188 protein-coding genes, 1 tRNA gene and 1 pseudogene (1 of these 190 running past the window's edge) are annotated in these 207,169 nt (G+C 65.0%); 111 read left to right on the top strand and 79 right to left on the bottom strand.

What is annotated here, in order from left to right; translation table 11 throughout:
• Positions 1 to 480 precede the first annotated feature (480 nt).
• Positions 481 to 1,311 carry a DUF3047 domain-containing protein gene (locus tag AC1RQK_RS06515; protein WP_492808101.1) on the top strand — a complete coding sequence of 277 codons (831 nt, stop codon included), beginning with the start codon at positions 481 to 483 and terminating at the stop codon, positions 1,309 to 1,311.
• A gap of 7 nt (positions 1,312 to 1,318) precedes the next feature.
• Here AC1RQK_RS06515 and AC1RQK_RS06510 read toward each other — a convergent pair whose 3' ends face one another.
• On the bottom strand, positions 1,319 to 2,512 hold the full coding sequence (locus tag AC1RQK_RS06510) for a M20 aminoacylase family protein (protein ID WP_492374464.1): 1,194 nt from the start codon (positions 2,510 to 2,512) through the stop codon (positions 1,319 to 1,321).
• Between the two features lie 311 nt (positions 2,513 to 2,823).
• On the opposite strand from AC1RQK_RS06510, the gene AC1RQK_RS06505 reads away from it, so the two are divergent.
• The 5 genes from AC1RQK_RS06505 (at position 2,824) to AC1RQK_RS06485 (ending at position 8,624) form a co-directional block, all read left to right on the top strand.
• Complete coding sequence (locus AC1RQK_RS06505; RefSeq protein WP_043349901.1) at positions 2,824 to 4,410, top strand: ABC transporter substrate-binding protein; 1,587 nt, start codon at positions 2,824 to 2,826, stop codon at positions 4,408 to 4,410.
• A gap of 233 nt (positions 4,411 to 4,643) precedes the next feature.
• A complete protein-coding gene (locus tag AC1RQK_RS06500; RefSeq protein WP_006163472.1) occupies positions 4,644 to 5,621 on the top strand; it encodes an ABC transporter permease in 978 nt (325 codons plus the stop codon).
• Positions 5,622 to 5,625: 4 nt separating this feature from the next.
• Complete coding sequence (locus AC1RQK_RS06495) at positions 5,626 to 6,543, top strand: ABC transporter permease (protein WP_492374462.1); 918 nt, start codon at positions 5,626 to 5,628, stop codon at positions 6,541 to 6,543.
• Positions 6,544 to 6,564: 21 nt separating this feature from the next.
• Entirely contained in the window at positions 6,565 to 7,563 is a 999-nt protein-coding gene (locus AC1RQK_RS06490) for an ABC transporter ATP-binding protein (protein WP_492374461.1), read from the top strand.
• Entirely contained in the window at positions 7,560 to 8,624 is a 1,065-nt protein-coding gene (locus tag AC1RQK_RS06485; RefSeq protein WP_416049762.1) for an ABC transporter ATP-binding protein, read from the top strand. Before AC1RQK_RS06490 ends, AC1RQK_RS06485 begins: the two co-directional genes overlap by 4 nt.
• Before the next feature lie 54 nt (positions 8,625 to 8,678).
• On the opposite strand, the gene AC1RQK_RS06480 is transcribed toward AC1RQK_RS06485, so the two are convergent.
• Positions 8,679 to 9,848, bottom strand: coding sequence for an ABC transporter substrate-binding protein (locus AC1RQK_RS06480; RefSeq protein WP_416049761.1), 1,170 nt, complete (start codon positions 9,846 to 9,848; stop codon positions 8,679 to 8,681).
• Between the two features lie 312 nt (positions 9,849 to 10,160).
• Between AC1RQK_RS06480 and AC1RQK_RS06475 the strand changes: the two genes are divergently transcribed.
• Both AC1RQK_RS06475 and AC1RQK_RS06470 read left to right on the top strand, forming a co-directional pair.
• On the top strand, positions 10,161 to 12,329 hold the full coding sequence (locus tag AC1RQK_RS06475; protein ID WP_492808097.1) for a molybdopterin-containing oxidoreductase family protein: 2,169 nt from the start codon (positions 10,161 to 10,163) through the stop codon (positions 12,327 to 12,329).
• Between the two features lie 5 nt (positions 12,330 to 12,334).
• On the top strand, positions 12,335 to 13,528 hold the full coding sequence (locus tag AC1RQK_RS06470) for an aminopeptidase (protein WP_492808096.1): 1,194 nt from the start codon (positions 12,335 to 12,337) through the stop codon (positions 13,526 to 13,528).
• 8 nt (positions 13,529 to 13,536) lie between these two features.
• Here AC1RQK_RS06470 and AC1RQK_RS06465 read toward each other — a convergent pair whose 3' ends face one another.
• The 3 genes from AC1RQK_RS06465 to AC1RQK_RS06455 are packed head-to-tail and all read right to left on the bottom strand — an operon-like array spanning position 13,537 to position 20,018.
• Positions 13,537 to 14,877 (bottom strand): branched-chain amino acid ABC transporter substrate-binding protein, encoded by a 1,341-nt coding sequence (locus AC1RQK_RS06465; protein ID WP_492808094.1) that lies wholly within the window; start codon positions 14,875 to 14,877, stop codon positions 13,537 to 13,539.
• 20 nt (positions 14,878 to 14,897) lie between these two features.
• Positions 14,898 to 18,236, bottom strand: coding sequence for an acetyl-CoA carboxylase family protein (locus tag AC1RQK_RS06460; RefSeq protein ID WP_492808092.1), 3,339 nt, complete (start codon positions 18,234 to 18,236; stop codon positions 14,898 to 14,900).
• Between the two features lie 51 nt (positions 18,237 to 18,287).
• A complete protein-coding gene (locus AC1RQK_RS06455; protein ID WP_492808090.1) occupies positions 18,288 to 20,018 on the bottom strand; it encodes an AMP-binding protein in 1,731 nt (576 codons plus the stop codon).
• 217 nt (positions 20,019 to 20,235) lie between these two features.
• On the opposite strand from AC1RQK_RS06455, the gene AC1RQK_RS06450 reads away from it, so the two are divergent.
• Positions 20,236 to 20,901 (top strand): TetR/AcrR family transcriptional regulator, encoded by a 666-nt coding sequence (locus tag AC1RQK_RS06450; protein ID WP_492808089.1) that lies wholly within the window; start codon positions 20,236 to 20,238, stop codon positions 20,899 to 20,901.
• Positions 20,902 to 21,099: 198 nt separating this feature from the next.
• A complete protein-coding gene (locus AC1RQK_RS06445) occupies positions 21,100 to 22,782 on the top strand; it encodes a long-chain fatty acid--CoA ligase (RefSeq protein WP_492808087.1) in 1,683 nt (560 codons plus the stop codon).
• A gap of 82 nt (positions 22,783 to 22,864) precedes the next feature.
• Here the strand turns inward: AC1RQK_RS06445 and AC1RQK_RS06440 are convergent, their stop codons facing one another.
• The 4 genes from AC1RQK_RS06440 to AC1RQK_RS06425 form a co-directional block, all read right to left on the bottom strand.
• Positions 22,865 to 23,323, bottom strand: coding sequence for a hypothetical protein (locus AC1RQK_RS06440; protein WP_492374453.1), 459 nt, complete (start codon positions 23,321 to 23,323; stop codon positions 22,865 to 22,867).
• A complete protein-coding gene (locus AC1RQK_RS06435) occupies positions 23,320 to 23,838 on the bottom strand; it encodes a MarR family winged helix-turn-helix transcriptional regulator (RefSeq protein ID WP_150986796.1) in 519 nt (172 codons plus the stop codon). Before AC1RQK_RS06435 ends, AC1RQK_RS06440 begins: the two co-directional genes overlap by 4 nt.
• A 68-nt stretch (positions 23,839 to 23,906) precedes the next feature.
• On the bottom strand, positions 23,907 to 24,923 hold the full coding sequence (locus AC1RQK_RS06430) for a Bug family tripartite tricarboxylate transporter substrate binding protein (RefSeq protein WP_492808086.1): 1,017 nt from the start codon (positions 24,921 to 24,923) through the stop codon (positions 23,907 to 23,909).
• A gap of 198 nt (positions 24,924 to 25,121) precedes the next feature.
• Positions 25,122 to 26,234: a porin gene (locus AC1RQK_RS06425; protein WP_492808085.1), complete on the bottom strand. Its 1,113-nt coding sequence runs from the start codon at positions 26,232 to 26,234 to the stop codon at positions 25,122 to 25,124.
• Between the two features lie 329 nt (positions 26,235 to 26,563).
• Between AC1RQK_RS06425 and coq7 the strand changes: the two genes are divergently transcribed.
• The 18 genes from coq7 to lpxC all read left to right on the top strand — a co-directional run bounded on the left by coq7 (position 26,564) and on the right by lpxC (position 47,484).
• A complete protein-coding gene (gene coq7, locus AC1RQK_RS06420) occupies positions 26,564 to 27,187 on the top strand; it encodes a 2-polyprenyl-3-methyl-6-methoxy-1,4-benzoquinone monooxygenase (protein ID WP_174423057.1) in 624 nt (207 codons plus the stop codon).
• 449 nt (positions 27,188 to 27,636) lie between these two features.
• On the top strand, positions 27,637 to 28,065 hold the full coding sequence (gene mraZ, locus AC1RQK_RS06415) for a division/cell wall cluster transcriptional repressor MraZ (RefSeq protein WP_150986800.1): 429 nt from the start codon (positions 27,637 to 27,639) through the stop codon (positions 28,063 to 28,065).
• 7 nt (positions 28,066 to 28,072) lie between these two features.
• Entirely contained in the window at positions 28,073 to 29,086 is a 1,014-nt protein-coding gene (rsmH, locus tag AC1RQK_RS06410) for a 16S rRNA (cytosine(1402)-N(4))-methyltransferase RsmH (RefSeq protein ID WP_492808084.1), read from the top strand.
• Positions 29,083 to 29,406, top strand: coding sequence for a cell division protein FtsL (gene ftsL / locus AC1RQK_RS06405; RefSeq protein WP_492808083.1), 324 nt, complete (start codon positions 29,083 to 29,085; stop codon positions 29,404 to 29,406). The genes rsmH and ftsL overlap by 4 nt, the downstream gene beginning before the upstream one ends.
• Positions 29,403 to 31,202, top strand: a complete 1,800-nt coding sequence (locus AC1RQK_RS06400; protein WP_492808082.1) for a peptidoglycan D,D-transpeptidase FtsI family protein — start codon at positions 29,403 to 29,405, stop codon at positions 31,200 to 31,202. The genes ftsL and AC1RQK_RS06400 overlap by 4 nt, the downstream gene beginning before the upstream one ends.
• The gene (locus tag AC1RQK_RS06395) at positions 31,199 to 32,746 is read left to right on the top strand and encodes a UDP-N-acetylmuramoyl-L-alanyl-D-glutamate--2,6-diaminopimelate ligase (protein WP_492374446.1); all 1,548 of its coding nucleotides are present in this window, start codon (positions 31,199 to 31,201) and stop codon (positions 32,744 to 32,746) included. Before AC1RQK_RS06400 ends, AC1RQK_RS06395 begins: the two co-directional genes overlap by 4 nt.
• Entirely contained in the window at positions 32,743 to 34,158 is a 1,416-nt protein-coding gene (locus AC1RQK_RS06390; RefSeq protein WP_492374445.1) for a UDP-N-acetylmuramoyl-tripeptide--D-alanyl-D-alanine ligase, read from the top strand. Before AC1RQK_RS06395 ends, AC1RQK_RS06390 begins: the two co-directional genes overlap by 4 nt.
• 80 nt (positions 34,159 to 34,238) lie before the next feature.
• A complete protein-coding gene (mraY, locus tag AC1RQK_RS06385) occupies positions 34,239 to 35,408 on the top strand; it encodes a phospho-N-acetylmuramoyl-pentapeptide-transferase (RefSeq protein ID WP_017227540.1) in 1,170 nt (389 codons plus the stop codon).
• A gap of 56 nt (positions 35,409 to 35,464) precedes the next feature.
• Positions 35,465 to 36,991, top strand: coding sequence for a UDP-N-acetylmuramoyl-L-alanine--D-glutamate ligase (gene murD / locus AC1RQK_RS06380; RefSeq protein ID WP_492374444.1), 1,527 nt, complete (start codon positions 35,465 to 35,467; stop codon positions 36,989 to 36,991).
• A complete protein-coding gene (ftsW, locus tag AC1RQK_RS06375; RefSeq protein WP_006162532.1) occupies positions 36,988 to 38,229 on the top strand; it encodes a putative lipid II flippase FtsW in 1,242 nt (413 codons plus the stop codon). The genes murD and ftsW overlap by 4 nt, the downstream gene beginning before the upstream one ends.
• A 109-nt stretch (positions 38,230 to 38,338) precedes the next feature.
• Positions 38,339 to 39,409 (top strand): undecaprenyldiphospho-muramoylpentapeptide beta-N-acetylglucosaminyltransferase, encoded by a 1,071-nt coding sequence (murG, locus tag AC1RQK_RS06370; RefSeq protein ID WP_441633969.1) that lies wholly within the window; start codon positions 38,339 to 38,341, stop codon positions 39,407 to 39,409.
• 12 nt (positions 39,410 to 39,421) lie between these two features.
• Positions 39,422 to 40,861 carry a UDP-N-acetylmuramate--L-alanine ligase gene (gene murC / locus AC1RQK_RS06365; protein WP_492808080.1) on the top strand — a complete coding sequence of 480 codons (1,440 nt, stop codon included), beginning with the start codon at positions 39,422 to 39,424 and terminating at the stop codon, positions 40,859 to 40,861.
• Positions 40,858 to 41,841 carry a D-alanine--D-alanine ligase gene (locus AC1RQK_RS06360; protein WP_492374443.1) on the top strand — a complete coding sequence of 328 codons (984 nt, stop codon included), beginning with the start codon at positions 40,858 to 40,860 and terminating at the stop codon, positions 41,839 to 41,841. Before murC ends, AC1RQK_RS06360 begins: the two co-directional genes overlap by 4 nt.
• Positions 41,842 to 41,898: 57 nt before the next feature.
• On the top strand, positions 41,899 to 42,801 hold the full coding sequence (locus AC1RQK_RS06355; RefSeq protein ID WP_492374442.1) for a cell division protein FtsQ/DivIB: 903 nt from the start codon (positions 41,899 to 41,901) through the stop codon (positions 42,799 to 42,801).
• Positions 42,798 to 44,030, top strand: a complete 1,233-nt coding sequence (gene ftsA, locus AC1RQK_RS06350) for a cell division protein FtsA (protein WP_035875601.1) — start codon at positions 42,798 to 42,800, stop codon at positions 44,028 to 44,030. The genes AC1RQK_RS06355 and ftsA overlap by 4 nt, the downstream gene beginning before the upstream one ends.
• A 164-nt stretch (positions 44,031 to 44,194) precedes the next feature.
• Positions 44,195 to 45,394, top strand: coding sequence for a cell division protein FtsZ (gene ftsZ / locus AC1RQK_RS06345; RefSeq protein ID WP_006162527.1), 1,200 nt, complete (start codon positions 44,195 to 44,197; stop codon positions 45,392 to 45,394).
• Between the two features lie 492 nt (positions 45,395 to 45,886).
• Positions 45,887 to 46,393 carry a peroxiredoxin gene (locus tag AC1RQK_RS06340; protein ID WP_492374441.1) on the top strand — a complete coding sequence of 169 codons (507 nt, stop codon included), beginning with the start codon at positions 45,887 to 45,889 and terminating at the stop codon, positions 46,391 to 46,393.
• Between the two features lie 173 nt (positions 46,394 to 46,566).
• Positions 46,567 to 47,484: a UDP-3-O-acyl-N-acetylglucosamine deacetylase gene (lpxC, locus tag AC1RQK_RS06335; protein ID WP_150986813.1), complete on the top strand. Its 918-nt coding sequence runs from the start codon at positions 46,567 to 46,569 to the stop codon at positions 47,482 to 47,484.
• A gap of 128 nt (positions 47,485 to 47,612) precedes the next feature.
• Here lpxC and AC1RQK_RS06330 read toward each other — a convergent pair whose 3' ends face one another.
• A complete protein-coding gene (locus AC1RQK_RS06330; RefSeq protein WP_492374440.1) occupies positions 47,613 to 48,125 on the bottom strand; it encodes a hypothetical protein in 513 nt (170 codons plus the stop codon).
• A gap of 94 nt (positions 48,126 to 48,219) precedes the next feature.
• Between AC1RQK_RS06330 and AC1RQK_RS06325 the strand changes: the two genes are divergently transcribed.
• The 5 genes from AC1RQK_RS06325 (at position 48,220) to AC1RQK_RS06305 (ending at position 55,015) form a co-directional block, all read left to right on the top strand.
• Positions 48,220 to 49,155: a M23 family metallopeptidase gene (locus tag AC1RQK_RS06325; RefSeq protein WP_492374439.1), complete on the top strand. Its 936-nt coding sequence runs from the start codon at positions 48,220 to 48,222 to the stop codon at positions 49,153 to 49,155.
• Positions 49,156 to 49,425: 270 nt separating this feature from the next.
• Positions 49,426 to 52,209, top strand: a complete 2,784-nt coding sequence (gene secA, locus AC1RQK_RS06320; protein WP_492374438.1) for a preprotein translocase subunit SecA — start codon at positions 49,426 to 49,428, stop codon at positions 52,207 to 52,209.
• Positions 52,210 to 52,340: 131 nt separating this feature from the next.
• Complete coding sequence (gene argJ, locus AC1RQK_RS06315) at positions 52,341 to 53,570, top strand: bifunctional glutamate N-acetyltransferase/amino-acid acetyltransferase ArgJ (RefSeq protein WP_492374437.1); 1,230 nt, start codon at positions 52,341 to 52,343, stop codon at positions 53,568 to 53,570.
• A 105-nt stretch (positions 53,571 to 53,675) separates the two neighbouring features.
• A complete protein-coding gene (locus AC1RQK_RS06310) occupies positions 53,676 to 54,578 on the top strand; it encodes an ATP-binding protein (protein ID WP_492374436.1) in 903 nt (300 codons plus the stop codon).
• The gene (locus tag AC1RQK_RS06305; protein ID WP_492808076.1) at positions 54,575 to 55,015 is read left to right on the top strand and encodes an NUDIX domain-containing protein; all 441 of its coding nucleotides are present in this window, start codon (positions 54,575 to 54,577) and stop codon (positions 55,013 to 55,015) included. The genes AC1RQK_RS06310 and AC1RQK_RS06305 overlap by 4 nt, the downstream gene beginning before the upstream one ends.
• A gap of 51 nt (positions 55,016 to 55,066) precedes the next feature.
• On the opposite strand, the gene AC1RQK_RS06300 is transcribed toward AC1RQK_RS06305, so the two are convergent.
• From AC1RQK_RS06300 to pilB, 6 genes are all read right to left on the bottom strand, one after another.
• The gene (locus tag AC1RQK_RS06300; RefSeq protein WP_043349767.1) at positions 55,067 to 55,252 is read right to left on the bottom strand and encodes a DNA gyrase inhibitor YacG; all 186 of its coding nucleotides are present in this window, start codon (positions 55,250 to 55,252) and stop codon (positions 55,067 to 55,069) included.
• 4 nt (positions 55,253 to 55,256) lie between these two features.
• Positions 55,257 to 56,015 (bottom strand): cell division protein ZapD, encoded by a 759-nt coding sequence (gene zapD, locus AC1RQK_RS06295; RefSeq protein ID WP_492374434.1) that lies wholly within the window; start codon positions 56,013 to 56,015, stop codon positions 55,257 to 55,259.
• Positions 56,016 to 56,274: 259 nt separating this feature from the next.
• The gene (coaE, locus tag AC1RQK_RS06290) at positions 56,275 to 56,901 is read right to left on the bottom strand and encodes a dephospho-CoA kinase (protein WP_492376803.1); all 627 of its coding nucleotides are present in this window, start codon (positions 56,899 to 56,901) and stop codon (positions 56,275 to 56,277) included.
• A gap of 67 nt (positions 56,902 to 56,968) precedes the next feature.
• Positions 56,969 to 57,886, bottom strand: coding sequence for a prepilin peptidase (locus tag AC1RQK_RS06285; RefSeq protein ID WP_492376804.1), 918 nt, complete (start codon positions 57,884 to 57,886; stop codon positions 56,969 to 56,971).
• Between the two features lie 3 nt (positions 57,887 to 57,889).
• Positions 57,890 to 59,161 (bottom strand): type II secretion system F family protein, encoded by a 1,272-nt coding sequence (locus tag AC1RQK_RS06280; protein WP_492808074.1) that lies wholly within the window; start codon positions 59,159 to 59,161, stop codon positions 57,890 to 57,892.
• A 30-nt stretch (positions 59,162 to 59,191) separates the two neighbouring features.
• On the bottom strand, positions 59,192 to 60,946 hold the full coding sequence (gene pilB / locus AC1RQK_RS06275; RefSeq protein WP_492376806.1) for a type IV-A pilus assembly ATPase PilB: 1,755 nt from the start codon (positions 60,944 to 60,946) through the stop codon (positions 59,192 to 59,194).
• A gap of 368 nt (positions 60,947 to 61,314) precedes the next feature.
• On the opposite strand from pilB, the gene AC1RQK_RS06270 reads away from it, so the two are divergent.
• The 8 genes and pseudogenes from AC1RQK_RS06270 (at position 61,315) to AC1RQK_RS06235 (ending at position 70,959) form a co-directional block, all read left to right on the top strand.
• Positions 61,315 to 62,415 (top strand): site-specific integrase, encoded by a 1,101-nt coding sequence (locus AC1RQK_RS06270; protein ID WP_492808072.1) that lies wholly within the window; start codon positions 61,315 to 61,317, stop codon positions 62,413 to 62,415.
• A 130-nt stretch (positions 62,416 to 62,545) separates the two neighbouring features.
• The gene (locus AC1RQK_RS06265) at positions 62,546 to 63,541 is read left to right on the top strand and encodes an AAA family ATPase (protein ID WP_492808071.1); all 996 of its coding nucleotides are present in this window, start codon (positions 62,546 to 62,548) and stop codon (positions 63,539 to 63,541) included.
• Between the two features lie 264 nt (positions 63,542 to 63,805).
• On the top strand, positions 63,806 to 66,193 hold the full coding sequence (locus AC1RQK_RS06260) for a S8 family peptidase (protein WP_492808070.1): 2,388 nt from the start codon (positions 63,806 to 63,808) through the stop codon (positions 66,191 to 66,193).
• A 1,139-nt stretch (positions 66,194 to 67,332) separates the two neighbouring features.
• Positions 67,333 to 67,719 (top strand): plasmid mobilization protein, encoded by a 387-nt coding sequence (locus AC1RQK_RS06255; protein WP_492808069.1) that lies wholly within the window; start codon positions 67,333 to 67,335, stop codon positions 67,717 to 67,719.
• Positions 67,685 to 68,143: pseudogene (locus AC1RQK_RS06250) on the top strand (relaxase/mobilization nuclease domain-containing protein); the annotation flags it as partial. The gene AC1RQK_RS06255 and the pseudogene AC1RQK_RS06250, both read left to right, overlap by 35 nt.
• Positions 68,144 to 68,474: 331 nt before the next feature.
• Positions 68,475 to 69,158, top strand: a complete 684-nt coding sequence (locus AC1RQK_RS06245) for a hypothetical protein (protein WP_492808114.1) — start codon at positions 68,475 to 68,477, stop codon at positions 69,156 to 69,158.
• Positions 69,159 to 69,178: 20 nt separating this feature from the next.
• Positions 69,179 to 70,117, top strand: a complete 939-nt coding sequence (locus tag AC1RQK_RS06240; protein ID WP_492808113.1) for a hypothetical protein — start codon at positions 69,179 to 69,181, stop codon at positions 70,115 to 70,117.
• Between the two features lie 272 nt (positions 70,118 to 70,389).
• Positions 70,390 to 70,959, top strand: coding sequence for a hypothetical protein (locus tag AC1RQK_RS06235; protein WP_492808068.1), 570 nt, complete (start codon positions 70,390 to 70,392; stop codon positions 70,957 to 70,959).
• A 138-nt stretch (positions 70,960 to 71,097) separates the two neighbouring features.
• Here the strand turns inward: AC1RQK_RS06235 and AC1RQK_RS06230 are convergent, their stop codons facing one another.
• Both AC1RQK_RS06230 and AC1RQK_RS06225 read right to left on the bottom strand, forming a co-directional pair.
• Positions 71,098 to 71,394, bottom strand: a complete 297-nt coding sequence (locus AC1RQK_RS06230) for a hypothetical protein (protein ID WP_492808066.1) — start codon at positions 71,392 to 71,394, stop codon at positions 71,098 to 71,100.
• A gap of 49 nt (positions 71,395 to 71,443) precedes the next feature.
• A complete protein-coding gene (locus AC1RQK_RS06225; protein WP_492808065.1) occupies positions 71,444 to 71,644 on the bottom strand; it encodes a type II toxin -antitoxin system TacA 1-like antitoxin in 201 nt (66 codons plus the stop codon).
• A 345-nt stretch (positions 71,645 to 71,989) separates the two neighbouring features.
• On the opposite strand from AC1RQK_RS06225, the gene AC1RQK_RS06220 reads away from it, so the two are divergent.
• Positions 71,990 to 72,433: a hypothetical protein gene (locus tag AC1RQK_RS06220; RefSeq protein ID WP_492808064.1), complete on the top strand. Its 444-nt coding sequence runs from the start codon at positions 71,990 to 71,992 to the stop codon at positions 72,431 to 72,433.
• Positions 72,434 to 72,522: 89 nt separating this feature from the next.
• Here AC1RQK_RS06220 and AC1RQK_RS06215 read toward each other — a convergent pair whose 3' ends face one another.
• From AC1RQK_RS06215 to AC1RQK_RS06200, 4 genes are all read right to left on the bottom strand, one after another.
• On the bottom strand, positions 72,523 to 74,007 hold the full coding sequence (locus tag AC1RQK_RS06215; RefSeq protein ID WP_492808063.1) for a hypothetical protein: 1,485 nt from the start codon (positions 74,005 to 74,007) through the stop codon (positions 72,523 to 72,525).
• Between the two features lie 35 nt (positions 74,008 to 74,042).
• A complete protein-coding gene (locus AC1RQK_RS06210; RefSeq protein WP_492808061.1) occupies positions 74,043 to 76,370 on the bottom strand; it encodes a DotA/TraY family protein in 2,328 nt (775 codons plus the stop codon).
• Between the two features lie 706 nt (positions 76,371 to 77,076).
• Entirely contained in the window at positions 77,077 to 77,595 is a 519-nt protein-coding gene (locus AC1RQK_RS06205) for an HAD domain-containing protein (RefSeq protein ID WP_492808059.1), read from the bottom strand.
• Positions 77,596 to 77,607: 12 nt separating this feature from the next.
• Positions 77,608 to 78,603 (bottom strand): hypothetical protein, encoded by a 996-nt coding sequence (locus AC1RQK_RS06200; protein WP_492808057.1) that lies wholly within the window; start codon positions 78,601 to 78,603, stop codon positions 77,608 to 77,610.
• Positions 78,604 to 78,792: 189 nt separating this feature from the next.
• Here AC1RQK_RS06200 and parA point away from each other — a divergent pair, with 189 nt between their 5' ends.
• Together parA and AC1RQK_RS06190 are read left to right on the top strand one after the other, a co-directional pair.
• Positions 78,793 to 79,422, top strand: a complete 630-nt coding sequence (parA, locus tag AC1RQK_RS06195; RefSeq protein WP_492808056.1) for a ParA family partition ATPase — start codon at positions 78,793 to 78,795, stop codon at positions 79,420 to 79,422.
• A 21-nt stretch (positions 79,423 to 79,443) separates the two neighbouring features.
• Positions 79,444 to 79,656 carry a ribbon-helix-helix protein, CopG family gene (locus AC1RQK_RS06190; protein ID WP_400101494.1) on the top strand — a complete coding sequence of 71 codons (213 nt, stop codon included), beginning with the start codon at positions 79,444 to 79,446 and terminating at the stop codon, positions 79,654 to 79,656.
• A gap of 69 nt (positions 79,657 to 79,725) precedes the next feature.
• Here AC1RQK_RS06190 and AC1RQK_RS06185 read toward each other — a convergent pair whose 3' ends face one another.
• On the bottom strand, positions 79,726 to 80,595 hold the full coding sequence (locus AC1RQK_RS06185) for a hypothetical protein (RefSeq protein ID WP_492808054.1): 870 nt from the start codon (positions 80,593 to 80,595) through the stop codon (positions 79,726 to 79,728).
• A gap of 208 nt (positions 80,596 to 80,803) precedes the next feature.
• On the opposite strand from AC1RQK_RS06185, the gene AC1RQK_RS06180 reads away from it, so the two are divergent.
• From AC1RQK_RS06180 to AC1RQK_RS06165, 4 genes are all read left to right on the top strand, one after another.
• A complete protein-coding gene (locus AC1RQK_RS06180; protein ID WP_492808052.1) occupies positions 80,804 to 81,496 on the top strand; it encodes a helix-turn-helix domain-containing protein in 693 nt (230 codons plus the stop codon).
• A 420-nt stretch (positions 81,497 to 81,916) separates the two neighbouring features.
• Positions 81,917 to 82,576, top strand: a complete 660-nt coding sequence (locus AC1RQK_RS06175) for a hypothetical protein (RefSeq protein WP_492808050.1) — start codon at positions 81,917 to 81,919, stop codon at positions 82,574 to 82,576.
• 378 nt (positions 82,577 to 82,954) lie between these two features.
• Positions 82,955 to 83,191, top strand: coding sequence for a hypothetical protein (locus AC1RQK_RS06170; RefSeq protein WP_492808049.1), 237 nt, complete (start codon positions 82,955 to 82,957; stop codon positions 83,189 to 83,191).
• Positions 83,192 to 83,201: 10 nt separating this feature from the next.
• Positions 83,202 to 83,486 carry a hypothetical protein gene (locus AC1RQK_RS06165; RefSeq protein ID WP_492808048.1) on the top strand — a complete coding sequence of 95 codons (285 nt, stop codon included), beginning with the start codon at positions 83,202 to 83,204 and terminating at the stop codon, positions 83,484 to 83,486.
• A gap of 161 nt (positions 83,487 to 83,647) precedes the next feature.
• Here AC1RQK_RS06165 and AC1RQK_RS06160 read toward each other — a convergent pair whose 3' ends face one another.
• From AC1RQK_RS06160 to AC1RQK_RS06150, 3 genes are all read right to left on the bottom strand, one after another.
• Complete coding sequence (locus AC1RQK_RS06160; protein ID WP_492808047.1) at positions 83,648 to 83,980, bottom strand: hypothetical protein; 333 nt, start codon at positions 83,978 to 83,980, stop codon at positions 83,648 to 83,650.
• Between the two features lie 65 nt (positions 83,981 to 84,045).
• A complete protein-coding gene (locus tag AC1RQK_RS06155) occupies positions 84,046 to 84,360 on the bottom strand; it encodes a hypothetical protein (protein ID WP_492808046.1) in 315 nt (104 codons plus the stop codon).
• Between the two features lie 397 nt (positions 84,361 to 84,757).
• Positions 84,758 to 85,501: a TIGR02391 family protein gene (locus tag AC1RQK_RS06150; protein WP_492808045.1), complete on the bottom strand. Its 744-nt coding sequence runs from the start codon at positions 85,499 to 85,501 to the stop codon at positions 84,758 to 84,760.
• 181 nt (positions 85,502 to 85,682) lie between these two features.
• Between AC1RQK_RS06150 and AC1RQK_RS06145 the strand changes: the two genes are divergently transcribed.
• A complete protein-coding gene (locus AC1RQK_RS06145) occupies positions 85,683 to 86,291 on the top strand; it encodes a hypothetical protein (RefSeq protein ID WP_492808044.1) in 609 nt (202 codons plus the stop codon).
• Positions 86,292 to 86,725: 434 nt separating this feature from the next.
• On the opposite strand, the gene AC1RQK_RS06140 is transcribed toward AC1RQK_RS06145, so the two are convergent.
• From AC1RQK_RS06140 to ispB, 3 genes are all read right to left on the bottom strand, one after another.
• Positions 86,726 to 87,961, bottom strand: coding sequence for a replication protein RepA (locus AC1RQK_RS06140; RefSeq protein WP_492808043.1), 1,236 nt, complete (start codon positions 87,959 to 87,961; stop codon positions 86,726 to 86,728).
• Positions 87,962 to 88,764: 803 nt separating this feature from the next.
• A tRNA-Pro gene (locus tag AC1RQK_RS06135) sits at positions 88,765 to 88,841 on the bottom strand.
• A gap of 111 nt (positions 88,842 to 88,952) precedes the next feature.
• A complete protein-coding gene (gene ispB, locus AC1RQK_RS06130) occupies positions 88,953 to 89,882 on the bottom strand; it encodes an octaprenyl diphosphate synthase (protein ID WP_492374687.1) in 930 nt (309 codons plus the stop codon).
• 572 nt (positions 89,883 to 90,454) lie between these two features.
• Here ispB and rplU point away from each other — a divergent pair.
• The 4 genes from rplU (at position 90,455) to proB (ending at position 93,505) form a co-directional block, all read left to right on the top strand.
• The gene (gene rplU, locus AC1RQK_RS06125) at positions 90,455 to 90,766 is read left to right on the top strand and encodes a 50S ribosomal protein L21 (RefSeq protein WP_006162510.1); all 312 of its coding nucleotides are present in this window, start codon (positions 90,455 to 90,457) and stop codon (positions 90,764 to 90,766) included.
• A gap of 70 nt (positions 90,767 to 90,836) precedes the next feature.
• Complete coding sequence (rpmA, locus tag AC1RQK_RS06120; protein ID WP_006162509.1) at positions 90,837 to 91,097, top strand: 50S ribosomal protein L27; 261 nt, start codon at positions 90,837 to 90,839, stop codon at positions 91,095 to 91,097.
• A gap of 149 nt (positions 91,098 to 91,246) precedes the next feature.
• The gene (obgE, locus tag AC1RQK_RS06115; RefSeq protein WP_441633931.1) at positions 91,247 to 92,347 is read left to right on the top strand and encodes a GTPase ObgE; all 1,101 of its coding nucleotides are present in this window, start codon (positions 91,247 to 91,249) and stop codon (positions 92,345 to 92,347) included.
• 39 nt (positions 92,348 to 92,386) lie between these two features.
• A complete protein-coding gene (proB, locus tag AC1RQK_RS06110) occupies positions 92,387 to 93,505 on the top strand; it encodes a glutamate 5-kinase (protein ID WP_309403639.1) in 1,119 nt (372 codons plus the stop codon).
• Between the two features lie 98 nt (positions 93,506 to 93,603).
• Here proB and AC1RQK_RS06105 read toward each other — a convergent pair whose 3' ends face one another.
• Positions 93,604 to 94,233, bottom strand: a complete 630-nt coding sequence (locus AC1RQK_RS06105; protein WP_492374684.1) for a CNP1-like family protein — start codon at positions 94,231 to 94,233, stop codon at positions 93,604 to 93,606.
• Complete coding sequence (locus AC1RQK_RS06100; protein ID WP_043349734.1) at positions 94,226 to 94,888, bottom strand: RNA pyrophosphohydrolase; 663 nt, start codon at positions 94,886 to 94,888, stop codon at positions 94,226 to 94,228. Before AC1RQK_RS06100 ends, AC1RQK_RS06105 begins: the two co-directional genes overlap by 8 nt.
• 184 nt (positions 94,889 to 95,072) lie before the next feature.
• Here AC1RQK_RS06100 and AC1RQK_RS06095 point away from each other — a divergent pair, with 184 nt between their 5' ends.
• The 6 genes from AC1RQK_RS06095 (at position 95,073) to AC1RQK_RS06070 (ending at position 100,888) form a co-directional block, all read left to right on the top strand.
• The gene (locus AC1RQK_RS06095; RefSeq protein ID WP_492374683.1) at positions 95,073 to 96,794 is read left to right on the top strand and encodes a proline--tRNA ligase; all 1,722 of its coding nucleotides are present in this window, start codon (positions 95,073 to 95,075) and stop codon (positions 96,792 to 96,794) included.
• 5 nt (positions 96,795 to 96,799) lie between these two features.
• The gene (locus AC1RQK_RS06090) at positions 96,800 to 97,564 is read left to right on the top strand and encodes a lytic transglycosylase domain-containing protein (RefSeq protein WP_492374682.1); all 765 of its coding nucleotides are present in this window, start codon (positions 96,800 to 96,802) and stop codon (positions 97,562 to 97,564) included.
• Positions 97,561 to 98,532 carry a 2OG-Fe(II) oxygenase gene (locus AC1RQK_RS06085; RefSeq protein ID WP_492387143.1) on the top strand — a complete coding sequence of 324 codons (972 nt, stop codon included), beginning with the start codon at positions 97,561 to 97,563 and terminating at the stop codon, positions 98,530 to 98,532. Before AC1RQK_RS06090 ends, AC1RQK_RS06085 begins: the two co-directional genes overlap by 4 nt.
• Positions 98,532 to 99,371 carry a helix-turn-helix domain-containing protein gene (locus AC1RQK_RS06080; RefSeq protein ID WP_492808042.1) on the top strand — a complete coding sequence of 280 codons (840 nt, stop codon included), beginning with the start codon at positions 98,532 to 98,534 and terminating at the stop codon, positions 99,369 to 99,371. The genes AC1RQK_RS06085 and AC1RQK_RS06080 overlap by 1 nt, the downstream gene beginning before the upstream one ends.
• Positions 99,372 to 99,454: 83 nt before the next feature.
• A complete protein-coding gene (locus AC1RQK_RS06075; RefSeq protein WP_492374679.1) occupies positions 99,455 to 100,132 on the top strand; it encodes a LysE family translocator in 678 nt (225 codons plus the stop codon).
• A 135-nt stretch (positions 100,133 to 100,267) separates the two neighbouring features.
• Positions 100,268 to 100,888 carry a LysE family translocator gene (locus AC1RQK_RS06070; protein WP_492374678.1) on the top strand — a complete coding sequence of 207 codons (621 nt, stop codon included), beginning with the start codon at positions 100,268 to 100,270 and terminating at the stop codon, positions 100,886 to 100,888.
• A 48-nt stretch (positions 100,889 to 100,936) separates the two neighbouring features.
• Here AC1RQK_RS06070 and AC1RQK_RS06065 read toward each other — a convergent pair whose 3' ends face one another.
• On the bottom strand, positions 100,937 to 101,479 hold the full coding sequence (locus tag AC1RQK_RS06065) for a hypoxanthine-guanine phosphoribosyltransferase (RefSeq protein WP_017224402.1): 543 nt from the start codon (positions 101,477 to 101,479) through the stop codon (positions 100,937 to 100,939).
• Between the two features lie 78 nt (positions 101,480 to 101,557).
• Positions 101,558 to 102,952 carry a signal recognition particle protein gene (ffh, locus tag AC1RQK_RS06060; protein ID WP_492374677.1) on the bottom strand — a complete coding sequence of 465 codons (1,395 nt, stop codon included), beginning with the start codon at positions 102,950 to 102,952 and terminating at the stop codon, positions 101,558 to 101,560.
• Positions 102,953 to 103,055: 103 nt separating this feature from the next.
• On the opposite strand from ffh, the gene AC1RQK_RS06055 reads away from it, so the two are divergent.
• The 7 genes from AC1RQK_RS06055 (at position 103,056) to AC1RQK_RS06025 (ending at position 113,493) form a co-directional block, all read left to right on the top strand.
• On the top strand, positions 103,056 to 103,988 hold the full coding sequence (locus AC1RQK_RS06055) for a cytochrome C assembly family protein (RefSeq protein ID WP_416049726.1): 933 nt from the start codon (positions 103,056 to 103,058) through the stop codon (positions 103,986 to 103,988).
• A 7-nt stretch (positions 103,989 to 103,995) separates the two neighbouring features.
• On the top strand, positions 103,996 to 104,277 hold the full coding sequence (locus AC1RQK_RS06050) for a PP0621 family protein (protein WP_492808040.1): 282 nt from the start codon (positions 103,996 to 103,998) through the stop codon (positions 104,275 to 104,277).
• Positions 104,274 to 106,367 (top strand): sensor histidine kinase, encoded by a 2,094-nt coding sequence (locus tag AC1RQK_RS06045; protein WP_492374675.1) that lies wholly within the window; start codon positions 104,274 to 104,276, stop codon positions 106,365 to 106,367. Before AC1RQK_RS06050 ends, AC1RQK_RS06045 begins: the two co-directional genes overlap by 4 nt.
• A gap of 84 nt (positions 106,368 to 106,451) precedes the next feature.
• A complete protein-coding gene (locus AC1RQK_RS06040) occupies positions 106,452 to 108,134 on the top strand; it encodes a sigma-54-dependent transcriptional regulator (RefSeq protein ID WP_492808038.1) in 1,683 nt (560 codons plus the stop codon).
• Positions 108,127 to 108,747 (top strand): 1,6-anhydro-N-acetylmuramyl-L-alanine amidase AmpD, encoded by a 621-nt coding sequence (ampD, locus tag AC1RQK_RS06035; protein ID WP_492808036.1) that lies wholly within the window; start codon positions 108,127 to 108,129, stop codon positions 108,745 to 108,747. The genes AC1RQK_RS06040 and ampD overlap by 8 nt, the downstream gene beginning before the upstream one ends.
• A gap of 502 nt (positions 108,748 to 109,249) precedes the next feature.
• Positions 109,250 to 112,192 carry a ribonucleoside-diphosphate reductase subunit alpha gene (locus AC1RQK_RS06030; protein WP_492374672.1) on the top strand — a complete coding sequence of 981 codons (2,943 nt, stop codon included), beginning with the start codon at positions 109,250 to 109,252 and terminating at the stop codon, positions 112,190 to 112,192.
• Between the two features lie 98 nt (positions 112,193 to 112,290).
• On the top strand, positions 112,291 to 113,493 hold the full coding sequence (locus AC1RQK_RS06025; RefSeq protein WP_150986839.1) for a ribonucleotide-diphosphate reductase subunit beta: 1,203 nt from the start codon (positions 112,291 to 112,293) through the stop codon (positions 113,491 to 113,493).
• 129 nt (positions 113,494 to 113,622) lie between these two features.
• Here the strand turns inward: AC1RQK_RS06025 and AC1RQK_RS06020 are convergent, their stop codons facing one another.
• Both AC1RQK_RS06020 and AC1RQK_RS06015 read right to left on the bottom strand, forming a co-directional pair.
• Complete coding sequence (locus tag AC1RQK_RS06020) at positions 113,623 to 113,949, bottom strand: thioredoxin family protein (protein ID WP_492374671.1); 327 nt, start codon at positions 113,947 to 113,949, stop codon at positions 113,623 to 113,625.
• A gap of 72 nt (positions 113,950 to 114,021) precedes the next feature.
• A complete protein-coding gene (locus AC1RQK_RS06015; protein WP_492374670.1) occupies positions 114,022 to 114,945 on the bottom strand; it encodes a DMT family transporter in 924 nt (307 codons plus the stop codon).
• 124 nt (positions 114,946 to 115,069) lie between these two features.
• Between AC1RQK_RS06015 and AC1RQK_RS06010 the strand changes: the two genes are divergently transcribed.
• Complete coding sequence (locus tag AC1RQK_RS06010) at positions 115,070 to 115,990, top strand: LysR family transcriptional regulator (protein ID WP_492808033.1); 921 nt, start codon at positions 115,070 to 115,072, stop codon at positions 115,988 to 115,990.
• A gap of 8 nt (positions 115,991 to 115,998) precedes the next feature.
• On the opposite strand, the gene AC1RQK_RS06005 is transcribed toward AC1RQK_RS06010, so the two are convergent.
• Positions 115,999 to 116,844: a DUF6597 domain-containing transcriptional factor gene (locus AC1RQK_RS06005; protein ID WP_492808032.1), complete on the bottom strand. Its 846-nt coding sequence runs from the start codon at positions 116,842 to 116,844 to the stop codon at positions 115,999 to 116,001.
• Positions 116,845 to 116,923: 79 nt separating this feature from the next.
• Here AC1RQK_RS06005 and AC1RQK_RS06000 point away from each other — a divergent pair, with 79 nt between their 5' ends.
• Together AC1RQK_RS06000 and AC1RQK_RS05995 are read left to right on the top strand one after the other, a co-directional pair.
• Entirely contained in the window at positions 116,924 to 117,280 is a 357-nt protein-coding gene (locus AC1RQK_RS06000; RefSeq protein ID WP_492808031.1) for a GFA family protein, read from the top strand.
• An 80-nt stretch (positions 117,281 to 117,360) separates the two neighbouring features.
• Positions 117,361 to 117,987 (top strand): glutathione S-transferase family protein, encoded by a 627-nt coding sequence (locus AC1RQK_RS05995; protein WP_492808029.1) that lies wholly within the window; start codon positions 117,361 to 117,363, stop codon positions 117,985 to 117,987.
• Between the two features lie 13 nt (positions 117,988 to 118,000).
• Here AC1RQK_RS05995 and AC1RQK_RS05990 read toward each other — a convergent pair whose 3' ends face one another.
• The gene (locus AC1RQK_RS05990; RefSeq protein ID WP_492808028.1) at positions 118,001 to 120,349 is read right to left on the bottom strand and encodes a cytochrome P450/oxidoreductase; all 2,349 of its coding nucleotides are present in this window, start codon (positions 120,347 to 120,349) and stop codon (positions 118,001 to 118,003) included.
• Positions 120,350 to 120,400: 51 nt separating this feature from the next.
• Positions 120,401 to 121,384, bottom strand: coding sequence for a Bug family tripartite tricarboxylate transporter substrate binding protein (locus AC1RQK_RS05985; RefSeq protein ID WP_174423017.1), 984 nt, complete (start codon positions 121,382 to 121,384; stop codon positions 120,401 to 120,403).
• 298 nt (positions 121,385 to 121,682) lie between these two features.
• Here AC1RQK_RS05985 and AC1RQK_RS05980 point away from each other — a divergent pair, with 298 nt between their 5' ends.
• Positions 121,683 to 122,438, top strand: coding sequence for an IclR family transcriptional regulator (locus AC1RQK_RS05980; protein ID WP_492374686.1), 756 nt, complete (start codon positions 121,683 to 121,685; stop codon positions 122,436 to 122,438).
• Positions 122,439 to 122,480: 42 nt separating this feature from the next.
• On the opposite strand, the gene AC1RQK_RS05975 is transcribed toward AC1RQK_RS05980, so the two are convergent.
• A complete protein-coding gene (locus AC1RQK_RS05975) occupies positions 122,481 to 123,380 on the bottom strand; it encodes a recombination-associated protein RdgC (RefSeq protein WP_043349676.1) in 900 nt (299 codons plus the stop codon).
• Between the two features lie 185 nt (positions 123,381 to 123,565).
• On the bottom strand, positions 123,566 to 124,144 hold the full coding sequence (locus tag AC1RQK_RS05970) for a BPSL1445 family SYLF domain-containing lipoprotein (RefSeq protein ID WP_441633879.1): 579 nt from the start codon (positions 124,142 to 124,144) through the stop codon (positions 123,566 to 123,568).
• A 310-nt stretch (positions 124,145 to 124,454) separates the two neighbouring features.
• Between AC1RQK_RS05970 and AC1RQK_RS05965 the strand changes: the two genes are divergently transcribed.
• Together AC1RQK_RS05965 and AC1RQK_RS05960 are read left to right on the top strand one after the other, a co-directional pair.
• Entirely contained in the window at positions 124,455 to 124,853 is a 399-nt protein-coding gene (locus AC1RQK_RS05965; protein WP_492374664.1) for a hypothetical protein, read from the top strand.
• 181 nt (positions 124,854 to 125,034) lie between these two features.
• Positions 125,035 to 125,283 carry a DUF6388 family protein gene (locus tag AC1RQK_RS05960; protein ID WP_144409844.1) on the top strand — a complete coding sequence of 83 codons (249 nt, stop codon included), beginning with the start codon at positions 125,035 to 125,037 and terminating at the stop codon, positions 125,281 to 125,283.
• Between the two features lie 5 nt (positions 125,284 to 125,288).
• Here AC1RQK_RS05960 and AC1RQK_RS05955 read toward each other — a convergent pair whose 3' ends face one another.
• The 6 genes from AC1RQK_RS05955 to AC1RQK_RS05930 all read right to left on the bottom strand — a co-directional run bounded on the left by AC1RQK_RS05955 (position 125,289) and on the right by AC1RQK_RS05930 (position 131,274).
• Positions 125,289 to 126,218 (bottom strand): MFS transporter, encoded by a 930-nt coding sequence (locus tag AC1RQK_RS05955; RefSeq protein WP_492808025.1) that lies wholly within the window; start codon positions 126,216 to 126,218, stop codon positions 125,289 to 125,291.
• Positions 126,203 to 126,916, bottom strand: a complete 714-nt coding sequence (locus AC1RQK_RS05950; RefSeq protein WP_492808023.1) for an MFS transporter — start codon at positions 126,914 to 126,916, stop codon at positions 126,203 to 126,205. The genes AC1RQK_RS05955 and AC1RQK_RS05950 overlap by 16 nt, the downstream gene beginning before the upstream one ends.
• A gap of 25 nt (positions 126,917 to 126,941) precedes the next feature.
• Positions 126,942 to 128,354 carry an FAD-containing oxidoreductase gene (locus tag AC1RQK_RS05945; protein ID WP_492374662.1) on the bottom strand — a complete coding sequence of 471 codons (1,413 nt, stop codon included), beginning with the start codon at positions 128,352 to 128,354 and terminating at the stop codon, positions 126,942 to 126,944.
• Positions 128,355 to 128,377: 23 nt separating this feature from the next.
• Entirely contained in the window at positions 128,378 to 129,211 is an 834-nt protein-coding gene (locus AC1RQK_RS05940) for an aldo/keto reductase (protein WP_492374661.1), read from the bottom strand.
• A gap of 132 nt (positions 129,212 to 129,343) precedes the next feature.
• Complete coding sequence (locus tag AC1RQK_RS05935; RefSeq protein ID WP_492374660.1) at positions 129,344 to 130,735, bottom strand: GntP family permease; 1,392 nt, start codon at positions 130,733 to 130,735, stop codon at positions 129,344 to 129,346.
• Between the two features lie 146 nt (positions 130,736 to 130,881).
• Positions 130,882 to 131,274: a tautomerase family protein gene (locus AC1RQK_RS05930; RefSeq protein WP_492374659.1), complete on the bottom strand. Its 393-nt coding sequence runs from the start codon at positions 131,272 to 131,274 to the stop codon at positions 130,882 to 130,884.
• A gap of 152 nt (positions 131,275 to 131,426) precedes the next feature.
• Between AC1RQK_RS05930 and AC1RQK_RS05925 the strand changes: the two genes are divergently transcribed.
• Positions 131,427 to 132,317 (top strand): LysR family transcriptional regulator, encoded by an 891-nt coding sequence (locus AC1RQK_RS05925; RefSeq protein ID WP_492387142.1) that lies wholly within the window; start codon positions 131,427 to 131,429, stop codon positions 132,315 to 132,317.
• A gap of 27 nt (positions 132,318 to 132,344) precedes the next feature.
• On the opposite strand, the gene AC1RQK_RS05920 is transcribed toward AC1RQK_RS05925, so the two are convergent.
• The 7 genes from AC1RQK_RS05920 to AC1RQK_RS05890 all read right to left on the bottom strand — a co-directional run bounded on the left by AC1RQK_RS05920 (position 132,345) and on the right by AC1RQK_RS05890 (position 141,215).
• A complete protein-coding gene (locus AC1RQK_RS05920) occupies positions 132,345 to 133,031 on the bottom strand; it encodes a Fe2+-dependent dioxygenase (RefSeq protein WP_150986891.1) in 687 nt (228 codons plus the stop codon).
• Positions 133,032 to 133,121: 90 nt separating this feature from the next.
• Positions 133,122 to 135,359, bottom strand: a complete 2,238-nt coding sequence (locus tag AC1RQK_RS05915) for a TonB-dependent receptor (RefSeq protein WP_492808022.1) — start codon at positions 135,357 to 135,359, stop codon at positions 133,122 to 133,124.
• Positions 135,360 to 135,711: 352 nt separating this feature from the next.
• Positions 135,712 to 136,695, bottom strand: coding sequence for a Bug family tripartite tricarboxylate transporter substrate binding protein (locus AC1RQK_RS05910; RefSeq protein ID WP_492374656.1), 984 nt, complete (start codon positions 136,693 to 136,695; stop codon positions 135,712 to 135,714).
• A 132-nt stretch (positions 136,696 to 136,827) separates the two neighbouring features.
• Positions 136,828 to 137,730 carry a LysR substrate-binding domain-containing protein gene (locus AC1RQK_RS05905; RefSeq protein WP_492808020.1) on the bottom strand — a complete coding sequence of 301 codons (903 nt, stop codon included), beginning with the start codon at positions 137,728 to 137,730 and terminating at the stop codon, positions 136,828 to 136,830.
• A gap of 82 nt (positions 137,731 to 137,812) precedes the next feature.
• Positions 137,813 to 139,045: a metal-dependent hydrolase family protein gene (locus AC1RQK_RS05900; RefSeq protein ID WP_492808018.1), complete on the bottom strand. Its 1,233-nt coding sequence runs from the start codon at positions 139,043 to 139,045 to the stop codon at positions 137,813 to 137,815.
• 14 nt (positions 139,046 to 139,059) lie between these two features.
• Complete coding sequence (locus AC1RQK_RS05895) at positions 139,060 to 140,394, bottom strand: MFS transporter (RefSeq protein ID WP_492374653.1); 1,335 nt, start codon at positions 140,392 to 140,394, stop codon at positions 139,060 to 139,062.
• 338 nt (positions 140,395 to 140,732) lie between these two features.
• On the bottom strand, positions 140,733 to 141,215 hold the full coding sequence (locus tag AC1RQK_RS05890; RefSeq protein ID WP_492376610.1) for a DUF2147 domain-containing protein: 483 nt from the start codon (positions 141,213 to 141,215) through the stop codon (positions 140,733 to 140,735).
• Positions 141,216 to 142,932: 1,717 nt separating this feature from the next.
• Here AC1RQK_RS05890 and AC1RQK_RS05885 point away from each other — a divergent pair.
• Positions 142,933 to 143,532, top strand: a complete 600-nt coding sequence (locus AC1RQK_RS05885; protein ID WP_492808015.1) for a histone H1-like DNA-binding protein — start codon at positions 142,933 to 142,935, stop codon at positions 143,530 to 143,532.
• Positions 143,533 to 143,924: 392 nt separating this feature from the next.
• Here the strand turns inward: AC1RQK_RS05885 and AC1RQK_RS05880 are convergent, their stop codons facing one another.
• The 10 genes from AC1RQK_RS05880 to AC1RQK_RS05835 all read right to left on the bottom strand — a co-directional run bounded on the left by AC1RQK_RS05880 (position 143,925) and on the right by AC1RQK_RS05835 (position 152,839).
• Positions 143,925 to 144,392, bottom strand: coding sequence for an outer membrane lipoprotein (locus tag AC1RQK_RS05880; protein ID WP_492376609.1), 468 nt, complete (start codon positions 144,390 to 144,392; stop codon positions 143,925 to 143,927).
• Between the two features lie 22 nt (positions 144,393 to 144,414).
• A complete protein-coding gene (locus AC1RQK_RS05875) occupies positions 144,415 to 145,362 on the bottom strand; it encodes a carbohydrate kinase family protein (RefSeq protein WP_492376608.1) in 948 nt (315 codons plus the stop codon).
• Between the two features lie 121 nt (positions 145,363 to 145,483).
• A complete protein-coding gene (gene tpx, locus AC1RQK_RS05870; RefSeq protein ID WP_492376607.1) occupies positions 145,484 to 145,984 on the bottom strand; it encodes a thiol peroxidase in 501 nt (166 codons plus the stop codon).
• 71 nt (positions 145,985 to 146,055) lie between these two features.
• Entirely contained in the window at positions 146,056 to 147,627 is a 1,572-nt protein-coding gene (locus AC1RQK_RS05865; protein WP_492808013.1) for a DUF3426 domain-containing protein, read from the bottom strand.
• Between the two features lie 9 nt (positions 147,628 to 147,636).
• Complete coding sequence (prmA, locus tag AC1RQK_RS05860) at positions 147,637 to 148,551, bottom strand: 50S ribosomal protein L11 methyltransferase (protein WP_492376605.1); 915 nt, start codon at positions 148,549 to 148,551, stop codon at positions 147,637 to 147,639.
• Positions 148,552 to 148,594: 43 nt separating this feature from the next.
• On the bottom strand, positions 148,595 to 149,962 hold the full coding sequence (accC, locus tag AC1RQK_RS05855; protein WP_043349611.1) for an acetyl-CoA carboxylase biotin carboxylase subunit: 1,368 nt from the start codon (positions 149,960 to 149,962) through the stop codon (positions 148,595 to 148,597).
• Positions 149,963 to 150,145: 183 nt separating this feature from the next.
• Entirely contained in the window at positions 150,146 to 150,604 is a 459-nt protein-coding gene (gene accB / locus AC1RQK_RS05850) for an acetyl-CoA carboxylase biotin carboxyl carrier protein (protein ID WP_492376604.1), read from the bottom strand.
• Between the two features lie 158 nt (positions 150,605 to 150,762).
• On the bottom strand, positions 150,763 to 151,257 hold the full coding sequence (gene aroQ / locus AC1RQK_RS05845) for a type II 3-dehydroquinate dehydratase (protein ID WP_492808010.1): 495 nt from the start codon (positions 151,255 to 151,257) through the stop codon (positions 150,763 to 150,765).
• 206 nt (positions 151,258 to 151,463) lie between these two features.
• Positions 151,464 to 152,012 carry a TlpA family protein disulfide reductase gene (locus AC1RQK_RS05840; RefSeq protein ID WP_441634026.1) on the bottom strand — a complete coding sequence of 183 codons (549 nt, stop codon included), beginning with the start codon at positions 152,010 to 152,012 and terminating at the stop codon, positions 151,464 to 151,466.
• Positions 152,013 to 152,125: 113 nt separating this feature from the next.
• Complete coding sequence (locus tag AC1RQK_RS05835; RefSeq protein WP_043349604.1) at positions 152,126 to 152,839, bottom strand: hypothetical protein; 714 nt, start codon at positions 152,837 to 152,839, stop codon at positions 152,126 to 152,128.
• Between the two features lie 229 nt (positions 152,840 to 153,068).
• Here AC1RQK_RS05835 and mpl point away from each other — a divergent pair, with 229 nt between their 5' ends.
• The 8 genes from mpl (at position 153,069) to mtgA (ending at position 161,615) form a co-directional block, all read left to right on the top strand.
• Positions 153,069 to 154,466, top strand: coding sequence for a UDP-N-acetylmuramate:L-alanyl-gamma-D-glutamyl-meso-diaminopimelate ligase (gene mpl, locus AC1RQK_RS05830; protein WP_492808007.1), 1,398 nt, complete (start codon positions 153,069 to 153,071; stop codon positions 154,464 to 154,466).
• 12 nt (positions 154,467 to 154,478) lie between these two features.
• Complete coding sequence (locus AC1RQK_RS05825) at positions 154,479 to 155,117, top strand: YqiA/YcfP family alpha/beta fold hydrolase (RefSeq protein ID WP_492372926.1); 639 nt, start codon at positions 154,479 to 154,481, stop codon at positions 155,115 to 155,117.
• A gap of 7 nt (positions 155,118 to 155,124) precedes the next feature.
• Complete coding sequence (locus tag AC1RQK_RS05820; RefSeq protein ID WP_492808005.1) at positions 155,125 to 155,766, top strand: chorismate--pyruvate lyase family protein; 642 nt, start codon at positions 155,125 to 155,127, stop codon at positions 155,764 to 155,766.
• 28 nt (positions 155,767 to 155,794) lie between these two features.
• Positions 155,795 to 156,535 carry a 3-oxoacyl-ACP reductase FabG gene (fabG, locus tag AC1RQK_RS05815; RefSeq protein WP_492808003.1) on the top strand — a complete coding sequence of 247 codons (741 nt, stop codon included), beginning with the start codon at positions 155,795 to 155,797 and terminating at the stop codon, positions 156,533 to 156,535.
• A 183-nt stretch (positions 156,536 to 156,718) separates the two neighbouring features.
• Positions 156,719 to 158,887, top strand: coding sequence for a ribonuclease catalytic domain-containing protein (locus AC1RQK_RS05810; RefSeq protein ID WP_492808001.1), 2,169 nt, complete (start codon positions 156,719 to 156,721; stop codon positions 158,885 to 158,887).
• 162 nt (positions 158,888 to 159,049) lie between these two features.
• The gene (locus AC1RQK_RS05805) at positions 159,050 to 159,919 is read left to right on the top strand and encodes an energy transducer TonB (RefSeq protein WP_150986893.1); all 870 of its coding nucleotides are present in this window, start codon (positions 159,050 to 159,052) and stop codon (positions 159,917 to 159,919) included.
• A 17-nt stretch (positions 159,920 to 159,936) separates the two neighbouring features.
• Entirely contained in the window at positions 159,937 to 160,812 is an 876-nt protein-coding gene (gene aroE, locus AC1RQK_RS05800; RefSeq protein ID WP_492807999.1) for a shikimate dehydrogenase, read from the top strand.
• A gap of 101 nt (positions 160,813 to 160,913) precedes the next feature.
• On the top strand, positions 160,914 to 161,615 hold the full coding sequence (gene mtgA / locus AC1RQK_RS05795; protein ID WP_492808112.1) for a monofunctional biosynthetic peptidoglycan transglycosylase: 702 nt from the start codon (positions 160,914 to 160,916) through the stop codon (positions 161,613 to 161,615).
• 53 nt (positions 161,616 to 161,668) lie between these two features.
• Here mtgA and corA read toward each other — a convergent pair whose 3' ends face one another.
• Together corA and AC1RQK_RS05785 are read right to left on the bottom strand one after the other, a co-directional pair.
• Positions 161,669 to 162,631: a magnesium/cobalt transporter CorA gene (corA, locus tag AC1RQK_RS05790; protein ID WP_006162450.1), complete on the bottom strand. Its 963-nt coding sequence runs from the start codon at positions 162,629 to 162,631 to the stop codon at positions 161,669 to 161,671.
• A gap of 500 nt (positions 162,632 to 163,131) precedes the next feature.
• Positions 163,132 to 163,260 (bottom strand): hypothetical protein, encoded by a 129-nt coding sequence (locus tag AC1RQK_RS05785; RefSeq protein ID WP_492372931.1) that lies wholly within the window; start codon positions 163,258 to 163,260, stop codon positions 163,132 to 163,134.
• A gap of 184 nt (positions 163,261 to 163,444) precedes the next feature.
• Here AC1RQK_RS05785 and pyrF point away from each other — a divergent pair, with 184 nt between their 5' ends.
• A complete protein-coding gene (gene pyrF / locus AC1RQK_RS05780; protein ID WP_492372932.1) occupies positions 163,445 to 164,263 on the top strand; it encodes an orotidine-5'-phosphate decarboxylase in 819 nt (272 codons plus the stop codon).
• A gap of 48 nt (positions 164,264 to 164,311) precedes the next feature.
• On the opposite strand, the gene AC1RQK_RS05775 is transcribed toward pyrF, so the two are convergent.
• The 3 genes from AC1RQK_RS05775 to thiL all read right to left on the bottom strand — a co-directional run bounded on the left by AC1RQK_RS05775 (position 164,312) and on the right by thiL (position 166,502).
• Complete coding sequence (locus AC1RQK_RS05775; protein WP_416049684.1) at positions 164,312 to 164,809, bottom strand: CinA family protein; 498 nt, start codon at positions 164,807 to 164,809, stop codon at positions 164,312 to 164,314.
• Positions 164,810 to 164,849: 40 nt separating this feature from the next.
• Positions 164,850 to 165,416, bottom strand: coding sequence for a phosphatidylglycerophosphatase A family protein (locus AC1RQK_RS05770; protein WP_492372933.1), 567 nt, complete (start codon positions 165,414 to 165,416; stop codon positions 164,850 to 164,852).
• A 105-nt stretch (positions 165,417 to 165,521) separates the two neighbouring features.
• The gene (thiL, locus tag AC1RQK_RS05765) at positions 165,522 to 166,502 is read right to left on the bottom strand and encodes a thiamine-phosphate kinase (protein ID WP_441633812.1); all 981 of its coding nucleotides are present in this window, start codon (positions 166,500 to 166,502) and stop codon (positions 165,522 to 165,524) included.
• A 274-nt stretch (positions 166,503 to 166,776) separates the two neighbouring features.
• On the opposite strand from thiL, the gene AC1RQK_RS05760 reads away from it, so the two are divergent.
• The 3 genes from AC1RQK_RS05760 to AC1RQK_RS05750 all read left to right on the top strand — a co-directional run bounded on the left by AC1RQK_RS05760 (position 166,777) and on the right by AC1RQK_RS05750 (position 170,461).
• Entirely contained in the window at positions 166,777 to 169,101 is a 2,325-nt protein-coding gene (locus AC1RQK_RS05760; RefSeq protein WP_492372934.1) for an NADP-dependent malic enzyme, read from the top strand.
• A 407-nt stretch (positions 169,102 to 169,508) separates the two neighbouring features.
• Positions 169,509 to 169,865 (top strand): guanyl-specific ribonuclease, encoded by a 357-nt coding sequence (locus AC1RQK_RS05755; protein WP_318230911.1) that lies wholly within the window; start codon positions 169,509 to 169,511, stop codon positions 169,863 to 169,865.
• Entirely contained in the window at positions 169,862 to 170,461 is a 600-nt protein-coding gene (locus AC1RQK_RS05750; protein ID WP_492372935.1) for a barstar family protein, read from the top strand. The genes AC1RQK_RS05755 and AC1RQK_RS05750 overlap by 4 nt, the downstream gene beginning before the upstream one ends.
• A gap of 84 nt (positions 170,462 to 170,545) precedes the next feature.
• Here the strand turns inward: AC1RQK_RS05750 and AC1RQK_RS05745 are convergent, their stop codons facing one another.
• The 4 genes from AC1RQK_RS05745 to AC1RQK_RS05730 form a co-directional block, all read right to left on the bottom strand.
• On the bottom strand, positions 170,546 to 171,136 hold the full coding sequence (locus AC1RQK_RS05745; protein ID WP_492807995.1) for a YidB family protein: 591 nt from the start codon (positions 171,134 to 171,136) through the stop codon (positions 170,546 to 170,548).
• Positions 171,137 to 171,188: 52 nt separating this feature from the next.
• Complete coding sequence (locus AC1RQK_RS05740; RefSeq protein WP_492372937.1) at positions 171,189 to 171,947, bottom strand: 16S rRNA (uracil(1498)-N(3))-methyltransferase; 759 nt, start codon at positions 171,945 to 171,947, stop codon at positions 171,189 to 171,191.
• Positions 171,947 to 172,387 (bottom strand): VOC family protein, encoded by a 441-nt coding sequence (locus AC1RQK_RS05735; protein WP_492807993.1) that lies wholly within the window; start codon positions 172,385 to 172,387, stop codon positions 171,947 to 171,949. The genes AC1RQK_RS05740 and AC1RQK_RS05735 overlap by 1 nt, the downstream gene beginning before the upstream one ends.
• 72 nt (positions 172,388 to 172,459) lie before the next feature.
• Positions 172,460 to 173,296: a spermine/spermidine synthase domain-containing protein gene (locus tag AC1RQK_RS05730; protein ID WP_416049677.1), complete on the bottom strand. Its 837-nt coding sequence runs from the start codon at positions 173,294 to 173,296 to the stop codon at positions 172,460 to 172,462.
• Between the two features lie 130 nt (positions 173,297 to 173,426).
• Here AC1RQK_RS05730 and tkt point away from each other — a divergent pair, with 130 nt between their 5' ends.
• From tkt to AC1RQK_RS05715, 3 genes are all read left to right on the top strand, one after another.
• Positions 173,427 to 175,463: a transketolase gene (gene tkt, locus AC1RQK_RS05725; protein ID WP_492807992.1), complete on the top strand. Its 2,037-nt coding sequence runs from the start codon at positions 173,427 to 173,429 to the stop codon at positions 175,461 to 175,463.
• Positions 175,464 to 175,560: 97 nt separating this feature from the next.
• Positions 175,561 to 176,559: a type I glyceraldehyde-3-phosphate dehydrogenase gene (gene gap / locus AC1RQK_RS05720; RefSeq protein ID WP_043349563.1), complete on the top strand. Its 999-nt coding sequence runs from the start codon at positions 175,561 to 175,563 to the stop codon at positions 176,557 to 176,559.
• A 283-nt stretch (positions 176,560 to 176,842) separates the two neighbouring features.
• A complete protein-coding gene (locus AC1RQK_RS05715) occupies positions 176,843 to 177,832 on the top strand; it encodes a LysR family transcriptional regulator (RefSeq protein ID WP_150985932.1) in 990 nt (329 codons plus the stop codon).
• A 72-nt stretch (positions 177,833 to 177,904) separates the two neighbouring features.
• Here AC1RQK_RS05715 and fur read toward each other — a convergent pair whose 3' ends face one another.
• Entirely contained in the window at positions 177,905 to 178,336 is a 432-nt protein-coding gene (gene fur / locus AC1RQK_RS05710) for a ferric iron uptake transcriptional regulator (RefSeq protein WP_043349559.1), read from the bottom strand.
• A 199-nt stretch (positions 178,337 to 178,535) separates the two neighbouring features.
• Between fur and AC1RQK_RS05705 the strand changes: the two genes are divergently transcribed.
• The 9 genes from AC1RQK_RS05705 to AC1RQK_RS05665 all read left to right on the top strand — a co-directional run bounded on the left by AC1RQK_RS05705 (position 178,536) and on the right by AC1RQK_RS05665 (position 188,495).
• The gene (locus AC1RQK_RS05705; protein ID WP_492372939.1) at positions 178,536 to 179,141 is read left to right on the top strand and encodes an outer membrane protein assembly factor BamE; all 606 of its coding nucleotides are present in this window, start codon (positions 178,536 to 178,538) and stop codon (positions 179,139 to 179,141) included.
• A 63-nt stretch (positions 179,142 to 179,204) separates the two neighbouring features.
• Positions 179,205 to 180,002: a 4-hydroxy-tetrahydrodipicolinate reductase gene (gene dapB / locus AC1RQK_RS05700; protein WP_492372940.1), complete on the top strand. Its 798-nt coding sequence runs from the start codon at positions 179,205 to 179,207 to the stop codon at positions 180,000 to 180,002.
• A gap of 147 nt (positions 180,003 to 180,149) precedes the next feature.
• The gene (leuS, locus tag AC1RQK_RS05695; protein WP_492372941.1) at positions 180,150 to 182,786 is read left to right on the top strand and encodes a leucine--tRNA ligase; all 2,637 of its coding nucleotides are present in this window, start codon (positions 180,150 to 180,152) and stop codon (positions 182,784 to 182,786) included.
• 48 nt (positions 182,787 to 182,834) lie between these two features.
• Complete coding sequence (locus AC1RQK_RS05690; RefSeq protein ID WP_052494686.1) at positions 182,835 to 183,356, top strand: LPS-assembly lipoprotein LptE; 522 nt, start codon at positions 182,835 to 182,837, stop codon at positions 183,354 to 183,356.
• 64 nt (positions 183,357 to 183,420) lie between these two features.
• Positions 183,421 to 184,461 (top strand): DNA polymerase III subunit delta, encoded by a 1,041-nt coding sequence (holA, locus tag AC1RQK_RS05685; protein ID WP_492807988.1) that lies wholly within the window; start codon positions 183,421 to 183,423, stop codon positions 184,459 to 184,461.
• Positions 184,462 to 184,585: 124 nt separating this feature from the next.
• A complete protein-coding gene (locus tag AC1RQK_RS05680) occupies positions 184,586 to 185,866 on the top strand; it encodes a glutamate-5-semialdehyde dehydrogenase (RefSeq protein ID WP_183035257.1) in 1,281 nt (426 codons plus the stop codon).
• Between the two features lie 102 nt (positions 185,867 to 185,968).
• The gene (locus AC1RQK_RS05675) at positions 185,969 to 186,391 is read left to right on the top strand and encodes a CopD family protein (RefSeq protein ID WP_150985938.1); all 423 of its coding nucleotides are present in this window, start codon (positions 185,969 to 185,971) and stop codon (positions 186,389 to 186,391) included.
• Between the two features lie 142 nt (positions 186,392 to 186,533).
• Complete coding sequence (locus tag AC1RQK_RS05670) at positions 186,534 to 187,139, top strand: 2-hydroxychromene-2-carboxylate isomerase (RefSeq protein ID WP_043349543.1); 606 nt, start codon at positions 186,534 to 186,536, stop codon at positions 187,137 to 187,139.
• Positions 187,140 to 187,220: 81 nt separating this feature from the next.
• A complete protein-coding gene (locus tag AC1RQK_RS05665) occupies positions 187,221 to 188,495 on the top strand; it encodes a THUMP domain-containing class I SAM-dependent RNA methyltransferase (RefSeq protein WP_492807985.1) in 1,275 nt (424 codons plus the stop codon).
• 43 nt (positions 188,496 to 188,538) lie between these two features.
• Here AC1RQK_RS05665 and AC1RQK_RS05660 read toward each other — a convergent pair whose 3' ends face one another.
• From AC1RQK_RS05660 to AC1RQK_RS05640, 5 genes are all read right to left on the bottom strand, one after another.
• Positions 188,539 to 189,585, bottom strand: coding sequence for a response regulator (locus AC1RQK_RS05660; RefSeq protein ID WP_492372943.1), 1,047 nt, complete (start codon positions 189,583 to 189,585; stop codon positions 188,539 to 188,541).
• A gap of 294 nt (positions 189,586 to 189,879) precedes the next feature.
• Positions 189,880 to 191,334: an NAD(P)(+) transhydrogenase (Re/Si-specific) subunit beta gene (locus AC1RQK_RS05655; RefSeq protein ID WP_492372980.1), complete on the bottom strand. Its 1,455-nt coding sequence runs from the start codon at positions 191,332 to 191,334 to the stop codon at positions 189,880 to 189,882.
• Between the two features lie 2 nt (positions 191,335 to 191,336).
• The gene (locus AC1RQK_RS05650) at positions 191,337 to 191,669 is read right to left on the bottom strand and encodes an NAD(P) transhydrogenase subunit alpha part 2 (RefSeq protein ID WP_045240719.1); all 333 of its coding nucleotides are present in this window, start codon (positions 191,667 to 191,669) and stop codon (positions 191,337 to 191,339) included.
• Positions 191,670 to 191,899: 230 nt separating this feature from the next.
• On the bottom strand, positions 191,900 to 192,262 hold the full coding sequence (gene panD, locus AC1RQK_RS05645; RefSeq protein ID WP_006157598.1) for an aspartate 1-decarboxylase: 363 nt from the start codon (positions 192,260 to 192,262) through the stop codon (positions 191,900 to 191,902).
• A 222-nt stretch (positions 192,263 to 192,484) separates the two neighbouring features.
• Positions 192,485 to 193,606 (bottom strand): Re/Si-specific NAD(P)(+) transhydrogenase subunit alpha, encoded by a 1,122-nt coding sequence (locus AC1RQK_RS05640; RefSeq protein WP_150985941.1) that lies wholly within the window; start codon positions 193,604 to 193,606, stop codon positions 192,485 to 192,487.
• Between the two features lie 530 nt (positions 193,607 to 194,136).
• On the opposite strand from AC1RQK_RS05640, the gene AC1RQK_RS05635 reads away from it, so the two are divergent.
• The 5 genes from AC1RQK_RS05635 (at position 194,137) to mnmA (ending at position 198,078) form a co-directional block, all read left to right on the top strand.
• Positions 194,137 to 194,940, top strand: a complete 804-nt coding sequence (locus AC1RQK_RS05635) for a TorF family putative porin (RefSeq protein ID WP_477133073.1) — start codon at positions 194,137 to 194,139, stop codon at positions 194,938 to 194,940.
• 126 nt (positions 194,941 to 195,066) lie between these two features.
• Complete coding sequence (locus tag AC1RQK_RS05630) at positions 195,067 to 195,465, top strand: hypothetical protein (RefSeq protein ID WP_492372946.1); 399 nt, start codon at positions 195,067 to 195,069, stop codon at positions 195,463 to 195,465.
• Entirely contained in the window at positions 195,452 to 196,381 is a 930-nt protein-coding gene (dapA, locus tag AC1RQK_RS05625) for a 4-hydroxy-tetrahydrodipicolinate synthase (RefSeq protein WP_492807982.1), read from the top strand. The genes AC1RQK_RS05630 and dapA overlap by 14 nt, the downstream gene beginning before the upstream one ends.
• A 96-nt stretch (positions 196,382 to 196,477) precedes the next feature.
• On the top strand, positions 196,478 to 196,981 hold the full coding sequence (locus AC1RQK_RS05620; protein WP_492372948.1) for an NUDIX hydrolase: 504 nt from the start codon (positions 196,478 to 196,480) through the stop codon (positions 196,979 to 196,981).
• On the top strand, positions 196,978 to 198,078 hold the full coding sequence (gene mnmA, locus AC1RQK_RS05615; RefSeq protein ID WP_492807981.1) for a tRNA 2-thiouridine(34) synthase MnmA: 1,101 nt from the start codon (positions 196,978 to 196,980) through the stop codon (positions 198,076 to 198,078). The genes AC1RQK_RS05620 and mnmA overlap by 4 nt, the downstream gene beginning before the upstream one ends.
• Positions 198,079 to 198,161: 83 nt before the next feature.
• On the opposite strand, the gene AC1RQK_RS05610 is transcribed toward mnmA, so the two are convergent.
• Complete coding sequence (locus AC1RQK_RS05610; protein ID WP_174422964.1) at positions 198,162 to 198,776, bottom strand: glutathione S-transferase family protein; 615 nt, start codon at positions 198,774 to 198,776, stop codon at positions 198,162 to 198,164.
• Between the two features lie 450 nt (positions 198,777 to 199,226).
• Between AC1RQK_RS05610 and purB the strand changes: the two genes are divergently transcribed.
• The 8 genes from purB to AC1RQK_RS05570 form a co-directional block, all read left to right on the top strand.
• A complete protein-coding gene (gene purB / locus AC1RQK_RS05605) occupies positions 199,227 to 200,603 on the top strand; it encodes an adenylosuccinate lyase (protein WP_183035252.1) in 1,377 nt (458 codons plus the stop codon).
• A gap of 255 nt (positions 200,604 to 200,858) precedes the next feature.
• Positions 200,859 to 201,449, top strand: a complete 591-nt coding sequence (locus AC1RQK_RS05600; protein ID WP_492807978.1) for a cytochrome b — start codon at positions 200,859 to 200,861, stop codon at positions 201,447 to 201,449.
• Positions 201,450 to 201,516: 67 nt separating this feature from the next.
• Entirely contained in the window at positions 201,517 to 202,089 is a 573-nt protein-coding gene (locus AC1RQK_RS05595) for a YceI family protein (protein WP_043349502.1), read from the top strand.
• A 67-nt stretch (positions 202,090 to 202,156) separates the two neighbouring features.
• The gene (locus AC1RQK_RS05590; protein WP_416049660.1) at positions 202,157 to 202,738 is read left to right on the top strand and encodes a YceI family protein; all 582 of its coding nucleotides are present in this window, start codon (positions 202,157 to 202,159) and stop codon (positions 202,736 to 202,738) included.
• Positions 202,739 to 203,154: 416 nt separating this feature from the next.
• Positions 203,155 to 204,546, top strand: a complete 1,392-nt coding sequence (locus tag AC1RQK_RS05585) for a class I SAM-dependent methyltransferase (RefSeq protein ID WP_492372951.1) — start codon at positions 203,155 to 203,157, stop codon at positions 204,544 to 204,546.
• Positions 204,547 to 204,568: 22 nt separating this feature from the next.
• Entirely contained in the window at positions 204,569 to 205,900 is a 1,332-nt protein-coding gene (locus AC1RQK_RS05580) for a sensor histidine kinase (RefSeq protein WP_150985951.1), read from the top strand.
• A 7-nt stretch (positions 205,901 to 205,907) separates the two neighbouring features.
• Positions 205,908 to 207,041 carry a hybrid sensor histidine kinase/response regulator gene (locus tag AC1RQK_RS05575; protein WP_174422957.1) on the top strand — a complete coding sequence of 378 codons (1,134 nt, stop codon included), beginning with the start codon at positions 205,908 to 205,910 and terminating at the stop codon, positions 207,039 to 207,041.
• Positions 207,038 to 207,169, top strand: the 5' end (the start) of a protein-coding gene (locus tag AC1RQK_RS05570; RefSeq protein ID WP_174422956.1) for a response regulator. Its footprint extends 876 nt past the window's final position; 132 of the gene's 1,008 nt are visible here — the first part of the coding sequence; the start codon lies at positions 207,038 to 207,040; its stop codon lies beyond the right edge, outside the window. The genes AC1RQK_RS05575 and AC1RQK_RS05570 overlap by 4 nt, the downstream gene beginning before the upstream one ends.

Genomic DNA, 207,169 nt, shown 5'->3' with positions numbered 1-207,169 from the left:
TGAAACGACTCCACGCCGATGATAGTGCGGATACCCGTGTGAAAGTAGGTAATCGCCAGGCTCTCCCTTGAAACCCCCCAGTACGAAAGTACTGGGGGGTTTTGCTTTTGCGCGATCGAAAGTGCAATCGAAGTAGCGACGGAAACAGCGCTGTCGCCACACCGGGAATCCCCGCGTCAGGGTACCCGAGCCTTCCTTCGCCCATATCCTTCTGTTACCGTTTGCCTCAAGCTCCGGCTTGGTCCGGCGTGACGCGGTTCGATGCATTGATGCAGTTCGAAAGATTGAAATAAGTCCGGGCCGATGCGCGCCAACAGGCGTGACCAGGCGGTGGCATCCAGGTTTGGGGGGCGAATGGCGGCCAGATTTTGCCTGTTGGTACTGACCAGCGTGGTAGGTGTGCTTGCTTTGACGGGTTGCGGCACACTCGGAACGGTGTCCCCGCCGCGGGGACCAATCCCGCTGTCGGGGCCCGGCGCCATGGCTGCGCTCTCGTCGAACGACTGTGGCAGTTTTGCTGCGCACATTGAGCAGCTCAGGCTAGCCGAACCGGCGCAGACGCCGGTTTCCGCCGAGAGCGCGACAGCGGGCCTGATCGCAACGAGCCAGGACCCAGCCGAAGCCGATCATGCCGAGTCCAGCGAGCCGGAAGAGCACCCTACGCTGAAGCGCCTGCCCTTATTCTCCGCGACACCAAGCGGGCTTAGCAAGCCGGCAGGCTGGCAGCCCTGGACCGTCAATCGCAACAAAATTCCCACGCGCTATACCCTGACAGAAGTCGACCAACGCATGGTGTTGCATGCCGAAGCCGACAGTTCTGCATCCGGCCTGTACGTACCACTGGTCGGGCGCGACCCGGGCATGCTGAACTGGACATGGAAAACGCGCGACGTCATCCGTAGCGCTGACAACTCACTGGCCCCGCGCGAGGACTCGCCGCTGCGCATCTTCGTCGCCTTCGATGGCGACAAAGGCAGCCTCTCGTTAAAGGATCAACTGATGTACGAAATGGCGCGGCTGACAACGGGGCGAGAGATGCCTTATGCGACGTTGATGTACATCTGGGGCGGGCGCAAGCCTGAAGGATCCGTGGTGTCGAATCCGCACACTGAGCGTGTGCGGATGATCGTGGTCGACTCCGGTCCCCGGCATACCGGCGAATGGCGTTGCCACCGGCGCGACCTGCGCGCCGACTATCGCAAGGCCTTCGGGGCCGATCCGGGCAAGGTGGTGGCGATCGGCCTCATGACCGATACCGACAACACCAGGAGCCGCGCCGAAAGCTGGTACGGCGACATCGCGCTGGACTGATGCGCGCTCAAGCCGGCGCGAGCCACTTCTCCGCCAGCTTCACGAAGAAGGTCGAGCCGACCGGCAGGATCTCGTCGTTGAAGTCGTAGCTGGGGTTGTGCAGCATGCAGGGACCAAGGCCGTGGCCGGCTTCGCGGTGTACGCCTTCGCCATTGCCGATGAACAGGTAGCACCCGGGCTTTTCCAGCAGCATGAAGGAGAAGTCCTCGGCGCCCATGGTCGGCTCGATCTTGCCGTCGACATTGCCCGCGCCTACCAGCTCGCTCGCCACTTCGACGGCGAACGCGGTTTCCGCTGCGCTGTTGACGGTGGGCGGATAGTTGCGGTGAAATTCGAAATCCACGGTGCAATCGAAGGCGCTCGCAACCGCCTTGGAGACTTCCTCCATGCGGCGCTCGATCAGGTCCAACACCGGCAGCGTGAAGGTGCGCACCGTGCCGCCGAGCCAGACCTGGTCCGGCACGATGTTGGTGGCATCGCCGCCGTGGAACTGCGTGACCGAGATCACGGCGGCATCGATCGGGCGCTTGTTGCGGGTAATGATGCCCTGCAGCGCGGACACGATCTGCGCACCGGTGAAGACCGGGTCGTTGCCGTTGTGCGGCAACGCAGCATGCGCGCCCTTGCCGCGCACGACGATGCGGAATTCATTGCTCGACGCCATCAGCGGGCCGGCGGTGGTGCCAAAGCTGCCGGCCGGCATGCCGGGCCAGTTGTGCATGCCGAACACGGCATCGCACGGGAAGCGCTCGAACAGGCCATCCTTGATCATCTCGCGCGCGCCGCCTCCGCCTTCTTCGGCCGGCTGGAAGATCAGGTTGATGGTGCCATCGAAATTCCGGTGCTCGGCCAGATAGCGTGCCGCACCTAGCAGCATTGCGGTGTGGCCGTCATGGCCGCAGGCATGCATGCGGCCGTCGTGCTGTGAGCGGTGGCCGAAGGTGTTGGCCTCCTGCAGCGGCAGGGCATCCATGTCGGCGCGAAGGCCGATGCTGCGCTTGCTGCTGCCGTTGCGAATCACGCCGACCAGGCCCGTGGTGCCAAGGCCGCGATGGACCTCGATGCCCCAGGCAGCGAGGTTCTGCGCCACCACGTCGGAAGTCCGTTCCTCCTTGAAGCAAAGCTCCGGATGGGCATGGATGTCGCGTCGGATGCCGCGGATTTCAGGCTGCGCCTGAAGAATTTCGGGGATGAGTGTCATGATGCCAGTTGAGGGCGATGGATACCCCGATCATACGACGCCTTAGTCCAAAGCGCCAAAACAGGCGCCCGGCACGACACTTCCGCCACTTTCACCGGCGCTCCCGCAGCGCATCACCGCCAACCAGCGCGGGGGTTTCCCCGCATTGCCCCGCATGGTGCAGTGCTGGAACAGTTCATGCTTGATGTGCTTGCCTGGCAACGTTGCCGCCTGTTGCGTCCGTGGCCGCACCAAAATGCGGCGCATGGCCTGATTTGCCTGCGCTGCCCTTAGTAGTCATTTGCTACATTTCTTCCCTGGAGAATTGCGCGATGTCCCTTCGCACATGCAAGAAGGCATTCGGTGCCATGGTGGTAACCGCGGCCATGAGCTTCGGTTTTGCCAGCCAGGCCCACGCGGTCGATTTCAAGCTGGCCATGAGTTCGCCCCCGACCTCGATGGATCCGCACTTCTACAACCTGTTCTCCAACATCAACGTCTCCGAGCACATGTTCGAGTGCCTGGTGAAGATGGATGCGGACAGCAAGATCATTCCCGGCCTGGCCGAGTCCTGGAAGCTGGTGAACAACCTGACCTGGGAATTCAAGATCCGTAAGGGCGTGAAGTTCCACGACGGCTCGGAGCTCACCACCGACGATATCGTCTGGTCGCTCGAGCGTCCGTCCACCATCCAGAACAGCCCGGGCAAGTTCGACGTCTACACCAAGGCGATCATCAACAAGAAGGTGATCGACAAGTACACCATCCAGCTCACCACCAACACGCCGTACCCGCTGATGCTGAACGACCTGACGTCGATCTTCATCGTGCAGAAGAAGGCCACGCAGGGCCTGACCTCGGACGACTTCGCGCAAGGCAAGGGCATGATCGGCACCGGCCCCTTCAAGTTCGTCAGCTACGCGCGCGACGACCGGGTCGAGCTGGTGAAGAACCCCGACTATTGGGGCCCCAAGCCCGCCTGGGACAAGGTGACGCTGCGCTTCATCCCGAACCCCGCCACCCGCATGGCAGCGCTGTTGTCCGGCGACGTGCAGGCGATCGAGAACGTGCCGACGCCGGACCTGCCGCAGGTGCGCAAGGATCCGAAGCTGTCCTTCTTCTCCAAGATCTCGCATCGCGTGATCTACCTGTACACCGATGACAAGAAAGACAAGTCGCCTTTTGTCACCACCAAGGAAGGCGCGCCGATGGACAAGAACCCGCTGAAGGATGCGCGTGTGCGCAATGCCATCAGCATGGCCATCAACCGCCAGGGCATCAAGGACCGCCTGATGGAAGGCCTCGCCGAGCCGACCAACAACCTGGTGCCGCCCACCCTGTTCGGCTACAACCCGAACCTGAAGACGGTCAAGTACGACCCGGAAGGCGCCAAGAAGCTGCTGGCCGAGGCGGGCTATCCGAACGGTTTCGGCATCACCCTGCACACGCCGAACAACCGCTACGTCAACGACGAGAAGATCGCTCAGACCATTGCGCAGAACCTGACCCGCATCGGCATTGCGACCAAGGTAGAGGGGATGCCGATGGCAACCTATTCTTCCAAGGGTATCAAGCACGAATTCTCGTTCGGCTTGCTGGGCTGGGGTGCGCAAACCGGCGAAGTGAGCTCGCCGCTGCGCGCGCTGCTGGCGTGCGAGGATCCGAAGAAGGGCTTTGGCACGACCAACTGGGGCGAGTACTGCAATCCCAAGATGGACGTGGTGCTGGAAAAGGCGCTGGCCACCGTGGATGACGGCGAGCGTTCCAAGCTGCTGCAGGAAGCTACCGCGATCGCCATCAACGATGGCGGTATCATCCCGATCCACCAGCAGGTGACCACCTGGGCCACCCAGAAGGGCATCACATACGTGCCGCGTACCGACGAACGCACGTACGCACACAATTTCAAGCCGCAGTGAAGCGAAGCCTTGGGCGGTAGCGGTGAGGCCGGGGAGCACGACCACAATGTCGCGCTCCCCGGACACAAGATCATCTGCAGGTAAAAGCGGGAAGCGTCCGCGGTCTGGGTGGCCGCTTCCCGGCGAATCATCCCCGGACGGTAGCCGGGCCTAGCCACGAGCCGACTGCCGGTGCAGCCAGGCGGCGCCCACAGGCGCCGTGGCCTGTCATCGGCGAAGGAAAGCTTCCGAACATGCTGGTTTTCATTATTCGGCGCCTGATGCAGAGCGTAGTCGTGCTCTTCGTCATGTCGCTATTGGTTTTCCTGGGCGTCTTTGCCATCGGCAACCCGGTCGATATCCTGATCAATCCTCAGGCCGACCAGGAAGACATCAAGCGCACCATCGCGGCGCTCGGACTCGACAAGCCCCTCTGGGAACAATACTGGATCTTCCTGCGCAACGCGCTGCACGGGGACCTTGGCACCTCGTTCGCGCACGGCACGCCCGCGCTCAAGCTGATCTTCGAGCGCATGCCGGCCACCATGGAACTGGCCGTGTGCGCCATCCTGCTGGCCGTGCTGCTCGGCATCCCGCTCGGGCTGTGGGCGGGCCTGCGTCCTGGCGGCGTGGCTGGCAAGACCATCATGGGTGTTTCCATCCTCGGCTTCTCGCTGCCCACCTTCTGGGTCGGGCTGATGCTGATCATGGTGTTCGCGGTGCAACTGGGCTGGCTGCCGTCCAACGGGCGCGGTGAAACCACCTCGCTGCTAGGCATCCCCGTCAGCTTCCTGACGGTGGACGGCCTGCGCCACTTGCTGCTGCCGGCGGTGACGCTGTCGCTGCTCAATATCGCCATGGTGATCCGTCTCACGCGGGCCGGCACGCAGGAAGCGATGCTGATGGATTACGTAAAGTTCGCGCGGGCCAAGGGCCTGTCGAATACGCGCATCGTGGGCGTGCACGTGCTCAAGAACATCATGATCCCCATCGTCACGGTGATTGCCCTGCAGTTCGGCTCGATCATCGCCTTTGCCATCGTGACCGAATCGATCTTCGCCTGGCCCGGCATGGGCAAGCTGATCATCGATTCCATCCAGTTGCTCGACCGGCCGGTCATCGTGGCCTACCTGATGGTGATCGTGACGTTGTTCATCCTGATCAACCTGCTGGTGGACATCATCTACAGCGTGCTCGATCCGCGCGTGCGTATCGCCGACAACAAGGGCTGAGCTCATGACAACCGCAACCGAAACCACCGTGGCCCCGCCGCTAGCCGAGCAGACCCCGCTGCGGCGCTTCGCCAGCCAGTTTTTCTCGAGCAAGATCGCCGTGACCGGCCTGACCTTGCTGATCATCATCTTGCTGATCGCGCTGTTGGCGCCCTGGCTGTCGCCGCAGAACCCGTATGACCTCGCTACGCTCGACGTGCTCGATGCGCGCATGGCCCCGGGCGAGCAGTCCGGCAGTGGCATGACCTTCCTGCTTGGCTCGGACGAGCAGGGCCGCGACATTCTCTCGGCCGTGATGTACGGCCTGCGCATCAGCATCGGCGTGGGCGTGGTCAGCACCGTGATCGCGCTGCTGCTGGGTGCCACGCTCGGCCTGATCGCCGGTTTCCTCGGCGGCCGCGTCGAGGCCATCATCATGCGCGTGGCCGACCTGCAGCTGTCGTTTCCGCCCATCCTGCTGGCGTTGATCCTGCTGGCGTTCCTGCGGCCCGGCATCGGCAATATCGTGATCGCGCTGGTGGCGGTGCAGTGGGCTTACTACGCCCGCACCACCCGCAGCGCGGCGCTTGTGGAGCGGCGCAAGGAATATATCGAGGCCGCCACCTGCCTGGGCCTGCCGCCGGGGCGGATCATGTTCCGCCACCTGCTGCCCAACTGCCTGCCGCCCCTGATCGTGATCGCGGCACTGCAGGTGGCGTCCGCCATCACGCTGGAGGCCACGCTGTCCTTCCTTGGCCTGGGCGTGCCCATTACCGAGCCGTCGCTGGGTTCGCTGATCGCCAACGGACAGCAATACATGTTGTCCGGCAAGTACTGGATCAGCTTCTTCCCGGGCATTGCGCTGGTGGTCACCATCGTGGCCATGAACCTGGTCGCCGACCAGCTTCGCGATGTACTCAATCCGCGCCTGCAAACGCAGTAACGCAGCACGACAGGAGCGAATATGAGCAAACCGACCCTTGTGGTGGAAGGCCTCAAGACCCAGTTTTTCACGCGCGGCGGTGTCGCGCGCGCCGTCGACGATGTCTCGTTCTCGGTTGATCGAGGCGAGATCATGGGCCTGGTGGGCGAGTCCGGATCGGGCAAGTCGATGACCGGCTACTCGATCATGGGCCTGATCGATCCGCCCGGCAAAGTGGTGGATGGCCGCATCGAGCTGACCAGCCGCGACGGCGTCACGCGCGACCTGCGCAACCTCACGCCGGCCCAGATGCGCGATGTGCGCGGCAACCGCATCGCGATGATCTTCCAGGATCCGATGATGACGTTGAACCCGGTCCTGCGCATCGACACGCAAATGATCGAAGCCGTGCTGGCGCATGAGAAGGTCGACAAGGCGGTGGCGCGCGAGCGCTCCCGCAACGCGCTGGCACGCGTCGGCATTCCTTCGCCGGACGAGCGCCTGCGCGCCTATCCCCATCAGTTCTCGGGCGGCATGCGCCAGCGCGTGGCGATTGCCATCGCGCTGCTGAACAAGCCCGACCTGATCATCGCCGACGAGCCCACCACCGCGCTGGACGTAACCATCCAGGGCCAGATCCTGTACGAGATGCAGAAGCTGTGCCGCGAGTCCGGCACCGCGCTGATCTGGATTACCCACGACCTGTCCGTGGTGGCCGGCCTGGCCGATACCGTGTGTGTGATGTACGCGGGCAAGATCGTCGAAGCCGGCGATGTGCGCCAGGTGCTGGAGCGGCCCGAGCATCCCTACACGCACGGCCTGATCAGCTCCGCGCCGTCGCGCAACCCGCGTGGCGCGCCGCTGCGGCAGATTCCCGGCATGACGCCATCGTTGCTGAACCTGCCGGCCGGTTGTGCTTTCCGCGAGCGCTGCGCTTACGCTACCGATGTGTGCAAGACCGCGCCGCCGCTCGACACCGCGGCAGACGGGCGCCGCCTGCGCTGCTTTCATCCGGTTCTCTCCCAGCAGGAGGCCGCATGAGCGCCGCCGTTGTTGATCCCGCCCTCGCCGCCATGACAACTGATTCCAGCGCGGAACCCACGCCCAACGCGCCCATCCTCGAGTTGCGAGGCGTGTCCAAGCGCTTCGTCAAATCGCTCGACGCCGCAGCCAAGATCGCCAATCTCTTCGGCGCTGGGGCGAAGGAGGAGGTAGTGCATGCGGTCGACCGGGTCGACCTGTCCATTCGCGCGGGCGAGGTGGTGGGCCTCGTCGGCGAGTCCGGCTGTGGCAAGTCCACGCTGGGCCGCATGGCGGTGGGCCTGCATTCGCTGACCGAAGGCTCACGCTTGTGGCGGGGCGTTGACCTGGACCGCCTGCCGCCGGAAAAGAAGCGCGAGAAGCAGCTGGCGATCCAGATGATCTTCCAGGATCCGTATGCATCGCTGAATCCGCGCCTGCGCGTGATGGATATCGTTGGCGAGGCGCCGGTCGTGCACGGCATGGTGCCGGCCAGCGAGCAGAAGCGCTACGTGGAAGACATGCTGGTGCGCGTGGGCATGGACCCCACCGTGCTGCGGCGCTTTCCGCACCAGTTCTCGGGCGGGCAACGCGCGCGCATCGGCATAGCGCGTGCGCTGGCGGTCAAGCCGGAATTCCTGGTGTGCGATGAGTCGGTGGCGGCGCTGGATGTCTCGATCCAGGCGCAGGTGCTGAATCTCTTCATGCGCTTGCGGCAGGACTTGAACCTGACCTACCTGTTCATCAGCCATGACCTGGGCGTGGTCAAGCACATCAGCGACCGGGTGGTGATCATGTACCTGGGGCGGGTGGTGGAGTCGGCGCCGGCGGAAGATGTCTTCGCCAGCCCCAACCATCCCTACACGCAGGCGCTGCTGGCCGAGGCCCCGAAGCTGGAAGTGGGCAAGAAGACCTTCGTCGCGATCAAGGGCGAGATCCCTTCGCCGCTGAATCCGCCGCCGGGTTGCCATTTCCATCCGCGCTGCCCGCACGCGATGCCGCGTTGCCGGGAGGAGCAGCCGTTGTTGAAGGAAATCGCGCCGATGCGGTTTTCGGCTTGCCACCTGAACGACATGGCGTAGGTGCTGTCAGCACATGGCCCGTCTCACGCGTGCGCGAGACGGGCCATGTGCCCATCAGCGGATGACCTGCCCCCGCGAGTTGATGATGGTCATCTCGACAAATTTCGAGCCGACGTGGCTGTCCGGGCTGAAGTTGATGATGTAGCCGCCGAGGTCGACGTTTCTCATGCTTTCCAGCGCGGTGATCAGCTTTTCGCGGGTGAGGTCCTTGCCGGCGCGGCGCGTGCCTTCGACAAAGGCCTTGGCGGCGATGAATCCTTCGATGCTGGCGTAGTCGAACTCGTTGGGCTTGCCGGCCGCCTGCAGCAGGCGCAGGTATTCGCGCACCACCGGCAGCGTGGCATTGCCTGGGTGGGGCATGACTTGCGAGATGATCACGCCGCTGCCCTTGGCGCCGACTTCCTTGGCGAGTGCCTGGGTGCCGACGAACGAGACGTTATAGAACTGGCCATTGAAGCCGCGGCGCAGCGCTTCCTTCACGAAGGCACCAGTGGTCCGGTACGCGTTGATCATCACCACCGCGTCGGGCTTGGACTTCATGGAGCCCTGCATGGCGTCGCCGATCTCCACCGTATTGCGCACCACGCCCTCGCGGGCGACGATCTGCACGCCGCTGTCGGGCGCGGCCTTGAGGGCGCGCTCGAGCGCTTCCAGGCCGGCCTTGCCGTAGGCGTCCTCGTTGTAGACCACGGCGACCCGCTTGAGGCCGGTGACGCGGACCTGGCGCAGGATGGCCGCGGCTTCCTCGTTGAAGCCGGCGCGCACGTGGAAGGCATAGCGGTTGAACGGCTCGCGCAGCGACTGGGCGCCGCTGTAGGGCGCGAAGAACGGCACCCTGGCCTGGGTGGCCAGCGGCAGCGAGGCCTCGCCGGTCTCCGTGCCGACGTAGCCGAACAGCGCGAAGGCGTGGTCCTCGTCGATCAGCGCGCGGGTATTCTTGGCGGCGGATTCCGGCTCGTTGAAGTCGTCCAGCACCTTGAGCTCGATCTTGCGGCCGTAGATGCCGCCGTGCTGGTTGATGTAGTCGAAGTAGAGCTGCGCGCCAGAATTGAGCTGCTTGCCTAGCATGGCGGTAGGCCCGGTGAGCGCAGCCGACTGGCCCAGCAGGATGGTGTCCGCGCTGACGCCGTTCTCGGCGCTGGCATTGGCAACGAATGAGCCGATGGCGCATGCCACCAGCAGGCCGGCAATGCGCCAGGCCCTGACCCCAGAATGCACTTGCATGGTTTCCCCGTGAAAAACGGTGTGTTCTTTACCCGTGAATGCCTTGCCGGTCTGTGCCGGCGCTGCCCTGGCGCCATCCCCTGGCGCAGCGTCGGGCTATCATAATCGAATACAATCGGAGCCTAACAATTTCCCCCGGCGGTGCCCGTCGGGGCGACGCCGGCATACAACACGCGACGCCACCAGGCTAGTCCGGCAACGGCCTTTCTGCACGGTGACCAGGCCCCGCCGCGTGTGGCCGCTCAGCCGCCCCAATGCTGCTGCCCCATGGCAGTCGCGCCGCCCGTCCCCAATTGCTTGCCAGGAGAATCCATGGCTTCCCGCATCGTCCGTGCCGCTTGCCCGCACGATTGTCCTGATACCTGTGCCTTGCTCGTCACCGTTGAAGACGGCCGCGCGACCAAGGTGGCGGGAGATCCCGACCATCCCGGCACCCAGGGCGTGCTGTGCACCAAGGTGTCGCGCTACACGGACCGCACTTACCACCCCGACCGCCTGCTGACGCCGATGAAGCGGGTCGGCCGCAAGGGCGAAGGCAAGTTCGAGCCGATTTCCTGGGACGAGGCGCTGGACACCGTGGCCACGCGCTTGTCTGCCATCGCCGCGCGCGACCCGCAGGCCATCCTGCCGTACAGCTATGCCGGCACCATGGGGCTAGTGCAGGGCGAGAGCATGGCGGCGCGCTTCTTTCACAAGCTGGGCGCCTCGCTGCTTGACCGCACGATCTGCGCCAGCGCCGGTGCCACCGCGCTGCGCTACACCTATGGCGCCAGCATCGGCATGGATATCGAGCATGTGCCCGATGCCAAGCTCATCATCATCTGGGGCGGCAACCCCATCGCCTCCAACCTGCATTTCTGGACGCGGGTGCAGCAAGCCAAGCGGCGTGGCGCCACCCTGGTGGCGATCGACCCGTACCGCTCGCTGACTGCCGAGAAATGCCATCGCCACATCGCCTTGATGCCCGGCACCGACGGCGCGCTGGCGCTGGCGATGATGCACGTGCTGATGCGCGACGGCCTGCTCGACTTTGAGTACATCGCGAGCCACACGGTGGGCTTCGAGGCGCTGCGCGAGCGCGCCCAGGCCTACACCCCGCAGCGCGCGGCCGAGATTTGTGGCGTCAGCGTGGATGACATCGAATGGCTGGCCGGCCTCTACGGGCAACTCGCGGTGCGCGAGCGCCAGCCGGTGGCGATCCGCCTGAACTATGGCATGCAGCGTTCGCACGGCGGCGGCCAGGCGGTGCGCGCTGTGGCCTGCCTGCCGTCGCTGGTGGGGGCCTGGCGCCACGCGGCCGGGGGCCTGCAGCTGTCCACATCGGGCTTCTTCCCGGTGGACAACCTGGCGCTACAGCGCCCGGACCTGCTGCCGGGCCTGCCGGCGCTGCCGCGCACGGTCAACATGAGCACCATCGGTGACGCGCTGCTGGATGCCGGTGACGGCGCGGGCAACCCGAAGATCGAGGCGCTGGTGGTCTACAACAGCAACCCGGTGGCGGTAGCGCCGCAGTCGACCAAGGTGGCCGAAGGCTTCGCCCGTGAGGACCTGTTCACCGTGGTGCTGGAGCAGTTCCGCACCGATACGGCTGACTACGCCGACATCCTGCTGCCGGCCACCACCCAGCTCGAGCACGTGGATGTGCACAAGGCCTACGGCCATACGTACTTCCTGGCCAACAACCAGGCCATCGCGCCGCTGGGCGAGGCCGTGCCCAACACCGAGATCTTCCGCCGCCTGGCCCAGCGCATGGGCTTTGCCGAGCCGTGCTTTGCCGATAGCGACGAGGATATCGCCGCCCAGGCCATCGTGGCCACGGACCCGCGCGCGGCAGGCATCAGTTGGGAGTCCCTCAAGGCACAGGGCTGGCAAAAGCTCAACCTGCCGGCGGCGCCGCTCGCCGAAGGCGGCTTTGCCACGGCGTCCGGCAAGTGCGAGTTCTACTCGGAGATTATGCGCCGCGACGGCCTCGATCCCTTGCCCGACTACGTGCCCCCGTACGAGACCCCCGCGACCGCGCCGGAACTGGCTGCGCGCTATCCGCTGGCGATGATCTCGCCGCCGGCGCGCAATTTCCTCAACAGCTCGTTCGTCAACGTCGACAGCCTGCGCGCCACCGAAGGCGAGCCGCACCTGGACATCCATCCTGATGACGCCGCCCCGCGCGGTATCGCCAGTGGCAGCATGGTGCGCGCCTTCAACGACCGCGGCAGCATGCTGGCGCGGGCGCGCGTGACCGACCGGGCCCGGCGCGGGCTGGTGGTGGGGCTGTCGATCTGGTGGAAGAAGCTGGCGCCGGATGGCAAGAACGCCAACGAGCTCACCAGCCAGCGGCTGACCGACCTGGGCCGTGCGCCGGTGTTCTACGATTGCCTGGTGCAAGTGGAAGCTGCACCGGCCACGGCCACGGCCACGGCCACGGCCGCCGCCACCGCCACCGCCACCGCCACCGCCACCGCCACCGCCACCGCCACCGCCTAGCCACCATGAACCTGCGCCCGGCACGCACGCTTCAAGCCCTGGCTGCACTGGGGCTTGCCGCGCTGCTGTCCGGCTGCGACACGGTCGGCTACTACGCGCAGTCGATCGGCGGCCACCTTGGGGTGATGGCGGATTCCCGGCCATTGCCCGACGCCATTGCCGCGGCCCAGCAAGCCAAGGACACGCGGCTGGCTCAGCGCCTGGCCCTCGCCGGCACCATCCGCGACTTTGCTTCGCATGAGCTGAAGCTGCCGGACAACGGCAGCTACCGGCGCTACGCCAACCTGCACCGGTCGTATGTGGTGTGGAGCGTGTTCGCCACCCCCGAGCTGTCGATGGAACTGCACAAGTGGTGCTTCCTGGTGGTGGGCTGCATCAGTTACCGCGGCTATTACGCGCAGGAAGATGCCGACGGCTATGCGCAGGGCCTGCGCAAGGAGGGCCTGGAGCCGTATGTCGCCGGCATCCCGGCGTATTCCACGCTGGGCTATTTCGACGACCCGCTGCTCAATACCTTCGTCTACCAGCCCGAAGGCGAGCTGGCACGGCTGATCTTCCACGAACTGGCGCACCAGGTGGTCTATGTGCGCAATGACACCACCTTCAACGAGTCTTTTGCCACCGCGGTGGAAACGGCCGGGGTGGAGCGCTGGCTGGCGCTCGCGGCGTCGCCCGATGCCCGCGCCAGCTACCGCCAGTACGACCTGCGCCGCCAGCAATTTCGCGCGATGCTGCTGGACGCGCGCGATCGCCTCGATGCGCTCTATCACTCGCCCCTGTCAGACGATGCCAAGCGCGCGGGCAAGACGGAAATCTTCGCCGGCCTGCGTGCGCGCTATGCGAAGCTCAAGGAAGAGTGGGGCGGCTACAGCGGCTACGATCGCTGGTTCGAGCGGCCGCTGACCAATGCGCAGCTTGCCGCGGTGGCGACCTACCAGCAATGGGTGCCGGCTTTCACGGTGCTCCTGGCGCAAAACGGTGGCGACTGGACCGCGTTCTATGCCGAGGTCCGGCGCATCGGCGATCTGCCGCGCGCCGAACGCGACGCCCGCCTGCGCCAGCTGGCGCCGCCGGCCAGTGGCGGCGACGCGTTGACCGCCGGCGAAAGCGGGACCGCGGTAGGGGCCGCGATCGGCGCGGCACGCGCCAGCGGCGCGCCCGACATGCCATCCGCGCCCGCGGCGGGTGCCAAGCCTTGATGGACTGACTAGGTGCCCGTTGGGCGCTTCATCCGGCAGACAGAGGGCAGGTTCAGGCCTCCCCCTGCCGTCGTGCTGTCGAGGCGGAAGCCGTACTGCGTGCCTTCCACGCCAACCTTGACGGTCTTGCCGTCCACCGGCGCAATGGTCGAGACCACCTGCGGCAACAGCAACTGGTGATCGCTCCTGCGCATCAGCACGTCGCCAACGGGCGAGCGGTACTGCATGCCCTCGAGCGCAAACGCGATGCTGGTCGGGTCGTCGGATCTGGCGCGGCGAATCGCCTCGCTGAGCATTTGCACGGCGATCAGCACGCGCGGGGCGAAGTACTCGCCCGCCGGGGTTTGCCTGACCCGCGCCGCCAGCGCAGCCAGCACCGGATCGTCGCCGTTGGGCAGGTACTCGGCCACCCAGGTCAGGTGCGCGTTCTTTGCCTGCGACACGGCCAGCACCGTGCCGGGCGCGCCGCCGCCGCTATGGTTCAGGTAGTTCAGTTCGTAGCCGGCCTCGCCGCCGGCCTTGATCAGCAGGCTGAGGTCCTGGCCCCAGTTGCCCGTGACCACGGTATCGGCGCCGCTTTCCTTGATCCGGCTCATGTACGGCGCGAAGTCCTTGACTCGCGCCAGCGGGTGCAGCGCCTCGCCGACGAACTGCACGTCGGGCCGCGCTCCCGCGATCATCTGCCGGCCCAGTGCTGCCCAGATGCGGCCCTGGGTGTAATCCTGGTTGAGCAGGTAGACCTTGCGCATGCCCTTTTGCTCGCGCGCGAAATTGGCCAGCGCGCGCATTTTCATTGCCGTGTTCGCCTCGGTGGCGAAGTGCCAGAAGCTGCAGCGCGCGCCCGTCAGGTCGGGGTCGAGCGAGGCGTAGTTCATGATCAGCACGCGCTGCCCGGGGTTGCGCTCGTTGTGCCGGTTGACGGCCTCCACCAGCGCCGTGACCACCGGCGAGCCAGATGCGCCGGTGAACACCACTTGCACGCCGGCGTCGATCGCGCTTTGCAGCGCGATGAGGCTTTCCTGCGCAGAGAGCTTGTTGTCGTAGCTCACCAGCGCGTAGTTGCGCCCGAGCACGCCGCCTTGGGCGTTGGCGTCGTCGAGCGCGAACTTCAGGTTGGCCTGGAAGATCTGGCCCACGTTGGCCAGCGGCCCGGACAACTGGTCGATGAACGCCACCTTGATGGGTGCGGCGGCGTCCTGCTTTTTTTCCTGCGCCTTTTCCTGGGCCTGTAGCGGCAGCGCGCCGGCCAGCGCGAGCGCGGCAACGGCGACGCTGCGCATGAACACGCCACACGCCAGCGCGGCGATCCTGGCGGCGGCGCGTGGCGCGTGCCTCAAGTCATGGGACATCGATCCTCTCCTTCTGCTTGTCACCACGTGTCGATGAAACGGCGCGATCCGGCCGCCGGCGTATCGCGCGCGGCCGATGCCGGGAGCGCGGAGGCCAGGCCGCGCAGCAGCCAGTGGCGTGTGTCGGCCGGGTCGATGACGGCGTCGATTTCCAGGTGGCTAGCCATATTAAGCGCTCGGCCACGCTGGTAGGCGCCCTCGATCATGCGCGCAAACAAGGCTTCGCGCTCGTCCGGGTCGGCCACCGCTTCCAGTTCCTTGCGAAAACCCAGCCGGATCGAGCCCTCGATGCCCATCGCGCCGAACTCGCCGCTGGGCCAGGCTGCGGTAAAGAACGGCGCGCTGAAGCTGCCGCCCGCCATGGCTTGCGCGCCGAGGCCATAGCCCTTGCGCAGCACCACGGTGAAGAAGGGCACGCGCAGCGCGCCGGCGGTGACGAACAGGCGCGAGACGTGCCGCACCGTGGCGGTCTTCTCCGCCTCCGGTCCCACCATGAAGCCAGGCGTGTCGCACAGCGAGACGATGGGTAAGCCGTGCGCATCGCATAGCTGCATGAAGCGCGCGGCCTTGTCGGCGGCCGCGGCATCGATGGCGCCGCCCAGGTGCCGCGGGTTGTTGGCGATGCAGCCGAAGGCGCGGCCCTCGATGCGGATCAGCGCGGTGATGATGCCCGCGCCAAAGGCGGCGCGCAGTTCCAGCACGGAGTCGTGATCGGCCAGCGCCGCGAGCACGCTGCGCATGTCGTAGCTGCGCAGCCGGTTCTCAGGGATCAGGTGGCGCAGCGCGCGCGCATCGCCGGCCTCCCAGTCGGGCAGGTCGCCCTGGAAATAGGACAGGTAGCGGCGCGCCGTCTCCACCGCCGCTATCTCGTCGTCGACCAGCACGTCGATCACGCCGTTGGGTGCTTGCACGCTCACCGGGCCGACTTCCTCCGGAGCGAACACGCCGAGCCCACCGCCTTCGATCATGGCCGGGCCGCCCATGCCGATGGTGGCGTTGCGCGTGGCGATGATCACGTCGGCGCAGCCTAGCAGCGCGGCATTGCCGGCAAAGCAGCGCCCGGAGACGATGCCCACCAGCGGCACCTGGCCGGACAGCCGCGCGAACTGGATGAAGGACGTGCAATCCAGCCCTGCCACCACCGGGGTGTCAGTGTCTCCGGGCCGCCCGCCGCCGCCTTCGGCGAACAGCACCACCGGCAGGCGCCACTGGCGCGCCAGCGCCAGCATGCGGTCCAGCTTCTTGTGGCCGTAGAAGCCCTGGGTGCCGGCCAGCACCGTGTAGTCGTACGCCAGCACCATGCAGCGCGCATCCGTGGCCGGGAAGCGTCCGGCGTTGACGGTGCCGATGCCGGTGACGATGCCATCGGCGGGCGTCGCGCGCTCCAGGTCTTCCACGCTGCGGCGCTGGCGCTGCGCGGCGATGGCAAGCGCGCCGTACTCGATGAATGAGTTGGCATCGCACAGCTGGGCGATGTTCTCGCGCGCGGTGCGCCCGCCGCGGGCATGGTGCTTGTCCACCGCCTGCGGGCGGGCCGCGTCCTGCGTGAGCGCGTGGCGGGCCAGGGCGTCGCGCAGGTCCGCGCGGATATGGGCGGGATCCACGGCGGCGCCGGCATGCGCCCCATGATGGCCGCCTTCATCCAGCGACAGCACGATCACCGGTGCGCCCGCGCGCAGCACGTCGCCGGGCGCGGCCAGCACGCGTAGCACTTCGCCCGCGCCTGGCGCTTCCAGCGGGTGCTCCATCTTCATGGCTTCGATGATGGCCAGCGATTGGCCGCGCCGCACGCGGTCGCCGGGGCGCACCTGCACCGCTGCCAGCGCGCCATCCATAGGTGCGCTGAGCAGCTCGGCATCCTCGGGCAGGTCGTCCGGCAGCGTGGATGCGAGCGCTTGCGGGCCGCTGGCCGCGGCCACCGCATGCAGCGCCGGATGGCCGGGATCGCTGCCCTGCGACTGCGCAGCGAGGGCCGGTAGCGCCGCGTCCAGGTACTGCGTGTGGACTGCGTTACGCCGCACATCGTCGCGCAGCAGCAGGTCCTGCAGCAGCCTGCGGTTGGTGTCGATGCCTTCGATGCGGAACTCGCACAGCGCCCGATAAGCCTGGGCCAGCGCGCGCGCGTAGTTGCCGCCGGGCTCATGCACGATCAGCTTGGCCAGCAGCGAGTCGAAACGCGGATTGACCGTCATGCCGGCATGGCCCGCGCTATCGACGCGCACGCCGGGGCCGCTGGGCGGCTCGTAGGCATCGATGCGGCCGCTGGCGGGGCGCAACTGGCCCTGCGCGTCGAGGTGCTCGGCGTTGATGCGCAACTGCACCGCGATGCCGCGCGGCGCGGGCGCCTGCGCCAGCCCGAGGTGGCCGAGATCCTGCCCGGCGGCAATGGCCAGCTGCAGCTGGACCAGGTCCACGCCGGTCACCATTTCCGTGACGGTGTGCTCCACCTGCAGGCGCGGGTTGGCCTCCATGAACCAGAACTCGCCATCCGCACCATTCGCAGCATCCGCACCCAGCAGGAACTCAAAGGTGCCGATGCCGCGATAGGCGCTGGCGCGCGCCAGCGTGATCGCGGCCTGGGCCAGGCGCGCACGCATGCCAGCATCGAGCGAAGGGCTGGGTGCCACTTCAACCAGCTTCTGGTGCCTGCGCTGCAGGCTGCATTCGCGCTCGCCCAGGGCGATCACGCCGCCGGCCGCATCTGCCACCACCTGGATCTCGATATGGCGCGGTGCATGCACGATGCGCTCCACGTAGACGGCACCGTTGCCGAACGCAGCCGTGGCCTCGGAGACGCAGCGGGCATAAGCCTCGTCGATGTCCGCTGCCGCGTGCACCGCGCGCATGCCGCGCCCGCCGCCGCCGGCCAGCGCCTTGATCATCATGCCGGCCGCCTTGCCTGGCGCTTGCAGCGAGGCAAAGAACGCATGCGTCGCTTCCAGCGTCGTCGGCCCGGTGGAGCCCGGCACCACCGGCACGTTGCACTCGTGCGCCAGCGCGCGCGCGCGCGCCTTGTCGCCGAACAGGCGCAGCACGTCGGGTGCGGGGCCGACGAAGGCCAGGCCGGCATCCAGGCAGGCCTGGGCAAACTCCGCGTTCTCGGACAACAGGCCGTAACCCGGGTGGACCACGTCGCAGCCACTGCGGCGCGCGGCTTCCACTACCTGCGCGATATCGAGGTAGGCGCGCGGGCCGGTGCCGGGCAGCGCCACCGCGCCATCGGCCTTGCGCACGTGGAGGGCGTCGCGATCGTCCTCGCTATAAAGCGCCACGCTTTCCAGGCCCATTGCGGCGGCGGCGCGGGCGATGCGGATGGCGATTTCACTGCGATTGGCGATCAGTAGCTTGCGGAACGTCATGATGCGAAGAAGGTAAGTGTGGCGGATTTCATAGGGAAGGGCATCGCGGGATCAGCCAAGCTGCTCGGCCAGCGGCGCCAGGTCCTGCTTGCGCACCTTGCCCGTGGCGGTCAGCGGCAGGGCGTCGACAATATGCACGAGCGGCACCTTGTAGACGGCCATGTTGGCGCGGCACCATTGCACCAGCGCCGCGTTGTCCACCGTGCCGATGGCTTCGGGCTTGAGCATGACAAAGGCCACCGGCAACTGGCCGCGGTCCTCATCCGCGCGGCCCAGCACCGCCGAGCCGAGAATGGCCGGATGCTGGCCCAGCAGCGCCTCGATCTCGGCCGGGAACACGCTCATGCCGTTGACCTTGAGCATCTCCTTGCGCCGGCCCAGGTAGTGCAGATAGCCGTGCTCGTCGATCAGGCCGATGTCGCCTGTGTGGAACCAGCCGTCGCGCAGCGACTCGCGCGTGGCGTCGGGCTTGTTCCAGTAGCCTTTGAGCAGGGTCGGCGTGCGCACGCACAGCTCGCCCTCGGCGCCCGGCGGCAGCAGCTCGCCGCTGGCGAAGTCGCAGATCTTGAACTCGGTGCCGGGCACGGGCAGGCCGACAAAGATGGGCTGGGCGCGCAGGTCCAGGTCATCGTCCTGCATGCCGTAGGCAAAGGTATTGCAGGTTTGCGTCTCGGTCATGCCCCAGGCGGTCTCGGCGATGACCGAGCCGGTCAGCGCCTGCCACGCGCGGCGATAAGGCAGGTTGAGCTTCTTGACGAAGGACGATACGCCCACGTAGCGCAGCGAGCGCAATGCGTACTGCGCCGCGCGCGGGTGCTCCATTACCTCCACCGCGTTGTCCACCAGCATCGACGCGTTGGTGACTTGGTAGCGCTGCACCGCCGCCATGAAGGTCTCGGGATCCCAGCGCGCAAGCAGCACCAGTGGGATGCCAAAGAAGGCGGGGAAGATCAGGCAGAGGTTTTCGCCCGCGATCCAGAACTCGGGGAAGAAGCCCAGCATGACGCTGTCGTCGGCGATGTCGAGCGAGACCGCGCCGAACGCGGCCGCCATGTCCACCATATCGCCCTGGGTGTGGATGCAGCCCTTGGGCAGGCCCGTGGTGCCGCCAGTGTAGTTGAGCGCGGCCACGGCATCGAGCGAGGCCGGTGTGGCAGGGGCTGCGTGCGTGCACGCCGCCATCGCGGACAGCAGGTCGATGGCGTGGCCGTCCGCTTCGCAGTCATGGCGCGGGGCCTGCACCATGGGCGGCAGCGGCAATGTGGGCTCGGTGGGAATCACGTCGGCAAAGCTGGTCGAAAACAGCAGGGCGAGCGGATCCTGCGCGCCCAGCGCGGCGCGCGTTTCGCGCACCAGCGGCACCAACTGGTCCAGCGCGATCAGCGCGCGCGGCGTGCTGTCGGTGAGCGCGTGCTGCAACTCGGCGCGCTGCGAGAGCGGGCTGATCGGCACGTACACGGCGCCCAGCTTGAGGATGCCGAAGAACACGATGTGGAACTGCGGGCAGTTCGGCATCAGCACCGCCACGCGGTCACCGGCGCCGACGCCGTGTGCTGCCAGCAGCGCGGCGCAGCGCTCGCTCTGCGCGTCCAGCTCCGCGTAGGTGGTTTCGTGGCCGTAGAAGATCACCGCGGGGCGGTCTGGCCGGGTGCGGCCCCAGTGGCGCAGCATGTCCGTGAGCGGCTGGCGCCCCAGCGGATATTGCGGCGTGCGCGGGGTGCGCTCGGGCCATGCGCGCTGCCAGCGCGCATGCATGTCGGCCAGGTAGGTCGTTTCGTCCATTGGCGGTGTCTCCTTGCTGATGGGCCGCCAAGCCGGCTTGGGCTGGCGAAATTTACTCTTTGGTATATTTGTTTACCCTTGGGTATGATCGTATTGGCATTGCCGTCATGCGTCAAGCCAGGTGCCGCCCGCGTGAATCCAGGTTTCAGGGGGAGCGGGTCAACGCCAAAACGGACTGCCGGGCCTTCCAGCCACGGCGCCATGCGAGAATCGCGTCATGCCGACTGCACAGAAAACCGCTCCCGCCGCCGAGGCCGCTCCGGAGATCGCTCCGGACGCCGTACCTGCCCGCTCGCATATCGCCGAGCGGCAGGAAGCGCGCCGCCGCCAGATCCTCGATGCCGCTGCCCAGCTGTTCTATACCAAGGGCTATCCCGGCATGACGATGAACGACCTGTGCCGCGCGCTGGGCGTGACCAAGCCGGCGGTGTACTACTACTTCACCGACAAGTACGAGATCTTCGACATCTTGTGCCGCGAGTCCGCGCAGACCTGCCTGCCGGTCATCCGCGAGACCGCCGACCCGGCGCTGCCGGTGCGCGAGCGCCTGCATACCTGCCTGCTGGAAATGGCGCGGCGTTGCATTGCCTGCTACGTGCCCGCCACGCTCAGCTTTCGCGACAACCAGTACCTGCGGCCGGAAACGGTGACGTGGCTGCGCAATATGGCGCGCGCCTTTTACCGCGACCTCTATGCGCTGCTGGAGGAAGGCAAGCGCACGGGCGTGTTCAGCTATGGCGACGCGCGCGTGACCGCCCATGCGATCGGCAGCGTGGTTGGCTTCATGTACACCTGGCACCAGCCCGAGCGCATGGAGGCGCAGGCGCTGGCGGAAGAGCTGGCCACGAGCATGATGAAGATGGTGTTGCCGGTGAACGCCTGACTTCGGCAAGGCTTTTCGTAGCGGCCTGGCGCAAGCCGCTAGGGGAATTCCCCAGTCCGGGTTGAACTGTGCGCTAAACTTCACGTCAGACGATGAGGAAGGTCCAGAGGACTTCATCTAACGTGTTGTCTTAACCGGGTCGCGCGTTTAGCATCTGTCGAAAATCGAACGACCATTCAGAAAATCAGGAGACGGTGCATGGAAAGACTGTGGCTGAAGCATTACCCGGCCGGCGTGCCTGCCGAGATCGATAGCAGTCAGTTCCGCTCGCTGGCCGAATTGCTCGAGGCGTCCTTCCGCACCTATGCTGATCGCCGTGCCTTTGTGTGCATGGACAAGTCGATCACCTACGGCGAACTCGACCGCATGTCGCGGCAATTCGCAGCGTGGCTGCAGTCGCGCGGGCTCAAGCCGGGCGCGCGCGTGGCCATCATGATGCCCAACGTGCTGCAGTATCCGGTGGTGCTGGCCGCGGTGCTGCGTGCCGGCTTTGTCGTGGTCAACGTCAATCCGCTCTACACCCCGCGCGAACTCGAGCATCAACTCAAGGACAGCGGCGCCGAAGCCATCGTCATCCTCGAGAACTTCGCCACCACGCTGCAGCAAGTGCTGTCCGCCACGCAGGTCAAGCATGTGGTGGTGGCCAGCATGGGCGACCTGCTGGGCGGCCTCAAGGGCGCGATCGTCAATTTCGTGGTGCGCAACGTCAAGAAGATGGTGCCGGCCTGGGAGCTGCCCAACTGCGTGCGCTTCAACGCAGTGCTGGCAGAGGGGCGCGGCATGCAGTTGCAGCCTGCCACCACGGGTCCAGACGACGTTGCCTTCCTGCAATACACCGGTGGCACCACTGGCGTGTCCAAGGGCGCCGTGCTGCTGCACCGGAACATCGTCTCCAACGTGCTGCAGTCCGAAGCCTGGATGCAGCCGGCGCTGGCCAAGGGTGCACCGATCGACCAGGTGATCACCATCACGGCGCTGCCGCTGTACCATATCTTCGCGCTGACGGTCTGCTGCCTGCTGGGCATGCGCAGCGGCGGCCTGAGCGTGCTGATCCCCAATCCGCGCGATATCCCCGGCTTCATCAAGGAGCTGCAGAAGTACAAGTTCAACATGTTCCCGGCGGTCAATACGCTGTACAACGCGCTGATCAACAGCCCGGATATCGACAAGGTCGACTTCTCCGGCTTGCGCGTGGCCAACGGCGGGGGCATGGCGGTGCAGGAAGCGGTGGCCAAGAAGTGGCTGGCCAGGACGGGCTGCCCGATCATCGAGGGCTACGGCTTGTCGGAGACCTCGCCTTCGGCGACCTGCAACCCGACTGATTCCGACGCGTTCTCCGGCACCATCGGCCTGCCGCTGCCGTCGACCGACATCGCCATTCGCGACGACGACGGCGCGGACGTGCCGCTCGGCCAGGCTGGCGAGATCTGCATCCGCGGCCCGCAGGTGATGGCCGGCTACTGGAACCGCCCGGACGAGACCGCCAAGGTCATGACGGCCGACGGCTTTTTCAAGTCCGGCGACATCGGTGTGATGGACGCGCGCGGCTACACCAAGATCGTCGACCGCAAGAAGGACATGATCCTGGTGTCCGGCTTCAACGTGTACCCGAACGAGGTCGAAGGCGTGGCCGCAGAGTGCCCGGGCGTGCTGGAGGTGGCAGCGGTGGGCGTGCCGGACGAGCATTCGGGCGAAGTGGTCAAGCTGTACGTGGTCCGCAAGGATCCCGCGCTGACGGAAGCCGAGCTGATCGCCTTCTGCAAGGAGCGCCTGACCGGCTACAAGCGGCCCAAGTTCGTGGAGTTCCGCAGCGAGTTGCCCAAGACCAATGTGGGCAAGATCCTGCGCCGCGAGCTGCGCGACAGCCGCAAGGCGGCCTGAGCGAAGAGCGCAAGCCAGCCACGCACGCCGCAGCAAGAACGGCCTCCCGCAAGGGAGGCCGTTTTTCATTCAGCGGGGCGCGTCAGCATTCCCGCGAGGGCACGAGCAGCGGCTCGGGGGCGCCGTCGGGATAGACCATCCGCACGCAGGCGCCGGGCTCCAGACCAGGTGCCGCAGGGCCATTGACGATGACGTTGCCGCCGCTGCCATCCAGTGGCGCCACCGTGTACTGGAACAGGTCCATGCGCGGCCGCGGCTGCGGGCGTAACAACGAGTTCAGGTCGACGGAAAAGCCAACGCCTGCGCCGCTCCAGCCACCGCCGTTCCATGCGCCGCCGCCAACGCCCACGGCGGTGCTCACCGCACCGTTGTCCGGCATGTCGACCTGGCCCACCAACGTCTTTGCGCCGATGCGCCCTAGTTTGATGGTGACGTTGAGCGGTGACACCTCGGGTCCTGGCGGCGTACTCTGGCAAGCCGCGAGGAGCAGCGTCAGCAGCGCGGCGCAAAGCGTGCCCGGTCCCGAGCGGGCTGCGTTCATGCGCTCACCAGCCCGGTCTTGAGCCGGCCCAGCAAGCGGAACAGGGCGCGCCGGTCGGTCTGGGGCAGGCCGCCGAACAATTGCTCGATCCAGTCTTCATGCGCGCGCGCCATCTTGGAAAACGCGGTGCGTCCGGCCGGCGTGAGCCGGATCAGGTAAGCGCGGCGATCGCTTGGCAAAGCCTCGCGCGAGACCAGGCCTTCTTGCTGGAGCTGGTCCGTGATGCCGGTGACGTTGCCGCCGGTGACCATCATGCGGCGCGACAGCTCGCCCATCTTCAGGCCCTCCGGATGGCGGTCGAGCTGGGACATCAGGTCAAAGCGCGGCAGGGTGCAGGCGAAATCCTGGCGCAGCCGGGAGCGGATGTCGGCCTCGACCAGATTGGTGCAGGTCAGCAGGCGCAGCCACAGGCGCAGGGCGTCGTGGGCGTTATCGTCGGCGCTGGTTTCGAGATCGACCGGCGCTTCTTCGGCGCCGGCCTTGGGCGGGGCCTCGGCGGCAGGTGGGGTGGGCATCGCGGCACGCTGGTTGTTTGATGCCTCAAGTATATGCGCTTGCACGTCGCCACGGGCCGGCGCGCGCCTCAATCCACCTTGGCGCCCGAGTCCTTGACCACCTTGGCCCACTTGGTGAGCTCGGCGCGGATAAAGGCGGCGAACTGCTCCGGCGTGTTGCCGACCGGGTCGGCGCCCTGGGCCAGCATCTTTTCCCGCATGGCCGGCGTGGCCAGCGCGCGCGTGACTTCCTGCTGGACGCGCGCGACGACCTCATGCGGCGTGCCGGCAGGCGCCAGCAAGCCGAACCAGGAACTGGCCTCGAAGCTCGGCAGGCGGGCCGCCTCTGCCACCGTTGGCACACCCGGCAGCGCCGGCGAGGGTTTGGCGCTGGTGACCGCCAGCGCCTTGAGCTTGCCGCTCTTGATCAGCGCCATCGACGAGGGCAGGTTGTCGAACATGAGCTGCATGGTGCCGCCGGCCAGGTCGGTCAGGGCCGGGCCGCTGCCCTTGTAAGGGAAGTGCACCATGAAGGTACGGGTCTGGGTCTTGAACAGCTCGCCTGCCAGGTGGATCGAGGTACCGTTGCCACTCGACGCCATATTGAGCTTGCCGGGGTTGGCGCGCGCATAGGCGATCAGGTCCGTGACGCTGTTGATGCGGTTTTGCTGCGCGAAGGCGGGGTTGACCACCAGTACATTGGGCACCGAGGCCACCTCGGTGATGGGGGTGAAGTCCTTGACCGGGTCGAACGGCAGCTTGCCGTACAGAGACTGGTTGATGCCATGCGTGCCCACCGTGCCCATCAGCAGCGTGTAGCCGTCCGGCGCGGCCTTGGCGACCATGTCGGTGCCGATGTTGCCGCCCGCGCCCGGCCGGTTGTCGACGACTACGTTCCAGCCCTGGAGCTTCGACAGCTCGGCGGCCACTGCACGCGCCAGGATGTCGGTCGTGCCGCCGGCGGGGAACGGCACCACCAGGCGGATCGGCTTGCTGGGGTAGGGATCCGCGGCTTGCGCGGGCGCTTGCCAGGCAAGGGGGCCAAGGCAGGCACCGGCGAGGGTGGCAAGCAGCCTGTGGGTCGCGCGGCGGCGGGTGCGGTGCATGGGGTCTCCTTATGGGTGCCTGCGTTTTGCCGGACGGCGCGATGGCGTGGTACGCATCGCCGATACATCCCGAAGGCTGCTGCATTGTAGTGTCGGCATAACAATGTGCCGATAAGGTGATGCCCTAGGACAGGAAGGCGAGGCAGCGCCATGAAAAAAGGCACCCGAAGGTGCCTTTGCAGTGCCGCGCGGATGCGCTTAGAACTTGTGGCGGATACCCACGCCGACGCCCAGCATGTTGTCGTTGTTGGAGCCGAGGAAGTAGCCGTTGGCGAAGCTGATTGCCGAGGTGTCGAAATTCAGGCCGGCGTTCTTCGCGTACGCGGCCGTCAGGTAGACGTCGGTGCGCTTGGACAGGTTGTAGTCGGCGATGAACGAAACCTGCCACGGGTTCTTGACGTTGACGCCGCCGAGGTTCTTGACGTCGTCATAGTTGTACTGCAGCGTCAGGCCCAGCGGTGCGGTGACCTGGTAGTTGGCACCGATCCAGTAGTAGTTGTCGCGCAGAATGGGCGCGCCGTTCTGTGCCTTGGCCTGGCCCCAGCGATAGCCGCCCATGATCTTGGCCGGGCCGAAGGCATAGCTGCCTGCCACTGCCGCCTTCTTGAACGTGCCGGTGTCGCCGGTCGCGCTCAGGGTCGGGTTGTACTGGTCGTAGGCGATGGTTGCGCCGAACGGACCGGCAGCATAGCCCACGCCGGCGCCGTAGCCGGTGTCGCGGCGGAACTGGCCCGGGACTTCGCCGTTGCCTGCCACGCCGTTGCCGAAGGACCAGTGCGCGATCGCGGTCACCGGACCGAATACGCCCGTGTACTTGGCCGTGTTGTCGGAGCGGAAGTTCAGGCCGAGCTGGGCGACCACCGGCTCATACTGGGTGGCGTAGCCGCTGGGCGAGAAGTTGGCGAGCAGGTCGAACAGCGTGGTGTACTGGCGACCAAAGGTGAAGCGGCCAGCCTGGGCGCTTTCGATACCCACGTACGCTTGACGACCGAACAGCCGGCCGCCTTGCTGCAGCGAGCCGGTGTCGAGGGCGAAGCCGTTTTCGAGCACGAACAGCGCCTTCAAGCCGCCGCCCAGGTCTTCCACGCCGCGCAGGCCCCAGCGCGAGCCGGACAGGCCACCGGAGGACATGCGAAAGACAGAGTTGCCTCGGCCGGTATTGAAGCCGTTGGCGGCCGACGGCGCAACGCCGAGATGATTGACGTATTCGAGGTTCATATCCGCAACGCCGTACAGCGTCACGCTGGACTGGGCCTGTGCGGCACCCGCGAATGCACCCAACGCAGCCAGCGCGAGAAGCGATTTTTTCATGCTCGATGATCTCCGTGTAAGAATTATTGGTGGCCAGCGGAGAAACCTCCTGAGTCTCCATTTTCCGCTTACCCAACTTCGTCAGAAGCTGCCAACTACTGTAACAAACCGCCTTCGATTCACAATCGGGTTCACTGCCCTTGTCAGCTTTTCACAACTCAGGGTTTTGGAGTATCTGGCCCTTGCCGGCACGGGCCACGCGGGAGAGGCCCGGCAAGTCCGCCACGGTACAATGCGGGAAATCCCGAGAGCGTATTCATCGGTCCATTTCCCCCTTCGCCAGGGCGTGGGACGCGGAACCGCTCCGAGCAACCACCAGCCATGCATCCATGGATACCTTGATTCGCGAATTCGATGTGGCCTTGCGCGCGATCGCAGGCGTCACCCGCGCCAGCCGCGCCAATCCTGCCGAGGCGCTTGCGCCCGATGCGCAGAGCCTCGACGAGACGCAACGCCGCCACGTGGCCGGGCTCATGCGCATCAATCACGTGGGTGAGGTCTGCGCGCAGGCCCTTTACCAGGCCCAGAAGCTGACCGCGCGCACGCCGCAGGTTCGCGCGCAGATGGATGAGGCCGCGCGCGAGGAAGAAGACCATCTCGGCTGGTGCGCCGAACGCCTGCGCGAGCTCGGCTCGCGTCCCAGCCTGCTCAACCCGCTCTGGTACGCGGGCGCGTTTGCCATCGGCTGGGCGGCGGGGCGAGCGGGCGACCGCGTCAGCCTGGGATTCGTCTCCGAGACCGAGTACCAGGTCGAGCAGCACCTGAATGGCCATCTCGAGCAGATCCCCGTTGCCGACGACCGGTCGCGCGCGATCCTGGAGCAGATGCGCGATGACGAGGTGAGGCACGGCGCCGCCGCCCGCGAGGCGGGCGGCATGCCGCTGCCCTCGCCGGTGCGCGCGATGATGCGGGCGGCCTCCAAGGTGATGACCACCGCCGCGTATCGGATCTGAGGGACGGCGACGGAGGCGGGAAGCCCCGCCCCGGCGCCTCGCGCGCCGGTAAGCCAGGTACCCCCCGCACGCGGGGTAGACGCGAAAACGTTGTATCCTTCCATCGGTCCGGCTCGGCCGTTTTTCCTGCTGCAGGCAGTTCCTTCCTCAGTTGTTCTCAGGTGGTTTCTCTGCTTTCTTCCATAAGATCTTCATTTCATTGGGAATTCACTTTTTCGGTGCGCGAGGTGTGCGCGCTAAGTCATTGTTCTAATTAAAAAAACCCGGATTGTTGCCCCACAACGAGCCTTGACCCGTGAAATCGCTTCCTCTAAAGTGGGAAATAGTGTGAGGAAGTGTGTTTTTGTGTGAAAACGCAGTCTGGCTATGGGATCATCGCCCAACGTCGGATTTAAAGGATTCACGCGCCAGCCGGTGGCAAGCATGCCGGCGCGGACCGGGGAGCTAGCTTGTTTCAGGGCGCATCGGCGCTGTCACTGGATGCCAAGGGCCGGATGTCGATTCCGGCGCGGCACCGTGAAGCGCTACAACAGCAGGCCGAGGGCCGGGTAACGCTGACCAAGCACCCGGACGGCTGCCTGCTGCTGTTTCCGCGCCCTGAATGGGAAAACTTCCGTGGTCGCATAGCGGCTTTGCCGATGGACGCGCACTGGTGGAAGCGCATCTTCCTGGGCAATGCCGCTGATGTCGACATGGACGGCGCGGGCCGGGTGCTGATCGCCCCCGAGCTGCGTAGCGCCGCTTTGCTCGACAAGGAAGTCATGCTGCTCGGTATGGGCAGCCATTTCGAAGTCTGGGATGCCGCAACCTACGCCGCCAAGGAACAGCAGGCGATGGCGCAGGGCATGCCGGAAGCATTAAAGAATTTCTCTTTCTGACGAGGTCATGAGCTCAACCCAAACGCCGGGGACCACCGCCCTGCGCCATCGCACCGTGTTGCTGGACGAGGCTGTCGAAGCCCTGGTCTGGCGGCCCGATGGCGTCTATGTGGACGGCACCTTCGGCAGAGGGGGGCACAGCCGGGCAATTCTGGCCCGGCTGGGCCCGGCCGGGGCACTGGTGGCCTTCGACAAGGATCCGGCAGCAATCGCAGAGGCGGGCACCATCAAGGATGCCCGCTTCTCCATTGAGCACACCAGCTTCGCCGAGATGCCGGCGGCGCTGGCGGGCCGGGGAAAGGTCGCCGGGATATTGCTCGACCTGGGCATCAGCTCACCCCAGATCGACGACGCGGAGCGGGGGTTTTCCTTTCGCTTCGAGGGACCGCTGGACATGCGCATGGACACCACGCGCGGCATGACCGCCGCGCAGTGGCTGGCGCAAGCGGATGAGCAAGACATCGCAAGGGTGATACGGGACTATGGGGAAGAACGGTTTGCTGTACAGATTGCAAAGGCGGTTGTTGCTCGCCGGAGCGAACCCGGCCATGGCGGACCGCTTGCCACTACTGCCGAGCTTGCCGCGCTCGTGGCGAAAGCCGTCAAAACACGCGAGAAGGGTCAGGACCCTGCGACCCGCACCTTTCAGGCTCTACGGATTCACGTCAATCAAGAGCTTGCGGACCTCGAAAGCGGCCTGAGCGCCGCTTACGACTTGTTGCAGGAAGGCGGGCGGCTGGTGGTCATCAGTTTTCATTCGCTTGAGGACCGCATCGTCAAGCGGTTCATGCAGGCGCACGCCCGTCCGCAGCAGAATGCCGATCCCGCCATGCGCCGCGCGCCCCTGCGCGCGGACCAGCTGCCGCAGCCCACGCTGAAGCTGCTCGGCCGGGTCAAGCCGGGCGCCGACGAGGTTGCCGCCAATCCGCGTGCCCGCTCCGCGGTGATGCGCGTGGCCGAGAAGCTGCCGTCCCCGGCGTCCCCTTCGTCCGCTTCCACCCAGAAGGCGGGCCGCCCATGAACCGCCTGACTTTCTTCCTGCTGGCTGCCCTGATGCTGTGCGCGCTCTCGCTGGTGAGCGCGCAGCACCAAGCCCGCACCCTGTTCGTCGCCCACGAGCGCGCGCAAGCGGAAGAAAAGCAGCTCGACATCGACTGGTCCCGCTTGCAATACCTGCAGAGCTCGCTCGGCAAGAGCGCGCGCATCGCGGACGCAGCCCGGACACAGTTGAAGATGACGCCGGTGCTTCCCGGCAGGACCCAATACCTGGCCGGCGTGGTGCTGGACGCGCCGCCCGCCAGCGCGCCCGCGGCTGCAGCACCCGAGGGGAGTAAGCCATGACCATCGCCCGGCCCTCGCAAAACGCCCAGCGCGGCAACCCTTCGCGCCCGCGCACCGGCCAGTTCGCCGCTAGCCCCGTGCTTGGCTTGCGCCTGCCGATGTGGCGCTCGAAGCTGGTGGTGTTCATGATGTTCGCCGCCTTCGTCGCCCTGGCTGGGCGCGCGCTCTGGATCCAGGGCCCGGGCAACCAGTTCTACGAGGCCGAAGGCAAGAAGCGCTTCCAGCGCACGCTCGAGCTGCCCGCAACGCGCGGCAAGATCCTCGACCGCAATGGGCTGGTGCTGGCGACCAGCTTGCCCGTGAAGGCCATCTGGGCGGTCCCGGAGGATGTGCCCGACGAGATCGATGCTGACAAGATCCGCCAGTTGAGCAAGCTGCTCGACATGAGCGACAAGGAACTGCGCCGCAAATTCACGGAAGACAAGAGCTTCGTCTACCTGAAGCGCCAGGTGCTGCAGGATGTCGCGGACAAGATCGCCGCGCTCAAGATCGAAGGCATTCACCAGACCCGCGAATACAAGCGCTTCTATCCGGAAGGCGAGGCGATGGCGCACATCGTCGGCTTTACCAATGTCGAAGACCGCGGCCAGGAAGGCGTGGAGCTGGCGCGCGAGGGCGTGCTGGCCGGCAAGTCCGGCGCGCGCCAGGTGATCAAGGACCGCCTTGGCCGCGTGGTGGAGGATGTCGGCATCCTCAAGACGCCGCGCGACGGCGAGGACCAGCAGCTCTCCATCGACGCCAAGATCCAGTACCTGGCCTACAACGAGGTCAAGGCCATCGTCGAGCGCAGCAAGGCGAAGGCGGCCAGCGCTGTGGTGCTCGACGCGCAGACCGGTGAGGTGCTGGCGCTGGCCAACTGGCCGACCTACAACCCCAACGACCGCACCCGCCTGTCGGGCGAGCAGCTGCGCAACCGAGTCCTGACCGACACCTTCGAGCCGGGCTCGATGATGAAGCCGATCACGATCGGCCTGGCGCTGCAGCTCAAGCGCGTCACGCCGTCGACGGTATTTGCCACGACCGGCAAGTTCAACTACGAAGGCGCCACCATCAGCGACACCCACAACTACGGGGCGCTGACCGTGGCCGGCATCATCCAGAAGTCCAGCAACATCGGCACGACCAAGATTTCGATGCTGCTCAAGCCACAGGAAATGTGGGATATGTATATGAGCGTGGGCCTGGGCCAGGCGCCCAAGATCGGCTTCCCCGGCGCCGTGGCCGGACGGGTGCGCCCGTACAAGAGCTGGCGGCCCATCGAGCAGGCGACCATGTCCTATGGCTACGGCCTGTCGGTGTCGCTGTTCCAGATCGCCCACGCTTACACCATCTTCGCCCATGATGGCGAACTGATCCCGGTCACCATGTTCCGGAACCAGGGCCCGGTCACTGGCGAGCGCGTGCTGTCGCCCGAGGTGGCGCGCCAGGTGCGGGCCATGCTGGAGACGGTGACGGCGCCTGGCGGCACTGCGCCTGAAGCCCAGGTGATGGGCTACCGGGTTGGCGGCAAGACGGGCACGGCGTACAAGCACGTGGGCCGCGGCTACGACCGCAGCAAGTACCGGGCTTCCTTCATCGGCCTGGCGCCGATGTCCAACCCGCGCGTGATCGTGGCCGTGAGCGTGGATGAGCCTACCTCCGGCAGCCACTATGGTGGCGCCGCTGCGGGCCCGGCCTTCTCCGCGATTACCGGCGGCGCGCTACGCGCGCTCAATGTGCAACCGGATTCGCCGATCCGCCAGTTGGTCGTGAGCGACAAGGTGCAGGAAAGCGAACCGTGGAGCGCGACGCAATGACCCGTACGCTGCTCCCCCTCGAAGTGGCCGCGCAGGCTGGCGATGCCTTGGCCTGGCTGCGCCAGCACGCGCCCGCCGGCGCCAAGCTGACGGGCGACACGCGCCGTCTGGCCCAGGGCGACGTGTTCTTTGCCTATGTGCTGGGCAATGCGCGCCTGTCGACCGATGGGCGCCCCCATATCGCCCAGGCGATCGCCCGCGGCGCCAGCGCCGTGGTCTTTGAGGCCGATGGTTTCGCCTGGCCGCATGGCGAAGGCGTGCCGCATCTTGGCGTGTCGGGCCTGCACCAGTTCGCCGGCCCGATTGCGGCCAGCTGGTATGACAACGCCGCGCGCGATCTCGCCGTGACCGGCATCACCGGCACCAATGGCAAGACGTCGTGCTGCCAGTGGCTGGCGCGCGTGCTGCAGGCCGCGGGCAAGCGCTGCGCCACCATCGGCACGCTTGGCACCGGTTTTCCTGATGCGCTCACGGCGACCGGCTTCACCACGCCCGACGCCGTCCAGCTGCAGGACAGCCTGGCCGCGCTGCATGGCGCCGGCGCGCGCGCGGTCGCCATGGAAGTGTCCTCGCACGGCCTGGAGCAAGGCCGCGTGGCCGGCACGCACTTTGCGGTGGCGGTGCTGACCAACCTGACCCAGGACCATCTCGACTACCACGGCACCATGGCCGAGTACGAGGCGGCCAAGGCCCTGCTGTTCCAATGGCCCGGCCTGCGTGCCGCCGTGATCAACCGCGACGATGCCATGGGGGGGCGCCTGCTGGCCAATCCTGCGCTCGCCGCGCAGGTGATCGAATACGGCATCGATGGCGCGGCCGCCCCTACCCGCAAGACAGGCCAGTGGCTGCGCGCGACCAACGTGCGCGCCACCGCTGCCGGCACGGCCTTCCATGTGGATGGCAGCTTCGGCAGCGCCGATGTCAGCACGCCGATGATCGGCGCTTTCAATGTCAGCAACCTGCTCGCCGTGCTGGGCGCCACGCTGGCCAACGGCATTGCCTGGGCTGCTGCCATCGACGCGCTGCGCACCCTCAAGCCGGTCGACGGCCGCATGGAGTTGTTCGGCGGCAGCCATGGCGGCCAGGACGGGCCGCTGGCAGTGGTCGATTACGCCCACACCCCGGATGCACTGGAAAAGACGCTGGATGCGCTGCGCCCCGTGGCCCAGGCCCGCAAGGGCCGGCTGTGGTGCGTGTTCGGCTGTGGCGGCGACCGCGACCCGATCAAGCGCCCGCTGATGGGCGAAGTGGCCGAGCGGCTCGCCGACGAGGTGGTGCTGACCAGCGACAACCCGCGCAGCGAAGACCCGCAAGACATCCTGAACGCCATTGCCGACGGCATGGCCGACCGCAGCCGCGCGCACCTGATCGAGGACCGCGCAGCTGCCATCCTGTATGCCATCAAGCACGCCACCGTAGCCGATGTGGTGCTGGTGGCCGGCAAGGGGCACGAAGCCACCCAGGAGGTGCAGGGCCGCAAGCGGCCTTTCTCCGACCGCGAGCATGTCCGGCTGACGCTGGGCACGCGTGGGGTGTCAGCATGACGCAATACACCATGACCGATTTGCAGCAAGCCGCCGGCTGGATCGCCGGCGCGCGTCTTTCCGGGCCCGATGGCGCAGCCAGCCGGGCGTTCTCGCGCGTGCTGACTGACAGCCGCACGGTCCAGCCCGGCGACCTGTTTGTCGCGCTCAAGGGCGAGCGCTTCGATGCGCACGATTTCCTGGCCGACGTGGTGGCGCGTGGCGCCGCCGCGGTGCTGGTGGACCATGAGCCCGACGCCGCGCTTGGCATTTCCGCCATCGTGGTGCCCGATACCCGCCTGGCGCTGGGCCAGCTGGCCGCCGGCTGGCGCCGCCGTTTCAGCCTGCCCGCGGTCGCAGTGACGGGCAGCAACGGCAAGACCACCGTCAAGGAGATGATCGCCGCGATCTTCGCGGCGGCGGTAGGGGAGGGCGCCCGCCTGGCAACGGGCGGCAACCTGAACAACGATATCGGCCTGCCGCTGACCGTGCTGCGGCTGTCCGCCGTGCACCGGCTCGCCGTGCTCGAGCTCGGCATGAACCACCCGGGTGAGACCGTCTACCTGGCCAGCATCGCACAGCCTACCGTGGCGGTGGTGACCAACGCGCAGCGCGAGCACCAGGAGTTCATGGTGAACGTGGAGGCCGTGGCGCATGAACACGCCGCGGCGATTGCGGCGTTGCCCGCAGACGGCGTGGCGGTGTTCCCGCTCGACGCCGAAGGCGGCGGCGCGCATGCCGGCATCTGGCGCCAGGCAGCCGGTGCGCGCCGCGTGCTGTCGTTTGGTCTGGATGCCAGCGCCGATGTCCGCGCCGATGTGGCTCTGGACGACGGCGTGCAAGTGATGCAGGTCAGCGCGCCTGGTGCTGCGTTCGAGGTCCGCCTGTCGGTGCTTGGCACCCACAACGTGCGCAACGCGCTGGCGGCGATCGCCTGCGCGCTGGGCGCGGGCGTCGGCATCGAGGCGATCCAGGCAGGGCTGGCCGGGTTTGCCGCGGTCAAGGGCCGGCTGCAGGTCAAGCATGCCACCGGCGGCACGCTGGTGATCGATGACAGCTACAACGCCAATCCCGATTCGGTACGAGCGGCTATCGACGTGCTGGCCGGGTTTGCCGCGCCGCGTTTGCTGGTGCTGGGCGACATGGGTGAAGTGGGTGACCAGGGGCCGGCCTTTCACACGGAGATCGGCGCCTACGCGAACGCGCGCGGCATCGAGGCGCTGTGGGCAACCGGCGAGGCCATGGTGCACGCCGTGCAGGCATTCGGCGCCACAGCCCGGTATTTCGAGCGGGCCGAGGACCTCGCCCAGGCGTTGGCGCAAGACAAGGACGGTGCCGTGGCGGCAGCAAGCGCGGTACTGGTGAAGGGATCTCGGTTCATGCGGATGGAACGGATGGTCGATGCGCTGGTCGCAAACACTCCCGCGCATTAATCGTCATCAATAGTTATTTACGCAATCAGTCAGATAGCCCGGCGCCGCTGGGTGGTTGTCGAAAGGAATACGGACACACGATGTTATTGGCTCTGGCCCAGTGGCTGCAAAACGACTACAGCTTCCTGCGGGTCTTCAACTACCTGACCTTCCGCGCGGTGATGGCTAACCTCACCGCGCTTTTGATCGGGCTCGGCCTAGGGCCGTGGGTGATCCGCAAGCTGACCGAACTCAAGATCGGCCAGGCGGTGCGCACCATCGGCCCGCAGTCGCACCTGGTCAAGGCCGGCACGCCCACCATGGGCGGCGTGCTGGTGCTGGTGTCGATCGCTATCTCCACGTTGCTGTGGTGCGACTGGGGCAACCGCTTTATCTGGGTCGTGATGCTGGTGACCCTGGGCTACGGCGCGATCGGCTGGGTGGATGACTACCGCAAGGTGGTTTATCGCGATCCGCGCGGCATGTCGAGCCGCGAGAAGTTTTTCTGGCAGACCCTGATCGGCCTGGTGGCCGCGGTCTACCTGGCGTTCTCGGTATCGGAAAGCAGCAATGTGCGGGTGTGGGACCTGTTCCTGGGCTGGGTCGAAGGCGGTTTGTCGCTCGACATGCCTTACAAGTCCAACCTGATCGTGCCTTTCTTCAAGGAAGTGAGCTATCCGCTGGGCGTGGCCGGCTTCATCGTGCTGACCTATCTGGTGATCGTGGGTTCGAGCAATGCGGTGAACCTGACCGATGGGCTGGACGGCCTGGTGATCATGCCGGTGGTGCTGGTCGGCAGCGGGCTGGGCGTGTTTGCTTACGTGATGGGCAGTTCGGTCTACAGCAAGTACTTGCTGTTCCCCCATATTCCCGGGGCCGGCGAATTGCTGATCTTTTGCTCGGCGCTGGCGGGGGCGGGGCTGGCCTTCCTCTGGTTCAACGCGCACCCGGCCCAGGTCTTCATGGGCGACGTTGGCGCGCTGGCACTGGGCGGCGCGCTGGGCACGGTGGCAGTGATCGTGCGCCAGGAGATTGTGCTGTTCGTGATGGGCGGCATCTTCGTGGTGGAAACGTTGTCGGTGATGCTGCAGGTGGGCTGGTTCAAGATCACCAAGCGGCGCTACGGCGAGGGCAGGCGGTTGTTCAAGATGGCGCCGCTGCACCACCACTTTGAATTGTCGGGCTGGAAGGAAACGCAGGTGACGGTGCGCTTCTGGATCATCACCATGTTGCTGGTGCTGATCGGGCTGTCGTCGCTCAAGTTGCGCTGAAACCAGCGCGTATCCGTATCTATTAACGCAGTAACGCAAGAAAGGCGGGAATCGAAGTGTTTGGCGAGTTGCAAAAACCTCATGTGCTGGTGCTGGGCCTCGGCGAATCGGGGCTGGCGATGGCGCGCTGGTGCGGCCTGTATGGTGCCCCCGTGCGCGTTGCCGACACGCGCGAGGCTCCCGCCAACCTGGTCTTCCTGCAGGCCGAGCTGCCCTCGGCCGAGTTTCATGGCGGCGCCCTGGCCGAAGCGCTGCTCGACGGCATCGAACTGGTGACGATCAGCCCTGGCCTGTCGCCGCTGGAGAGCGATACCGCCGCGCTGCTGGCAGTGGCGCGCGAGCGTGGCATTCCAGTATGGGGCGAAATCGAGCTGTTCGCGCGCGCGCTCGCGCATCTGCGGGCAGAGTCGGGCTACGCGCCGAAGCTGCTGGCCATCACCGGCACCAACGGCAAGACCACCACTACCGCGCTGACCGGCCGCCTGGTGGAGCGCGCTGGCAAGAGCGTGGCGGTGGCGGGAAATATCAGTCCGTCGGCGCTGGACAAGCTGGCCGCCTGCATCGCCTCGGCCACGCTGCCCGAGGTCTGGGTGCTGGAGCTGTCGAGCTTCCAGCTGGAGACCACGCATACGCTGGCGCCGCACGCGGCCACGGTGCTCAACATCACCCAGGACCATCTTGACTGGCACGGCAGCATGGAAGCCTATGCCGCCGCCAAGGCCCGGATCTTCGGCCCGGTGCCGGCGCCCGGCGAAGCCGGCTGCCTGCAGATCCTGAACCGCAATGACCGGCTCAGCCTGGATATGGCCCGCCCGGCCAGCGCACTGGTGACCTTCGGCACTGATCTGCCCGAATTCCCGGGTTGCTTCGGCGTCCAGCGCGAGGGCGGCATGCCCTGGCTGGTGGTGGCCGAGCCCGATAGCGAAGCCGAAGGCGAGAACAAGCCGCGCCGCCGCAAGGCCGCGGCCGCCGAGAGCGAGCAAGCCGTGCCGGTGCGCCACAAGCGCCTGATGCCTGCCGACGCGCTGCATATCCGTGGCATGCACAACGCTACCAACGCCATGGCCGCGCTGGCGCTGTGCCGCGCCATCGACCTGCCGATGAACGCGTTGCTGCATGGCCTGCGCGAGTACCGCGGCGAGCCGCACCGCGTGGAGTGGGTCGCCACGGTGGATGATGTCGAGTTCTTCGATGACAGCAAGGGCACCAATGTGGGCGCCACCGTCGCCGCGTTGTCCGGCCTGGACAAGCGGGTGGTGCTGATTGCCGGCGGGGAAGGCAAGGGGCAGGATTTCTCGCCGCTGGCCGCGCCGGTGGCGCAGTACGCGCGCGCCGTGGTGCTGATCGGCAAGGATGCCGGCGATCTGCGCCGCGCGCTCCAGGACACTGGCGTCACGCTGGCCGATGCCGCCACGCTGGAGCAGGCGGTCACGCTGGCCGCCAGTGCGGCGCAGGGCGGTGACGCCGTGCTGCTGTCGCCGGCGTGCGCCAGCCTCGACATGTTCCGTAATTATGTGCACCGTGCCGAAGTCTTTCGCGCCGCGGTGGAAGAACTGGCGATGTCCAGGGGGATCGTGCCATGAGCGACGCACAGGTCAAGCGTAGCGGCTTTATCGGGGCCACCATCGGCAACGCCTGGGGCGGCTTGCGCGATGCGGTGTCCGGCGTCAAGCCGACGCGCTCGCGCATGATGGAATACGACCAGCCACTGCTGTGGGTGGCGATCGTGCTGCTCGCGCTTGGCCTGGTGATGGTCTATTCGGCCTCGATCGCGCTGCCTGACTCGCCGCGCTATGCAAACTACCGCGAGAGCCACTTCCTCGCGCGCCACGCGTTTGCGCTGTTCATCGGGCTGTCCATGGGCCTGTTGGCCTTCCAGATCCCGGTCAAGTTCTGGGATAAGTACGCGCCCAAGCTGTTCGTGATCGCGCTGGTGATGCTGATCGTCGTGCTGGTGCCGTTCGTGGGCAAGGGCGTGAATGGCGCGCGGCGCTGGATTCCGCTGGGCATCATGAACTTCCAGCCCTCCGAGTTCATGAAACTGGCGGTGGTGCTGTACACCGCCAACTACACCGTGCGCAAGCAGGAGTGGATGCAGAACGTGGGCAAGGGCTTCCTGCCGATGGGCGTGGCCGTGGTGGTGGTGGGCATGCTGCTGCTGCTGGAGCCCGACATGGGCGCCTTCCTGGTGGTGGCCACCGTCGCCATGGGCATCCTCTTCCTCGGTGGCATCAACGGCAAGCTGTTCGCCGGCCTGGTTGGCGTGGCGGTGGGCGCGTTCGCGCTGCTGATCACGGCGTCGCCCTGGCGGCGCGAGCGGATCTTCGCCTATCTGAACCCGTGGGAAGAAGCCAACGCGCTGGGCAAGGCTTACCAGCTCACCCATTCGCTGATCGCCTTCGGCCGCGGCGAGTGGACCGGGGTGGGGCTGGGCGGCAGCATCGAGAAGCTGCACTACCTGCCCGAGGCGCATACCGACTTCATCCTCGCCGTGATTGGCGAGGAGTTCGGCTTTGTGGGCGTGCTGGTGGTGATCGTGCTGTTCTACTGGATGGTGCGCCGCGCCTTCGAGATCGGCCGCACCGCCCTGCAGCTCGACCGCACCTTTGCCGGCCTGGTGGCCAAGGGCATCGGCATCTGGGTTGGCTGGCAGACCTTTATCAATATGGGCGTGAACCTGGGCCTGCTGCCCACCAAGGGGCTGACCTTGCCGCTGGTGAGCTACGGCGGCTCGGGCATCCTGATGAACTGCGTGGCGCTGGCGATCCTGCTGCGTATCGACTATGAGAACCGGGTGATGATGCGCGGAGGGAAGGTATGACCGTAGCGCAGCATCACTTGGTTCCGGCGGAGGCTAACTTCCTGCGTAAGCAGGAAGTTAAGCGCAGCGGCCGTAGCCAGAACCATTCAATGATGCGCGGAGGGAAGGTATGAGCGCACCGCGCACCTTGCTCGTGATGGCTGGTGGCACCGGGGGGCACGTCTTCCCCGGGCTGGCGGTCGCGCGCGCGCTGCGTGAGCAGGGCTGGCGGGTGGTATGGCTGGGCAACCGCACCGGCATGGAAGCCACGCTGGTGCCCAAGTACGACATCCCGATGGAGTTCATCCAGTTTGGTGGCCTGCGCGGCAAGGGCCCGCTGACCAAGCTGATGCTGCCGCTGAACCTGTTGCGCGCCTTCTGGCAAAGCCTGCAGGCGCTGCGCCGGGTGCGGCCCAACGTGGTGCTGGGCATGGGCGGCTATATTACGTTCCCCGCCGGCATGATGGCCTCGCTGCTGGGGCGGCCGCTGGTGCTGCACGAGCAGAACTCGATTGCCGGGCTGGCCAACAAGGTGCTGGCCAAGGTCGCGGACCGGGTGCTGTGCGCCTTCCCGAATGCCCTGCCGGACAGCGAGTGGACCGGCAACCCGGTGCGCGACGAAGTGGCGCACATGCCGGCGCCCGAGGCGCGCTACGACGGCCGCACCGGCCCGCTGCGGCTGCTGGTGGTGGGCGGCAGCCTGGGCGCGGCGGCGCTCAACGAGGTCGTGCCCAAGGCGCTGGCGCTGCTGCCGCAAGGCGAGCGCCCGCTGGTCAAGCACCAGGCCGGCGCGAAGCAGATCGACACGCTGCGCGCCAACTACCAGGCCGCCGGCGTGGCGGCGGAAGCGTTGCCCTTTATCGACGACATGGCGGCGGCATACGCAGAGGCGGATCTGGTGATCTGCCGCGCGGGCGCAATGACCGTGTCGGAGGTGGCGGCGGCAGGCGTGGCGGCACTGTTCGTGCCGTTCCCGCATGCGGTCGATGACCACCAGACCACCAATGCGGAGTTCCTCTCGACCCAGGATGCCGCCTTGCTGGTCCAACAGAACGAACTGACCGCGAGCGGGCTGGCGCAGACGCTGGCCTCGCTGTCGCGGCCCCGACTCAGAGAGATGGCGCATCAGGCGCGCGGTCTTGCCAAGCCCGAAGCGACCCGGCGCGTGGCGGAGATCTGCAGCCAGATGGCCAGGGATTGAACCAACGGATTCATGAAGCACATCGTCAAGAACATCCATTTCGTAGGCATCGGCGGCGCCGGCATGAGCGGCATCGCCGAGGTCCTATTGAACCTGGGCTACAAGGTCTCAGGGTCCGACGTGGGCAGCAATGCCGCCACGCGGCGCCTCGCGTCGCTCGGCGCGACCGTGATGCACGGGCATGACGCCGCCAACGTCAACGGCGCCAATGCGGTGGTGGTGTCCACCGCCGTGACCAACGACAACCCCGAGGTGCTGGCCGCGCGCGCCAAGCGCATCCCGGTGGTGCCGCGCGCGGTGATGCTGGCCGAGTTGATGCGGCTGAAGCAGGGCGTGGCCATCGCCGGCACGCATGGCAAGACCACCACCACCAGCTTGGTGGCGTCGGTGCTGGCTGAAGGCGGACTCGATCCCACCTTCGTGATCGGCGGCCGGCTCAACTCGGCGGGCGCCAACGCGCGCCTGGGCACGGGCGACTTCATCGTGGCCGAGGCCGACGAGTCGGATGCCTCGTTCCTGAACCTGTTCCCGGTGATCGAGGTCATCACCAATATCGACGCCGACCACATGGACACCTACGGGCATGACTTTGCCCGGCTCAAGCAGGCGTTCGTGGAGTTCACCCAGCGCCTGCCGTTCTATGGCATCGCCGTACTGTGCGTGGACGACCCCAACGTGCGCGAGATCATGCCGTTCGTGTCCAAGCCAATCGTGCGCTACGGCTTTGCCGAAGATGCGCAGGTGCGTGCGGTCAATGCCCGCGCCGTCGACGGCCAGATGCATTTCACCGTGCTGCGCCAGTTGAACGGACACGCCGAGGCGCCGCTGGAGGTGGCGCTGAACCTGCCGGGCATGCACAACATCCAGAACGCGCTGGCGGCGATTGCCATCGCGACCGAGCTGGAGGTGCCGGACGCCGCCATCGTCAAGGCGCTGCGCGAGTTCCACGGGGTGGGACGCCGCTTCCAGCGCTATGGCGAAGTGGCCTGCGTCGGCACTATCGAGCCGGGCGAGGCCAAGAGCGCGGGCACCTTCACGCTGGTGGACGACTACGGCCACCATCCGGTCGAGATGGCCGCGACGCTGGCCGCCGCGCGCGGTGCGTTCCCGGGGCGCCGGCTGGTGCTGGCGTTCCAGCCGCACCGCTATACCCGCACGCGCGACTGCTTCGAGGATTTCGTCAAGGTGTTGGGCACCGTGGACGCGCTGCTGCTGGCGGAGGTCTATGCCGCCGGCGAAGCCCCGATTGTGGCCGCCGATGGCCGCGCGCTGACGCGCGCGCTGCGCGTGGCAGGCAAGGTTGAACCCGTTTTTGTGGAGCAGATCGACGAAATGCCGCAGGCTATCCTGAACGCCGTGCGTCCCGGCGATGTGGTGGTGACGATGGGTGCGGGCACGATCGGTACCGTGCCTGGACAACTGGTTTCTCAGCAAGCCGGGGGGCAGGCATGAGCTTCGTCGCCCATCCCAATATCGATCCCAAGGCGCTGGGCAAGGTCGGCGTGCTGCTTGGCGGCCGCTCGGCCGAGCGCGAGATCTCGCTGCTGTCGGGCAACGGCGTGCTGGCCGCGCTGCGCTCGCGCGGCGTCGATGCCCATGCCTTCGATCCCGGCCTGCAGTCGGTGGCTGAGCTGGCCACGGCTGGCTTTGACCGCGTCTTTATTGCCCTGCATGGCCGCTATGGCGAGGACGGCACCATCCAGGGCCTGCTCGAGCAACTCGGCGTGCCCTATACCGGCAGCGGCGTGCTGGCCTCGGCGCTGGCCATGGACAAGCAGGCCACCAAGCGCTTGTGGACCACGCACGGCCTGCCCACGCCGCGCTTCGCCATGCTGCACGCCGATACCGATTTCGATGCCGTGGTGGCCGACCTGGGCCTGCCCCTGATCGTCAAGCCGGCGCGCGAGGGCTCGTCCATCGGCCTGAGCAAGGTGACCGAAGCCGGCCAGATGCGCGCCGCCTTCGAGAAGGCCGCGGCGCTGGACAACGACGTGATCGCCGAAACCTTTATCGATGGCGCGGAGCTGACCTGCCCGATCGTGGGGGAGGGCGCCACCGCCGAAGCGCTGCCGGTGATCCGCATCGTTGCCCCCGGCGCGAACTACGACTATCAAAACAAGTACTTTACTGACGATACCCAGTATCTGTGCCCGTCGGGCCTGCCGGCCGACGTGGAAGCCGAAGTCCGGCGCCTGGCGGTGCAATCCTTCCGCGTGCTGGGTTGCCGCGGCTGGGCGCGCGCCGACGTGATGCTCAGCGCCGACGACAAGCCTTACCTGCTCGAGATGAATACCTCGCCCGGCATGACCGGCCATTCGCTGGTGCCGATGGCCGCGCGCGCGGTGGGCATCAGCTACGAGGACTTCGTCATGCAGGTGATTGCCGCGGCCACGCTGGACCTGCATCCCAGCGCGGCCTGGAAGCCCGATTGAGCATAGACCGAGCCAACACTGAACCCTGACTGACCGGAACCGGGACAACCCAACGCCATGTGGCACAACACTCGCCTGCTTAACCTGATCGCCTCCACGCTCTACGCGCTGGTGGCGATGATGGCGTTCGCGGCCGGCTTGCTATGGCTGGCGCAGCGGCCGGTGTTTGCCATTACCCACGTCGAGCTGCTGTCGATGGAAGGCGGCACCCTGCGCCATGTCAATGCGCCGAGCGTGCGCGCCAACGCGCTGGGCAAGCTGTCGGGGAGCTTTTTCACGCTCGACCTGAACGAGGCGCGCCAGATCTTCGAGTCGGTGCCCTGGGTGCGCCGTGCCAGCGTGCGGCGCGAATGGCCCAACGGGCTGGCGGTCGAGGTCGAGGAGCACGAAGCGCTCGGTACGTGGGGCAATGCCGACAGTGGCCGCCTGATCAACACTTATGGTGAAGTTTTCGTCGCCAATCCGGCCGAAGCCGAGGAAGATGCCCAGTTGCTCGCACTCGATGGCCCGCCGGACAGCGAGGGCGACGTGGTGGACAAGCTCGAAGTCATGCGCGAGTGGTTCAAGCCGCTGAAGGTGGAGCCGCTGGCGGTCACGCTGTCGTCCCGCTACGCCTGGCGCGCCAAGCTCTCCAACGGCATGGTGGTGGAGCTTGGCCGTGAACAGAACGACGAGGAGCGCGACGCCATGGACCAGCGCGTCAAGCGCTTCGTGGTGGCCTGGCCCCAGGTCACGGAGCAGTGGGGCAAGCAGATCGAGTATGCGGACCTGCGATACCCCAACGGGTTCGCGATTCGCGCGGCTAACGTGCGCTTCCTGACCGATGCCCAGGCAGCGGCGGCGGCCAAGGCGAGAGCAGCCGGTTCCAGCACGAGCACCAGCGCGAACACGAACGCAAGCACCAATCCGAACAACAATCCGACGCGACTCAAGAGTAAGAACGCGGAGAAAAACCGATGAGCAAGGAATACAAGGACCTACTGGTCGGTCTCGATATCGGCACTTCCAAAGTGGCCGCGGTGGTGGCGGAGTTGCGCCCCGACGGCAGCTACGAAGTGATCGGGATGGGCCAGTCAGAGTCCAAGGGTCTGAAGAAAGGGGTCGTGGTCAATATCGAGGCCACCGTGCAGTCCATCCAGCGTGCGCTGGAGGAGGCTGAGCTGATGGCCGACTGCAAGATCTCCGAGGTGTTTACCGGCATCGCCGGCAGCCATATCCGCAGCTTCAATTCCAGCGGCATGGTGGCGATCAAGGACAAGGAGGTCACCCAGACCGATGTGGCCCGGGTGATCGAGACCGCCAAGGCGGTCAATATCCCGACCGACCAGCAGATCCTGCACATCCTCACGCAGGAATTCATCATCGACGGCCAGGAAGACGTGCGCGAGCCGATTGGCATGAGCGGCATCCGCCTGGAAGTGAAGGTGCATATCGTCACCGGCGCGGTCAGCGCGGCGCAGAACATCGTCAAGTGCGTGCGCCGCTGCGGCCTGGAGGTGCACGACCTGATCCTGCAGCCGCTGGCTTCCAGCCTGGCGGTGCTGACCGAGGACGAGAAGGAACTCGGCGTGGTGCTGGTCGACATCGGTGGCGGCACCACCGATATCGCCATCTTCAGCGAAGGCGCGATCCGGCATACGGCCGTGATCCCCATCGCCGGCGACCAGATCACCAACGACATCGCCATGGCGCTGCGCACGCCCACGCCCGATGCCGAGGACGTCAAGATCCAGTACGGCATCGCCAAGCAGGCCATCGCCGACCCGGAAGACATGATCGAGGTCCCTGGCGTTGGCGACCGTGGCACGCGTTCGCTTTCGCGCCAGGCGCTGGCGGCCGTGATCGAGCCGCGTATCGAGGAGTTGTACTCGCTGGTGCACCAGGTGGTGCGCGAGTCGGGCTATGAGGAATTGCTGTCGTCGGGGGTCGTGATCACCGGCGGCACCGCGATGATGCCGGGCATGGTGGAACTGGGCGAGGACATCTTCCTCAAGCCGGTTCGGGTCGGCGTGCCGGAATATCGCGGAAATTTGCACGAAGTAGTAAAGAGTCCGCGCTATTCGACCGTAATGGGACTACTGCTCGAAGGCCGCGTGCAGCGCATGCGCGGGCGCAAGGTAGCGGTGCAGAGCGGCTCGGTCAAGCAGGTGTGGACCCGCATGAAGGAATGGTTCGTCGGCAACTTCTGAACGTTGCAGGCGACTGGATTGCACTGGTTTGAATGGCTGGCCTGTCCACCGAATGGCGGGCAGGCCGTTGAACACGCAGTTTTTTGATGGTTTCTTGTTCAGTAACCAAGGGTTGCGGCGGGGAGGCTGCAGCGTTTGGCGGCTGATTCTTCTTGGAGGCAGTGATGGACTTTGACATGATCGAAACGGAATTGCAGGACGGCACCATCATCAAGGTGATCGGCGTGGGCGGCGCGGGCGGTAACGCTGTGCAGCACATGATCAGCCGTGGCGTGCAAGGCGTCGAATTTATCTGCATGAACACCGATGCGCAGGCGCTCAAGCGCTCCAGCGCGTCGCGCGTGCTGCAGCTCGGCAACACCGGCCTGGGGGCCGGTGCCAAGCCGGAGGTCGGCCGCAACTGCGCAGATCAGGCGCGCGAGCAGATTGCCGACTCGCTGCGTGGTGCGCACATGGTCTTCATCACTGCCGGCATGGGCGGCGGGACCGGTACCGGCGCTGCCCCGGTCGTGGCCCAGGTTGCAAAGGAAATGGGCATCCTGACCGTGGGCGTGGTCAGCAAGCCCTTCGAGTTCGAAGGCGCGCGCCGCGCCAAGGTGGCGGAAGCTGGCTCGGGCGAGCTGGAGTCCTGCGTCGATTCGCTGATCGTTGTGCTCAACGAAAAGCTGTTCGAAGTGATGGGCGATGACGCCGAGATGGACAAGTGCTTCCAGTGCGCCGACGACGTGCTGCACAACGCGGTTGCCGGCATTGCCGAGATCATCAATGTCGATGGCCTGGTGAACGTCGACTTCGAAGACGTGAAGACGGTCATGGGCGAGCAGGGCAAAGCCATGATGGGCACGGCCACCGTGTCGGGCGTTGACCGCGCCCGCCTGGCTGCCGAGCAGGCTGTCGCCAGCCCGCTGCTGGAAGGCGTCGACCTGTCGGGCGCACGCGGCGTGCTGGTCAACATCACGGCCAGCCGCTCGCTCAAGCTGTCGGAAACCAAGGAAGTCATGAACACCATCCGCAGCTACGCCGCGGAAGATGCCACCGTGATCTTCGGCACGGTGTACGACGACGCCATGGGCGATGCACTGCGCGTGACGGTGGTGGCGACAGGCCTGGGCCGTTCGGCCAAGAAGCAACAGCCGATGACCCTGCTCAAGACCGGTACCGACAACATGCCGGTGCAGATGATGGGCAACATGACCAGCAATGTGGGCGTAAGCCACAGCAGCGCGCCGGACTACAGCAATCTGGACACGCCGGCGGTATGGCGCAGCTCGCGCGAGTCTGCGTCCGCCCACGTGGCTGCGCTGCAGGAAAAGGGTGTGGATACGTACGACATCCCGGCCTTCCTGCGCAAGCAGGCGGACTGAGTTGGCTCGGCAAGGTGCCGGCAGGGCCGGTTGCCATCAGGCCGCGACCCCGGACCAGCGAAGCACGCAAGCGCTCCCTACGCTCGTGTTCCGCCCGGTGGTTTCGGACTGAGCGGCAACCAGCCCGGCTGCCCTTTCGCTGACGCTCAGGCTGCATCCCGTCGCCGGGACAGGCGTGCCTCCGGCCGCCTCCCCGGACTGGTCTCCCGCCCCTCCCGGCCGGGATGTGCCGTCGTCCGCGCGTCGATCGCAAGATCGGCGCGCGGATTTATTTCAAGAACAGTGTGGCCCGCAGCATGAAAAGCCGCCTTGAAGTGATGTAAGCATCGTGCGCCGCATGGCACGAGCCGCCCGATGCTCCCTGTGCAAGAGCCCGGGTACCGCCTTGTCGGATGATTCCGACGAAGTAACGGGCGGTGAACCGCCTTGGGCGCCCGCGGCGGGCGCACTATGATGCTAGACAGGGTTTTTACCGAGACAGGAAGACACAACATGATCGCTATTGGAGCGCGTGTGCCAGACGCCACGCTGAATGAGTTCTTCGAGGTCGAAACCGGCGGCTGCGCCCTTGGGCCCAATTCCTTCTCGGCGTTGGAACTCGCGCGTGGCCGCAAGATCGTGGTGTTCGGCCTGCCCGGTGCCTTTACGCCGACCTGCTCCGCCAAGCATGTGCCGGGCTTTGTCGCGCAGGCAGACGCGCTGCGCGCAGCCGGCGTGGACGAGATCTGGTGTGTATCGGTCAACGACGCCTTTGTCATGGGCGCCTGGGGCCGCGAGCAGCAGACCGGCGGCCGTGTGCGCATGATGGCCGACGGCAGTGCCGAATGGACCCGCCGGCTGGGCCTGGAGCAAGACCTGACCGCGCGCGGCATGGGCGTGCGCTCCAAGCGCTATGCCATGGTGCTTGACGATGGCGTGGTGTCCCATCTGTGGCTTGAAGCGCCCGGCGAGTTCAAGGTCAGCAGCGCCGAAGCCGTGCTGGCTGCGTTGCGCGCGTAATACGAGAGTGTGTCAGCACACGTCACTAAAATGACGTTTTGCGCACTTATGGTGATTTATTTCCTCTTGCTAACACACCGAAACAAAGTGACGCAGCGCAGCAAACGAAGCAATGGTAAAATCGCTATATTGGAAAGTGTACTTGATAGATTTTAATAATAGCTGAGACTGTCATGCTAAAACAGCGCACCATCAAATCCCTGGTCAAGACCGTTGGCATTGGCTTGCACTCGGGCCGTAAAGTGACGCTGACGCTGCGCCCGGCCCCGGTGGATACCGGCATCGTATTCACCCGCGTCGACCTGCCCGAAGCGGTCGAAATCGTCGCGAGCGCGTCAGCCATTGGCGACACGCGCCTGGCGTCGGTCCTGCAGAAGGACGGCGCGCGCGTGTCGACCGTGGAGCATTTGATGTCCGCCTGCGCGGGCCTTGGCATCGACAACCTATATGTGGATGTCGACGCCGAAGAAATCCCCATCATGGACGGCAGTGCTGCGTCGTTCGTCTTCCTGCTGCAGTCGGCCGAGATCGAGCAGCAATCGGCGCCCAAGCGTTTCATCCGCGTGAAGAAAGCCGTGGAAGTGCGTGAAGGCGACAAGCTGGCGCGGCTGGAGCCCTTCTTTGGCTTCAAGCTGGCGTTCACCATCGATTTCCGCCATCCCGCGGTGGACAAAACCGGCCAGACCTTCGCCATCGATTTCGCCGACACCAGCTATGTGCGCGAAATCGCCCGCGCCCGCACCTTCGGCTTTGCCCATGAAGTGGAAGCCCTGCGCGAGATGGGCCTGGCGCGCGGCGGCAGCCTGGACAACGCGATCGTGCTCGACGAGCACCGCATGCTGAACAACGAAGAGCTGCGCTACGGCGACGAGTTCGTGCGCCACAAGATCCTGGATGCGATTGGCGACCTGTACGTGGTCGGACATCCGCTGATTGGCGCGTATATCGCCAACAAGTCCGGGCACGGCCTGAACAACCAGCTGTTGCGCGCGTTGCTGGCCGATCAGGAAGCCTACGAGATGGTGACGTTCGAGCGCGTCGAGGATGCGCCGCCAGCTTTCCTGCCGCAGTTGGCGCCGGCGTTCGCGTAGCGCGGGAAGGGAATCCAGGGCCGCTGCACGGTCCTATGTGAAAGCCGGCCACCAGGCCGGCTTTTTTTACATTTGGGCGTCGAACAGGCTTGCGCTTCCGGTATCAGCGCCTGCCGACGCCTTCACCTTCACCGATGGTGGGACAACAGCGTATTCAGCGCGTCGCGCAACGGCGACTCGGGCAGTTCCTGGGCCAGCTGGGTCAGGCTGGACAAGCCGGTCGCCGACATCCGCGCCACCTTGGGCTTCACCACCGGCCCGGTGTCCCAATCGCTCTGCCGCCCGACCTCCGGTTGTACCCTCACCCGGATTGCGGTAATCTGCGATCCCCGCTGTTGCAGCCTGGAAAGTAGTGTAGGAACCACTTGTCGGACTCGTGCCGCTGCGGCCCCATGGGCGGCAAGCAACAGCAAAGTTCGCTCCGACTGGCCTTGCCCGACGCCGCGGGCGTCTTGCTTGACGCCGGCTACAGCGATGCCATCCTGCAGTCCGCGTGGCAGGAGCGATAGCACCTCAGCCTCCAGTACCGCCAGTTCCCGTGCCGTCTGCATCAGGGCCGAGACCGGGCCAGCCTTGTCCAGCCAGTCGTTAAGCGGCTTGGCGGCGGGCGTCTGGAGGGCGTAATGGGTAAACATGCGCATGCGCGCATTCTAGCGTGCCGTTCGCGTCAGTGCGGCGGCTTATGCGTCGCGGCTGCCCGGGCTGCGCCGGCCAGGCATGAGAAGGAGTTGCGCCATGCAGATCATCGTGCTTCACCCACGCCTACCGCGTGTTCGCCATTTCACCCTGTCGCGGGGCAAGGTCTTTGCCGGCATCGCGTTGCTGTGCCTCGTCGTTGCGCTGGTGTCGTCGGCCCTGACCTGGGTTGTGGCCCGCTCGGGCATCGCGGCGCCGGCCCGGGCACCGGGCGACGACGCTTACCTGCGGGCCAACCTCAATGTGCTCGCGACCCGCGTGGGCGAGATCCAGGCCCGGATGGTGCGGCTGGACGCGCTTGGCGAGCGGGTCTCGGGGCTTGCCGGCATCGCACCCAAGGAATTCAACTTCCAGCGGCCGCCCGGGCGTGGCGGCCTGGCCGCATCCGCGCAGTCGCGCACCTCGAGCCTGCCGGAGCTGCAGCTTGCGCTGGCACGCCTGTCGGACCAGGCTGAGCAGCACGCGGACTATTTTGACGCGGTGGCGAGCACCCTGCTGGACCGCCAGAGCGAGAGCCGCCGTGTCCCGCGCGTGCTGCCGGTGGCGAGCGGCTACGATGCATCCGGCTTTGGCTGGCGCTTCGACCCCTTCACCGGGCGCCGCACCCCACACGATGGCGTGGATTTTTCGGCACCCACGGGTACCCCGATCGTGGCGGCGGCCGGCGGCGTGGTGGTCGCGGCGGAATGGCATCCAGAATATGGCAACCTGATCGACATCGACCACGGCAACGGCCTCAAGACCCGCTATGCGCACGCGTCCAGGCTGCAGGTGAAGGCCGGCGACCTCGTCAAGCCTGGCCAGCAGATCGCCCTGGTGGGCTCCACCGGGCGCTCCACCGGCGCGCACCTGCATTTCGAGGTGCACGTGGACGGTGTGCCGCAAAACCCGAATCGCTTCCTGGCCGTCGCCAAGCCTGCGCCAGCCCAGGTCGCCCAGGCGCCGGACCCCACGGATCGCAATCTCATCCGTTGAAGAACCGGGGCGTCGCCCCGATGTCGGAAGGATTGGATGCGCGGGTTGTGTCCGGGCCGTCAAGTGGCGGGGGACGCGCGGTGTGGTTTGCACAGCGTTTCACCTGCCGCTTGGTTCCGGTCGTGACCCGCGCGCATGATAAACTCGGCGTTTTGCGCCAATCTTCCTATTTCCTCGCGCGGTCCGCCCTGGGCAGCCGGCCAAGCCGGCGGCTAGGCCGCCCTAGTGCGTACCACGGCGGCGTACCACTCGCGTAGGTGAAAGCAATCGATGATCACGGGCCTTCTCAAGAAAGTCTTCGGCAGCCGTAATGAACGGCTGATCAAACAATATGGCAGGACCGTCGCGCAGATCAATGCGCTGGAACCGAAGTTCGAGGCACTTTCGGATGACGACCTGCGTGGCATGACCGAGATTTTCCGGCAGCGCCACGCCGCCGGAGAGTCGCTCGAGGCGTTGCTGCCCGAGGCCTTCGCGGTGTGCCGCGAGGCCAGCAAGCGGATCATGAAGATGCGCCACTTTGACGTCCAGCTGATCGGCGGCATGGTGCTCAATGACAACAAGATCGCTGAAATGCGCACCGGCGAGGGCAAGACCCTTACCGCGACGCTGCCGGTGTATCTCAATGCCATTACCGGCCGCGGTGTGCACGTTGTCACGGTCAACGACTACCTGGCCCAGCGTGACGCCGAGTGGATGGGGCGCCTGTACAACTTCCTCGGCCTGTCGGTCGGCGTGAACCTGTCGCAAATGCCGCACGACCAGAAGGCCGCTGCCTATGCGTCCGACATCACGTACGGCACCAACAACGAGTTCGGCTTCGACTACCTGCGCGACAACATGGTCTACGACCCTGGCCAGCGCGTGCAACGTCCGCTGAACTACGCCATCGTCGACGAGGTGGACTCGATCCTGATCGACGAAGCGCGCACGCCGCTGATCATCTCGGGCCAGGCGGAGAACCAGACCGACCTGTACCAGCGCATGAACGGCGTGCCCAAGCTGCTGGTGCGCCAGATCGGCGAGGAAAAGGCCGACGGCACCGGCGTCGAGAAGCCGGGCGACTACTTCGTCGACGAAAAGGGCCACCAGGTCTACCTGACCGAGGCGGGCCACGAGAAGGCAGAAGAGATACTGATGCAGCAAGGCCTGATCGGCGAGGGCGAATCGCTCTACGCGCCGCAGAACATCACGCTGATGCATCACCTCTACGCCGCGCTGCGCGCGCAGAGCTTGTTCCATCGCGACCAGCACTATGTGGTGCAGAACGACGAAGTCGTCATCGTCGACGAGTTCACCGGCCGCCTGATGACCGGGCGACGCTGGTCCGACGGCCTGCACCAGGCTGTGGAAGCCAAGGAAGGCGTGACGATCCAGCAGGAAAACCAGACGCTGGCGACGATCACCTTCCAGAACTACTTCCGCATGTACGAGAAGCTGTCCGGCATGACCGGCACGGCCGATACGGAAGCCTACGAATTCCAGGAGATCTACGGCCTGGAAGTGGTGGTCATCCCCACCAACCGTGGCGCCCAGCGCAAGGACTTCCAGGACCAGATCTACAAGACCTCGAACGAACGCTACGACGCCGTGGTGCGCGATATCCGCGACTGCTACGAGCGCGGCCAGCCCGTGCTGGTGGGCACCACCTCGATCGAGACCTCGGAATACCTGTCTGGCCTGCTCGACAAGGCCAAGCTGCCGCACCAGGTGCTTAACGCCAAGCAGCACGAGCGCGAGGCCGAGATCGTGGCGCAGGCGGGCCGCCCCAAGATGATCACCATCGCCACCAACATGGCGGGCCGTGGTACCGACATCGTGCTGGGCGGCAACGTGGAGAAGCAGGCTGGCTTCATCGAAGCCGACGAAAGCCTCGCCGACGCCGACAAGGCCGCGCGCATCGCCCATCTGGAAGGCGAGTGGCAGTCGCTGCACGAGCAGGTCAAGGCCGCTGGCGGCCTGCATATCGTGGGCACCGAGCGCCATGAGTCGCGCCGTATCGACAACCAGCTGCGCGGCCGTGCCGGCCGCCAGGGCGATCCGGGCTCGTCCCGCTTTTACCTGTCGCTGGACGACCAGTTGCTGCGCATCTTCGCCGGCGACCGCGTGCGCGCCATCATGGAACGCCTGAAGATGCCGGAAGGCGAGCCGATCGAAGCGGGCATCGTCACGCGCTCGATCGAATCCGCCCAGCGCAAGGTGGAAGGCCGCAACTTCGATATCCGCAAGCAACTGCTGCAGTACGACGACGTGGCCAACGACCAGCGCAAGGAAATCTACAAGCTGCGCAACGAAGTGCTCGAGTCGCAAGACGTGGGCGAGATGGTGAAGAACCTGCGCCAGAGCGTGCTGGTCGAGATGTTCCGCGACCACGTGCCGGCCGACACCATGGAAGAGCAGTGGGACATCAAGGGCCTGGAGACCAAGCTGCGCGAGGAATGGTCCCTGGACGTGCCGCTGGCCGCGACCATCGAGGCCGCCCAGAGCATCGAGGACGAAGTGCTGCTGGACAAGATCATGCACGCGGCCGACGAGCGCTACGACGCCAAGGTCAAGCAGGTTGGCCGCGAATCGTTTGCTGGCTTCGAGCGCTCGGTGATGCTGCAAAGCATCGACACGCACTGGCGTGAGCACCTGGCCGCGCTGGATCACCTGCGCCAGGGCATCCACCTGCGCGGCTATGCGCAGAAGGATCCCAAGCAGGAGTACAAGCGCGAGTCGTTCGAGCTGTTCGCCCGCCTGCTGGACGTGATCAAGGTGGAAGTCACCCGCGTGATCTTCAACGTGCAGATCCAGTCGCCGGAAGAGCTCGAGCAAGCCTCGGAGCAGATCGAAGAAGGCCTGTCGCACCTCGCCAACGTGCAGTACAAGCACGAGGAGTTCGACGAGGCCACGCAGGGCGCGGAGAGCGTGGGCAGCAGCGCGCCCGAGCGTGCTGGCATTGCCTACGCCGCCGCGGCGGAAGCCGCGGGCATGGCCAAGGTGGGGCGCAACGATCCCTGCCCATGCGGCTCCGGCAAGAAGTTCAAGCAGTGCCACGGCAAGCTCAGCTAAGCCGCGCACCGTGAAGTCAGCAAACATGCCCGCGCAAGCGGGCATGTTCGTCAGGGGCGGTGCATTCAGTAGAAACCGCCGCCGCCTGGCACGAGCAAAACCAGCAACGTCGAACGCATAGAGGAACGCACATGGCCGTCAACCTGCCCCTGCCGCTGGCAGAAAACCTGAAACCTGTCGCCGGCGTCGAGCTCGGCTGGGCCGAAGCGGGTGTCCGCAAGGCCAACCGCAAGGACGTGCTGGTGGTGCGCGTTGCCCAAGGCAGCACCGTGGCGGGCGTGTTCACCCGCAACCGCTTCTGCGCCGCGCCGGTGCAGGTCTGCCGCGAGCACCTGGCCGCCGGCAAGGGCATCCGCGCGATCGTGGTCAACACCGGCAACGCCAATGCCGGCACGGGCGAGCCGGGCCTGGCCAATGCGCGCGCCACCTGTGACGCGCTGGCCGCGCAGCTCGGCATTGCACCCGAGCAAGTGCTGCCGTTCTCGACCGGCGTGATTCTCGAGCCGCTGCCGGTGGACCGCATCACCGCCGCGCTGCCCGCTGCCATCGCCAATGCCAAGCCCGACAACTGGCTGGCCGCGGCGGAGTCGATCATGACCACCGACACCCAGCCCAAGGCCGCCTCGCGCACCGTGCAGATCGGCGGCAAGACTGTGACGCTGTCCGGCATCAGCAAGGGCGCGGGCATGATCCGCCCCAATATGGCCACCATGCTCGGCTTCGTCGCCACCGATGCCACCGTGTCGCAGGATGTGCTGCAGGCGCTGGTGTCGTACGCGGCGGATCACTCCTTCAACAGCATCACCATCGACGGCGACACGTCGACCAATGACTCCTTCGTGCTGATCGCCAGCGGCAAGGCCGGCGCGCCGGCCATCGAGCGTGCCGAGGGTGCGGACTTCGAGGCGCTGCGTGCCGCGCTGACCGACCTGTCGCAGGAACTGGCGCAGATGATCGTGCGCGATGGCGAAGGCGCCACCAAGCTGATGACCATCCAGGTCGAGGGCGGCAAGGACGTGGCCGAATGCCGCCTGATCGCCTACGCGGTGGCGCATTCGCCGCTGGTCAAGACCGCCTTCTACGCCTCGGACCCCAACCTGGGCCGCATCCTGGCCGCGGTGGGCTATGCCGGCGTGGACGATCTCGACGTGGAGCGCGTCAATCTGTGGCTGGACGACGTCCTGGTCGCGCGCGACGGTGGCCGCAACCCCGAGTATCGTGAGGAAGACGGCCAGCGTGTGATGAAGCAGGCCGAAATCACCGTGCGCATCGCGCTGGGCCGAGGCGACGCCTCCGCCACGGTCTGGACCTGCGACCTGTCGCACGACTACGTTTCGATCAACGCGGACTATCGTTCGTAAGCACCAGCCAGGCACGCGTTGCGTGCGTGCCGCTCCCGCCAGCGCGGGCACGGCACGCCAGCCGCTCGCCCTCCTGCCAACGATCCGCATTTCCACCAAGCCGCCATGTCAGACCTTGCTGCCCGCCTCGATAGTTTCCTCGCCCGCCTTGAACAATGGCTGCCGCCTCAGCTGACCGACGCTGACTGGGAGCAGGCCGTCGCCTTCCGCTGGCGCAAGCGGCAGAGCCTGTTCGGCAACATCGGCTACCTGCAGGCGATCCGCCAGCTGCCGCCGATCCATCTCGACGACCTGAAGAACATCGAGCGGCAGAAGGATGCCATCGTGGCCAATACGCGCCAGTTCGTGCAGCGCCTGCCGGCCAACAACGTGTTGCTGACGGGCGCGCGCGGCACCGGCAAGTCCTCGCTGATCAAGGCCTGCCTCAATGCCTTCGTCAAGGATGGCCTGCGCCTGGTGGAAGTGGACAAGGATGACCTGGGCGACCTCGGCGATATCGTCGAGCAGTTGTCGGGGCGTCCCGAGCGTTTTGCCATCTTTTGCGACGACCTGTCATTCGAAGAGGGCGAGTCGGGCTACAAGTCGCTGAAGTCGGCGCTGGACGGCTCGGTGGCCGCGCAGTCGGACAATGTGCTGATCTACGCCACCTCCAACCGCCGCCATCTGCTGCCCGAGTACATGAAGGACAACGAGACCTACCGGCACACCGACGATGGCGAGATCCATCCCGGCGAAGTGGTGGAGGAAAAGATCTCGCTGTCCGAGCGCTTCGGGCTGTGGCTGTCGTTCTACCCGCCCAAGCAGGACGAGTACCTGGCCATCGTCGGCCACTGGCTCGGGCACTTTGGCTGCAGTGCCGAAGACATCTCCGCTGCACGTGGCGATGCGCTGGTGTGGGCGCTGGAACGCGGCTCGCGCTCGGGCCGGGTGGCCTGGCAGTTCGCCCGCGACTGGGGCGGCAAGCATGGCAAGCCTTATATGGCCTCGGCGCAGGACGGCAAGGCATGAGCGAGGCATCGCAGGTGACCGATGCAGCGGCGCCGGCGCGCAAGGTGACCGAGGTTGCCGTTGGCGTGCTGGTGCAGCCCGACGGGCGCTTCCTGCTGGCCCAGCGGCCGGCGGGCAAGCCCTATGAAGGCTACTGGGAGTTCCCGGGCGGCAAGCTGGAACCGGGCGAATCAGTCGAAGACGCACTGGCGCGCGAGCTGCATGAGGAGCTCGGCATCGAGGTCGGCGCCAGCGTGCGCTGGCACGTGCTGGAGCATGATTACCCGCATGCCTATGTGCGCCTGCATTTCTGCAAGGTCACTGTGTGGACGGGCGAACTGGTCGGCCGCGAGGGCCAGGCCTTCTCGTGGCAATCGGCGCCGGTGGACGTGGGCCCCTTGCTGCCCGCTACGATCCCCGTGGTGGACTGGCTGGCTGCCGAGAGCGGCACCGCCTGAACCGTCGGGGCCGTCGTCAGGGCCGTCGAGGCCGCAACGGTGGCGCGGTGCTTAGTCCTCGTCTTGCTCGTCCGGCGAGGGCTCCTCGCCGGGTTTGCCGCCAATCACGTATTTCTCGGACGCCCACGCGCCCAGGTCGATCTGCTTGCAGCGGTTCGAGCAGAAGGGACGGAATTTACTCTCGGGTACCCAGGCCACGTCCGTGCCGCAGGTGGGGCATTTGACTACGGTTGTCATTGCTTCAGAAATTGCAGAGCTTGAGCAGGAAGGGGATGTCGGCGTCGACCGAACGGGGACGCAAGTCGCCATCCTGCTGCGTGAAACGGACCCACAGCATGTACTTGTTGGCGCTCATCTCGGGGATGAAGGCCAGCAGCGATTCATCCAGCAGCACCTGCATCAGCTGGTAGCTGCGACCGGACAGCATCTGCTGGTAGCTGCCGCCGGTGGCGATGACCTTGCCGCTCTGGCCGGACTCGCGCAGCAGGCGCAACACGGTGTTGGTGCCTAAGCGCAGCGCCACCAGCGGGCGCGCCCACTTGAGGATGTCCGAGCGGCGTTCTTCGGCCGGACGGTGCTGCCAGGCGTAATACGCCGGCAGGTCGAACTCGCAGGTGCCGCCAGGGATGATGGCGCGGCTGCGGATGCTGGTCAGCCACTCGTTATCGGTCAGCAACTGGCCGGCCTTGCCAACCGTCTGGTTGAGCTGGGTCATCGCCTGCTCGATCTCGCTGATGACGCCATCCAGCGCGCCCTGGTCGATCTGCGGATTGGCGCGCAGCGCGGCAAGCGCCTGGCGCTGGCGTTCCAGTTCCTTGAGCAGGTCGGTCTTCAGGTCTGCGCGGCCGGCGACGTCGATAATCTCGAACAGCGTCGTCAACGCCACGTGATGCTGCAGGGCGTGATCCTGACCGAGAAAATAATCCAGCCGATCGAACAGGTCTTCCAGGCGCAGGAGAGTCCTGATGCGTTCGTTAAAAGGATATTCGTACAGAATCAATGGGTGTATCCGTGCAACAGGGCGGGTTGGCGGGTGGGCAATCTGACCCGGGCGGCATTGCCGGAGCGGCGAGGCTTCCGGTGTATCCGGGCCTGCGCGATTTGAATCGGCCTGGGCCCGCAATATTGGCAGTATGCGGCCATTTCCCGCGTGATTCCAGCGCATTCTATGCGAGACCGCCAAACAGGACAATGAAACAGCCGACTTAGGGTGCCGCATGCAGCACTGCACAAAGATGGTGCCGGATGCGGCCAGTCATTCAGCCCGTGGCTGCCCAGGCGCCAGCCAGGGTGCGGTACAACTGGTCCAGGCGATCCACCTGGGCGGGCAGGGCTTGCGGCGGACCCTCGTTGTCGACCACGTCATCGGCGGCGGCCAGGCGTTCGCTGCGCCTGGCCTGCCTGGCCATGATGGCCTCGACCTGGCCCTGGGAAAAGCCGTTGCGTGCCATGACCCGCGCAACCTGCGTGGCCTCGCTGCAATCCACCACCAGCACCCGGTCCACCCGCGCGCGCCATGAGCCCGACTCGACCAGCAGCGGGACCACGTAGATCAGGTAGGGATGCAGTCCGGAGGCGCGGATCGCGGCGGCGCGCGCCTCGGTCAACTGGCGGATCAGGGGGTGGGTGATGCCCTCCAGCCGGGCCTTGGCCGCGGGGTCCGAGAACACCAGCTCGCGCATGGCATTGCGGTCCATGGCGCCGTCGGCGCGCAGGCAGGCGGGGCCAAAGGCTTCCAGCAGGGCAGGGATGGCCAGCCCGCCCGGCGCGGTGATCTCGTGCGCGAGCAGGTCGGTGTCGATCAGAGCGGCACCGCGCGCGGCGAACAGGTCCGCCACGCGGGTCTTGCCAGAACCGATGCCTCCGGTCAGTCCGATTTGCAGCATGTAGGTCTCGAAGCTTGCTGTGGGTGTGATAAAGGCAGCCTTAGGGCGGCCGGCGGCCGGCGCCCGTTCAGCCCGCAATGCCCAGCGGCAGCACATTGGGCCCAAAGAACAGCACAAGCAGCCCGGCTCCGGCGATATAAGGGCCGAAGGCGAAGTGCGTATCGCGATCCTGACGGCGCAGCGCGATATTGGCAAGCGCGAAAACCAGCCCCACCACGGAGGAGAGCAGCACCAGCGCCGGCAGGGCCTGCCAGCCGAACCAGGCGCCCAGCGCGCCCATCAGCTTGAAGTCGCCATAGCCCATGCCTTCCTTGCCCCGCACCAGCTTGAAGATCCAGTACACCGTCCACAGCAGCAGGTAGCCGGCGGCCGCGCCGATCACGGCATCCGCCAGCGGCGCGAACAGCCCGCCGAGATTGAGCAGCAGGCCCAGCCATACCAGCGGCAGCGTGATCTGGTCGGGCAGTAGCTGCGTGTCGGCGTCGATCAGGGTGAGGGCGATCAGGGCCCAGATCAGGGCGATGGCCGCGAGAGCCTGCCAGGTCGGGCCAAAGTGCGCGGCGGCCAGCGCGGTGAGCAGCGCGGTGCCCGCTTCCACCAGCGGATAGCGCGCACCGATGGGCGCGGCGCACGATGAGCAGCGCCCGCGCAGGAACAGGTAGCTCAGTACCGGGATGTTCTCTAGCGCGCCGATGGCGTGTCCGCAGTGCGGGCACGCCGAGCGCGGCACCATCAGGTTGTAGGGCTCGGGGTGGGGGATCGGGTCGTCGCGCAGCGACGCGATGTAATTGGCTTCGTCATGCTCCATCATGCGCGGCAGGCGGTGCACCACCACGTTGAGGAAGCTGCCGACCAGCAAGCCGATCAGCGCGGCGGCGGCGACCAGGAACCAGGGCGGCAGCGCCGCCAGCTCTGCAATGGTCTGCGCGGGGGCAGCCAGTGAAGAAATCGCGCCACTGGCGCCATCCGCGGAAAACAGCCACATGCCTTACACCACCTGTCCCAGTTTGAAGATCGGAAGATACATTGCCACTACCATGCCGCCAATCAGCACGCCCAGGATCACGATGATCAGCGGCTCGATCAGGCTGGAGATGGCGGCCACAGCGTCATCGACCTCGCGCTCGTAGAACTCCGCCACCTTCAGCAGCATATTGTCCAGCGCGCCGGACTCCTCGCCGATCTGCGTCATCTGCAGCACCATGCTGTCGAAGACATGGGTGGCTTGCATGGCGTTGGTGAGGCTGGTACCGATGCGCACCGATTGCTCGATTTCCTTGGTGGCGTCGTAGTAGACCCAGTTGCCGGCGGCGCCGGCGACCGATTCCATCGACTCTACCAGCGGCGTGCCGGCGGCGAACATGGTGGCAAGCGTGCGGGTCCAGCGGGCGATCACCGCCTTGCGGAACAGCGAGCCGAAGATCGGCAGCTTGAGCAGCAGGCGGTCGCTGGCGCGCTGGACCTTCTCCGAGCGTTTTAGCCCGCGTATATACATCGTGATGCCGATGATCGGCGCGCCGATGATCAGGTACCAATTGTCGACGAAGAAGTCCGACATGGCGATCACGACCAGGGTCGGCGCCGGCAGGTTGGCGCCGAAGCTGGAGAACACGCCCTTGAACGCCGGGATCACGAAGATCATCAGGATGACCGTCACCGCGAAGGCCACGGTCAGCACGGCGATCGGGTAGATCATGGCCGACTTGATCTGGCTCTTCAGCGCGATGGTCTTTTCCATATAGAGCGACAAGCGCTCCAGCAGGGCATCCAGGATACCGCCCTGCTCGCCGGCATCGATCAGGTTGCAGTAGAGCGTGTCGAAGTAGCGCGGATGGCGGCGGAAGGCCTGCGCCATGCTGCTGCCGGATTCGATGTCAAAGCGGATCTCGGACAGCAACTGGGTGAAGTTGGGGTTGGCATGCCCGCGCGCAATGATGTCGATCGATTGCAGCAGCGGGATGCCCGCCTTGAGCATGGTGGAGAGCTGGCGCGTGAAGTATGCGATGTCCTTCTGGGTAATCTTCTTCCCGCGCGCGGCCCGCCGCTTTTTCAGCTTGACGACCGTCAGCCCCTGCTTTCGCAGCGTGGCATTGACCTCGGCCTGGCTCTGCGCGCGCAGCTCTCCCGAGAACGCCTTGCCCTTGCGGTCCTTGCCTTCCCACTCGAACAGGTACTGCGTGGGCGCTTTACGCCCTGGTTTCCCCTTGGGCGCGGCCGCCTTGCGAGCGGCTGCGGCTGCGGCTGGTGCGCGTGTCGCCATGATTGACCCCTAATGACATCTTTTGTTGTTTTACATATTTGTTGTGGCCAGCACTTCTTCGAGCGAGGTGAGACCCTGCTTCACCTTGGCCAGGCCAGCTTCGCGCAACGATAGCACGCCATCTTTACGCGCTTGTTCGGCGATCTCCAGTGCCGTGCCATGCGCGAGGATGATCTGCTGCATCGGCTCGGTGATCGGCATCACCTGGTAGATGCCGCAGCGGCCCTTGTAGCCGCTGCCGTTGCAGCGCTCGCACCCGACCGGGTGGTAAGGCTGCCAGCTGCCGTCGAGGTCCTCGTCCTGGAAGCCGGCGTCGGCCAGCACCTCGCGCGCCAGCTCTCCGGGGCGCTTGCAGGTGCACAGCCGCCGCGCAAGCCGCTGCGCGGTGATCATCAGCACGCTCGACGCGATATTGAAGGGCGCGACACCCATGTTCATCAGTCGCGTGAGCGTGGTCGGCGCGTCGTTGGTATGCAGCGTCGAGAACACCAGGTGGCCAGTCTGTGCCGCCTTGATCGAGATGTCGGCGGTTTCCAGGTCGCGGATTTCGCCGACCATGATGATGTCGGGATCCTGGCGCAGGAAGGAGCGCAGCGCGGCGGAGAAGGTCAGGCCGGCCTTTTCGTTGACGTTGACCTGGTTGATGCCGGGCAATTGGATTTCCGCCGGATCCTCGGCGGTCGAGATATTGATGTCGCCCTGGTTAAGCCGGTTCAGGAAGGTGTACAGCGACACCGTCTTGCCGCTGCCGGTGGGGCCGGTCACCAGCACCATGCCATAGGGGCGCTTGATCACGTCCAGCAGCAGCGCCTTTTGCGCCGGCTCGTAGCCGAGCTGGTCGATGTCGAGCTTGTCGGACGACGACTCCAGGATCCGGATCACGATCTTCTCGCCGAACAGCGTCGGCAGCGTGGAGACGCGGAAGTCGATCGCCTTCTCCACGGTTTCCTTGGGCTCCTTGCTGTCCTTGCCGTCCTTGTCGCCGCCCTTTTCCTTGGGCAGCGCGATCAGCAGCTTCATGCGGCCGTCTTGCGGCACGCGCTTTTCCGAGATGTCCAGGCGCGACAGCACCTTGATCCGGGTGGAGATCTTGTCGCGGATGTCCACCGGCGGCCGTGCCACTTCCTGCAGCACGCCATCCACCCGGAAGCGGATGCGATAGAAGGTCTCGAACGGCTCGAAGTGAAGATCGGAGGCGCCGCGATGGAAGGCTTCGGTCAGCAGCTTGTGCAGGAAGCGAACCACGGGCGCGTCGTCGATGTCGGCCGCGGTCTTGTTGCGCAGCGCTCCAGCGGACGCCACCGGGTCATAGTCGATCATCTTGCGCTCGACATGGCCCGGGCCGATCGACTTGATCGTGCCGCCGCTGTCGTCGGCAGCCGAGCGCACGTATTGCATCAGCTTGTCGTGCTCGACCACGACGGGTTCCACCGGCAGGTTGTATTTCTGCTTGATGGCGTCCAGCCCGGCCTGGTTGCCCGGGTCGGACAACGCCAGCACCAGGCGGTTCTCGCGCCGGCCCAGTGGCAGCAGGCGGTGCGCGTGGAACTCGCGATTGCCCGCCAGCGCCGGCGGCACCTTGTTGAGGTTGTACTGATTCAGATCGATCAGCGGCAGCTGATACTTATCAGCCGCGAAGATCGCCACATCATGTGCAGTCATGGTGCCGCTGGCGATGATCTCGTCGATCAGCTGCGACTTTTTTTCTCGTGCCGACTGTTCAAGCTGGGCGAGCAGGGCCGGCGCGATACGCCGGCTCTGTGCAAGAGCTAGACCAAGTGTCATGGCAAAAAACGATTGGCCGCAAGCGGCCTAGGACCCCGAATCGGGGCAGTTTGCCGCCGGGGTCACTTTTTGTAAAGGCGCACCGGACAGGGTGTTGCCGTTTGCACGACACGGGCGCAACCCTACTTGCGCGGGGGGATGGGGAAGGGACGGGAATCAGGATTGGCGAGCCGGGCGCACCAATGAAAAAAGGCCGCACATTGCTGTGCGGCCTTTCTTGTACGGTCTCGGGGACCGTGAAACTGGTCGGGGTGAGAGGATTCGAACCTCCGGCCTCTACGTCCCGAACGCACTGAGATATCTATGATTTGACTGGCCTAGCTGCCGTCTGTAGCATTTGCTGGGACAAATTTGGGACAATCAGAAGCATGGGTACGATCACAAAGCGCGGGGAGTTGCAGTGGCAGGCCAAGGTTCGTCGCCACGGCTTTCCGCAGCAGTCGCGCACCTTCATGTACAAGGAGGACGCGGAGAAGTGGGTGCGATCGCTGGAGCGAGAGCTGGAGACCTCAGGATTTATAGATCGCCGTCAAGCGGAAAAGAATACGCTCAGTGAGGTTCTCAAGCGCTACCAGCAGGAGATTACGCCAGGCAAGAAGTCGGCTGAGATCGAGGCGATCAAGATTAACGTGATCCTGAAGGATGCCGTGTTGCCGAGCCTGAAGATGTCTGCCATCACGAGCGCAGCTGTCGCAGCTTGGCGCGATCGGCGATTGAAGGAGGTCTCTGGCTCAACTGTTAATCGGGAAATCGATGTGCTTTCCGCAGTGCTGAACCATGCGCGCAAGGAGTGGGGCATTCATCTGGAGAACCCGATTCCCCACATTCGCCGCCCGGACAAGGCACGAGCACGGGAACGTCGCCTATCGGAAATTGAGGAGCGCTACCTGTTCGAGGCGCTGGACGAAGGCGAACGATGCGCAGATGGCACCTTTGGGAAGGGGGCGCGCAACAAGTGGCTTGCTCCTGTGGTCAAGTTGGCGCTTGAAACGGCCATGCGCAGAGGCGAGTTATTGGCACTGAGCTGGGAGCATGTCGATTTAGAGAGGCGTACAGCGCACTTGCCGGACACCAAAAACGGAGATTCCCGCACAGTGCCCCTCTCGACGCGGGCGGTTGCAATTTTGGAGTCTTTGTTCCCGCCCAGATCTGACGATGACTCGGCGGTCCCCGATGCCGGTCCAGTATTCCCGATCACCGCGATGGCGTTGCGAAAGGGCTTTACCCGGGCTCTGGAGCGGGCCAGGGCAGCGTATGTCGCCGATTGCCAGCAGGCTCAGAGAAAGCCTGCAGCCGGCTTTCTGAACGACATGCACTTTCACGACACGCGTCACGAAGCGGCATCGCGGCTAGCTGAGAAGCTGTCAAACGTGCTGGAGCTTTCTGCCGTCACCGGCCACAGGGACTTGCGCATGCTAAAGCGCTACTATCATCCCCGTGCGGAAGACCTTGCCAAGAAACTTGACTAGCTTAGGGCGGCACGACGTCGCCAGCCAGAGGCAGACTGAGCTGGCGCGCCTCTGATGGGACGCAAGGTATTCCGTTCGCTGGGCAGCTATATCTGCTCTGCTCAAGCGGCGCATATTATGAAGAGATGAAATGAAAGCAGATCTTACAAAACGATTGTTCAAAGCGATTGCCTCGGGATCGGATCGAGATCTGACTTTGCTAGCAAAGAAGATCATAGACGAAGAAAACAGCAAGGGCCACAGTATCCTTGCTGGTCAACTCGGGGATATTCTAAAAAATAGAAAGCCCTTGGCTCCCGCGACGGAGCCGCGTACTGATAGTGAGCGTGTGCTCCAGCAGTTGCCAATGAGCCGTCGTTACCAAGACCCTCTGGTTGTGAGGATGGAGCGCGCATCGCTTCGCCACTTCATGGTGCTGCCACATCAAGTCGAGGCAAGATTTTCTCGGATAGAGAAAGAATACGCCGCAAGAGAGCGATTGGCCTCGTTTGGATTGCGACATAAGAAGAAAATACTTCTATATGGACATCCCGGATGCGGAAAATCATTGGGGGCCGAGCGTCTAGCTTGGGCCACGGGTCTTCCATTAGTCAAGGTTAGATTTGATGCTCTGATATCCTCGTATTTCGGCGAGTCGGCGGTTAATTTACGTGCGGTCTTTGAGTCTGCCAAGGATAAGCCGTGCGTACTATTTTTGGATGAATGCGATTTCATTGCAAAATCACGAACAAATTCGAATGATGTGGGTGAGGTGCCGCGTTTAGTTAATACTCTCTTGCAACTGCTAGAGGATTTCGATGCGCCTGGCTTGTTAGTGGCAGCAACAAACTTGGATAAGCAGTTAGACAGAGCGCTATTCCGTAGATTTGATGATGTATTTGAGGTGCTACCGCCGGGGCCAACTGAGACCGAGCAATTGCTGAAGTCGACGCTTTCGGCCATCTCTGTTTCTAGAGACATTAATTGGTCACCTCTGGTCAAGGAGTTGACCGGAATGTCCGCGGCGGATGTTGTAAAGGTCGCCCAAGATGCTGCCAAAAGCACTGTGCTGTCTGGGAGAAAATCAGTACAGCAGGAAGATCTACAGTTTGCAATAACAGAAATTTACAAGCGTACCCAGTCCTAATCGAGCTTCTTAGAAGCCAAAGGCCCTAACAAAATTAAATAATTTAAGATGGCCCCAAGAGTCGCTGGTCAAAATGCATTTCCTCACCTTTCGTTGCCACTTGTCGTTCGGGATCGAGCTCGCTTGCGGGGTGGCGGAAGCGGTGGTGAAAGAGAAAGACTGAACAGGGAGAACCCAGCGCAGCATTCTGGCCAGCTCCGTCGATGGGTGGCTAATTCTGTCGCATCCTATAATCAAGCGCGCGAGCAGAGAGAGCGTGCACAGATGCCCCCAATTCCGGTAGGCATTCCCTTTCTTGTTCACGTAGAACCAGATACTGATCTCGAATTCCTCCGGCAATTCTTCAATCTGGAGATCGTTTCTGAGTACGACGATGGGGCAGTCATCGTTGCCAGCGATGAAATCGATATGGCGACGTTCTTGGGTACCGTCGAGAAATTTGCTACGTCTAGAAGGGGTGGCGCCACTGCCGCAAAAATATATGACCTGTCCGGGCCCGAGAGCAGTCAGCTTCGTGTCGATCGAATTTTAAGCGAGTCGCTTCGCGAGAAATGGGATGCCATCGAGGATGGGGTACTCTATACAGTGGATGTGGGCATCGAGTGTCTAGGTGCCACATCCGTTCCTAGTACACCTGAGCAACGTCGAAATGAATCAGATGAGGCCTTCCAGGCCAGGCTAGAGGTATGGCACGTGCGGTTTCAGCAAATTCAAGCTGAATGGGACGATTTGATGTCGGAACGCGAGTTCCAGTTCGTGAGGTTTGTGCAAGGCTATCAGGGGGAAGTGCTCAGCATACTGCACGACGGAGAGCAAGGCATTGCAGCGCTTCCCGATAGCTTTTCAGTGAGAATTAGGATTTCTGGCCTTGGGTTACGTGATTTAGTCCTAAATTATCCATATTTGTTTGAGGTCGCTGAGCCCGATATAATCAGTAATGAAATAGCGAATGCCCGGGAAATTGAAGCGGGTCGATTCGCTGTGGAAATACTGCCGCCAGACAACGATGCGCCCTCGGTATGCATTATTGACAGCGGAATACAGGAGGCACATCCCTACCTCGAACCCGCAATTCGACAAGAAAGCTCGATGTGCTACGTGCCGAATGTCGAGCACACGGAAACTGGTGATTACGTCGCATCGGGAGGCCACGGAACGCGCGTCGCGGGCGCGGTGCTTTATCCTCGCACAATCCCGACGGAAGGTACCCATAAGGCTCCATGCTGGATCGAAAATGCGCGTGTCCTAGATGCAAACAATTCGTTGCTTAGTTCGCTCTATCCTCCGCTGTATTTGCGCGACATCGTGGGGCGGCTCGCAACCGGGGATCAGCCGACAAAGCTATACAATCATTCCATTGCCGCATATCGGCCATGTCGACTCCGACAAATGTCTGCTTGGGGCGCTGCAATCGATTGGCTCAGCTGGGAACATGATATTCAATTTGTCCAGAGTGCCGGAAATTTACCAAATTGGTCGAGTGCAGTGCCGTTTAGACTTGGTATTATCGATCATTTGCAGGCTGGTCGGAACTATCCCGATTACTTACTCAGTCCTTCATCTCGTATTCCGACTCCCTCTGAAAGCCTGCAGGCGCTAACGGTTGGATCCGTTGGTCTTGTCGATTATCATGATGGAGATTGGCGCTCTCTTGGTGGTGCGAATCAGGCATCGGCATTTACCACTGCAGGTCCTGGCGTCTGGAATTCTATAAAGCCAGAAGTAGTGGAGTATGGTGGGGACGTGGTATACGACGGAGCGCTTCTCGTCCGCTCCATGGACGAGACGTGTACGCCGCTGCTTAGGTCAACCTTACATGGAGGTCCGCTGCACGCAAGTGATGAATATGGCACTTCATTTGCTGCACCGAAAGTCACGGCCATCGCTGCGGCTTTACAGGGTCAGTTTCCATTGCAGCCATCTCTTCTCTATCGAGCTCTCATTGTCAATTCTGCAAAATGGCCTTCCTGGGCGGATCGCGAGCCAAACAAGCTTGGCGTATTGAGGCGGCTCGGCTTTGGCATTCCCGATATGGAGCGGGCTACTTCGAATACACCTTACCGTGTGACGCTAATAACTGATGGCGCCTTGCACGTGAAGGCAAAGGAAGCGCAGATTTTCCAAGTTCCCGTACCGCCGGAACTCAGAGCCCCAGGGGAAGAGTTCAATGTGCGAATTGATATTACGCTTTCGTACGTCGCTAAACCCCGACGGACAAGGCGGAACCCTCGACAGTATCTTTCCACATGGGTGGATTGGACTAGTAGCAAGATCGGCGAATCTGTGAATTCGTTCAAAAACCGTGTACTGAGAGCGGGTGATATGGGCGATGTCGACAATGAGGGTGTCATACCTTGGATGATTCGCGAGAAGGACGACTGGGGGCAGATTGAGGGAGTGCGACGGAATACAGGAACAGTCCAAAAAGACTGGGCAGTGCTTAAGTCACACCAATTGCCAATCGACTTCTGTGTGGCGGTTGTTGGTCACCCCGGGTGGGACCGTGATCCTGATGCCTACGCGAAATATGCCTTAGTGATAACATTTGAGGCTGTCGACGGAGATCTCCCTCTATATGAGCGGATAGCCGTAGCAGTGGAAGCCATAGTGCCGCCGGTTCAGCAAGGGGAGGTCGAGGTACGCGTTGGCTAGCTGTATTGTGGCCTCACTGTATCGTCGTGCTGGTGCTAGTGGCGAATGCTTGCCCTCAGGGCTAAGGCTGGCATCTATCTCGCTTCCGCACCTCCGCGGGGTCCTTCTCGAGGACCCTCCAAAGATGACGGAAGTGGGCGCATACCGATCCCGCAATTTCTCGCCCGGAATCCCTTGGGATGTACCTCTGAAGCGGACCTTCGAGAGATAGGGAGTTGGAGTGTAGGTCGAAAGGTCGCGATAGAAGGTCGTCGACCTTCTAAACCTGGCGCATCCGAGGAGGCGTGCGTGCCTTCTCTACCTTGCGGCCAGGACTATTCAGTTGCTTCCCTTGCTGTTCGCGGAAGGCTGCTTCGTTCTCCTCTCTCATGGACCAATCCGTCTGCTCAGGAAGTCTCACATCGGCGTCCTTCGCGTGGTGAGTTGCAACTATCGGCGCAATGCCATACCTGCGTTCGGCGGAACGGGCGATGGGCGCCGTGTCTTGCCTTCCATTCCGAGATCCTCTTGTAGCCCCCAAACCGTAGGCGAGCCAAGGACAGTTTCGCTATCAAGGCCGGCAACGGCCTTGGCGGCCGCCCTCTGCGGCCCTGCGACTCTCCGCTTGACCTTCGTCAGCGACGCTGCCAGCGCTCGGCAGGTTGCAAATGTTTGCTTATATTCGCAAAGAATTGAATTGATTTGCAATTCAATGAATTTATTTACATAGAAACTCCACGCAACACTGCTGCAATTGAAAATCGGCAAGCGGGGAGATGGGGAATCCAACTGGGCTTCAGATTTGCCAGGCCCTGCTCAGATTGCTCTCCCCCGGTGGAATACCCGGCCCAACGGGGCGGATGAGGTTATGAGCAAAGCGAGTAAGCTGCGTGAGATGGTTGCAAAAGACGTCTCCGATGTATTACTGTAATAATTGCGCGGCGCGCCGATGTTATCTATCGGGGTCCGTTTAACTGACTCGGAATAGCGCGGCGCGCCGATTATATTGTGGAGCAAGGTGTAACCTGCGCTTCGCTTGCTTTCCCCCTACGGCCTCCGGCCTCCGCCCCTGTTCGCTTCGCTCAGGGGGTTGCCTCCGCGTCTGCGCCGCGCTTGCCGCTGCGCGTTTCGCTTCGCTTCACTTGCCGCAAGGGCACTGCATGACCACTGACGACTCCAAGCGCCGCCGCCGTGGGCCTGCGCCGCTTGACTCCGCCAACAGGCGCGGGCACACCGTTTCGGTGCGCCTCAACGATGCCGAGCTTGCGCGGCTGGATTCGCTGCGTGATTCAGTACGGATGCAGCGCGGCGAGTACCTACGCGCCGGCGCCCTGCATCGGTTGCCACCCACTATCCCGGTAATCAACCGGGAAGCATGGGCGGGGCTGGCACGCTCAGCTGCCAATCTGAATCAACTCGCCCGGCACCTGAACGAAGGCGGGTCGCTTGGTTTTGACGAGGTGCGCGCCGCTCTTGGTGCGTTCCGTCGTGACTTGTTAAGCGTCAAGTTCAATGCCGAGGACGAAGAAGATGAAGGCCAAGATTAGCCGTGGCGGGGGCTTTCGCGGTGCGCTGAACTACGTTTTTGACGTTGGGCCGAAGGCCAGCTATGACAAAAACGCCGAGCGCGTGGGCGGGAATATGAGCGGCCATGACCCACAAGAGCTGGCGCGGGAGTTCTCTGCCGTGCGTCAGTTGCGCCCGGACATCGGAAAGCCGGTATGGCATTGCTCGCTGGCCCTGCCTGCCGGTGAGCGCCTGAGCGCCGAGAAGTGGGGCGAGATCGCAGACGACTTCATGCAGCGCATGGGCTTTGACGCGGCGATGACGCCTTATGTCGCCGTGCGCCACCAAGATACCGACCACGATCACATTCACATTGTCGGCAGCCGGGTAGGGCTGGACGGCAAGGTGTGGCTAGGCCAGTGGGAAGCCCGCCGCGCAATCAAGGTGACGCAGGAGCTTGAACATGAGCACGGCTTGACCTTGACGCCGGGGCTGGGCGACGCCCGCGCCGAGCGGAAGAAGCTGACAGACCGCGAGATTAATATGGCCGTCAGGACTGGCGACGAGCCGCCGCGCCAACGGCTGCAACGTCTGGTGGATGAAGCGGCGAAGGACAATCCGAGCGCCTTGGAGTTTGCGCAGCGGCTTGAGGCCGCAGGCGTGGGCGTCCGGGCGAACCTTGCCAGTACCGGGCGTATGAACGGTTTTTCCTTCGAGATCAAGGGCATCCCTTTCAAGGGGCAGGACTTGGGCGACGCTTACAAGTGGAGCGCCCTACAGAAACGGGGGGTGACCTATGAGCAAACTAGAGATGGTGCGGGCCTTGAACGATTCCGCACCGCAATTGCAGATCGTAGAGAGCGTCAGGACGTTGCAGCAGGCCGTGAGCCTGATGCACGAGGACTTGATGCGCCTACCGGACTCGGTAGCGAGCGAGACGGCAGAAGCCTTGCAACCGCTGGCCAAGCTGCGGCAGGAGGTGACGCGGGTGCTGGAAGCCTACGACCAGGTATCAGCGATCCAGCGCAAGACGCTGGACACCCTCACGCAGGAGATGAGCAGCAACGCGGCGCAGACGTTCGAGCAGAAAGCGGGGAAGCTGGACGCGACGATAGCCGACCTGTCGCGCAGCCTGTCCGGGCTGAAATGCAGCCTGAACAGCATGGAGCAGACCGCGCAGCAGGTCAGCAAGTTGCCGGGCGAGCTGGCGGCCGCGACCAAGAGCATGAGTCGCGCAGCCGAGACGCTGACCAAAGCGGCGAACGAGACGCGCCCAAAGTGGTGGTGGCAGGCACTTGGGCCGATTCTGGTCGGGATGGTAGCAGCTGGAGCCGTGGGGGCTGGGCAAGTCGCTTTAGACAGGCTGGTGCCGCGACGCGCCGAGCAGAAGGACCTAGAAGCGTTCCAGGCGATGTGGGGCAAAGCCACGCCCGAGGAGCGCGAGTTGATGCAGCAGATCGTCAATCGGCCCGCGAAATAGACCCGACCGCCTACCTGGAGATGACCGGCTTCACCGTGAGGCGCGAGGGGCGCCACCTGTCCGTCAGGGCCAACGGGGACGAGGCGTACCGCGTCACCCGCAAGGATGATGGCCACTATGTGACGTGCGACAAGTACGGCAACGGCATCGGTGACAATATTGCGCTGGTGCAAGAGATCGAGCCGGGCACCGGCTTTGCCGAAGCCGTTTATCGGCTATCGGGTGCGGCGGCTGTCAGAGCAAAACCGCGCCAGACAGAGCCGAAGCGCGAGCCACCGAAGCTGCCCGGTCACAGGCTGGCCGACAAGCAATACGGTCGCCAGTACCTGCAAGGCCGTGGCATCAGCCCTGACACCATCGAGTACGCTGAGAAGGCGGGCATGGTGCGCTATACGACCGGCGGCGTGCTGTTCGTGGGCTATGACAGCGCAGGCGTGGCGCAGAACGTAACCAAGCGGGCGACTGCGCCTGCTGATTCGGTGCAAAAGCGCGACTTTCGAGGCAGCGACAAGCGATTCCCGCCGATCATGCCGGGAGATCCAGCTAAGGTCTGGATTGTCGAGGGCGGCGCGGATGCACTGGCCCTGCATGACATTGCGAAGCGCGGCGGTCAGCAGCCGCCGACCGTCATCGTGTCCGGTGGCTCAAACGTACGCGGATTCCTTGAGCGGGCCGAGGTGCAAGCTGTCCTGAAGCGCGCCGAGCGGGTGACGGTATGCGGCGAGAATGAGAAGGACGCGGCGACGCAGGCCAAGACCGATGCCGATCACGGCAAGCAGGCGCAGCGGGTGCGGGAGATCACCGGGCGCGAGGTATGGGAATGGAAGCCAGCGCCGGAGAATGGTAAGGACTTAGCCAGCATCAACGCCAGGCAGGTACAGGCGGCGCAAGCGGCCAATCGGGAGCGGCAGCGCGAGGTCAAGCAGCAGACCGATGATGGGCCGAGATTTGACAGATGACATTGAAGGAGCCGCTATGCTCAGGGACGGGTTGAGCGCCGCCGTGCCTATACACGAACACAACGGCCGGCCGTTCTTTGTCCGGCTTTCCGATGTGTCGGAGCCGTGGCGTGCCAATTCTCGACAGCTCTAGTGGGCTCGCAGGTCCCGCGTTTCGATGGCGAATACGAGATTGCCTATGCCTGGGATTGGAAGAGCTGGGCCACAGACAGCTGGTATGGCAGGCAAGGCCCGAACGGCCTCGACGAGCCAACTCCTTGAAGGGGATAGCGATGCTGGTTTTCCTCGATACGGAATTTACGGACTTCATTGACTGCGAGCTCATCAGCCTCGGCCTGGTGGCCGAGGATGGCACGCAGTTCTACGCAGAGGTGCAAGACTTTGATCGGGAAAAGTGCAACCAGTTCGTCCGGGCTGCCGTGTGGAGTGTGCTAGGCCAGATCGAGGGCGCCAGCGTGGCTCGGGCCGCCCTCTCCGCGCGGCTTTGCGCCTGGTTCGCCAGCCTGCCAGACAGCGTAACTGTGGCCGCCGACAGTTTCACCGACTGGGAGTTGCTGCTGGACGTGTTGGATGGAGAGCGCCCGCCGAACCTAGCCGGTCGACGCGATCTGCGAGAGCTGGCCAGCAATGCCGCGTTTCAGCAGGCTGTGGCCACCTACCACGGGCAGCAGGGACACCCATGGCACCATGCCCTGCACGACGCGATGGCGTTGCGCGCAGGCTGGTTGGCCGTCAACGCTGCCACCGGCATTGCTCCTCCTCAGGCTGAGGAGCGCAGTCTTGCATTCCACCGGCGCGTTGCAGAAAAGCTATTTGAGTTTTTGAGTAAAATACGGTTTTGAGTAGAATTAGTTTGGTGAGCCGTGTCTTGCGGTAATTCCAGGGGGTGTAGTCCCTGTTGGATGCGTTGGATGGTGAGTTCCCGCCCTGGCATCATGTTCTGCATGATGCGGCTGCGCTTTGCGCAGGTTGGTTGGCCGTCAGCCTCCGCAATGCTCCGCAGCATCCAATTCACGAGTCACCACGGTATTGACCCAGTCCATGAATTGGATCCAGCGCGCCTCAGTAATGGCAACGCCCCTCGGCCCCCACAACACTTCCGGATCATTCATAAGATCCGGTTGGAGATCCAGCCAGCGTCGTAGAGGGACGCGGAGTTCGTAGGGCGCTTCGTCAATGTAAAGGACAAGGGTATCGCCCCAAGGGAAGAACGGGACGCTAGTGCCAGCCTCAAGTTGAAGCTTGAGCAGACGGATGTTTCTTGCAAGATTTCCCATTTTTCCGCCGCTCGGACTAAGTGTTTTACTCGGACCGTCGCCTACCGCCTTACTCAAACACGCTTTTCAGATTGAAGAGTTTGAGCAGCCTCGCATTGATGCGAGGCGCATCGTCAAGTGCAGCCGCAAACGCTTGCCAAGCGTCGTCATTGACCAGGAAGCGGATTTGGCCGCAGTTCGCTGTCTGTGTGGGTGTCGAATCTGCGATTGCGGATCGTCTCCTACGCTCCGCTGGGGGCTCTGTCGCCATCTTTTCGTCCTATGGGCGCAATGCCAAGGATGATAACGTTGTTCGGTCCACGGGATGCGCCGCGGCGCGAGAGCCGAGCACGACTCGGACTCGCCAGGCCGCCAGTAGTGGCGGGACTTGCCGGCTAGTCCGCTCGATGATGCGCTGGCCTGGTGGGGATGCGGAACGCCGCGCCCTTCCCTGGCATCCTGACGGCCGGGGAGCGCTATGACATCCTCAAAGCGTGGAGGGAGTTGTTTAATTTTTACTCATTTGAGTTCTTGAGTAAAATGCAGTTTTGAGTAAAATTAAATTGATAGGCCGCGTCTAGCGGTAGAGCGCCAAAAAATACAGTGGAGCCACACCATGATGAATGCCGAGGATGCACTGGGCCTGCAGGAAGATCTGGCGATCATGCGCGCGCACCGCGCGCCTGCTTCTACTCGCAGGGCACCGATCGCACAGGCGAGTTCAACCGAGAGCGCCATGGGAGCGATTGCCGTGGCGTTGCGAGCAAATCAGGATGCGACAGCTAAGCTTCGCGCGAATCTCGATGCCATCATGAACAGCAGAAATGATGTGATCGCGATGGGAGGCGCGTCGCGCGAAGTCATCGATCTGCTCCTCGTGGAGGTGGCCAAGCTGAAGCAATTGCCTGTCGAGGACGTAAAGGAGTACGTGTACGAAGCCTTGTCGCGTCGTTATGACAGGAAGGTAGATGAGGCCAAGCAGCGCGGCTCCATCAAGTGGGACGTGCGCGACGACCCGGAAGTTATGCGCCACCGCGACTGGTACCGGGCGGCGCCTTAGGCTCAGAACGGGAGATGAGAGACAGGGCCATTTCTGGCCCTTTGGTTTTTTGAGATCGCTCGTACTGAGTATGGCCAGTGTGGATGGCGCTACATGGCCATGTACTGGATCGCCGATGTGTAACCGTAGCCAGAGTAGCGGCTGTTTGCTGTGCTGAAGACGTGCCAGCCGGCGTCGAGCGTGATTTGGCAGTACCCCACCGAACTGAGAGACCAATTCCCGCCCGAAACGACGGATGTATCCGCCATCGTCGGGCAGGGGTTGCCATCGACGTAAATCTGCGCCGTCACGGAGCCGCCTGCCTGCCCGCCCACTGCCGTGATAATCACCGCCCTGCGGGAAGGTAGGGAGACGCCGATGGACGAATCGGCGCCACCGGACGACACCGGTCCGCCCATCATTGGCTGTCCAGAAGAGGACGGGCGCCATACGCCGTATTGGCAAGAAAGGAGCTTTCCGTCGCTGTCCGACTTGATGGCGCCTTGCCCTTCCCAGCAACCCCAGCCCTCCACCGCCGCACCGGCCATAGCCGGGCGGATGGCGCCATAGGCATACATGTTGTTATAGGCGTAGGTGTTGCCATAGACCTGGTGGTCACCCCAGATCTGGGCGTTGGTGGCACTGAGGCTGTTCGCGTTGAGGTTCGTAGCGCTAACATTCGTGGCATTGACACTGCTACTGGTCAATGTATTCGTCTGCACGTCGCCGGAAATCATCGTCCCCATGTTGCCCGAGGAGTCCTGCATGTAGACCCTGCCGTTGGGCGATCGGATAGCAGCCTGCATGGCATCGCCATAGACGAACGCGTTACCAATCTGCAGGCTATTACCGGACGGCAGATTCACCTTCTGTGCATTTACCGCGTTCGCATTGTTGATGCTGTAGCCGCCGGCCGCCACGTCGTTGGTCATCGCCAACGAGCCGTCACGCCGATAGAACTGCGAGAATGATGCTGAGTTGTAACCCGTGCGGGCTGCCAGAATGCCTGGTTGGTTGCCCTGCGGGTTGGCTGTGCTCCACTTGCCCTGCATCCCGAGCAACTGCGCCGGTGCGGCGCTGTTCGACTTCGCGCCGTCCGACCCGATGGCGCGAACGGCCACCCCAAGGCGCGGATAGTCGATATTGTTAAACCAGTCTAGCAGTGGACGGTCATTCCACACCAGCCCATCCAGATTGCAGTTGGGTGCCGCGCATCCGGCCGGAAAGGTCGTGATCGCCACGCGATAGGTTCCGCCGTTGTAGGCCGTCGCAATCACCGGATCTTTGAGAGCGCCGATTGCTCGCAATTCAGCGAGCGTAGGGCTCAGGGGCGCTGCGACGCCAGGAACGCTACCTCCCCCGGGCTGAACCAACTGGCTGTAATAAGTCGTCAAGTACTGGTTGACGGCTCCTTGGATCGTCACGAAGGCAAGACCTTGCGCGCGCGCGACGTCGTCGCCTTTCTTGTCCATCGTGTAGGCGACGACAGAGGCAGCCATGCCAGTCCCTAGGAGGAGCGCAAGGGAAGTCTCCAGCAACAGCCAGCCACCACTTCGTTGCCGCCGCCCGAGAAGTTTTCGCCGTTCTTGTTTCATGTGCTTGCGCATATCACGAATGCATTTAGGTCAATTTAGGGCTCGCGGTCAGCGGTAATCGACGACTGCCCAGTTTCGCCCGCCGGACTATTACGCTTCAGCGCGCCAACCAACTCTGCGTGTCGAGCAGCTTCTGTTTCGCGCACCTCTTTGGCAGTTTCAGCATCCGCTGCATCGTCAGCCCGGCGTTGCCGGGCCTGCTGGACCGACGCCGCCTTGGATGAACCCCACACGGCCGCCTGACGGGCCTGCGAGCTCGCGGCCCCCTCTAGCTTGCCGGTCATGCCCTTTTCGCCCAGATCGCCGATGCCGGCACCAATCCATCGCAGGATGTTGTCTGGCAGTGCCTGCGGTAGGCTAAAGAGCAGCATGTACATGGCCGAGATCGCGAAACAGTAGACGCCGAGATAGCCGGCCAGTGTGAACAGGCCACTCAGTGCGTCGGCTTGGAGCGAGCGGAATGCGATTAGGAATGCCTCGTTCATGTAGGCCGTGGCGGGGTAGAGCAGCGCATTGCTGGCCACCAGGCCGAGAACCATCAGGGCAGGCCGAAAGAAGCCAGACATCACCAGCATGTAGCCCTGCGTCTGGCTGCCGATGAAGCTGTCCTCCCGCGCAGGAGTCGTGTGCGCAGCGGCCCACAGCATGCCTGCGGCCATCATCTCGACCACAAACACCAACCAACCCACCACACCGGTTGCGAAGATAAAGAACGGCACCATGGGGATCCAGATCCCCAAGTAGTAGCCCAGATACATGACCGCCATAATGGACGGGCTTACATAGGCCCACATCTCCGCCAGGAACTTGGCAGCAGCGTGGGCGAAGCCAGAGGCAAGGAAGGATCCGGGCACCGCGCTGGACTGTGCAGCCGCCGCGACTCCCTCCAGCGTCGACGAAGCAGCGACCTTCCACAGTGACAATACTTCGCCAGTGGTTGCCATCCAATCGCCGAGATTTTTTACCTTCATCACGGGATCGGCGTCCGGGTCTTCGAGGTAGTAGACAACGCCGGACAGAATCGCATTGGCGCCATAGTTGAACATCTTGTTGATGGCGCCCTTGACTGAGCCGCCCCCATCCGTCATGTCGCTGATCGTGAAATTTGATTGCAACTTTGGAATGGTTGGCTGGGACGCCGAGACCTCTGGCACGTACTCGAAGATCCTTTTGGATACCTCAGAGGCGATGACGTTGTACCTGGTCAAGACGGCATTGGCCGCAACGAGAGAGTCGCCGGTCAGAACGCTCTCAAGCGGATTGCTCGCCCCGACAATGAAGTCGGACGATGACGTGGTCGTGTTGCGAACCGCATCCTTCAAACGGCCGATTTCGCGGTACATGGAGCCCGCATAGACCCAACCCTTTTCAGTCAGCTTGGTCAGCGCATTGCCGTTTTCACCGTTGGCAATCTCGGACTGCACGGCTGCAACGATGTCGCGCATCTGCTGATCCTTGAGGCCCTCGATAAACCTGGCCAATGCCGTTGCATCGATTGTCTCGCCATCCATGGCGGCCTTCATCGCGACCACCTTCGCGTGCTGCGCAAAGCTGCCCGTAAAGAACGACTCCACGTACCGGGATCGGACTTGGTAAATGGCTTCCTTGATCGATGGCGCCGCGTCGTTTGCGTACTTGGAGCCGGAGCGGGGCGGAGCCATGTAAATGTTCTGCATTACGATCTTCCCGCACAGGACCTCGCTACCGGGCCACTTTGGGTCCATAAAGGCGTAAGTGGTTTTGTAGACCACCCCATGGGACTGGCTACGATCAGGCGGTGCATCTATCCGCACGTACTGCAGGTTGACCTGCGAGTCCGGAGACACGCTCGCTATCGCCGCGTTGACACCATTTGCGCACAAGGTCATCCGTAGCGCATTGACAGCTATCGCATTGAAGTTAGGATCTTTGACGATGCTCTTGACGGCCTCCTGGGCGATGTTCCCGCCGACCGAATACTGCACCACTGCCGACCACATATTGGAGGCGAAGCCGATCGAGTAGGAGACGATCAGCAGCATGATGATCTGGATCCCGGCGTAACCCGTGGATGTTGGCATCAGCACCGCTGCGGCAGAAAACGTGCGAAGTGGCGTGAAGAAGGTAGACCAGCTCCTGCCCAGCACCTGGCCGTCGTTCGCGGTGTTGGCGATACCGGCGATCGTGACATACGTCAGGATCAGGGTACCGAACATCAGCACGCCGCTGTTGAAGTAGCGGAAGGCCTCCGCGAGCATGAGGCTATTGGCCGTGTCCGCCGTCTTTCCAATCCCTGGCACGATGTGGTCCACCGCGCTACCGAAGGCAAGCCGAAGCATCTCGACCGCCGCGTCAGTCGGCGCGGGCGTAAATGGGTTAGCCATCACCTTCTCCATTGGTGCATAAACGTAAAAATTTAATATTAAATTTCCTCTGGTTAGCGATTATTTTTATAATTGGCTATTTTTATAAATATATCTTTGTGTTGGTTATTGTAATATTACCAAAATGTAGTTTTACGAGGTATTTTTATTGAAAATAATCTCGCGCCGAGAATGCCTTGCAGCGAGCGGACGCGCACGCCTGCTATCGCAGTGCATGGCTAGCCCGGGGGGGGGGCACGGTTGTCAATGGCAACGCGATCCTGTACGAAGGATGTCGGGCGCGTTTCGGGGCTTCACGCAGCCCGTGAGTAGGCGCTGCATCTTGCCAAGACAAGTTACATCAAGCCGCCGGAGTTTGCGGCCTACGAAAAGTAGGCCGCCGCCATGTTACGGCGCGCCTTTCATGAGAGGCGGCCTATGGACCGTGCTGAATAGGTAAATGGAGAACGCAGGTATTTCGCGCTTGCAATTAGCTTAGATGGGAGTTGCACCGCGCGCTCAATGTCCCTGGCCAAGGCGTTATCGCTCACCAGACCCTGGGGAAGTTTCCCTCGGTTCGCACGGACAGCCGTGATGAGACCATCAATTGCATCGTCCGGCCCATCGATCACAAAGTTCTTTAGGTAGTCGCGTCGCATGCGGAGCCGCAGTTGCCGGCGACGTTGGGCGCGTCGTTTGTTCCGTTCTGTCGCCACAGGTCCGTTTGTCACGGAGCGTCCTTTTCCAATAGTTGTAGTTTCGCGCGGAGTTCCGCCTGCTTCTCAGCGGCGGAGAGGCCTGTGTCGCCTGCTGTCTCGATCAGGCGTTCCCGCACAAGCTCATTCCACCCATCGGCGTCATCATCAAGGGCAAGCCAATCGCTGGCGCGGCCGTTGGCACGACTAACGTAGTGAGCAATTTGTTCATAACGCGTAGCAGCCACGAACCAGTTGCTGTCAACACGGTGAGCTCCTTCTGCATGGCGACCCATTGCGGAGTGCCAGGTACCGCCGATTACACGCGAGCGGAGCTCTTGCGGGAGATAGTCGCGCGCGCGACCGAACCCGAGAATGCGTACCCAGGACGTGGAGAGGACGATCTTCACCTCGGGATATGGGTTTAGGATCTCGACCAGGCTGGGCGCCCACATGAAAAGCTCGCCGTCGGCTTTGAGCATCGGCCGACCTCCGATGAGGTAGACATCGTCGGGGTGCAGCACACCGTCATAATCTAGGAACAGGAGCATTTCCAATCTCGGTTAGCGGGCTCGATTCATGTTCGCATATTGCATCGGCGTCCAGCATGTCGGTGCATTGGCGAGATCCGTTTCCGGATCGGGAAGCCGCAGCGGGTTGTATTCGAGGAAACGCGCGTCCTTCAGAACCAAAAGGCGCTTTTCCGGAAAATCGAAGCCCAGCGGCAAGCCCCATGGCCACTTCTCCCGCTCTACGCCGTAGGTGTCTCCACCATTCGCGACAACGGCAGCCGCGGACGTCGGATAGGCAATGGCGAGCGCCGACAGCCGCGGTGCTTTCAATGGATAGCCATCGAGGCCCAGCGTGGCGACGTGCAGTATGTCCTCCACGGCTAGGACTGAGCGGAAAGCCGCAAAACCCTCTTCCGGGCCAGTTGAGGAGAGACGCCGTGGCGTCTCCCGAGGCAGATCCGCGTAGTGAAGTACGACATTGGCAGAGATTGTCGTCGTTGTCACTGCCCTCACCGTCTCCCGATCGCGATGAATTGTGTAGAACACGCCGTGCTCGGCCCCGTCGATTGCCTGCATGCGCCGGATGAATGAGCGGGCATCCTCGCCGGAAATGTATTCGTGATCCAGGTGCTTGATTTCGGCCAGCGCGAACTCCCGCAAGTCAGTTTCGACAAAGGCGGGGATGATGCGCTTAAGTGATGTAATGGACGTGTGAACGGTTTGCGCATAGAAGTAGAGCCGGCTCGCTTCCTCATTCGCGGCCCGTTCGACTACTGCGATCGGCATCCCCTGCCTTACTCCCGCATCGTATGCTCGGTCTGCTCTGGATTTCACCTCGCTGGGGAAATAGGTGAAACCATTTGTGCGCATGATCCGCAGCAGGTCATCGTCCTGCGAAATGCCGCTTTCCTGAGCAAACCGAGCCCGGTCCAATATCGACAGTTTCAGGAAGTTGCGTCCCACGGAGGGGTTCTCCGCGACCGACAGCCGTGCGCCGTAGCGCGAAAAATCTGGCCACCAAAGCCTACGACCATCGGACTCAGCCATGTTCGCTTTCCTCATTCATCGGCCCCCCCTATCAATCTCACCAGTTGGCGAGTATTAGCACCATGATGTGTATTTTTACTCAAATTACGTATTTACTCAAGTACTCATGTGCTCAATAGTTCAAATACTCAACCGTGCTACACTGTGCTGAGTATTTGAGTTCGTCCTTATTTCCTCAGGGATTCGGAAATGCATGTAATCGCGGTCCTGAATCAGAAGGGGGGTGCCGGCAAGACTACGATCGCGACGCATCTCGCACGCGCCTTGCAGCTGGCCGGTGACGATGTGCTGCTGGTGGATTCGGACCCTCAGGGAAGTGCCCGGGATTGGGCCGCTGTGCGCGAAGACCAGCCGGTGCCAGTGGTAGGCATAGACCGTCCTACCATCGACCGCGATCTCAAGAGCATCGCTCGCAAGGACTTCGTTGTGATCGATGGGGCTCCCCAGGGGGCAGACCTCGCGGTGTCGGCGATCAAGGCTGCCTCCTTCATCCTCATCCCTGTGCAGCCGTCGCCATATGACATTTGGGCAACGGCAGACCTAGTGGAACTGGTCAAGCAGCGAATAGAGGTGACAGACGGAAAACTACAGGCGGCGTTCGTGGTATCCCGAGCCATCAAGAACACGAAGATTGGGGCGGAGGTGAGCGATGCCCTGGAGGGCTATGGCTTACCCATCCTGGAAGCGCGGATCACTCAGCGTGTGAGCTACCCGAGTACTGCTGCGAGTGGGACGACAGTGCTTGACACTGAGCCTGAGGGCAATGCTGCTCGGGAGATCCGAGCACTGATGAGAGAGCTTAAGGGAAAACTCAATTAATCAAATGAGTAAGAGGTGGGAATGAGTAGCAGCAAGTTAAACCTGCGCGCCGGTCGTCCGAGCGATACAAAGAGAACAGCTACGTTAGCCGACCTGGCAGACAAGACGAGCACGGTGCGGGTGAATTTCGACCTGGATCGCGATCTGCACACGAAACTCAAGGTCCATGCGGCCAAGGCTGGGCGCACCGTCTCCGAGATCCTGCGAGAGATGGTTGCTCAATTGAGCGATTGAGTATTCGCTCAAGGCAGATGAAACTGGCTCTATGGTCCTATTCCTCGGCTGCGACGGTGCAATGCTTGCCTAAACAGGCGGCGGTGACGAGTCATCTCCAAGGGGGAGGCGTCGAGCGGCACTCTCCTTCTTTGACATCAATGCTGCCATGCAACTGAGCAACGAGAACGCCTTCAGGCTGTTTTCCTCCGTCGCATATTCCTCCATTGCGATGCCATGCAGTACCGTATTGCGGTTGAGGCCGTTGTAGTCGAACCGCTCGCGGTCCTTGTGGTTGTAGGCGATCGGCAACCGTTCGCTTACGGATGTCCACATAATTTCGTAGAGCAGGGCATAGAACCCCGTCACCGGGTTGTCACTCGGTGCTGCTGCGAGTGCCGCCAGTTCGAGCTGCGCGACGTGGGCCACCCGCTCTTCGGGCATGCCCTGGAAAAGATACTTTTTGGCGTTCTCGAAGCAGATTCCTTCCGCTTGAGCGAAAAATAGCGGTACCGAGAGGGCATACTCGCCGCGCAAGTGGGCATCGACAGCCGGGCGGATAGCGAACGCCCGGGAAGGGTGCTCGTCAACAATACTGTTGAGATGATAGGTCAGGTCCTCCGCGTAGAGCCTAGCAAGCACGGTCTCAAGTTCGCCCAGGCTCCCGCGGTTTGCCGCCGCTTGACGGGCCAACTGATCAAGCTCTGACAAGCCGAAATAGCCGCTCATAAACCACCCCCGCTTAGCTAGCGATAGCGCGCAGTTTGCGAGCTCCGGATATACCTCCATCCGGGCATCAAAGCTTGTTTGCAAACGATATGCGAACCCGACAAATTCGGTCGCTAGTCCCTGCACGCCGTCCGCGATCGACGCCAGTAGAGGTTGATTCTTTTCGATCCAGACTGCGAACGCCCGGCCGAACTGGATGAGTGGGGCGAGCTCATTTTTGTTTTCTTCCATGTTTGCAGCCTTCCGAGGGATCTAGATTGTCGACTATGTCGCTGAAGTCCTACGCGTGCGTCCGTGATGATGAGGGTCGGGAAAATGCCGCTTAATATGGTGTGCCTTTGCCCAGAGCCTTGATTTGTCGGCCGGATGTCGGGTCGCTGTCGTGTCATCGTTGCCGGCGCCGCCGCATCATTGTCCCATCTGCTCAATGGAGATCACGATGTCTACCACGGAACAAGCGCAGCCTCGCCTGCTGACTGCCCACGAACTTGCCGTATTGGTCAGGTTCTATCGCGAGGGCCGGCAATGGTCGCAGGAGCAGCTTGCTGATCTGTCGGGCTTGAGTGTGCGGACGATCCAGCGTGTCGAACGCGGGGATGCGTCCGGTTTCGACACGCGTAGAGCGATCGCACGAGCTTTCGAGTTTGAGGATATCGACGCGCTGAACAAGCCATTCTCCATTCCGACGGTAGAGGAACTGCAGGCGGCGAAAGAGAAGTTTGAGCGCGAACACATCACGCTCAAGGCGCTGCCGCTTCAGACCGGGAAGCAGCTGGCGAAACTTGCAGAGATGCACAGCATGGACCTCGCTACGTCTGGGTTCGAGATGAGTCGCGAGGCCGACGAGGAGTTTGCTGCGTTGGTCGACTATATGCGTGAGTATCGCGATTGCAGCGACCACTATTCAGAGGTGCAGAAATTCGATGTCTATGACGGCATGCAGCGGCACATTGACGGGCTGAGTACTTTGGGGGTATCGCTCCGTTTCGCGGAGCGCAATGTGAGGTTGAGGTTCAACGGCGACGCGGAGGCGAAACCCTTCGACACAACTGTGCTTTACGTGGTCGCATTTCCGCTCGGCGAAGAACCGGAAGAATTTGCGACGCCGCGTTCTGTCGCTATTGGGCGGTGAAGAAGGGCCCCGGCTACGCGGCTGGGGCCATCGTCAAGCGATTGCCCAGGGTCGGACCATCCAGACCTGGAGCAAGGTGCCCCAAGCTTACGCCTTTGCTCAAATATTCATGCTCCGTGAGGGCTCTTCGGCACCCTTGTATATCCCAAGAGGACGTAGAGCACATGGGAGCACGGGAAAATTGGAGCACTGTAGCACCGCAATTTCAATGTAAATAATTGATTCTCAACGCTTTTTTGTGAAAAAACGTGCGGAATCGCGCATTTCGTGGCTATGGGATTGCTCAATATATCGCCATTTCATGGTGGTAAAAAGGCTTTTTGTGTGCTTAAGTACAGCGGAAGGATGTGCGCTTCGAATCGTTGCCGGGCGCAACTGAAGATGTAACCATGCAGTGATCAACACAGGTAGGAGATCTTGGTGGCAAACGGAAAGCAAGCGGCATCTAGGCGGCTGAACATGGCCGAGCGGGCTCAGCAGCAGATGGATCTGCATTTCCCGAATACGCCTGCGCAATGGACCTGGAGCCGGAAGCGGAATGATGGGTACACCACGGTCCCGCGAACACTTCCGCTCGTAATGCAAGCGATTGACATGCAGTCGAAGGGACAGCCCGCAGGGCATACGCTCTTCTGTTTGTGGGCTCGGTCTCCTGATCACCCTTTGATCGTGATCGAAAACCCAGCCACTTTTGCTAGCGAGGCCGGCTTTGCAGGGGAGCGAGCAGTGGATACGTGGCGGCGGCGGATGAGAAGGCTCCAGCAGCTTTTGTTCATCCTGACGAAGCCTGGACCGTCCGGAGATTTCCACTACGTTTTGCTTCTCAACCCCAATCTGGCGATGGAGCTAATGCGAACGCGGGGCGAAGTGCAGGATGGTCTCTACAGTCAGTTTCTAGCGCGGATGGCGGACATTGGAGCATTTGGCGAGATCGAAACGTTTCGCAAAATGATCGCCGAAACCGAGACCCGGGCCGCCGCGAGTCAAGTGGCTGTGCAACAGGCGGCAGCTAGTAATGCAGTGGCTCAACCGGCCTCAGCCGATCAAGCGGGCGCGCCAACGAGTGGCGGGGCGGCATAACCATCTTTTCAACCAAGGAGGGAGGAGAAATGCAGAAATTATTAGTCGCCGGCATCCACTGTTTGCCTGCCCGTTGGGTGCCGACTTGAGAAGACCCTCGACCAGCCTAGATTTCGACGGCTGGACTGGCCAAGGGTCGTGGTAGGCGCCCCGTCGGGGGGGCACCGAGCAGCAAACTGTTGTTTGGTGCCTCATATCTATAACGCGATATAGCGTCGTAATCAAGAGAAGACCACGTGTGGACGCATCAAATAATGTGATTCTAGTGCATCTTTGCATCATGGTCGAAGCAGGCGCTTCGTAAGCTCGGGAGCCTCGTCAGAGTTGCATGCGCGATATCTGACGTCCTTCCGGTTTTAGGCAGTGAGGAGAACTAAAGTGGCGCAATATAAACATGGCCAGTACTTGAATAAAGGTGAAAGTGCTGAATACGACACGAAGTATTCGCCTGGCAGTGAAGCGGCAAACGCGGGTATCTATCGGTGCGCCGTCTGTGGTGATGAGATCGGGATTGCCAAGGGCCATACGCTGCCGCCGCAGAATCACCATCAGCATGCGCCGGGGCTCGGCAAGATCGAGTGGCAGCTGCTGGTGTTTGCGCAACAGAAGAGTTAACGGAGGTGATATGCCGAGATTCAAGGTTGCGCATCTGCGCGAGCAGGGGGTGGATCTGATTATCATTCCACTGGACAGCGCATTTGGTCGGAAGAGTTCGTCTGACCAGCAGGGCATCATTGCCGAGTTGCAGGGACATGCAACGTCGGCTGGCCTGGCTGGGGCAGTGGTTCCCGTATGGGATTCTGGCGGTGGACGGATGAGCTTTATCGCTCCGTCGAACTGGCATGGGTTCTTCAGGAGCATCAGCCTGCAGGTGGTGGCGATAAATCTCAACAAGGAGATCTACTGGTAGCGATCTACTGGTGCGGACGGCATGAGGTTTCTATGTAGAAACCTCATAGCCGACCGTGCGGCATCGCTAGGGCGGCCAGCGGCTCGAAGGGACAAGCGCGATGCGGCAAAATGTTGCGCGTCCCAAGTGAGGCCATTTAGTCCTCTGTGGTGTGGCCTGGGTCAGTCGCAATCTCGGTTGAGACGGCGGTAGGCCCAAGCGCCATGAGCTAGGTGAAACAGGAGCATGCCAAACGATGCAATCGGGGCGAGGAGTATTCCCTTCAAGAGGTAGGCATGGATCGTCGCGAAAGGAAGCATGTAGCCGGTAGCCTGGGGCACATCGCGCTCGACCGACAAGGCTAAGATGAAGAGGACGAGAGAGACGACCGAATAGAAGGCGATCAAGCGCTCCGATCGCTTCATCGTCTTGAGCTCGTCCGGATCCAAGTCTCGCGGAGTCGTATTCTCCCACCAGTTGCTGATGGCGATGATTGCATCTAAGAGTCTTTCCATGTTTTCTTTTCTGGGGTGTCAATGACATTCTGAGCGGTCCCATGGAGCGGGAGCATGGCCGTAGCTCATTTGCTGCAGGGCGCTTCGTCATCGCTGGCTGCACGCTCATCCAGCGCATCAAACACGCCTTCCGCCTCCATGATGGCTTTGGCCTTTTGCACGGCCTCGATGAATGCTGCCTCGAGGAAACGGCGCTTGCTGATCCCGAGCAGATTCACAACTTGATCGATATCGTCGGCCAGTTCCGGCGTGACCTTGGCACAAACGTTCTTCAACGGCACGTCGCCTTCGATCCGACCATCCGTGATCAGATCGACCAGATCGGCATTCATGCGGCCATTGACGAACTGCAGGGACTTCTGGGTAATCAGCGCATCCAATGGCGATCTCATTTCCGTTTTCCCTTATTTTGGAATGTAAATATCAATGTTTGGAGAATAAATCGACAAAAATGGAGTGACAATGGCTTGTTGCGTTCAAGCTACAAATGCCGCGCCGGCGAGTCAATGTGTACTCGAATACCTCCAAAAACCGGGATTTTCGGGGCATTGAAGGGAGAGGTGTCGCACCCTGCGCGCCACAGATTGTGGTCCACGCTGAGTTTCTAGGGCTGGCCCAACTGCTGCAGGGCGATCACCTCCGCCGGCCAGTAGACGCGGCGTGTGTGCGGATTGCGAACGTTGGAAGCAAAGAATTCCAGTAACCGATTGCTGGCCCGCTCGCCAGCCGTGACAACCTGCGCCGGCGTCGGAATCGCGTTGAGCGCGACGAACTCGCTTATGCGGTCGTCCTTAGCGCGGCAACGCGCGCATCGACAATGCCCAGCAGATGGCTGGCCAGAAGGATGATCTCGACCGCCTCGCGCGGGGTGTCGATCGGCACGTGCCGGTGTGAGTGCGGGTTCTTGTACGAGCCGATCGCGCCGGCGAACAGCGCACACAAAGCCTCCCGCTCGCCTTCGTCTACATTCATGTCGGTCAGCGGCCCGGTCGCGATGTGGAACGCCTTCCGGACCATTCGCACACCGATCTCCGACTGAGGAAAACCCGCCGCTTCGCGCACCGCGATCTCGACCGCCCGCATCGCCTCGAACACGGCGGTCGGGTATGCGCCTCGCATGAACGACAACCACACCTTGGTGGCGATCGTCGGATGCAGGAGTTCCTTCGGCAGCAGGCGCGCGGTCCGGTAGTCGGTGAAGGCCGCCTCGTTCTCAAAGCGCTGTGCGCGGCGGCTCAGATGCCGCCAGCCACCTGAGCCATTCATGCCTTCGGCCGGGACAACCAGCCCCTGTGCCTCCAGCCACGCATACGCCTCGGCCAACGCGAGATCGACTTCGGCAAGGCGCTCCGGGGGATATCCGGCATGACCGGCCATCCCAAGTTCCATGCGCAGATTTCCGAAATGGAACATCGCTTCCGGCCGGGCACGCAGCAGGAAGATCAGCTTGGCGGCCAACTCCTCGGGCTCGAGCGCGAGGAGTACATCAACATCGGGGATCGCCGTCACCAGTTCGCGCATGGTCTTTCCTTATGCTGGATGAAGGGCATTATCACCCATAGGGATTTCGCAGCCCTCTTGCTCATGCACCATCTCGCTAAATTCTGCTAAAACTCTATGTAGAGTTTATTTTGATTCTGATTTGTTTCTTGCCTGATTCTTGGGTATGATGCTTCCACCCAAACAACAGCAAAAAATTATCATGAGCGAACTAGCGGGCATGATCCGGCGGGCCCAGACCGCAAAGAAGGAACTTATCGCGAGCACTGTCCGCCTAGCACCGGAAGACCATTCGTTTATCGAGGAACTGGCCGAGCAGCTTGCCGTCACTAAGCAGGATCTAATGCAGCAACTGATCAGGGCAGGTATCAGTGAGGCGACCAAGCTGCTGAAACTTGACATGGACGAGTCGAACGTCGAAGGCGGAAGTCGCTTCCATATCCTCAACACCAATAAGCGTCACAGCATCGAAGACCACCAGCGCATGCTGAAAGAGGGAGTCGCCGCAGCCTTCTATGCCCCTTGGAAGCTCAATATCGACCGCATCCAGAAGAGCGACGTGGTGTTCCTCTATGAAAACGGCAAGGGCATCGTTGCCTTCGGCAAAGGGACGGGAGAGACGCTGAAGGCTGAATATCAGGATATGCCTGACGAGTGTCACTACCAGGTGCTCTCCGATTTCAATGTGCTGGATCAACCGCTTCCCGCCGCAGAGATCAAGAAGATCCTCGACCGGAATGTAGTGTTTCTGAGGACGATGTCGGGCGCCCCCGATGGTCAGAAGCTCCTGGACAGGATCAAGGCGATTTAGATGCAGCTTCATGGCCGAGCCGGTAGGCCGCCCCCATGCGTGCAACGAAAGCTCTTCTCACCGTTATCGCTACCGTTACGAATATGGCTACTGGATGCTGGGCGGACCGGGATCGATGGCAGCCGCCTGCGGGCGGTTGTCTGGCTGCCGGGGACAAATCGGCGTGTGGACAACCCTGTGATTCGCCCGAGTTATACACGCTGAATCGGCCCCCCCCAGTACGCTGAATTGGACCCCCGCATCACGCTGAATCGGCCCCCATTCGTCACGCTGAATCGGCCCCCCCCAAAACCGATAGGTTATGCCTTTAGGTTTCCTGTATCTGTTTACCGATAGTTAGGGGCGGTGAACTGTGGAAAACCAAGCGTCAACCCGAGCCGGGCATTCGACCGGCAGTTCATTGGGGAGTCCGAGACCTTCCTACCCGTCCACCTTCACTTGAGCGGAATAGGGGGCGGAGAGGGGAACAAGATGACTCCGCCATTTACGGGCTTGACCTTGGCTTTTGGATATACGGCTAAGGCGGCGTCCAGTGCTAGCAGAAATTTCTTCTTGAAATCCTTACTGCGGTTTTTGCCTTCGTACTCTTGGGCGAACTGCTCACGCAGAGACTTCCAGTACAAGATGACCGGGCGGCCCTCGATACGGTACAAGCGTTGAGCCAGCCACGTATAAGCGTCCATCGCCAGTGCGGATCCTTTCAACTCAATGAGGGCACGTAGATCTAGCGGTACGGCATGGGCCTTCAATGTCTGGTAGTAGTCCTCAGAAAAGGTTATCGTGCCCGGCCATAATGGGCGTTGGTCTGCACTTGCGGCAATCCATGCTTCGAAGTGCTTGATGGGCTTGCCGTCGTAAGTGTGGGCGCGTCCGTTGGCGTTGAATCCCAGTGTTATACGGCAGGCGGACAAGGCTTGCACCTGCTTGCGGACCGCCCCGAATGCGCCTCGCTTCCCTCCTGTTGTCCGCTCGCCCAACATGCGCAGAAACTCGCTTGCACTGTCGCCCACTGGGATCTCGGCCGTGTTGAAGCGCACGGCATAAGTGTTCATCCAAGCCAGCATCAGGCGCGGCTTAGGGCCATAGGGGATTGGCTGCTGCACAAACTGCTTGCCGTCCCATAGCTTGCCAGCCTCCACTAGCAGCGCTGCCCCCCCTGAGTGGCGCTCGAACGATGTTCCGACAACTTGCGATCGAGGCAATCCGACCTGGCACATGATCGAGTGCATGTAAGCCCTGTCGTTGTTTCCCGGAGGCTCGGCCGCTATCTCCGCGGCTGTCTTGACGAGACGTTGTTCGCGCGCGGTCGGTGGGGCGGCCTTTCGCTTGGGCAGGATCACGGCCGGGGCTAGGGCCTCCACTTTGGCGGTCGTGGGATGCCAAATCGCCGGGAGATGCTGCTCAGCGGTCACAGTGGGTCGCAGCGACGCCGATTGCAGTGGAGCGCTCGAGCCATTCGGACACAAGTCGGATCGGTAGCCTAATTTGGCGGCTACGTCGGAGGCCGTGCCCGACGCGCATCCTTTCCCGATCGGATGATGTCGATTCCCTTCCCGCCAGACAGGCGAGCCACGCGGTTCGTCTGTGGGCGTCGGTTGTTCATCGCTATTGAACGCGTGATCACGCGCGAGCGCCGCGACAATGCTCGCGAAACGGATGGGTGCCTCCATGAATCAGCTCGTGGCCCAGCGTTGTCGCGCGAGCTGTTCAGCCTTCGTCGGGCGTCCGCGAGGACGTTTCGGGGGTGGGGGTTCCGCAGGCCGATGCGAATCGATCCATGCCATTACTTCGTGCTCATACCAACAAAGACGCCTGCTATGAGGCATCTTGAAGGGCCGAGGGATCAAGTGCTTGTATTTCTCGTTCGTGGCAAACGTTCGGATCGACGTCGCGCTCTTGCCGATGAGTTCGGAGAGCTGTTCGATGAACAGAATTCGGACCGCGGGGGTGGCAGTAACGTGCTGACCGGACAGTGACTCCGGCAACGCGGGAATGGGCATGGCTCATCCATAGATGCAGGTGGACCGATGGGGTCCTTGCAGCGATCTATCTTTGGAATGAGTGCTTTACCTTAGGGACTGAAACCTACGGGAGGAATCGCACACGGCGCCCGTTTCAGGTTCCCTTGGTGCTCCTGGGCACCACGATCATCGCATGGGACTACACGACCTCGGGCGGTTACGCCGGGCAATCATGTGTGAGTATCGCGCTATCGCTTTGTCGCGCGAGGGACTTGCTGGTCCAATTCCTGTTTCACCGGGTGAGGGCCACTAATCCACTTCACCACGCCAGCCACACAATGTGATCGTGAACAGTAAGATAGAGCAGACTACGCCACCCGTCAATCCCCAAGGGACAGCGGTTGACTGCGTGGGACACTCTTGGGACATCGAAGGGCGGAATTTACTCTAAACTGCCATGCATAAAGACAAAGAGCCGAATCAACTAACTCGTTGATTCGGCTCTTTAATTTTGGTCGGGGTGAGAGGATTCGAACCTCCGGCCTCTACGTCCCGAACGTAGCGCTCTACCAGGCTAAGCTACACCCCGTTTGTTTTTCTCTGCGTTGCCTGCTTAATTACTGCTGCAGCGCGAAAGCACACAAGTGTAGCAGCCTTTTTTCCGGAATGGAAGAGGGCGCCGGCGCGGGGCGCCTTGGCATCAGGACTGCCGTTGCAGCGAGAATGCGCACAGGTCGATCAGCGTTTGCTTCAGTGGCGAGTCGGGGAACTGCTGGGCGGCCTTCTCCGCAGCTTCGGCTTCGCGCTGGGCTGCCTGGAAGGTGACATCGAGCGCGCCGCTGGCGTGGATCGCGGTGAACACCGCATCGAAATGCTCGGTGCCGCCTTGCACGATGGCTTCGCGAGCCAGCGTGCGTTGCTCCGCGGTGCCGTGCTCGAGCAGGTGCAGCAGCGGCAGGGTGGGCTTGCCTTCACGCAGGTCGTCGCCGGCATTCTTGCCCATCTGCTCGGCGCTGGCGGTGTAGTCCAGCATGTCGTCGATCAACTGGAACGCGGTGCCGATGCGCCGTCCGTATTCCGCGGCAGCTTCTTCGGTGGCCGCGTCCGCACCGGCCAGCACAGCGCCGAGCTGGGCCGAGGCTTCGAACAGCTTGGCGGTCTTGTAGCGGATCACTTGCAGGTAGCGCTCCACCGTGACCTCGGGATCGTGCATGTTCAGCAACTGCAGCACTTCGCCTTCGGCGATCACATTGGTGGCATTGGAGAGGATCTCCATAATGCGCATGCTGCCGGCGTCCACCATCATCTGGAAGGCGCGGGAATAGAGGAAGTCGCCTACCAGCACGCTCGCGGCGTTGCCGAAGACCGCGTTGGCGGTCTGGCGGCCGCGGCGCAGCTCCGACTCGTCGACGACGTCGTCGTGCAGCAGCGTGGCGGTATGGATGAACTCGACCACCGCGGCCAGTTCGTGGTGCCGGTTGCCGTCGTAACCGAAGGCCCGTGCGGACAGCAGCAGGATCACCGGGCGCAGGCGCTTGCCGCCCGCACTGATGATGTACTCGCCGATCTGTTCGATCAGGGGCACTTCCGAAGCGAGGCGCTGGCGGATAACCGAATCAACGGCGCGCATGTCGGCAGCGACCGGGGCAAGCAAGGCAGTGGCGGAAGACTGGGACAAGATGTTCACCGTTACGCAAAACCCGCCGATTATAAGCGATGCGGGTGTATGTATGTCCCCTGAACGGGGGGTGCGACAAGGCGCGCGGGCGCTGCGCGCGCAAAGCGGGCGTGGCAGTCCCGTGCACCTATAATGCCGCCATGACCCAGTCACCTTCCTCCTCGCGCCGCCAGCTCCGGCGCACCGCACTGTGGGCAGCTTTCGCCGCCCTGGCGGGTTTCCTGCTCGCGGATCTGATCTGACCTGGGTGGGCGGAGAAGTGCTTCAGGCGGCGCCACGTGGCGCCGGGCAGGCTATGTGTCTGTTTTCTTTGTACTTTTCCCGGCTTTGGTATAGAATCGTGGGTTTCCTCCGGCCGCTTTGTGTTGTCTGCAGATGCGCTGGTGGGAGATAACCGGGCCAATTGGGCCGTCCGGCTTGTCTGTTTTCCCTGTCCTGGTAGTTGCTTGGATCGGGATGAAACGGACGCAAGGGCGCGCCGGCGTTGGCTTTCGGCGTTTTATTTCACATCGAGAGGTTCGACAATGTACGCGGTCGTAAAAACCGGCGGCAAGCAATATAAGGTTGCTGCTGGCGAAAAACTTAAAGTAGAACAGATACCGGCAGACATTGGCGCAGAAATCACGCTCGACCAGGTGCTCGCAGTGGGCGCAGGCGACCAACTCAAGTTTGGTACGCCGCTGGTTAGCGGGGCTTCCGTCAAGGCTACCGTTATCTCCCAAGGTCGTCACGATAAGGTGAAGATCTTCAAGATGCGCCGTCGCAAGCACTATCAAAAGCGTCAAGGCCATCGTCAAAATTACACCGAGCTGCGCATCGAAGAGATCATTGGCTGAGCCAGCGCTCAGTCCTTATCGAAATCGAATTCAAGCGTAACTAGGTAAAGTAAAGCGACAGGAGTTAGTCATGGCACAGAAAAAGGGCGGCGGTTCCACACGGAACGGCCGCGATTCCGAATCGAAGCGTCTGGGCGTCAAGGTGTTTGGTGGTCAAGCCATCAACGCCGGCAGCATCATCGTGCGTCAGCGCGGTACCCGCGTGCACCCGGGCGATAACGTTGGCATTGGCAAGGATCACACCCTCTTTGCTCTCGTCGACGGCCACGTGCAGTTCGCCGTCAAGGGCGCTGCCAAGAAGCAGCAGGTCAGCGTCGTTCCGGCAGTCTGATCACAGCCTTTGCAGCATGAAGGCCCCGCAGTACTTGCGGGGCTTTTTCTTTTCTGGCGACAATGTCATTGTCGCCATTCGCCGCGCCCGCGGCCTTGCCATCCCGGCCGGGCGCGCGCTTTGCGGTCGCTACACCACGGAAGGTCATCATGAAGTTCATCGACGAAGCCAGAATTGAAGTCATCGCCGGCAACGGCGGCAATGGCAGCGCATCGATGCGGCGCGAGAAATTTGTGCCCTTCGGTGGCCCCGACGGTGGCGACGGCGGCAGCGGCGGCAGCGTCTACGCGGTGGCCGACCGCAACATCAACACGCTCATCGACTTCCGCTACGCCAAGAAGCACGTGGCGCGCAACGGCGAGAATGGCCGGGGCGCCGATTGCTATGGCGCGGGCGGCGAAGATGTGAACCTGCGCATGCCGGTCGGCACGCAGATCCTCGACATGGATTCCGGCGAGCTGATCGCCGACCTGACCGAGCATGGCCAGACCGTTTGCCTGGCCGAGGGTGGCCTGGGCGGCTGGGGTAACCTGCACTTCAAGTCCAGTACCAACCGCGCGCCCCGCCAGCAGGTGGACGGCAAGCCGGGCGAGCGCCGCATGATCAAGCTGGAGCTCAAGGTGCTGGCCGACGTGGGCCTGCTGGGCATGCCGAATGCCGGCAAGTCGACCTTTATCTCGCACATTTCCAATGCGCGCCCGAAGGTGGCCGATTACCCCTTCACCACCCTGCATCCCAACCTGGGCGTGGTGCGGGTCGATCACGAGCAGTCCTTCGTGGTGGCCGACATCCCCGGCCTGATTGAAGGCGCTGCGGAAGGCGCCGGGCTGGGCCATCAGTTCCTGCGCCACTTGCAGCGCACAGGGCTGTTGCTGCATATCGTCGACCTGGCGCCGTTCGATGAAGCCGTGGACCCGGTGGCCGAAGCCCGCGCCATCGTCAACGAGCTGAAGAAGTACGACGAAAGCCTGTACGAAAAGCCGCGCTGGCTGGTACTGAACAAGTTGGACGTGGTGCCCGAGGAAGAGCGCGATGCGCGCGTCAAGGACTTCGTCAAGCGCTACAAGTGGAAGGGCCCGGTGTTCCGCATCTCCGCCCTGACCGGCGAAGGCTGCCGTGAACTGATCTACGCGATCAAGGATCACCTGGCCGCGATCAAGGCCGAGGAAGTCGCCGCGCTGGCAGAGCCGGACATCCGCCTGGATGACCGCCTGCACAACGTCGACCAGTCCGGCGGCGAGCAGAACTAACGACAAAAACAGCAGCACCCAGCAGACAGGATTCCCGCCATGCAATCGGTCATCGCCCAGGCAAAACGTATCGTCGTGAAGGTTGGGTCCAGCCTGGTGACCAACGACGGCAAGGGCCTCGATCACGAGGCAATCGCCCGTTGGGCAGCACAGATCGCCAAGCTGCGCATGGCCGGCAAGGAAGTCGTGCTGGTCAGCTCCGGCGCCATCGCCGAAGGCATGCAGCGCCTCGGCTGGGTGCGCCGCCCAAAGGAAATCCACGAACTGCAGGCCGCCGCGGCAGTGGGCCAGATGGGCCTGGCCCAGGTCTACGAAAGCCAGTTCGGCCGCTACGGCATCCGCACCGCCCAGGTGTTGCTGACCCACGCCGACCTGGCTGACCGCGAGCGCTACCTCAATGCGCGCTCGACCCTGCTGACGCTGCTGTCGCTGGGTGTCGTGCCCATCATCAACGAGAACGACACCGTGGTCACCGACGAAATCAAGTTCGGCGACAACGACACCCTGGGTGCGCTTGTCACCAACCTGATTGAAGGCGACGCGCTGGTGATCCTGACCGACCAGCGGGGCCTCTATACCGCCGACCCCCGCAGCAACCCGCAGGCCGAGTTCGTCGACGAGGCGCTGGCTGGTGCAGTGGAGCTCGAAGCCATGGCCGGCGGCGCCGGCACGTCGATTGGCCGCGGCGGCATGCTGACCAAGATCCTGGCCGCCAAGCGCGCCGCCAAGTCGGGCGCGCATACCGTGATCGCTTCCGGGCGCGAAGCCAATGTGCTGGAGCGGCTGGCCGGGGGCGAAGGCATCGGCACGCAACTGCTGGCCCCCACTGGGCGCCTGACGGCGCGCAAGCAATGGATGGCCGACCACCTGCAGCTGCGCGGGCGGGTGATGATCGATGCCGGCGCGGTGGACAAGCTCACCAGCGGCGGCAAGTCGCTGCTGCCGATCGGCGTGGTGGAAGTGCAGGGTGAGTTCGCGCGTGGCGAGGTCATTGCCTGCATCGACGCGGCGGGCCATGAGGTGGCGCGCGGCATCACCAACTACGCCAGCTCGGAAGCCAAGCTGATCGCACGCAAGCCCTCGTCCGAGATCGAGCGGGTGCTTGGCCACCAGAACGAGCACGAGCTGATCCACCGGGACAACCTGGTACTGGTCTGAACGGACAGATTGTTCCGAGGTACGATGCAAAAAAGCCCGCGAGCGATCGCGGGCTTTTTTGCATCGTCAGGCGCCGTACTACCGCGCCGTTGCCGCCATCAACGTGTGATCGCGCTCTTGCGCGGCGCTTCGCCACGCAATTCCTTGACGATGTCCTGCGCCCTGCCTGCCGCTGAGCGGCCCTCGCACAGGAAATCCTTGGCCAGCGCCGCACCATAGTTATTGCGCGCGATGCCTGCCAGCTGGACCCAGCCATCGCGGTCGTCGGAGCGGTTGCGGACCCACTCGGTCGCGCCCCTGGGCAAGGTGGCGTACATCTTGCGCTCGAAGGTGTCGCAGCGCACGGCCTCGAAGCTCACATTGCGCATGCCGCTGGCACCGGTGATGACCACCGTATAACGCACGGCGCCATCCGCGCCCACGACCACGGACTTGCCATCGACGGCGAAGGTAAAGTTGCCGGCGGGGCTGACTTCGAACGGGATCAGGTCCGCATCCTGCGGCGGCGCAGGCAGCGCCGTCTCCACTTCCCTGAATTCCTTCGCGGCGAACGGGTCGAGGATGCTGAACTCCTTCTTCGGCGTGTAATCCTCGGACTCGTCCGGCATGGGCACATGCTGCGGCTTGGACGTGCTGCCGCAGCCGGCCAGGCCAAGGCAAAGGGTTGCAGCCAGCAAGCAGGCGGCGGGCAGGCTCGGGCGCAAGCCGCGGCCGGCAAAATCAATCATCGGTACTCCGTTCTGTGGACGCCGGCTGGGCCGGCGAAATTGGGCCCGGATCGTGGGCCAGGTCCTGATGCACCAGGTCCGGAACGCTGTCGGGATGCTCGTCCAGCCCCGCGCGAGCATAACCTGCGCGCACCGAACCGTGCCGGCCATGGGTGCCGTAGGGGCTCAGCGGCGCGCGGGTATTGCGCTGCAGGAAGCGAGACAACTCGGTCAGCGCGAGTTGGTAGACATCGCGCTTGAACTCGATGACAGCGTCTAGCGGGACCCAGTAATGGCTCCAGCGCCAGGCATCGAACTCCGGATGGTCGGTGGCGCGCAGGCGGATGTCGCAATCGCGGCCCGCCATGCGCAACAGGAACCAAATCTGCTTCTGTCCCCTGTAATGGCCGCGGATTTCGCGGCGGATGAACTTGTCCGGCACCTCATAACGCAGCCAGTCGCGCGTGCGACCGACAATCCTGACATGCTCGGGCAGCAGACCGACTTCTTCATGTAGCTCGCGGTACATCGCCTGTTCCGGCGTCTCGCCGTATTTGATGCCGCCTTGAGGAAACTGCCACGAATGTTCGCCGATGCGCTTGCCCCAGAACACCTCGTTCCGTGCGTTGATGAGGATGATGCCGACGTTCGGGCGAAAGCCTTCACGATCGAGCATGACTGCACCTCGAATCCTTTAGAATTAGGTTGATTATAAAGGAAGCGCGTAATGGGGCTTTGTGCAACGGGGTGCTGGTTTTCCCCGAGCAAAAAGCGCCGCATAATGCACGCGCGCCACGGATTCGCGCCATCTCGCCCCCGGCACCTGCCAGGGCGTGCATGGCCTCACGAGAAAGCAACGGATGAAAGCCTCGCAATTCTTCATTTCCACCCAAAAGGAAGCCCCTTCCGACGCGGAAATCGTGTCGCACAAGTTGATGATGCGAGCCGGCATGATCAAGAAGCTTGGCGCCGGCATCTATAACTACATGCCGGTCGGCCTGCGGGTGATCCGCAAGGTGGAAGCCATCGTGCGCGAGGAAATGAACCGCGCCGGCGCGGTCGAGCTGTCGATGCCGGTGATTCAGCCTGCCGAGCTGTGGCAGGAAACCGGCCGCTGGGACAAGATGGGTCCCGAGCTGCTGCGCCTGAAGGACCGCCACGAGCGCGACTTTGCCGTGCAGCCCACCTCCGAAGAGGTGGTGACGGACATCGCCCGCAGCGAAATCCGCAGCTACAAGCAACTGCCGATCAATTTCTACCAGATCCAGACCAAGTTCCGCGACGAGCGCCGGCCGCGCTTTGGCATCATGCGCGGGCGCGAGTTCACCATGAAGGACGCTTACTCCTTCGATCGTGACGCCGCAGGCCTGAAGGTGTCCTACGACAAGATGTTCGACGCCTACGTGCGCATCTTCCAGCGTTTCGGCCTGGAATTCCGTGCCGTCGCGGCCGACAACGGCGCCATCGGCGGCTCCGGCTCGCATGAGTTCCACGTGATCGCCGAGACCGGCGAAGATGCCATCGTCTACTGCCCCGACTCGGACTACGCCGCCAACATGGAAGCGGCCGAGGCCCTGCCGCTGCTGGCCCAGCGCGCCGCGCCGGCGCAAGCCATGGTCAACACGCCCACCCCGGGCAAGGCCAAGTGCGAGCACGTGGCTGAGCTGCTTGGCATCCCGCTGGCGCGCACGGTCAAGTCGATCGTGCTGGCCACCGAGGGCGAGGCCGGCGTGCAGATCTGGCTGCTGCTGCTGCGTGGCGACCATGAGCTCAACGAGATCAAGGCGTCCAAGGTGGCCGGCCTGGCCGAGTTCCGCTTCGCGACCGAGTCCGAGATCGTCGAGACGTTCGGCACGCCCCCGGGCTACCTGGGCCCCATCGGCGCCAAGAAGCCTGTCAACGTGGTGGCGGACCGCACGGTCGCCAACATGAGCGACTTCGTCTGCGGGGCCAACGAGCGCGACTACCACCTGACCGGCGTGAACTGGGGCCGCGACCTGCCCGAGCCTGTGGTGGCTGACCTGCGCAATGTGGTGGAAGGCGACGTTTCGCCGGACGGCAAGGGCACGCTCGCCATCTGCCGCGGCATCGAAGTCGGCCACGTGTTCATGCTCGGCACGCGCTATTCGGAATCGATGGGCGCCACCTTCCTGGACGAGAACGGCAAAACCCAGCCCATGCAGATGGGCTGCTACGGCATTGGCGTGACCCGTATCCTGGGGGCCGCCATCGAGCAGAACTTCGACGAGCGCGGCATCATCTGGCCCGCTTCGATCGCCCCGTTCGCGGTGGTGGTCTGCCCGGTTGGCTACGATCGTTCCGAGGCCGTCAAGGCCGAGGCCGACCGTATCCATGCTGAGCTGCTGGCAGCCGGCGTCGATGTGATCCTGGACAACCGCGGCGAGCGCCCCGGCGCCATGTTTGCCGACTGGGAACTGATTGGCGTGCCGCACCGCGTAGTGGTGGGCGACCGTGGCCTGAAGGAAGGCCGCGTGGAGTACCAGGGGCGGCGCGACGCCGAGGCCACCCAGTTGCCGGTCGCGGACGTGGTTGCTCACGTGCGCGGGCTGTTGTCCGCCTGAGCGCCATGCGCCTCCTGGACCCGCTGCGTCTGCCGGGCCTGATCCCGGGCCGCCTGGGCGTGGCACGGGTCAGTGCCGGCTTGCTGCTGGTGCTCAGCGCCGCCGCCCACGCCGGGGCCCAGAAGGAAGAGGACCTGGCCGACTCGGTGCGCGGCGCGCTGGCCGCGGCCATTGCCGACAGCCGCCCGCTGCGCCCGGCCTTTGCCACCGGCGGTGAGCAACTGGCCTACCTAAAGTGGCTGGAAGAAATGTCGCACCGGCTCGCGGGGCGCATCCCCGAGCCGCAGGTGCGCATCGAACTGATCGAGACCGCTTACTACGAGGCCAAGCGCGCCGGGCTGGAACCGGCGCTGGTGCTAGGGCTGGTGCAGGTCGAGAGCAATTTCCGCAAATACGCGATCAGCTCGGCCGGTGCCCGCGGGCTGATGCAGGTGATGCCCTTCTGGGTGCGCAGCATCGGCGACAGCGATAGCCGCAAGCTGTTCCACCTGCAGAGCAACCTGCGCTACGGCTGCACCATCCTGCGCTACTACCTGGACCGCGAGCAGGGCGACCTGTTCCTGGCGCTGGGCCGGTACAACGGCAGCCGCGGCCGCCCCGATTATCCCAATGCGGTGCTGGCAGCGTGGAAGCGCTGGCAGTATTCCGAAGCCACGGTCACCGTCGCCGGCGACCCCGAAACCGGCACGGGCACCCGCAGCCGCGTGGTGCCGCCCGAAGCGCCGGCGCGCAACCCGTTTTCGCCGCAGCGGCTGGCTAATCCCTCATGAGCAACACTCGCGCCACCGGTGCCACTGGCGACACCGCCGGCAAGGCGGGCTACACCAGTTCCTCGGCGGACCTGCAGCGCTGGCTGCGGCGCCATATCGGGCAGGGCTTTGGCGCCGAGGCGCTGGTGCAGTCGATGTGCCAGTCCGGCTACGAGCAGGCCTTCGCGCAAGCCACGGTGGCCGCGGCGCTGTCCGCCGCGGCACGGGCAGAGGTGCGGGGGACGCCGCCGGACAACGCCGCGGAGATGGCCGCGGAGCTGGGCATCGGCAAGCCGGCCGAGCGCGCAGGGGGCCAGGGTGGTGGCCGTGACCAAACTGGCGCGCAAGGCAGCCGCAACGCGGCGCATTTCGCCGGCCGCGAGATTCCCATCTTGTTCACGCTCGCGGCACCGCGCGTGACCCTGTACCAGCAACTCCTGACCGATGCCGAATGCGACGCCCTGGTGGCGCTGGCGCGCGGCCGCCTGACGCGCTCACCCGTGATCAACCCCGACACCGGCGACGAGAACCTGATCGAGGCGCGCACCAGCCTGGGCGCGATGTTCCAGGTCGGCGAGCATGCGCTGATCGAGCGCATCGAGGACTGCATCGCCGCCGTGACCGGGATTGCCGCGGACCGCGGCGAAGGCTTGCAGATCCTCAACTACAAGCCCGGCGGCGAGTACCAGCCGCACTACGATTTCTTTAACCCGCAGCGCCCCGGCGAGGCGCGCCAGCTCAAGGTCGGCGGGCAACGCGTCGCCACCCTGGTGATCTACCTGAACAGCCCGCCGGCGGGTGGCGCCACGGCCTTCCCCAAGCTTGGCCTGGAGGTGGCGCCGGTCAAGGGCAATGCGGTCTATTTCAGCTATCGCAAGTCCGACGGCGCGCTGGACGAGCGTACCCTGCATGCCGGCTTGCCCGTTGAAGCGGGCGAGAAATGGATCGCCACCAAGTGGCTGCGCGAACGCCCGTACCGGACCGACTGATGCGCACCGGCAGCACCGCAGGGCAGGCGCGCTACTGGTTCGATCCCGCCATGCCGTACGTCGAGAGCCGCTGCGCCAGCGACAGCGGCGCGGCATACCTGCCGCATACCCATCCCACCTTGTCGATTGGCGCCGTCGATGGCGGCCATAGCCTATTTGGCACCGGGACCGAGTCGGTACGGCTGGCGCCCGGCGACGTGGTCGTGATCCCGGCCGGGCAGGTGCATTCCTGTAATCCGGAGCCCGACGCGCGCTGGAGCTACCAGATGCTGCACCTGGACCCGGCATGGGTGGGCACGGTGCTGGAGGCGCGCGGCGTGGCGGTGTTGCCCGCGGCGCTGGCGCGGGTGCGTGTCACCAGCGCGCCAGATACCTATGCCGGCCTGTGCCGGCTTAACGATGTGCTGTTCTCCGCAGCCCCGCAGGCCACCAAGGAAGCGGCGCTAGGCGGCTTCGTGGCCGCACTGCTCGGCGGTGCCGACCAGCGCCAGGCGGTGCGCGCGCCGCGCCAGCCAGTCACGCCAGAGGCCCGGCTAGCCGGCCTGGTCGCGCTCCTGCATGCGCATCACGCGGAGCCGCTGCCGCTGGCGGAACTGGCGCGCGGCGCCGGCATGAGCCGCTATCAGTTGATCCGCGCCTTCCGGGCCGACCTCGGCATGACCCCGCATGCCTACCAGCTGGATCTGCGCATCAACCACGCGCGCCAGCTGCTGCGCGCGGGTGGGGCGCCGGCGGAGATCGCCCAGGCGCTGGGCTTTTCCGACCAAAGCCACTTCCAGCGCGCCTTCAAGCAGCGCGTGGCGCTGACGCCGCGCAGCTATCAGCGCCGCAGCGGCTGAGCCGCCGCGCGCAATTTTCTCCAATACTTGCCGCCCCTCGCGGCCCAGACTTCGTGCTCATTCGAAGACACGAAAGGACTGGCGTGGATTTCCCTGTTGATTCCGGCCTCGGCCAATTTGCCATGGTGGCGGGCGCGCATTTTCTTGCACTGCTCAGCCCGGGCCCCGACTTTTTCCTGGTAGTGCGCAGCGCGCTGGTGCATGGCGTGGGCCGCGCCAGCGCCGTCTGCCTGGGCATCGCGCTGGGAAACGGCGTGTTTATCGGGCTGGCCATCACCGGGCTGGCCGCTACCCGCGCCAGCCAAGGCGTGTTCATGCTGCTGCAGTGGGCGGGTTGCCTGTACCTGGCCTGGCTGGGCTGGCGGCTGCTGCGTGCCAGCGGCGAGACGACGCTGCCCGGCGCAGATGGCGAAAATGGCAAAGATAGCCAGCAAGCGCAGGGCACTGGCCCCGCGGCGTACGCGGCGCAACTCGTGACGGGCTTCCTGTCCGCCGTGCTCAATCCCAAGAATGCGTTGTTCTACGCCAGCCTGTTCTCGGTGCTGGCCGGCACGCGCACGCCGCTGGCAGCACAGCTGGGCTACGGCGCCTGGATGTTCGCCATGGTCTTCGCCTGGGACATGCTGGTGGCCTGGGGCGTGCGCCATCCGCTGGTGCGCACGCGTTTTGCCCGCTCGGTTCGGGGCGTGGAGCGGGCGACCGGCGTGGTGCTGTGGGGGATTGCGCTGGTGGTGGCGGCGAACGCGCTCAACGCGACATGACGCGGCATGACGCGGCATGATGCGGTGGCTACGCGCCAAGCCGTATCGCCAGTTTTCTGGTTAACTGTACCGGTACTGTACAGTTTTGCATGGCTAGACTAGCTCCATTCCTTTTCGTATTCGATGGAGCCAGTCATGGCAGTGCCCCAGCTTGTTGCCGGATCCGGCGTGTTCGCCGCGTTCTGCGCGTTTGCCCTCGTGTCGTCGATTACCCCGGGCCCCAACAACACCATGGTGCTGGCTTCGGGCGTGAATTTCGGCTTTGCCCGCACAGTGCCCCATGTGCTGGGCATCAGTATCGGCTTCGGCCTGATGGTGGCGGTGGTCGGCCTCGGGCTCGGATCGCTGTTCGCCGCGTTTCCGTGGACCTGGCAGGTGCTGCGCGTGGTGGCGGTGGTCTATCTCACCTGGCTGGCGTGGAAGCTGGCGACCGCGGGCGGCGTCCAGGACCAGGAGGTGGGCAAGCCCATGGGCTTCCTTGCGGCGGCCGCGTTCCAGTGGGTCAATCCCAAGGCTTGGGTGATGGCGGTGGGCGCGTGCAGTACCTACGTGCTGCACGGCAATGTCTGGCTCAATGTGTTGCTGCTGTCCGGCCTGTTCGCCGTGATCAACCTGCCCAGCGTGGCAATGTGGGCCGTGTTCGGCTCGGCCATGCGGCGCTGGCTGGCGCAGCCCCGGGCGCTGCGCCTGTTCAACGTGGCGATGGCGCTGTTGCTGCTGGTCTCGCTGTGGCCGATCGTCAGCGCCAGGCCGTAACGCGCAGACTGAGCGCGAGGCCTGGGCGCAAGGACTCAGCGCAAGGACTCAGCGCAAGGCCCGGATGGCGGGCAGGTTGCGCCAGTAGCCGTGGGCGTCCATGCCGCAGCCGAAGACATAGCGCTCAGGCACGGTGAAGCCACAGAAGTCCGGGTGCATGGGCTTTGCCTTTTGCAGCACTTTTTCGCACAGCACGGCGGCGTAGACATTGGTCGCGCCCATGTCCATGATGCGCTGGCGGATGGCCGCCATGGTCTCGCCTTCGTCCAGGATGTCGTCCAGCACCAGCACCGTGCGGCCCTTGACCGATTCGCGCGGCGCCACGCGCCATTGCATCTCGCCGCCCACCGTCTTGTTGTTGTAGCGCGAGAGGTGGATGTAGTCGAACTCCAGCGGGAACGCCAGCTTGGGCAGCAGCATGCCGGTGAAGACGACTGCGCCGCCCATCACCGACAGCACCAGCGGGAAGGTATCGCCCATCTTTTCCGTGATCTCGCCAGCCATGCGGTCCAGCGAAGCCTGGACGGCCTCGGCGCTGACGATTTCCTCGGAGTTGGCCCACAGTTCGCGGGCCTGTTCGGCGGTCATCATGATGTGGATCCTGTCTCAGTCTTTGTCTTTTGCGGGTGACGCGGCGCCCGGGGAGCGGGCGCCGCCGTGCCAGACGGCTTAGCGGTTGAAGAGTCCCTTCATGCCGCCCTTCATCGCGCCCATCGAGCGCATCATCTTCATCATGCCGCCGCCCTTGAGCTTCTTCATCATGCTCTGCATCTGGTCGAACTGGTTGAGCAGGCGGTTGACTTCCTGCACCGGCACGCCGGCGCCGGTGGCGATGCGGCGCTTGCGGCTGGCCTTGATCAGGTCGGGCTTGGCGCGCTCGGCGGCCGTCATGCTGTTGATGATGCCCTCCATGCGGCGCACCTGCTTCTCGGCCACGTCCATATTGGCGCCCTGCGCCTGCTGGGCGAACTGCGCCGGCAGCTTGTCGACCAGGCTGCCCAGGCCGCCCATCTTCTTCATCTGGCCGATCTGCGCCTTGAAGTCTTCCAGGTCGAAGTCGCCCGTCTTCTTGATCTTCTTGGCCAGCTTCTCGGCCGCTTCCATGTCCACGCCGCGCTGGGCTTCCTCGACCAGCGCGAGGATGTCGCCCATGCCCAGGATCCGCTGGGCCATGCGATCGGGGTAGAAGGGCTCAAGGCCGTCCAGCTTTTCGCCAACGCCGACGAACTTGATCGGGCGGCCGGTGATGTGGCGCACCGACAGCGCGGCACCGCCGCGCGCATCGCCGTCCAGCTTGGTCAGCACCACGCCGGTCAGGGGCAGGGCGTCATTGAAGGCGCGCGCGGTGTTGACCGCGTCCTGGCCCAGCATGGCGTCGACTACGAACAGGGTTTCGACCGGCTTGATCTCGGCGTGCAGCGCTTTGATTTCCTGCATCATGGCTTCGTCGATACCCAGGCGGCCTGCCGTATCGACGATCAGCACGTCGTGATAGTGCTTGCGGGCCCAGTCCACTGCCGCGCGCGCGATGTCCACCGGCTTCTGGTTGGGCTCGGAGGGGAAGAAATCGGCGCCGACCTGCTCGGATACGGTCCTGAGCTGGGCGATCGCGGCGGGGCGGTAGACGTCGCACGAGACCGTCAGCACCTTCTTCTTCTTGTTTTCTTTCAGCCACTTGGCCAGCTTGCCGACGGTGGTGGTCTTGCCGGCGCCCTGCAGGCCGGCCATCAGGATGATCGCGGGCGGCTGCACCGCCAGGTTCAGCTCGCCGCTCTTGTTGTCGGCGGACAGGCTTTCCTCGCCGCCGATGACGGCGGTCAGCTCGCGCTGCACCACGCCCACCAGCGCCTGGCCCGGCGTCAGGCTGGACACCACGTCCTCGCCCAGTGCCTTTTCCTTCACGCGGGCGATGAATTCCCGCACCACCGGCAAGGCGACATCGGCCTCCAGCATGGCCAGGCGCACTTCGCGCAGCATTTCGGCGGTATTGGCTTCGGTCAGGCGAGCCTCGCCGCGCATGGTCTTGACGACCCGCGCCAGGCGTTGAGTGAGATTGTCCAGCATGGCAGAAGTCCGGGGGATAGAGCTTGATCGAGGCTTGAGGCTGGCTCTTGGCCCGGCTCAAGCGGGGCGCCACCGGGACGGGGCGCTAAGGTAAACTGTGCAAATGGCCATTGTACTGTATGCCTTGACGGCACTTCTCTATTGCGGCCTGGCCTATCACGGCTGGGCGACGCGCAACCCGCAGCTATCGGCTGCCGGCAACGGCGGTGCCATTGGGGGCGCGGCGGCGACCGCGCTGCTGCACGGCGGCGGCGGGGCCGGCGGGCGCGGCGAGGGCCGCCCGGCCTGGTGGCACGCGCTGATGCTGGCAGCGGTGGCCAGCCACGGCCTGCTGCTGCACGAGACCATCTTCCCGGCCGACCGCATGGTGTTCGGCTTTGCCTTTGCGCTGTCGGCCATGCTTTGGCTGGGCGTGGGCATCTACTGGATCGAGAGCTTCTTCTTCTCGCTGGCCGGCCTTGGGCTGATCGTGGTCCCGGTGGCGATGCTCGCGAGCCTGATGCCGCTGGCGTTTCCCGGCGCGCAGATCCTGGGCTACGCGGCGCGGCCGTTGTTCAAGCTGCACTTCATCATTGCCAACGTGGCCTATGGCCTGTTCACGCTGGCAGCCTTCCATGCCTTTCTGATGCTGCTGGCCGAGCGCCGCCTGCATGGCTTCAACCGTTCGCCCCAGGTGGGCAAGGCGAGCGAGCCGGCCCAGTGGGTGGGCCGCTGGCTCGACCTGCTGCCGCCGCTGCTGACACTGGAGAAGCTGCTGTTCCGCCTGATCGGCGCCGGCTTCGTGCTGCTGACGCTGACGATCCTGTCGGGCCTGCTGTTCTCCGAGCAACTGTTCGGCCGGGCCTTCCGGCTCGACCACAAGACCGTGTTCGCGCTGCTGTCGTGGGCGATGTTCGCGGGCATCCTGGCCGGGCGCACCTTCTACGGCTGGCGCGGGCGCACCGCGCTGCGCTGGGTGATTGCGTCCTTCGGCATCCTGCTGCTGGCTTATGTCGGCAGCCGCTTCGTCATCGAAGTCATACTGCACCGAATCTGAGGCCGGCATGGCACGCATCTTCCTTGTCCTGGCTGTCGTGCTGGGTTGTTTCTGGTGGCTTCGCCAGCGCGCCCAGGCGCGCTTTCGGGAGGACCGCGCCGCCCGGCACGGTCCCGCGCAAGGCTCGCCGGTGCGCAACCAGCCTGCCCCCCCGCAGGAAGCCATGGTGCAATGCGCGCGCTGCGGGGTGCATCTGCCGCAGGGCGAAGCTATCGTCTACCGTGGCTTGCACTACTGCCGGCGCGCCCACCTGCCGGCCGATAGCGATCCGGACAGCCCTGCCGCATGAACGGGCCGGCCTCGTTCTGGTCCCGCCTGAATGCCTGGCGCGCCCTCGCGGCGATGTGGCGCCAGCCCGAACCTCCTGAATTCCACTGGCGCTTGCTGCGCTATTTCTGCTGGACCCGGCTTGCCGTAGCCGCGCTGCTGCTGGGCTACGCCTGGCTGCCGGCCCAGCGCGCCGAGGCCGAGCGGGCCGCGCAGGCGCTGGGCAGCGGACTGGGCGGCGGGTTCGGCAGCGGCCTGGCCGCGCTGCCGCTGGCCGTGCCCTATGCCGTGGTGGCGCTGGGGATGGTGGTCGCCACGCTATGGTGGCGCCGCGGCTTTCACCTGCGGGTGCGCTTCCAGGTGCTGGCCGACCTCGCCCTGCTGGGCCTGATCTTTCACGCGCAGGGCCATCGCGGCGAGGGGCTCGCCATGATCTTCCTGTTGCCCGCGCTGCAGGCCGGCGCGCTTACCAGCCTGCTGTTCGCGCTGTTCACCGCGGCAGCTTCGGCGCTGCTGGTGATGAGTACGCCCTTCGCGCAGACCTTGCTGTTGCGCCAGGCCGACACGGGTTTGCTGGGCTCGGGGCTGTACGGGCTGGTCTTCATGATCGCGGCCTCGCTGATGTACCTGCTGGCCAACCGCCAGCTTGCACAGGAGCGGCTGGCGCTGGCGCGCGAGCAGGAGCTGCGCCTGCAGCAACTGGTCAACCGCCTGATGGTCAACGACATGCAGGACGGCGTGATGCTGCTGCGCGCCAACGGCGCGGTGGTGGCGGCCAACCCGGCCGCGGTGGTGCTGCTGGGCGTGCAGCCTGCCGAACGGGGCAAGCCCACGGACACGCCTGCCAATGGGCGCGATGCGCTGTTCGACCTGCGCCAGATCCCCCGCCTGCAGCCGTTGATGGAAATGCTGCGCGACTGGGTGCGCAGCAAGGACGATGCGCCCCGCATCCTGCAATTGCTGCCGCTGCCGTCGCGGCCATCCTCGGGGCGCGGCCCCATCCTGCATACGCGGCTGCGGCTGCGTTTCTTGCTGCCGGGGCTGGCCAGCCTGCGCTCCACCTTCGCGTCCTCGATGTCGGTCTCGCTCAGTGCGCAGAACGCCATGAACACCGGCACCTGGAACGAGCTGTCGCCCGAGGCGGCGGCGCGGCTGCGCCTGGCCATCGCCCAGAGCGAGGCCATGGCGTGGCGCCCGGAGGACGAGGCGTTGCTGCGCAGCGAGATGCGCGACACGGTGCTGGTCCATATCGAAAGCTGGGAGCGCATCGCCGAGCAGGTACAACAGGAGAAGCTGGCAGCCATGGGGCGCCTGGTGGCCAGCGTGGCACACCAGATCCGCAATCCGCTGGCGGCCATCAGCCAGGCCAGCGAGCTGCTGGCCGAAACCAGTCGCCGGGCCGCGCGCCCGGGCGAGGCGGGCCGCGCGGAGGGCGACGTGGATGCGCGGCTGCTGCGCATCATTCACGATAATGTGCGCCGGCTCGACCAGGTGGTGTCGGACGTGCTGCAGATGTCGCGCCGCCCGCGCACCGAGCGCACCACGGTGGACCTGAACCAGGCGCTGCCGGAGATCGTCGGCCGCTGGCGGCTGGAGATGCGCGCCCGCTCCGCCGACCACGACCCGGTCGGCGCGCGGCGCGTGCCGCGTCCGGCCGAGATCAACGCCAATGCCATCCGGCTCACGGTGGACGTGGCGCGCCCGGTCATCTTCGATGCCTCCCAGTTGCAACAGGTGCTTGGCAACCTGCTCGACAATGCCTGGCGCTATTGCAGCCGCCTGCCCGGGGCGATCCGCCTGCTGGCCCATGCGCTGGACCAGCACCATGCCGAGCTGATCGTCTGGAACGATGGCGTCGAGGTGTCGCGCGAGCACCAGCGCACCTTGTTCGAACCCTTCTTTACCAGCAACGCCCAGGGCACCGGCCTCGGATTGTTCATGGCACGCGAGCTTTGCGGCGCCAACGACGCCCAGGTGCGCTATGGCACGATTTCGATCGATGCGCTGCTGGCGCAGACCGGCATGCTGGCGCCCGCCGCACGCGATACACTGCCGGCCAAGGCTTTTGTCCTGACCTTGCGCATCGAAGCGCCGGACAGCGCGGGTGGCTGAGCCGCGCTGGTTTGACCGGCCACGCGGCCAGTCTCTCGTTTAGCCGCCCCGATTTCACTTCGCCAGATCGCCAGACGCAGACCCATGCCAATCAAGACGCCAGGCCCCGACCCGATTCTCGTCATCGACGACGAGGCCGACCTGCGAGAACTGCTCGATATCTCGATCCGCCGCATGGGCCACGATGTCGTGCTGGCCGGCTCGCTGGCCGAGGCGCGCCAGCAGCTCGCCGCGCGCCGCTATAGCCTGGTGCTGACCGACATGCGGCTGGGCGACGGGCTGGGCATCGATATCGTGCGCCAGCTATCGAGCGCGCCGGAGCGGGTGCCGGTGGCCGTGATCACCGCCTACGGCAGCGCGGACAACGCCGTGGAGGCGCTCAAGGCGGGCGCCTTCGACTACATCGCCAAGCCGGTCTCGCTGGACCAGCTGCGCAGCTTGATCCTGAATGCGCTGGGGCGCCAGCAGCGTGATGGCGCCGAGGGTGTGGAGGGCGGTGACGGCGGCAGCGGGGCGCACGAAACCGTGGACCGCGCCGTCAACCTGCTGCCCGGCCATTCTCCGGCCATGCATGAGGTGCGGCGCTCGCTCTCGCGGCTGGCGCGCAGCATGGCGCCGATCGTCATCAGCGGCGAGTCCGGCAGTGGCAAGGAGCGCGCGGCGCGTGCCATCCACGCAGTCAGCGCGCGCGCGGCGCATCCCTTTATCGCGGTCAATTGCGGCGCCATCCCCGAGACCCTGATGGAGTCGGAGTTCTTTGGCCATGTGAAAGGCGCCTTCACCGGGGCCGACGCCGAGCGCGGCGGCTTTTTCCAGGCTGCCAATGGCGGCACGCTGCTGCTCGACGAGGTGGCGGACCTGCCGCTGGCGATGCAGGTCAAGCTGCTACGCGTGCTGCAGGAACGGCGCGTGCGCAAGATCGGCGCGAGCCGCGAGGAGAGCGTGGACGTGCGGGTGCTGTGTGCCAGCCACAAGGATCTTTCCGCGATGGTCGCCTCCGGCCAGTTCCGCCAGGACCTGTTCTACCGCCTCAACGTGCTGGCGCTGCGCATGCCCACGCTGCGCGAGCGGCGCGAGGATATCCCGGTGCTGGCCAGCGCCATCCTGGAACACCTGGCGGTGCGCTATGGCGATCCCCATCCCAAGCGGCTGGCGGTGGCCGCGCTGCAGCGGCTGTCCGACTATCCGTTCCCGGGCAATGTACGCGAGCTGGAGAACCTGCTCGAGCGCGCCTATGCCTTCGCCGAGGGCAATACCATCGAGGTGGACGACCTGGGCCAGTTGGACGCGGGCATGGGCCATACGGCCATGCCACGGCCGCCCGCGCCGCACGCCTACCTGGCTTCGGCGGCTGCGCCGGCTGGCGCGCCGGCGGCGTCCGGCGTGCGGCCCGACACCATGCAGGAGCTTGCGTACGATGCGCGGGCCGACTCCCGGGGCGGCGCGCAGCCCGATCTGTTTGCGCAACCTGCGGCGTCTCGCGCCGCGGAGGCGGCCGCAGACGCTTGCCGTGCCACCTTCCCGATCGACCTGCCCGGCCGGCTCGAAGCGCTCGAGCGCGACCTGATCCTACAGGCGCTGCAGCAGACCGGCTTCAACCGGACAGCCGCCGCGCCGCTGCTGGGCCTGAGCTTTCGCCAGCTGCGCTACCGCATCCAGCAGCTTGGCATCCGCGAGGGCCGCGACGACCCGGCCGACGGTGCCGCCGAAACCAGAGAAGCGCTGCGCGACGGGCTGTTGGCGGCGGATGGAGATCGCGATGCCTGACCACGACCCGGCCGCCAAGTTCGCGCCCAACTCGCCATTCGTCCCCGACCCGGCGGGCTGGGTGCCCGCCGCGCGCCACGTGCCGTCCCCCAATTTCGACGCCCGGCCCGCGCACACGCCGGTGGACCTGGTGGTGATCCACAACATCAGCCTGCCGCCCGGGCAGTTCGGCAGCGGCGATATCGAAGCCTTTTTCCTGAACCGTCTCGACCCGTCCCGCCATCCGTTTTTCGAGACGATCCATCAAGTGCGGGTGTCGGCGCATTTTTTGGTGACGCGAGGGGGCGAGCTGGTCCAGTTCGTGTCTTGCCTGGACCGCGCCTGGCACGCAGGCCAGTCCGAATTCTTCGGCCGGCCCCGTTGCAACGACTTCTCCATCGGCATCGAGGTCGAAGGCAGCGACGACCAGCCGTTCACGTTGGCCCAATACCACACCACCGCAGCGCTGGTGCGTGCCCTGCTAGGCGCTTATCCGGTGCGGGCCGTGGCGGGGCATAGCGATATCGCGCCAGGGCGCAAGACGGATCCGGGAGCACATTTCGACTGGGCGGGTTTTGCCGCCGCAGCCGGCGTGGCGCCCGCACAACTGCCTTACCGCAAAGAACAGCCCTGAGGCAAGGGCTGCAAGCGAGGTCTAGGGGATAGCCGCAATCTGGGGAAAACCCTGATAAAGTCCGCGCCTATCGAAGAGGTCAGGTCAATCAAAAAAATTTCGCGTCACGGTGCGGTAACGAACCGTCGGGCGGATTCCCTTGCGTCTCTTGGGCTAGCGGGTATGGCGCAGCGCCGCATGCCATGCCGGCACTGGAATTCGCGCCAAAAAGGCGCTTGTCAAGACTGGTGAATCCGCCCCGTTTCACTATACTTAGTCCAGTTTTTCGCATCGACCACTAGATCTAGTGGTGCTTTCGGGGAGCCGGCCTAGGTGTGCAGTTACCGCCGCAGCAATGACTGCGGTCCACCGAAGGGCCGGCGCATCACAAGAGTTCCAGCAGAATCCAGCAATAGCAGCGCGCCCTCCCGGGTAAGACCGGCCGGCGTGTCAGAGCCTTTTTGCGCATTTTGCCCGGGACTCTTTGTCACTCATAAAACACGGGTCAGAACAGGAGTTCCTCATGCAGACAGCCCAGAACGAACTTTCCACCGGCGCCGCCGCCGCCGGTGCAGCAGCGAACGCGCAGTCGAGCCCCGCTACTGCCGCCGCTGGCAGCTACCAGGACTACAAGATCATCCGACGTAACGGCGCCGTCGTGGCGTTCGAGCCGAGCAAGATCTCGGTAGCGGTGACCAAGGCCTTTCTCGCCGTCAACGGCGGGCAGGGCGCCGCTTCGGCGCGCGTGCGCGAAGTGGTCGAGCAAGTGACCCAGAACGTGGTCCGCGCGCTGCTGCGCAGCCGCCCTAACGGCGGCACCTTCCATATCGAAGACGTGCAGGATCACGTCGAGCTTGCGCTGATGCGCTCGGGCGAGCATGAAGTGGCCCGCGCCTACGTGCTGTACCGCGAAAAGCGCACCCAGGAACGCGCCCAGGCAAACGCCCAGGCGGTGGCCCGCGTGCAGGAAGGCGGCGCCACGTTCAACGTGACCGATGCGGGCGTGGCCCGCGTGCTGGACCTGGGCGCGCTGCATGGCCTGATCGACAACGCCTGCTCGGGCCTTGGCGATGCCGTCAGCGCCGAGCCGATCCTCAAGGAAACGCTGAAGAACCTGTACGACGGCGTGCCGATGACCCAGGTCTACGACTCCGCCATCCTGGCCGCGCGTACCCTGATCGAGAAGGACCCGGCCTACAGCCAGGTCACCGCGCGTATCCTGCTGCACACCATCCGCAAGGAAATCCTGGGCGCCGAAGTGACCCAGACCGAGATGGTGTCGCGCTACGCCGACTACTTCCCCAAGTTCATCGCGCGCGGCATCGAAGCCGAGCTGCTGGACGAGAAGCTGGCCACCTATGACCTGGCCCGCCTGGGCGCGGCGCTGGACGCCCAGCGCGACTTCCAGTTCAACTACCTGGGCCTGCAGACCCTGTACGACCGCTACTTCCTGCACATCGACGAGACCCGCATCGAAATGCCGCAGGCATTCTTCATGCGCGTGGCGATGGGCCTGGCGCTGGGCGAGAAGGACCGCGAAGCCCGTGCCATCGAGTTCTACCAGCTGCTGTCGTCGTTCGACTTCATGTCGTCCACGCCGACCCTGTTCAACTCGGGCACCCGCCGCTCGCAGCTGTCGTCGTGCTACCTGACCACCGTGTCGGACGACCTGGAAGGCATCTACGAGGCGCTGAAGGAAAACGCGCTGCTGTCGAAGTTCGCCGGCGGTCTCGGCAACGACTGGACCAATGTGCGCGCCCTCGGCTCGCACATCAAGGGCACCAACGGCAAGTCGCAAGGCGTGGTGCCGTTCCTGAAGGTGGTGAACGACACCGCCGTGGCGGTCAACCAGGGCGGCAAGCGCAAGGGCGCGGTCTGCGCCTACCTGGAAACCTGGCACCTGGACATCGAGGAATTCCTCGAGCTGCGCAAGAATACCGGCGACGATCGCCGCCGCACCCACGACATGAACACGGCGAACTGGATTCCCGACCTGTTCATGAAGCGCGTGATGGAAGCCGGCGAATGGACCCTGTTCTCGCCCGCCACCTGCCCGGACCTGCATGACCTGGTCGGCAAGGCATTCGAAGAAGCCTACCTGGGCTACGAAGCCAAGGCCGCCCGCGGCGAGCTCAAGCTGTTCAAGAAGATCCCCGCCATGCAGCTGTGGCGCAAGATGCTGGGCATGCTGTTCGAGACCGGCCATCCCTGGATCACCTTCAAGGATCCGTGCAACATCCGCAGCCCGCAGCAGCACGTGGGCGTGGTGCACAGCTCCAACCTGTGCACGGAAATCACGCTCAACACCAACGACAGCGAGATCGCCGTTTGCAACCTGGGTTCGGTGAACCTGGTCGCCCACCTGAAGCAACAGGCCGACGGCACCCAGGTGCTCGATCACGCCAAGCTCGAGAAGACCATCCGCACCGCGATGCGCATGCTCGACAACGTGATCGACATCAACTACTACGCGGTCGAGAAGGCACGCAACTCCAACCTGCGCCATCGCCCGGTCGGCATGGGCATCATGGGCTTCCAGGACTGCCTGCACATGCTGCGCCTGCCGTACGCCAGCGACGCCGCGGTGCAGTTCGCCGATACCTCGATGGAAGCGGTGTGCTACTACGCCTACCGCGCTTCCAGCGAGCTGGCGGAAGAACGCGGGCGCTACAGCACCTATGAAGGCTCGCTGTGGGATCGTGGCATCCTGCCGCAGGACTCGCTCAAGCTGCTGGCCGAAGAACGCGGCGGCTACCTGGAAGTGGATCACTCCTCGACCATGGACTGGGACAGCCTGCGCGCGCGCATCAAGCAGCACGGCATGCGCAACTCGAACTGCATCGCGATCGCGCCGACGGCAACGATCTCGAACATCATCGGCGTGTCGGCCTGCATCGAACCGACCTTCCAGAACCTGTACGTCAAGTCCAACCTGTCGGGCGAATTCACGGTGGTCAACGACTACCTGGTGCGCGACCTGAAGGCACGCGGCCTGTGGGATGAAGTGATGGTCGCCGACCTGAAGTACTTCGACGGCAAGCTGGCGCGCATCGACCGCATTCCGCAAGACCTGCGCGACATCTACGCGACGGCCTTCGAAGTCGAGCCGAGCTGGCTGGTGGAAGCCGCCAGCCGCCGCCAGAAGTGGATCGACCAGGCCCAGTCGCTCAACATCTACATGGCCGGCGCCTCGGGCAAGAAGCTGGACGACACCTACAAGCTGGCCTGGCTGCGCGGCCTGAAGACCACGTACTACCTGCGCACGATGGCAGCCACCCACGTGGAGAAGTCCACCGTGTCGCGCGGCTCGCTCAACGCCGTGTCGTCGGGTAGCGACGGCGGCATCAGCGCCGCCGGCATCGACCAGGCCGCCGCCTCCGCGCCGGCCATGCCGGAAGCCGAAGGCGCGGTCTGCACGATGCGCCCGGGCGACGCCGGTTTCGACGAGTGCGAAGCCTGCCAGTAAGTCGCCTGCCAGTAAGTCATTACCTGCCCTGATCCTCGCCGCGCCGCTTGCGCGGCGAGGACGGCGGCAAACCAAAGCATTCCACGGAGAACCACACCATGCTGAGCTGGGACGACGACGTTCAAGCCACCCCGCAGGCTGCCCCGCAGCCCGCGCCGAATCCCACCGCCACGCCTGCTGCCGCACGCTCTGTCGACCAGCACGGCGTGCTGCCGCCGGCCGCCACGCAGCCGGCAGGCACGGGTATCCTCGGCAACCTGCCGGCGTCCGACGCGCCGACGGACCGCCGCGTGAACGCCGCCGACAAGCGCGTCATCAATGGCTCGACCGACGTCAACCAGCTGGTGCCGTTCAAGTACAAGTGGGCCTGGGAAAAATACCTGGCCGGCTGCGCCAACCACTGGATGCCGCAGGAAATCAACATGTCGCGCGACATCGCGCTGTGGAAGGACCCGAACGGCCTGACCGAAGACGAGCGCCGCGTGATCAAGCGCAACCTCGGCTTCTTCGTGACCGCCGACTCGCTGGCCGCCAACAACATCGTGCTGGGCACCTACCGCCAGATCACCGCGCCGGAATGCCGCCAGTACCTGCTGCGCCAGGCTTTCGAAGAAGCGATCCACACGCACGCCTACCAGTACATCGTGGAGTCGCTCGGCCTCAATGAAGCCGAGATCTTCAATGCGTACCACGAAGTGCAGTCGATCCGCGACAAGGATGAGTTCCTGATCCCGTTCATCGACACGCTGACCGACCCGGCCTTCAAGACCGGCACGCCGGAGAACGACCAGAAGCTGCTCAAGTCGCTGATCGTGTTCGCCTGCATCATGGAAGGCCTGTTCTTCTACGTGGGCTTCACGCAGATCCTGGCCATGGGCCGCCAGAACAAGATGACCGGCGCCGCCGAGCAGTACCAGTACATCCTGCGCGACGAGTCCCTGCACTGCAATTTCGGCATCGACCTGATCAACCAGATCAAGCTCGAGAATCCGCACCTGTGGACCGCCGAGTTCAAGGAAGAGATCACCGCGCTGTTCAAGAAGGCCGTGGACCTCGAATACCGCTATGCCGAGGACACCATGCCGCGCGGCGTGCTGGGCCTGAACGCACCAATGTTCAAGGGCTACCTGCGCTTTATCTGCAACCGCCGCTGCCAGCAGATCGGCCTGGAGCAGCTGTTCCCGAACGAGGAAAACCCGTTCCCGTGGATGAGCGAGATGATCGACCTGAAGAAGGAACGCAACTTCTTCGAGACGCGCGTCATCGAGTATCAGACCGGTGGGGCGTTGTCCTGGGATTGAGTTTCCGCCGAGCGGTGAATGCCGCCACGCAGAAAGAAAAAAGCTCCCTCGGGAGCTTTTTTCTTTGCACTTGCATAAGCGATCAGCGATCAGCGATCAGCGATCAGCGATCAGCAGTGCGGGCCAGCATCAGCCCGCAATCCGTCTTAACGCTTCCTCGATCGCCCGTGTCTCGCTCGGCCGCACCAACCGCGCCACCTCCACGCCGTCGCGCATGAACACCAGCGTGGGCCATAGCTTGACCCGGAACGAGCGGCCGAGCGGCTTGCCGCTGCCGTCCTCGACCTTGATGTGGGCAACCTCCGGATGGCTGGCCATGGCGCCGGCCAGGTGGGGCTGCGCCCGCATGCAGTAGCCGCACCAGGGCGCGCCGAACTCGATCACGGCCGGGCCTTTGATGGCGTCGATTTCGGCCCGGGCCGGCTCGCGCAGGCCATACACATCGGTCATCGTCATGGGAATCCTCTCGCCTGTCCAAATGGGCATGCACGGATTGTATGACCGCGGCTGGCTGCAACGGATCCTGTTTCAGGCCTGCGAGCCCTGCGCTATCTCGGGGGCTGCAGGCTTGCCCCAGCGCACTGTGGCCAACAGCGATGCCGCCACGATCAGCCCGCCGCCGATCCACGCCGTGGTGGAGATGCTCTCTGCCAGCCACAGGCTGGCGAACAACGCGCCGAAGGCGGGCTCGCTGCCCATCAGCAGCGCCACCCGCGTGGGGCTGCTGCGCCGGATGGCGTAGTTCTGGGCGAAGAAGGCGAACAGCGTGCAGGCGGCCACCAGCCACAGCACGCAGCCCCAGAACGCAGCGTGGCCAGAGAACGACGGCAGGGGCTGCCACTGCGCGGGCACCAGCGCCAGTGCCACGGCCGCGCTGCCGACGGCGACCACGCCGGATTGCACCGCCGTCATCGTCAGCGCCGGCATGGACTGGCCCCGCACCAGCCGCTTGGTCGCGCAGACCATCAGCGCGCGCAGTACGGCGGCGGCCAGGATCAGCCCGTCGCCAAGGTTGAACCCCAGTTCGCCGTGGCCCGCCAGCAGCCACGCGCCTAGCAGGGAGAGCGCCACCGCTACCCATTCGATGCGGCTTGGACGGCGCTTGAGCAGCAGCCACTCCGCCAGCGGCGTCAGCACCACGCACAGGCTGATCAGGAAGGCGGCGTTGGAGGCGCGCGTCAGCAGCACGCCGAAGGTTTCGCACAGGAAGATGCCGAGCAGCAGCACACCGGTTCCCAGCACCCCGCGCAGGGTGGCGGCGTCGGTGCGGCGCAACCCGGCCAGCGTGGGAGAGAGCACCACGAAGGTGATGCCAAAGCGTAGCGTCAGCAGGCCGAGTACCGGGTAGAAGACCAGTGCGCTCTTGACGATGCCGTAGCTGCTGCCCCAGACCACGGCGACCGCGAGCAGCATCAGGTCGGACAGCAGTAACAGTTTTTTTGGCGCGGGCATGGTGGACCTTGTGCATTCGGTCCTGCATTGTGCCGCTTTGCATCCACGGCGATAATCGGGTCGGAATGCAAAGCCTTTATGCCGCATATGCATTAATCCGCCTCTGCCCGCCGCGAGCCGCCTCATGAACCAAGCTGATCTCTTTGCCTTGCTGCCCGACATGGCGGTGTTCGCGCGCGTGGTCGACGCGGGCAATTTTTCTGTTGCCGCGCGCCAGCTTGGCAGCACACCGTCCACTGTCAGCCGCCAGATCAAGCGTCTGGAGGAGGCATTGGCCACGCGCTTGCTGGAGCGCTCGACCCGCAAGGTGCGCATGACGGAATCGGGCGCCGAGGTGTACCGCTATTGCCGCGACGTGGTGAGCGCCGCGGCGGGGGCGATGGACGCCGCCGGCCATGTGGTGGGCCGGCCGCAGGGCAGGGTCAGCGTCAGCGCGCCGACCGCATTTGCCAAGACGGTGATCCATCCGCTGGTACCGGCTTTCCTGCAGGCTTATCCGGAAGTGGACCTGCAGTTGCTGTTTACCGACCACGAGGCCGATCCCCTTGCCGACGACCTCGACCTGGTGATCAGGCTGACCGAGCACCCGCCGCCCGGTCTGGCCGGGCGCCGCCTGGGCGCGGTGCGCTGGGTGCTGTGCGCCTCGCCCGCCTATCTGCGCGCGCGCGGCACGCCGGCGCAGCCGCGTGATCTCGCGCAGCACGATTGCCTGTACCTGGGGGAAACCGCCGACGACAACCGCTGGCGCTTGCGTCGCGACAGCGAGACGCAGACCGTGACGGTGAGCGGGCGCTATGTCGCCAACCACGCCGGCGCGCGGCTGGAGGCGGCGCAGCAGGATCTTGGCATCGCCAGCCTGCCCGAGTTCACCGCGGCCCTTGCCTTGCAGGCCGGCGAACTGGTGCGGGTGTTGCCAGACTGGGAATTGCAGGCACGCGCCTACGTGGGGACGGTGTGGCTGCTCTATCCGTCCAACCGCTTCCTGCCGCCCAAGGTGCGGGCGTTGATCGATTACCTGGCCGCGCACATCGGCAGCGCGGGCTGACTTGCCGCTCAGCGTGCGCCGGCCGGCCCCTGCTGCGAGCGCTGGTAGTCGCCCGGGGATACGCCCACCAGCCTGGTGAAATCTCGCGTCAGGTGGGCCTGGTCGAAGTAGCCGAGCTCGGCGGCGAGCTGCGCCAGCCCGACCGGCTCGCCGCGAGCGAGCCGCCATGCGGCCTCTTGCAGGCGGTAGCGGCGCAGCACCCACTTGGGCGATACGCCCACGTAGTCCTGGAACAACCGTTGCAAGGCGCGCACGCCCATGCCGGCATGCTGCGCCAGCGACTCCACGCTGGCGGGGCCTTCGGCGCTGGCGGCATGCGCGACGATGGCCTGCAGTTGATCCACGACGGGGTCAGGCGGCGGCAGGGCGCCGCCCAACAGCGCTTCGGCGGCGCCCACCATGGCTTCGTCGCCGCCGGCATCCAGCACCAGCATTTCGGCCCGGTGCGCGTCGCATGACAGCAGCGCGCGCGCCGCACGCGTGGTGTCGGTCAGCGCGCAGACGGGCTCGTCCAGCAAGGGGCGCAGGCCGCCTACGCGAAAGCGCACGCCGAGCACGTGGCCGGCGCCTTCCAGCGTGCGGTCGAACACGCCGCGCACCACGCCGAAGAGCGCTGTCTGGCCGCGGTCGAATACCAGGTTGGCGTTCGGATAGGGCAGCACGCGCTGCACCTGCGGCGGTTGTCCCGCCAGGTCCCACTCGACGATCCAGTAATGCTCGACAAAGGGCGCCAGCGCCACCGACGGCAGGTAACGGCCGAGGCGGATGCGCTGTTGCGTGCCGAGCGGGTCGACAATGCCTTTGGGCGCAGCGGTGACGGGCGCGTGCGTGTCGCGTTTTTCCAATCGGGGCATGGGGATAGCGGTGTAAAACTACGGGCTGCGGCAGGCACGCAAGATGCGCAAGATGAACGAAATTCTATCGGAGACCACCATGACCGTAACCCATTACACCGGCGGCTGCCATTGCGGCGCCGTGCGCTACGCAGTGGATGTCGACCTGGCCGGCGCCATCGAGTGCAATTGCTCGCTGTGCAGCAAGCGCGGCTTCATCTGGTCGTTCACACCGGCAGATAGATTCACGCTGACCGAAGGTGCGCAGGCCACGCGCACCTACAAGTTCAACAAGCATGTGATCGACCATCGCTTCTGCGAAACCTGCGGCGTGGAGGCCTACGCGCTGGGCAGCATGCCGGATGGCTCGGCCGTGGCGGCGATCAATGTGCGGTGCCTCGATGGCGTCGACCTGGCGCAGCTCCAACCTAAGAAGGTCGACGGCGCCAGCGCTTGATCCGCGATGGCGCGCTTCACAGCGCCCCTCGCCGCGCCCCTCGCCCCGAGTTGCATGATTTTTCCCCCGGAGCCAATGCCATGTTCCAGCCCGAACTGACCCTGTTCCATTCGCCCAACACACGTTCCACCGGCGCGCTGACCCTGCTTGAGGAACTCGGCGTGCCGTATCGTCTCCACCCGCTCAATATGAAGGCCGGCGAGCAGCGCGAGCCGGCTTACCTGGCCATCAATCCGATGGGCAAGGTGCCGGCCATCCGCTATGGCGATGCGCTGGTGACGGAGCAGGTGGCCGTGTTCATCTTCCTGGCCGACCTGTTCCCGCAGGCCAGGCTGGCGCCCGCGCTGACCGATCCGCTGCGCGGGCCTTACCTGCGCTGGATGGCGTTCTACGGTTCCTGCTTCGAGCCGGCGCTGGTGGACCGTTCGCAACAGCGCGAGACGCCGCGCGCGATGTGCCCCTACGGGGATTACGACACCACCATCAGCACGCTGCTGGGCCAGCTGGAAAAGGGCCCCTACCTGCTGGGCGACACCTTCACCGCGGCCGACGTGCTGTGGGGCACCGCGCTGACCTGGACCACGATGTTCAAGCTGGTCGAAGCGACGCCGGTGGTGCAGGCCTATATCGACCGCATCAACGCGCGCCCGGCGGTGGCGCGGGCGCGTGGCATCGATGCGAAGCTGGCAGCAGAGCAGGGCGGCTGAGCGAGCGCCGCGCTTATAGCTCCAGCACGATGCGCTGGCATTTCGCGCGCGAGCAGCAGGCCATCATCTTGGTGTTGGCTTCGCGCTCCGCGCGCGTGAGCACCACGTCGCGGTGGTCGATTTCGCCGGCCAGCACGCGCACCTCGCAGGAGCCGCACAGGCCTTCCTCGCAATCGCTCTGCATGTCGATGTTGGCGGCGCGCAGCGCGGCCAGCAGCGTCTGGCCCGGGGCGACCGCGACGACGATGCCGGAGTCCTTCAGCTCGGCTTCGAACGCTTGCTCCTGGCCGGGATCCAGCGTGGCGAGCGCCGACTCGAAATGCTCGATGCGCAGCGCATCGCCGGGCCAGCCGGCGCACTGTTCCTGCAACGCTGCAAGCATGCGCGCGGGGCCGCAGGCGTAGATCTGCGTATCCGCCTGGGGCTGCCCGAGCAGGCTGGTGAGATCGTTGCGCTGGCCTTCATCCTTGGCGTAGACATGCAGGCGATCGCCGTGCAGCGCGATGAGCTCGCCGAGCAGCGCCATGGACGCACGCGAGCGCCCGCTGTAGTGCAAGACGTAGTCCATGCCGAGCGCCTTCGCGCGCCGCGCCATGGCGCTGACGGGCGTGATGCCGATGCCTCCGGCGATCAGGATCAGCTTGCCCGCGGCCTCATCCAGCCGGAAGTGGTTGCGCGGGCCGCGGATCTTCAGCCGGTCGCCGGCCTTGACGCTGTCATGCACCCAAGCGGAGCCGCCACGGCCTTGCGCTTCGCGCAGCACGGCGATCTCCAGCGCACCGCTGTCGTCCGGGTCGCCGCAAAGGGAGTATTGCCGCGACAGACCGGTGCCGCCGCATTCCACGTCGATGTGCGAGCCCGGCGCCCAGCGCGGCATCGGCTTGCCATCGGGCGACACCAGCCGCAGCCGCACAATGCCCTCGGCCGCTTGAGTCGCGCTGGCCACCACCACCGGCCGGCTGATTGCATGCCCCAACGGCTCGCCAATGCGCACCGGCACTTGTACCTCCAGCAACGCGGGGTTGGCGCGCTCGGGGTTTTGCGTCGGGTCCCATTCCACCCACACGTGCTCGGGCCCGCGGAACGAGGTGTTCGGCACGTAGCTGAATCGCTGCTCTGCCAGGCGCATATGGGGCAGGCGCCGCGTGAGTTCCTCCAGGAAGACCTGCATCTCCATGCGCGCCAGGTTCTTGCCCATGCACTGGTGCGAGCCGTAGCCGAAGGTGAGCTGGTCGCTGGCGTTCTCGCGGCGGATGTCGAAGAGATCCGCATCGGCGAAGTGCCGCTCGTCGTGGTTGGCCGAGGACGTCACGATCAGCAGCTTGGCGCCGGCGGGAATGTCGACGCCGCCTACCTGCACGTCGCGCGTGGTCAGGCGCCGCCAGGCTGCCACCGAGCCGTTGTGCCGCAGGCATTCCTCTACCGCGTTCGGGATCAGGCCCGGGTCTTCGCAGATCTCCTGCCAGGCGCGCGGATGCTGCAGCAGCAGCTTCATGGCATTGGCCGTGGCGTTGGCGGTGGTTTCATGCGCGGCGACAATGCCGGCCATCATCATCGAGTGCAGGTAGGAGTCGGTGACGATCTCCGGATACTCCACCTGCTTGCGGATGCCATAGCGCATCCAGCCCGGGCCGGACGGGTCCTGCCGCATCTTGTCGAGGATCTTGCCCGCCAGCTGCCAGAAGTTGCCCACGGCATGCGCGACTTCGACCTGTTCCTCCGGCCTGGGCCGGCCCCAGGTATTGACGGTATGCGCGATGGAGTATTTGCGCAGCAGGTCCATGTCTTCCTCGGGCACGCCGAGAAAATGCAGCGCCACCGTCAGCGGCACTTCCCACAGCATCTGGTCGACGAGGTCGGCGCGGCCGTCGTTGACAAAGCAGTCGACATACTCGCGCGCGAGCTTGCGCACCATGGGCTCGTGATGCTTGAGTTCCTCTGGCGTAAACGGCGCCATCAGCACCCGGCGGCGCGGCATGTGCGCTGGCTCGTCTTCGTTGACCAGCGTGCGGTTCATGGCGTAGCCGTAGGACGCCAGCACGGCGTTGGCTTGCGGCCCCGTCGGCGTGATCTTCTCCAGCGCAATGGAGGGGCTGAAGGTGAGGTTGTCGCGGAAGATCGCCTTGATGTCGTCGTAGCGCGTCACCACCCAGTAGCCCAGCTTGGGGCTGTAGAAGACCGGCTCCTGCTCGCGCGCCCAGCGCACGTACTCGGGCGGGTCCTGCTGGTAGCCATCCTCGAAGGGATCGAAGCTGGCCGCGCCTGGGCTGACCGGGCAGCCGGTGGGCGAGCGCTGCGCTGTCAGCAAGCGATGGTCAACGGGACATCCCGAGGCGTGTGGATTGGGGGTAGCGTTGGCCATGCTTGTTGCTCCGTGTTCTCGTTTGCGGGGGGCGGGTGCGGTGCGCCGCGGTTACTCCAGCGTGATCTTCAGGTCGCGGATCAGCTTGTGCCAGCGCGTGGTCTCGCTGCGCAGCAGTTCGGCGTACTGCGCCGGCGTGTTGCCGACGGGTTCCACGCCGAAGTCCACCAGCCGCTTGTTGACGGCCGGGTCCTTGATCGCGGCCACCACCTGCTTGTTCAGCGTGGCGACGATCTCCGGCGGCGTGGCGGCGGGAACCACCATGCCCACCAGCGCGGCGGCCTCCACGTTCTTGTAACCTGCCTCGGCAAAGGTCGGCACGTCCGGCAACTGGGGCAGGCGGGTCGGGTTGGCCACGGCCAGCGCCTTGACCTTGCCGCCCTTGATGAAACCCGCGCCCGCGGCCAGGTCGACCATCATGGCCGGGACCTGGCCGCCGGCCACGTCGGCCAGCGCGGGCGCGGCGCCGCGATAGGGCGCGTGGACCATGTTCAGCCCGGCCTCCACCTTGAGCAGTTCCATGGCGAGATGGTGCGGGCTGCCGGCGCCGGCAGAGGCGTAGTCGATGCCGCCCGGCTTGGATTTGGCGCGGGCGACGAACTCCTGCACCGTGTTGACGTTCATGCCCGGGCCCACCACCAGGATCATCGGGAAGCGGCCCAGCAAGGTGACTGGCGCCAGGTCCTTGACCGGGTTGTAGGAAAGCGTTTTGTACAGCGCCGGGTTGAACACCAGCGTGCCGTTGTCCGCCGAGAGCACCGTGTAGCCGTCCGCCGGCGCGCGCGCGGTCTCCGCCGCGCCGATCGCGGTATTGCCACCCGGCTTGTTGTCCACCAGCACGGGCTGGCCAAGCCGGGTCGAGAGGGCCTGGCCGATGGAGCGCGCCAGGAAGTCCGAGCCGCCGCCGGCGGCGTACGGCACGATCCAGCGCACCGGCTTGGCGGGGTAGGCCGGCTCGGCGGCAGCGGTGGCCGCCAGCATGGGGATGGCGGCCAGGCCAAGGCCTGCGGCGATGCATTTGCGGATGGTGATCATCTTGTCTCCTGTTCCCGTTTGGGTGCCGGTTGAGGCGTAGCGCGGTCCGGCGTTATTATGCGTAAATGATATACGCATTGCGTAATATGGCGATGCGGGTTAACGTGGGTTTGATGCCGCCGCGCAATGCACGGCACTAGAATCTCCGCCCATGAAGACAAGAAACGACCCAAGCGCCGCACGCACCTCACGCGCATCGAGCACCTCAGGCGATCCCGCTGACCCGGTCGAAGCCGCCATGCCCGCTGAGCCGCCGGCGCGCGAGCGCCGCCAGCGCGTGCAATCGGCGCAGACCGGCATGACGGTGCTCAAGGGCCTGGCCAACCTCGGCGGGCGCGCCAGCCTGACCGCGCTGGCCGCGCATATTGGCGAGAGTCCGGCCAAGGTGCACCGCTACCTGGCCAGCCTGATCGACGAGGGGCTGGTGGCGCAGGCGTCGGCATCGCAGCAGTATTTCCTGGGCGTGGAGGCCATGCTGATCGGCCTGGCAGCGATGCGGCAGGTTGATCCGATCCGGATCGCCGAGCCGTCGCTGGTCCGCCTGCGCGAGAGCCTGGACGTGACCTGCTTTGTGGCGGTGATGGGCAACAAGGGCCCGACCATCGTGCGCTTCGAGGAGCCGGGGCTACCGGTGACGGTCAATGTGCGGGTGGGCTCGGTGATGCCGATGCTGTGGTCGGCCACGGGCCGCGCGCTGCTGGGCTTGCTGGACGAGCCGCGTGTGCGGGCGATGGCGGAAGAAGAGCTCGCGGCGGCGCCGGCGGACCTGCGCGCGCAGCTGGATCGCGATGATCCCATCGGCGTGCTGCGGCGCGAAGTGCTGGCCGCCGGGTGCGCGGTAGTGCGCGATACCAACCTGAAGGGCATCAGCGCCGTGGCGGCGCCGCTGTACGACTACACGGGCCGCATTTGCGCGGTGCTCACCGCGCTGGGTGCCACCGGCGGCTTCGATGCGTCGATGGACGGACCCATCGCCGTGGCCGTGCGCCATGAGGCGCGGGTCGCCAGCGGGTTGCTGGGCTACGGCGCGGCGCCGCCGGGCGGCGGCGCCTGAATCCAGCTTGAACCGGCCTGGCCGGCCCGCTGACGCGCTGGCTTACAGCTTGCGTTCGCCGCCGAGCGCGGCGGTCAGGTCCGACAGCAGGTTGGCCAGTTCGCCGGCCATCATGGTGAAGTCGCCGTCGAAGCGTTCTTCGTCGTCGCGGGCGCTCGGGTCTGCCTGCTCCTTGATCACGTCCAGCGGGGCCACGCGCTTGATGGTCAGCGACTCGGTGAGCACGAAGGACACGCGGTCATTCCAGGTCATCGCCAGGCGCGTGCAGCGCTTGCCGGCGGCAATGTGGCGGCGCAGGTCCTCGGCATCCAGCGGATGGCGCACATAGCGCACCGTGGCCTTGCTCTCGGCGCTGGATTGCAGCTCCATTTCCTGGTCGAGGGTGAAGCCGGCCGGGGCCGTGTCGGTGGCCAGCCAGTCGGTCATGGCGGTGACCGGCGACTGGTTCACATGCAGGTTGTCCAGCGGCAGCGGGTCGATGGCCTTGAACAGCAGGCCGCGCACTTCATCGGCCTTGGCCGGGGCGGCCGCGTCGATGGCGAGCCAGCCGTTGACCGGGTCGATCCACACGCGGGTGTCGCGCCGGATGCTGAACGCGCGCGGCAGCAGTTCTTCGGTGACCTGCTCCTTGAGCTCGCGCATCTGCTTGCGGCCCGGCTTGAAGCCTTGCTGTTCTTCCAGCTCCACAGCGCGGGCCTTGGTGACCTGGTTGACCACGGTGGACGGCAGCAGCTTCTTTTCGGTGCGCATGGTCAGCAGCAACTGCTTGCCGACCTGGTGGACGAGCGCGCCGTTGTCACGCGGCGAGGCCCAGCCCTGGGTTTGCATCTCCAGGCTGGTGCCAGGGAAAAATGCGTGGCGCGCCAGGCATTCCTCGACCTCTTCGGCGGCGAGGGACCACGGTGCGGACAGACGGTGCAGCTGGAGATTCTTGAACCACATGTGAATTCGGCCAAAGGGACGGATTCTAGCCGGTTAGCGTGGCGCATGCGGTAACAATGCGTGAGGGAGTCTGGCTGGTGTGGCGGTGCCGTGGCAGCAGGGCCGGAAAAAGTCAGGGGCCGGGTCGCCTTCGCAACCCGGCCCCCCGCATACAGGCCGGCGCCAGGCCGGCACGCTGCGTGGCCTCAGATGTCGAGCTTGCTGATCTTCGAGCCTTCCAGGCTCACGCCGGCCATCAGGCCCGCATTGGTGACCACGAAGCCAACGACGGGCTGCTGGGCGGTATTGGTGTCCAGGGTGCCATTGGCGCCAATCTTGGCCAGCGCCACGGTAGCGTCCACGCCGGCAGTCCAGCCGCTGCTGGCGACGAACTTGTCGAGCGCTTCCTGGGTCATGAACATCAGGATGATGGCCTTGGATTGCGCACCGATCTGCCAGCCGACCGAGCCCGAGATGATGCGGTAATAGCCACGGTTGGCGCCGCCCGCGCGCAGCGCGCCATCGCCATATTCGCCACCCACGACGAAGCCGGCCGAGAGGACATTGGGGAAGACCAGGATGCCGCGCGCGCGGTTGGCGAGTTCGCGTGAACCTTTCGCCGTCTCATACAGCTTGTTGAGCGTACCATCCACGCCGCCATCGATCTCGCGGCGCTTGGCGGCCTTGTCGGTGGGTGCATCGGGCGTGGTCGTACACGCGCCCAGCAGGCCCGAACTTGCCACCACTAGTCCAGCCCCTACCGTCAGAAACGATCTGCGTTCCATGCTCACTCTCCTGATTGTTTTACCTCTCACGGCACCGGATACCCCGGAGCCACTTTGCGCACCCCACATAAAGGATAGGCGTAATCAGCACTTGTAGAAACTTGAAATCTCGCCGCAAACTTGATTCTCGGGTTTTTCCGAAAAGCCGGCGTACTCTCACCGTTTCTGTAGAAATATACCAAGCATTCTTGCGAATGGCTGTAGGACGGAGGCTGCATTTTGGCGCGAGGCGTCCTACAAGCACGGGCGCCTCGCAACAACCTGTTTCATCTGGACAGGAACCCGGCCGGGCTGGATAAGTCCATGACACATGAAATCCGTTCTCGCCCTCATCCCCGTCACCTTGCTGGCAGCGGCTTGCGCTTCGCAAGTGCCCGCCAATCCGCAAGCCTCATCCGAAGCCAACGAGCAATGGCAATCGCTGCGTGCCGCTTACACCACGTGCGCCAAGGGCCAGGCCGATGCCGGCATGGCCGGCGGCGCCTCCGCGCAGGATCTCGCCAGTGCTGCGCTCAAGGCCTGCCGGCCTCGGCTCGACGCCATGCACACGGCGTTTCGCGATTACCTGGATGCGCAGATGGTGTCCTCGCATGGGCGCGATGGCGCGCGCCAGGCCGCTGAGCGGGTGAGCCAGGATACCGAAGCCAAGACCCGCAACTACCTGGTCCGCTACGTCGAGCGGGAGCGCTATACCGCCAAGGCGCAATAACGCACGAGGCCTGCGCTTGCGTTCCGATTGCACTGCGGATTGCACTGCGGTTGGGGGCTCCGGCACGGCTGTGGTGTAATGCGCGGGCGCCGGCGTGCATTCCTGCCTCGTACCTGCTCGCCAGGCGCCAGGCCGTCGCGCCCCACCCACCTTGCACCCACCTTATTGCGGTCCCTTCCCGATGACTCTTTCCCCCGAACGCTTGCAACTTGCCCATGAGCGTTTTCTCGCCGACAACCCCGAAGTGGTGGCGCTGCTCAAGGTCATCACCCCGCGCCACGCGCGCGCTGTCGGCATGAGCGTGGAGGCCTTCCAGCTCTCGGAGCTGGAGCGCGCCATCGGCCGCGAAGCCAGGCTCCGGCGCCTCACCGTCGAGGAGCTGCTGCTGGTGTACCTGGGCGAGCGCGCGGCGCCGGCGCCGCGGCGTTAGATGCGCTAGCCGCCGGCCTTCCCGGTGCCGGTCTTGCCGCGCGCCGGGCTCAGGAACGCCCAGGCGCATGCTGCCCCTCCGGCAGCCAGCAGCGCCGACAGCAGCATGACCCAGCGAAAGCCGGCCACGAAGGCGCCGTCCACCGCACGCCGAACGGCCGCCTTTACCTGCGGGGCCGTGGCCGCCGGCAGCGTGATGGCGGCGAGCTTCGCGCGTTGCGCCTGCACGGACCGAGCCACCTGCGCCGACACCGCGCCGCTGGCCACCGACTGGCCAAGCGAGCGGTCCAGCCGGTAGTCGAACACGCGCACCATCACGATCCCCAGCATGGCAATCGCCAGCAGCGTGGCCACGCGTGCCGCCGCATTGTTGATGCCAGACGCCGTGCCGGCCGAGCCCAGCGGCACCGCGTTCATGACGGTGGTGGTCAGCGGCGCCACGCTGATCGTCATGCCCGCGCCGAGCACCAGCACCGCGGGAAAGTAGGCCAGCCAGTAGCTGCCGCCGCTGGCGGCGGCATCGGGCAATGCAAACAGCGCGAAGCCCGCGGCCGCTACCAGCGGGCCGACGATCAGCGGCTTGCGCGCGCCATGCCGGTCCACCAGCCCGCCGGCCCAGCCGGACAGCAGGAACATCAGCAGGATGAACGGCAGCAAGGCGGCACCGGCCTGCGTCGACGAATAGCCCTGTACCTGGATCAGGTTGAGCGGGAAGAAGAACAGGCCGCCGCCCAGCGCCGCGTAAAGCAGCAAGGTGAGCAGGTTGGCACCCAGGAAAGCGCGCGAGCGGAACAGCGCGGGTGGCATCACCGGGTTGGCCACGCGGGTCTCCGCCAGCACGAACAGCCCGAGCGCAACGAGGCCGGCCGCAAACGGCATCCACACGGCTGGGTGGCCCCAGCCCTGCGCCGGCGACTCGATCAGGCCGTAGACCACGCCCCCAGCCCAAACGCTGCAAGCAGGCTGCCGGGCCAGTCGAGTCCACCGGGATGCTGCGGTGCGCGGCTTTCCGGCACGCGCCAGAACACGATGGCCAGCACCGCCGCCGCCAGCGGCAGGTTGACCAGGAAGGCCGCGCGCCACGACAGATGCTCGATCAGCCAGCCGCCCACCACGGGCCCGAGCGCGGTGGTCATCGCGGTGGCGCCGGACCAGGTGCCGATGGCCTTGCCGCGCCGGCTCGCGTCGAACGAGGCCGACAGCAACGCCAGGCTGCCCGGCACCAGCAGCGCCGCGCCCAAGCCCTGCGCGGCCCGCGCGGCGACCAGGTGGCCAATGTTGCCGGCCAGGCCGCACCAGGCCGAGCTGGCTGCAAAGATCGCCACGCCCAGCGCAAACACGCGACGGCGCCCGAAGCGGTCACCGCAGGCGCCGCCCACCAGCAGCAAGGCTGCCAGCAGCAACGCATAGGCCTCCACCGCCCACTGCATGCCGCTCAGGCTCGCATCGAAATCCTTTTGCAACGCGGGCAGGGCCACGTTGACCACGGTGCCATCGATAAAGGCCATGCTGGACGCCAGGATGGTGGCGGCCAGCACCCAAGGTTCGTCGGCCCTGGCGCAGGGTGGCCCGCCAGGGGCGGTCCGCAGCGTTGCGTCGTCGCACGGGCTCTGGGCCAGCGGCGTGGTGGGCATGTTCAGCGCTTGCTGTGTGGGCCTGTCATGCTGCCGCCGGGCCGGCCGGCTCCAGCGGATGCAGCTCGCCCAGCATGGTCGGGATCAGCTCGGACACCGTGGGGTGGATATGCATGGCGCGCTGGACCACCGTGTACGGCGCGCACGCATACATCGCGTCGAGGATGCAATGGATCACCTCGTCGCCGCCCACGCCCAGCACCGCCGCGCCAAGGATCTCGCGGCTGTCGGCATCCACCAGGATCTTCATGAAGCCTTGCGTTTCGCCTTTTTCCACCGCGCGGCCAACCCGCGTCATCGGCCGCATGCCAACCAGCACCTTGCGCCCGGACTGGCGCGCCTCGGCCTCGTTCATGCCGACGCGCCCCAGCGGTGGGTCGGTGTAGAGCGCATAGGCGGGGATGCGGTCGCCGAGCGTGCGGGGCGGCTCGCCGGATGCCGCGTCCAGCAGGTTGGCGGCGACGATCTCGAAGTCGTTGTAGGCGGTATGGGTAAAGGCGCCGCGCCCGTTGCAGTCGCCCATGGCCCAGATCCCGGGCACATTGGTGCGCAACTGTTCGTCCACCTGGATGTAGCCGCGCGCATCCACGGCAACGCCGGCGCGGTCCAGGCCAAGGTCGTCGGTATTGGGCCGCCGCCCCACCGCCAGCAGCACGTGCGAGCCGACGATCTCGGGCGCGCCGTGCGCGCAATCCATCTTCACCACGACCTCGGCGCCGCGCTGCTCCAGCGCGATGCACTCGGCGTCGAGACGCAGCCCGATGCCCTCGGTGGCGAGGATGCCGCGCACGGCGTCGGACACGTCGGGATCCTCCCGCTCGATCAGGCGCGGGCCGCGCTGCACGATGGTGACCTCGCTGCCGAAGCGGCGAAACATCTGGCCGAACTCCAGACCGATGTAGCTGCCGCCCACCACCAGCAGGTGCCGCGGCAAGGTGTCCACGCGCATCATTCCGGCGTTGGTCAGGTAGTCCACCTGCTCCAGCCCAGGCATCGGCGGCGCGGCGGCGCGCCCACCGACGTTGATGAAGATCTTGCCGGCCCGCAGCAGGGTGTCGTTTACGCGCACGGTGTCCGGGCCCTCGAAGCGCGCGTGGCCGAGATGGACGGTGCCGTGCTCCAGCGTGCGCACCCACGTTTCCACGCCGTGCGTGGACTTGCCGACGACGCCGTCCTTGCGCGCCTTGACGCGAGCCATATCCACCGTCACAGGCCCGGTGGGCACCACGCCGTACTCGGCGCCGCGCCGTGCCAGGTTAGCCGCGTAGGCGCTCGCCACCATGGTCTTGGTGGGGATGCAGCCGGTGTTGACGCAGGTCCCGCCGAACGACTGGCGCTCGATCACGGCCACCCTCTGGCCGGCTGCGCTCAGGCGCGCCGCCAGCGGGGGGCCGGCCTGGCCGGTGCCGATGATGATGGCGTCGTAGTCGAGTGTCATGGCGGGGGCTCCTGGGCATCACATCACAGCATCGCCAGCGGGTGCGGGCCGTCCGGTGGCTGGAAGGCCGCGTCCAGCTCGGCCAGTTGCTGCGTGGAGAGTGTCAGCGCGAGCGCGCCATGGTTCTCGCGCAGGCGCTCGCGATGGCTGGTCTTGGGAATCGCGATGACGCCCTGCTGCGCCAGCAGCCAGCCCAGCGCCGCCTGCACCGGGCTGATGCCATGCTTCTGGGCAAAGCGCGCAAGCCGCGGGTTGCGCAGCAGCGTGGCTTGCTCGATCGGCGAGTAAGCCATCAGGGCAACGCCATGCTCGCGCAGCCAGGGCAGCAAGTCCCACTCGATGCCGCGCCGCGTGAGGTTGTAGAGCAACTGGTTGGCCGCGACCTCCTTGCCGCCGGGCACGCGCCACAGCGCGCGCATGTCGTCCAGGTCGAGGTTGCTGACGCCGAAGTGACGGATCTTGCCCGCCTTGCGCAGCGCCATGAAGGCCTCCATGGTCTCCGCCAGCGGCACGCCGCCACGCCAGTGCAGCAGGTACAGGTCGAGGCGGTCGGTGCCCAGGCGGCGCAGGCTGCGCTCGCAGGCGGCCACCGCGCCGGTGCGCCCGGCGTTGTGCGGGTACACCTTGCTGACCAGGAAGACCTCGTCGCGCCGGCCGGCGATGGCTTCGCCGACCAGTTCCTCGGAGCGGCCATCGCCGTACATCTCGGCGGTGTCGATCAGGGTCAGGCCCAGGTCCAGCCCGAGACGCAGCGTGGCAAGCTCTTCCGCGCGCGCAGCCGGCTGATCGCCCATGTTCCAGGTGCCCATGCCGAGCGCGGCAACGCTTTCGCCGCCGGGCAGACTCACGGTTTTCATGCGGTGTTCCGGTGGGAAGTGCAGGGTGGAGCCGCCGACATGTGGCGTGCAAAGCACGCGCGCACGGCCGGCTACCCACTCACACTAGGTAAGGATGGCGCGATCCACAAGGCGCGGCGCGCGCCGCCGCGTTCAGGCCAGGCCGGTCACGTAGTAGACCGTGATCACGAAGAACACGGCCAGCGTCTTGATGACGGTCACCGCGAAAATGTCGCGGTAGGACTCCCGGTGCGTCAGGCCCGTCACCGCCAGCAGGGTGATCACGGCGCCGTTGTGCGGCAGCGTATCCATGCCGCCGCTGGCCATGGACACCACGCGGTGCAGCACCTCGAGCGGAATGCCGGCGGCCTGCGCGCCGTGGATGAAGGTGTCCGACATGGCGGCCAGCGCGATGCTCATGCCGCCCGACGCCGAGCCGGTGATGCCCGCCAGCGTGCTGACAGACACGGCGGCATTGACCAGCGGGTTGGGGATGCTCTTGAGCGCATCGCTGACGACCAGGAAGCCGGGCAGCGCGGCGATCACGCCGCCGAAGCCATACTCCGAGGCCGTGTTCATGGCGGCCAGCAGCGCGCCGCCGATGGCGCTCTTGCTGCCCTCGGCAAAGCGTTCGCGCACCGCGCCGAACGCCGTCGCCACCACCACCACGATGCCCAGCAGCAGCGCCGCCTCCACCGCCCAGATCGCGGTCACGGTGGCGATCTGCGTCTCCACGGGCTTGGCCAGCCCGGGCAGCGACACGCTGTAGCTGCTGCCGTACCACTGCGGAATCATGCGCGTGAAGACGAAGTTGGCCACGCCCACCACCACCAGCGGCAGCAGCGCCAGTGCCGGATGCGGCAGGTGGCCGGTCTGGCTGCGCTCCGGCTCATTGCGCAACGCTGTCCCATAGCCCTCGCCGCGTGCCATGGCCGCGCGGCGGCGCCACTCCAGGTAGCCCAGGCCCACCCCGATGATGAACAGCGAGCCCAGCAGGCCCAGCACCGGCGCCGCCCAGGTCGTGGTCTTGAAGAAGGTGGTGGGGATGATGTTCTGGATCTGCGGCGTGCCCGGCAGCGAATCCATGGTGAACGAGAACGCGCCCAGCGCAATGGCGCCCGGCATCAGCCGCTTGGGGATATTGCTCTGCCGGTAAAGCTCCGCCGCGAACGGATAGACGGCGAACACCACCACGAACAGCGAGACGCCGCCATAGGTCAGCAGCGCGCAAACGGCGACGATCACCGCATTGGCACGCGAGCGGCCTATGTAGCGGATGGCGGCGGCCACGATGGACTCCGAGAAGCCCGACAGCTCGATCACCTTGCCGAACACGGCGCCCAGCAGGAAGACCGGGAAATACAGTTTGACGAAGCCGACCATTTTCTCCATGAAGATGCCGGAGAAGACCGGCGCCACGGCGGCAGGCTCGGTCAGCAGGACGGCGCCGAGCGCGGCCACCGGGGCGAACAGGATGACGCTGTAGCCACGGTAGGCCGCAAACATCAGGAAGGCCAGGGCGGCCAGGACTATCAGGAAGGACATCGGTTCTCCTTGTGGTTCTTCCGCGCGCGCGGCGCTCGTGGCGCCGTGCGCGGCAGATCAGGTGCCGACTTTGCCACAGCTTGCTGCACTGCGACAATGTCCTGCCTCAAAGGCTCGCCTCTTTGCCCTCGTCCGTGGCCAGGGCTTCAGCCGTGGTGGTAGCGGTATTCCTGCGACAGGCCGCCGTAGCCGTAGGTGGCGGCGCGCGCATCCACTACGTGGATGTATGACACCGGATGCACGTTGCCGATCAGCTCCGAGAGGGCCTCGAACGCGGCCTTCAGGTACTGCGCTTTCTCCGCTTTGGTGTTGGTTTCGTCCGTTACGCTGATGTCGAGGTGAAAGGCGTTGCGGCCAAGCTCCGAGAGCGGGTCGCCGCCAATGATCCAGGCGTCGTGGTCGATGTACTGCACGGAAACGACGGTGACCTCCGGCTTCTTGCCGAGCACGCGCTGGGTCAGCTCGGTCACGGCGGCGGCGCTGCGGCGGGTCAGCGATGCGTTGGGTTTGCCGGAGATCTGCAGGTTGATGTGGGGCATGACGGACTCCTTTGTTCTTGCGGTTTCACTGGGTTGGCTGGGTTTGGCTCAGCGGGTAAGTGATGCCAGTTTAGGTGTTTGCCTTCCATCGGAAAAACGGGAATTTACGATACTATCCATCGTCAATACCGAAATAAGATTGGGGGCCCGCCATGCGCGCACTTGAACTCGACCAGCTACGCACGTTCGTGACCGTGGCGGACGCCGGCAGCCTGTCCGCCGCGGCGCCTCGGCTGTTCCTGTCGCAGTCCTCGGTCAGCGAGCAACTGCGTAAGCTGGAGGAGCGCGCCGGCGTGCCGCTGCTCACGCGCGGCAAGCAGGGCGCGGCGCCGACACCCGCCGGCACGCGTTTGCTCGAGCATGCGCGGCGCATCCTCGCGCTGTCCGAGCTGGCGCTGCAAGACCTGCGCGGCCACACGCTGGATGGCGAGTTGCGGCTCGCGGTGACGGACTACTTCCGGCCAGGCGAGATCGCCGGCATGCTGCGCGGGCTGCGCGAGCGCTATCCCTACCTGCGGCTGCATGTACAGGTGACGAAAAGCAGCGTCATCGATGCGGGAATGCACACCGATGATTTCGATATCGGCTTGTCGATGCGGTTGCCGGGCAAGGGGGGAGGCCAGCAGGCTGGCGCCAAGGGCGCGCGCGGCACCGTGCTGCGCCGCGAGGCGCTGGCCTGGGTCGCGGCGCAAGGCGAGGCGGAGCGCGTGAGCGGCCCGCTGCCGCTGGTGCTGCTGCCCGATACCTGCTCGCTGCATCAGTACGTGGTGCAGACGCTGCGGCGACGGCGCCTGGACCACGCGATTGCCCATTCCGCCTCGGGCGTGGCTGGCCTGCATCTGGCGCTGGCTGCCGGGCTTGGTGTCTCGTGCCTGAACGAGTCGGCGATCGGGCCGGGCGTGGCGCGGATCGATGCGGCTACGCTGGCCAGGCTCAAGCTGCCGGCCTTGCCCACGGCGGAGTTTTTCCTGCTGCCGGCACGGGCCGGGGAGGCAGAGCTGGTCGGGAAGGTCAGGGCGGCGCTGGCGGAGCAGTTTGCATAGCCGCGCAGTGGATTGACTCGTCCCTTTTCAGGTCTCGGTCCACTGCCGCAGCAGGTTGTGGTAACAACCCACCAGCGAGCGCCGCGCACCATCGTCGGCGCCCGTCTGGTTGAGTTTCTGGATCGCGTTGTCGAGGTCGAACAGCAGCGCGCGCTGCGCGTCGTCGCGCACCAGGCTCTGGATCCAGAAAAAGCTCGCCACGCGCGTGCCGCGCGTGATCGGGGTGACCTGGTGCAGGCTGGTGGCGGGATAGATCACCATGTCGCCGGCTTCCAGCTTGACGCTGTGGGTGCCGTAGGTGTCTTCCACCTGCAGCTCGCCGCCGTCATAGCTGGCGGGGTCGCTGAGGAACAGCGTGGCCGAGATATCGGTGCGCAGCTTGCGGCCATTGTGCGGATGAATGCGCACGCCGCCGTCCACATGGGCGCCGAAGGTCATGCCCTCGCTGTAGCGGTTGAACATCGGCGGGTAGACGATATTGGGCAGCGCCGCGCTGATGAACAGCGGATTGCGCTCGAGCATGCCAAGGATCAGGTGCTGGCACTGCTGCGCCACTTCGGCGCGCTCGTCGATCTGCTGGTTGAACTTGACCGGCGCGCCGGAGTAGCCGGCCGATACGCGGCCATCCACCCAGGCCGTGCCGGCCTGGTCGAGATGCTGGCGCAGCACGGCAAGCTGCTCCGCGTTGAGGACCTTGGGAATGCAGACAAGCATGACGATCTCGACAGGGTTCGGCGGCAGCGCGCGGGAGGTTTCCGGCCCTGCCGCGTGGCGTGACATGGCATCGCGCCACTTTACCTCAGCTTACATACGGTAGATGAAGGACAGCATCGCGGTGCGGCCGGTGCCGGGCACCGAGCGTCCGCCGTCCGACTGGATCAGCGCATCGTAGTACTTCTTGTCGAACATGTTGAACAGGTTCAGGCGCACGTCGTACTTCGGCTGATGGTAGGCAATCATGCCGTCCCAGCGCACATAGCCACCCACCTGCACGGTGTTGGTGTTGTTGGCGTAGCGCTGCGACATATAGAAGGCGCCGCCGCCCACTTCCCAGTCCTGCAGCACGCGGTAGCTGGTCCACGCCGTCGCGGTGTGCCTGGGCGTATTGGTCGGGACCATGCCTTGGGTGCCGGCGGCGATGCCGTTGACGATCTCGCCGTCCAGATAGGTGTATCCCGCGAAGACCTGCCACTTGCTGGTGATGCGGCCGGTGGCGCCGGCGCGGAAGCCGCGCACGCGGATCTTGCCGGCCAGCGAGTACGTGGTGGCGTCGATCTGGCTGCGGGCGTTGTCCTTGGTGATCTGGAACAGCGCCGAATTCAGCGACAGGTCGCCGCCCAGCAGATCCCACTTGCCGCCCACTTCATAGGACTTGTTCTTTTCCGGGTCCAGGTTCTGCTGGCCCACGGTGCCCACCAGTTGCTCCAGCGACGGGTTGAACGACGTGCCGTACGACAGGTAGTAGGACTGCGCCTCGGTCGGCTGCCAGATGCCGCCCACGCGCACGCTGGTGAAGTTGACGGTCTGGCTGGCGCTGGGCAACACGGTGCTGCCCAGCGTGTTGGACGAGTTGATTGAATTGGTGATGCTGGCAATGTACTTGTCGTAGCGCAGGCCGCCCACCAGCTTCCATTGCTTGCTGAACTCCACCGAGTCGTTGATGTAGGCCGCCAGCGTGTTGGCCGCCGCGCCCTGGCGATTGCCGGTCGCGCTCGGCGCGGTGGCCGGCGAGTTGCTGTAGGTCGGGTTGACGACCGGCTCGCACGCCGCGTAGCCGCTGGTGCCGGCCGCAGCGGTGGCGGTGGCGGCGGGGTTCAGCGCCACGCCGTTGCAGGTGCCGTTGCGGTAGTAGTTCTGGTTGTCATAGCCATCGTGGCCGATCTCGGCACCCACCAGCACGGTGTGCTTGACCGGGCCGGTGTCGAACTTGGCGGTCAGCTCGGTCTGGTTGAAGATCGAGTAATCGCGGATATGGCGGTCATGGCTTTGCTGGCGCACGAACAGCGCATCCAGCGGCAGCGTGGTGGTGGTCAGCGGGGTGAAGCCCTTGGCGCTGACCGTGCCGACGGCGTTCGGCGCGGTTTCGCGCGCGTTGGTGTTGACGTAGTTGAACTGGGTCTGGTTGCGCAGGCGCAGGTTGGGCGAGAACTTGTGATCCACGGTGGCGCCCAGCGAGGCCACGTCCTGGATGGTGCGGTCGTCGTTGAAGCCATAGGCCGTCTTTCGGTCGACGTTGACCGGGTGCCCGTTGATGGCCGGCAGGCCGTAGTCGGGCTGGTCCTCGTTATGCTGCAGCAGCGCCGACAGCGTGATCTCGGTGGGGGTGCCAATGCCCAGGCGCCACGACGGCGCCAGGCCGAAGTCCTTCACCTTGGTCTGGTCGCGCGTGCTAGCCGAGCCGTCCTGGGCCATCGCCGCGATGCGAAAGGCCGAGGTCTCGCCCGTGGGCGTGTTGTAGTCCGCGGTGGCGCGCACCAGGCCGTTGGTGGTGACCGAGCCGGTGACTTCGGTGGCAGCCTTCAGCGACGGTTTCTTGGTGACCTGGTTGATCACGCCCCCGGTTGATCCACGCCCGAACAGCATCGACGAGGGACCCATCAGCACTTCCACCGAATCCAGCGCGAAGACGTCGCGATAGTACTGGCCGCGGTCTCGGAAGCCATCCAGGTAGATGTCGGTGCGCGCGGAGAAACCGTTGAGGTTGATGTTGTTGCCGATCTGGCCACCCTCCGCGCCGCCGATGGTGATGCCCGGGACATTGCGCAGCGCATCGGCCAGCGAGGTGCCGCCCTGCGCGTCGATCAGCGCTTTGTTGACCACCGTGACCGATTGCGGAATGTCGCGCAGTTCCGCGGGCAGCTTGCTGATTGAACTCTTCACCGCGCTGTAGTCGTCATTGGCGCTGCTGCCTTGCACCACCACCTCATGCAGCGTCGTCGTGGGCTGTGTCGCGGGGGCCGTGGCGGCCGTCTGGGCCAGGGTGGCAACGGGCGTGGCGAACAGCGCGAGCAGGGCAGTCGCGATCGGCGTGCGGCGATTCATGTCGTTTCTCGGTTCCGGTGCGGCCGCGGGCACGAGCCGGCCGGCAGCGGCAAGAAGGTGCGCGCCTGGATCGGTTCGGCCAACGGCGGAAGGCAATCATGGTTGGGCGAGCCGGAATATAAATGCGAATGATTTGCGTTGCAATTCGCGTTGTCTTTTTATCACAGACAATGTGATTGCGCTTCTAATGTTCTAATGTAGAAACATTAATTGGCATTTGTGGATCATACTACATGCGCTTGCTGTTTAAAGATTTGCATCGAGCACATTTATAAAATGAAACGGGCCCGTACGTAACGAGCCCGATACAGACATTCACCGCCCTTGTCGTCGGGGCGGCTGAAAATATTTCTTATTCCGCCGTCATGTTGGCGTTTTTTGCGAGACGGCCAAGGCGCTCGCGCTCCGACTTGATGAAGGCAATGAAGCTCTCCTGCGTGCCGCCGGCGGGTTCGATGCCGTTGGGAATCAGCCGGTCGCGCGTTTCCTGCGTTTGCATGGCGGCGCTCATTTCGGCGTTCATCTTCTTGAGGATGGCGGGGTCGGTGCCCTTGGGCGCGAACACGCCGGCCCAGTGGCCAATACGCACGTCCGGCATGCCTTGCTCGGCGGTGGTTGCGATGTTCGGCGCCGCGCTCATGCGCTTGTCCCAGGTCGCGCCCAGCGCCTTGAGCTTGCCGGCCTTGATGTTGGGCAGCACCACCACGCTGGCCTCGGAGGTAGCCGTGACCTGGTTGCCGATCACTGCGGTAATGCTCTCCGAGCCGCTCTTGTAAGGCACCACGGTCAGCACCGCGCCTTTCTCCTTGAGCATCTCTTCGACAAAGTGCGGCGTGCTGCCGCTGCCGGCGGTGGCGAAGTTGGCGCCCGAAGCCTGCTTCTTGGAATACTCGACCAGTTCCTTCAGGTTGTTCACCGGCAGGGACGGCGAAACCACGATCACGGATGGGCTCACCGCGACCAGCGAGACCGGCACCAGGTCGTCGGCCGCGTAGGGCATCTTGGTGCGGATCAGGCTGTTGGTGACCGTGCCTACGGCGCCGATCAGGAAGGTGTAGCCATCCGGCTTGGCCTTGGCCACGTAGTCCGCACCCACCACGCCGCCAGCGCCCGGGCGGTTCTCGATCATCACGGTCTGGCCCAGGCGCTTGCCAACCGCGTCGGCGGCAGCGCGCGCCACCAGGTCATTGGCGCCACCGGCGGTAAACGGCACGACGAACTTGATCACGTGAGTCGGCCAGGCATCGGTGGCCTGCGCGGGCGTGGCGAAGCCGGCGGCGGCGAACAGGGCGGGAACGGCGAGGGCCAGCGCGCGGCTGGTGGCGGGAATACGCATGGTTGTCTCCATTGGCTGTTTTGGGTGCACGGCTGCACGGGTGCTAGGTGTTAAGTGCTAGGTCCTCAGGTGCTGCTGCGACGGATCATAACCAGCGAACCTGTCAATTCGCTGAATCCGCATGCGCCCCCGTTACTGGCTTTCCGCGCTCTGCTGTGCCAGCCAGTTGCGGAACGTCCGTGCTGCCGCGGCCTCCGCGCGGTCTTGCGGCCACACCGCGTAGTAGCCACCGCCCAGGCTCGCGCTCGCCTCGCAGGCGCGCACCAGCAGCCCTTCCTGCAGGCAGCGGTCGATCATGTGGCGCCACCCCAGGGCGATGCCCTGGCCTTCGATGGCGAGCTGCAGCAGGATCGGATACTGGTTGGCCACCAGCTTGTGCGGTGGCCGCGCGTCCGCAAGGCCGTTGTGCGCCAGCCAGGTCTGCCACGACATCCATTGGCGCTGTCCGTCTTCGAGCATCAGCAAGGTCTCGCCGGGGAGGTCCGCAGGCTCCAGCCGGCGGCCGGCCAGGTAGTGCGGCGCGCAGACGGGAAACACGTCTTCGTCGTAAAGCCGGCGCGATGCCAGTCCCGCGGGCGGCCCCTCGCGCAGGTAATACATGCCCACGTCGAACTCGGCGGGCGAGAGCGAGGCCAGGCTGTCGTTGACCAGCAGGCGCAGGTGGATGTCGGGGTGCGCGGTGCGAAAGGCTGCCAGCCTGGGCGTGAGCCAGAGCACCGCGACGCCGCAGGAGCAGGCCACCGTCAGCTCGGCATGGCCCTTGCGCTTCATCACATCCTCGGTCGCTTCGGCGCAGGCCGACAGCAGGCGCTGCACCTCTTCGGCATAAGCCTGGCCGCTCACGGTCAGGCGCAGTGCGCGCGGCTCGCGGATGAAGAGTTTCTTGCCAAGGAAGTGTTCGAGCTGCGCCACCTGGCGGCTGATGGCGCTCTGCGTCAGGTGCAGTTCGCTGGCGGCGCGGGTGAAGCTGCCATGCCGCATGGCCGACTCGAAGGCGACCAGGCAGGGCAGCGGCGGAAGGGGGGAGATACGCATGGTGGCGAGTGGAACGGTTTAGCCGCCATGATAGTCCGCGGGCACTGTCCGCCCGCGTTTGCCGCATCTATCGCGTTTGATTTCAGCCCGGCTGGCGATGCAGCCGTCCTGCCTGCATCACCAGCGCCAGGTGCTCGCCCTGGCCGCACAGCACACCGATGTCCGCCAGCGGGTTGCCATCGACCGCGATCAGGTCGGCCAGCGCGCCGGCGCGCACGGTGCCGAGCTCGCCTTCGCGCTGCAGGATCGCGGCGGCGATCGAGGTGGCGCTGCGGATCGCCTCCAGGTTGCCGAGCAGCTCCGCGCGGATGCGGAACTCATCCGACTGGTCCTGGTGCATCTCGCCCAGCAGGTCGGAGCCAAAGCCCATCGGCACGCCGGCTTCCGCGTAGATGGCGAGGGAGTCGCGGCCGGCCTGGCGCACGGTTTCGATCTTGGCCACCGATTCCGCCGGCAAGCCCAGGCGCGCGCCGTCGCGCGCGAGCGCTTCGTAGGTGACCAGGGTAGGCACCACGAACGCGCCATGCTCGCGCATCACGCGCGCGGCTGCGCGGTCGACCAGGTTGCCGTGCTCGATGGTGCGCACGCCGCAGCGCACCGCGCGCGCGATGGCGCGGCCGGTATAGGCGTGCGCCATCACATACGTCTGGGCCGCCTCGGCCTCGGCCACGATGGCGCGGATCTCGTCTTCACTGTATTGCGTGTTGCCGATCGGGTCGGTGGGCGACGCCACGCCGCCGGATGCCATGATCTTGATCTGCGTGGCGCCCTTCTGGATCTCTTCGCGCACCGCCAGACGCACCGCATCCACGCCATCGGCCACACGTGCGATGGCGCCGGCACGGAAGGCGCACGAGCATGGCTCCAGCACATCGGCGCGCGGGCGGAAGTCGCCGTGCCCGCCGGTTTGCGACAGTGCCTTGCCGGACGGGAAGATGCGCGGGCCCGGTACCAGGCCGGTCTCGATGGCCTGCGACAGGCCCCAGTCGGCGCCGCCCGCATCGCGTACGGTGGTGAAGCCGCGCTCGAGCATGGCTTTCATGATTGGCACGGCGCGCAACGCCACCAGTACATTAGGCTGCACCGCATTCAGGCCGAGGTTGGCCAGCGACGCCAGCACGTGCACGTGACAGTCGATCAGCCCGGGCATCACGGTCTTGCCGCAGAGGTCGATCACCTGCGCGCCGGGCGCGTGGATCGGCGCGGCCGAAACGTCGGCGATGCGCTCGCCTTCGATCAGCACATCGTGGCGTTGCAGGAGGCTGCCATGGGCAGGGTCGAGGACGTTGCCGCCCTTGAGTAGGATCTGTTTCATGCGCGGGACAGTCATTAGACGGGTTGAGCGGCTCGGGTAGCCTGCGCCGGGCACAGGTAGGCGGGCTCGCGCACCAGGCGCGTGCCGGCCAGGCTGATGGCGGCGGCGAACATCACGTAGAACGCAGGCGCCATGGTGCTGCCCGTGCTGGCGATCAGCCAGGTGATGATGAACGACGCGAAGCCGCCGAAGATGGTGACCGCCAGGTTGTAGGCCACCGACAATCCGGTCGACAGCACCTTGGCCGGGAAGAGCTCGGAGAACGCCGCCAGGATCGGGCCGGTGTAGGTGGCGATCAAGATACCGAACACCAGCTGGAAGACCACCAGCGAAGCCAGCCCCGGGGCCTGGTTGATGTAGGCGAACATCGGGTAAGCCAGCACCAGGATCAGCAGCGCGGAACCCGATAGCAGCACGCGGCGCCCGATGCGATCGGCCAGCAGCCCGACCAGCGGCGAACACACCATGATCGCCAGTCCGCCCACCATGCCGGCGATGAAGCCAGTCGACTGCGGCACATGGAGCACTTTGACCGAGTACGTCGGCATATAGAACAGCAGCACATAGGTGCAGACCGTCCACAAGATCACCATCGAGAAGCTGGCCGCGGTCTGGCGCGGGTAGTCGCGCAGCACTTCGGTCAGCGGCGAGTCCGACTTGTCGGTGGCATCGCGGAAGGTCGGCGTCTCGTCGAGGTGATGGCGGATGTAGTAGCCAACCGGCCCGATCACGATGCCGAGCAGGAATGGCAGGCGCCAGCCCCAGCTATTGAGCGCCTCGGTGCTCAGCGCGGAGGTGACGAAGGTGCCGACCGCAGCGCCCAGCAGCACGGCCACGCCGATGCTCGCCTGGATCCAGCTGGAGTAGTAGGCGCGGCGCTCCACCGGGGCGTACTCGGTCAGGAAGGCGGTGGCGCCGCCCATCTCGCCGCCGGCGGAGAAGCCCTGCAGCAGCCGTGCCACCACGATCAGCAGCGGTGCGAAGACACCGATCTGATCATAGGTGGGCGCCAGGCCGATCATGGTGGTGCCCAGCGCCATCAGCAGGATGGTCAGCGACAGCGCGGCTTTGCGGCCCACGCGGTCGGCGTATACCCCGAGGATGATGCCGCCGACCGGCCGCATGAAGAATCCCACGCCAAACGTGGCAACCGCGAGCAGCAGTGAAGACAGGTCATTGCCGGTGGGAAAGAAAAGCTTCGCGATGATGACGGCGAAGAAACTGTAGACGGTGAAGTCGAACCACTCGAGACCGTTGCCGATCACGGTGGCGACGATGGCGCGGCGGCGTTGCGCGCCGCTGACGCTTGGGGGCTTCGATGGCGCTTCTGGGTGGGCGCTTGCGTGCATGACATCCTCCTGGGTTGGCGGGCCCGTTGCGCGCACCGCGTCGATGCCGGGTCGGCGTGGCAGCGCCGCCCGGTGCGGTCGGGGATCAATCGGCGCACGGCAGGTAGTCCGATGGTAGGAGCAGCGCCGCCGGGCCGAAAACGAATTCTGCGCATGTCGTCATGCGGGCAGCGCATGGCAGGCAACGGGCCGCATGCCGCGCAAGGGAGCGCGGGCGGCATGGGTGGTGGGGCGGGCGGGGGAGGGTGTGGCGGAGGTGGCGCGGCGGCGATGCGCGCAGGCAAGCTGGCGATGATGCCGGTGCCGTCGGTGGCACCGGCATTGCCGGTCGTGGCAGGCTAGCGTTCGCGCTCCCAGGTCTGGGTGCGGCCCAGCAGGCTGATGCCGATGAAGCCGCGCACGTTGAGCTTCTTGCCATCATCCGCCAGCGACATCTTGGTCTTGTAGAGCTTGCCGCTTTCGGGGTCGAGGATCTCGCCGCCGCTCCACTCGTTGTCGCCGGTCTTGCGCAGGCCGGTGATGATGGTCATCCCCATGATGGGCTGGTCGCGGCGCGCGTCGGTGCACTTGTCGCACACCTTGGCCTTGCCGTCGTTCTCGGTGAAGCTCTTGACCAGCTTGCCGCTGTAGACGCCGTTCTGTTCGCTGATTTCCACCAGGCCGCGCGGCTTGCCGGTGGCGTCGTCGATGGTCTTCCATGAGCCGGCGGGGGTGGCCTGGGCCAGCGCAGCGGCGCTACCCAGCAGCGCGCCGGCGAGCACGGCGGTGCGTGCCGCGATGGCGGCGGCGCGTGCGACGCAGCGGGGGGCAGTAAAGTGCATCGTGATCTCCTCTTCGAGTTGGTGCGCGCCATGATGCCAGCACAGGGCCAGCCCGGCGGCGCGCGTACGCCAATCTACTGGCGATGCGCTCTCGCTGCAATCGCCAGCCCGCCTTTGCGTACGCACCAAAGCCCCCCCGGCAACTGCCGCAGACCGGCCTGGCGTCTGGAAGCAGGCGGATTCTGTCATGCAGCAAATTGTCCGCTGCCCGGCACTCGAAGCAATCCTCTAGCGATGCGTTTCAAGTGGGGGCGCCACGGCGTGCTTGCTGCCTCAGGGGCGCCGGCGCGTGCGGCCATCCACGCTCTCGTTCCTTGCGTGCACCGGCGACCTGCTCCTTTGGCAGTAGACCATTCGGATGGTGCGCGAGCCGATGCCTCGCCACGCGATCTGCCGCCCTGGTCGACGCGCGAAGTCATCCGCTGTCGGACGCATGCCGACACTGCCGTGAGACCACCGGCGAGACCACCAGCGAAGCGAGATTCGGAAGGGCATCTCACGTGTCGATGACGCCTGCGCGATGCGAGTGCGAGATGGTGGTCGACATCGTTCGAGCATCGTTGGAGAGCGCGTGTCGCGGTGACGATTCTCAAACCGTTGCGTCGGCGCATCACTGCGCGCGCTGCGCGTGAGCGTGCGTGCCGGGTTGAGGCGACGCGCACTGTCCGCGCTGCGCGCCGCGTTGCGGATGCGCGTCTTCGCGGTAGCGTTGCCGATGTCCTCGCAGCGCTCGATCGCATCCGGGCATCACGCGTCCCGGCGCTCGCGCAACGCGTGCCGACGGTTGTCGCGCAGAATTTTTCTGCTTCCCCAAAAGCCTTTGTGCATGCGGGTTTCCGGCTTTACACAATGAGCGGAAATCGGCATTGCTGAAGGGCATGGAAGACGCGCCGGCTGCGATGCGCACGCCGGAATTCCGGAGCACGCCAGCGACGTCTTCGCGCTCGCGCGATGCTGTGTCGAAGCTGCATCGAGCATGGTCGCGAGCAGCGTCGCGAGGGTGCGAGAGACGCGATGAGAGCGCGGCGCGCGCAAGCAAAGACGAGGTCAGCGCAGCGCAACGACGAAGACGATGAAGTTGTCATGCTCGCGCGCAAGTTTTTTTGCACTTTTTTCTTAACATCGCCCAACAAACGAATTATGATTCGCCTTGACAAGAGTCTCACTTCATTGCATGGCTGCGTGGCAGGCAAGACAGCAAGATGCAACGATGAGGTTGGACGTGATGCGCAACGATGAGCGCCACCCACTTCGATGCAATGAAACAGGTAGCTCAGGAGCACTAGAACTTTGACGCAGACCAAGCCGTACTGGTTTTCTAAAACGCGTGCAGTCTCCTTTGGCCCAGTAACGGGATGGGCGAACTACCCCCGAAAAAATGCCGTACGTGGTGTGCGTGGCCTGGCCCGCATCACGGAAATGCCGGCCGATATCTCTCTTTTCATGTCGCGCGCCGATCCGGCGGATGGCGCGGGCAGATCGAATATTCCAGGGCGCGGCAAGCGTCAGAAGCCCGGCTGTGGGCTCCGCTTGGCCACATTCGCACCGCGCGCCGCGGTGCCCCTGCCACCGAATTCATTAGCGTGCGGCCACAACGCGCGCCGTGCGCCGATGAATCGCTCGCTCGATTGGGGTCGCACCGCAGTATCGCGCCTCGGGTCGGTCGGGTCGCCAACTTAGGTCATTCGATATTCACTCTCTAGTGAAGGAGTTATCCATGGCAACGACTGCAAAGAAGAAACCGGCGGCTAAGAAGGTCGCCGCCAAGCCGGCCGCCAAGAAGGCAGCCGCCCCGGCCAAGAAAGCCGCTGTGAAGAAGGTCGCCACCAAGAAGGCAGCACCGGCCAAGAAAGCTGCACCGGCCAAGAAGGCTGCAGTGAAGAAGGTCGCCGCCAAGAAGGTCGTAGCGAAGAAGGCAGCGCCGGCCAAGAAAGCAGCTGCACCGGCAAAGAAGGCCGCCGCCAAGAAGGTTGTAGCCAAGAAGGCCGCACCGGCCAAGAAAGCTGCCGCCAAGAAGGTCGTAGCGAAGAAGGCCGCACCGGCCAAGAAGGTCGCCGTCAAGAAGGCCGCACCGGCCAAGAAGGCTGCGCCGGCAGCCAAGAAGGCCGCGCCCGCCAAGAAGGCGGCTGCTGCCAAGAAGGCTGCTCCGGCCAAGAAGGCGCCTGCTGCCAAGAAGGCACCGGCCAAGAAGGCTGCTGCCAAGAAGGCCGCGCCTGCCAAGCCTGCCGCTGCACCTGCTGTTGCACCCGCTGCAGCTGCCAAGACCGCGCTGAACCCGGCTGCGGCATGGCCTTTCCCCACGGGCACCCGTCCGTAAGCGTGCCGGCAACGGCTACCGCTGGGAATTGCCAAGGCACGCAGGGCGTGCCGCACTGACCGGATACTGCGTATCCGGTCCGCAAGACGCTAGTCTTGCCAACCCGCCGATGGTGCAAGCCCGGCGGGTTTTTTCATGGGCGATCGAAGAACGGCAAGCGGAGCACGGAACGCGGGACACGGGAACCCGGGCCGGGAACGCTGCAAAGAAAAAGCGCCGCTCCGGTGAAGGAGGCAGCGCTTTGCCAGGATCGTATTGCGGTGTGTGGAGCGCGGCCCCGGAGACCGATCCAGACGTGCCAGGAGCTATCGAGCAGCGGGGGTGGCAACCTAGGCTGCCACCCCCGCTGCGCGGCCACCCAGGGCCGCCCTATGCCGTCCAGCGTACCGCGCTTAGTGCGTGACGCGGGTCGTGCCGCCCGACGACAGCAAGCGCACGCGCTCGCCCGGACGGAAGGCTTCGTCGGCGTCCTGGACGATGGCGCGCATATCGCCGTTGTCCAGGCGCACGGTGATTTCCAGGCCGCGGCGCTGGCTGATCTTGTTCTCCGCCATGCTGCCGGCGATGCCGCCGAGCACGGCGCCCAGCACGCCGGCCGCCACCGAGCCGCCGCCGTTGCCGATGGTGCTGCCGGCGGCGATGCCGCCGATGGCGCCACCGGCGATCGTGCCGGCGCCGGTCTGGTCGCCCTGGATCAGCACCTCGCGAACCGTCTCGACCACGCCGTAGCGCAAGGTCTGCTCGCGCTGCGCCTGGCCCGGCGTATAGATGCTGGCGGAATTCGACTGCGCGGCGCAGCCAGCCACCAAGGTGGCTGCGGCGGCGAGCGCGATGGCGCTGGTGCGAATCAGGGTGTGCATAGGATCAATCCCGGAAAAGGTGTTACTCGTAGCGGTAGCCAAAAGCGGACTGGAAGCGTTCACCGATTTCGTCGCGCGACGGTTTGTGGTTCTGCGGACCCTGGTGCGCGATCTTGATGGAGCCCATCAGGCTGGCAAGCCGGCCCGTTGTTTCCCAGTCGAAGCCCCGTTCGATGCCGTAAAGCAGGCCGCCGCGGAAGGCATCGCCGCAGCCGGTCGGATCGACGACGCGATCCGCTTTCACGGAGGCGATATTGTACTTCTGCTTGTCGGCGAAGACGGTGGCGCCCTTTTCGCCGTGGGTCACGATGAACGCCTTGACCTGCGCGGCGACTTCATCGCTGGTCCAGCCGGTACGCGACAGCAGAACCTGGGCTTCGTAGTCATTGACCGTCACGTAGCTGGCGAGTTCAACGAACTGGCGCAGATCGTCGCCGTTGAACAGCGGCATGGCCTGGCCCAGGTCGAAGATGAACGGCACGCCGGCGTCGGCGAACTGGCGCGCGTGGTGCAGCATGCCTTCGCGGCTGTCGGGGGCGACGATGCCCAGGCCGGGCGCGTTGCTGCCGCCGAGCGCGTCCTGCACCTGCGAGAGCTGCGACTGGTTCATCGCGCCGGGGTGGAACGCCGTGATCTGGTTGTTCTCCAGGTCGGTCGTGATCATCGCTTGCGCCGTGAATGTGTCAGGCAGGGTGCGGATGTGCTCGGTGCTGATATCGAGCGCGCGCAGGTGTTGCAGGTAGGGCTCGGCGTCGACGCCGACGGTGGCCATGATCACCGGGTCGCCGCCAAGCAGCTTCAGCGTGTAGGCGATATTGCCGGCGCAGCCGCCGAACTCGCGGCGCATGGACGGGACCAGGAAGGACACGTTCAGCATGTGGATCTGGTCGGGCAGGATATGTTCGCGGAAATGTCCCTCGAACGTCATGATGGTGTCGTAGGCAACGGAGCCACAGATCAGGCTGGACATGCTCTCTCCAATTCTCGTACTCGTAATGCGGGCTGACGGGGCCACCGGGTCATGCCGGTGCCCCTGAATGCAAAAACGGCCACCCGTTTTGCCGGGTGGCCGCGCCTGGCAGGTGGCGCGCTTACTTCAGCGCGGCCAGTGCGGCGTCGTAGTTCGGCTCGTTCTTGATTTCCGAGACCAGTTCGCTGTACTTCACGGTGTCGTTCTCATCGAGCACCACCACGGCGCGCGCGGTCACGCCGGCCAGCGGGCCGGTCTTGATGTCCACGCCGTAATTGCCCTTGAAGTCGGCGCCGCGCATCAGCGACAGCGGCACCACGTTGGCCAGGCCTTCAGCGGTGCAGAAGCGGCCCATGGCGAACGGCAGGTCGGCCGAGACGGTCAGCACAACGGTGTTGGCCAGGCCGCTGGCGGCTTCGTTGAACTTGCGGGCCGAAGCCTGGCACACCGGGGTGTCCAGGCTGGGGACGATATTGAGCACCTTGCGCTTGCCGGCGAAGTCGGCAAGCGTGACATCCTTCAGGTCCTTGCCGACCAGCGTGAATGCGGGGGCCTTGTCGCCGGCTTGCGGAAACTTGCCGCCGACTTCGATGGCGTTGCCGCCGAGGGTGACGTTGCTCATATGTGCTCCTGTGTGAAATGTGGGCTCGCAAATCGGGGGCGCTCGGGATTGGCGGCGAGCCCAGATGGAATTCAGGGATAGAAGATCAGCACGCGGTAGTTTGCCGCCGCTTGCTGCGATCGGAATCGTACCCGAACCGGCAGCTCCGTGCCTGCCCGCAGGCCATGCGTGGCAAAGGCCTGCTGCTCGGTTTCGAGGTAGTCGGCGGGTTGGAGCACCTTGCGCAGCAGGAGCTGGTCCTGGAGGTCCGTCATGACCAGCTCGATAGCCGGCAGCGCCACGGTGGCGCGGCCCTGGTTGCGCAGCGTCACGGCAAGCAGGTAGGCGTCGGATTCGTCATCCTGCTTTTGCAGCAGCGAGCTCTCGATGCGCAAGGCGTCGATGTCGCGCCACGGCGCCACCTCGCAGCCCAGCGGCGCGCAGGCCGCCTCGAAGGCGGGCCGCAATACGGGGAAGCGGCCGGACAGCTGGCTGCGCGCCAGGTAGGTGCCTTGCAGCAGTCCCGCGATCACCAGGAACCCGGTCGCCAGCTTTTGCAGCATGCGCTTGCGCCTGGCCGGGCCAGGATCGCGCTCACGCGCGTGGCGCAGGAAGTCGGGCGCGAAGGACGGGGTGGCGGGCGTGTCGCTGCGCATCCACGGCCGCTCCGCCTGCTCGCGTGAGATCGCTTCGGGAATCTCGGGGAGATCGTCCTGCGCTTCGGCGCGCAGGTAGCCGCTTGCGCTCGGGATGGCCGCTGCGTCGGCCTCGGTGCTGGCGGCGGCGCTCGTGGCGGCATGGCTGGTGGCGGATGCTGCGTTCGCCGCTTTCGCCATGTCGGCAGCACTTTCCTTTTCCGTATCGGCGATGTCCGCGGTGTGCGTGGCATCGTCGTCGCCTAGCGTGCTGGGGTCGAGTTGCGGCCAGGGTGCTGCTTCCGCCGCGGAGGCGGGTGCTTCGCTTGCCTGCGGTGCCTCTGCCTCGGCGGCGGCGGTAAGGCTAGCTTCCTCGCTCTCGACGATGCCGGGCACGAACACCGCGGAAGGCTCGTCCTCGTCCTTGTCCTTGTCCTCGTCAGCGTTGCCAGCTTCTGGCTCCGTCCGATGGTTGCCGGCCTGCACTGCCTCGTCTGCTTCCGCCTGCGTCTGGTACAGCATGACGGTGGGCGCGTCGAGCGCCGGCACGTCATAGCCAGGGTCGTAACCGGGGTCGAAGGGCGCCGCGGCGGGGCGGCTGTCGTCGGCGTCGTGTTGGAGGGGCGTGTCGACGTGCGCTGCTTCGTGCGGCACGGCGGTGGCTTCGGCTGGGTGCGCTTCCGTGTCCGGGTGCGCCACGGCATGCGCCCGCTTGCGCGGGGCGCGCGGTGCGCGGGCAGCCTTGTGTACTTCTTCATGTGTTTCTTCGTGCGCGTGCTCGGCGGGCGCCTCCTGTGCCGGGGGCGTGGCGGGGGCAGGGGCGGCAATGCCTTCTCCTGCCTGCGCGACGGTCTCAGGGCCGGCTGCCGGCTCGGGCGCCGGCAACTCGATCAGGTGCTCGCGTGCATCGAAGACGGTGTCGCACTGGCCGCAGCGGACCAACCCCTGGCGCAGCCGCAGCTGGTCCGCCACCAGCCGAAAGGCAGTGCGACAGGCCGGGCAACGCGTGACGAGCTTGGCTGCGGCCATGGGCTGGGCTCAGCTCTGGGTGCCGGGGCCTTCACCGCGGGTGCCATGCAGGCAGACCCAGCCTTCCTCGCTGCGCCAGACCGACATGGGCAGCCAGGGCGCGTAGGCCGCGGCGACTTCGTCAGCCTGCCGCTCCAGCACGCCCGACAGCACCAGCCGGCCGCCGGGGCGAACCCGCGCGCTCAGCATGGCCGCCATCAGCTTCAGCGGGTTGGACAGGATATTGGCGACGACGAGGTCGTAGCTGGCCTCGGAGACGGTTTCGGGCAGCGCGAAGGTGGCCTCCACGCGATTGCGCTCGGCGTTATAGCGCGAGGCTTCCACCGCGTTGGGGTCGATATCGATGCCGAGCGTGTCGCCCGAGCCCAGCTTGCGCGCCACGATGGCGAGGATGCCCGAGCCACAGCCGTAGTCGAGCACCGTTTCGCCGGCCTTGATGTTCTGTTCCAGCCACTGCATGCACAGCCGCGTGGTGGGATGGCTGCCGGTACCGAAGGCTAGGCCCGGGTCCAGCTCCAGCACCACCGCGTCGGGCTCCGGCGCATCGTGCCACGACGGCACCACCCAGATGCGCTCGCCGATGCGGATCGGCGCGAACTGGGATTGCGTCAGGCGCACCCAGTCCTGGTCTTCGACGGGGCGCAGCTGGTAAGCCGGCACCGGGTCGATGCCCAGCGCATTGGCGGCAGCGGCCACCACCAGCACGGGGTCGGCGCTGTCGTCAAACAGCGCCACCACGCGTGAGCGGTTCCATGCCAGGCGGGTCGGCTCCATGCCGGGCTCGCCAAACAGCGGCTGCTCGTCGGGCGTATCGGCATCGGCGTCTTCCACCGAGACCGACAGCGCGCCGAGGTCGAACAGCGCGTCAGACCAGGCTTCGGCCTGGTCTTGTGCGATTTCGATCACACATTCCTGAAATGCCACAGGCGATCCTTGTCGATCAGTTATGACTGGCCGCGCCGGGGCTTCAGATCTTGCCGCCCTTGGCCACGTTCTTCTGGGCCAGGCGGTGCTCGAGATAGTGAATGCTGGTGCCGCCTTCGACGAAGTTGGCATCGAGCATCAGCTCACGGTGCAGCGGTACGTTGGTCTGGATGCCGTCCACCACCATTTCCGACAGCGCGATCCGCATGCGGGCGATGGCCTGCTCGCGGGTGGCGCCATAGGTGATGATCTTGCCGATCATCGAATCGTAGTTGGGCGGCACGAAGTAGCCATCATACGCGTGCGAGTCGACCCGCACGCCGGGACCGCCGGGCATGTGCCACGCGGTGATGCGCCCGGGCGACGGCGTGAACTTGAACGGGTCCTCGGCGTTGATGCGGCATTCGATCGAGTGGCCGCGCAGCTGCACGTCCTTCTGGCGCCAGCGCAGCTTCTCGCCAAAGGCGATGCGGATCTGCTCCTGCACGATATCGATGCCGGTGATCATCTCGGTGACCGGATGCTCAACCTGTACGCGCGTGTTCATCTCGATGAAGTAGAACTCGTTGTTCTCGTACAGGAATTCGAAGGTGCCGGCGCCACGGTAGCCGATCTTCTTGCAGGCCTCGGCGCAGCGGTCGCCGATGCGCTCGATCAGGCGGCGCGGGATGTGCGGCGCAGGTGCTTCTTCGATGACCTTCTGGTGGCGGCGCTGCATCGAGCAGTCGCGCTCGCCCAGCCAGATGGCCTGGCGATGCTGGTCGGCCAGGATCTGGATCTCGACGTGCCGGGGGTTCTCCAGGAATTTCTCCATGTAGACCTCCGGGTTGCCAAAGGCACGGCCGGCTTCCTCGCGCGTCATGTTGACCGCATTGACCAGGGCTGCCTCGGTGTGCACCACGCGCATGCCGCGGCCACCGCCGCCGCCCGCTGCCTTGATGATGACCGGATAGCCCACGGCACGCGCCGTGGCCAGGATTTCCTTGGGGTCGTCGGGCAGGGCGCCTTCGGAGCCCGGCACGCACGGCACGCCGGACTTGATCATGGCCTGCTTGGCCGAGACCTTGTCGCCCATCAGGCGAATGCTCTCGGAGGTCGGGCCGATGAAGACGAAACCGGACTTTTCCACGCGCTCGGCGAAGTCGGCGTTTTCCGACAAGAAGCCGTAGCCCGGGTGGATGGCTTGCGCGTCGGTCACCTCGGCGGCCGAGATGATGGCCGGCATGTTGAGGTACGACAGCGGCGAGGGTGCCGGGCCGATACAGACGGCTTCGTCGGCCAGCTTGACGTACTTGGCTTCCTTGTCGGCTTCCGAATACACCACCACAGTCTTGATGCCGAGCTCGCGGCAGGCGCGCTGGATGCGAAGGGCGATTTCACCGCGATTCGCGATCAGAATTTTTTCAAACATAGTCACTCTCTGCGAGGAGAAAGGCGGTCCCACCGCGGCGGATCGTGGCGCCCCCGGCGAGGGCAGCCGGAGTGCGGGCGGGGGTGCTGGCACCGGGACGAGGAACGCCCGGTGGCCGTCGCCGCCGTGGCTGGCCGGAGAATTCCGGCGCAGGCTGCGGGCGGCGCGGCATGCCGGTCAGTTTCAGCCGATGATGAACAGCGGCTGGCCGTATTCCACCGCCTGGCCATTCTCGACCAGGATTTCCTTGATGACGCCAGCCTTGTCCGACTCGATCTCGTTGAGCAGCTTCATCGCTTCGATGATGCAGACCGTCTGGCCTTCCTTGACGGTATCGCCCACATTGACGAACGACGCCGCGCCCGGCGACGGTGCGCGATAGAAGGTACCGACCATCGGCGAGGTCACGACATGGCCCACCGGCAGTTGCGGCGCGGCCGGCTCGGTGCCGACGGCGGGCATCGCGGCCGGCGCGGCGGCCGGAGGCAGTGCCTGCATCGGCTGCATGGCCATCGGCGCGGCGATGACCTGCGGCGGCGCCTTGACGATCCGCACCTTGCCTTCGCCTTCGGTGACTTCCAGCTCGGAGATGCCGGACTCGGCCACCAGGTCGATCAGCGTCTTCAGCTTGCGCAGGTCCATCTTCTATCCTCCTGAATCGGGTTGTCCGGCGGCCACCGCTCTGGTGGCTGCGTCCGGGAAAAACTGACGCCTCCGGCGGGCTGCCTTGGTCCGCCGCGAACATGGCGGTGGGGCAGGCGCCGGGGGCGCGGTAACGGTTTAAGAAATCAATGGGCGGATCAGGTCTCGGGCAGCGCCTGTTCCAGCTCCTGCCCGAGGGCATAGTCCAGCGCCAGCAGATACCCCTGCCAGCCAAGTCCGCAGATCACTCCGATCGCCACATCGGAGAAGTAAGAGTGATGACGGAAGTTCTCGCGCCGATGCACGTTCGACAAGTGGACTTCCACAAACGGAATCGCCACCCCGGCCAGCGCATCGCGCAGCGCTACGCTGGTATGCGTATAGGCGGCCGGGTTGATGATGATGAAATCCACGCCCTCGTCGCGCGCGGCATGGATACGATCCACCAGCGCGCCCTCATGGTTGGACTGAAACGTAGCCAGGGCGATGCCGGTCTGGCGGGCTCGCTGCGCGAGGGCCAGGTCGATATCGGCTAGTTTCGTGTACCCATAAGTTTCCGGCTCCCGCGTGCCCAGCAAATTCAGGTTCGGTCCGTGCAGGACCAGCACCTTGCGGTAGCGGGGAGAGCGGCGTTCGGGAGGTGTATCGATCACGGCGGCTCGACCATTTCAACGAAATTGCGCGGAGATTACCGTAGCTTAGAGTGATTTGTCTAGCAGCGTAGACATAGGCAGCTTCGAAGCAGGCGAGTTTTCAGGCTCGATTCCGCACTTTGGAGTCGCGAAATCGCGTTTCAATCAAATTGCGTGATGATCGAACAAGATTAGGAGAAAATCGCCCCAAATCAAGAATCTTATGGCTAGCTGCGAGGCAGCGCGGCGCGCAGCTCGTCAGGGGAAACCCTGCCCATTTTGCGGTAGCTGACCGTGCCATCTGGCGCAATGATCACTGTATAGGGCAGGCCGCCGGCCGCGTTGCCAAAGTTGCGCGAGAGCTCCGTGCCGGCAAAGCCGGCCACGGCCAGCGGGTAGGAGACGGGGATCTTCTTGATGAACTGCTGGATATTGTTGGCGGAATCGATGCCGATGCCGACAAATTCCACTTTTCGTCCCGTGTATTCCTTATGCAACGCATTCAGGTCGGGCATTTCTTCCACGCAGGGGCCGCACCAGGGTGCCCAAAAGTTCACAACCACCGTTTTTCCACGAAGTTGCGCGAAGTTGATCTGGGCGCCGTCCGGATCTGGCAGTTGCGTGCGCAGGAACGTCTCGACTGCCTCGTCGGATGCCGGCTTGGGCGAAAACACATAGTGCCCGGCCAGCGCGCCCGCGGCGGCGGCCACGACGGCAACGGCAAGCCAGGCCCAGAGGCGGCTGCGGCGGACAGGAGTGCTGGTGGAAGAGGTCATGGCAGCAAGAAAGATAGCGGCTGATGGAAGAGGTAAGAACCCGGATGGCTCGATAGGGAAGGTGCACATGGCCTGTGGCTGGCCTCGCTCACGCTCCGGGTCAAGGCTGGCGCTCAGGCCGCTGCGGGCGCGTCGGGCACCTGGGGTGCCGCCGCTTCGGCGGCCGCCAGCAGCGCCAGTACCGCATCCACATCGGCACGGGCAACCCGGCCGCCAGCCGCGGCCCGGACTGCGCCGCGTTCGTCATCCGCATCATACAGCGCTATATGAATGCCGACGGGCTGGCCAAGTTCCGCACGGATCTCTCCAGCCAGCAGGCGCGCGTCGCGCATGGCTGGCCATTGCCCCTTCCAGAGGAAACTCAGGGTCTCGACCTCGCCGCGGCCGGCGAAGTGCCGGGTCTCGCTGGTGTCGAAGTCCACGCCAGCGTTGAGCAGGTGCAGGGTGAGATCCTTGGGGCTATCGCAGAAGCACTGCAGATAGACGTCGGAATGCTCGGTGGCGGTGCCGTTGAGCACGGCCCCGGCCAGGTACGGGCGGAATGCGGCAAGGTCGCGCATGGCAAGCACGGCCAGCCGGCGCAGCAGCGCCAGGACGCGGGGCTGGCTCTCCGAGTGGAACAGTGCCTGATAGAGACGGACCTCCGCCTCCACGGCCTCGTTGTCGGGGAGCCACTCGCCCGCCACGCGCACGTCACCCAGCAGTTGCCGCGCGGCCTTGCGCTTGGCCGTGGCGTAGTCGGTGCCATCTTCCGCGATCATGCGGGCGGCGGCCTGGGCGATTTCCTCGCGCAGGCGGATGGGGTCGAGGGTGGGGCGGCGGGGCATGGGGGGATGATACCGGAGGGATCGCGGCCTGCGCGCTAGGGTCGGGTTTTGCTTTTTAGAGTGGCTGGTGACGGGGAGATTCCTCGGAGCGAAGGCGCCGGCCCGGAAATCTGCCGTGCCCGGCCGCGGGCCTTTCCCGCACGGCGTCGCCGTCACCCCCTCAGGTACAATTCTTTCCATCCAGAAGCAACCCGGCCCGGCCGCCCTGGCCCGCCCAATCCTAAATCCCATGCATATTCACATCCTTGGTATCTGCGGCACATTCATGGGCGGCCTCGCCGTGCTTGCCAAGCAGGCTGGCCACCGCGTCACCGGATGCGATGCCAATGTCTACCCGCCGATGAGCACGCAGCTCGAGGCGCAGGGCATTGAACTGATCGAGGGCTTTGATCCCGGCCAGCTAGCGCTGGAGCCGGACCTGTTCGTCATCGGCAATGTGGTGTCGCGCGGCAATCCGCTGATGGAGGCCATCCTCAACCGCAACCTGCCTTATGTCTCCGGCCCGCAGTGGCTCGGCGAGCATGTGCTGCGCGGCAAATGGACGCTGGCGGTGGCGGGCACCCACGGCAAGACCACCACCACCTCCATGCTGGCCTGGATCCTGGAAGATGCCGGCTACCAGCCGGGCTTCCTGGTGGGCGGCGTGCCGCAGAATTTTGGCGTGTCGGCGCGGGTGACCGAGTCCGACTTCTTCGTGATCGAGGCCGATGAGTACGATACGGCGTTCTTCGACAAGCGCAGCAAGTTTGTCCACTACCGTCCACGCACCGCCATCCTGAACAACCTGGAATACGATCACGCCGACATCTTCCCTGATCTTGCCGCCATCGAGACCCAGTTCCATCATCTGGTGCGCACCGTGCCGGAGCAGGGCCGGCTGATCGTCAACGGCTATGAGGAAAGCCTGGCGCGCGTGCTGGAGCGGGGCTGCTGGAGCGAGACCGAGCAATTTGGCATCGGCGACTGGCGTGCGGGCGAGCCCGCCGAAGGCGATGCCATCGGCGACGGCACGACCCAGGACAGTTTCGATGTCTGGTTCGGCAACGTGCTGCAAGGCCGGCTCCGCTGGGCCTTGCAAGGCACGCACAACCGGATGAATGCGCTGGCTGCGATTGCGGCTGCCCGCCATGTGGGCGTGCCAGCGCCGCAAGCTATCGATTCCTTGTCGCGCTTCGCGAATGTGAAGCGCCGCATGGAAGTGCGTGGCGTGGTCGATGGCATCACGGTCTATGACGACTTTGCCCACCATCCCACTGCGATCCAGACCACGCTCGACGGCCTGCGCAAGCGGGTTGGCGCGGCGCGCATCCTGGCGGTGCTGGAGCCGCGCTCCAACACCATGAAGCTGGGCGTGATGAAGGCGCAACTCCCGGCCAGCCTCGAGGCGGCAGACCTGGTGTTCGGGTATGGCGCGGCCAGCGGCAAGGATGCCCTGGGCTGGGACCTGGCCGAATCGCTGGCGCCGCTGGGCGAGCGCGCGGCCGCCTTCAGCGACCTTCCCGAGCTGGTCCGCGCGGTGCGAGCCACCGCGCGCCCGGGCGACCATGTGCTGGTCATGAGCAACGGCGGCTTCGGCGGCGTCCACCAGAAGCTGCTGGACGCCTTTGCCGCAGGTGCTTGCGCCTGAGCGGGGCCTGGCATGCTGCTATACCTGCACGGTTTCCGCTCATCTCCACAGTCCTTCAAGGCGCGCCTGGTCCAGGAGCGCATGCGTGAATGGGGCGTGGGACGCTATTACGCTTGCCCGGTGCTGAATGTGTCGCCGGCCCAGGCCATCGCCCAGGCCGAAGCGGCCATCGCGGCCTCGCAAGCCGGTGGCGCGCAGCCGCTCACCATCATCGGCTCCTCGCTGGGTGGCTTCTATGCGCGCTGGCTGGCCGAGCGCCACGGCTGCCGCGCTGTGCTCCTCAACCCGGCGGTGCATCCCTGGACCGACCTGGAGCGCCACCTGGGCGACCAGCCGCTCTGGCACGGTGGCGGCTCGGTGCGGGTGGAGCGCCACCATCTGGATGAACTGCTGGCGCTGCGGGTCGAGCCCATCACCCGGCCGCAGCGCTATTTCCTGATGGCTGCGACCGGCGACGAGGTGCTGGACTATCGCGAGATGCTGGCGGCCTTCCCCGGCGCGCACACGCGCGTCATCGAGGGCAGCGACCACGGCATCAGTGAATTTGCCGACTACGTCGACGAAGTCCTCGCTTTCTGCGGCTATGGACCCGATGGCCAGCTCAGCCAGGGCGACGCCATCGACCCCATCGATCCGGAGCCACGGGCATGAGCGCGGCATGAACGGGGCGCATCTGCGCCGCAGTGGTTGGCACGCCCATTTACCCGAAGATCCCGCCATCAGCGCCAACCTGCGCCGCTGGGTGACCGGTGATGGCTCGCTCACCGCCCGGCTGGTGGCAGCGTCGGACGCTTTCCGGGTGCGCCGCCTGGCGCAGCGCATTGAACTCGCCCTTGCCGATGAATGGCAGGCGCTGGGGCTGCCTGCCCGCCGCCGCGCGCTGGCGCGCGAGGTGCTGCTGATCTGTGACGGGGTGCCGGCCATCTTTGCCCATACCGTGGTGAAGCCCGACCATGCCCGGCGCGACTGGCCATTCCTGCGCGGCCTGGGCGAGCGCCCGCTGGGCGGCGCGCTGTTCGTCGATCCCCGCGTGCGGCGCGAGCCGTTTGCCTTTGCGCGCCTGCTTGCGCATCACCCGCTGCGGCGCCGGCTGGAACTAGCCGTGCCGGCCATGCGGGAGCTCGCTGCGTCATCGGTGTTGCCTGCGCGGCGTTCGGCCTTCCGGCGTGGCGACGGCGTCATGCTGGTGACCGAGGTATTCCTGCCCGACCTGCTGGCGCGGCCCGCGCCGGAACTGAGCGGCTCCAGGCAGAAGCCGCCAGGTAGCCATCCAGAGCAAGAATTTTCCCCAAATCGATAATCGCGACCAAGAACAAGAGACGACCACCATGAAATTGCAGGGACGTGTTGCCATCATTACCGGCGCTGCCGCCGGGATCGGTTTTGCCACCGCGCAGCGCTTTGCCGCGGAAGGTGCGCTGGTGGTGCTTTGCGACGTGCAGGAGGAGCGCGTGCGCGCTGCCGCCGAGACGCTCGCCGCTTCTGGCGTCACCGTGAGCGCCCACAAGGTCGACGTGACGCGCCGCGACGAGGTCGACGCCATGGTGGCGGCCACGCTGGCCAAGCACGGCCGCATCGACATCCTCGTCAATAACGCAGGCATCACCAAGGATGCACGCCTGACCAAGATGACCGAAGTCCAGTTCGACGCGGTGATCGACGTCAATCTCAAGGGCGTCTTCAACTGCGCCCAGGCCGTGGCCGACATCATGGCCGAGCAGGGCAAAGGTGTGATTCTCAATGCCTCCAGCGTGGTTGGCCTGTACGGTAACTTCGGCCAGACCAACTATGCGGCGAGCAAGTTCGGTGTGATCGGCTTCACCAAGACGTGGGCGCGCGAGCTGGGCCCCAAGGGCGTGCGCGTCAACGCGGTGTGCCCGGGTTTCGTCGCCACCGAGATCCTGCGGACCGTGCCGGAGAAGGTGCTGGACGGCATGAAATCGTCTTGCTGGCTGCGCCGTCTGGCAGAGCCGGCCGAAATCGCCAGCATCTACACCTTCCTTGCCAGCGACGATGCCAGCTACGTCAATGGCGTGGCGATCGAGGCCAGCGGCGGCATGTCGCTGTAACAGCCCGCCCTGCGCCGGGCTTGCAGCCGGCGCGGTGCGGTATCATCTCAGGTCCGGTTGCCGCCTTGCCTGAAGGCGGCCTTGCACCATTTCTCTCACCGGGCCGTTCCCGCAGGCGTGACAAAGCGCCAGGGTGCTTGGTTTGCCAAGTGCGGTTCCCGGCATTTCTGAAAGTACCGATCCATGCAGTTGCTGTTCGAAGAAGGCGGCGAGATTCGCGCCGGCACCGTGCTGACCCAGCAGGGCGAGTCGTACCAGGTGGAGCTGCCCGCGGGCAAGCGCACCAAGGTCAAGTCGCGCGACGTATTGCTGCAGTTCGCGCAGCCGTCGGCGATCGAGCTGTTGCGCCAGGCCGCCGACCTGGTCGGCGAGGTCGACCTGGAATTCCTGTGGGAATGCGCGTCGGAGGACGAGTTCGGCTTTGTCGACCTGGCGGCCGAGTACTACGGCGCGGGTGCGAGCGTGGTGCAGCAAGCCGCGCTGGCGCAGACGCTGCACGGCAATCCGGTCTATTTCCGCCGCAAGGGCCGCGGGCGCTACCAGCGTGCGCCGGAAGACCAGTTGAAGGCTGCGCTCGCCGCGCTCGAGCGCAAGAAGCAGCAAGCCCTGGTGCAGGCCGAGTACGAAAACCAGCTCAAGGCCCTGACTCTGCCCGATGCGTTCCGCGGCAAGGCACTGCAACTGCTGTTCAAGCCCGACAAGAACAGCCTCGAATACAAGGCGATGGACGCCGCTTGCACCGCGCTAGGCATGTCGCCGATGCGGCTGATGGTGGCGGTGGGCGGCATTGCCAGCCCGCGCGCGCTGCATGAGGCCAAGTTCCTCTCCGAGTGCTTCCCCAAGGGCACCGGCTTTCCCGACGTGGCCGTGCCGGAACCCGCCGGCGAACTGCCGCGCGCGGATGTGGAGGCGTTCTCCATCGATGACGTCACCACCACGGAGATCGACGATGCGCTGTCGGTCACGCCGCTGGACGGTGGCAAGATCCGCGTGGGCATCCATATCGCGGCGCCCGGCCTGGGCATCCGCCGTGGCGAGCCGCTCGACGCCGTGGCGCGCCATCGCTTGTCGACAGTCTATTTCCCCGGCGACAAGATCACCATGCTGCCGGATTCGGTGGTGGAGCGCTACACGCTGCAGGAAGGGCGCGAGTGCCCGGCCCTGTCGCTGTACGTGGTCTACGACCCGGCCCTGCAGATGATCGTCAGCAGCGAGACCCGCGCCGAGCTGGTCAAGATCGCGGCCAACCTGCGCCACAACCTGCTTGAGGATGTGGTGACCGAGGCCGCGCTGGCTGCCGGCACCGGCGACTACCCGTTCCGCGACGCGCTGACCCAGCTGTTCCATTTCTCCGGCTGGCTGCACGACGAACGCCAGAAGGCGCGTCTGGCCAGCGGGCTGCGTCCCGAGTCGCACAACCGCGCCGACTACAGCTTCTACATCGACCTGCTGGAAGATGGCGGCGAACGCGTGCGCATCGAGCAGCGCCGCCGCGGCTCCCCGCTCGACAAGATCGTCGCCGAGCTGATGATCCTGGCCAACAGCACCTGGGGCAAGCTGCTTGCCGACAACGGTGTGCCGGGCATCTACCGCACGCAGAAGGCCTGGGGCATGAACCGCACCCGCATGCAGACCTACCCGGCGCCCCATGAGGGGCTGGGCGTGGCGCAATACGCGTGGAGCACCTCGCCGCTGCGCCGCTATGTCGACCTGGTCAACCAGTGGCAGATCCTGGCAGTCGCCCAGCATGGCATCACGGCCAAGCTGGTGGCGCCGTTCAAGCCCAAGGATTCGGACCTGCTGGCCGCGGTGGCGGATTTCGAAGGCACCTACGCTGCCTATGCCGACCACCAGTCGACCATGGAGCGCTACTGGTGCCTGCGCTGGCTGCAGCAGGAAAAGCGCGAGCGCCTGATGGGCTCGGTGCTCAAGGAAGGCGCGGTGCGCTTTGCCGAGATCCCGCTGGTCACGCGCGTGCCGGAGTTGATGCAGGCGTCGCGCGGCACCCAGGTGCTGCTGGAGATCGGCGCGATCGACGAGATCTCGCTGGAAGTGTCATGCCGGGTCCTGGAGGTGTTTGCCGGCGAAGGCGAGCTGCCGCAGGAGGAGATGGAGCGGGACGACGAAGCCGGCGAAGTGTCGGCGCAAGCCGCCGCTGAAGCCGCGGCCGAGGAGGCTGCCGAAGCCGCTGCCGAGGGTGCGGCCGAAGGGGCAACTGAAGGGGCAACCGAAGGTGAGGTTGACGCTGCGACCGGGGAAGCCGGCGATGACGAAGCCGCGAGTGCTGCAGCTGCCACAAGCGAAGGCGCTGCGTCGGACACACGCGACACCGGCACCGGCGGCGCAGGCTGAGTTCCTCGGAAAAAACGAGGCGCTCCCTTACAATCGCAGTCTGACCCCGGGGTCCCACGGACCCCGGCCCCAGTCTCGCCCGATCGACGCTTCCCAGCCAACGTCCCGCCCATCGTGAAAGCCGCTTTTTCTCCCCGCCAGTGGTGGAACGCCAGCAGCACGATGGCCAAGGCGCTGGTCGTCTCGTTGCTGGCCCATGCCTTGCTGCTGACCGTGCGCGTCGTGGCGCCGGAGGCGTTCGAGATCAAGCGCACCGACGCCGCGCTCGATGTGGTGCTGGTCAATTCCAAATCGGCGCAGCGCCCGCAGAACCCCACCGTGCTGGCCCAGGCCAACCTCGACGGCGGTGGCGAGCACGACCAGCAGCGCGCCACCACGCCGCTGCCGGCACAGACCGTCACCAAGGACGGCGACCTGGTGCGCCAGATGCAGCGCCGCGTGGAGCAGATGGAGCAGGAGCAGCAGCGCCTGATGACGCAGTCGCGCGAAGCCGCGCCGTCCGTGCACAGCCAGCCGCTCAAGCCAGGCCAGCAGCGCGTGGAAAACCCGCTGCGCGGCCAGGACGAACGCACCTCGCTCGACGAGATGGCCAAGCTCGAAGCCGAGATCGGCCGCAACCTCGAGCAATACGCCAAGCGGCCCAAGCGCTACCAGCTCACCGCCACCAGCGCGCAGGAAGTGGAATACGCGCAGTACTACGACCGCCTGCGCCAGAAGATCGAAGCGCGCGGCACCACCGATTTCCCCCAGCGCAATGGCAAGCCGATCTACGGGCAACTGATCCTGGTGATCAACGTCAACCGGCAGGGCCGGCTTGGCTATAACCGCGATGGCTACAACATCGACGCCATTGACGTGGTCAAGAGCTCGGGCGATCCCGTGCTGGACCGCCAGGCGGTTGCCATCGTGCGGGCGGCGGCGCCGTTCGGCGGGTTCACGGCGCAGATGCAGGCGCGCCAGGATATTCTCGAAGTGATCTCCACATTCAAGTTTTCGCGCAGTGGGCTGGAAACTCGCCTGCAGTCCCGATGACGCCATCACCTGACACTATGCAATCCCAGACTCCCGCCGACCGTTACGTCGTGATCGGCAACCCCGTCGCGCACAGCCGCTCTCCCGCCATCCATGCCGCATTTGCGCAGCAGACCGGCGAGGCCGTCGAGTACGAGCGCCTGCTGGCGCCGCTCGATGGGTTCGTCGCCACCGTGCGCACCTTCTTCGACGGCGGCGGCCACGGCCTGAACGTGACCGTGCCGTTCAAGCTCGAAGCCTACGACCTCGCCGAGCGCCTGACGCCGCGCGCCGAGAGCGCGGGCGCGGTCAACACCATGTGGATCGAGGACGGCGTGATCCACGGCGACAACACCGACGGTGTCGGCCTCACGCGCGACATCGAGGTCAACCTCGATACCTTGCTTGAAGGCAAGCGCATCCTGTTGCTGGGCGCGGGCGGCGCCGCCATGGGCGCCATGCTGCCGCTGATCGCCTGCCGGCCGGATCGCATCGTGGTGGCCAACCGCACGCCGCAGCGCGCGAGCGATATCCTGGAAAACGTGGCCCAGCAAGCGGACGAGTACGGCGTGGAACTGTGGGGCGGTGGTTTTGACGCCCTGGCGGGTTTGACCGATGAAGACGCCTGCGACGTGGTCATCAACGCCACCAGCAGCAGCCTGCAGGGCGAGTTGCCGCCGGTGCCGGCGGAACTGCTGGGCAAGGACGTGCTCGCCTACGACATGATGTACGGCGCGGCGCCCACCGTATTCCTGAAGTTCGCCGCCCAATGTGGCGCGCGCACCAGTGACGGGCTGGGCATGCTGGTCGAGCAGGCCGCCGAGGCCTTCTACAACTGGCGGGGTGTGCGGCCCGCCACCGCGCCCGTGCTGGCAACGCTGCGCGCGGCGCTGCAGGCCGAAGCCGCGCGCTAGAGCGCAGGCCGGCTGGCTCGAACATGGGTGAGCGCAAGCACACCGCCCGTCCCGGGGCGGCTCAAGGCGGCAGGGGCGGCAGGGGCGGCGGCCTCAACCCGCTGCGCTGGCTCGCCTACCTGCTCGGCGCGCTGATCGCCGGCGTGCTGGCCATGCAGGTGTATTTCTTCCTGCAGATCGCTGCCTGGCAAACCGTGAACCCGTCATCCACTGCGTTCATGCGGGCCGAGCAGTGGCGTCTGTGCGGCTTCAGGTTCTGGAGCTGCCAGGTGGACCGCCGCTGGGTCGGCTATGACGATATCTCCCGCAACCTCAAGCGCGCGGTGATCGCCAGCGAGGATGCCGACTTCGTCAACCATCCCGGCTACGAGCTCGATTCCATGCTCGATGCCTGGGAGCGCAACAAGAAGCGCGGGCATATCGTGCGTGGCGGCTCTACCATCACGCAGCAACTGGCCAAGAACCTCTTCCTTTCGTCCGAGCAGCATTACCTGCGCAAAGGCCAGGAGCTGGCCGTTACCTGGATGCTCGAGTTCTGGCTCGACAAGCAGCGTATCTACGAGATCTATTTGAATTCGGTGGAGTGGGGCGAGGGCGTGTTTGGCGTGGAGGCCGCGGCCCAGCATTATTTCAAGACCAGCGCCGCCAAGCTGAGTGTGGGCCAGGCTGCACGCCTGGCCGCGGCGCTGCCGGCGCCAAAGTGCTTCGACAAGAAGGAGTACTGCGCCAATGTGCGTGTGAACTTCAAGGTCAAGGCCAACATCATCGCGCGCCGCATGGGCGCGGCCACGCTGCCCGACTGAGTCCGGGGCAGCGCGGTTCAGGTGCAGTTCATCAGGTGCAGTTCAGACGCACTTCAGCTTAGCCAGCCCTTGCGCTTGAAGTACACCAGCGGGATCGCAGCCGACACGGCCATCAGCGCAATGGCCCAAGGATAACCCGCGGCCCAGTCCAGCTCCGGCATGAACTTGAAGTTCATGCCGTAGATGCTGGCGATCAGCGTGGGTGGCATCAGCGCCACCGAGACCACCGAGAACAGCTTGATGATCTTGTTCTGGTTGATGTTGATGAAGCCGACCGTGGCGTCCATCAGGAAGTTGATCTTGTCGAACAGGAACGCGGTGTGGTTCTCGATGGAGTCGATATCGCGCAGGATCTGGCGGGCTTCGTCCTGCTGCTCGGCCGACAGCAGCTGGCTGCGCATCAGGAACGAGACCGCGCGGCGCGTGTCCATCACGTTGCGGCGGATGCGGCCGTTCAAGTCCTCTTCGCGGGCGATGGTTTCCAGGACGTCGGCCGCCGCGGCATCGGTCACGTTCTCCGCCAGCACGCGCTTGCTGGCTTCCTCCAGCCGCTCGTAGACTTCCTCGATGGAGTCCGCCGAATATTCCGCATCGGTGGCATACAGGTCCATCAGCACGTCCTTGGCGTTGCGCACCGAGCCCGGGCGCATGCGGGCGCGCAACCGCACCAGCCGGAACACCGGCAGGTCCTCGTCGTGAATGGAGAACAGCACGTCGCGCGTGAGCACGAACGCCACGCGCACGTTGCGCGAGATGTCTTCCTCGTCGAGCAGGAAGTCGGTGCGGATATGGATGTTCTCGTCCTCGCCCTCGAAGTAGCGGGCCGAGGCTTCCAGGTCACCCAGGTCTTCCAGCTCGGGCAAGGCTACGCCGTAGGCTTCCTTGATCCAGGCGAGTTCCTCGTCATCGGGGCTGATGACATCGATCCAGATTGGCTTGTGCTGCAGAAGTTCATTGCGATCGTCGACCTGCTCCTGTGCGAGCCGGCCTTTCTGCAGGACGAACAGGTTGATCATCCCAGGGCTTCCTTGTTGCGTTTGGCGAAGAAACGCGCAGGCTTGGCTCGCCGGCCATGGGGCGAGCCCATGCTTCGCGCGAAAACGGCGAAGCACAGGGCCGCTGGCAAGCGTGATCGCGCTGTGCGCTCGAAGGGCGCGCAAGGCGATGGCGTTTGCCGTTCATGGCTGGCAAGCCGGGGGAGGGATTAGTCCGGGACGAAGCGGCGCGCGGCGGCGGCCGTCAGGGACACGGAAGAACACTCACCCGCAGTATGTGCTGCGGGCGAGTCCGACGAGGCGGTGGAGCGGGATAAAGCCGGCTCCGGCGGTCGTCGTTACGCAGCCCGCAGTGACATGGCATTCGGTGCGATCGCAATCTGGCTGCGGCAACACGAACACCCGATGCTACTGCCCACGTAGTTTCTCCGGGATTATGATGGCCGCGAGTGTAGCCCAACGAGGGGGGGATTGTTAAGTGAAATGTGGGTGAATGGGAGGCGCCGGTGCGCAGTGCGTTGTTATGCCGCCCGCGCGCTTTGGCGCCAGCGCCGCAATAGGGGCACGAGCAGCAGGAAGGGCAGCGTGGCCACCAGCATCCGGAAGCTCGGCACGCCGATCGGCATCTCGATCTGGCTGCATTTCATCATTTGCGTGCGCAGGCCCCGGCCGGCCGCTGTGTGCGACGCCGCTCTTTGTATCGAGGAAGAACGGCAGAAGAGAGCACGCAGCGGGTAAAATCGCAGGAACGACTGTTGCCGCGGGGGAGCGCCGACCCGGCTTGACAAGCCCGGCGCGCAGCCGACGCGGCCGACCCAGATTAGCGAGCATCCCATGACCTTCACCGAGCAGCTGGCTGCAGCCTGGCAGCGCAACGATTCCCTCCTCTGCGTCGGGCTAGACCCCGACCCGGGCAAGCTGCCCCTGTCCATGACGGGCACGGGCGGTGCGATCTTCTCTTTTTGCCGCGAGATCGTCGACGCCACCGCCGACCTGGTCTGCGCCTTCAAGCCGCAGATCGCCTATTTCGCGGCGCAGCGCGCCGAAGACCAGCTCGAGCAGTTGATCGCCTATATCCATGACGCCCACCCCGGGATTCCCGTGATCCTGGACGCCAAGCGCGGCGACATCGGCTCGACCGCGCAGCAGTACGCCATCGAAGCCTTCGAGCGTTACCGGGCGGACGCTGTCACGGTCAATCCCTATATGGGCCTGGATTCGCTGGAGCCGTACCTGGCCTATGCGGATCGCGGCGTGATCGTGCTGTGCCGCACCTCCAACCCGGGCGGCTCCGACGTGCAATTCCTGCCGGTGGATGGCAAGCCGGTGTACCAGGTGGTGGCCGAGGCGGCCGCCACGCGCTGGAATACCAATGGACAGATGGCGCTGGTGGTGGGGGCGACCTTCCCCGCGGAGATTGCAAAGGTGCGCGAGATCGTGGGCGACATGCCGCTGCTGATCCCCGGCATCGGCGCCCAGGGCGGAGATATCGAGGCCACCGTCCGCGCGGGGCGCACCGGCGCTGGCGCCGGCATGATGATCAATTCGTCGCGCGCCATCCTCTACGCCAGCCGCGAGAAGGATTTCGCGGCGGCCGCGCGCAACGTCGCGTTGCAGACGCGCGAAACCATCAATCGCTTCCGCCAGGGCTGAACCGCCGCATTGCCGGCGGATTGCTGGCCGCCGCGCGTGCCTGAGCCCTCAGGCCTCGTTGCGGACCAGCTCGAGCAGGCCGCGAATCGCGTATTCCGCAGCCTGGCGGCGGATTTGCTGCCGGTCGCCGCGATAGCGCTGCGTTTCCACCTTGGTGGTGATGCGGTTGCTCCAGCCGAAGCACACCATGCCCACGGGCTTTTCCGGCGTACCGCCGGTTGGCCCGGCCACGCCGGTGATCGACAGCGCCACCTGGGCGCGGCTGTTGAGCAGGGCCCCTTCGGCCATGGCGCGCGCCACTTCCTCGCTGACCGCGCCATGATCGCGAATCAGCTTGGCTGGCACGCCCAGCATGGTCGACTTGGCCTCGTTCGAGTACGTGACGAAGCCCCGCTCGAACCACCCTGACGAACCCGATACATCGGTAATGGCGGCGGCCACCAGGCCGCCCGTGCAGGATTCCGCGGTGGCGAGCAACAGCGACTTCTCGTTCAGGGAGATTCCGACCTGGACGGCGAGTTGGTCGAGCAAGCGGCTGACGGGCATGATGGCGGATTCAGTAGATAGGTTGGGGGGGAGTCGCCGATCACAGCGAACGCCACAGGGCGAACACCAGCAGCGTGTAGAAGGCGGCCATGATGTCGTCGAACATCACGCCGAAGCCGCCGCGCAGGCCGGGTCCCTTGAGCGTACGGTCGAGATGCCCGATGGGCGCTGGCTTGACGATATCGAACAGGCGGAACCACAGGAACGCCGCAAGCTGGCCCCAGAAACCGGTCGGCATGACGAAGGCCATGACCAGCCAGAACGCCACGATCTCGTCCCAGACCATGCTGCCGTGGTCAAACACGCCCATGTCGCGCGCGGTGCGCGCGCAGGCCCAGAGCCCCAGCACGAAGCCGCCGACGATCAGCCACAGCCAGGTTTCCGGCTGCACCCACATCGAGATCACTAGGTAGGACAGCCATGCGTACAGCGTGCCGACCGTGCCAGGCCCGACTGGCGATAGTCCCGAGCCGAAGCCCAGCGCGATCAGGTGAGCAGGGTGCGAGAGCATGAAACGCGCCGTAGGGCGCGTGACCTTGGCGGCCTGGCCAGCTTCCAGGGTCAGGGCGGGATCGTGCGCGGTAGGCCCGGGCGGGTAGGCGGACATCAGGGATTGGCTCGTCTGGTTCGGATGGGATCGTGCCGGACGGCGTGTCCGGGCAGGGTCTGGCGCCCCGCATGGCTGCATGATGACACGGCGCACGCAAGCTTGTCAGGGGGAAGCGAAGTGGTCGAAGCTGGTGCCGTTGTAAGCGCTCGGATTACCGTCGCGGTCAACCAGGCGCAGGCCAGCCTCGGGCGTGATCGCGCCGACGCGCGTCAGGGCCAGGCCGAGCCGCGCGCCGATGGCGGCAATGTGGTCGCGCTCACCCACGGGCGCGGTAAAGCAGAGTTCGTAATCGTCTCCGCCGGCCAGGGTGCATTCCAGCTGGCGCGCCTCCGGCTGGCTGGCCAGCACCGTCGAGCGGGGCAGGGCGTCCACGTCGAGCAGGGCGCCGACCTGGGAGCGCTCCAGGATATGGCCGAGGTCGCCGACCAGGCCGTCGGAAATATCGAGTGCCGCATGCGCCACACCGCGAAGTGCCATGCCCAGCGCGATGCGCGGCGTTGGCGTGTCCATGCGCGGGCGCACCTGGCTGAAGTCCGGTTCGGGCAGCAGCCATTCGCCACGGAAGTCGCCCAGCGCCAGGCGGGCATCGCCAAGCGTGCCGGAGACCCAGATATCGTCGCCAGGGCGTGCGGCATCGCGTCGCAGTGCCTTATGCACAGGTACGTCGCCGAACACCGTCAGGCTCAGCGTCAGCGGGCCGCGCGTGGTGTCGCCGCCGATCAGCTCGCAGCCGTGGGCGTCTGCCAGTTCCAGCATGCCGGCGGCCAGTTCGGACAGCCATGCGGCTTGCGCATCGGGCAGCGCCAGCGCTAGTGTGAAGGCGCGGGGCTCGGCACCCATGGCCGCCAGGTCGGACAGGTTGACCGCCAGCGCCTTGTGCCCAAGTGAGCGCGGCGCCACGTCCGGAAAGAAGTGCCGCCCGCTGACCAGCATGTCGGTGCTGATGGCAAGGTGGTGTCCGGGGCGCCCTTCAATCAGCGCGCAATCGTCGCCCACGCCCAGTACCGCCTTTTGCGCGGGCCGGGTAAAGAAGCGGCGGATCAGGTCGAACTCGGAGAGCTGGGCGCTGGAGGAATCGGGCATGAAGGGAGTCGGGGCGGCGGAGATTCTGCGAAGGGCCAGGGAAACCTCGCCGGGTCGCGGCCGCTGCGGGTTTCGCCCTGCTGTTCAGCGCTGGCGGCATGCGGCATATTGTACCGAAACGCAAAGGTGCCTCGCGCAAAACGCTTATTGTGAAATAATATTTCACAATATAAAATGCCAGGTTCCAAAGGAAGAGACTGCGGGTACGTGGAGCCGACCCGCCATTTCGTGTCCCATACGTGATTAACGGCTCCACCGACCGGAAGATGCGCCGATGACCAGTCCCCAGCAGCCCACGCCCCAAGACGACCTGAAGCAGCAGCAGCGTGAGGCGCTGCGCAAAGCTGCCCTGGAATATCACGAGTTTCCGACCCCGGGCAAGATCTCTGTTACGCCGACCAAGCCGCTGTCCAACCAGCGTGACCTGGCCCTGGCGTACTCGCCGGGCGTGGCCTACGCGTGCGAGGAAATCGTCGCCGATCCGCTCAATGCATTCCGCTACACCGCGCGCGGCAACCTGGTCGGCGTGATCACCAACGGCACCGCGGTGCTGGGCCTGGGTGATATCGGCCCGGCGGCTTCCAAGCCGGTGATGGAAGGCAAGGCAGGCCTGTTCAAGAAGTTCGCCGGCATCGACGTGTTCGACATCGAACTCGACGAGAAGGACCCCGAGAAGCTGGTGCAGATCATCGCCGCGCTCGAGCCCACCTTTGGCGGCATCAACCTGGAAGACATCAAGGCACCCGAGTGCTTCTACGTTGAGCGCAAGCTGCGCGAGCGCATGAAGATTCCCGTCTTCCACGATGACCAGCATGGCACCGCCATCGTGGTCGGCGCGGCTGTGGTCAATGGCTTGACCGTGGTCGGCAAAGATATCAGCAAGGTCAAGCTGGTGGCTTCCGGCGCGGGCGCTGCGGCGCTGGCTTGCCTGGACCTGCTGCTCGACCTCGGCATGAAGATCGAGAACATCTGGGTGACCGACCTGGCGGGCGTGGTCTATGAAGGCCGCGCTGAGCTGATGGACCCGGAAAAGGCCCGCTTTGCGCAAAAGACCGACAAGCGCAAGCTGGCAGAAGTGATCGATGGCGCCGATATTTTCCTGGGCCTGTCCGCTGCCGGCGTGCTCAAGCAGGACATGGTCCAGCGCATGGCCGACAAGCCGCTGGTGCTGGCCCTGGCCAACCCCAACCCGGAAATCCTGCCGGAGCTGGTCAAGGAAGTCCGTCCGGACGCGGTGATCGCCACCGGCCGTACCGATTACCCGAACCAGGTCAACAACGTCCTGTGCTTCCCCTTCATCTTCCGCGGCGCGCTGGACTGCGGCGCCACCACCATCACGCGTGAGATGGAAGTCGCCGCGGCGCATGCGATTGCGGAACTGGCCCGCCAGGAGCAGAGCGACATCGTCGCCACCGCCTATGGCATACAGGACCTGTCCTTCGGCCCCGAGTACCTGATTCCCAAGCCGTTCGATCCGCGCCTGATCGTCAAGATCGCGCCGGCGGTGGCCGAGGCCGCCATGAAGTCCGGCGTGGCCGCGCGCCCCATCAAGGACATGGACGCGTACCGCCTGCAGCTGCAGCAGTTCGTGTACCACTCCGGCACCCTGATGAAGCCGATCTACGCGGCTGCCCGCCAGGTCGACATGGAGAAGAAGCGCATCGTCTTCGCCGAGGGCGAGGAAGAGCGTGTGCTGCGCGCGGTGCAGGTGATCGTCGACGAAAAGCTGGCCAACCCGATCCTGGTCGGCCGCCCGGCCGTCATCGCCCACCGCATCGAGCGCTTTGGCCTGCGCCTGCGCGGCGGCATCGACTTCACCGTGGTCAACCCGGAACACGATGCACGTTTCCGCGACTACTCCGAGGCGTACTTCAAGATGATGGCCCGCCAGGGCATCACCCAGCAGTACGCCAAGCTGGAAATGCGCCGCCGCACCACGCTGATCGGCGCGATGCTGGTCAAGCAGGGCGAGGCCGATGGCATGATCTGCGGCACGGTCAGCACGACTGCCGCGCACCTGCGCTACATCGACCAGATCCTGGGTGGCACCAACGAGGTGTATGCGGCGATGAACGGGCTGGTCCTGCCGGGCCGGCAGATCTTCCTGGTCGACACCCACGTCAACATCGACCCGACCGCTGGCCAGCTGGCCGAGATCACCCTGATGGCCGCCGAAGAGCTCAAGCGCTTCGGCATCGTCCCCAAGGTGGCGCTGGTGTCGCACTCCAACTTCGGCACATCCGAAGCGCCTTCGGCGCAGAAAATGCGCGAAACCCTGGCGATCCTGCGCGAGCGCGCCCCGGATCTCGAGGTGGATGGCGAGATGCATGGCGATTGCGCGCTGGACCCGAAGCTGCGTGACACGCTGGTGCCGGACGGCACCCTCAAGGGCGAGGCTAACCTGCTGGTGTGCCCGAATATCGACGCTGCCAACATCGCCTACAACCTGCTCAAGGTCGCGGCGGGCAACAATGTGGCGATCGGGCCGATCCTGCTTGGCGTCAAGGCGCCTGTCCACATCCTGACGCCTTCGGCCACGGTGCGGCGTATCGTCAATATGACGTCGCTGGTGGTGGTGGACGCGGCAGCCAAGCGCTAAACCCCTGTCAGTCTTGAAAAGCCGGGCTTGCCCGGCTTTTTTATTGTCTTTTTACTGCCGCCGGCACCCCGTCAGTGTGTGCACACATTTTCTTAACATGTTGAAACAATTGAGGTTTTCCACTCCGTCCGGGGGCGGGGATTGATTATTTATTAGCATGGGCGTAACCTTATGCCTTTGAAGTACGCGCTCGTTACACGCGCGACGACGCTGTCGATTTACGCGCAGGCCGTCCGGGGCGCAGGCAAAATGGGCAGTTTAGGTGGCGCGGCAACCGCGCAGCGGCGCCGGGATCGTTTGGTTGGTGTCCTCAAATCAAGACAAGCAACGTGGGTTCCCAGATTCCTTTGACGCAGCGCGCATCACAATGGATTTCAGTCGCCGGTCTGGCGCGAGTGGCAAGCCGGGTGCTGGCAGGCGTGGCGTTGTCGTGCGCGCTGGCGCAGCCGGTGCTGGCACGCCAGGCGGCCGATGACGGCACGGGAACCATCGCAGTACAACAGTTGCCCAACGAGGCACAGTCCACGTTGGAGCGGATCGAAGCGGGTGGCCCGTTTCCCTACGCCAAGGATGGCTCGAGGTTCGGCAACTACGAGCGCGCCCTGCCGCAAAGGTCGCGCAATTACTACCGCGAATACACGGTGAAGACAAATAGCCGAAATCGAGGAGCACGACGGATCGTATGTGGCGGTGATCAACGCGCCACCAACGACTGTTACTACACGGACGACCACTACAACAGTTTCAAACGGATAGCCAAATGATGACTGACATTTTCGGACTGGGCGACGCCCTTGCCGCCCGCGAAGAGCGCGGCGCCGGAGATGGCTGGCAGCGGGCCCAGACCCAGGCCCAGAATCTTTACGACAACGTGTTGACGATGCCCCGCAACGAGCTCTCGCAACAAACGCCGCTCGCACCCGTTCCCGCAGCCGGCACTGACGGCAGCCAAGAGGGAGCCATGACCCTGTTCAAGACGGTGCGTCCAAACATCGTCCAGTCGATCCGCGCGTTTCGCGTGCCCGAACTCGCGCAGGCCGCGGTGGAGCTGGGCCAGCATTTCCTGTATGCGAACTGCGCACACTGCCAGAGCAAGGCGGAAGTGCTGGAAACCATCGCCACCAACTTCCTCTTTCCCAAGCATTTCGGCAAGAATTTCGATGCGTTGGCCGATTGCCTGACCGACCTGATCTACAAGGCGGGCCCGCAGCCCGGCTTCGTGATCGTGCTCGAAGGCCTGCCGATTGCGCAGAAGTTCGACAAGGAAGGGCGCGAGGTTTTGCTCGATGTGTTCCGTGATGCGGCCGAGTTCTGGGCCGAGCGCAAGGTGCAGTTCCGCGTGTTCTACTCCTTCGCCTGAGCGCCAGCCGCCTGTAGCGAAGACAGCATGATAAAAAAAGGCCCGCTAGCAGCGGGCCTTTTGCTTTGCCGGCAGGGCGCGGGGTTACGCCGCCGGCGGTACCTGGCCTTGCGGCGTCAGCTTGTCGATCAGCTCCGGCAGCCCTTCGCTGAGATGGGCTGCGACATCGTCCTGGGACAGGCCCGTCTTTTCGGCCAGGCTCTCCAGCGCGCCGGTACCACCCAGTGCGCTGGCCAGCGCGGACGGCGAGACCGCCTGGTTGGCGCCGGTGCCGATCCACGAGTTGACCTGTTCGCCCAGGCCCGCCTGGGCCAGGACCTGCTGCAAGGCGCCGATGCCGCCGGCCGCCGCGCCCAGCGCGGGCGCGCCGCCGGCCTGGCCGCCCAGCAGCCCGCCGAGCAATCCGCCCAGATCGAGGCCGCCTGGTGCGCCACCGGCCGCGCCGCCGCCCATCAGGCCGCCGAGCAGTCCGCCAAGGCCGCCGAGGCCTCCCGCGCCTGCCGAGGCCGGATCCTGCGCGCCGCCGCCGCTGCTGTCCCCGCCCTTATGGCGCATGGCCAGCATGGCCAGCAGCCCCAGCGCCATCATCATCTTGGGGTTCAGGCCGCCAGCGCCCGCGTCGCCGCTGCCGCGCTGCCCGAGCACTCCGCCCAGCACGCTATCGAGTAGTCCCATGATCGACTCCTTCCGGTGAGTGTGGCGCCGGGCCGGGATGGCCCGGGTGCCGTCAAAATCCGCCCAGTACCGCGTTGAGCGTGGCCAGGCAGGCAAGCCCGGCTGTTTCTGTACGCAAGATGCGCGGCCCGAGTGACACGCCCGTGAAACCGGCGCGCAGCGCCGCCGCCTCCTCGTCCGGCGCCAGCCCGCCTTCGGGCCCGATCAGCAGTGTCACGCCGCGGTCCAGCAATGCATTGCGCTGCTCGGTGGCAAACGATACCAGCGACTGCGAGGCCCGCGGCGATACCAGCAGCCGTGCCCCATCCTGGGCCGCGGCAGGCTTTGCCTGCAGGCCCAGCCAGGATTCCACGTTAGCGACCGGTGCGACCTCCGGCAAGCGATTGCGCCCACATTGCTCGCATGCGGCCTCGACCAGCGCCTGCCAGTGCGCCTGGCGTTTCTGCGCCCGCTCTCCCGAGAGCCGGACCACGGAGCGGGCCGCCTGCAGCGGCTGGATGGCGGCAACGCCAAGCTCGACGGATTTCTCGATCAGCCAGTCCATCTTGTCGCCGCCCGCCAGCCCCTGCGCCAGCGTGACGCGGAACGGCGGCTCGGCCTCGAACGGATCGTGGCTGCCGATCCGCGCCAGCGCATGGCGCTTGCCGATTTCGACCAGGGTAGCCGCATGGCTGCCGCCGCGCCCGTCGAACAGGGTGATGTCGTCGCCTGGGTTGAGCCGCAGCACCTGGACATGGCGCACCACGGCTTCAGGCAACGGCATGTCGGTCTCGGCGGCCAACGTGGCATCAATGAAAAAGCGAGGCGGCATCAGGCGGATCCGTCCTCGTTCTTGCCGGCGGCTTTGTCCACCGGCTTGCCGAAGCCCCAGCGGTAGCCATCGGGATCCTCGACCATGCAGTAGCGGTCGCCCCAGAACTGGTCGGCGGGCGCCATCAGGCTGACCGCGCCGGCGGCGACTGCGCGCGCGTGCATGGCATCGACGTCGTCGCAGTAGACGTAGAACGTCTGCGGGCATTCGACGCCGAGCGAGTGGGGCGCGCGCGCGGTGCTGCCCCAGGCGCCTTCGGGCGCGAACATCACGACGAGCTCGCCCTGGTAGTGCATCTCGGCGTGGGTCGGCACACCGTTTTCGTCGACCACGTTCCCCGCGCTGAAACCGAAGGCGCGGTGATAGAAGTCGAGCGCGCTGCGCCCGTTGCCCACCGTCAGGTAGGGGGTGAGCCAGGGGGTGTTGGCCGGTCTTGTCATGATCGTCTCCTGGTTACGGGAAGCCGCGCGGGGCTTGCCTGGGCGGCAAGACTCGCGGTGCGAGCGAGCATCTTACGCGGGTGCGCAGGCGCTGTCGAAAAGCGCCTGCAGGTGCAGGGGCAGGGCGAACAAGGCCGGATGGAGCGCGGCGTGGTAGCAGCGCAGCTTGCGGTCGAGCTTCCAGGCGCGCAGCCGCTCATCGAGCTGCGCGGCATCGGCGCCGCGCACGTCGAGGGTGTCGCTGGCCAGCGCGATGGCCCATTGCGCGCCGTAGACGGGGATGAAGGTGGTGATGGGGTGGACTTGCGCAAAGCACTGCCGCAAGCGCGCGGCGAGCACGCGGACCGAATCGGGGCGGTGTTCCGGCGGGCCAAGGTGCAGGGACAGCGCGCCGCCGGGCGCCAGGCAGCGCCGGGCGGTTTGCAGGCCGTGGTTGGAAAAGAGCGCAGCCGCCGGGCTGCCGTCGTCGGCCTCGGTCAGATCGAATACGATCAGGTCGAACTGCCGCCCCGCACGGCCAAAGGCTTCCATCAAGCCCAGCGCGTCGCCAATGGCGAGGTGCACGCGCGGATCCTCGAAGGCGCCCTGGTGGATGCCGTCCAGCCAGGCCCGGGCCAGCGTCACGACATCGGGGTCGAGTTCGGCCACCACCACCTCGCGCATGAAGGGCAGGCGCAGCAATTCATGCGCCGAGCCGCCGTCGCCGCCACCCACCACCAGCGCGGAGCGTGCCGCGCCATGGGCCACGGCCATGGGGTGCACCATCAGCTCATGCTGGATGAAGGCGTCCGCTTCCGCGCTCATGATGCGGCCATCGAGGCGGAAGATCCGGCCAAAGCGGGGATGCTCGCCAATCTCGATTTGCTGGTACGGCGAGCGCATTGCCGCGAGCAGCCGAATCTGGCCCAAGGTGGTGCCAACGCCTGGGGAAAGCCATTCGGTCCATTGCAGATGGCCGCCAGGCGGGGCCGCCGGGTGGCCTAACTCCCCCCTTTGATCTGGTAAAATTGCGCTTTTCCCGCCGCCAGGTTCCCGCCGCATGTCTCACCTCGCTCATCCCGCCGCCAGTCCGCACGCTTCGCAGCCCGTCCAACTCATGGCCAACGCCATCCGCGTCCTGGCCATGGACGCCGTCCAGCAGGCCAATTCAGGCCACCCCGGCATGCCGATGGGCATGGCGGATATCGCGGTTGCGCTGTGGGGCCGTCATCTGAAGCATAACCCGAGCAACCCCAAGTGGGCTGACCGCGACCGCTTCGTGCTGTCCAACGGCCACGGCTCGATGCTGCTTTATGCGCTGCTGCACCTGACCGGCTACGACCTGCCCTTGGCCGAACTGAAGAACTTCCGCCAGATGCACAGCAAGACGGCAGGCCACCCGGAATACGGCATCACCCCGGGCGTGGAAACCACCACCGGCCCGCTGGGCCAAGGCCTGACCAATGCGGTCGGCATGGCGCTGGCTGAACGCCTGCTGGGCGAGGAATTCAACCGCCCGGGCTTCGACATCGTCAACCACCACACCTATGTGTTCCTGGGAGACGGCTGCCTGATGGAAGGCATCAGCCACGAGGCCTGCTCGCTGGCCGGCACGCTCAAGCTGAACAAGCTGGTCGCGCTCTGGGACGACAACGGCATCTCGATCGACGGCGACGTGGTGCACTGGTTCGCCGACGACACCCCGAAGCGTTTCGAAGCCTACGGCTGGAATGTGATTCGCGCGGTGGACGGCCATGACGCCGCCGCCGTGGATGCCGCCATCGCCGAAGCCAAGCACAGCGACCGTCCGACCCTGATCTGCTGCCGTACCCTGATCGGCAAGGGCGCGCCCAACAAGGAAGGCGGCCACGATGTGCATGGCGCGCCGCTTGGTGGCGCCGAAATCCTGGCCACGCGCGAGGCGCTGGGCTGGGCCCACGCCCCGTTCGAACTCCCGGCCGAAGTCTATACGGCATGGGATGCGAAGGCCCGCGGCGGTTCGCTGGAAAAGGCCTGGAACGCGCTGTTCGAGGCTTATGCGGAGCGCTTCCCGTACGAAGCCGGCGAATTCCAGCGCCGCATGCGCGGCGAGCTGCCCGGCGCGTTTGACGCTGCCGTGGACGCTTTCCTGGCCAAGTGCGAGGAAAAGGCGGAAACCATCGCTACCCGCAAGGCCAGCCAGAACACCATCGAGGCGCTCGCGCCGGTGCTGCCGGAATTCCTGGGTGGCTCGGCCGACCTGACCGGCTCCAACCTGACCAACTGGTCCGGCAGCAAGGCCGTGCGCGGCGATGCCTGGGGCAACCACATCAACTACGGCGTGCGCGAGTTCGGCATGAGCGCCATCATGAACGGCATCACGCTGCATGGTGGCTACATCCCCTACGGCGGCACCTTCCTGACCTTCTCCGACTACAGCCGCAATGCCCTGCGTATGGCGGCGCTGATGAAGATCCGCACGCTGTTCGTGTTCACCCACGACTCCATCGGCCTGGGCGAAGACGGCCCGACCCACCAGTCGATCGAACACGTCGCCAGCCTGCGCCTGATCCCCAATATGGATGTGTGGCGTACCGCCGACACTACCGAAACCGCGGTGGCTTGGGCCCAGGCCGTGCGCCGCGAGAACGGCCCGAGCTGCCTGATTTTCAGCCGCCAGAACCTGCCGTTCCAGACGCGCGACGACGCCACCCGCGCCAATATCGCGCGGGGCGGCTACGTGCTGCGCGCCGGCAACAATCCCAAGACCGGCCGTCCGGATGCCGTGATCATCGCCACCGGCTCGGAAGTCGGCCTGGCCGTGGGTGCCGCAGAGCAACTGGCTGCTGACGGCGTGCACGTGCGCGTGGTCTCGGTGCCGGCAACCACGGTATTCGACAAGCAGGACGCCGCCTACAAGGCATCGGTGCTGCCGGCCGGCGTGCCGCGCGTGGCGGTCGAGGCAGGCGTGACGGACTTCTGGTGGAAGTACCAGGTCCAGGCCGTGGTGGGCATCGACACCTTCGGCGAATCGGCTCCCGCTGGCGTATTGTTCAAGCACTTCGGCTTCACGGTCGAGAACGTCGTGCGCACCGTGCGCGACACCCTCGGTCAGTAACAGGTATTCCCGGGCCCGCGCAGCGGTCGACTCGGCCGCGCGGGCCGGCAGACGCTTTCCCGCATCCATCGATCGTTAGCCTACTCAGGAGATAAACATGACCATCAAGATCGGCATCAACGGCTTCGGCCGCATCGGGCGCATGGTGTTCCGCGCCGCCGCCGCCAACTTCAAGGAAATCGAAGTCGTCGGCATCAACGACCTGCTCGAGCCCGACTACCTGGCTTACATGCTGAAGTACGACTCGGTGCACGGCCGCTTTGACGGCGAAGTGTCGGTCGACGGCAACACCCTGATCGTCAATGGCAAGAAAATCCGCCTGACCGCAGTCAAGGACCCGTCCGAACTGAAGTGGGGCGAGATCGGCGCCGACGTGGTGATCGAATCCACCGGCATCTTCCTGACCAAGGAAGGCGCGCAGAAGCACATCGACGCGGGCGCCAAGAAGGTGATCATGTCGGCACCGTCCAAGGATGACACCCCGATGTTCGTGTACGGCGTGAACCACGGCACGTACAAGGGCGAAGCGATCATCTCCAACGCCAGCTGCACCACCAACTGCCTGGCACCGGTCGCCAAGGTGCTGAACGACAAGTGGGGCATCAAGCGCGGCCTGATGACCACCGTGCACGCCACCACCGCCACGCAAAAGACCGTCGACGGCCCCTCCAACAAGGACTGGCGCGGTGGCCGCGGCATCCTGGAAAACATCATCCCGTCGAGCACTGGCGCTGCCAAGGCCGTGGGCGTGGTGATTCCCGAGCTGAACAAGAAGCTGACCGGCATGTCGTTCCGCGTGCCGACCTCCGACGTGTCGGTGGTCGACCTGACCGTCGAACTGGAAAAGGGTGCCACCTACGCCGAGATCTGCGCCGAAATGAAGGCACAGAGCCAGGGCGCGCTCAAGGGCGTGCTGGGCTACACCGAAGACAAGGTGGTTGCCACGGATTTCCGCGGCGATGCACGCACCTCGATCTTCGACGCGGAAGCCGGCATCGCGCTGGACTCGACCTTCGTCAAGATCGTGAGCTGGTACGACAACGAGTGGGGCTATTCCAACAAGGTGCTGGAAATGGCTCGCGTGGTCGCCAAGTAAGTTTGCCGGGATAGGTTGGTTTGCGCACGGAACAAGGCGGCATTCCCTGGGATACCGCCTTGTCGTCTGCTTGCAACTCCAGCTATCGGAAGCCTAGGCGGGTCCTTTTGCCAGGATCCTGGCAAAAGGACGAAGGCCGGCACGGTGCAAGGGGCTGGCGCGGAATTCCTGTTCCGTTCCCCGCTTTGCTCTTACACTGTGAAAGTGCTGGAAACACCAATGTGCAGCCAATGCAAGTGACGATACGGTCATTCCCAATTCCCAATCCAACCTGGGTGAGATCATGGTGAATGTGGATACCAAGCTGCTCGTGATTTTTACCGAGCTGCTCAGCAAGCGAAACGCGACCTATGTCGCGGAAAAAATGCATATGACCGCACCTGCGGTTTCGCATTCGCTGGGCCGCCTTCGCGAGATTTTCGACGATCCCCTCTTCATCCGCGTGCCTCACGGCCTGACGCCGACACCGCGAGCCCTGGAACTGGGGCCGAAGATTCGCGACATGCTGGACCTGTGGTCCTCGATCAACGAGGGCGACGCCGATAATTTCGACCCCGCCACCGCCACCGGCACCCTTAACATCGGCTTTGCCGCCGAGCTGGGCGATACGGTCTTCAACCGCTTTATCCTGCGCATCAAGCAACTGGCGCCGGAGTTGCATATCAAGCTGGTCGAATCCCATTCCTGGGAGTCGGATGTGGCCGCCATGCGCGGCAACGAGCTGGACCTGGCGTTCTCGCCATTCCCGACCCGGCACCCCGAAATCGTGGAAGAGATGGTGACGTCGCTCAACCTCTGGGTTTGCGCGCGTAAAAACCATCCGGTGCTCAAGGGCACCTGCACGCTCGAGCAGTATCTCGACTGCGGCCACATCTTCATGGCGCATTCGGGCGGCAATGGCCGTCCGGCACCGTCGCTGATCCCGCTGGACTACGCGTTGCAGCAGCGCGGGCTAAAGCGCAATGCCACGCTGACGGTGCATTCCTGGCGCGCACAGTCGGAGCTGGCCGCGCAGACCGACATGATCTTCACGGTCAATGCGCTGACCAAGGACATGGCTTGCGAGACCTACGGCCTCAAGGCCTTCCCCTTGCCAGCAGAACTCAACACCACGCTGGGCCTGAACATGTTCTGGCACCGCAGCCGCAACACCCACCCGATGCTGGTGTGGGCACGCGGGCTGTTCCGCCAGGTCGTGGGCGAATTCGTCGGCGTGCCGGCGGTTGCGCGCGGCCTGCACATCGTTGCCGAGCAGGATCATACGGAATCGTGAAGCAGGCTTGAAATAAAAAAAACCGGCGCTGGCGCCGGTTTTTTTATGTTCGCGGGGCAGGCCGCGGCTGGCTTAGCGCTTGGGCCGGTGGGGGCACTCGTGCTTGGTGCAGCTGCCATAGAGCGACAATGCGTGTTCTTGCAGCGCGAAGCCGCGCTCGGTTGCGATGCTTTGCTGGCGACGCTCGATCTCGGAGTCGTAGAATTCCTCCACGCGGCCGCAATCGATGCAGACCAGGTGGTCGTGATGCTTGCCTTCATTCAGCTCGAAAATGGCTTTGCCGGATTCGAAGTTGTTGCGCGACAGCAGTCCAGCCTGCTCGAACTGGGTCAGCACGCGATAGACGGTCGCAAGGCCGATATCCATTTGTTCGTTGAGCAGGATGCGGTAAACGTCTTCAGCGCTGAGGTGGCGCTGCTCGCTGGTCTGGAAGATCTCGAGGATCTTCAGACGCGGTACGGTCGCTTTAAGACCGATATTTTTGAGGTCCGCCGGACTCGGCATGGGCGTGACTCCCTAGAGTACAATGTCTGGATAGTTGAATCATAAGGGTTTTGGCGGCAAAAGTCGCCCCGGCGGTTGCCCGGGGCTCGGTCACCTGCCCTAGGCTGCGCTCGCGATGATCCATCGCCGCTGCCGCCTCATGGTAAGCGCCGTGAGGGCCTGAATCGGCACTTTTCTCTCCCTTCTAGAAGCGAGATACATGCGTTCATTTCGTTCGTCCGCCATGCGTCCGACGCTGGTTACTACTGTGCTGGCTGCAGCTACCCTGCTAACGGCTGCGTGCTCCACCTATGACAATACGTCGCGCAAGGTCGCCAACGCGATCACGCCGTACCGTATCAATATCGTGCAAGGCAACTTTGTCTCGCGTGAAGCTGCCGCGCAGTTGCGTGAAGGCATGACGCGCGAGCAGGTCAAGTTCCTGCTCGGCACACCGCTGCTGGCCGATGTGTTCCACGGCAATCGCTGGGACTACGTGTTCTCGTTCCGCCGCGGCAATACGCCGGTGGTGCAGCAGCGCCGCTATACCGTGTTCTTCGATGGCGACAAGCTGGTCAAGTTCGGTGGCGACGAGCTGCCGTCCGAATACGAGCTGATTGCCGAAATCGACGGCATGAAGGCCATGCAGGCGGGCAAGGTACCGACGCCCAAGGCACCGGCCGAGACCGTTGCCGCGGCTTCGGAAGCGGCTGCCGCCCCGGCCGCAGCCACGGATGCCGCTCCCGCCGCAGCGCCTGCGCCGGCAGCGCCGGCTGCCGCAGCCTCATCCGCCGAGGCCGGTGGCCCCGCCAGCCCGACCAACTGAGCCTTCAGGCCCGAATGCCGGCCGCGTCACGCGGCCGGCTTGTATTTTGACTGCTGACACGCCATGAATATCGCCATCGCAGGTGCCTCCGGCCGCATGGGCCGTATGCTGATCGAACACGTACTCGCCACCGAAGGCGTCACCCTGTCGGGCGCGCTGGATGTGCCGGGCGCCCCGGCGCTGGGCCAGGATGCCGGGCTGCTGCTGGGCCGCACCACGGGCGTGGTGATCACCTCGGATATCGAGACTGCCCTCGCTGGCGCCGACTGCCTGATCGACTTCACCCGGCCCGAGGGCACGCTCGTGCACCTGGCAGCGGCCAAGCGCCTGGGCGTCAAGGTGGTCACCGGCACCACCGGGTTTGACGACGCCGGCCGTGCCGCCATCGCCGAGGCTGCCAAGCACATCGGCGTAGTGTTCTCCGCCAATATGAGCGTGGGCGTCAATGCCACGTTCAAGCTGCTGGAAGTTGCCGCCAAGCTGCTGTCTTCCGGCTACGACATCGAAGTCATCGAGGCGCACCACCGCCATAAGGTAGATGCCCCGTCGGGCACCGCGCTGGCGATGGGCGAGGTGGTGGCCAAGGCATTGGGCCGCGATCTGAAGACCTGCGGCGTGTTTGCCCGCGAAGGCCACACCGGCCCGCGCGACCCCAATTCCATCGGCTTTGCCACCGTGCGCGGCGGCGATATCGTGGGCGACCACACCGTGATGTTCGCCGGCACCGGCGAGCGCATCGAGATCACGCACAAGTCGTCCAGCCGTCAGTCGTATGCCGAGGGCGCGCTACGCGCGGCGCGCTTTCTCGCCGACAAGCCCACCGGGCTGTTCGACATGCAGGACGTGCTTGGCCTGAAGTAAGGCCCCCGGCACGCCCTGCGCCGCAAGTGCCGACGGTTATAATCGGCACTTTCGCCGTTCCAGCGCAGGCGGGCGCCGCAAGGCTTGCCCGCCGCTTATCTTTTCCACGCTTTTCGCACGCCGACGCACCGCGCCGTTGTCCTGAACATGCAAGACAAATACCTTCCCTCAGCCGTTGAACAAGCCGCCCAGCAACACTGGCAAGCCATCGATGCCTACCGCGTATCGGAAGAGGCGAAGCTGGCCGACGGCAGCGAGAAGCCGAAGTTCTATGCCTGCTCGATGCTGCCTTACCCGTCGGGCAAGCTGCATATGGGCCACGTGCGCAATTACACCATCAACGACATGATGGCGCGCCATCTGCGCATGAACGGGCACAACGTGCTGATGCCGATGGGCTGGGACGCGTTCGGCATGCCGGCGGAAAACGCCGCGCTCAACAATGGCGTGGCGCCGGCGGCCTGGACCTACAACAACATCGCTGAAATGAAGCGGCAGATGCAGTCGATGGGCCTGGCCATCGACTGGTCGCGCGAAGTCGCCACCTGCAGCCCGGACTACTACCGCTGGAACCAGTGGCTGTTCCTCAAGATGCTGGAAAAGGGCATCGCCTACCGCAAGACTGGCACGGTGAACTGGGATCCGGTCGACCAGACCGTGCTGGCCAACGAGCAGGTCATCGATGGGCGCGGCTGGCGCTCGGGCGCGCTGGTTGAAAAGCGCGAGATCCCGATGTACTACCTGCGCATCACCGACTACGCCGAGGAACTGCTCGGCGACCTGGACGACCTGGGCTGGCCCGAGCGCGTCAAGATCATGCAGCAGAACTGGATCGGCAAGAGCGTGGGCGTGCGCTTCGCGTTCCCGCATGCCATCGCCGGTGACGACGGCAAGCTGATCGGCGACGGCAAGCTCTATGTGTTCACCACGCGCGCCGACACCATCATGGGCGTGACCTTCTGCGCGGTCGCCGCCGAGCACCCGCTGGCCACCCATGCCGCCGCGACCAATCCTGAACTGGCCGCCTTCATCAACGAGTGCAAGCACGGCTCGGTGATGGAAGCCGATATGGCGACCATGGAAAAGAAGGGCATGCCCACCGGCCTGAAGGTGACGCACCCCCTGACCGGCGAGCAGGTCGAGGTGTGGGTTGGCAACTACGTGCTGATGAGCTACGGCGACGGCGCTGTGATGGGCGTGCCCGCGCACGACGAACGCGACTTTGCCTTTGCCAACAAATACGGCCTGCCGATCAAGCAAGTGGTCGATATGGTTGACGCCAAAAAGGGCCAGCCGTTCTCCACCGAAGCCTGGCAGGAGTGGTATGGCGACAAGGAGCACGGCACCTGCATCCATAGCGGCAAATACGACGGCCTGGACTACAAGGCTGCGGTGCAAGCCATCGCAGCCGATCTCGGTGCCAAGGGCCTGGGCGAGAAGAAGGTCACCTGGCGCCTGCGCGACTGGGGCATCTCGCGCCAGCGCTACTGGGGCACGCCGATCCCGCTGATCCATTGCGACGACTGCGGCGTGGTGCCGGTGCCGGAGCAGGACCTGCCGGTGGTGCTGCCGGAAGACCTGGTGCCGGACGGCACCGGCAACCCGCTGGCCAAGGATCCGCGTTTCCTCGCGTGCACCTGCCCGTCGTGCGGCAAGCCGGCGCGCCGCGAGACCGACACCATGGATACCTTCATCGATTCGTGCTGGTATTACATGCGCTATACCTGCCCGGACGCGGCCACCATGGTCGATGCGCGCAACGACTACTGGATGCCGATGGACCAGTACATCGGCGGCATCGAGCACGCGATCCTGCACCTGCTGTACGCCCGCTTCTGGACCAAGGTCATGCGCGACATGGGCCTGGTCACGTTCAACGAGCCGTTCTCCAACCTGCTCACGCAGGGCATGGTGCTCAACGATACCTACTACCGCGAAGACGCGGCGGGCAAGAAGACCTGGTTCAACCCGGCCGAAGTCGACGTCAGCACCGATGAGCGCGGCCGCCCGCTGGGCGCCGTGCTCAAGGCGGATGGCCAGCCGGTGGTGATCGGCGGCGTGGAGAAGATGTCGAAGTCCAAGAACAACGGCATTGACCCGCAGGCCCTGATCGACCAATACGGCGCCGACACCGCGCGCCTGTTCGTCATGTTCGCCGCGCCGCCCGAGCAGCAGCTCGAGTGGAGCGGCTCGGGCGTGGAGGGCGCTTCGCGCTTCCTGCGCCGGGTGTGGAACTACGGCTATGCCAACGCCGAGGCGATTGCGGCGGCGGGCAATGCCGTGCCATCCGGCGACGCCGACGCAGCGCTGCGCCGTGAGATCCACAGCGTGCTCAAGCAGGCCAACTACGACTATCAGCGCATCCAGTACAACACCGTGGTGTCGGCGACCATGAAGATGCTCAACGCGCTGGAAGACGCCAAGCAGGCCACGCCCGCCGCGCGCCGCGAGGGCCTGGGCATCCTGCTGCGCGTGCTGTATCCGGTGGTGCCGCACGTCACCCACGGGCTGTGGCAAGAGCTTGGCTACGCCACGCAGTACGGCGATTTGCTCGACGCAGCCTGGCCGCAGGTGGACGAATCCGCGCTGGTGCAAAGCGAGCTGGACCTCGTGCTGCAGATCAACGGCAAGGTGCGCGGCAGCCTGAAGGTGCCGGCCGACGCCGACCGCGCCGCCATCGAGGCCATGGCTGCCGCCAGCGAGATCGTTGCCAAGTTCGCTGACGGCGCCGCGCCGAAGAAGATCGTGGTGGTCCCGGGCCGCCTCGTTAATGTGGTTCTTTAACGTGACGCTGTAACTAGCGTCAGAGAAGCCAACAAGGGAGCTGCCCACATGGATGGACAGAAGCTGGATCGACCGCTGCAGGGCCGCCGCAAGGTCCTGGCCACGCTGCTGCTGGCCGGCCTGCTGGGCGGCTGCGGGTTTCACATGCGCGGCAACGCGGACTTTGCATTCAAGCGGCTGTATGTGAGCATTCCGCCCAATACGCTGATGGGCTCCGATTTGCGCCGCGCCATCCGCAACGGATCGGACACGCAGATCGTGACCGACCCGAAAGAAGCGGACGCCCTGCTCGATGTGCTGCAGGATACGCGTACCAAGACGGTGCTGTCGATCACCACCACTGGCGTGGTGCGCGAGTACCGCCTGACGCAGCGCTTCACCTTCCGCCTGCGTGACGCCGGCGGCCAGGAGCTGATCGCGCCGTCGCAGCTGGTGCTCACGCGCGACCTGACCTACAACGAAGCCAACACGCTGGCCAAGGATTACGAAGAGCAGCAGCTCTATCGCGACATGCAGCGTGACATCGTGCAGCAGCTGATTCGCCGGCTGAGCGCGGTCAAGGCCATCTGAGCGGCGCGAGAAGCGCCGGCCAGACAAGCTCAATAGGCAAGGACAGAGGAAAGAAGCGCACGGCATGCAGCTCAAGCTCGACGGACTCGAAGCGCACCTGCGCCAGGCCAAGGGACGCGGCCTGGCACCGCTCTACGTGGTGCATGGCGACGAGCACCTGCTGGTGCTAGAGGCGGTCGACCGCCTGCGCCAGGCTGCGCGCGAGGCCGGCTTCACGGAGCGCGAGGTGCTGTCCTCCGAGCGCGGCTTCAACTGGGGCCACGTGGTCCAGGCGCAGCAATCGATGTCGCTGTTCGGCGATCGCAAGATCGTCGAGCTGCGGATTCCCTCCGGCAAGCCCGGCAAGGACGGCGGCGAGGCGCTGCGCGCGGTGGCTGCCCAGCCTTCGCCGGACGTGGTCATGTTCATCACGCTGCCGCGGCTGGACTTCGCCACGGCCAAGTCGGCCTGGTTCCAGGCGCTGGACGCCGCCGGCGTGTCGATCAAGGTCGATTCCGTCGACCGCACGCGGCTGCCGGCCTGGGCCGGCGAGCGGCTGGCGCTGCAGCAGCAGCGGGTCGAGCCCGGTGAACCGGGGCGGCGCGCGCTGCAGTTCATCGCCGACAAGGTCGAAGGCAACCTGCTGGCCGCTCACCAGGAAATCCAGAAGCTCGGACTGCTGTATCCGGCTGGTCCGCTGACCTTCGAGCAGGTGCACGATGCGGTGCTCAACGTGGCCCGCTACGACGTCTTCAAGCTCTCCGAAGCCATGCTCAGCGGCGACGTGCCGCGCCTGGTGCGCATGCTCGAAGGGCTGCGCGGGGAGGGCGAGGCCACGGTGCTGGTGCTGTGGGCGCTGACCGAGGAAATTCGCGTATTATCCAAGGTCCGGCAAGGGCTGGCGGCAGGCAAGCAGATTGGTGTCCTGACGCGTGAACTGCGTATCTGGGGCCCGCGCGAAAAGCTGGTGCCGCAGGCCGCGCAGCGCCTCTCGCTGGCGCAGCTGGAAGCCGCGCTGGGCATGGCCGCCAAGCTGGACCGGCAGGTCAAGGGCCTGCGCGCCGAAGGCATGCCGGCCGAGCCCTGGGATGGCCTGCTGCAGCTGGCGCTGACCATCGCCCGGTAAGCCCGCAGGCCGGTAGCCGGTAGCGCGGTCATTGGAGATCACTGCCAGCGACCCGCATAGCCAGCCGTAGCCGACAAAAAAAAGCTAAACCAAGCATTGAGGGCCGGGTCCCCTGGCCAGGAATATGAACGAGCTCGATCTCAAGCAGTACATGGACCGCGTCGGCCAGCAGGCCCGCGCCGCCTCCCGCGCCATGGCGCGCGCCTCCACCGCGGACAAGAACCGCGCGCTGTTGACCATCGCCGCCGCCATCCGCCGCGACGCCGCGCACCTCAAAGCCGTGAACGCCGGCGACGTGGAGCGTGCCCGCGCCAACGGCCAGGACGCCGCTTTCATCGACCGCCTGACGCTCTCGGACAAGGCGATCGACACCATGGCCGCCGGCCTGGAGCAGATCGCCGCGCTGGCGGACCCGATCGGCGAGATCAGCAACATGAAATTCCGTCCCACCGGCATCCAGGTGGGCCAGATGCGGGTGCCGCTGGGCGTCATCGGCATCATCTACGAGTCGCGTCCCAACGTGACCATCGACGCAGCCGCGCTGTGCCTGAAGTCGGGCAACGCCACCATCCTGCGCGGCGGCTCCGAGGCGATCGATTCCAATACCGCGCTCGCCGCCCTGGTGGCCGAGGGCCTGGCCGCCGCCGGCCTGCCGCCCGAAGCGGTGCAGGTGATCTCGACCACCGACCGCGCCGCGGTTGGCCGCCTCATCACCATGACCGAATACGTCGACGTGATCGTGCCGCGCGGCGGCAAGAGCCTGATCGCGCGCCTGATGGCAGAAGCGCGGGTGCCCATGATCAAGCACCTGGACGGCATCTGCCACGTCTATATCGATGTCGACGCGGACCTGGACAAGGCGGTGCGCGTTGCCGACAACGCCAAGACCCAGCGCTACGCGCCCTGCAACACCATGGAAACGCTGCTGGTCGCGCGCGATGTCGCCGCCGCGGCGCTGCCGCCGCTGTGCCGCATCTACCAGGAAAAGGGCGTGGAGCTGCGCGTGTGCGCCGCCACCCGCGCCACGCTGGAAGCCGCCGGTTTCACCGGCCTGGTCGACGCCACCGAAGAAGACTGGCGGCTCGAGTACCTGGCGCCGGTGCTGGCGATCCGCACCGTGGCCGGGCTGGACGAGGCCATCGAGCACATCAATACCTATGGCTCGGCGCATACCGATTCCATCATCACCGAGAACTACACCACTGGCATGCGCTTCCTGCGCGAGGTGGACTCGGCCAGCGTGATGATCAATGCGTCGACGCGCTTTGCCGATGGCTTCGAGTACGGCCTGGGCGCCGAGATCGGCATCTCCAACGACAAGCTGCACGCGCGCGGCCCGGTCGGTCTGGAAGGCCTGACCTCGTTGAAGTACGTGGTGTTCGGCCACGGCGAGATCCGTACCTGAGCGGGCTGGCGGCACGCGTCCCGTGCCGCCTCCCGTCGCGCAGCCCCACCGTTTCACCGTTCCCATGCGTTCCCATGGGAACCTAACCAGAAAAAAGGCCAGATGCTCTGGGTTAAAGCGCTGCACATCGTTTTCGTTGTCTCCTGGTTCGCTGGCCTGTTCTACCTGCCTCGCATCTTCGTCAACCTCGCCATGGAGCGCGAGCCGGCCAGCGTGCAGCGCCTGCTGCTGATGGCGCGCAAGCTCTACCGCTTCATGACCATGCTGGCGGTGCCGGCGCTGGTGTTCGGGCTGTGGCTGTATATCGGCTACGGGATCGGGCGCGGTCCGGGGCAGGGCTGGATGCATGCCAAGCTGGCGCTGGTGCTGGTGCTGATCGGCTATCACCATGGCTGCGGCGTGCTGCTCAAGAAGTTCGAGGGCGGGCGCAATACGCGCTCGCACACCTTCTATCGCTGGTTCAACGAGTTGCCGGTGCTGGTGCTGCTGGCGGTGGTGATCCTGGTGGTGGTCAAGCCGTTCTGACGCGCATTGGCCGGCGGCCGCGCGCATCGCCTGTGCGGGCCGCCGGGTTTGGGTTTTTTCTCGTATCGTATTTCATTCGTTTCACGCAGCATTGCCGCGTTCACCGCGCGGTTGTCTCGCCCCACTCCGTCCAGAGGACATGATGAGCAAGCAGGTCGACTACTATCTCACCCCGCAATCGCCTTTCGTCTACCTTGGCCACGAACGCTTCACCGCGATTGCAGCCAAGCATGGCGTGCAAGTCAATCTCAAGCCCTGCGACCTGGGCCGCGTGTTCTCTGTTTCGGGTGGCTTGCCGCTGGCGCAGCGTCCGCCGCAGCGCCAGGCCTACCGCCTGGTCGAGCTGGCCCGCTGGAGCGAGTTTCTCGGCCTGCCGCTGAACCCGCAGCCGACCTTTTTCCCGGTCTCCGGCGACGCCGCCAGCAAGCTGGTCATCGCCGTGCAGCTGGCCCATGGCACCGCCCGCGCGATGGAGCTGATCGGCGCCATTGGCCGCGCCCTGTGGGCCGAGCAACGCAATATCGCTGACGCCGCCACGCTGGCGCAGCTGGCCGACAGCATCGGCCTGGAAGGCGCGGCGTTGCTCAAGGCGAGCGACGCGCAGGCTGTCCAGGCCGCTTATACGCAGCACACCCAGGACGCGGTTTCCGTCGGCGCGTTCGGCGCGCCGTGGTACGTCTATGACGGCCAGCCTTTCTGGGGCCAGGACCGCCTGGACTTCCTCGATCGCGCCCTCGCGGCGGGCTGAAGCCCCGGAGCGCGGTACACTGCGCGCTATCCGACCCCGTCCGCTACGGCGGACGTTTTTGTTTGCAGGAATTCCCAAGCCATGTCCCAAGCCTTTTTTGCCTCCTGCCCGCGCGGCCTCGAGAGCGCACTTGCCGAAGAGTTGCACGAGATCGCAGCCCGGCCCGGCCTGGCCAGGCTCGCCCCCATCCAGGTCCATCGCGAAATGCCCGGTGGCGTCACTTTCTCGGGCGAGATGGCCGCGGCCTACGCAGTCAACCTGCATTCGCGCATCGCTAGCCGGGTGCTGATGCGGGTCGCCAACCGCGGCTACCGGCGCGAAGACGACGTCTATGACCTGGTGCGCGCCCAGCGCTGGGATCATTGGTTCACGCCGGATGAGACGCTCCGGGTGGACGTCACGTCCCATCGCTCGCCGCTGCAGAGCCTGAACTTCATCGCCCTGCGTATCAAGGACGGCGTTTGCGACGCCATGCGCGAGCGCTCGGGCGAGCGGCCCAGCGTCGATACCGTGAATCCGGATGTGCGGATTTATGCCCATCTGACCGAGCACGATTGCACGCTCTACCTCGACACCTCGGGTGATCCGCTGTTCAAGCGGGGCTGGCGCCTGGAGAAGGGCGAGGCGCCGCTGAAGGAAAACCTGGCTGCCGGCATCCTGCGCCTGGCCGGATGGGTGCCAGGCCAGACCGAACGCCCGTTCTACGATCCGATGTGCGGCAGCGGCACCTTCCTGGTGGAAGCGGCCCAGGTGGCCCTTGGCCTGGCCCCTGGCGCGAACCGCAGCTTTGGCTTCGAGCGCCTGAAGGGCGCCGACAACAAGACATGGAATGCGCTGAAGGCGGCTGCGCGGGATGACGAGGAGGCCGCGCGCAAGCGCGTCGCGTCCGAGCCTCTGGAACTCGCCGGCAGCGATATTTCCACGGACCTGCTGTCGATGTCGCAAGCCAACTGGGAACGCGCGGGCTTGCCCGGCGAAGTGCGGTTGAAGCAGGTGGATGCGCGCTTTGCGCAGCCGCCGTTCGCGGCACCCGGCCTGATGTTGATGAACCCGCCGTATGGCGAGCGGATTGCCGTGCGGGGAGAACGCCGGCGGCCGATGGACGAAGCACCGGTCGACGAGATCGATGACGAGGCCGCCAATCAGTTCGCCAGCGCCTTTGCCACCACGCTCAAGCAGCATTTCGCGGGCTGGCAGGCATGGGTGTTCACTGGCGACCTGACGCTGCCGCGCCGCTTGCGGCTCAAGGAGTCGCGCCGCACGCCGCTGTACAACGGCAATATCGAATGCCGGCTGTTCCGTTTCGACATGGTGCGAGGCGGCAACCGCAACGCCCCGGCGCAGCCTTCGGCCTGATGCGGCAAGCGCAGGAGAGCGAGCCTGTCCTGCGCTGCCTGGCTTAGCGCGTTGCGCGCCCGGTGACCCGCTCGGGGTGACGGGCAAAATCGTCCAGGAAGCCCTGGAAGCTGACCACCGGCTCCTGCAGCAGATGGCGCGGCAGGTCGAACAGCGCGTAGAAATAATCCTCACGCCCTTCGCAGCGCTCGGCCGGCAGGCAATATTGCTCCCAGTCGATGCAGGCCGGCGTGTACATGCCATTGCCTGGCCAGAAGAAAGGCACGATGCGGCCCTCGCGCAGTCCCTCGATCAGGGCCGCCGGCGCATCGTAAGCTTCCGCGGATTCCACCTGGTTGATCAGGCCGGCGCGTGTCTCGATCACCATCAGCGTGGCCTGGCCCTGCGCCGTCAGCATCAGGATGCCGGCCGGGTTGGGGTAGAGGTAGTACTCGACAAAGCCGTAGCGCGCGGTGACCTGGCGCACCCGCTCGCAGATCGCGGGGTCCGACAGGAAGGAAAACGAGTGGCGCGTCAGCAGGTCGCGCAGCGTGCGCGACAGGGTGGCGAAATACTGCTGCTGGAGCGCGTCGATCTCCTGGTCCAGCCGCTCGACCATGTTGCTGTCGTGCTTCTTCACGTAGCGGTCGATCAGCCCATGGTTGAAGCCCTGCACGGCAATGCCTTCGTCGGCGGTGCCGGTCAGCAGGATGGTCTTGCACGGCAGGTCCTGCAGGGCCTGGCAGAACTCCAGTCCGTTCATCTGCGGCATCGAATAATCAACCACGATCACGCCCGGCTGCACAAAGCGGTTGTAGTCGTGGATTTGCCGGTAGATGCGGTCGATATCGAGCTGCACGGTGCGCCGCTCGGTCAGGAAGGTCAGGTCGTCATGCGTGACCCGCACGGGCAGGAAGCCGGTCGAGCGTGTGGTGTAGGTCTCGCGGATCCATTGCAGGGCTTCGCGGGGGTCGGTGAAGGTCACCACCGGCCGCGACGGATCCATCTGGAACGCCAGGCTGTCGATGAACGATTTACTGTCGTCGACGAGCACCGTGAGGATCGGGTGATGGAAGACCGACAGATTCCTGTCCTGGGGGTTGAATGTCATGTTGCGTTCGGCTCCGCTGTCGGCAGATACTTCGGGCGGGTGGTTTGGCGCGGCTGGAGATCCGGCGCGGCAAGGCCAGCGGACGGATCGGTTCGGAGCGGCCCACCGCGCTGGACTACACCTGGCCCTTTTTGGGTGACCGGCGCGTGCCATGGCCGGTGACCGGAAACCAGTATAGCGCGCTCGCGCTCGCGCGCAACCGGACCTCGGCGAGATGGAAAAAAGCGCGACAGTGTCGCGCTCTTCGTGGCGGCAGATACGGGCGGATGCCCGTATCTGGTGCTTCCGGCGTGCTTACTCGACCGCCTTGCCCATGTCTTCCACCACCTTCTTGGCGTCGCCGAACACCATCATGGTCTTGTCCATGTAGAACAGCTCGTTGTCCAGGCCCGCGTAGCCAGCGGCCATCGAGCGCTTGTTCACGATGATGGTCTTGGCCTTGTAGGCTTCCAGGATCGGCATGCCGGCAATCGGCGAGTTGGGATCGGTCTTGGCGGCCGGGTTGACCACGTCGTTGGCGCCCAGCACCAGCACCACATCCGCCTGGCCGAACTCGCTGTTGATGTCCTCCATTTCGAAGACCTGGTCGTAAGGCACCTCGGCCTCGGCCAGCAGCACGTTCATGTGGCCCGGCATGCGGCCCGCCACCGGGTGGATGGCATACTTCACCGTCACGCCTTTCTCGACCAGCTTCTCGGTCAGTTCCTTGAGCGCATGCTGCGCGCGTGCCACCGCCAGGCCGTAGCCCGGGACGATGATCACGGTCTCGGCATTGCCCATCAGGAAGGCCGCGTCGTCGGCCGAGCCGGACTTCACGTTGCGCTGCGCCTGGCCGCCGGCAGCGGCCGCCGCGGGCGCGCCGCCAAAGCCGCCGAGCAGCACGTTGAAGAACGAACGGTTCATGGCCTTGCACATGATGTACGAGAGGATGGCGCCGGAGGACCCCACCAGCGAGCCGGCGATGATCAGCATCGGGTTGTTCAGCGAGAAGCCGATGCCCGCCGCGGCCCAGCCCGAGTACGAGTTCAGCATCGACACCACCACCGGCATGTCGGCGCCGCCGATCGGGATGATGATCAGCACGCCCAGCACGAAGGCGATCGCCAGCATCAGCAGGAAGGGCAGCCAGTCCTGCGACAGGCAGAAGATGATGCCGAAGCCGATCATGGCCACGGCCAGCAGCAGGTTCAGCAGATGCTGCCCGGCAAAGGACACCGGCGCGCCCTGAAACAGGCGGAACTTGTACTTGCCCGACAGCTTGCCGAAGGCGATCACCGAACCGGAGAAGGTGATGGCACCGACGAAGCAGCCGATGAACAGCTCGATGCGGTTGCCAAACGGGATATCGTGCGAGCCCGGCGGCGTGATGCTGAATGCAGACGGCTCGGCCACCACGGCCACCGCGATGCAGACCGCGGCCATACCGATCAGCGAGTGCATGGCGGCCACCAGCTCGGGCATCTTGGTCATCTCGACCTTTCTTGCCACGTAGGCACCGATGCCGCCGCCAACCACCAGCGCACCGAAGATCAGCGCCATGCCTTCGGCGACCGACGACTGGCCCGCGCCGATGGCCAGGAACTCGTTCTTGAGCTTGGCGATCAGCACCAGCGTGGTCACCGCGGCGATGGCCATGCCGATCATGCCGAAGGCGTTGCCGCGCCGCGCGGAGCTGGGATGCGAGAGGCCCTTGAGCGCCTGGATGAAACACACCGAGGCGAGCAGGTAGAGCAGGGTGACGAGGTTCATGCTCACTTGGCGCCCTCCTCATGACCCTTGCCAGCCTTGGCCTTGGGTTCCTTCTTCTTGAACATCTCCAGCATGCGCTGCGTCACCAGGAAGCCACCGAACACGTTGACCGCGGCGAGCGCGACCGCCAGCGTGCCCATGGTGCGGCCCACGGGGCCCTCGGTCAGGCCGGCAGCCAGCATGGCGCCGACGATGATGATGGCCGAGATCGCATTGGTCACGGCCATCAGCGGGGTGTGCAGGGCGGGCGTCACCGTCCAGACCACGTGGTAGCCCACGTAGATCGCCAGCACGAAGATGATCAGGTTGATCACCGTGTGGTTCACCATTTCCATCGACTTCTCCTCCGTTGCTTGAATGCCTTGCTGCGCGGTTGTCCCGTGTTCTTTTGCCTGGCCAGGCGCCTGTGAGCGCCTACTGCATCGATGCCCCACCTGGTGCCGCGTTGTCGTCTGTCGCGTAGGTACCCTCACCCCAGGGGGGACGGTACGGCTGAATCCGAAAATCGCATGCCGGATGCGGGCATCGCACCGGCGTTGGCTCCCGGCGCGATGTCCTCATCCGCTTACACCTTCTTGATTTCCTTGATGGCGTTGTTGTCGTCCACCAGGATGATCTTCGGCTTGTAGGTGGCGATCTCCTCATCGCTCATCGGCGCGTAGGTGCAGATGATGAGATGGTCGCCCAGGTGCGCGCGCCGTGCGGCCGCGCCGTTGAGCGAGATCTCGCCGCTGCCGCGCACGCCCTTGATGATGTAGGTGGAGAAGCGCTCGCCATTGTTGACGTTGTATAGCTCGATTTTCTCGAACTCCTTCATGTCGGCCGCTTCGAGCAGATTCTCGTCGATGCCGCATGATCCCTCATAGTTGAGGTCCGCCTGTGTCACGGTGACACGATGGAGCTTGGCGCGGAGCATGATGCGTTGCATGGGTGATACGTCCTTGGTTGATGCTGGATGAGCTTGTAGGGTAGCCCCTGGGGTTGAGTCCTGACGGGCCACTTGGAATGGTTCCGGAGCCTGGGTATCGGCCAGCCCGGCCAGCCGCACCGGCAGTACAGCCCGATAGCGGCAGGCGCGCTACCGTGCACCTGGCCGGAACCGCCTGGCCCCATTCTAAAGCGACCGGGCCGCGGCGGGCCCGCTGCCGCTTCAGGAAGCGCCGCGGACCACCTGGCCGTCCTTGCACATCAGGCAGGCGGCGACGATATCGTCCTCCAGGTTCAGCGTGAACTGGCCTTCCTTGTCGATGACGAGCTTGAGGAAGTCGAGCACGTTGCGCGCATATAGCGCCGACGCGTCGGCCGCCACCATGCTGGCCAGGTTGGTGTGCCCGATCAGCGTGACGCCGTGGCGTTCCACCACTTCGTCAGCCACAGTCAGCGGGCAGTTGCCGCCCTGCGCCGCGGCGAGGTCGACCACCACCGAGCCCGGCTTCATCGCCTGCACCGTTTCTTCCTTGAGCAGCACCGGCGCCTGGCGGCCCGGGATCAGCGCGGTAGTGATGACGATGTCGGCTGCCTTGGCGCGCTCGTGCACCAGTTCGGCCTGGCGCCGCATCCAGTCGGGTGGCATGGGGCGGGCATAGCCGCCCACGCCCTGCGCGATCTCGCGCTCTTCGTCGGTGACGAAGGGCACATCGAGGAATTTGGCGCCCAGCGATTCGATCTGCTCCTTGACGGCGGGACGCACGTCGGAGGCTTCGATGACCGCGCCCAGCCGCTTGGCGGTAGCGATGGCCTGCAGGCCCGCCACGCCAGCGCCGAGGATCAGCACGCGGGCCGCCTTGACGGTGCCGGCGGCGGTCATCAGCATGGGCATGAAACGCTGGTAATGATGCGCGGCGACCAGCACGGCCTTGTAGCCGGCGATATTGGCCTGGGAAGAGAGCACGTCCATGCTCTGCGCGCGCGTGGTGCGCGGCGCGGCTTCCAGCGCGAAGGCGGTCAGCGTGGCGCCCGCCATGCGCGCGTTGTTCTCTGCGTCGAAGGGATTGAGCATGCCGACCAGCACGGCGCCCGGCTTCATCAGCGCGAGCTCGGCATCGACGGGGGCGCGGACCTTGAGCACCAACTGCGCGCCGAAGGCTTGCGCCGCGGTGCCAATGGTGGCACCGACGGCCTCATACGCCGAGTCCGGCACGCTGGCGCGTACGCCGGCTCCCGACTGGACGATGACCTGATGGCCCTGGGTCACGTACTTCTTGACCGTCTCCGGGGTGGCGGCGACACGAGTCTCACCTGCCCGCGTCTCCTGCGGGATGCCGATGTGCATCGTCAATTTCTCCTTTTGCTGGCGTCTTTGAGGCGCTGTCAAAATGATTCTGGCGTTGGCGCGCGAGCTTGTCGTACGACCGCTACGACATGGCAACGCGCCTGACCAGAACCGCTTCGGCTCATTCTGACAATGCCACTGATCTGCTAGGCGGGCGGACGTCTTTGGCTCTTTTGTGTCTGCCCTTTGTGTCTGCCATGCGCCCGGCCAGGCCGAACGCAGCGCACAATTTTTTCGCAGCTTACAGGAATCTGACGATATGTGGTGACCGGCCGGTCGGCTTTTGCGCAACCGCATCACCCCCTCTCTGGACCTGTTGGTTCATCCCAGGGCATGCCGGGACGTTCCCTTTACGATTTTTACGCCATCCCTTGGCGGGCCGGTATTTTCTTGACACCGATTTTAGGCGCGTGCCCGTACTGTTCCGGTCGCGCCGCGGCCACTGTCATCCTGACGTTCGCCGTGGCTTCAGCCATCGCCTCATGCGTGGCTGTCCACCGATCGAAGTTCTTCCAATTGCCAAGTTATCCATGACTGCTCTTCGCTTCAACGTTTCGCATGCCTGCCTCGCTACCCTGTCTTGCGCCACGCTTCTCGCCGCGCCGGCCGCCTTCGCGCAGGGCGCACCCGATGCAGCCGCAGCAGCCGACGCGTCGCCGCACACCTTCACGGCCAACGTCACGCTGGCCAGCGAATATCGCTACCGGGGCCTGATGCAGTCCAACCGTCGCCCGGCGATCCAGGGCGGGTTCGACTACACGCATTCGAGCGGCCTCTACGTGGGCAACTGGAACTCCAGCATCAGCTGGCTCGGCGACAGCAACGCCAAGGTGTCGGCGCCGATCGAGATGGATTTCTACGGCGGCTTCAAGAACACCATCATGCTGGGCGGGCTCGAGTGGAACTACGACGTGGGCGTGCTGGAGTACTACTATCCCGGCGACTATCCGGCCGGCTACACACGCCCGTACACGACGGAGCTGTACGGCGGCATCGGCTACGGCCCGGTGTTCCTGAAATACTCGCACGCAGTGACCAACCTGTTCGGCTTCAACGACAGCAAGAACAGCTACTACGTGGACCTGTCGGCCAATGTGCCGCTGAACGTCTGGGACCTGACGCTCAATGCGCACGTCGGCTATCAGAAGGTGAGGAATGTCACGGACGCCTCGTACACGGACTGGAAGCTGGGGCTGACCAAGGACCTGGGCAAGGGCTTTGCGCTGGCGATCGCTTATATCGACACCAACGCCAACAAGTCGGTCTACACCAATGTGCCTGGCCGCTATATCGGCAAGGCAGCCGCCTTCGCGTCGCTCACCAAGACATTCTGAGCATGCCGCGCCATCTTGATGACATTTTGATGGCGGCGGCGGCGATTACTGCATCAACTTGAGGCGGCCATGCATAGCATGGTTGCATCTTCAACAGACGACCCGCCCAGCGCGGGTCCCGCTCAAATGCGACAGTCGAGCCTTGCCGTGGCCTTTGCTTGCGTGCCACGCCGCCGTCTTACCCGCACCGGATCCCGCACCGCGCGCCTTGACGCATCTGGCATCGAAGCCGCGAAGGCCGCCGCGCCCGCGCTTGGCTTGGACACCGCGCACAGCTGGATCCGCCTGCGCCTGGCGGTGGCGTCGAGCCAGGTCTTCGCGCTGCGCCAGTCGCTGCACCGCGCGATCGGGCAACTGGCGCGCATCTATGTGGTGGAAGTGGACCACCGCCATGGCGAGACCACGCTGCATGTGGAGGTCGAGCGCGGCGGCCGCGACGCTGCCATGCACGCCATCATGATGGCCCTGCCGGCCGCCGAGTTCGGCGTCACCACGGTGCTAGGACAAGACCATGCCGCGCACTGAGATGATGGCGGGCTTGCGCGAAGACAGCCGCGCGACGTTGTGGCTGCCGCTGGTGACACCGATGCAGGGCGGCGAGCTGGACCTGGCCTGCGCGCAGCGGCTGGCCGCGCACTATGTGGCCAGCGGCGTGGATGGGCTGGTCATCCTGGGCACGACCGGGGAGGGTGGCTTGCTCACGCGGGATGAGCGGCTGATGTTTACCGCCGCGGTGCTGGAGGCGGTGGACGGTGCGCTGCCGGTGCTGGCTGGCGTTGGCGGCGTGGATACCCGCGTGGTTTGCGAGCAGGTGCGCCAGCTCGACCGCTTCGACCTGGCGGGCTACCTGGTGCCGCCGCCGTACTACCTGCGGCCCGGCGATGAGGGCATTGCCTGGCATGTCGAGCGCGTGGCGGATGCCACCTGGCGCCCGCTGATGCTCTACAACGTGCCCAAGCGCACCGGCTGCAACATGTCACCGGCATTGGTGCAGCGGCTGGCCGCGCATCCGCGCGTCGTCGCGGTCAAGGAGTGTGACGCGGCCGGGCTGCGCGCCCTGGCCGGCAACGATCGGCTCGCGGTCTTCTGCGGCGAGGACGCGGCCATGCTGGACCACCTGCTAGCGGGTGGCGACGGCGTGGTTCCGGCTTGCGCGCACATCCGCCCGGATCTGTTCGTGCGGTTGTTGCAACTGGTGGCGCAGGGCCGCGTTGCCGAAGCGCGTGCGCTGTTCGCGAGCCTGGCGCCGTTGATCTCGCTGCTGTTCTCCGAGCCCAATCCGGCCCCGGTCAAGACCGCGCTGGCATTGTGCGGGCTGGCAGGTTCCGAGGTCAGGCGGCCACTGGCGCCTGCCAGCCGCGCGCTGCGCGAACGGCTGGACCAGGTGATCGCTTCGCTGCCGGCGGTGGGGGACGTGGAGCGCACTTTGCTGCTGGCCTAGTGTTGGCGCGGGCGCGGCGCCGGATGCGTCGGATGCGCAGGATGCGTGAAAGGGCGGCAACCGGTAGAATGCCGGATTGCCTAAAATTTGTGCATCATGTCACACGACTGGAAGGCCAGCGTCACGGTTGCCGCGGTAATTGAGCGCGGCGGCCGCTTCCTGCTGGTGGAAGAAGAAACCCCCGACGGCCTGCGGCTGAACCAGCCTGCCGGCCATCTCGACCCGGGCGAGAGCCTGATTCACGCCGTCATCCGCGAAACGCTGGAAGAAACCGCGCACACGTTCGAGCCGCGCGCGCTGCTGGGCTGCTATATGGCCCGCCCGCACTCGGCCGGCACGGCGGCGCGGCCGGGCGGCGACATCACCTATGTGCGCTTCGCCTTTACCGGCGAGCTGGGCGCGCTCGATGCCGGGCGCCAGCTCGATGTGGGCATCGTGCGCACCGTGTGGATGAGCGCCGACGAAATCCGCGCCTGCCCCGAGCGCCATCGCACGCCGCTGCTGCTGGCCTGCATCGAGGACTACCTGGCGGGCAAGCGCTTCGCGCTCGACGCGCTCTACACCCATCCTTCCGTGGTGGGCAGCGGAGTGCTGTCATGAGCCAGGGCAAGCGCGTCGTGGTGGGCATGTCGGGTGGCGTGGATTCGTCGGTGACAGCCTGGCTGCTCAAGCAGCAAGGCTACGAGGTGATCGGCCTGTTCATGAAGAACTGGGAAGACGACGACGACAGCGAGTACTGCTCGACCCGGCAGGACTGGCTGGACGTGGTCTCGGTGGCCGACCTCATCGGCGTCGACGTGGAAGCGGTCAATTTTGCCGCCGAGTACAAGGACCGCGTCTTTGCAGACTTCCTGCGCGAATATTCGGCCGGGCGCACGCCCAACCCGGACGTGCTGTGCAATGCCGAGATCAAGTTCAAGGCCTTCCTGGACCACGCCATGTCGCTGGGCGCGGACACCATCGCCACCGGCCACTACGCGCGCGTGCGCGAAGCGGGGGTGGATGTGGGTGCCGGCACGGGCCGCTTTGAGCTGCTCAAGGCCTTTGACCACACCAAGGACCAGAGCTACTTTCTGCACCGGCTGAACCAGGCGCAGCTGTCGCGCACGCTGTTTCCGCTGGGCGAGATGCCCAAGACGCGCGTGCGCGAGATCGCTGCCGAGATCGGCCTGCCCAATGCCAAGAAAAAGGATTCCACCGGCATCTGCTTTATCGGCGAGCGGCCGTTCCGCGATTTTCTCAACCGCTACCTGCCGACCAAGCCGGGACCGATGAAGACGCCGGACGGCAAGGAAGTCGGCCAGCACATCGGTCTGGCGTTCTACACGCTGGGGCAACGCAAGGGCATCGGCCTGGGCGGCAGCCGCGCGGGCAACGGCGACGCCTGGTATGTGGCGCGCAAGGACATGGCCAGCAACACGCTGTATGTGGTGCAGGGCCATGAGCATCCGTGGCTGCTGACGCCTACGCTCGACGCTGCCGACCTGTCGTGGGTGGCGGGCACCGGCCCGGCGGTGGGCACCACGCTGTCGGCCAAGACGCGGTATCGGCAGAGCGATGCGCCCTGCACGGTGACGGGGGCGGGCGACGATGCCCTGCAACTGACGTTCGCGCAGGCGCAATGGGCGGTTACGCCTGGCCAGTCCGCGGTGCTGTACGACGGCGATGTCTGCCTGGGCGGCGGCATCATCCGGTGAGGCGCGCAGAGTGCGATGCCATGAAAAAACCGGCTCGATGGCCGGTTTTTTCATCGTTGCGCGGCAGGAGGCGCAGGCAAGGCTCAGGCGCGCGGCGGTTCCGTGTCGATGAACGACTGGCGCTTGGCAAGCTTGTCCTGGTATACGGCGAGGCGCGGGTGGCGCTCACGCCAGGCGATGTCCGGGAAGCGGAAGTCCAGGTACGACAACGCGCAGCCCACGGCCACGTCGGCCAGCGAGTAATGGTTGCCCGAGCACCAGGGCCGGTCGGCCAGGCCGTCGGCGATGGCGGCCACCGCCGCATCGATCTTGCCGAGCTGGCGCTGGACCCAGCGCTCGCTGCGCTGCCCGGGCTCGCGCTGCGTGTGTTCCAGGCGCGCCAGCAGGGCGGCATCGAGCAGGCCGTCGGCCAGCGCTTCCCAGCAACGTACCTCGACGCGTTCGCGGGCGCCTTGCGGGATCATGCGGCTGACGGGCGTCAGGGTGTCGACGTATTCGACGATCACGCGCGAGTCGAAAATCGCGCCGCCGTCTTCCATGACCAGGCACGGTACCTTGCCCAGCGGGTTGAACTGGGAGATGGTGGTGTCCGGCGACCACACGTCAACCTCGACCATCTGGTAATCGATCTTCTTTTCCGCCATCACGACGCGCACTTTGCGCGCGTAAGGGCTGGTTTGCGATGCATACAGCTTCATGGACTCCCCTCGAGCTTGTTATGAAGTGCATCGGCCGCGTCTCGCGCGCCCCGGCATGCCCGATGCACTTCATAACAGGCTAGCGGATCGGCGAGCGCGAGTATACCCGTGCCCCGTCCGGGATGTGCCGGGCGTGCGCGGCGCCTGCCTGCCGTGTCGTCATGCCGAGACGCGCGAGCTGCCCGGCCCCGCGAACGCGTCCACAGAACGCGGGCCGCGATGGTAAAATGCCCGCTTTCCGTCGTGCCGTCAGTCGGTATTTGCGCCGAATTGTTCTCTTTTTGAGGTGGATTGGACCTGTTTTTGTGTCTTTTCCCCTCTTTAGGCCGGTTCGGCCTTGTCACCGGCCACTTCGGCCCGCGAGGGCCTCGCCCGGCCATTTTGCCTGCGCAATCTGCCCGCCCGGCCACGCTTGCGTAACCACTTCCCTCTTCCCTCCGGTCTCCCAGCATGTCTTCTTCCTCGCTCTCTCCGCTCACCGCCCTGTCTCCCATCGATGGCCGCTACGCCTCCAAGGCCGATGCGCTGCGCGAGTGGCTCTCGGAAGCGGCCTTCATGCGCAACCGCGTCAAGGTGGAAGTGCACTGGCTGATCGCGCTGTCGCAAGCCGGCCTGCCCGACATGCCGAAGTTCTCGCCGGCCTCGGAAGCGGCCCTGCTGGCCCTGGTGGACAACTTCACCGAGGCCCACGCATCGCGCATCAAGGAGATCGAGGCGGTCACCAACCATGACGTGAAGGCCGTGGAGTACTGGCTTAAGGAACAGGTCAAGGGCAACGCCGAACTGGAAGCCGCGAGCGAGTTCATCCATTTCGCCTGCACCTCGGAAGACATCAACAACACCTCGCACGGCATGATGCTCAAGGGCGCCCGCGAAGGCGTGATCCTGCCCACGCTGCAACGCGTGCACGCGCGCCTGGTGGAACTGGCGCATGCCAATGCCCGCCAGCCGATGCTGTCGCGCACCCACGGCCAGCCGGCCAGCCCGACCACGCTGGGCAAGGAAATGGCCAACGTGGCGGCACGCCTGGCGCGCGCCATCGAGCGCATCCAGCGCGTGGAGCTGCTGGGCAAGATGAACGGCGCGGTCGGCAACTACAACGCCCACCTGTCGGCGTACCCCAGCTTCGACTGGGAAGCCTTCTCCAAGCAGGTGATCGAAACGCGTCTGGGCCTGACCTTCAATCCCTACACCATCCAGATCGAGCCGCACGACTACATGGCCGAGCTGTTCGACGCCATCGCCCGCGCCAACACTATCCTGCTCGACCTGAACCGCGACATCTGGGGCTATATCTCGCTGGGCTACTTCAAGCAGCGCACCAAGGCCGGCGAAATCGGCTCTTCGACCATGCCGCACAAGGTCAACCCGATCGACTTCGAGAACTCGGAAGGCAACCTGGGCCTGGCCAATGCGGTGCTGCGCCACCTGTCGGAAAAGCTGCCGCTGTCGCGCTGGCAGCGCGACCTGACCGATTCCACCGTGCTGCGCAACATGGGCGTGGCCTTCGGCTACAGCCTGCTGGCCTATGAGGCCTGCCTGCGCGGCCTGGGCAAGCTGGAAACCAACCCCGAGCGCCTGGACGAAGACCTCGACAACTGCTGGGAAGTGCTGGCCGAGCCGGTGCAGACCGTCATGCGCCGCTTTGGCGTGCCCAATCCCTATGAGCAGCTCAAGGAACTGACGCGCGGCAAGGGCATCTCGCGCGAGGCGCTGCAGACCTTCATCAGCGGCCTGGCGATCCCAGACGATGCCAAGAAGCTGCTGCTGGAAATGACCCCGGCCACCTATATCGGCCGTGCCGTCAGCCTCGCCGAACGCGTGTGATGTTCCCGGCCTGCTGGCCGGCGCGGTGCAAAAAAGCCATCCCCGGGGATGGCTTTTTTTGTTGATGGGCGGCCGGCGCAGGCACGCCTTGCCGGCTGCGGCGAAATGTCACTTCAAATGGTTTGAATGATTCCATGAATTTCAGACCGTTCCGCAACCTGCCCGCCGCACAATAATGCGAGAATTCAAGGAGCAGCAGTAATTGCCGTTCAGTAAAAGATAGTGAAACGCCCGCAAGGGCAGGGGTCCTTATCCATGCATTCCCAAGCCAAAGCCGGCGCCCACGCCGGCGCTGCCGCAGCGCCGCAGCCGACGTCCGCCTATGGGGCCACGGCGATCGGCCTGCACTGGATCATCGCGCTGCTGATCTTCGCCGCCTTCGGGCTGGGCCTGTACATGACCAGCATCCCGGGCTTGTCGATGCTCAAGCTCAAGCTGTTTTCCTGGCACAAGTGGATCGGCGTGACCGTCTTTGCCATCGCCGTGCTGCGCGTGTTGTGGCGCGCCACCCACCGCGCGCCGGCACCGGCCGCGGGCACTCCGGCCTGGCAGGCCAAGGCCGCGCACGCGGCGCACCTGCTGCTCTACGCGCTGATCGTGGTGGTGCCCATCACGGGCTACCTGTACAGCTCGGCGTCAGGGGTTCCCGTGGTCTACCTCGGCATCTGGCAGCTGCCCGCGCTGATCGAGAAGAATGATGAGATCAAGGAAATCCTCAAGCTGGTCCACATCTGGCTGAACTACCTGATGGCCGTGATCGTCGTAGTGCATGCGGCCGCTGCCGTCAAGCATCAGTTCATCGAGCGCGATGGCACGCTGGCGCGCATGCTGCCGTTCCTCAAGTAAGCCGACATATCGGCAAACCGACAAATGACCGAGGGCCGCAAGGCCCTCTTAGCGACAGGAGTTTTTAATGAAACGCATTCCCCGCCCGAGCGCGCTCCTGATGGCAGCCACGCTGGCCACTGCCGGCATCGCAGCCAACTACGCCTGGGCCCAGGTCGACGCAGCCAAGAGCTCGGTCACCGCGACGGCCCGCCAGATCGGCGTGCCGATGGAGGGCAAGTTCAAGAAGTTCGACGCCACGGTCGCGTTCGATCCCGCCAAGCTGGCAACATCCTCGGCCAAGGTCGAGATCGACGTGTCCAGCTTCGAGATCGGCGACGCCGAGACCACCAAGGAGGTCAAGGGACGCGACTGGTTCGACGCGGCCAAGTACCCCAAGGCGGTGTTCCAGTCGACCAGCATCAAGGCCGGCGCCGCCGGCAAGTATGAGGTGGCGGGCAAGCTCACCATCAAGGGCAAGACCCAGGACGTCGTGATTCCGGCAAGCTATCGCCAGGATGCCGGTGGCCAGGTGTTTGAAGGCGTGCTGCCGATCAAGCGCACCGTGTACAACATCGGCGACGGCGAATGGAAGGACACTTCCGTCGTGGCCGACGATGTCCAGATCAAATTCCGTATCGTGACCTTGGCTAAGAAGTAAGCGCGCGGCGCTCATCTTCCCTGCCATTCCTTTGCTGTTCATCCCCAACTTTTTGCCGGGAGCTCTCATGAAATTGCGCACCATCCTCGCCGCTGTCGCGGCCCTGTCCGCCGTCGGCGTCGCATCCGCCAACACGGTGACCTACAACCTCGACCCCACCCACACGTACCCGAGCTTCGAAACCGACCACCTGGGTGGCCTGTCGACCTGGCGCGGCAAGTTCGAAAAGTCGAGCGGCGTGGTGACGCTGGATCGTGCCGCGAAGACCGGCTCGGTGGACATCAAGATCGATCCCGCCTCGGTCGACTTCGGCAACAGCAAGCTGAACCAGCACGTGAAGGGCCCTGACATGTTCAACGTCGAAGCCTTCCCCGAAGCCACCTACAAGGGCAAGTTCTCCAAGTTCAACGGCGATGTGCCGACCGAAGTCGATGGCGTGCTGACCCTGCACGGCGTGTCCAAGCCGGTCAAGCTGGAGATCCGCGAGTTCAAGTGCATCCAGCATCCGATGCTCAAGCGCGAAGCCTGTGGTGCTGACGCGGTGGGCACTTTCAACCGTGCCGATTTCGGTATCGACTACGGCGTGAAGATGGGCTTCAAGCCCGAGGTCAAGCTGGCGATCCAGGTCGAAGGCGTAAAGGCGGACTAAAGGCCGACCAAGCGCCGACCAAGCGTCGACTAAAAAGGCCGGGAGCATTCCCGGCCTTTTGCATTATTTTCGGTGGTTTCCGGTTGTTCCCGGCCCGGCGGGTGGGCTTGCGCAGGTTGTGTTGTCTGCACTTGACGCCCACAGTACAATGATCCGCTAAGAATCAGTTACAGTCCTACTCAGTACAGTCTCACTCAGTTTCAGTCTCAGTCACAGTTACCAGGGTGTAGTCGCGCGCGTGCCATCATCAGGACGCCCATGCCCGCAACCGATTACCGACATGTATCCCAGCAGTACCCCCTGATACTGGCCTAGCGTAGCGATCCATCGCCCTACGAGCTGTACCCGGCCAGTCAATGATGCATTGTTGAACTGGGCGGCCGGCAGCGTTTTTCGGATTTCTCTGGCGCAATACCGTGTACTCCCAAACGCAAATCGATCCGGTGGTTAGTTTCCGCAACTCGCAGGGCGAGCAGGTGCGGGGCACAATTATCAATCTCCAGAGAAAAGCTCTGGTGATGGAAATCTACAATCCATACTCGATCGTCCAGGTCAGCGAGGTGCTGAGCGAGCTGAGTGTGCGCATGGGCAGCAAGAACGCCTACCTGGGTAAGGCGGTGGTGATGAGCCTGGTGAACACCGGCCTCACCGCGGTGGTATCGCTGACGCTGATCGATGAATGGCGCGAGCTGAGCGACCTGCCCAATGAGCCTAAATCGGTTGGGCGCGAGGCCGAACTGTTCATCAACGACTGGGATGCGCGCTTCAATATCCGGCGCGATTACCAGATCGTGGTCAACGAAATGCGCGCGTTTCTCTCGGAAGTCTCGCGCTGGGTCGAGCAGGTCGACCTGACCGAGAACCTGCCCAAGAACGACGGACGGCTGCGCGAGGACGTGTTCTACGAGCTCGCCACGCCAATCATGCTCAAGGTCAAGACCTACCTCGACCGGCTCGAAGGCGAGGCCGAGCAGGTGGACGCGGAGATCGCGCCGGTGCACCGCACATACGCGCAATCGGCCCTGCATCCACTGCTGCTGCGCGCCCCCTTTGTCTACCGCACCTTCACCAAGCCGCTGGGCTATGCGGGCGACTATGAGATGGTCAACCAGATCCTGAACGATCCGCAGCAGGGCCCGACCACCTACTTCCAGATCGTCAATACGGCCTTCCTCAAGGCGGCCGTGGCGACCGCCCACCGCAACCGGATCGACCTGCTGGTCGATTTCCTGTCGCGCCAGGCCGATGCCGCCCGCGCGGCCGGCAGGCCGTTTCGCATCCTCAATGTCGGCTGCGGCCCGGCCTTCGAGATCCAGCGCTTCGTGCGCGAGTATCCGCAGCCGGAGCTATTGTCGTTCCAGCTGGTCGACTTCAGCGAGGAGACCCTGGCTTACACCAAGTCCTCCATCGAGAGCTCGGCCGCCTCGGCGGGGCACAAGGTGTCGGTGGAGATGGTGCATCAATCGGTACATGAACTGCTCAAGCGCAAGATCGCGCCGGACGACGCCGGGCTGCGCGAGTTCGATGCGGTGTACTGCGCCGGGTTGTTCGACTACCTGTCCGATAAGGTGTGTTCCCGCCTGCTGAGCTATTTTGCCGCGCGTACGCGGCCTGGCGGCCAGTTGCTGGTAACCAACGTCCATTCGGACAATCCGGAGAAATTCGGCATGGAACACCTGCTGGAGTGGTACCTGATCTATCGCGACGAGGCCAGGATGAGTATGCTGCTGCCCGAACAATCCCGTGATCACAAGCTCTATGTCGACCAGACCGGGGTTAATGTGTTCGCGGAAGCGATCATCCTCTGAAACGCCAGTAGCCGGCCCAGCCATGAGCACCAATCAACTTTACGCGGGTTACCAGACCGAGCTGGCGGATTTCCGCCTGGCCTTCAGCCGCGGCGGCGCCTATACCGCCATCGTGCTGGTGCTGCTCGGCGTGGGGTTGGACTACGGCCAGTATCCGCAGTTGCAGGCGCCCTTCGCCGTGGCGCGCGTGCTGGTGTCGCTGCTGATCGCCGGCATCGTGATGCTGTTGTACAGCACGGCAGGGCGCCGTTTTGCGCCGTGGCTGACGTTGTCCTGGCTGCTGCTGCCGCAGATCATGATCTCGTGGATGATCTGGCATACCGATGGCGTGGAGTCGCCGTATTACGTCGGGCTGAATCTCGCCATCTTCGCGTCGGGCATCGCGCTGCCGTTCGGCTTGTGGCAGAACCTGGTCTTCGGGATCCTGTCCTACCTGTTCTACCTGCTTGCCTGCGTGCTGCATCCCGGCGGCATCGAGCCGGCCGGCACCTTTATCGTCAATTCGCTGTTCCTGCTGTTTGCCGCGGCGGCCAGCGCGGTCTATACCTTCTTCAATGAGCGGGCGCGCTTCATGCTGTTCCGGCTGAAAGCCGAAGTGGCGGAGAAGAACGGCGAGCTCGAAGTGATCAACCGCAAGCTGGTCGACATCAAGGGCCAGATGCTGCAGCAGGAAAAGATGGCCGCCATCGGTACGCTGGCCGCGGGCCTGCTGCACGAGGTCAACAACCCGGTCAACTTCTGCCTGATGGCGATCGAGGTCGCGCTGGAAGAGCCGGTGGCCAAGAACGAACCGATGCTGCAGGAGTGCCTGGTCGACGCCAAGCAGGGAATGCAACGCATCCAGCATATCGTGTCGGACCTGAAGACCTTCGCCTATCGCAAGCCCGGTGCTGAAGCGGAGGGCACGCCGTTCCTGTTCGAGAAGGCGCTCGACTCCTCGATTCGGCTGACCGCCCATGAGCTGCGCGGGGTGGCCGTCACGCGCGAGTTGCCGACCGATACGCTGGTCCTGGGCGACGAAGCCGCGGTGATCGGCGTGCTGATCAACCTGTTCTCCAACGCCGCGCTGGCCATGCGCAAGGCCGGCACGCAGGCCCCGGCCATCCATACCACCGTGAAGTGGGTGGAGCGCCGGCTGCATGTGACCGTGAAGGACAACGGACCGGGCATTGCGCAAGAGCACCTGGCGCGCGTGTTCGAGCCGTTCTTCACCACGCGCGAAGTCGGCCAGGGCCTGGGCCTTGGCCTGTCGATCAGCTACGCGGTGATCGAGCGTCACGGCGGCGTGCTGTTTGCCGAGAGCGAGCTGGGCAAGTGGGCCTCGTTCAGCTTCGACCTGCCCCGAGCCGACTGAGAATGCCATGAGCGACGCCCGTCAACCACGGCTTACCGTGCTCTACGTCGATGACGAGGAAATGGCATGCAAGTACTTCGCTCGCGCGGTCGGCACGGAGTACGAGGTGCTGGTCGCCAGCGGCGCCGACGAAGCGGTACGCATCCTGCGCCGGGAGAGTGCGCGCATCGCCGTGCTGGTGACGGATTTCCGCATGCCGGGGCGCGATGGCGGCGACCTGCTGCGCCAGGTTGCGCTCGAGTACCCGCAGATCGTGCGCATCCTGGTGACCGCCTACGCGGACAAGGACATGCTGTTGCAGACGGTCAACACTGGCGAAGTGTTCCGCATCCTGGAAAAGCCCATCGAGCTGGGCCAGGTGCGCGAAGCGCTGCGGCTGGCCGCCGAGCGCTATCGCGAACGCTCGATCCGCCATCAGCGCCTGATGGCGATCGACGAGACGCTGGCCTTCCTGGCGCATGAACTGAACACGCCGCTGGCGGCGATTGCAAATTTTGCGCGGGGTATCGAAAGCCGTATCGCGGCGGAATACAATCCGCTGCGCCAGAGCGAGATTGGCCAGGCGGCCACGTCGATGCACGACAACGCGCAGTATTGCCTGGCCGTGATTTCGTCGTTCCTGCAGTCGGTGCGCAGCAGCGGCAGCCGGCCGAGCACGCAAGCAGGCGCCAGCCGGGAAGTGACCGCCGGCGGCCTGATCGCAGCGCTGCTCGACACCTACCCCTTTGCCGGGCCGCAGCGCGAGTGGGTAAAGATCGAAATGCATGACGACTTTGCCGTGCGCACGCTGCCCAATTGCGTGGCGCTGGTGCTGTCGTCGCTGTTGTCCAATGCGCTGCGGGCGCTCGACGGCGTCGACTCGCCTTCACTGCGCTTCGTGGTGGCGGCCGAGCCCGATGCCGCGATCCGCATCTGCGATAACGGCCCGGGCATACCACCTGAGGTGATGGGGCGCCTTCTGGTGGATCCGGTCACCACCCATGCGAGTACCGGCGGCAACGGACTGGGCATGATTTTTTGCAACCGTGTCATGCAGTCTTTCGGTGGCGGCATCCGGATCGAGTCTACGTCCGGTGCGGGTACCACGGTGACGCTGGATTTCCCCAATACCAAGAGTCGAATGCATAGGAGTGATCGATGAACGAACCGAATGCCACGCAGGCACCATCACCGGCGATTCTGTTCGTCGATGACGAGGCGACGGCCGTCAAGTATTTCCAGCGTGCCATCGGAGCCCTGGCGCCGGTCGTGACCGGTGGCTCGGTCGAA

The sequence above is a fragment of the Cupriavidus sp. GW822-FHT02D05 genome, from assembly GCF_058802485.1.
The sequence above is the reverse complement of the archived record's forward strand: the minus strand, read 5'-3'. Positions and strand labels throughout refer to the sequence as shown.

Excerpts from the sequence above, each read along its gene's own strand:
- pyrF (WP_492372932.1), top strand. The coding sequence starts at position 163,445 with ATGACCTTCACCGAGCAGCTGGCTGCAGCCTGGCAGCGCAACGATTCC.
- aroE (WP_492807999.1), top strand. The coding sequence starts at position 159,937 with ATGCAATCCCAGACTCCCGCCGACCGTTACGTCGTGATCGGCAACCCC.
- AC1RQK_RS05655 (WP_492372980.1), bottom strand. The coding sequence starts at position 191,334 with ATGAACCTCGTCACCCTGCTCTACCTGCTCGCCTCGGTGTGTTTCATC.
- AC1RQK_RS06225 (WP_492808065.1), bottom strand. The coding sequence starts at position 71,644 with ATGGCGACAGAGCCCCCAGCGGAGCGTAGGAGACGATCCGCAATCGCA.
- AC1RQK_RS05600 (WP_492807978.1), top strand. The coding sequence starts at position 200,859 with ATGCATTCCCAAGCCAAAGCCGGCGCCCACGCCGGCGCTGCCGCAGCG.
- AC1RQK_RS06305 (WP_492808076.1), top strand. The coding sequence starts at position 54,575 with ATGAGCGAGGCATCGCAGGTGACCGATGCAGCGGCGCCGGCGCGCAAG.
- AC1RQK_RS06040 (WP_492808038.1), top strand. The coding sequence starts at position 106,452 with ATGCCAATCAAGACGCCAGGCCCCGACCCGATTCTCGTCATCGACGAC.
- panD (WP_006157598.1), bottom strand. The coding sequence starts at position 192,262 with ATGCAACGCATCATGCTCCGCGCCAAGCTCCATCGTGTCACCGTGACA.
- AC1RQK_RS06490 (WP_492374461.1), top strand. The coding sequence starts at position 6,565 with ATGAGCAAACCGACCCTTGTGGTGGAAGGCCTCAAGACCCAGTTTTTC.
- AC1RQK_RS05680 (WP_183035257.1), top strand. The coding sequence starts at position 184,586 with ATGAACGAGCTCGATCTCAAGCAGTACATGGACCGCGTCGGCCAGCAG.
- murG (WP_441633969.1), top strand. The coding sequence starts at position 38,339 with ATGAGCGCACCGCGCACCTTGCTCGTGATGGCTGGTGGCACCGGGGGG.
- AC1RQK_RS05735 (WP_492807993.1), bottom strand. The coding sequence starts at position 172,387 with ATGACAAGACCGGCCAACACCCCCTGGCTCACCCCCTACCTGACGGTG.
- AC1RQK_RS06205 (WP_492808059.1), bottom strand. The coding sequence starts at position 77,595 with ATGCTCCTGTTCCTAGATTATGACGGTGTGCTGCACCCCGACGATGTC.
- mraY (WP_017227540.1), top strand. The coding sequence starts at position 34,239 with ATGTTATTGGCTCTGGCCCAGTGGCTGCAAAACGACTACAGCTTCCTG.
- pilB (WP_492376806.1), bottom strand. The coding sequence starts at position 60,946 with ATGACACTTGGTCTAGCTCTTGCACAGAGCCGGCGTATCGCGCCGGCC.
- leuS (WP_492372941.1), top strand. The coding sequence starts at position 180,150 with ATGCAAGACAAATACCTTCCCTCAGCCGTTGAACAAGCCGCCCAGCAA.
- ftsL (WP_492808083.1), top strand. The coding sequence starts at position 29,083 with ATGAACCGCCTGACTTTCTTCCTGCTGGCTGCCCTGATGCTGTGCGCG.
- AC1RQK_RS05785 (WP_492372931.1), bottom strand. The coding sequence starts at position 163,260 with ATGATGAAATGCAGCCAGATCGAGATGCCGATCGGCGTGCCGAGCTTC.
- mnmA (WP_492807981.1), top strand. The coding sequence starts at position 196,978 with ATGAGCCAGGGCAAGCGCGTCGTGGTGGGCATGTCGGGTGGCGTGGAT.
- accB (WP_492376604.1), bottom strand. The coding sequence starts at position 150,604 with ATGGACCTGCGCAAGCTGAAGACGCTGATCGACCTGGTGGCCGAGTCC.
- AC1RQK_RS06160 (WP_492808047.1), bottom strand. The coding sequence starts at position 83,980 with ATGGAAAGACTCTTAGATGCAATCATCGCCATCAGCAACTGGTGGGAG.
- AC1RQK_RS05610 (WP_174422964.1), bottom strand. The coding sequence starts at position 198,776 with ATGAAGCTGTATGCATCGCAAACCAGCCCTTACGCGCGCAAAGTGCGC.
- AC1RQK_RS06340 (WP_492374441.1), top strand. The coding sequence starts at position 45,887 with ATGATCGCTATTGGAGCGCGTGTGCCAGACGCCACGCTGAATGAGTTC.
- AC1RQK_RS06020 (WP_492374671.1), bottom strand. The coding sequence starts at position 113,949 with ATGACGATGACCGATGTGTATGGCCTGCGCGAGCCGGCCCGGGCCGAA.
- AC1RQK_RS05985 (WP_174423017.1), bottom strand. The coding sequence starts at position 121,384 with ATGATCACCATCCGCAAATGCATCGCCGCAGGCCTTGGCCTGGCCGCC.
- AC1RQK_RS06330 (WP_492374440.1), bottom strand. The coding sequence starts at position 48,125 with ATGCGCATGTTTACCCATTACGCCCTCCAGACGCCCGCCGCCAAGCCG.
- AC1RQK_RS06270 (WP_492808072.1), top strand. The coding sequence starts at position 61,315 with ATGGGTACGATCACAAAGCGCGGGGAGTTGCAGTGGCAGGCCAAGGTT.
- AC1RQK_RS06005 (WP_492808032.1), bottom strand. The coding sequence starts at position 116,844 with ATGCCCCGATTGGAAAAACGCGACACGCACGCGCCCGTCACCGCTGCG.
- AC1RQK_RS05690 (WP_052494686.1), top strand. The coding sequence starts at position 182,835 with ATGGATGGACAGAAGCTGGATCGACCGCTGCAGGGCCGCCGCAAGGTC.
- AC1RQK_RS05960 (WP_144409844.1), top strand. The coding sequence starts at position 125,035 with ATGACTCTTTCCCCCGAACGCTTGCAACTTGCCCATGAGCGTTTTCTC.
- AC1RQK_RS06325 (WP_492374439.1), top strand. The coding sequence starts at position 48,220 with ATGCAGATCATCGTGCTTCACCCACGCCTACCGCGTGTTCGCCATTTC.
- ftsA (WP_035875601.1), top strand. The coding sequence starts at position 42,798 with ATGAGCAAGGAATACAAGGACCTACTGGTCGGTCTCGATATCGGCACT.
- AC1RQK_RS06230 (WP_492808066.1), bottom strand. The coding sequence starts at position 71,394 with ATGGGAAATCTTGCAAGAAACATCCGTCTGCTCAAGCTTCAACTTGAG.
- AC1RQK_RS05945 (WP_492374662.1), bottom strand. The coding sequence starts at position 128,354 with ATGACACTCGACTACGACGCCATCATCATCGGCACCGGCCAGGCCGGC.
- AC1RQK_RS05875 (WP_492376608.1), bottom strand. The coding sequence starts at position 145,362 with ATGTCCAGCCTGATCTGTGGCTCCGTTGCCTACGACACCATCATGACG.
- AC1RQK_RS06285 (WP_492376804.1), bottom strand. The coding sequence starts at position 57,886 with ATGTGGCTGTTTTCCGCGGATGGCGCCAGTGGCGCGATTTCTTCACTG.
- AC1RQK_RS06450 (WP_492808089.1), top strand. The coding sequence starts at position 20,236 with ATGCCGACTGCACAGAAAACCGCTCCCGCCGCCGAGGCCGCTCCGGAG.
- AC1RQK_RS06440 (WP_492374453.1), bottom strand. The coding sequence starts at position 23,323 with ATGAACGCAGCCCGCTCGGGACCGGGCACGCTTTGCGCCGCGCTGCTG.
- AC1RQK_RS05980 (WP_492374686.1), top strand. The coding sequence starts at position 121,683 with ATGACGGTGCTCAAGGGCCTGGCCAACCTCGGCGGGCGCGCCAGCCTG.
- AC1RQK_RS06465 (WP_492808094.1), bottom strand. The coding sequence starts at position 14,877 with ATGTCCCATGACTTGAGGCACGCGCCACGCGCCGCCGCCAGGATCGCC.
- AC1RQK_RS06215 (WP_492808063.1), bottom strand. The coding sequence starts at position 74,007 with ATGAAACAAGAACGGCGAAAACTTCTCGGGCGGCGGCAACGAAGTGGT.
- AC1RQK_RS05915 (WP_492808022.1), bottom strand. The coding sequence starts at position 135,359 with ATGAATCGCCGCACGCCGATCGCGACTGCCCTGCTCGCGCTGTTCGCC.
- AC1RQK_RS05950 (WP_492808023.1), bottom strand. The coding sequence starts at position 126,916 with ATGCCCACCACGCCGCTGGCCCAGAGCCCGTGCGACGACGCAACGCTG.
- AC1RQK_RS05825 (WP_492372926.1), top strand. The coding sequence starts at position 154,479 with ATGCTGCTATACCTGCACGGTTTCCGCTCATCTCCACAGTCCTTCAAG.
- AC1RQK_RS06165 (WP_492808048.1), top strand. The coding sequence starts at position 83,202 with ATGCCGAGATTCAAGGTTGCGCATCTGCGCGAGCAGGGGGTGGATCTG.
- rpmA (WP_006162509.1), top strand. The coding sequence starts at position 90,837 with ATGGCACAGAAAAAGGGCGGCGGTTCCACACGGAACGGCCGCGATTCC.
- mpl (WP_492808007.1), top strand. The coding sequence starts at position 153,069 with ATGCATATTCACATCCTTGGTATCTGCGGCACATTCATGGGCGGCCTC.
- dapB (WP_492372940.1), top strand. The coding sequence starts at position 179,205 with ATGAATATCGCCATCGCAGGTGCCTCCGGCCGCATGGGCCGTATGCTG.
- AC1RQK_RS05580 (WP_150985951.1), top strand. The coding sequence starts at position 204,569 with ATGAGCACCAATCAACTTTACGCGGGTTACCAGACCGAGCTGGCGGAT.
- AC1RQK_RS06480 (WP_416049761.1), bottom strand. The coding sequence starts at position 9,848 with ATGCAAGTGCATTCTGGGGTCAGGGCCTGGCGCATTGCCGGCCTGCTG.
- AC1RQK_RS05895 (WP_492374653.1), bottom strand. The coding sequence starts at position 140,394 with ATGCACGCAAGCGCCCACCCAGAAGCGCCATCGAAGCCCCCAAGCGTC.
- AC1RQK_RS06105 (WP_492374684.1), bottom strand. The coding sequence starts at position 94,233 with ATGATTGATTTTGCCGGCCGCGGCTTGCGCCCGAGCCTGCCCGCCGCC.
- AC1RQK_RS05835 (WP_043349604.1), bottom strand. The coding sequence starts at position 152,839 with ATGCCCCGCCGCCCCACCCTCGACCCCATCCGCCTGCGCGAGGAAATC.
- AC1RQK_RS05630 (WP_492372946.1), top strand. The coding sequence starts at position 195,067 with ATGCGACAGTCGAGCCTTGCCGTGGCCTTTGCTTGCGTGCCACGCCGC.
- AC1RQK_RS05595 (WP_043349502.1), top strand. The coding sequence starts at position 201,517 with ATGAAACGCATTCCCCGCCCGAGCGCGCTCCTGATGGCAGCCACGCTG.
- AC1RQK_RS05885 (WP_492808015.1), top strand. The coding sequence starts at position 142,933 with ATGGCAACGACTGCAAAGAAGAAACCGGCGGCTAAGAAGGTCGCCGCC.
- AC1RQK_RS05810 (WP_492808001.1), top strand. The coding sequence starts at position 156,719 with ATGCAGTTGCTGTTCGAAGAAGGCGGCGAGATTCGCGCCGGCACCGTG.
- AC1RQK_RS06495 (WP_492374462.1), top strand. The coding sequence starts at position 5,626 with ATGACAACCGCAACCGAAACCACCGTGGCCCCGCCGCTAGCCGAGCAG.
- AC1RQK_RS06070 (WP_492374678.1), top strand. The coding sequence starts at position 100,268 with ATGGCAGTGCCCCAGCTTGTTGCCGGATCCGGCGTGTTCGCCGCGTTC.
- rsmH (WP_492808084.1), top strand. The coding sequence starts at position 28,073 with ATGAGCTCAACCCAAACGCCGGGGACCACCGCCCTGCGCCATCGCACC.
- AC1RQK_RS06235 (WP_492808068.1), top strand. The coding sequence starts at position 70,390 with ATGCTGGTTTTCCTCGATACGGAATTTACGGACTTCATTGACTGCGAG.
- rplU (WP_006162510.1), top strand. The coding sequence starts at position 90,455 with ATGTACGCGGTCGTAAAAACCGGCGGCAAGCAATATAAGGTTGCTGCT.
- obgE (WP_441633931.1), top strand. The coding sequence starts at position 91,247 with ATGAAGTTCATCGACGAAGCCAGAATTGAAGTCATCGCCGGCAACGGC.
- AC1RQK_RS06200 (WP_492808057.1), bottom strand. The coding sequence starts at position 78,603 with ATGGCTGAGTCCGATGGTCGTAGGCTTTGGTGGCCAGATTTTTCGCGC.
- AC1RQK_RS05660 (WP_492372943.1), bottom strand. The coding sequence starts at position 189,585 with ATGACATTCAACCCCCAGGACAGGAATCTGTCGGTCTTCCATCACCCG.
- secA (WP_492374438.1), top strand. The coding sequence starts at position 49,426 with ATGATCACGGGCCTTCTCAAGAAAGTCTTCGGCAGCCGTAATGAACGG.
- thiL (WP_441633812.1), bottom strand. The coding sequence starts at position 166,502 with ATGCCCGATTCCTCCAGCGCCCAGCTCTCCGAGTTCGACCTGATCCGC.
- AC1RQK_RS06260 (WP_492808070.1), top strand. The coding sequence starts at position 63,806 with ATGCCCCCAATTCCGGTAGGCATTCCCTTTCTTGTTCACGTAGAACCA.
- fur (WP_043349559.1), bottom strand. The coding sequence starts at position 178,336 with ATGCCGAGTCCGGCGGACCTCAAAAATATCGGTCTTAAAGCGACCGTA.
- coq7 (WP_174423057.1), top strand. The coding sequence starts at position 26,564 with ATGGATACCTTGATTCGCGAATTCGATGTGGCCTTGCGCGCGATCGCA.
- ispB (WP_492374687.1), bottom strand. The coding sequence starts at position 89,882 with ATGCGCGCCGTTGATTCGGTTATCCGCCAGCGCCTCGCTTCGGAAGTG.
- AC1RQK_RS05920 (WP_150986891.1), bottom strand. The coding sequence starts at position 133,031 with ATGCTTGTCTGCATTCCCAAGGTCCTCAACGCGGAGCAGCTTGCCGTG.
- AC1RQK_RS05670 (WP_043349543.1), top strand. The coding sequence starts at position 186,534 with ATGAGCAAGCAGGTCGACTACTATCTCACCCCGCAATCGCCTTTCGTC.
- AC1RQK_RS06445 (WP_492808087.1), top strand. The coding sequence starts at position 21,100 with ATGGAAAGACTGTGGCTGAAGCATTACCCGGCCGGCGTGCCTGCCGAG.
- AC1RQK_RS06100 (WP_043349734.1), bottom strand. The coding sequence starts at position 94,888 with ATGCTCGATCGTGAAGGCTTTCGCCCGAACGTCGGCATCATCCTCATC.
- AC1RQK_RS06015 (WP_492374670.1), bottom strand. The coding sequence starts at position 114,945 with ATGCCCGCGCCAAAAAAACTGTTACTGCTGTCCGACCTGATGCTGCTC.
- holA (WP_492807988.1), top strand. The coding sequence starts at position 183,421 with ATGCAGCTCAAGCTCGACGGACTCGAAGCGCACCTGCGCCAGGCCAAG.
- AC1RQK_RS05640 (WP_150985941.1), bottom strand. The coding sequence starts at position 193,606 with ATGCACATCGGCATCCCGCAGGAGACGCGGGCAGGTGAGACTCGTGTC.
- ftsW (WP_006162532.1), top strand. The coding sequence starts at position 36,988 with ATGAGCGACGCACAGGTCAAGCGTAGCGGCTTTATCGGGGCCACCATC.
- AC1RQK_RS06030 (WP_492374672.1), top strand. The coding sequence starts at position 109,250 with ATGCAGACAGCCCAGAACGAACTTTCCACCGGCGCCGCCGCCGCCGGT.
- AC1RQK_RS06190 (WP_400101494.1), top strand. The coding sequence starts at position 79,444 with ATGAGTAGCAGCAAGTTAAACCTGCGCGCCGGTCGTCCGAGCGATACA.
- AC1RQK_RS06065 (WP_017224402.1), bottom strand. The coding sequence starts at position 101,479 with ATGATGACCGCCGAACAGGCCCGCGAACTGTGGGCCAACTCCGAGGAA.
- AC1RQK_RS06470 (WP_492808096.1), top strand. The coding sequence starts at position 12,335 with ATGAACCTGCGCCCGGCACGCACGCTTCAAGCCCTGGCTGCACTGGGG.
- AC1RQK_RS05715 (WP_150985932.1), top strand. The coding sequence starts at position 176,843 with ATGGTGAATGTGGATACCAAGCTGCTCGTGATTTTTACCGAGCTGCTC.
- AC1RQK_RS06055 (WP_416049726.1), top strand. The coding sequence starts at position 103,056 with ATGGCCATTGTACTGTATGCCTTGACGGCACTTCTCTATTGCGGCCTG.
- AC1RQK_RS06025 (WP_150986839.1), top strand. The coding sequence starts at position 112,291 with ATGCTGAGCTGGGACGACGACGTTCAAGCCACCCCGCAGGCTGCCCCG.
- AC1RQK_RS05890 (WP_492376610.1), bottom strand. The coding sequence starts at position 141,215 with ATGCACTTTACTGCCCCCCGCTGCGTCGCACGCGCCGCCGCCATCGCG.
- AC1RQK_RS05760 (WP_492372934.1), top strand. The coding sequence starts at position 166,777 with ATGACCAGTCCCCAGCAGCCCACGCCCCAAGACGACCTGAAGCAGCAG.
- AC1RQK_RS06220 (WP_492808064.1), top strand. The coding sequence starts at position 71,990 with ATGATGAATGCCGAGGATGCACTGGGCCTGCAGGAAGATCTGGCGATC.
- AC1RQK_RS06265 (WP_492808071.1), top strand. The coding sequence starts at position 62,546 with ATGAAAGCAGATCTTACAAAACGATTGTTCAAAGCGATTGCCTCGGGA.
- AC1RQK_RS06010 (WP_492808033.1), top strand. The coding sequence starts at position 115,070 with ATGAACCAAGCTGATCTCTTTGCCTTGCTGCCCGACATGGCGGTGTTC.
- AC1RQK_RS06515 (WP_492808101.1), top strand. The coding sequence starts at position 481 with ATGGCTGCGCTCTCGTCGAACGACTGTGGCAGTTTTGCTGCGCACATT.
- lpxC (WP_150986813.1), top strand. The coding sequence starts at position 46,567 with ATGCTAAAACAGCGCACCATCAAATCCCTGGTCAAGACCGTTGGCATT.
- gap (WP_043349563.1), top strand. The coding sequence starts at position 175,561 with ATGACCATCAAGATCGGCATCAACGGCTTCGGCCGCATCGGGCGCATG.
- AC1RQK_RS05805 (WP_150986893.1), top strand. The coding sequence starts at position 159,050 with ATGGCCAAGGCGCTGGTCGTCTCGTTGCTGGCCCATGCCTTGCTGCTG.
- AC1RQK_RS06050 (WP_492808040.1), top strand. The coding sequence starts at position 103,996 with ATGGCACGCATCTTCCTTGTCCTGGCTGTCGTGCTGGGTTGTTTCTGG.
- AC1RQK_RS05675 (WP_150985938.1), top strand. The coding sequence starts at position 185,969 with ATGCTCTGGGTTAAAGCGCTGCACATCGTTTTCGTTGTCTCCTGGTTC.
- AC1RQK_RS05970 (WP_441633879.1), bottom strand. The coding sequence starts at position 124,144 with ATGGAACGCAGATCGTTTCTGACGGTAGGGGCTGGACTAGTGGTGGCA.
- ffh (WP_492374677.1), bottom strand. The coding sequence starts at position 102,952 with ATGCTGGACAATCTCACTCAACGCCTGGCGCGGGTCGTCAAGACCATG.
- murC (WP_492808080.1), top strand. The coding sequence starts at position 39,422 with ATGAAGCACATCGTCAAGAACATCCATTTCGTAGGCATCGGCGGCGCC.
- AC1RQK_RS06140 (WP_492808043.1), bottom strand. The coding sequence starts at position 87,961 with ATGGAGGCACCCATCCGTTTCGCGAGCATTGTCGCGGCGCTCGCGCGT.
- AC1RQK_RS06090 (WP_492374682.1), top strand. The coding sequence starts at position 96,800 with ATGCGCCTCCTGGACCCGCTGCGTCTGCCGGGCCTGATCCCGGGCCGC.
- tkt (WP_492807992.1), top strand. The coding sequence starts at position 173,427 with ATGTCTCACCTCGCTCATCCCGCCGCCAGTCCGCACGCTTCGCAGCCC.
- AC1RQK_RS06505 (WP_043349901.1), top strand. The coding sequence starts at position 2,824 with ATGTCCCTTCGCACATGCAAGAAGGCATTCGGTGCCATGGTGGTAACC.
- AC1RQK_RS06355 (WP_492374442.1), top strand. The coding sequence starts at position 41,899 with ATGTGGCACAACACTCGCCTGCTTAACCTGATCGCCTCCACGCTCTAC.
- AC1RQK_RS06510 (WP_492374464.1), bottom strand. The coding sequence starts at position 2,512 with ATGACACTCATCCCCGAAATTCTTCAGGCGCAGCCTGAAATCCGCGGC.
- AC1RQK_RS05990 (WP_492808028.1), bottom strand. The coding sequence starts at position 120,349 with ATGGCCAACGCTACCCCCAATCCACACGCCTCGGGATGTCCCGTTGAC.
- AC1RQK_RS06095 (WP_492374683.1), top strand. The coding sequence starts at position 95,073 with ATGAAAGCCTCGCAATTCTTCATTTCCACCCAAAAGGAAGCCCCTTCC.
- AC1RQK_RS06000 (WP_492808031.1), top strand. The coding sequence starts at position 116,924 with ATGACCGTAACCCATTACACCGGCGGCTGCCATTGCGGCGCCGTGCGC.
- AC1RQK_RS05820 (WP_492808005.1), top strand. The coding sequence starts at position 155,125 with ATGAACGGGGCGCATCTGCGCCGCAGTGGTTGGCACGCCCATTTACCC.
- parA (WP_492808056.1), top strand. The coding sequence starts at position 78,793 with ATGCATGTAATCGCGGTCCTGAATCAGAAGGGGGGTGCCGGCAAGACT.
- AC1RQK_RS06150 (WP_492808045.1), bottom strand. The coding sequence starts at position 85,501 with ATGCGCGAACTGGTGACGGCGATCCCCGATGTTGATGTACTCCTCGCG.
- AC1RQK_RS06185 (WP_492808054.1), bottom strand. The coding sequence starts at position 80,595 with ATGGAAGAAAACAAAAATGAGCTCGCCCCACTCATCCAGTTCGGCCGG.
- AC1RQK_RS06210 (WP_492808061.1), bottom strand. The coding sequence starts at position 76,370 with ATGGCTAACCCATTTACGCCCGCGCCGACTGACGCGGCGGTCGAGATG.
- AC1RQK_RS06360 (WP_492374443.1), top strand. The coding sequence starts at position 40,858 with ATGAGCTTCGTCGCCCATCCCAATATCGATCCCAAGGCGCTGGGCAAG.
- tpx (WP_492376607.1), bottom strand. The coding sequence starts at position 145,984 with ATGAGCAACGTCACCCTCGGCGGCAACGCCATCGAAGTCGGCGGCAAG.
- AC1RQK_RS06310 (WP_492374436.1), top strand. The coding sequence starts at position 53,676 with ATGTCAGACCTTGCTGCCCGCCTCGATAGTTTCCTCGCCCGCCTTGAA.
- AC1RQK_RS05975 (WP_043349676.1), bottom strand. The coding sequence starts at position 123,380 with ATGTGGTTCAAGAATCTCCAGCTGCACCGTCTGTCCGCACCGTGGTCC.
- AC1RQK_RS05905 (WP_492808020.1), bottom strand. The coding sequence starts at position 137,730 with ATGCGTATCTCCCCCCTTCCGCCGCTGCCCTGCCTGGTCGCCTTCGAG.
- AC1RQK_RS05665 (WP_492807985.1), top strand. The coding sequence starts at position 187,221 with ATGTCCCAAGCCTTTTTTGCCTCCTGCCCGCGCGGCCTCGAGAGCGCA.
- AC1RQK_RS05705 (WP_492372939.1), top strand. The coding sequence starts at position 178,536 with ATGCGTTCATTTCGTTCGTCCGCCATGCGTCCGACGCTGGTTACTACT.
- AC1RQK_RS06390 (WP_492374445.1), top strand. The coding sequence starts at position 32,743 with ATGACGCAATACACCATGACCGATTTGCAGCAAGCCGCCGGCTGGATC.
- AC1RQK_RS06180 (WP_492808052.1), top strand. The coding sequence starts at position 80,804 with ATGTCTACCACGGAACAAGCGCAGCCTCGCCTGCTGACTGCCCACGAA.
- AC1RQK_RS05650 (WP_045240719.1), bottom strand. The coding sequence starts at position 191,669 with ATGGAAATGGTGAACCACACGGTGATCAACCTGATCATCTTCGTGCTG.
- AC1RQK_RS05770 (WP_492372933.1), bottom strand. The coding sequence starts at position 165,416 with ATGTCCGCCTACCCGCCCGGGCCTACCGCGCACGATCCCGCCCTGACC.
- AC1RQK_RS06245 (WP_492808114.1), top strand. The coding sequence starts at position 68,475 with ATGAGCAAACTAGAGATGGTGCGGGCCTTGAACGATTCCGCACCGCAA.
- AC1RQK_RS05935 (WP_492374660.1), bottom strand. The coding sequence starts at position 130,735 with ATGTCCTTCCTGATAGTCCTGGCCGCCCTGGCCTTCCTGATGTTTGCG.
- AC1RQK_RS05575 (WP_174422957.1), top strand. The coding sequence starts at position 205,908 with ATGAGCGACGCCCGTCAACCACGGCTTACCGTGCTCTACGTCGATGAC.
- AC1RQK_RS06395 (WP_492374446.1), top strand. The coding sequence starts at position 31,199 with ATGACCCGTACGCTGCTCCCCCTCGAAGTGGCCGCGCAGGCTGGCGAT.
- AC1RQK_RS05965 (WP_492374664.1), top strand. The coding sequence starts at position 124,455 with ATGAAATCCGTTCTCGCCCTCATCCCCGTCACCTTGCTGGCAGCGGCT.
- AC1RQK_RS06455 (WP_492808090.1), bottom strand. The coding sequence starts at position 20,018 with ATGGACGAAACGACCTACCTGGCCGACATGCATGCGCGCTGGCAGCGC.
- proB (WP_309403639.1), top strand. The coding sequence starts at position 92,387 with ATGCAATCGGTCATCGCCCAGGCAAAACGTATCGTCGTGAAGGTTGGG.
- AC1RQK_RS06085 (WP_492387143.1), top strand. The coding sequence starts at position 97,561 with ATGAGCAACACTCGCGCCACCGGTGCCACTGGCGACACCGCCGGCAAG.
- ftsZ (WP_006162527.1), top strand. The coding sequence starts at position 44,195 with ATGGACTTTGACATGATCGAAACGGAATTGCAGGACGGCACCATCATC.
- AC1RQK_RS05925 (WP_492387142.1), top strand. The coding sequence starts at position 131,427 with ATGCGCGCACTTGAACTCGACCAGCTACGCACGTTCGTGACCGTGGCG.
- AC1RQK_RS06280 (WP_492808074.1), bottom strand. The coding sequence starts at position 59,161 with ATGGCGACACGCGCACCAGCCGCAGCCGCAGCCGCTCGCAAGGCGGCC.
- coaE (WP_492376803.1), bottom strand. The coding sequence starts at position 56,901 with ATGCTGCAAATCGGACTGACCGGAGGCATCGGTTCTGGCAAGACCCGC.
- AC1RQK_RS06255 (WP_492808069.1), top strand. The coding sequence starts at position 67,333 with ATGACCACTGACGACTCCAAGCGCCGCCGCCGTGGGCCTGCGCCGCTT.
- AC1RQK_RS06475 (WP_492808097.1), top strand. The coding sequence starts at position 10,161 with ATGGCTTCCCGCATCGTCCGTGCCGCTTGCCCGCACGATTGTCCTGAT.
- AC1RQK_RS05775 (WP_416049684.1), bottom strand. The coding sequence starts at position 164,809 with ATGCCCGTCAGCCGCTTGCTCGACCAACTCGCCGTCCAGGTCGGAATC.
- purB (WP_183035252.1), top strand. The coding sequence starts at position 199,227 with ATGTCTTCTTCCTCGCTCTCTCCGCTCACCGCCCTGTCTCCCATCGAT.
- AC1RQK_RS06300 (WP_043349767.1), bottom strand. The coding sequence starts at position 55,252 with ATGACAACCGTAGTCAAATGCCCCACCTGCGGCACGGACGTGGCCTGG.
- AC1RQK_RS06240 (WP_492808113.1), top strand. The coding sequence starts at position 69,179 with ATGACCGGCTTCACCGTGAGGCGCGAGGGGCGCCACCTGTCCGTCAGG.
- AC1RQK_RS05840 (WP_441634026.1), bottom strand. The coding sequence starts at position 152,012 with ATGACCTCTTCCACCAGCACTCCTGTCCGCCGCAGCCGCCTCTGGGCC.
- AC1RQK_RS06500 (WP_006163472.1), top strand. The coding sequence starts at position 4,644 with ATGCTGGTTTTCATTATTCGGCGCCTGATGCAGAGCGTAGTCGTGCTC.
- AC1RQK_RS05590 (WP_416049660.1), top strand. The coding sequence starts at position 202,157 with ATGAAATTGCGCACCATCCTCGCCGCTGTCGCGGCCCTGTCCGCCGTC.
- AC1RQK_RS06145 (WP_492808044.1), top strand. The coding sequence starts at position 85,683 with ATGAGCGAACTAGCGGGCATGATCCGGCGGGCCCAGACCGCAAAGAAG.
- AC1RQK_RS05750 (WP_492372935.1), top strand. The coding sequence starts at position 169,862 with ATGATGACTGACATTTTCGGACTGGGCGACGCCCTTGCCGCCCGCGAA.
- AC1RQK_RS06485 (WP_416049762.1), top strand. The coding sequence starts at position 7,560 with ATGAGCGCCGCCGTTGTTGATCCCGCCCTCGCCGCCATGACAACTGAT.
- AC1RQK_RS05910 (WP_492374656.1), bottom strand. The coding sequence starts at position 136,695 with ATGCGTATTCCCGCCACCAGCCGCGCGCTGGCCCTCGCCGTTCCCGCC.
- fabG (WP_492808003.1), top strand. The coding sequence starts at position 155,795 with ATGAAATTGCAGGGACGTGTTGCCATCATTACCGGCGCTGCCGCCGGG.
- AC1RQK_RS05865 (WP_492808013.1), bottom strand. The coding sequence starts at position 147,627 with ATGGCCGCAGCCAAGCTCGTCACGCGTTGCCCGGCCTGTCGCACTGCC.
- AC1RQK_RS05880 (WP_492376609.1), bottom strand. The coding sequence starts at position 144,392 with ATGCACACCCTGATTCGCACCAGCGCCATCGCGCTCGCCGCCGCAGCC.
- AC1RQK_RS05995 (WP_492808029.1), top strand. The coding sequence starts at position 117,361 with ATGTTCCAGCCCGAACTGACCCTGTTCCATTCGCCCAACACACGTTCC.
- dapA (WP_492807982.1), top strand. The coding sequence starts at position 195,452 with ATGCCGCGCACTGAGATGATGGCGGGCTTGCGCGAAGACAGCCGCGCG.
- AC1RQK_RS06400 (WP_492808082.1), top strand. The coding sequence starts at position 29,403 with ATGACCATCGCCCGGCCCTCGCAAAACGCCCAGCGCGGCAACCCTTCG.
- AC1RQK_RS05745 (WP_492807995.1), bottom strand. The coding sequence starts at position 171,136 with ATGGGACTACTCGATAGCGTGCTGGGCGGAGTGCTCGGGCAGCGCGGC.
- AC1RQK_RS05740 (WP_492372937.1), bottom strand. The coding sequence starts at position 171,947 with ATGCCGCCTCGCTTTTTCATTGATGCCACGTTGGCCGCCGAGACCGAC.
- AC1RQK_RS05900 (WP_492808018.1), bottom strand. The coding sequence starts at position 139,045 with ATGAAACAGATCCTACTCAAGGGCGGCAACGTCCTCGACCCTGCCCAT.
- accC (WP_043349611.1), bottom strand. The coding sequence starts at position 149,962 with ATGTTTGAAAAAATTCTGATCGCGAATCGCGGTGAAATCGCCCTTCGC.
- ampD (WP_492808036.1), top strand. The coding sequence starts at position 108,127 with ATGCCTGACCACGACCCGGCCGCCAAGTTCGCGCCCAACTCGCCATTC.
- AC1RQK_RS06460 (WP_492808092.1), bottom strand. The coding sequence starts at position 18,236 with ATGACGTTCCGCAAGCTACTGATCGCCAATCGCAGTGAAATCGCCATC.
- argJ (WP_492374437.1), top strand. The coding sequence starts at position 52,341 with ATGGCCGTCAACCTGCCCCTGCCGCTGGCAGAAAACCTGAAACCTGTC.
- AC1RQK_RS06080 (WP_492808042.1), top strand. The coding sequence starts at position 98,532 with ATGCGCACCGGCAGCACCGCAGGGCAGGCGCGCTACTGGTTCGATCCC.
- corA (WP_006162450.1), bottom strand. The coding sequence starts at position 162,631 with ATGATCAACCTGTTCGTCCTGCAGAAAGGCCGGCTCGCACAGGAGCAG.
- AC1RQK_RS05930 (WP_492374659.1), bottom strand. The coding sequence starts at position 131,274 with ATGCCCCACATCAACCTGCAGATCTCCGGCAAACCCAACGCATCGCTG.
- AC1RQK_RS06435 (WP_150986796.1), bottom strand. The coding sequence starts at position 23,838 with ATGCCCACCCCACCTGCCGCCGAGGCCCCGCCCAAGGCCGGCGCCGAA.
- AC1RQK_RS06425 (WP_492808085.1), bottom strand. The coding sequence starts at position 26,234 with ATGAAAAAATCGCTTCTCGCGCTGGCTGCGTTGGGTGCATTCGCGGGT.
- AC1RQK_RS05635 (WP_477133073.1), top strand. The coding sequence starts at position 194,137 with ATGACTGCTCTTCGCTTCAACGTTTCGCATGCCTGCCTCGCTACCCTG.
- AC1RQK_RS06430 (WP_492808086.1), bottom strand. The coding sequence starts at position 24,923 with ATGCACCGCACCCGCCGCCGCGCGACCCACAGGCTGCTTGCCACCCTC.
- AC1RQK_RS05620 (WP_492372948.1), top strand. The coding sequence starts at position 196,478 with ATGTCACACGACTGGAAGGCCAGCGTCACGGTTGCCGCGGTAATTGAG.
- AC1RQK_RS06045 (WP_492374675.1), top strand. The coding sequence starts at position 104,274 with ATGAACGGGCCGGCCTCGTTCTGGTCCCGCCTGAATGCCTGGCGCGCC.
- AC1RQK_RS05940 (WP_492374661.1), bottom strand. The coding sequence starts at position 129,211 with ATGAAAACCGTGAGTCTGCCCGGCGGCGAAAGCGTTGCCGCGCTCGGC.